Origin of the sequence: Aeromonas sp. R5-4 (genome assembly GCF_040908215.1) — a bacterium.
Lineage (GTDB): Bacteria > Pseudomonadota > Gammaproteobacteria > Enterobacterales > Aeromonadaceae > Aeromonas > Aeromonas veronii.
In genome coordinates, this window is record NZ_JBFODG010000013.1 from 1 (window position 1) to 230686 (window position 230686).

Sequence of the window (230686 nt, forward strand, 5' to 3'; positions counted from 1 at the left end):
GTGGCCCTGATTTGGATCAGGGCCACTTCGCGCTTGGCGGGTTACTATCTCGCTCTCGTTTCGATCAAGGGTTTCACCTGTCTCATGCCGATGGATCTCTCTGGCCTGCTGCGCCGACTGCTGACCGATAGTCACATCTACTTCGCCCTCAAGGTGCTGCTGGCCATTCTCGGTCTGCTCGCCTTCACCCTGGCTACAGGCAATATCCAGCTCACCGTGCTGCTCTCCCTCGGGGTAGTGGCGGGTGCCATCGCCGAAACCGACGACAGCCTGTGGGGACGCCTTAAAAACCTCGCCATGACGCTCATCTGCTTCATGTTTGCGTCCCTGTGCGTGCAGTATCTCTACCCCACCCCCTGGCTGTTTGCCATCGGGCTGGCCAGCTCCACCTTTATCTTCGTGATGGTGGGGGCGCTCGGCGCCCGTTACGCCACCATCAGCTTCGGCTCGCTGCTGATCGCCATCTACACCATGCTGGGTGCAGCCAAGGCGCCGGATCTCTTCTACCAGCCGCTGGCCCTCGGCGCCGGCGCCCTCTGGTACGGGCTGGTCTCGTTCATCTGGCTCTGGCTGCTGCCCTACAAGACCCTGCACGAACAGCTGGCCCAGAGCTACTTCGCCCTTGGCCGCTACCTGCTGGAAAAATCCCGCTTTTTCCCGGCGGACGAGCACGGCGCCCAGGCCATTCGCCACAATCTGGCCCAGCTCAACATCAATCTGGTGAGCGCGCTGACCCTCACCAAGTCGGCCCTCAACGCCCGCCTGAGCCGCCGCCATCCGGCAAGCCCCGAGCTGGCCAGCCTGCTGCGCCTCTATCTGCTGGCGCTGGAGATTCACGAGCGTGCCACCTCCAGCCACTACCCCTACAGCCGGTTGGAAGCCGAGCTCAAGCAGGGCATCGTACTGGAAGGATTTCAGGAGGTATTCCTGCAGCTCTCCGAAGCGTGCCAGCGGCTCGGTTACGCCATTCTGGTGCACAAGCCCTATGCCCATAACAAGCGCATCCACTGGACGCTGGAGGCCCTTGGCGATCAGCTGGAGTTCACCAATCTCAAGCAGCACTACCCGAAAACCCTGCTGACGCCGATGAAGTTCCTGCGCCGCAATCTGGCCAGCATCAACCAGCTGCTCGGCAGCGCCGAAGTGCTGCAAAACCCCGAGCAGCCGGAGCAAGAGCTGCCCGCGCTGGCGCGCCCGCCCCGCCTGCCGCTGCTGACCCAGCTCAAGCAGCACCTCACCTTGCACTCAATGGTGTTTCGCCATGCGCTGCGCCTATCCTTGGGGCTGGTGATCGGCTACGGCATACTGCAAGCTTTTGATCTGGAAAAGGGCTACTGGATTTTGCTGACCGTGCTGTTTGTCTGCCAGCCCAGCTACAGCGCCACCCGCCGCCGACTGGTGCAGCGGATGCTCGGCACCTTCGCCGGCATACTGGTGGGTATTCCGGTGCTCTGGCTCTTCCCCGAGCTGCACGTCCAGCTGGTGGTGATGGGGCTCGCCGCCTTCCTGTTTTTCACCCAGGTGCGCAACAACTACAGCGCCGCGGTCTGCTTTATCACCCTCTACGTGCTGATGGCGTTCAACCTGCTCGATGGCATCGGCTTTGCGATCCTCGGGCCGCGACTGCTCGATACCCTGCTCGGCTGCCTGATCTCCTACGGGCTGGTGGCCTGGCTCTGGCCGGACTGGCAGTACAAGCGGCTGCCGACCCTGATCGCCAATTCACTCTCGGCCAACGCCCGCTACCTCTCGGCGGTGCTGGCGAGCCTCAAGCAGCAGCGGGACGAGTCCATCGACTATCGGGTGGCGCGCAAGAGCGCCCATCTGGCGGACAGCGAACTGGCTACCGCCTGGCAGAGCATGCTGGTGGAGCCGCAAAAACGCCGCCGCTTCCTCGATCTCTGCTTTACCCTCACCTGGCGCAACCACGCCCTGCTCTCCTACATCTCGGCGCTGGGGGCCCATCGCGACAAGCTGGAGGCCATCAGCGGGCTGGATGAGGTGCGTCACCACATCTGCCACACCCTTGAGCAGGCCGCCGGTCATCTGGCGGGCAACCCCTCCAGCTCCATCGGAGGTCAGTGCCCCATTCTTTGCACGGACAGCAGCGAGGAGCAGCTGATGCTGACCCAGCAGCTCAACCTGATCAGCGAGCTGGCGGATCAGCTACTGCATCTGGCCAACGAGAGCCGGTTGCTCACCGGGGATCAAGGCGCTACCATGCCCGCCCAATCCTGATAGCCCCATTAGCGAGGAGCCCCCATGTCTGCGTCCGAAAAACATCAGCTGGAATTCAACGGCCAACTCATCGAGACCGATGCCAAGGGCTACCTGCTCAACAGCAACGACTGGAGCGAGGAGCTGGCGCTGGTGCTGGCTGCGCAGGAGGGGATCACGCTTGAGGAGCCGCACTGGGAAGTAGTGCGCTTTGTGCGCGCCTTCTATCTGGAGTTCAACACCTCCCCCGCCATCCGCGCGCTGGTCAAGGCGATGGAGAAGCAGTACGGCCCCGAGAAGGGCAACAGCCGCTATCTCTACAAGCTGTTCCCGGAAGGGCCCGCCAAGCAGGCGACCAAGATTGGCGGCCTGCCCAAGCCGGTGAAGTGCATCTGATCCCATGCATCTCATCCCATAACAACGGGGGGCCGCAACTGCGGCCCCCCGTTGTTTTTGGTGCGCTATCTTCGCGCACCTCGTATTCATATCTCTGAGACTTCCAGCCAGCCTTATCCCCGCTGGTCAGCCAGCGCCACCAACTGCTCCGCCAACCGGTGACCGTGCAGGTAGGAGGCGATCAGCTCGCTATCTGCCTTGCCGATTTCAATCTGCTGATACCAGTGCTCCAGCATGGCGGCAAAGCCGCGCTGGGCCAGCACCGGCTGCCAGTCGTTGGGACTAAGCATCTGCGCCTGCTTGTCGCGGGCGATGCTGCCGCGGGTGCAATTCTCAAGGTGCAGGGAGAGATTGTCGCCATAGGCATCGATGCGCTCCTCGGTGATACCGGCGCTGCGGTTCATGCTGCCGCTGATGGCGCGATCGCCGCTCTGCCAGCTGACGCTCACCCCGGCCAACAGGCTGTTGTCCTTAGCATCCGGTCGCAATACCGCATGAAAGTCGCCACCCGGCACGCCGCCATAGAAGCAGAGGCTGTCGAGCACATGGATAAAGTCGTCGAACATAAAATCCCGCGCCTTGCCCGGCAGGGCGAAGCGGTGTTTCTGCCAGTTAAGCTCGGTGAGCGGCTGGGCGCGGGCCTCGGCCATGGCGGGCAGATAGCGGCGGTTAAAGCCGGTAAAGAGGGCGCAATCTTGCGCGATGGCGAGATTGGCCAGCGCTTCTGCCTCGGCCAGATTGTCGCACAGGGGCTTGTCGACAAAGGTGGGGATCCCTGCGCGCAGGCACTGCTCGGCCAGCTCGCGGTGAACGGCAGTGGCGGCGTGGATCATCACGGCGTCGGGGCGGCTGGCCAGCATGGCCGCCACATCGGTAAAGCACTCGGCAACCCGATACTGGCGGGCCAGCTTTTCCAGCACCGCTGGATTGCGGGTGCAGAGCAGCGGCGTTACCCGCTCATTGCTCGCCAGCAGCGGCAGATAGGCTTTTTGGGCGATATCCCCCAGACCAATCATGGCAATGCGCATCTCAACTCCTTTTCACTCGATAACGGGACAAGCGGAAAACTGCCCGCACCATCGCAGGATTTCCCCCGCAGATCCAGCCTGCCGTTACCGCGCTGGCTGGCGGCAGCCTTTCTCTGCAAGCGGCGACTTTATCTGGGCGTAAGGGCGCTGACCGACTTAATCACCTCAGCCAGCCACTCGATGGCGAGATTGCCCTGGCTTTTGCGATGCCTGCCGACCACTACATCGAACTGCTGCGGCGCCCCGGCCAGCTCCAGCACGCGAAAATCGCCGAGGGCGGCGATGGCCGACGGAATGCAGGCCGCCACATCATTGACCGACATAAAGGCTTGCAGCGAGGTGTAACAGGGGAGCGTCGCCACCGCCGCGCTGGCAACCTGCTGCGGGCTCATCTGCCCTTCGAAATTACCGACGCTGTTGGCGAACTGCACAAAGGGGATGGCCGCCATATCCTGCAGAGCGTTGTCCGGAAGATATCGGGAGTCGCGGCGCAGCACGCAGCAGTAGTGATCCCGGCGCAGGGTGGCGCGCAGCAACCCCGGGTCGAGATAGGCATCAAAACCAATCACCAGATCGACCTCGCCGCTGGCCAGCGCCTCCAGATGCAGCTCGGCCTGAAAGTCCACCACATCGAGCCGGATGGAGGGCGCCTGAGTGCGCAGGGCGCTCGCCAGCCTTGGAATAATGGCGAGCTGGGCATATTCGTTGGCCATCACCCTGACGGTGCGCTCGCTGCTGGCGGGATCGAAGGGGGCAGCCACAAAGACCCCGTCGATATCGGCCAGGATCTGCTCAAACTTGGCGGCCAGCTCGCAGGCGTAGTCGGTCGGCTGCAACCCGGCGCTCTGGCGGATAAACAGCTCGGCGGGAAAGAGGTCGCGCAGCTTTTTCAGATGGCTGCTCACCCCCTGCTGGGAGATCTCCAGCAGCTCGGCCACCCGCGATACACTCTTGTATCTGACCAGCAGCACCAGCACCCTCATCTGCCTGATATCGATCTTCTCCACCCTAACCTCACCAATTTCAGTTGTATCACATACAAACTACCCATGATTTACATTGTATCAGTGGCTCTCTAACCTTGCAGCTCTTCCAGCAAAGCGAGGTTAACGATGAAAACTGTCATTCTGATTGGTGCTCAGGGGAAAATGGGGCAAGCCGCCCTCAGTGGTCTGGGCAAGCACAAAGTGATCACCGCCAGCCGCTCCGGCGAGGGGTGTGATTTTCAGGTAGATATCACCAGCGGAGAGTCTATCGAGCGGCTCTACCAAAACGTGGGCTCCTTCGATGCGGTGGTCAATACCGCAGGATTTTGCGAATACGCCCCCTTTGGCGAGATGAGCGACGAGCAGTGGCAAACCACCATCCAGAGCAAGCTGATGGGGCAGATCAATCTGGTCAATATCGGCCTCAACTACATCAATCAGGGGGGCTCCTTCACCCTGATCTCCGGCATCCTCAATATCAAGCCGATCCCGCTGGCCATTGCCGATGCCACCACCAGCGGCGCCATCGATACCTTTGTCCAGTGCGTGGCCCACGAGCTGCCCCGTGGCATCCGCATCAATGTGGTCAACCCGACCGTACTGGAAGAGGCGTGGGAGGTATATGGCGAGATGATGCCCGGCTTCCAGCCGGTGCCGGGCGCCCTGGTCGGCAAAGCGTTTGAGCGCTCCGTCGATGGCTTTATTAGCGGCCAGGTGCTCTATGTCGATGCCTGATCCGGTTCAGGTGTGACCCCAATGCCTTTTTAATTCCTTGTCGATGTTTTTCCTCTTCCCCGAAAGCGCCAGCTCTCGGGGCTTTTTCTATGGCGGGGGCAAACCCGCACAGAAGATAGAAAAGAGGAAGGAAGCCGAGACTTCCTTCCTTTTGGCTTGCGCTGCGGCCTGTGACTCAGTTGATCTTGCCCATTTCGACGGCAAAGCTGGTCGCCAGCTGGGCAAACTTGAGAGCGTGGCCAGCCGAGGGATCCGAGTTTTGCAACGTATCCTGCGCCGTGTGGATCCTGGGGTTGTATTCGCTAAAGCGTGACTCGAACGGCATGGCGGCGGGGTAGCCCTGATTGTGCCAGGAGGCGTGATCCGAGCAGCCATAGCCACAGCTGTCATAGCCATAGCTGACTTGCGGCAGGTAGGCATCGATCAGCTGGGTGAGGTAGCCGGTCAGCCCCTTGTCGGTGTAGTCGGTCATAAAGACGATGTCGTTCGCCGAGCCCTTGTAGTTGGTCATGTCCAGCTGGAGCGCGGCCAATACCCTGGTGTTGGCCGCCTTGTAGCGGCTGGCGATATCCTTGGAGCCCCGCAAGCCCACCTCCTCTGCCGCATAGCCGATAAATTGCAGGGTGCGCTCCGGCTGGCGGCCCTGTTCGGCGATGACCCGCAGCACCTCGGTCAGGGTAGCGATGCCGGAGGCGTCATCATCGGCGCCGGGGGCCAGCGTCTTGCTGTTGGGGGCCGAGCCTGCGGTGGAATCGAGATGGCCACCGAGCACCACCACCTCGTCCGGATAGCGGCTTCCCTTGAGGGTCAGCACCACCGATTGTTGCGGGTAGCCGCTATGTTTGACCCGGCTGACGCTGGCCCATGGCAGGGTGCTGCCGAGGCTCTGCCACTGGCTGGCCACCCAGTCGGCGGATTGCGTGCCGGTGGTAGTGGTGTAGTAGCGGTTGCGCCAGCCGGATAGCTTGCTGATGGTGCTGGCGATATTGCCTTGATCCAGATGGGGCAGCAGCCGGTTGACACTGGCCCCCTGGGTCAACGGCGGTGCGCTGAACAGGTTTTGGCTGAGGGGCTGGGCCATGCTCTGCAGCGCATCGGCCAGGGTCGTGTGCACCACATAGCCACCGCAGCGCTGGTGCCCTTCGTGCATCAGATGCGAGAGGGAGCCAAGCTCGCTTGCCTCAATCTGGGCCAGCTGGACGGGCGCCCCGCTGGCACTGAACAGGGGGGAGAGCTTGGCATTGACCTGCTTGAGTTCAACCCCGCTATCGGCCCCAATGGTGATCCACACGGGCGCCCCCGCCTGAACGGCAAGGGGGATCAGGGGGAGTAAAAGGGCGGCAGTCATCGCTTTCATGTCGGATCCTTCCGGTTATGGTTAACAGTAAACAGGCTTGATAGGTCTCATAAGAAGACCAAGCTAGTCTAGTCACCGATTGCCGTTAAATCGACCACTCCCTGCACCAAATGGCACCTCTTGATGTAAAGAGCGCCAGCCGGGGGTTTTAACTCTAGCGGGCCCCCTGCTTTTCCCTCCCCGCCCCTGCAGCCCTGCCCGCACCGCCCCTTGATTGTTCCACCTGCGCAACAGTAGATCGATTATGCGTTGCACCAGCAAAACAATTTGAGGTGTTCCAGCACCCGGCCATGACCGCAAGATGGCCAGCAGCTCGCGCCCGATCACTGTCCGGTTGGCAGCAAGTTCGCAGAGAATGAAGAGTTTGATAGAGGTCAAAAAACGAGACGTTTCTGATAGTTACATCACTTTAAGGCTCGCCTCGGCAGTTTCATTTGGCTTACCATGGCCATTCAGAACCTGTTGAACTGCGATAGGTTGCTGCCAGCGCGGGTCAAGGGAGCATATTGGAAGCTGTAATCCGCGGGCGGTAGCGTGGTCTTTAGTAGAATTACGACTTGCTCAAAAAGGGGAGCCCAGATTTCCCTCCAAAATTTTTAGCTCTAAAAGTTTAGTTTCAACATAATTGAGAGATATTAAATGGAAATTAAGAGCTTTGCTGAATGTTTAGCTATAGCTGGAAATGCTAAAAAACACCTAATGTTAGGTAATGGTTTTAGCATATCACTATTCCCTAAAATTTTTAATTATAAAACATTGTCGGAAAATATTGAGTCAGAAAGGATGAGGGATCTATTTAGATCTATCGGTACGTATGACTTTGAATTTGTTATGCGACGCCTTCTTGAGACTCTTGATATAATACAGCATTATGATATAGATGGAGTTATATCTGGCCACATTAGTAATGATATTGAAGAGTTAAAACAAACATTAATTCATGTGATAAGTAAGGCCCACCCACCTAAACCATCAGAAATCACAGATCGACAATATAATAGCTGCCGTGAGTTTCTAATGAATTTCGATGGAGGGAAGATATATACATTCAATTATGATCTTCTTTTGTACTGGGTTTACATGCATTTTATGGATATACCTAACCAGAAATTGAAGTGTGATGACGGTTTTAGACATCCATATCAAGATGAATATCTTCCCCCTGAGGAAAGAGACACATCACTCCATTGGGAGATAGGCATGGAACAAGGGCAGTCTGTTTATTATATACACGGTGCCATGCACATTTTTAGTGATGGTTCAGATATAGAGAAACTATCTTACTCCAGTACTGGTATTCCCCTTGCTGAACAAGTCCAAGCTTCTATTGCAAAAGATAAATTCCCTGTTTTCATATCTGAAGGTTCTACAAGCCACAAACTGGCAAGAATAAAAAAGAATGGTTATTTGTCTAGAACATTCTCGTCATTAAAAAGCATTACAGGTACTTTATTTATATTTGGTCATTCAATCAGAGATGAAGATAATCATGTTTTTGACTTTATAAACCAGAATAATAACAAGCTTACTATTTTCATCGGAGTTTTTGGCGATCTTGAGCAAGATCATAACAAAAAGATATTGAATAAAGTAGAAATGTGGCGCGAGGCATTTCCTAAAAAGAAATTTGAAGTTTATGATGCAGCCACTGTTAACGTATGGGATAAATAATTCATTCTCAAAAAACTGGGACACGCACCATTTTTTCAGACCGAAATTATAAATCCTGCACTGCCCACATGGTAGTAAGGTGTATTATTCAAGCTAATATGATATAAACGGGAAATGGTCATAGAAAGGTGGGAGTCCCAGATCCCCCTGTAATGTAATCTAAAAACTTCACCTCATGATCATCATGTGAAGTAATAACTTGTGTATCTACAAATGAACAAAAAAGAAGATGTATTCAGCATTATAAATACCCCAAAAGGAAAAATGTTCTTGAATGTAATAGAGAGCAATGGGAATAAATTAAATACAATACATGCACATCTTATTTTCGAAGAATTACTAACTGAGTATTTATTGAAAATATTCCCACTAAATAATGGCATTGAAAATGCCAAGTTGCAATTTCATCAAAAATTAACTCTCATATATTCACTAAGGAACAACCCAATATCTCATCAGTTATATGGCATGCTAAAAAAACTGAACAAAATAAGAAATAAGCATGCCCATTCCTTAGATCCTAGTGATGTAGAAATTTTAGAAAACGAACTCATTTCAAGCATTCCAAAAATAATGTTTCCTGAGAAAAATCTATCTCTCATCGGAAATAGAAAAGTTCCCCTTCCATATACCTATAGTGAAAAATATGTGATCGCCTTGAGATGGATTTTTTCGGAGCTAATAATTATTAGGGGAGACCAAGATAATTCTTAATGCACCTCGTTGGGCATTTTAACAGTCCCATTGTAATATATGTAATTAAAACTTACTTTAATAAAAAGACGACCATCCGGTCGCCTTTTTATTTTCTATCGCTTTCCAATCAGGAATATCACCTTGCCGGTCGCTTGGCACTATTTCCTTTGGCCGCAGGCTTGCCGCCCTGAGTGGCGGGCTTGGCAGAACCGGCACGGGTTGGCGCCTTGCCCTTATGGGCGGGTTTGCCGGTCGGTTTGCCCTGACCTGCACTCTTACCAGCACTCTGGCCTGCGCCTTGTCCGGCGGGCTTGCCGTTCCCCAGCTTGAGCTCGGAGCCCAGCGGCTTGCCATTGCCCTTGCCGCTCTTGTTGGCGTTGGCGCTAGCGTGCTGGCCGTTGCTCTGGCCCGCAGTCTTGTTGCCAGCACCGTTGCCGCGCTGATGGGCAATGTTACTGTGGCGAGTCAGGGCCGGTTTCATGCCCTTGCCGCTGGCGGCGCGCTCGTTGCGCCCTTCCGCAGGCACCAGACAGCCGGGGCCGTTGCCAATCAGGTGGCCCTTGCCCATGGCGAGCAGGGCTTCGCGGATCATCGGCCAGCCTGCGGGGTCGTGGTAGCGCAGCAGCGCCTTGTGCAGGCGGCGACGGCGCTCGCCCTTGGCGACAAAGACATCGCCCCCCTCGCGGCTCACCTTGTTTAACGGGTTTTTCTCCGTGTAATACATGGTGGTGGCGTTGGCGAGCGGCGACGGGTAGAAGTTCTGCACCTGATCGAGCTTGAAGCGGTTCTCTTTGACCCAGAGCGCCAGATTGACCATGTCTTCATCTGTGGTGCCCGGGTGGGCGGAGATGAAGTAGGGGATCAGGTACTGCTGCTTGCCCGCCTCTTTGGAGTATTTGTCGAACAGCTCCTTGAACTGGTAGTAGCTGCCCATGCCCGGCTTCATCATCTTGGAGAGCGGGCCCTCCTCGGTGTGTTCCGGCGCGATCTTGAGGTAGCCGCCGACGTGGTACTTGGCCAGCTCCTTGATATAGCGGGGATCTTCGACCGCGATGTCGTAGCGCACGCCGGAGGCGATGAGGATCTTCTTGATCCCCTTGAGGTCGCGCGCCTTGCGATAGAGGTTGATGGTCGGGCTGTGGTCGGTGTCCATGTGCGGGCAGATGGTGGGCCAGACACAGGAGGCGCGACGGCAGGTCTGCTCGGCCTTGGGGCTCTTGCAGCGCAGCTTGTACATGTTGGCGGTGGGGCCGCCGAGATCCGAGATGACGCCGGTAAAGCCCGGCACCTTGTCGCGGATATCTTCGATCTCTTTGAGGATCGACTCTTCCGAGCGGCTCTGGATGATGCGCCCTTCGTGCTCGGTAATGGAGCAGAAGGAGCAGCCGCCAAAGCAGCCGCGCATGATGTTGACCGAGGTCTTGATCATCTCGAAGGCGGGGATCTTCTCGTTGCCATAGGCCGGGTGCGGCACCCGCTGGTAGGGCAGGCCGAAGACGCCGTCCATCTCCTCGGTTTCCAGCGGGAAGGCGGGCGGGTTGACCCAGACGATGCGATCGCCGTGAGCCTGCGACAGGGCGCGGGCACAACCGGGGTTGGTCTCGTGGTGCAGAATGCGCGAGGCGTGGGCGTAGAGCACCTTGTCCTCTTTCACCCGCTCGAACGCCGGCAGCTTCACATAGGTTTTTTCCCACGGCTTGGGCTTGGCCGGCTGCACCAGCACGGGTTGGGCTTCCTGCGCGGCAGGTGCTGCTTCGCTAGCGTCATCCGAGCATGGGGCCCCTTCCATATAAGGGTTCATGATGGGATCGATGCGACCAATCTGGTCGAGCTTGCTCGAATCCACCCCTTTCCAACCCGGCAGCGGCTCCTTGCGGATGACGGCGGTGCCGCGAATATCCTGCATGGTGTCGATGGTCTCCCCCGCCGCGATGCGGTGAGCCACCTCCACCAGCGGCCGCTCGGCGTTGCCGTAAATCAGGATATCAGCCTTGGCATCGAGCAGGATGGAGCGGCGGATGGTCTCGGACCAGTAGTCGTAGTGGGCGATACGGCGCAGGGAAGCCTCGATGCCGCCGATGACGACGGGAACCTCCTTGAAGGCCTCTTTGCAGCGCTGGGTATAGACCAGGGTGGCGCGATCCGGCCGCTTGCCACCCACATCCCCCGGGGTGTAGGCGTCGTCGTGGCGCAGCTTTTTGTCGGAGGTGTAGCGGTTGATCATGGAGTCCATGTTGCCCGCGGTGACCCCGAAGAAGAGGTTCGGTTTGCCCAGACGCATAAAGTCATCCTTCGATGACCAGTCCGGCTGGGCGATGATGCCGACCCGAAAACCCTGCGCCTCCAGCATGCGGCCGATGACCGCCATGCCGAAGCTTGGGTGATCCACGTAGGCATCCCCCGTCACCAGAATGACGTCGCAGCTGTCCCAACCCAGCTTGTCCATCTCTTTGCGGGACATGGGCAGGAAGGGCGCCGTGCCGTAGCACTCGGCCCAATAGCGGGGATAGGAGAAAAGGTTGGGTACCGGCTGCATTATGAACACCTGGAAAAATTCGGGTCGCGCATTATACCGGTTGCGGCCAAGGGGAGCGATGGCTTTTTGTCCCTATAGATCCCGCGGAATAAGCCGCCGCCCGCAATAGCAAGGGCGCCCGCAGGCGCCCTTGTGATGATGAGGCTGATAACTGGCCCCCGCTTGAGTTCAGGCCAGGATTCAGGCCAAGGCGCTGATCAGGGCGCCGGAGGCTGCGACTCCCCTGCCCCCTTGGCGGCCAGTGCTTCGTCTACCTGTTGATCCCGCGCCCCTGTCATGCCAGCGTGACGGGCGATCAGATGGTAGATTGCGGGCACCACCAGCAGGGTAACCAGAGTTGCCAACGACAATCCGAAGAAGACCACTGTCCCCACCGCCATCCGGCTCTCGTAACCCGCCCCCATGGAGAGCATCAGCGGCACCGCGCCGATAATGGCGGTGAGCGAGGTCATCAGGATGGGGCGCAAGCGGCGCACCGAGCCTGCGATGATCGCCTCCTCGAACCCTTCCCCCCGCTGGCGCAGCTGGTTGATGAACTCGACGATGAGGATGCCGTTCTTGGTCACCATGCCGATCAGCATGATCATGCCGATCTGGCTGTAGATGCTCATCTCCTGCCCCGTCAGCCAGAGGCCGAGCAGGCCACCGAAGATGCCGAGTGGCACCGTCACCATCACCACCGCCGGGGTCAGGGTGCTCTCGAACTGGGCCACCAGCACCAGATAGACCACTAACAGGGCGAGGCCAAAGACCAGCACCATCTCCCCCTGATTGTCGCGGTAATCCTTGGAATCACCGGCGTAATCCACCGTCATGCCGGTGGGCAGGTTGGCGTTGGCCCAGCCATCGAGGAAATCGAGGGCTTCACCCAGGGTGTGGTCGGGGTGCACGTCGGCAGTCAGGGTAATCGCCTTTTGCCGCTGGTAGTGGTTGAGACGGTTGGCGGTCGCCACCTGCTTGACGGTCGCCAGGGTCGAGAGACTGACCATCTCGCCGTTGGCGGCCTTTAGATAGATGCGACCGAGATCCGAGATACCGTTGAACTCGGTCTGGTTGCCGCGCAGGTAGACGTCATACTCCTCACCCCTGTCCACATAGGTGGTCTTGCTCGCCCCGCCCAGCAAGGTCTGCAAGCTGTTGGCCACGGTGGAGACCGGAATGCCGAGCTGGCTGGCGCTGTCGCGATTGATGGTCACCTGCAGCTCGGGGGTCTTCTCGGCGTAGTCGAGATCCGGGCTCAGCATCAGGCCGCTGCCCTGCGCCGCCTGTTGCAGCGCCAACCCTTGCTGGTAGAGCTCGGCATAGTCGTTACCCTGCAGCACGAACTGCACCGGCGCGGTGGAGCCGCCGCGGAAACCGGGCTGGAAGGTGCGGATCATCACATCGGGAATGCCGGATAGCTTGGCACCCAGCGAGCGGGAGAACTCGGTGGCGGTGACGTCTCGCTCGGCCCAGTCGGTGAGCTGGATGATCACCATACCGGTCTGATCGCCGCCACGGCCAAAGGCAGGGGTGCTGAAGCTCAGCGCCTGCACCACCCCTTTGCCCAGCATCGGCATGATGGCGGACTCCACCTGCTGCATGTTGCGCTTCATCCGCTCGATGCTGGTCCCCTCTGCCCCCTTGACGAAGACATAGATGACGCCGCGATCCTCGGTCGGGGTAAGGCTGGTCGGCAGTTGGGTAAAGAGGGCACCGATACCGCCCAGACAGAGCAGCAGCACCAGCGGCGTCCAGCGGGAGCGACGCAGCACCCACGCCAGCAGGTGACGATAGTGCCCCTCCAGCCAGCCGAGCCCGCGATCGAGCCCGGCGGTGAGCCGGTTCGGTTTATCCAGCGGGCGCATCAGCCAGGAGCCCATGGCCGGGGTCAGGGTCAGCGCCACCAGCGAGGAGCAGAGCACCGCCAGGGAGAGCAATATCGCAAACTCGGTAAAGAGCCGCCCCACCATGCCATCCATAAAGGCGATGGGGACAAACACCATCACCAGCACGGCGGTGGTAGCGATGACCGCAAAGCCCACCTCGCGGGTGCCGTGCCAGGCGGCCAGCAACGGCGGTTCACCCCGCTGCAGATGGTGGTGAATGTTCTCCACCACCACGATGGCGTCATCCACCACCAGGCCGATGGCGAGAATAAGGGCCAGCAAGGTGATGAGGTTGATGGAAAAGCCGAAATACCAGGCGCCGATAAAGGCGGAGATGAGCGATACCGGCACCGTAATGGCAGGAATGAGCGTGGTGCGCCCCTGCCCGAGGAACAGATAGAGCACCGCCACCACCAGCACGGCGCAGATGGCCAGGGTCTCGTACACCTCATCGATGGCCTGCTTGATAAAGATGGTGGAGTCGTAATCCACCTCGAGCTTGGCCCCCTCCGGCAGGAAGCGCTGCATCTCGCCGAGTTTCTTCTCGATCCCCTGCGCCACCGCCAGCGGGTTGGCGGTGGACTGGGCGACGATGCCGATACCCAGACTCTCTTTGCCGTTGCGCTGATAGGCGCTGTCTTCGTTCTTGGCTCCCACCTCCACATCGGCGATATCGGCCAGATAGACGCTCTGGCCGTTGGCGGCTGTGGTGACTTGCAGTTGCTGGAAATCTTCCGCTGTGTGGTAAAGCCGGGCGATCTGCACCGCCATGGTCATGGAGTTATTGCGGATCTCGCCCCCCGGCAGCTCGATATTCTCCCGCTTGAGGGCCTCTTCCACATCGCTCACCGTGATGCCACGGGCCGCCATATCCGCAGGCCGCAGCCGTACATACATCACCTGGGTGAGATCGCCGGAGAGCGCCACTTCGCTCACCCCGTCCACCAGACTCAGGGGGTCGACCAGCACCCGGTTGGCGTAGTCGGTCATGGCGGTGCGATCCATCTGGCTGCTGCTGAAGTTGAGCCAGATCGCCACATCGCCGTTGCCGCTGTCCTTGGTTACCAGCGGCTCGTCCACATCATCGGGCAGCCGGGGCCGCGCGCGGGAGAGGGCATCGCGCACATCGGAGATCCCCTCCACCATGTTCCAGCCGAGCTTGAACTCGACGGTGATCATCGAGCGCCCCTTGCGGGTCATGGAGTTGATGTTCTTGATGCCGCTGATACCGGAGAGCTGATCCTCGATGGGCTTGGTGACCTGACTCTCCATCACCGAGGGGGCCGCCCCCTCATAGGTGGTGGTGATGGAGACCGACGGGATCTGCACATCGGGCATCTCCCGCACCGTCAATTTGCTGAAGGCGACCAGACCAAACACGGTGAGCAGGGCGCTGAGCACCACCGCCACCAGCGGGCGACGTACTGAGATATCGGAGAGCCACATCAGCCGTTCACCTCTGCCAGATCACGCACCTGCACCCCATCACGCAGATTGACCAGCCCCTCGACCACGATGCGATCGCCGACCTTCAGCCCCTCGGTGACCCAGACGGTCTCCCCTTCGGTCTCGCCGAGCACTACAGGCACCCGCTTGACCCGGCCATCGGCCTCAAGACGGTAAACAAAGCGCTGCTCACCGGCGTACTCCACCGACTGGGCGGGGATCAGGGTGAGCTGCTGGGCGGGCAGTGCCAGCTCCACATTGAGCAGCATGCCCGGACGCAACTGGCCGTTGCCATTGGGGATCATCACCCGCGCCTTGATGTTCTGGGTATCGTTGGAAATGCGGCTGTCGAGGGTGGTCAGGGTGCCGTTGAATTGCTGATCCGGCCAGGCGGTACTGGTGGCGGTGACCGCCATGCCCGGGCGCAGCAGGGAGAGGTAACGCTCCGGCACCGCCAGATCGAGGCGCAATTTGTCGAGTTCGTCCAGATGCAGCAGGGTGTCGCCGCTGTTGACCAGCGCCCCTTCGCTCAGATCAATCAGGCTCACGGTACCGGCAAAGGGCGCCTGCAAGGTACGCAGGGAGAGCTCGTAACGGGCGGCATCGAGGCGTGCCTGCACCTGGGCCACGGTGGCCTCCTGCCCCTCCAGCTCGGATTGGGTCACGGCGCCACGGGCCACCAGCTTGCGCATATCACTCAGCTTGCGGTTCTCGTCGCGCAGACTGGCGCTCTGCTCGGCCAGCTCCGCCTGCTGTTTGCCCGCATCGAGCGCGATCAGGGTCTCCCCCTTCGCCACGCTCTGGCCAGATTGCACCGCAATCTTGACGATGCGACCGGTCACTTCGGGGCTGATGATGACGGAACGATTGGCCGCCAGCTTGCCCACCAGCTTGAGGGTCGGCTCGGCCAGACTCTGTTTGACGGTTTGAGTGCGGATATTGACCTGTCTGGTCGGTGCTTTGGCGGCGGGTTCGCTGTGACGCAGCGCCCAGACGCCGGCAACCACGATTAGAAGAAGGCCCAAGCCGAGCCAGGTACGCATTTTCATCGAACAGTCCATGAAGAGTGAGAGGGTAAATCCAGATTGGGGCCATTTTAGCCCCAGACTATGCCGTGACTATGTATAAATGTGACAAAACGTAACAAGAGCGGGATAAGCTCACTCTGTTTCAGGTCGCGCCGTTTGTTTTCACGCCACATCGCATACACTAACGACAATTTCCTTCGCAACCCGACTGACTGCCTATGCCCAAAATGTCTGACCACCGCTTTCTCACACGCCTGACCTGGCTCCTGTTTGCCGTGGTCATCCTGCTGATTGGTCTGACCTTGCGGCAAAGCCTGAAACAGATAGAACGCCTCTACCAGAGCGATACCCTCAATAGCGCCATCTACCTGCGGGATCGGTTCAAGCAGACCGAAGTGTTTCTGGAGGCGATGCGCGGTCAAGCCGAAGAGCGACTGCGCAGCGACCCCCAGTCGGTGCTCACCCGCCAGCTCTATGGCCATATCGAGGCGCTGCCAGAGGGGCTGGCCCTCGACAAGCTCCCCGGCGATTTACCGGCCGGACTGGCGGGCAACCTCACCGGTGACGGCCCGCTACCGCCCCCCGGCAGTGAGCGGGAGGCGCAACTTCATTTGGCCCTGAGCCTCTCTCCCTTGCTGTCCACCGCCAGCCAGCGCCTGGGCAGCGAGATCGCCTGGGCCTACTTCACCGGGGTGGACAACTTTATCTACCTCTATCCCTGGATCCCCTCCAACCAGTTTCGTTTTGTCCGCAGCATCTATGACAAGCACTACTGGCAGGATGCGCTGATGTCACCCAACCCAAGCCGGGACACCATTCTCTCCCGCCCCTACGAAGATTTTGCCGGACTGGGCACCATGGTCACCATGTCCCAGCCTCTCTACAAGGACGGCTCGCTGGTAGGGATGATCAGCATGGACATCCTGCTCTCACGCTTGCAATCGCAGCTCAATCAATTGGCGCCGGCGTTGGGTGAGTATCTGCTGCTCAATCAGTACCATCAGGTGCTGGCCAGCAGCGCGCGCCAACCCGTGGTGCCGCAAGACCCCGAGCCGACCGACGAATACCAGTGGCGGCAAGGGGCATTGCAGCTGACCATGGCAATCCCCGATACTCCATTGCGACTGGTGCACAACGTCACCCTGCTGCCGCTGGTGTGGGCCATGCTCTGCCAGTCCACGCCGACCCTGCTCGCCATTCTCTTTATGCTGCTGGCCGCCCTCTCCAACCTGAGATCCCATCGCCTCAACCAGCGGCTCAATTATCTCTCCTGCCACGATGCCCTCACCGGCGCCTTCAACCGCCACTATCTGGTGCTGCTGGAGCAGGCGGGCGATCTGGCCCGGTTGCAAGCGGGGATCCTGATGTTCGATGCGGATCACTTCAAACGGGTCAATGACAACTTCGGCCATGCCGTCGGCGATATCGTGCTGATCCGGTTGGTGCAGCTCTGCCAGCAGCAGATTAGGCCCACTGATCGCCTGATCCGCTGGGGGGGCGAAGAGTTTCTGCTGCTGATTGGCCGCAGTAACGCCGCACAGATCGGCGAGCTGGCGGAGCGGCTGAGAAAAGCGGTGGCAGATCACGACTGGGCCGCCATCGAACCCGGGCTGGAGGTCACCATCAGCCTCGGCTATCTGCCCCACCAGGAGAACCTTCCCCTGCACGAAGCGGTGCGCCGCGCCGATGTGGCGCTCTATCAGGCCAAGGCCAACGGTCGCAACCGCAGCGAAAGATGGCAGGGTGACGCCTTCTGACTCTCGGAGTAAGCTGAGCCCTCAACCCCTTTTTTGGAGGACTGTCGTGCCACGTAAACCCCGCGTAGGGCTCGCTCTCGGGAGCGGCGCCGCCAGAGGATGGGCCCATATCGGCGTCATCCGCGCCCTTGAACGTCTCGGCATCAAACCGGATTTGATCGCTGGCTGCTCCATCGGCAGCTTTGTTGGCGCCGCCTATGCCGCCGGAGAACTGGATCGGCTGGAAACCTGGGTGCGCGGCTTTACCCGCCTGCAGGTGGTCAGCCTGCTCGACCCGGCCCTCTCCGGCGGTCTGTTTCGCGGCGAAAAGGTGTTTGGCCTTGCCGCCAGCCATCTGGGGGATCCCGATCTCGAGAATCTGCCCATCCCCTTCGCCTGCATCGCCACCGAGCTGGATACCGGCCGCGAGATCTGGCTGCAACAGGGCCCGCTGCGCCAGTCGGTGCGCGCCTCCTGCGGCATGCCGGGGATCCTCACCCCGACCCGGATCAACGACCGCTGGCTGGTCGATGGCGCCGTGGTCAACCCGGTGCCCATCTCGCTGGCCCGCGCCATGGGGGCCGAGGTGGTGATTGCGGTCAACCTCAACACCGACATGCACCAGCCCTGGACCGACGAGCCGGATCAACCCGGCAGCGGCGGTCTGCTCAGCCAGTGGCTCAATCGCGGTGAATCCGCGCCAGCCACCCCGGGTCTGTGGAGCGTGATGAGTGGCGCCATCAACATCATGCAGGAGCGGATCACCCGCGCCCGGATGGCCGGTGACCCGCCGGAGATCCAGCTCTGCCCGCGCCTTGGCAGCTTCTCCATCATGGATTTTCATCGCGCCAGCGATGCCATCAACGAGGGGGAAGCCTGCGTCGAGCGCAATCTCGATCAGCTCAAGGATGAACTGGGCCGCCTCGGGTTGCTGGGCAGTTAGTTGTCGGCATGCTGCGGTTTACACATGAAAAAAGCGCCATTCGGCGCTTTTTTTCAACTTGCTTACCCGGTCACTCCTTACGGTAGAAGAGCAACCCGAGCAGAATCACCCCCACAGAGACCAGCAGATAGAGCCCCAGACTGGGATTGGTGATACCGCCATACAGAATGATGAGCGCGCCCAGAGTGGCGCAGGTCGGGATCACAAACCGCTTTATCCAGCCCAACTCGGTAAAGGTGCGCATGTACCAGACATAGAGGAACAGATAGAGGCCATAAATCAGCACGATCGGCATCTCGTCCAGGGCGATGTAACGACCGAATGTCTCGTTGATGCTGCAGTACCACAACACTGAGTAGATCACCGACAACAACGCTGCCGCGAGGGCCGAGTTGATTGGCATGTGGTGATGCGGTTCGATACGGCTCATCCACTTGGGGGCTGGCCCCTGATTGCGGATCGCCAGCGAGTAGGGAATGCGCATGGTCGCCAACACCAGACCATTGAGGGTTCCGAGGCAGGAGATAATCACGAACACGGTCAAAATGGTCGAGGCAGTCCCGCCAAACAGGCTGGTTGTCGCGAGATTTACCGCGTTATCCCCTTGCGCCACTATCTCGTCCGTCGGCAAGACGCTGGCGATCCCCAGAAAATAGGTGACATAGACCACAAAGACTATCAGGGTGCCAATCACCAGCGCTCTGGGCAGATTCTTCTTGGAATCGCGAATTTCGCTGTTGATGGTCACGGCGGCAATCCACCCCTCATAAGCGAAGGCGGTGGCAACCACGGCCGTGGCCAGAGTGCCTCCGGTGCTTCCTATCCCATCCATAGCCTGCACAAAGTTGGTCACGGTGACACCATTGAGCAAGCCTGAAATGGTGCCCACAATGGCAACCAGGATCAGCGGGATCAACTTGATCAGGGTAGAGCCCACTTGCAGCTTGCCCGCCAGGACCGGGGTGTAGAAGTTGATCAGATAGGTGACCGTCATATAGACAGCCGCCAGTATCCAGGTCGCACCAGAGTTGGTCGGATTATCACTGCCGAGCAAGATCATGGTGTACAGAGCGGCGACCCAGGCAAGGATGGCGGAAAGAGGGGCGTAATAGAGTACGCCTTTGAACCACCCCACCAGATAACCAAACATTTTGCCGTATGCCGCTTCGGCATAATCGACGATACCGTTGGACTTTTCGATCCGCTGGGCAAACTCGGCAAACACCAGCGCGCCGAAGATCATCGAAAATGCCCCCAGCGCCCATGCCAACAGCGCAATGGCCAGATTACCGCCAGTCAGACGCAGTACATCATCGGCCTTGAAGAAGACACCGGAGCCGATCACCACGCCGACCACCATCGCAATGGCAGTCATCAGGCCATAGCGTTTATCCAACTCATTACTGCTCATACCCATACTCCATACGATTGCTCATATCATCCTGAATGTAATAGTGTTCGGGTGGCCAGATACCACCAGGGGCCCACTTTTCGGGGCCGCTTATTCTCGTTGGCCTGCATGGATAATTCAAAGCGTGTTAGATCAAAATATCGATCGGCAACCCAAAAAAAATACCGCCCGAAGGCGGCATTTCTATTCACATCGATGATCACGCCTTGGCGAGGTCATCCGGGCCAATCTGGCCGATTTCGGCGACTTTCTTGTCTGCCAGCAGCCAGAGGGTGAACTTGTGCAGATCCGGGTGGTGCGCCAGGGCAACCAGGAAGGCGCCCCCAACTTCACGGTAACCCAGCTCGTAGTTTTTCAGCGTGGTGGGAGGAACACCCAGCAAATCTGCAAACTTCGGACGGCTCAAACCGACCGCTTCACGGATCTGACGGATCTTCTTGCCAACAGTGACGATATTTGAATTCATAATGTTCCATACTCCGTTTGGCGGATTTACTCCGCCTTTTATTTTTCGCGACGACTCGTAGTCAAGTGTATCAGTTTTGTTCGGACTCGTTATGGTCGAGCCTCTATCTTATGAGCGCCTTTCGGCGACAACCCTTGCCTTCAAGGGGGGATGGTAATCGCTCAGCCGCCTCAGGTAAACAGTCTCGAAAAGAAACCTTTATTGTGGCCCCCCCAATAACTCGTATAATCCGCCGGATACCCATTAAGAGGAATAAGTATGGCGTTTCCCGGCATTATCTCTCGCCTGCACCCCGTATCTAGCACAGAAGAACTGGCACAACAGCGCCTGCAAGGTGAACAATATCGCGCCGAAGCATTCTGGCTTCCGGCCTTGATGTCCAGCCACGCCAGCGAGCTGCTGGCCGCCCTGCCGGAGAGCTGCAGCCTGTTTCTTGAACAGGCATGCCCGGACCTGGCCCTGCGCAGCCACGACGGCACCCTGCATAACAATGAGCAGCTCATCACGGTAAACGGTCAGGCAATTGCTCTGGCAACCACCCCGGGTGATGGTGGTCTGGTGCCCGAGTCGGGCATGTGCGAGATGGCCGACTGGCTGGAGGCGGGACACCGCCACTTCATCTGTTCAGCTGCGGTTCAGCCTGTGGCTCGCGCCATCCTCAACATCTGGCCCCTTGACCCCTATCTGGCCCGACATTTCTTGATGACATTTACCCCCCTGCTGCAGAGCGCAACCCAGGCAGATTACCTTGCGGTCTTTGCCGCCAGAGCGAATCCTGCCAGCCCGCATAGCGACTGGGTTCAGGCTTATATGAAGCTGGAGAAGAAACTGCACAGGGCCTATCTGGATCACTAATTAATCAAAATAAACAGCCAGTTAAGAGCACGACACAATTTGCCACAAGGCTCATTTGTGAGCTTGATCATGTTTTAAAATCGGCATAGAGTGCGCCTCGTCATCGGAATGACATCAGTTGCCTGGCAGTGGTTTCTCACGCATTGCATGCCATGCCAGCGCACTCGACACACCAGGAGAGTGTGCAACCCGGTTCTGCCGGGTCATCTGCCAGACTCGACGCCAGCCGTACGGCGGAGCCTGCAGCTTACATAAATTACAAAGTGTGAAGCACGTGAATAACGTGCGATCTCAACGAGGATTTTTTTATGATGAAAATGGCTCCTTCCATGATCGCCATCGCCATGGCTGCTCTGGGTGCTACCGCTGCTCACGCCGCTGACGACATCTACTTCGGTGCCGGTGTCGGTGCTACTCACTTCAACGGCCTGAACAAGCTGGAAAGCACCAATGTAGGCCAGGAAGACGCGGCTGCTGCCAACGCCTTCATGGGTTACAACTTCACCGAAAACTTCGGTACCGAACTGGGCTACCAGTACACCGGTCGTGGCAACACCAACGGCAACCGTTACGAAAGCCAGGGTGCCACCCTGTCCGGTATCGCCCGTATGCCGGTTGGCAACGACTTCTCCCTGTTCGCTGAAGGCGGCGCCTACTGGGGTCACACCGATGGTCTGGGTACCAGCGACACTAAAGTTTCCCCGCTGGCCGGTGCTGGTGTGACTTACAAGGTAAATGACGCGCTGGATCTGCAAGCTCGCTACCGCTACATGTGGGACGTGGCTGACCTGCACGCCAACGGTGAGCGTTACAAAGCCAACCAGAGCATCGCTACTCTGGAAGCGGTATACCACCCGTTCCGTACTTCCTACGTAGCTCCGGTAGCTGCTCCGGTAGTTGAAGAAGCGCCGGCTCCTGCTCCGCAAGTGGTAGAGAAGAACTTCGCCCTGAACTCAGACGTGCTGTTTGCCTTCGGCAAAGACACCCTGAAGCCGGAAGGCGTTGCAGCCCTGAACGGTCTGTATCAGCAAATCGTTGAGTTCCAGCCGAAAGATGGCAACGCTGTTGTTGTTGGTTACACCGACCGTATCGGTTCCGACGCTTACAACCAGAAGCTGTCTGAAGCCCGTGCCCGTACCGTTGCCAACTTCCTGGTAAGCAAAGGTATGGCTGCCAGCAAAGTTGCCATCGAAGGTCGTGGCGAAGCCAACCCGGTTACCGGCACCAAGTGCAACGGCGTAACCGCTAAAGCTCAACTGATCTCCTGCCTGGCTCCGGATCGTCGCGTAGAAGTTCGCGTATCTGGCGTACAAGAAGTTCAGCAATAATCTGACCTCGTTCAGATAGTGCGAAAAAAAAGGGATGCTGCGGCATCCCTTTTTGTTTGTCTCATTCTCGTTTGCATCCCTCACTCTCGCCTCCCTGCCCTTGCCTGCCCCGTCTCGAAAGCATAAAGTAGTTGCGCCTGTAAGGTATTGGATAAGCACTAAAAAGCGCTTCTTGTCCGGTCTGTTGTCCATGACGCCAATGCATCATGAGAGTCCAAAGCCTTCGCTATCCACTTTGCTGGCGATTTTTCGCAGCAATAAAAACAAGTGCATTGCCCGACATGGGCTAACACAACGAGGATAAACCGATGAAACTCAAAATGGCTCCTACCCTGATTGCACTGGCGCTCGCCGCCGCAGGTACCACAGCTCAGGCTGCCGATGACTGGTACACCGGTGTTGGTGCAGGTTGGGCATATGCTCACAACCTTGACGATGTACAAGGTCTGGATACAGACAAAGACGCCACCGCGCTGAGCCTGTTCGGCGGTTACAACTTCAACGACTACTACGCAGCTGAACTGGGCTACCTCTACGCCGGTAAAGCGGGCGTTGACGGTGCCGATTTCAAAACCCAGGGTGCCACCCTCTCCGGTATCGCCCGCCTGCCGCTCGGCGACATCTTCTCGGTGTTTGCTGAAGGCGGTGCCTACTTCAATCACGTCAACGGCAATGGCAACAGCGACAACGGCACTGCGCCGCTGGCGGGCCTGGGTCTGACAGCCAAGCTCTCCGACCTTATCGATGTGCAAGCACGCTACCGCTATCTGTGGAATCTGGGTGACGAGCAGAAAACCTGGGAGAGCGACATGAGCGTCGCGACCCTGGAGCTGGTGATGCACCCGAACCGTACCTCTTATGTTGCCCCGGTTGCCGCCCCTGCGCCTGAGCCGGTTCCCGAGCCGGTACTGGTCGACAAGAACTTCGCCCTGAGCTCAGACGTGCTGTTTGCCTTTGGCAAATCCACCCTCAAGCCAGAAGGTGTCGCAGCGCTGAACACCCTGTATCAGCAGATCGTTGATGTTCAGCCGAAAGATGGCAGCGCCGTGGTCGTCGGTTACACCGACCGTATCGGTTCTGATGCCTACAACCTGAAACTCTCCGAAGCGCGTGCCCGTACCGTAGCCGACTTCCTGGTTGGCAAAGGTCTGCCGGCTGGCAAAGTTGCCATCGAAGGTCGCGGTGAAGCCAATCCGGTCACCGGTACCCAGTGCAACAGCGTCAAGGGCAAGGCTCAGCTGATCTCCTGCCTGGCACCGGATCGCCGCGTAGAAGTACGCGTCACTGGCGTGCAGCAAGTGACCCAGTAACCACATCTGACAACACCAAGGGGATGAAGCTGCATCCCCTCAGAATGAAAAAAGGGATGCCATGGCATCCCTTGTTTTTACGGCTATTTAACGCTGAGCTGTATCAGAACGAGGTGCGGCGGTAGCGGCGATATTCCGGATGCCAGAAGTTGGCGTCGATGGCCTGATCGATCACCTCGTCCGGGGTCTGCACCGCTTTGCCCTGCAGCATGGCGGTCTTGGCCACCATCTTGGCGATGTAGCGGGAGACCTGATGGATATCCGCCAGATCCGGCAGCAGGGAGCCCTCCTCCCCTTTCACCAGCGGCGAGCACTCCGCCAGCGCGCGGCTGGCCGACATCAGCATGGCGTCGGTCACCCGGGTGGCGCCGGAGGCGATGACGCCAAGGCCGATCCCCGGGAAGATGAAGGAGTTGTTGCACTGGGCGATGACGTAGCGCTTGCCCTTGTGCTCCACCGGTGCGAACGGGCTGCCGGTGGCCACCAGCGCCTGACCGTCGGTCCAGCGGATAAGGTCTGCCGGCGTCGCCTCGACCCGGGAGGTTGGGTTGGAGAGCGGGAAGATGATGGGACGGGCACAGTGCTTGTGCATAGTCTTGACCACCTCTTCGGTGAACAGCCCCGGCTGGCCGGAGACCCCGATCAGAATGTCCGGGCGACCGTGCTCCATTACCTCCAGCAGGGAGATGTTGTCACCAACCGGCCAGTCGGCAATGCGCTCTACCGGCTGGGAGAGGCGGCGCTGGAAGTCAAGCTGGTTGGGGATCTTGTCGGTGATAAGACCGAAGCGATCCACCATAAAGACCCGGCTGCGTGCCTGGGCATCGGTCAGCCCTTCGGCCTTCATCTGCGCCACGATCTGCTCGGCGATGCCGCAACCGGCGCTGCCCGCGCCGAGGAAGGCGACCCGCTTCTCGGAGAGCTTGGCACCGGAGGCCTTGCAGGCGGCAATCAGGCTACCCAGTGTCACCGCAGCGGTGCCCTGAATATCGTCGTTGAAGCAGCAGAGCTCGTTCTTGTAGCGGTTGAGCAGCGGCATGGCGTTGTTCTGGGCGAAGTCCTCGAACTGCAGCAGGATATCCGGCCAGCGGCGCTTGACCGCCTGAATGAAGGCATCGACGAACTCGGCATACTCTTCACCGGAGATGCGCGGATTGCGCCAGCCCATGTAGAAGGGGTCGTTCAGCAACTGCTGGTTGTTGGTGCCCACATCCAGCACCACCGGCAAGCAGTAGGCGGGCGAGATGCCGCCACAGGCGGTGTAGAGCGACAGCTTGCCAATAGGAATGCCCATGCCGCCGATACCCTGGTCACCCAGACCCAGGATCCGCTCGCCATCGGTCACCACGATCACCTTGACGTTCTGCTTGGTGGCGTTTTGCAGCATGTCATCGATCCTCTCCTTGTCCGGATAGGAGATGAAGAGGCCACGGGCGCGGCGATAGATGTTGGAGAACTCCTCGCACGCCTTGCCGACGGTCGGGGTGTAGATGATGGGCAACATCTCGGTCAGGTGGTTGTGCAGCAGTCGGTAGAACAGTGTCTCGTTGGTATCCTGGATGTTGCGCAGATAGATGTGCTTGTCCATGTCGTTGCCGAACGCCATAAACTGGCGATAGGCGCGCTCGGCCTGCTCCTCGATGGTCTCGATATTCTGGGGCAACAGCCCTTCGAGGTTGAAGTTGCTGCGCTCTTCGCTGGTGAAGGCGCTCCCCTTGTTGAGCAGCGGGGTCTCCAGCAGGGCTGGACCGGCGTAGGGAATGTAGAGAGGACGTTTCTGGTTATTATCTTCAAACATGGATCTTGATACCTAAACGGTTAGCTAGACGCAGGGACCCGCCGATCCTAGGGGCTTGTGTCATTAATTTCAAAGAGTTTGCATATCCGTTGCAAAAGGTTTGCGACCGAGTCGACGAAATGCCCCCGGGGTCTGACCAGTCAGGCGCCGAAACGAGTTGGCAAAGTTGGCGCCATCGCTATAACCGACCCGGGCGGCCAGCTCGCTGAGCGGCCAGTTGGTGTAAAGCAGCAACTGACGCGCCTTGTTCATTCTGAGCTCGGTCACCCTCGCCATCGGCCCCATACCAAAGTGCTGCAGACAGAGGCGGTGCAGATGGGGCACCGAGCAGGCCATCTGGTCGGCGAGCCGGGCCACACTCCAGGGCTCGTCGAGACGCGCCTCCACCCGGCGAAACAGCGCCTGCAAGCGCAGCTCCGGCGTACCACGCACCTCTCCCTGCAGGGTGCGCTCCAGCAGGGCCAACAGCAGAGTGAGCAACTGGGGCTGGAGTGGGGAACGAACCCCTTCGAGCTGGATCAGGCTGAGCAGATGATGAAGCTGATCACCGCCATCCCCCTGCCAGATACGGTGGCCGAGCCGGTGTAGATGCTGCCAGCGCGGCACGTCATCGAGCAAAATCCAGCTCATCTGCCACTGCTCCCCCACCAGCTTGAGGCCACCGGGCTCGGCGGCGGGCAAAAAGATGAGCGAACCGTTCGGGACAGGCTGCTCACCCCGGTCGGTGAGCAGCGCCCCCCCCTCGCTGTGGCTCGCCATCAGAATGTGAAACTCGGGCCGATTGCGGCGAATGAGGTAGTGCTCCCGAATGGTCGAGAGACCGGTCAGAAAAATACCGGCCTCGCCGAGCAGCGGCAGCCCTTCGCGCCCCAGCATTCGCTCATCGCAGGAGGGCGCTATCTCCAGACACTCGCTGACAAAGGGCATAACACCTCAACAGGATAGTTTCACACAATAAACCCGAGAGAGCCTCACAGTGAAGCCGCTCGCCATTCCCCCTATCATACCCATGACAAACCTTGCTTTTCTCATACCCGGTTAACACTAATGAATTATTGGCAAGCGATTTTAAAACAAACCACCGATCGCGAGTTCATGACCCGATTGTGGCGGCTGGCCCTGCCGGTTTCGCTGCAATCCATGATGTTCTCCCTGCTCGGCCTCATCGATATCATGATGGTGAGCCAGCTTGGCACCACGGCTGTGGCGGCGGTCGGCTTGGGTAACCGGGTCTTCTTCTTCAATCTGCTGGTGATAGCGGGCCTCGCGGGCGGGGTCTCGGTATTGGCAGCACAATACTTCGGGCGCGGGGAGATGGCCGGGGTACGCCGCTCCCTGGCGCTGGCCATAGTGGGCGCCCTGCTGGTCACCCTGCCCTTTGCCTTCATCTATGTGTTATCACCGGGCAGCGTACTCGGCTTTGCCAGTCAGGATCCGGCACTGCGAGCTCTGGCGGATCAATTCTTGATGATCACCGGCGCCACCATCCTCTGTACCGCCATCGTAGTGCCGCTGGAATCAGCCCTGCGCTCGGTCGGCAATGCCGCCGCGCCAACCCGCATCGGCATTATCGCCATCATCGCCAACGTCATCCTCAACTACGCCCTCATCTTCGGTCACTTCGGCTTCGAGGCGATGGGGGTCGCCGGTTCGGCCTGGGGCACCACCATTTCCCGGCTGCTGCAGACAGCCCTGCTGCTGCTCTACGTAAAGCGTTATGAGGCGCGCCTGATCCCGCGTGCACCAGACTGGCTGGCCGCCTTCAAGCGCAAGGAGGTGGTGCGCTTTACCCTGATCGCCCTGCCGCTGCTGTTCCATGACGGTCTCTGGGCCTTCGGCATGCTGATTTACGGCTTTCTCTATGCACATCTTGGCACCGATTCGCTGGCCATCATGACCACACTCGGCACCCTGGAGAGCATCCTTATCTCCCTCTTCTTCGGACTGGCGGTGGCCTGCTCCACCCTGCTCGGCCACCGGCTCGGGGCCGAGGAGTACGAGATTGCCTGGCAGCACTCCCAGCTCTTCCTGCTGCTGGCACCGATTGGCGCGCTGCTGGTGGGGATCATCGTCTGGCTGCTGCAAGCCAACCTGCTGCAGTGGGTCGGCAACCTGCCCCCCGAGCTGATGACAGAGGCTGGACAGGTGCTCGGCATCATGTGCCTCGGGATGCTGCTCAAGGTGTTCAACATGGTGGGGATCATCGGGGTGCTGCGCTCTGGCGGTGATGTGAACTACAGCATCTTTATCGACATCGTCGGCATGTGGTGCATCGGCATCCCGCTCGCCTGGGTGGCGGTCACGCTGCTCGGCTGGCCCCTCTCCTGGGTGGTGGCGGTGGTGCTGCTGGAGGAGCTCAGCAAGGTACTGCTGGTGCAGCGCCGTATTCGCCAACGCTGCTGGTTGAAGAATCTGGTGATCGGATAAACAACCACAAATCGGGGTCATATCAATGACAGAAAAACCCTGTTTGCAGTATGCTGGGCGCCTCTTCAATCAGAGGCAGGGATCCACGGTTTCCCTGTCCAGTAGTCGTTTAAGGAGACGAGCATGCAACCACAGAAAGAGCTGATCACCGAGACGGCCCTGCTTGAGATGGCCAACAAGATCATCAAAGAGCATGAAGACTTCATCCACGGTATGCGCGCCGATTCGGTGGAGCAGAAGGGGGATATTCTGGTGTTCAAGGGGGAGTATTTCCTGGCCGAAGACGGCACCCCGACCGGCAAGACCATGGCAGTCTTCAACATGTTCAAGCTGCTGGCCCAGCAGCTCTCCGGCAAGTACAAGCTGGCCTGATCTCGCCAGCTCATTGCCAACAGGATGCCGCCCTCAGGCGGCATCTGTTTTTGCGCGGTTCTGCCCCTCGACCACCACGCAGTTGCGTCCCGCCATCTTGGCCTGATAGAGACACTCGTCGGCACGGTTGATCAGAATATCGATGGTGTCATCGGAACGGGCCATGGCAATCCCGATACTCACCGTCACCTCCAGCAATTCGTCCGAGGTGGGGCTCTTCACCAGACGCGCCTCGACGGCAATGCGCAGCCGCTCGGCCATTTTGCTCGCCAGTGCCGGATCGGCGCAGTTATGCATCAGGATGGCAAACTCTTCTCCACCATAACGCCCCAGCACCATGTCAGGCTCCAGCTGCTCGCCCAGGGTGGTAGCCACCTCCTTGAGCACCGCATCCCCCGCCAGATGGCCGTAGATATCGTTGATCCGCTTGAAGCGATCGAGATCCAGCAGCATCACCGCAAAGGGCTTCTTCTTGAGTTGCAGCCGGATTCTGGCCTGCTCCAGTTGCTTCATCAGCAAGCGGCGGTTCATCATGCCGGTCAGCTCATCGGTGGTCGATTCCCGATATAGCCGCAGCAGCATGTTGAGTTGGCCGCACTGCACCCAGCAACTGGCCATGGTAAACATGCCGAGCACCCACACCTGATTCAGGGTGGCCTGACTCCAGATGCTCTGGCCCACCAGCAGCCAGTGGCCCAGCAGCATGGTCACCAGTACCACACCAGCCAGTTGCAAGCCGAGGGAGAGGGGGATGGGGAAGATGGCAAACAGGGTGATCAGCAGATAGGGAAAGGCCGCATAGCCCGCCTGCAACTCCTGTCCGGCGCCAAAGCTGTTCAGGCAAAAGAGAGAGAAGAGCATCATCACGGCCATCAGATAGCCAAGGGCCAGCTTCATCCGTTCCCGCTTGAAGTGGATGAGGTACGAGAGCGGAATAAGTGGCGAGAGCGCCAGGGTGCAGAAGATCCTGGCCTGAAACAGCTGCTCGAAATGAACGGCCGGCAAAGTCAGCCAATCCACCACGGCCCAGGCGGGCAATCCGAGCATCAGCAAGCAGGTCAGCAGGCGCAAACGCACCGTCATAAAGCCCATGCGAGTACGAGTAAAGTCTTCGGAGTGAACTCTCGCACTCCAGAACTCTGACAACTTGAGCATCCAGAGTCTCCACGATGAATACTGAGGGCTCATTCTACACCTACAAAGTGGTAAAAATGTCATTAGCGGGGAGAATAAAAAGGAGAGGTCGGTCACACAAACCGACAGATGATAATCGCAGCGCGCAAACGTTTCAACCCATCAAAAAATAAACCTTTTTTTGCATAATTAGCGCTGGTCAGCCTCATTTCAATCACTACAATAGCGCCCAATTTTCTCCCCCTCCCCACACAATTCGAGGTACTTATGGAACAGGCTGCTGTCACACGCGCCAATCGAGAGGCACATCCACCCAGGCGAGCCCACAGCGAACTGGTCTATGGCATAGAGGATGTCCCGCCTCTGCCCCAGACGCTGTTCGCCGCCCTGCAGCATATGCTCGCCATGTTTGTCGCCATCATTACCCCGCCCCTGATTATCGCCAATGCCCTCGGCCTCCCTGCCGCCGACACCCGTTATATCGTCTCCATGTCGCTGGTCATGTCCGGCATCGCCTCCTTCATTCAAACCCGCCGCTTCGGCCCCATCGGTTCCGGCCTGCTCTCGGTGCAAGGCACCAGCTTCAACTTCCTCGGCCCCATCATCGCCTCCGGTCTCGCCCTCAAACAGGCCGCCATGCCCACCGAGGATCTGTTGGGCACATTGTTTGGCACCATGATGGTTGCCGCACTCACCATAGTGGTGATGAGCCGCTTCCTCCATCTGGTGAAACGGATCATCACCCCGCTGGTCACCGGCATAGTGGTGCTGCTGATCGGCCTGACCCTGATCAAAGTGGGCCTGATCAGCATGGGCGGCGGCTATACAGCCCTCTCTGATGGCAGCTTCGCCAGTCACACCAACCTCTTCCTCTCCCTGCTGGTGCTCGGCCTTATCGTGTTGCTGCAACGCAGTCGCAACCCCTGGCTACGCCTCTCCGCCATCATGATCGCCATGCTGGCGGGCTATGCCGTGGCCCTGCTGCTGGGCAAAGTGAGCGCCCCCACCTTCGACGGCCCGCTGGTGATGGTGCCCATTCCGCTTCACTACGGTCTCGGCTTTGACTGGCAGCTGTTCGTGCCGCTCGCCATCATCTTCGTGGTGACGGCGCTCGAAGCGATCGGCGACATGACCGCCACCTCGGATATCTCCGGCGAGCCACTGGAAGGGCCTATCTATATGGAGCGGATCAAAGGCGGCGTGCTGGCCGATGGTGCCAACTCCATGTTGGCGGCGGTGTTCTCCACCTTCCCCATGTCCACCTTCGCCCAGAATAACGGCGTCATTCAGCTGACCGGCGTCGCCAGCCGTCACGTCGGTCTCTTTATCGCCGCCATGCTGGCCCTGCTTGGCCTGTTCCCGGCGGTCGCGAGTCTGGTACAGCAGATCCCCGAGCCTGTACTGGGCGGTGCCACCATCGTCATGTTCGGCACCATCGCCGCCGCTGGCGTGCGCATCATTGCCCGCGAGGAGCTGGATCGCCGCGCCCTGATGATCCTGGCAGTGTCGCTGGCCATGGGGCTGGGAGTCGCGCAGGTACCGGAAGTGCTGCAACACCTGCCGGAGCTGGCCAAGAGCGTACTCTCCTACGGCGTCGCCACCGGTGGCATTACCGCCATCGTGCTCAACCTGCTGCTGCCCAAGCGCGAAGCGCGCCACTCCTGAGACATCGTCCACCGATAGCCAACCCAAGCCCCGCACTTGCGGGGCTTTACCTTGCCAGTCGCCACGGGTAGTGTGCTGGGCAGCCTTTTTTGAGGATGCCGCCATGCCCTATCGCCTGCTCTCCCCCCTCCCCGATACCGCTTCACCCGCACAGATACTGGCACAAGAGCAGCACTGGCTGCGCGACTGTGCCCATGACGGCCAGCCCCGCGCTCACCTGTGGCAGGCGCCCCAATGCCTGATTGTCACTCGCAAGGATACCCGTCTCCCCCATTACGAAGCCGCCTGCAAACAGCTGGCAGACGAAGGCTGGCCGGTGCATGTGCGCGACAGTGGCGGTACCGCCGTGCCCCACGGGGCGGGGATCCTCAACCTATCCCTGCTGCTGCCCCGCACCACCACAGATCTCGCCCACTACTACCGGCTGCTGGGGGCGCCGCTGCTGACCCTGTTGGCGGAGTACGGCCTTGAGGGAAGCTATGACTTCGTGCCCGGCTCCTTTTGCGATGGTCAGTACAATCTGGTGATCGGGGGACGCAAGATCACCGGTACCGCCCAGCGCTGGCTGGCACCGGGGCAGGATCACCAGGGCGCCGTGCTGGCACAAGCCATGCTGCTGGTGGCCGGTGATGTGGATGAGGGAACCAGAATGGCGAGCCGCTTCTACGAATTGGCGGGCGGCGAGCTGCGTTTTATGGCGGGAACCTCCACCACGCTGGCAAGCTGCATCGATTGGCGCGGTAGCGATCAGGCACTGGTGGAGAAAGTGCGAGCACGTCTGGATAGCCTGCTGAGCGAGGGGCTATCCCCCCCATCCTGACCTTATCCCGAAGGGAGAGGGAAAGTACCCATCCTTAAACACAGCGCACAAAAAAGCCACGACCGGAGTCGTGGCTTGTTCTTTTCAAGGGGAGCGTGAAACGGGCTGAGGCGTTCAGGCCGTCTGCGGCTCCGGCTCGGCTTCGCTATCCAGATCCCGGCTAAAGTAGGCGCGGGTCTCGGCGATCACCACATGGCGCAGGCCAATCAGGCCGATGAGATTGGGCACCGCCATCAGGCCGTTAACGATATCGGCAAGCAGCCAAATCATGTCCAGATGGAGGAAAGCACCGCTCGCTACCAGCGCCAGATAGACCAGACGATAGGGCTTAATTGCCTTCACCCCGAACAGGTATTCGGTGCAGCGCTCGCCGTAGTAGTTCCAGCCAAGGATGGTGGTAAAGGCGAAGAACAGCAGGCCTATGCTCACCAGATACTGGCCAACATGGGCATCGAGCCCCTGGGCAAAGGCCAGACTGGTCATGGCCGCGCCGCTTGCATCGCCGCTCCACACGCCTGTGACCACCAGGGTCAGGCCGGTCATGGTGCAGATGATGATGGTGTCGATGAAGGTACCTGTCATGGAGACCAGCCCCTGCTCCACACACGAATCGGTCTTGGCTGCCGCCGCCGCGATGGGCGCAGAGCCCAGTCCCGACTCGTTGGAGAAAACCCCACGCGCTACCCCGGACTGGATTGCCAGCATGATGCTGGCACCGACGAAGCCGCCGGTCGCCGCATGGCCGGTGAAGGCACTCTCGATAACCAGCATGACGGCATCGGGCAAGGCGCTGGCGTTGTTCACCAGCACACCCAGACAGGCGACGATGTAGAAGATGGCCATGAAGGGCACCACCTTGCTCGACACGCTGGAGATGGATTTGATCCCTCCCAGGGTCACCAGCGCCACGATCAGGGTCAGCACCACGGCGGTCGCTTCACGGGGCACCGAGAAGGAGAGGCTCATGGCGTCGGAGATTGCGTTAACCTGCGGGAAGGTACCGATCCCGAAGAAAGCCACTCCGATGCCGAACAGGGCAAACAGCTTGGCGAGCGGCTTGGAGCCGAGCCCCTTCTCCAGATAGTACATGGGGCCACCCGCCATCTGGCCGTTGGCATCCTGCTCGCGATACTTCACAGCCAGCAGACACTCGGCGTACTTGGTGGCCATGCCGAACAGCGCCGCCATCCACATCCAGAACAGGGCACCGGGGCCGCCGAGCTTGATGGCAGTAGCCACCCCGACGATGTTGCCGGTACCGATGGTGGCAGAGAGGGCGGTACAGAGGGCGCCGAAGCTGGATACATCTCCCTGCTTGCCCTGCCCCTGATCGCGACCAAAGACCAGCCGCAGAGCGAGCGGCAAGCGCACGACCTGAAGCAGACCCAGACGCAGGGTGAGATAGATACCGGTCCCGACCAGCAGGATCAGCAGGGGCGGACCCCAGATAAAGCTATCGATGGCGGTTAACGCCGATTGAATTGATGACATGCATCCTCCTTAAGAAACAGAAATTAAGGAGGAGAAGGATGATCTTCCCATAGGTGTCGCGATCGGCCAGAGGCGATCGGATGCGGGCCAAGCCCAGGTACAACCATCCCATCCCCTCTGTCCTTTTGCCTGAGAGTTTCCGGCGCCAGCCTGCCCTTGCGGGTAGTCATGGTGCCTTGCTCCTTCGGCGCCCGATTTAACGGGTCTCTCCAGAGTATCGTCCAGTAGCAGTCCACACCGGTTGCCCGGTACCTGAAAGATTCACTTCTTCGGTGGATGGTTGCCCATCGCTCTCCTGCTACCTTCATCCGAACTAGTTTGGATTAGGAAGTCGGCATGTTAATCCAAAAAATGTGAGCTGTCTCGCACTTGGCCGCCCCCATTTATATTTTTTTAGTGACCGCCAGAGCAGCGACAAGAATGTTAAATGTTAGTTAACTATCAACATGTTAGGCTCTCACGGATCAAATGTGGCCCAAACGGGAAAAATGGCGGATAGAGAACAGTGATCCCTCTCGTTTCGCCAAGAAAATCTTGCCGACATATCCAATCAAAATGCTTGCACACAGAATCAATAAGCCGATAATCCGCTGCATAACCAAGCACTTTGCCATCAATTTATGCACTGTGTTCGGTTGGTCCCACCGGACCGCTCGCCTGACCCGGCCGTCGCCGGTTCAATCGCATATGGCTTGGGCATATCACGCCCCCTAAGGACTTTCAAAAGAGAATGAACGACGCCCTGGTTGCAAAAGATGTGGTCGCACAAGATTACCGTCAGCTGGTTGAACAATTCGGCTCCCCCCTGCTGCTGCTCGACAAGGCAGCCGTCCGCAAACAGTATCGGGCCCTGGCCGCCGCCCTGCCCGATGTACGATTGCACTATGCACTCAAACCCCTGCCCCATGAGGCGGTGGTCTCTGTCTTGAAGGAAGAGGGGGCCTGTTTCGATCTGGCCACCAATGGCGAAGTGGATCTGGTGCGCAGTCAGGGGGTTCGCCCGGGACGTTGCATTCATACCCATCCCATCAAGCGCGACAGCGATATCCGTTATGCGCTGGAGTTTGGCTGCACCGTGTTTGTCTACGACAACCCGCTGGAGCTGGAAAAGTTCATTCCCTACAAAGACGAAGTGAAACTGCTGCTGCGGGTCAGCTTCCCCAACCCCGAGACCAAGGTCGATCTCTCCAAGAAGTTCGGCTGCACTCCGGAGCAAGCGCTGCCGCTGCTGCAACTGGCCCACGCCAAGGGGATCAAGGTGATGGGGCTGTCGTTCCACGTCGGCTCCCAGGTACCCCACGCCCGTCGCCATGTGCAGGCCATCGACGCCTGCCGCGAGATCATGGAGCAGGCCTGGGCGCTCGGGCTCAAGCCCTGGGTGCTGGACATCGGCGGCGGTTTCCCGGTCGACTATGAAGGGGGCGAGTTCGATATCGACGGCTTCTGCGCGCCGATCCGCGAAGCGCTGGCCAAGTTGCCCGCTACCGTGCAGAAGATTGCCGAACCGGGCCGCTTTATCAGCGCACCGGCCATGACTTCGGTATCCAGCGTGATGGGCAAGGCGCACCGCGGCGACAAGATCTGGTACTACCTGGATGACGGTCTCTACGGCAGCTACAACGGCCAGCTCTATGACCACGTCACCTATCCGGTGAGCACGCCTTATGCCAGTGGCGAGCAGCACAACTCGGTGCTCTCCGGCCCGACCTGCGACAGCGTGGATGTGATCCGCGATGGCATCATGCTGCCGGACCTGGCTATCGGCGAGTTGGTGGTTGGCAAGGTGATGGGCGCCTACACCTGGGCCTCCGCCTCCACCTTCAACTTCTTCCCCAAGGCCAGCATCCTCATTCTGGACAGCAGTCAGAAGGGGCAGAAGCTGGTGGCAGTAGCCTGAGCACACCGCTCGCTCGCCAACAGGTTCACTGGGCAAAAACAAGAGGGGGAAGCTTGAGCTTCCCCCTCTCTTATTTCACCAACCCCTATCAGATAAACTGACTGGTCAGCAGCCAGCCGGTGTAGGCGACGAAGCAAGTCAGCAGCACGCCCCCCTCCAACCGGTTGATACGGCCCTGCCCCTTGCGGCCCAGACACATCACCAGCAGCAGCAGGGTCAGCCCCATCATGATGCTCCAGTCACGGGTGAGCACCTCCGGCGCCACATCGAGCGGGTGGATGCCCGCCGCAATCCCCACCACCGCCAGGGTGTTGAACAGGTTGGAGCCGAGCACGTTGCCAAGGGCCAGGTCATGCTCGTTCTTGCGAATGGCGATGAGGGACGAGGCCAGCTCCGGCAGGGAGGTTCCCACCGCGACTATGGTGAGACCAATCACCAGATCGCTGATACCTAGCGCCTGAGCGATGGTCACCGCCCCCCAGACCAACAGGCGGGAAGCACCGATCAGCAGCACCAGCCCGACCACCAACCAGAATATGGCACTCTTGAGGGACATCCCCTCGCTCTCGATATCCTCGGCGGTCTCGGTATCCAGCGCATCTCCCTTGCCATTCATGCCAGCCCAGATAGACCAGCCCATCAGGGCAACGAAGACGGCCCCCAGAATGACCGCATCCATCCGGCCCAGATGAGCATCGATCAGCAGGGCGCCGGAGAGCAGGGTAATACCAAGCAGAATGGGGATCTCCTTGCGCACTACCTGAGAAGCTACCGCGATAGGGCTGATCAGTGCCGTCAGACCCAGGATCAGTGCGATATTGGTGATGTTGGAGCCATAGGCATTGCCGAGCGCCAACCCGGGATTGCCCTGGGACGCCGCCAGCGCCGAGACCACCATCTCCGGGGCCGAGGTACCAAAACCGATGATCACCATGCCGATCAGCAGCGGCGGCATCCCCGCATAACGGGCGGTGGCGGCGGCACCGTCGACAAACTTGTCTGCACTCCAGACCAGCAGCGCCAGTCCGGCAATCAGGGCAACAAAAGCCAGGGTCATAGGATCTTCATCTCTTGTTATCTGCAACAAAGCGCCAGCCCGAACGGGCAGGCACCATGGGAAAGTGGCGCCAGTGTAGCTGTGCCACCTTCCATTTCAAGGGGAAATCAAACCATGATTAACATTTCACAGTGCAGCCAGCAGGCTCGCGGCATCGGAGACCTCAAACTTGCCCGGCTCCTCCACAAACAGCTGCTCGACTACACCATCGTTGGCGATCAACGCAAAGCGCTGGGCACGGATGCCACCAAAGGCGCCGGTATCCTTGGCCAGATCCAGCGCCCGGGTCCAGCTGCCATCGCCATCTGCCAGCATGGTGATCGCCTCTGCATTCTGGGCCGTCTGCCAGGCCCGCATCACGAAAGCGTCGTTGACCGAGAGGCAACAGATGGCATCCACCCCTTTGGCCATGAACTGATCAGCCAGCACCACGTAACCCGGCAGATGGGCATTGGAGCAGGTGGGAGTAAAGGCACCAGGCACTGCAAACAGCACTACTTTTTTACCGGCGAACAGCGTCTTGCTATCCCGCAGCTGCTTGCCCTCGGCGGCGATAAAGGTAAATTCACCCGCAGGCAGGGGTTGTCCTACAGCAATCATGGTTTCTCGTCCTGAGTCGTGATGGGAAGTTGCCAGTTTATCCCAGAGTGACGATGCCGCCTAACAACGGCTCTGAGCCTGACCATGGATAGCGGCAGGCATTTTCCCCTTGGGCAGACTACTCTTGAGCTGGTTTCACGGCGCCAGGAGGCCCCATGCAACACTATTACGATGGTCTGGAAATTCGTCCCCCCGCCCTGCGCGAACAGCAGCAACTGGACCAGCTCAATCATCAGCTTACCCATGTCAGTCAATATTGCGCCGGTTACTCCAGCGCCTATCGCCAGTGCCGCCTCGAGGATCTGGCAGAGCTGGCCACCCTGCCACTGCTCGACAGCAAAGAGCTCTTTGCCGCCCAGCAGGCTCATCCCCCCTTTGCCGGTCTCACCGGCCGCCCCGCCAGTCAGGCGTTGCGGGTCTTCTCCTGTCCGGGCCAGCTGGCCATCCCCGAATATGCCGGGGCAGACTGGTGGGGGGCCGCCCGGGCGCTGTTTGCCGCCGGTTTCAAGGCGGGGGAAGTGATGCTCAACGGCCACGACTATCATGCTGGCCCCACCGCCTTTATCTTCGATAACGGTGCCCGCCAGCTGGGGGCTCCAGTGGTACCCTGCGGCCCCCACGATACCCAGCGCCAGCTGGAGGCACTGCTGCGCTATCAACCCACCGGCTATGTCGGCCCGCTGGTGACCCTGCTCGACCTGCTGGAAGCAGCCGAAGCGGCGGAGATCCCGAGCGACTCGCTGCGCCACGCCCTACTGTGCGAAGCAACCCATCCCGAAACGGCACCACTGCGCGCCATCCACGGCATTGCGGCCCTCAACTGTCTGGTGTGGCAGGATGTGGGGGTGGTGGCCTACGAGAGTCAGCCCGGTCAGGGCTTTATCGTCAACGAGAGCTGCATCGTCGAAATCATCGATCCCGCCAGCGGCAATCCCGTGAGTGGCGACGAGACCGGCCAGCTGGTGGTGACCCGGCTAGATCTGGAGTATCCCCTACTGCGTCTGGCTACCGACTGGCAAGGGCACTGGCTCGCCAAGCCGAGCGCTTGCGGGCGCACCAACCGGCGCCTCAAGCTGGTGTAGCAGACCAAGTAAATGCACAAAGGCAGACGGGCAGCCATCAGGCTGCCCGTCTTGTCTCTGGAGAAGATAATATATGAAGTTGGTCAGCGCCTTGCTTGCCAGGTGGCGATGGCAAGCAGGGAGTCGGGGGTAAATTCACTGGCGCGCTCGGCGATCTCGGCCAGGCTCATCCAGTGCACCGCGCTCACCTCTTCGGCCTGCAACTGCAGCGGCCCCTGATAACGGCAACTGAAGAGGCCACCCCAGACCCGATAGCCCTCCCCTTCTGCATAAAAGCTGCCAAAGCCCTGCAGTGGAACATCCATAATCCCCAGCTCTTCGGCCAGCTCGCGCCGGGCGGAGCGCTCCATCTCCTCACCGGTGGTGACCACGCCACCGGCGCAGGCATCCAGCATGCCGGGGCAGAAATCCTTGCTGAGGGTGCGTCGCTGCACCAGGATCCGATCCGCGTCGTCGAGCACCAGAATATAGCTGGCACGATGGCAGAGATTCTCTCGCCGCACCTTGGCTCGCTCGGCCACGCCAATCACCCGGTTATCCTCGTCCACCACATCAACCCATTCCACGCACAGGCCCTTTTATTTGTTCCATTCAAGCCCGCAGTATATCGGTGCGGTGGTTTGCCATGGCACAACTTTTTCGATGATGCCGTCAATTTGCCGAGCTCACCGGCAAAATAAGGATTCATGCAAATCTTTATAAACCGTCATATCAGTGTCATCGACCAACACCATAGTGTGCCCTGTCCAGGCAATCAGGGAACCGTGTGATGAAGGTATTCAAGCAGTTATCCCCACGGCAGATCGCTCGCTACATCAAGAGCTTTCATCGAGGCTATTTTGCCATCGAGTCGCTGGGGACATTTGAATTCAACGCGGGCAGGATCAGCCTCCATGGCCTGACCTGCCACCAGCGGCTAAGATTGGCTCGCCAGATCAATCTGGCGGTCAGACAACTTGGTCACCGCGACCCCTTGCCGGACATGTGAGTCAAAGGGTCTTGCCCTACTGTCTGTTGTGCATCCATGCTTTGCCCGTCGGCTACTCGCCGCGCGGGCCGTTTTCGATATCGGTAATGATGCCGTTGCGCACCGTCACAAAGCGCATGAACTCGTTCTTGCCGAAGTTGTAGGTCCAGCGTTCACCATATTTGACCTGCACCATGTTGCCAAACTGGTTCTCCTCGTTGCGGTTGAGCTCTTCACGCAACATCGGCTCACCGCACTTAAGCAGCATCTCGGCGGTGGTGTCTCCCTCGGTGATCAGGGCGTTCTTGCAGCGCATGGCATCAGCACTGGCCGGAATGCTCAGCAGCAACAGAGCAAGCCCCGCTACTTTCTTCATCTTCTTGCTCATCGGGTTCTCCTTATCCTCTCTAATGAGTCGCAGTATGCCTGTTCCCGTTTCTGAAAAAACCAGTAAAAAGCGCAAAAGTGCCGCCCTTTTCTGCTCTCCAGCCCGCTGGGCGCGACAAATGCTGTCTATCACATAACCCAAAAACAAACGGCGACCCGAGGGTCGCCGTTTGCATCAAGCCAGCAGGATCACAGGATGTCCAGCAGCTCGACTTCAAATACCAGTGCAGAGTAAGGCGGGATGGAGCCCGCGCCACGGGCACCGTAGGCCAGATCGTGGGGGATGTAGAGCTTCCACTTGGAACCAACCGGCATCAGCTGCAGCGCTTCAACCCAGCCAGCGATCACGCCGGTCACCGGGAATTCAGCCGGCTGGCCGCGAGCGACGGAGCTGTCGAATACGCCACCGTGGGTGAAGGTACCGTGGTAGTGCACACGCACGGACTGACCGGCTACCGGAACGGCACCGTTGCCTTCTACCAGCACTTCGTACTGCAGACCGGAGTCGGTCACCTTCACTTCAGCGCGCTTGGCGTTATCAGCCAAGAAGGCTTCGCCGTCAGCAGCAGCGGCCTTGGCGGCGGCTTCCTGCTCTTCTTGCATACGCGCAGTGATCACCTGGAAGGCATCATTGATATCGTCACGGCTGACCGCGAACTCCAGACCATTCAGGGCATCTGCCAGACCTTGTTGCAGGGCCGGGATATCCAGACCGGCGAAGGCTTGCTGCGCCAGCTGATCACCCATGTTGCGGCCGATGCCATAGCTGGCCTTCTGTTCGATAGAGTCGTATTGGGACATTGAGATGTTGCTCCAGATCCATGTAGTAAAGAGGCGGGATAATATCAGACTTTTGGCCGGGGTGCTGCCGGGGGCGCCCCTGATTTCCCCGTCAGTGGGAGGAACTTCACACAAGATGCGGATGAACGCCGCCCAACGGCGGCGATCTGCTTAACCGCGATCCAGCAAGGCTCTGACCGCAGCCACCTTGGCGCCATCGGTGATATTGACCCGACCATCATCCGAAGTGCCCATATTCACTCCGTGCGGCACCATGCCACCGCGCCAGCCCATGCCGGACATATGCACTTCGCTCACCCCGGTGAACTCGATGATGGTCCGCACATTGTCGGCATTTACCCCGGCGCCCGGCATCAGGCTGGCACGTCCCGCCAGCGCCTGCTGCATCTCCTGCAGGGTTTCCAACCCCGCCAACGCGGTCGGCGCATGGCCCGAGCTCAGAATGCGCTCGCAACCGGCCGCGACTATGGTCTCCAGATCGAGGCGCCAGTCGGAAGATAGGTCGATGGCGCGATGGAAAGTGACCCCCAACGGTCCTGCAGCATCCACCAGCTGTTTGAGTTTGGCGGCAGGCACCCGCCCCTCCTCATCCAGCAAACCGACCACTACCCCTTGCAGACCGGCAGAGCGGGCCGCCGCGATATCTTGCAGCATCATCTCGAACTCGCCGTCGTTGAAGCAAAAATCCCCGGCACGCGGGCGGATCATGGCATAAACCGGCACGGTGGCGTGGCGGGCTGCCTGCTGCATAAAACCGTAGGAGGGGGTCAGGCCGCCCAGACCCAGCGCAGAGCAGAGCTCGATGCGATCCGCCCCGGATTGCTGGGCAGTAAACAGGGATTCCAGGTTGTCGATACAGATTTCAAGACGGGTCATGAGGACTCCTTTTTCGGGGAGATCAGACCCCACATCTGATCTCATAGATTGAGCAAGGCTGCGCCGCGTACACCGCCGGCACCACCGAAGCGGGCCTGACGGATCTCGGGCAGGGCGACCCCGGGCAGCAAGTGACCGGGCAGACGCAGCGGCAGCTGTTCATAGAGGGCGGGCAGGCCGCTCAGGCCGCCCCCCAATACCACCACCTCGGGATCAATCACCGAAATGGCGGTGGCAAGCCCGGCGGCCATGATCTCCAGCCAGCAGTCGACCGTTTCGACCGCATGGGGTTCATGGGCCTCGAAGCGTCCCACAATCTGGTGACCCGTGGCGCGCTGGCCATGGAAATGATGATAGAGACGCTCCAGACCGGTGCCGGAGGCATAGGTTTCAAAACAGACCAGACGGCCGCAGCCGCAACGAGGACGGGGCAACTCGGGGTACTTCATCAGCATGGTCGCGGGCAAGGGGTAGTGACCAATCTCGCCAGCCAGCCAGTTGCGCCCCTGAATAAGCTTGCCCGCCAGATAGACGGCGCCGCCGATGCCGGTGCCGATGGTGACGCCGAGCGCACTGCCTGCGCCGTCGGCTGCCCCTTGATGCACTTCGGACCAGAGGAAGCAGTTGGCGTCGTTATCCACCTTGACCGGCCGCTCCAGCAGCTCGGCCAGATCGGCGCCCAGATGGCGACCATTGATGGAGGGCAGATTGGCCGCCACTATGCTGTGATCCTGGCTGTTGATGACACCGGGGAAACCAATGCCGACCGAGCCTCGTGCGCCGAAGCGGGCATCCGCCTGCTCGACCCGGGAGCGGATCAGCTGCTGTAATCCCTCATAATCGTTGCCCGGGGTGCTCATGCGCTCCTCGTGGCAGAGGTTCAATGCACCGTCATAGACCGCGAAGGCGATCTTGGTGCCACCGATATCAAAGCCGTAATACATGCCAGCACTCCCTTGTCAGCCCGTGTTTATCCAACTCTGTTTCAAGGGGGACATTGTATTAATTCGCAAAAAAAATAAAGTGACCGAGGGCGAAAAACGGGAGGGTGATCAGAGCAAACGGCTCATTTGTCGCTGCAGGCAGGGCTGCCCGAGGCTTATCAGGGTGCGCTCCTCGCCATCAAAAACGAAGCCACGGCGCAGGTAGAACCCCTCGCCGATGTGGTTGCCATCGAGCAGCCACAATTTGACGCTATGGCAACCGGCGCGGCGCATCTGCATCGCCACCGCCTGCCACAGCCGTTTACCATAACCTTGTCGCCAGTGGTCGGGATGGAGGTAAAAAGCGCGGATCAGGGCATGACTCTGTCCCGCTTCCTGCTGTGGTTGCCAGTAGAGCAGGCCAATCACTACCTCATCGAGACAAAACAGCATGGGCCTTGGGCCCGGCTCGGCCAGACGGCTCTGCCAAATCTGCAGATGGGCGGTGACGTCCAGCTGCTCCAGCAGGTCGGCACCGAGCACCTGGCCATAGGCAGCGAGCCAGCTGGCTCGCTGCATCACCGTCATGGCGGCGGCATCGTTGCTGCGCGCCATGCGCAGGCTTATGCCTTGCATTGGGGCACCAGACCGTTGGCGCGGGCCTGCTCATAGAGCGGCAGCACTTGCGCCTGTTGCGCCTGCAACTCGGCGATCCGGTTCTCGTTGCTCGGGTGGGTGGAGAGCAGTTGCGGCGGCGTGTTGCCACCGGCGGCGGCACTCATGTTTTGCCACAGGGGGATTGCCTCGGCCGGATTGAACCCGGCACGCGCCATCAGCTCAAGTCCGAGCCGATCCGCTTCGCTCTCCTGAGTACGGCCGTAGGGCAACATCACCCCCACCTCGACCCCGAGGCCAAGGGCGGCCATGGTGGCGCCGCGATACTCGCTGGTGCCCATGGCGATGTCCGCAGCCGCCAGACCGATCCCCGCCAGCTGGCTGCGCGAGAGTCGCTCGTTGGAGTGCTGGGCCAGCACGTGAGTCAGCTCGTGGCCGATGACGGTCGCCAGCTGATCCTGATTCTTGGCCACCTTGAGCAGGCCGCTGTAGACCCCGATCTTGCCGCCGGGCAGGGCGAAGGCGTTGACCTGTTTGGAGTCAAACACCACCACTTCCCAGTTGGTGATGCCATAGCTGGCCGGCACCTGGGCAGTCACCGCCTTGGCGACACAGGAGACATAGGCGTTGAGTTTGGCATCCTTGCTCACTTTCTCCTGCTTCTTCATCTGCTCGAAGGAGTCGGCTCCCAGCTGGTTCATCTGCTGGGGAGAGTAGAGCAGCATCTGGCTGCGGCCGGTCGGCGACTGGGCGCAGGCGACCAGCAGGGAACTACAGAGGGCTACCATGCCAAACTTGGTGAGGGACGCAATCATGAAGGGATCCTTTGCCATAACGTTGCCCTATTCTCGGAAATGCCGCCCTGCTACGCAAGGGAGCCAGCCCCCGGCTGGCGGAAAAATATCCATCCTGCGTTATTAACAAAACTGACAACCGCCAAAAACAAAACGAGCCCGCTTGGGGCTCGTTTTATCAGGGCATGCTGACTGCAGGCAGTTACATGATACCCAGCTTTTTCAGGTCAGCCTGTACCACCTTGGCCGGAACCGGCACGTAGCCATCTTTGGCAACGATGTTCTGGCCTGCTTTGGAGAGCATCATCTTGACGAACTCTTGCTCCATCGGGGAGAGCGGCTTGTTCGGATGCTTGTTCACGTAAACGTACAGGAAGCGTGACAGCGGATACTTGCCAGTGATGGCGTTATCGGAGGTCGCTTCGATGAAGGTCTTGCCATCTTTGGAGAGCGGTACGGCACGCACGCCGGAGGTGACATAACCGATACCGGAGTAGCCGATGCCGTTCAGGGAGGCAGAGACAGACTGCACCACGGAGGCAGAACCCGGCTGCTCGTTTACGCCACTCTTGAAGTCGCCGTTACACAGGGCGTGCTCCTTGAAGTAACCGTAGGTACCGGATACGGAGTTGCGACCGAACAGTTGCAGATCCTTAGAGGACCAGTTGCCATCCAGACCCAGATCAGACCATTTGGTGGCAGCCTTGGCTTCGCCGCACTTGAGGGTGCTGGAGAAGATGGCGTCGATCTGCGGCATGGTCAGCCCCTTGATGGGGTTGTCCTTGTTGACGAACACCGCCAGGGCATCGACTGCAACGCGGATGGCAGTCGGCTTGTAGCCGTAACGCTTCTCGAAAGCTTCCTCTTCACCGGCCTTCATGGCACGGCTCATCGGACCGAACTGGGCAACACCTTCGGTCAGGGCAGTCGGGGCGGTAGAAGAACCGGCGGCCTGGATCTGCACGTTGACGTTGGGGTACAAACGCTTAAATTCTTCGGCCCACAGGGTCATCATGTTGGCCAGGGTGTCAGAGCCGACAGAGGACAGGTTGCCCGAAATGCCGCTGGTCGGTGTGTAATCCGGCAGGTCTTTATCCACACCGGCAGCCAGGGCGCTGACAGAAAACAGGGTTGCTGCGGTGAATCCGATTACACCAGCCAGTTTGTTGAGTTTCATCCAATCTCTCCAAAGTTACAGAAGGTCCGTTCTTAAGACGGCGCCAGTATCTGACCTGGCAGTGACAAATTTATGGATTTAATGTGACACTTTAATGACATGGCGACAGATTTGAACAAATGAAAAGAGGGCCCGTTCAAAGGCCCTCTTTTTGCAGCTAACCCATTGCCAGAAAAGACTATTTAATCACCACCATGCGACTCGGAATGAGAAAGCTGAAGCGGCTGCCAAGGCCGACCCGGCTCTCGATATCGAGCTGGCAGTCATGATGACTGAGGGCATGCTTGACGATGGCAAGGCCCAAGCCTGAGCCGCCGGTGTGGCGCGAGCGTGCCTTGTCGACCCGATAGAACCGCTCGGTCAGCCGCGCCAGATGCTCGGGGGCAATCCCCTCCCCTTCATCGCTCACGGCAAACAGCGCCATCGCCCCCTGCTTGCGCCACTCCACGGTAATTTTTCGCCCCGCCGGGGTGTAGTGGATGGCGTTATAGACCAGGTTGGAGACAGCACTGCGCAGCTGCTCCTGATCCCCGCGCACCAGAAGATTGGGCTGCACCACAAATTCGAGCTGGTGGGCCCGTTCGCCCGAGAGCGCTCGCGCCTCCTGCTCCAGCAGCCCCAGCATGGCAGGCATGTCCACCAGATGGGAGAGATCCACGGTCGGGGCCGCCTCGATACGGGAGAGGGTGAGTAGCTGATTGACCAGATTATCCATCCGGATGGTCTGCTCCATCATCACCCGATGCGCCTTGGCCCACATGGCGGGCGGGGGCGGCTCCTCGGTCATCTCCAGATAGCCCTTGAGCACGGTCAGCGGGGTGCGCAGCTCGTGAGAGACGTTGGAGACGAAGTGCTTGCGGGTCTTCTCGAGACTGCGCAAGCGGGTGACATCGCGCACCACCAGCATCGCCTGATCCGAGGCGTAGGGCATGATGCGAAACTCGAGAAACTTCTCCTCGTTGACCGGGGAGTGCATCTCGAGGGGCTCGTCATATGCCCCCTTGCCCAGATAGGCGTTAAAGGCCGGATTGCGAATGAGGTTGCCGATATGCTGGCCGGCATCCTCCGGCCAGCGAAAACCGAGCAGTTGCTCCGCCAGCCGGTTGCACCAGAGGATGCTGCCATCGGTGCGAAACACCACGGCGGCATCGGGCAGCGCCTCGGCCCCCTCCCGGAAGCGGCGGATCAGCCCCGCCAGCTCGCGGCGACGGGCGCGGTGACGCTGCTGCAGCTTGTAGATACCGTTGAAGATGTACTCCCAGCTGCCATTGCCGCTGGGGGGCACCAGGCTACGGTCGTGCCACAACCAGTCAGAGAGCCGCTTCTGGAAGCGATAGTGCCAACCCAGATGCAACACCGCCGCCACCAACAGGCAGAGGGCAAGATGATCAATCAACCAGCCAACCAATGCGAAGGGGGCGTAAAAAAACGCCATTCGCCACAACTGTCGCCGCCAGGCGTAAGGTTGCAACATAGCTGCCTCTAGAGACGGGTTGAGAAGCGGTATCCGGCTCCACGCACCGTCTGGATCAATCTGTCGTGCCCTGTCTCTTCAATCGCCTTGCGCAGGCGACGAATATGCACATCCACGGTTCTGTCCTCGACGTACACATTGGTACCCCAGACATTATTGAGCAGCTGTTCACGGCTGTAGACCCGCTCGGGGTGAGTCATAAAGAAGTGAAGCAGCTTGAATTCGGTCGGCCCCATGTCGAGCGCCTTCTCTTCGGCACTAACCCGGTGGGAGACAGGATCGAGTTTCAGCCCCTGCACCTCGATCACCTCATCCACCGAAGTGGGCGACACGCGGCGCATCACAGCATGGAGGCGAGCGGTCAGCTCCTTGGGCGAGAACGGCTTGGTGATATAGTCGTCGGCACCGGCCTCCAGACCACGCACCTTGTCCTCCTCTTCACCGCGAGCGGTGAGCATCACCACTGGGATCTGGCGCGTCACCTCATCCTGCTTGAGCTGCTTGATAAACTGGATGCCACTGCCGCCCGGCATCATCCAGTCGAGCACGATGAGTTCGGGGTAGGGTTCGCGCACCTTCGCCAGTCCATCGGCGTAATCTTCCGCTTCAATCGTCTCATATCCCTTCTGCTCCAACACGAAGCAGAGCATTTCGCGGATCGGTGCTTCGTCCTCGACCACCAGAATTCGCTTAGCCATTCCCTTCTCTCTCCTCTGTGAAGATGGGTGCGCCAATTATTAGAATTTTCTGTGACACTTTTATGACTTTATGACAGGCGGGATGATAAACGTTTTCAGATTCAGTTGGCAGCAGTACGTTGCAACAAGTCCCACCGGTTGCCGCTGATATCCTCAAACACCACCACAGTGCCATATGGTTCATCACGAGGCTGTTCACAAAAATGAACACCGTACGCCTGCATGCGCTGGTAATCCCCCCAGAAATCAGTGGTCTCGAGGAACAGAAATACCCGGCCACCGCCCTGCTGGCCGATGGCGGCCTGCTGCTGCGCATTGGCCGCTTGTGCCAGCAGCAGCGCGGAACCGGAGGCACCTTTGGGGGCAACCCGCACCCAGCGCTTGCCCGGTTTGCCCGGTTCATCGAGGGGCGTGTCTTCCAACAGCGCGAAACCCAGTCCCTCGGTAAAAAAGCGAATGGCCTGATCGTAATCAGCCACCAGCAGGGTCAGCGCCCCTATGTGTTGTGACATGGCAGAAAATCCTCAACGGATGAATCAACGGGCGCAATGCCCCGGCCAGGGCGTATCATATCGGCTGGATGGGCAGGGCTCCAGTCGTCATGTGCGTCTTGAAAACGACCGATGAGGGGGAGTGAGCACTCAAGGGGCTTCGCGCAGCGTCCGGTAGAGGGTGGTGCGGCTGATCCCCAGCTGGCGCGCGGCCTCGCTCACATTGCCGCCGCATGCCGCCAGCGTTTGCTGCACCTGCCGCCGGGTTTGTTCACGCAAGCTGGTCGCCTCCCCCATCGGCAAGGCGCCGGGCTCTGTGGCCACACTGGGCAGATGCAGGTGGGCGGGTTCTATCCAACCCAACCCCTCTGCCAGCACACAGGCCACTTCCAGTGCCTGTTTGAGCTGGCGCACGTTGCCGGGCAGCGGATGGGCCAGCAGCTGTTGCTCCGCATCGCGGGTCAGACGCAGGGTCGGGTCCATCTCCGCCAACAGTCGCTGGATCAGCTCCAGACGCTCAGCGGCAGGCCAACGGCGCAGCGGCATCAGCTGCTGACGCCAGCCGCAGATCCGGTAATAGAGGTCTTCGCGAAATGCGCCACTCTGCACCATGGCCGCCAGATCCCGGTGGCTGGCACTGACCAGCCAGAAATCCACCGCCTCCGGCTTGTGACTGCCAACCGGCGTCACACTGCGTTCCTGCAACACCCGCAACAGTCGGGTTTGAGCCTGCAGCGGCAGTTCGCCAATTTCATCGAGCATCAGCATGCCGCCATGGGCTGCGCGCAGATAACCCTGACTGCCCTGGCTGCGGGCACCGCTGAAGGCCCCGCCCACATACCCAAACAGCTCGGCTTCCACCAGATCTGCTGGTAACGCGCCACAGTTGACACACACCAGTGGCTGATCCCGCCGACTGGACGCTCGGTGCAGGGCCCGCACCAGATGCTCCTTGCCGCTGCCGGTCTCCCCCTCGATAAGCAGCGAAATGCCGCGCTCCAGCATCTTGAGCGGCACCTGCTGCGGATGTGGCACCGGGCTTGAGTGACCCGGCAGCGCGGTGCAGGAAGATGTCGCGTCCGCTTCTGGCACCAGCCGCAAGCCACGCCCCTCGCGCAGCAGTTGCCTGCCATCGAAAGGGTGCTGGCCGAGCCAGAGTCGGCCTGCCCGGTTGGCGCCGAGCAGTTCCCCCTCCTCTCCCAGCAACAGGCGAGCGGACCAGAGGCTCTGGGGATCGAGATCCACCAGCCAGCCCGGCTGACGCGCCAATAGTGCGTTTTCGAGGGTCATCGCCAGCAGCCGCACCGTGCCCAGCATATCGCCATCGTGATGGGCAGCATCGGTGGAGATATCGAGCACCCCGAGCAATTGCCCATCCGGCCCCAGCAACGGGCAAGCGCTGCAACTGAGGAAGCTGTGCTGGGCGAAGAAGTGCTGATTGCCGAGCACCTGTACTTCGCTCTGCTCGGCCAGCGCAGTACCGATGGCATTGGTGCCCTTGCTCGCCTCACCCCAGCGGGCGCCACTGCGCAAAAAGATACGCTCGGCATGGCGGGCGAACCCCTCATCACCACTGGCGGCCAGAATGGCCCCCTCACCGTCACACAACAACAGGCGACAGGGGCGACCGGCCAGCAACTGGGCAAACAGCGGCAGCACAAAGCGCTGGAAGCAGGTGATCAGCGCCCTGTGCTGCTCCTGACGGGCCGACAGCTCCCCTTGGGGCAGCAAGTCCAGATCGGCACTCTGCTGGCGGCTCAGCCCCTGATGCAGGCAACGCTGCCAGGAACGCTGGATCGGACCGGGACCGGGTTGAAGTGACTCACTCATCACGCCTCCTGTTCACAAACAGCACGACTGTCTTGGCCACTGTCCAGAAACGGTACAGTTTTATCGCAATAGCCGTGGACATTGGTTAACCAAGATACGCTGCCACACCCCATTTGATAACGTTTTTGTAACCTTCTGTCTGCTGGTCAGACCCTTTGGCACGCCCCTTGCGATATCAGCTGGCAACCGGTCTGTCAGCCAGTCCGGTCAGGATCACACACATAAAGGATGATGAGATGATTTATACCGCTCCCGGTCAGGCAGGTGCCCTGGTCAGCTTCAAATCCCGTTACGACAACTTCATCGGCGGTGAGTGGGTGGCTCCTCGCGCCGGCCGCTACTTTGAAAACATCTCGCCGGTGAATGGCAAAGTATTCTGCGAGGTCGCCCGCTCCGACGCCGCCGATATCGAGCTGGCGCTGGATGCCGCCCACAAGGCGTTCACCAGCTGGAGCAAGACCAGCGTCACCGAACGCAGCAACCTGTTGCTGCGCATCGCCGATCGCATCGAGCAGAACATCGAGCGGCTCGCCATCGCCGAAACCTGGGAGAACGGCAAGGCGGTGCGCGAAACCCTGGCGGCAGACCTGCCGCTGGTGGTGGATCACTTCCGCTACTTCGCAGGCTGCATTCGTGCTCAGGAGGGCTCGGCCGCCGAGCTGGATCAGAACACCGTCAGCTACCACTTCAAGGAGCCCATCGGCGTGGTCGGCCAGATCATCCCGTGGAACTTCCCGCTGCTGATGGCCGCCTGGAAGCTGGCCCCTGTGCTGGCGGCCGGTTGCTGCAGCGTGCTCAAGCCCGCCGAGCAGACCCCGGTCACCATCATGCTGATGATGGATCTCATCAAGGACATCCTGCCTGCCGGCGTAGTCAACGTGGTCAACGGCTTCGGCGCCGAGGCAGGTCAGGCGCTGGCCACCAGCAACCGGATCCAGAAACTGGCCTTTACCGGTTCGACCGAAGTGGGCGCCCATATCCTTCGCTGCGCAGCCGACAAGCTGATCCCCTCCACCGTGGAGCTGGGCGGCAAGTCCCCCAATATCTACTTCGCCGACGTGATGCAGCACGAGAGCAGCTACATCGACAAGGCGGTAGAAGGGATGCTGATGACCTTCTTCAACCAGGGGGAAGTGTGTACCTGCCCCTCCCGCGCGCTGGTGCAGGCCAGCATCTATGACGACTTCATGGACCGGGTGCTGGCCCGCGCTCGCACCATAGTGCAGGGCAACCCCCTCGATACCGCCACTCAGGTGGGGGCGCAGGCGTCCCGCGAGCAGTTCGACAAGATCCTGGGCTACATGGAGATCGGCCGCGGCGAAGGGGCCAAGATGCTGATCGGCGGCGGCCCGGCCAAGGTGAGCGGACTGGAGGGGGGATTCTACATCCAGCCCACCATCTTCTCCGGCCAGAACAAGATGCGGGTGTTCCAGGAGGAGATCTTCGGGCCGGCGCTCGGGGTCACCACCTTCAAGGACGAGGCGGATGCTCTGGCCATTGCCAACGACACCCAGTACGGGTTGGGGGCAGGCCTGTGGACCCGCGACAGCAATCTGGCCTGGCGCATGGGGCGTGGCATTCAGGCTGGCCGGGTCTGGGTCAACTGCTACCACGCCTACCCGGCACACGCCGCCTTTGGCGGCTACAAAAAGTCGGGGATCGGCCGCGAGACCCACAAGATGATGCTGGACCACTACCAGAACACCAAAAACCTGCTGGTGAGCCACGACATCAACCCGCTCGGCTTCTTCTAGCGCAAGCCGGCGTCATCAGAAAGGGCGCCTGCGGGCGCCCTTCTTGTTTTGCTTTACCAGATGACATGTCCGGCAATTAGTTATCTGCCCGACTGCTGGCGATAACGCTGGGGGGAGCAGCCCAGCTCCCGGTTAAACATGGCGATAAAGGCCGAGGTGGAGCCGTAACCGAGCCGCCAGCTGATCTCCTGAATGGGCATGTCCCCCTTGAGCCAGGCCAGCGCCTTGAGCAACCGCAGCCGCGCCCGCCACTGACCGAAACTCATCCCCAGCTCCCGCAAGCAGCGCCGCGCCAGGGTGCGCTCTGTGGTGTGCAGTTGTCCGGCCCACTGAGCCAGAGTACGGGGATCGGCAGGATCGCTGTGCAACGCCGCCAGCATGGGAGCCAGCAGCTTGTCCTGACTCATCGGCAGGTAGCTCTCCTGACAGCGGGTGCGCGCCAGTCGCTCCACCAGCAACTCGGCCTGACGCTGATCCCACTCATCCACCATATGGCTCACCCGCCGTTCGCAAAAATCGCTCAGCAGGGCGCGAATAAGCGGGGTGAGCAGTAGCAATCGGGGCTCTGGCGGCAGCTTGGCCGCCAGCTCGTGGCTGACGTAGATGGAGGTGTAGTCGAGGGTCTGCTCGTTGTAAGAGGTGTGGTCGAGATCCGCCGGTACCCAGATAAGGTAGTCGGCAGGGGCAACCAGTCGCTGATCCCCCAACTCTATCTCCATGATCCCCAGGCTGATCATGTTGAGCTGGCCCCAGGGGTGGGAGTGCAGCACGGTCGCGCTGTCGGCCAGCATCTGCTGGTAACTGAAAAAGAGCGGATTGGGAGCGGGCAGAACGACATCTACCGGCTGAAAGTGGTGAGTGGCCATCAGCGCCCCTTGTCAGCGAGAGAGAGGAGCAGGCGTGATGCAACGCCCTGTTGGCTCGGTCTCCGGCACAGGCCAAAAGCCGCCATCAGTTGCGGACTGACGCAGCCCGTGTGGGCCGGAATAAGGTACATCAGAAAGAGTTGTCTTTTCCGCTGGGTCATCTGTCTGTTTTACGCTACTTGATAATATAAAGACAAGGGTAGACTTGGCCCCCTGTTAATAAGGAGCCTCTGATGCGAATCTTTTCCCCTCTTCTCTTTCCGCTGATGGCTGTGCTGATCTGGGCTACCAATACCGTGGTTTCCAAGGCGGCCGCCAACGTGCTCGATCCCGCGGCCATCTCCTTCTATCGCTGGGTGATCGCCGCCCTGGCGCTGACCCCCTTCTGCCTGCCCACCCTCTGGCGGCGACGCAGTGAGGTTCGCCCCTGGCTCGGCAAGCTGCTGGTGCTGGCGGCGCTCGGTATGGTGCTCTACCAGTGCCTCGCTTACTACGCCGCCCACAGCACCTCGGCTACCAATATGGGGGTGATCGGCTCCCTGATTCCGCTGCTCACCCTGCTGCAAGGGGCGCTCTTCTTCGGCCAGCGTCCCGGCAAACAGGCACTGCTCGGCATGAGTCTCTCCCTGTTCGGGGTGCTCTGGCTGCTTGGCAAGGGCGAACCGCTTGCCCTGCTCCATAACGGCATCAACCCGGGGGATGGCATGATGCTGCTGGGCTCCGCCAGCTACGCCCTTTACGGCCTATTGATCCGCCGCTGGCACCTGCCGTTTGGCCCCTGGCTCAACCTCTATATGCAGATCCTGCTGGCGGTACTGCTGCTGGTGCCGCTCGCTCTCAGTGCCGACTCGATGGCGGTGCCAGCTGAAGGGTGGGGACTGGTGCTCTTCGCTGGGCTTGCCTCCTCCCTGCTGGCGGCTTACTGCTGGATGCGCGGCCTCGCTTGCATGGGGGCAGAGCGCACCTCGGTCTTTATGAACCTGATGCCACTCTGTACGGCGCTGATCGCCGTCGTCGGCCTGGGCGAGCCGATCCACGGCTACCACCTGCTGGGTGGCGGACTGATCCTGGGCGGGGTGATGATCTCCCAGCTGAAAAAGCGTGTCCCACTGCCGGAACGCAATGCGGCCTGACGGGCAACATGCAAAAAACAACAAGGGAGCCGCTGGCTCCCTTGTTCATTTCTATCGTGCTCTAACGACGGTGAACCGACTTCACCCCGCCCGGCGCCAGCGGTAACGCCGCTCCGGCCGCCCCCGCTGACCATAGTTGAGATCCACATCCACCCGGTCTTCCGACTCCAGATACTCCAGATAGCGGCGCGCCGTGGTGCGGCTGAGGGAGAGTCGCAGCGCCACCGTGTCGGTGGAGAAGACGTTCTCCGGCTCACCCGCCAGCAGATCCAGCACCTGACGCAGGGTGATGCTGTCGATCCCCTTGGGAGTGACGCGCATCTCCTTGATCTGGGAGCGCCCTCCCTTGCCCAGCAGCTTGTCGAGATCTTCCTGCTCCAGCCGACCCCGCTCGCAGAGGCGGCTGTGCAGTTGCAGGATCTCGTCCAGACTCTGCTGGATGCGAAACAGCCGCAATGGTTTGATGACGTAGTCATGAACCCCCAGATTGAGGGCCTGCTGGATGGTCTCCACATCCCGCGAGGCAGTCACCATGATGACGTAGGCTTCGCGGTTGTGGCTACGCAGGCGGCTCACCCACTCAAGGCCGGAGCCATCGGGCAGGGAGACATCCACCAGCAGCAGTTGGGGCACCACACCGGCCATCATGGCATCGGCCTGGGCCAGGGTGCCGGCCCGCCCCAGCAGGGAGAAACCGGGTGTCGCCGCCACCAGTTCTGACAAGATGGCACCGATCCGATCGTCATCTTCAATAACAAGCGTGATTATTGGATCCATGGCTCACATTAATTGGTTTTTATTCAAGTAGATACCAAACAGGGTGGTCTGCTCGGCGGTTCGCCGCCATTCTATCACACCCTCGTGCCGACCCACGGTCTCCTTGACCAGGAACAGACCCACCCCGTGATCGCCGCTCTGGCGACTCACCCCGTAATCGAACAGATGATCGGCCAGCTCCTCGTCGACCCCCTCGCCGCTATCCTCCACCTCGATCACCAGTCGCCGCCCCACATCGCACAGGGAGAGCAGCACCCTGGGCGGCCGCTGCTGGCGGTTGCGCCAGGCTGCCTGCAGACCATTATCCAGCAGGTTGCCAATGAGGGTAATGAGATCGGCCGAGACCGAGGCCGGATACTCCGCCAGCGCCGAATCGGGATCGAGTTCCAGGGTCACCCCCAGCTCGCGGGCCCGGCTGAACTTGCCGAGAATAAGCCCCGCCACCGGCTTGTTGTCGATCAGCCGCAGCAGCTCCTGCAGCATGGTCTGGCACGCTTCGTTCTCCTGCTGGATCAGCTCCACCGCCTGATCCACATGGCCCAGCTGCAACAAGCCGGAGAGGCTGCTCAGCTTGTTGGCGAACTCGTGGCTCTGCATCCGCAGCATCTCGGCATACTGGCGCAGATGGGTCACCTGTACCCCCAGACTGGCAGCCACCTCCGGACGACTGAAGATCAGAAGCCGCCCCGGCGCCTTGCCCTGCACCGCCTGCCAGCGACCGACAAAGGACTCCCCCTGAATGGTGAAGCTCACTTCCCCACCCTCTTGCTCCAGACAGGGGGCAAGGGGCGGCACCAGCTCCGCCAGCGACTGTCCCTGCAGGGCGTGGCGCCCGGTGACCGGCAGCCGCAACTGATAGCTGGCGGTACTGTTGATCATATTGATATTGCCGCGGCCATCGAGGGCGATGACCCCTTCGGTAATGTGCTCCAGTACCAGATCCTGCAGGGTAAAGCGGCGCACGATCGCCTCCGGCTCCAGATCGAGCAGGGTCTTGCGCAGCAGGTATTGCACCCAGAGCGCCAGCAGCAGGCCGCACCCCAGCACAGCCACGATGGCGCAGATGAGCAGGGCCACCCGCTCCATATAGATGCCCTCCACCTGCTGCATCAGGTAGCCCACCACCACGGCCCCCATGACCCGCCCATCCCCGCCAACCACCGGGGAGAAGCAGCGGATAGCCGGCCCCATGGTGCCCCGATCCTTGGAGCAGTAGCTGCGCCGCTCCTGCAGCGCGGGCCAGATATCCTCGCCGCGAAACTTCTGCCCCACCAGCTCGGGGTTGGGGTGGCTGAGGCGGCGACCATGCTCATCGGTCACCACCATATAGGTGGCATCGGTGCGGTTGCAGACCGCCTCCACGTAGTCGCGCAGGGTAGGATCACTCCCCTGACGCAGAGCTTCGACCACTCGGGTATCCGCCGCCATCACCCGTGCCAGATCGCTTCCCTTATCCTGCAGATTGCTCTCCAGCAGATGACGGATAAAGAGGGCCAGCAGACTGCCCAGAATGAGGATCAGCAGCAGGGAGAGCCCGAGAGAGAGGGTGACCAACTGGTGGCGAAGTTTCATGCACATACCTTAAAACGTCAGGACGCTGCCCAATAGTGCGGATGCCACCAGGTCTGGTCAATCAAAGGAGCCGGATCGCCGACAAAATCGGCCAACCCCTCCTCGCGGGCACAGAGTGCCACCGCTCTGGCGACGGCGCGGGCCACCTCTCCCACCTGCTCGATGGGGGGCAACAGCCGGCCCGCCACCAGCGGATAGGCGCCGACAGCCCGCACCGCGGCCAGCAACATGCCATCGCTGATGCGGCGCGCCTTGACCGCGCAGGCCCCGAGACCAATCCCCGGGAAGACATAGACGTTGTTGCACTGGGAGACCACCCGCCGCTCACCGGCCACCGTCACCGGCGCAAAGGGGCTGCCGGTGGCCAGCAGGGCGCTGCCATCTGTGGCGGCCCACACCTGCTCGGGGGTGGCCTCGGCACTGCGGGTCGGGTTGGAGAGTGGCAGGATCACCGGCTGATCGCACACCTCCCCCATCGCCTGCAGCACCTCGCCAGTAAAGAGGCCGCCCTGACCGCTCACCCCGATCAGCACAGCCGGGCGCACCTGACGGATGGTCTCCAACAGCGAACTGTTCCCCTCCTCAACGGCGCGGGCAAACGGCTGTTGGGCACGAGTCAGGTTGGGACGATCGGCGCAGACCACCCCATCCTGATCAAACAGCCAGACGCCGTTGTGACTCCCCGCCAGCTGGGCCAGCATGGCGGCGATGCCACAACCGGCAGAACCCGCGCCGACGATCAGCACCGGGGTATCGCACAGGGCGGTACCCGCCTGCTGCAACCCGGCCAGCACGCAGGCAGAAGCGACCGCCGCCGTGCCCTGAATATCGTCGTTGAACATGCAGAGCTCGTCCCGATAACGGGTCAGCAGGTTGGCGGCATGCTTGCCGGCAAAGTCTTCAAACTGCAGCACCACCTGGGGCCAGCGCTTGCGAATGGCGGCCACCACCTTGTCCATGAAGTGGTAATAGCTCTCGCCGTCAATGCGCGGGGATTGCCAGCCGAGGTAGGAGTCATCCTCCAGCAGCTCGGGGTTGTTGGTGCCTACATCGACACAGAGCGGCAGGGTGCGCGCCGGATTGATGCCGCCAGCAGCGGAGTAGAGCGCCAGCTTGCCGATACAGATCCCCATGCCGCCGATACCGAGATCGCCAAGCCCCAGCACCCGCTCACCGTCGGAGATGACGATCACGTCCACCTCCTGCTCCACCGACTCGAGGATGTCGTCAAGATCATCCCGGTCGTGCCAGGAGAGGTAGAGGCCGTGACTGCGCAGATAGAGATCGCTGTGGCGCTGGCACGCCTCCCCCACCACCGGGGTGTAGATGATCGGCAGCAGCTCCGGCAGGTGGTGGCGCACCAGATCGTAGAACAGCACAGGGTTGTCCTCTTGCAGCTGGCGCAGCAGCAGATGCTGGTCAAACGGACTCTGCATGGCGCTGACCAATCGGTAGATCCGGCGCCGCTGCTGGGAGAGGGACTCCTCCTTGTGGGGCATGCGACCCCGCACCCCCTGACGCTTGCGTTCTGCATAGGGCAGGCTGGTGCCCATCATGATGTCGTTCATTTTGTTTGTTCCTCAATCCTGTATCAGGCGAACAGGGAGATAAGAGCAGTAGCCAGGATCAGCATCACGGCGCCACCAAGACGGGAGGAGATCTGGGCAAAGGGCATCAGCTTCATGCGCTGGGCCGCCGAGAGCACGGCTACGTCGCCGGTGCCGCCCATGTTGGCCATACAAAGTCCGCCGGTGATGGCCGCCTCGATGGGATAGAAACCGATCATCCGGCCCACCAGCGCCGCGCCGAGGGCGCCGCCAATCACGGTGACCATGACCAGCACGAAGTAGCTGATGGAGAAGGCGCTGATCAGCTCGGGAATACTGGTATAGGCGACGCCGATCCCCACCAGCAGGGAGGGAGTGAGGTTGCTCACCACAAACTGATACCAGTCGGCCGCCGCCTGCTCATAACGGCGCGGCAGCAAGCCGCTCACCTTGATAAAGGCGACGGCCAAAATCATCAGGGCGAAGGGGTGCATGGGGATAAAGTTGCCGAGCAGGGAACCCAGCACAAACATGCTGGTGCTGATGAAAAGCCCCATACCCAGACTCTGCAGGGTCGGCGCTTCGGCCTGCTCGTCAGCAATGCTCTGGCTATTCTCTTTGACCATCAGCTTGCCGTTGCCAGTCAGGGAAGGATAACGGCGACCAAGGCGCGCCAGCAGGGAGCCCACCAGAATGGCCAGGGTATTGGCGATCACCACCGCCGGTACCATGCGCGACAAGAGATCCGCACTGGACATCTGCATCGGGCCGGAGAGGATCTCCACCAGAGGCACAGCCCCCGCCCCCATGCCACCCCCCATGATCGGCAGGCCGATCAGCAGCACCGCATTCTTGAAGCCATACCCCATCAGGGAGCCGACCAGCCCCACGCTCAGCAGTGCCAGCGCCACGCCGCCAAGAATGACCGGCAGGTAGCGCATGGCGGCATTTTTCAGCAAAGCGCCGCTCATACCGAACACAGAACCGGTCACCAGACTGGCGATAAAGAAGTTGAGAAAGCCTCCCTCCTTCATGAAGTTGGTGATGACCTGCCCCGCCTGCACCGGCAGCAGCTGGTATTCGAACAGGGCGGCGCCGCCAAAGATGGCGAGGATGGTGCCGCCCCCCAGATATTCACGGATCGGCATGATCCGCTCCCCCAGCTCGGTCAGCAGGGTGCCCAGCACGAACATCAGTGCCAGCGCACCGACCATGCCCAGCGGCAACGAGCCGTTCCAGCCGGAAAAGAGAACGCAGGTCGCCAACCCCAGAAATATAAAGAGCGGCATACCGGCAATTTGTTGGCCGCCCATAAAGGCGGCCTTTTCTTGTGTGGTTTGTAGGGGTGAGAGGTTTTTCATTGTTATGTACTCTGCGTGTGATTGTGACCGCTACTTTATTGATCCCCCTCACTCCTGTCGGTTAGCCAGACTGCAAAGCCATATAAAAACATTAAAAACTTAAACATCATGGTGCCGCCAACGTGCGCTGCACAATAGAACACCAGACCATCGATGCCCTGCTCGACCAGGAAATAGGGCGATAAAACGAGCGAACCCAATGGCGGATATTGGGATGATCAGCAGTAATAACGATGCGATGATCTCTCCCCCTTCGGGGAAATAACAGAGCCAGATGACAAGCTCTGCGACCATTTATCGCCACAGATCCTGTGAGTGATAATCAGCGGGCAACCTCATCGCCACGACGCGAGTGCCACGGCATGCTACATCAGGGTTTAAGTCAGCGTGCAGGAAGCACGCACGATGAAAAAGGGTGAGGAGGAAGATGCAAAAAGGGGAGATTGAAATAGCGATGAGTCAAGCCAGCGAATACCAGAGCACTGGCTTGAACTCACAAGGATCACACACGGTCAGGTCTATTCTGCCAACAGCAATGGAATATTGGCGGGGTCAAAATCATGACTGATATCGGTACTTCTGATTGCGCCTTCCCGATTCACGCCATGGTGTGACTCTGCACTATATTCTCCATCACTCAACAGCGCTTCAATTGCCAGATACACACATCCACTGTCATATCCATCCACAACCCGTTTCCCCCCTTGTTTTATAACCCCATCAATATTAGCGGATAAAAAAAGAGCTGCTCACTGAAGCTGAAAATTTCATGAAAATAATCGCCGGATATCCTCCATTCACGGCGCAATATCCGAATCGGCAAGAGAGCCTCGAGTGGATCAGCCCCGAGAATAATATCAGGGTCTCGAATGATGCCAGCTCGCACCAGCGAAAGATCCGACCAGAAACATGATACGCATCACACTATTTACTTAGCCTGCTAAACAAGTATGATACTTAGCAGGCTAAGTACATTGAGGATGAGAAGATGACGGATCTGGAAAGGTTGCGCGAGCTGTCGCTCGCCGAGCAGATAGCGCGGATGCACCGGCTATGGCGTACTGCCGCCGACCTGGAGCTGGCTCCCCTTGGCCTCACCCATCCCCGCTGGACCGCGCTGTGGAAACTCTCCCGCATGGGGAACCATGTCAGCCAGAAGACCCTGGCCGACGCCCTCGAAATCGAGCTCCCCTCCCTGATGCGCACCCTGGGCCAGCTGGAAGAGCAGGGACTGATTGAGCGCCACTGTTGCAGTCAGGACAAGCGGGCCCGCATCGTCTGTGTGACCCCGGCTGGCCAGGCCCTGCTCGATCAGATCGCCGACCTCATCATGAATATCCGCCGCGAGCTGCTGGGGGGCATCGACGAGCAGACCCTGCAGCTGTTTGAAGCCACTGTGCAGCGGATCTCGGCCAACGCCCTCAGCAAAATTGAACAACACCACGACCGACAAGCCGGAGGCGATACAAGCCCTCCCGAGACCGACACAGAGAGAGAATAAGATGACCCCGGATCAACAATTTACCCGCTGGATCAAATGGTCCATGGCTGGCTTTGCCACCCTGTTTGCCTATTTTCTGATAGCCGACCTGCTGATGCCCCTCACCCCTCAGGCGATGGCGACCCGGGTGGTCACCAAGCTGGCCCCCCAAGTGAGCGGCAAGGTGATCGAGGTCGCCGTTCACAACAACCAGCAGGTCAAGAAAGGGGATCTGCTGTTCAGGCTGGATCCGGCCCCTTTTGAACTGGCAGTGGAACAGGCCCGCCTTGCGCTGGCGCAGGCAGAGCAGCAGAACAGTGAACTGGATGCCGCCCTGACCGCTGCCGTTGCCGAGATCAACGCCAAAGAGACGCTGGCCAGCCAGAAGTGGCGCGAGGCTGAGCGGATCGATGCGCTGTACCAACGTCACATGGTTTCGCTGCAACAAAAAGATGAGGCTGACAGCGCCCTGCGCAGCGCCCAGGCCAACCTGCGCGCCAGTCAGGCCAAACTGGCCCAGATCAAGGCCAGTCGTGGCGTGACCGGTGAGGATAATCTGTTGCTGCGCCAGGCCCGCAACAAGCTGGCGCAAGCGCAGCTGGCCCTCTCTTACAGCCAGGTCCACGCGGATCAGGATGGCACAATCACCAACTTGCAGCTCAAGCCGGGCAGTATCGCCAGCGCCGGCAGCCCGCTGCTGGCACTGGTGTCGGAACAGGTGGACGTCATTGCCGATTTTCGGGAGAAGAGCCTGCGCCATGTTGGCGAGCAAACCCGCGCACTGGTGGCCTTCGATGGCGAACCGGGTCAGCTCTATCCTGCTCGGGTGAGCAGTCTGGATGCCGGAGTGAGCGCCGGTCAGTTTGATGCCAATGGTCGACTGGCCGCACCGGTGGAGTCGGATCGCTGGGTACGGGATGCCCAGCGGATGCGGCTGCACCTCGAGCTGGAGCAGCTCCCCGATCATCTGCCAGCCGGGGCGCGGGCCACGGTGCAACTGCTGCCGGACAATGCCCTGACCGCCATGCTGGCACGAGGCCAGATCCACCTGCTCAGCCTGCTCCATTATGTCTACTAACCACGCCACTCACCCGTCGGCCAATACTGCCCCAGCCCACCCCGTCGGTGGTGCTGCCACCCACCTCTGGTATCGGCCCCTCACCGGCAACGAGCTGCGCCAGTGCCTGCGCATCGCCTTTGGCTGCACCACGGGCTTTCTGCTCTGCAAGCTGTTTGGCTGGAATTACGGGGTCTTCTATACGGTCACGCCTGTGCTGCTGCTGGGGATGGTGCCGGTGATGAATGGCCATGCCGCACGCCAGCTGATAGCGGCGGCGGTGGTCTGTGGGGTGGAGGTCGGGCTGCTGGGGGGGCTGTTTGGCAGCCATCCGGCGCTGATGACCCCCATCGCCTTTCTGCTGTTTCTCTACCGCTTCGCCGCCATGTCGCGGGGCAGCCTGTTTCTGTTCGGGGCCAACGGGGTACTGAGCCTCAGCATCATGCTGCACTTTGCCAGCTATCCGCAGACCGACCTCAACGACCTGATCCTCAACAATATCTGGGCGAGCGTGCTGTCGGTGTTGATCGCCTACCTGATGACCATGCTGATCCCGGATGTGGAGGCCAGACCCAAGCCAGCCTCGGCCCCCAAGGCACCGCACCGGATGCGCCATGAAGCCCTGCTGGGTGCCACTGTGGCCACCCTGTCGTTTCTGGTATTTCAGGTGTTTGACCTGCGCGACTCCATGTCTGCCCAGGCCACGACCTTGCTGGTGCTGTTCCCCATGCACTGGAACGGTGCGCTGAGTTATGCCCGCAAACGGGCGATGGGTACCTTGCTGGGGGTCACCTTCGGCCTGCTCGGCCAGCTGCTGCTCTATGACTGGTCAGGGCAACTGCTGCTGGTCGCTCCACTGTTGTGGCTTGGCGCCATGCTGTTCAGCCATGCCCACGTCAAGGAGGCAGGCGGCTCGGGGGTCGGCTTTGGCGCCCTCACTACCCTCGGCATCCTGTTTGGCCAGTACCTCACCCCGGGCAACGATCTGGTGTTCAGCGCCCTCTACCGGGTGAGCAGCATACTGTTTGCCATCGTGGTCACCCTGCTGGCCTGCTACCTCGTCCACCGGTTGCTCAATCGCTTCGAGGCAACCCGCTTCGGTTATTGATTTCCTGTTGTAAGCACTGTTGTCAGCCCATGGATGAGCTCTCTTTCGCCCCGTCGCCTGCCGGGGCTTTTTTTCTCGCCCTCGTTTACCTCCCTCACCAATACTCCTGCCACTACAAGTCAGCGCAGAAGTGTGGCTATGCTTGTAAGGCTGCTGTCGATGAGGTGTACCTATGGTTCCGTTGTTAAAAAAATGGCTGGTTTGTCTGGTACTGTTGGCTACCAGCCCGCTCGGGGCCACCCCGCTTGTCATTGGTGCCGAAGATGACTGGGCCCCCTACTGCGAGCGCGACAAGGACAATGAGGATGACCAGCCCCACGGACTGGCGCCTGAGCTGGTCAAGGCGGTGTTCGCCGCCGAAGGGATCGAGATTGTCTTTCGCACCCTCCCCTTCGCCCGCTGCATGCACGATGCGAAAAGCGGCAAACTTGCGGGGTGCTTCAACGCCACTATCACCGAAGAGAACCGCTACCAGTACCACTGGCACGATACCCCCATGTTCGAGGAAGATCTTGCCATCTTCGCCCTCGCCAGCGAGCCGCAACGGGATCTCAAGCTCACCTCGCTGGAGGGCAAGCGGGTGGGCATCACCCTCGGCTACACCTACCCTACCGATTTTATGGAGAACCCCAGAATCACCCGCTTTCAGGCCAAATCCGATGCCCAGATCCTCGAGATGCTGGTGCGCGGCCGGGTCGACTACATCCTGATGAACGGCATGCCGGGCTACCTCAAGATCCAGCAGAAGCAGCTGACCGGCAAGGTGGTCAAGGTTGGCAAACTCTCCACTGATGGCTTCTGGCTCGCCTTTTCCCGCCACCACCCGCAAGGGGAAGCGCTGGCCAAACAGTTCGAACAGGGGCTGCAAAAGATCAAGAACAACGGCATCTATGAGACGCTGATCCGCCAGTTTGAAACCAGACTTGGCCTCTACTGATTGACGATTCCTTCCTGATAGCGCCCCCTCATACTCGCGCGGTAGGCCGGACAGCCAGCGACGCACCGAATGGCCGTGCGGATTGCACAATAACGGCAACCTGTTAGGCTCACGCCCGTATGACACCAATGGAGCTGTAATCATGAATAAGGCACATATGATGGCCGCTGGTGCGCTGGCCCTCGGCCTGCTCGCCGGCTGCAATCAGGGCAATACCCTCTCAGTCACTGGTGGCGAACCGGTCAGTTATCAGTGCGAGCAGGGCAAGAAGGTGCAGGTGCGCTACTTCTCCCTCTCCGACGAGAGCCTCAACTTTATCAAGCTGTCACTGCCGGACGGCAAGGATTACACCCTGCCCCAAGCCGTCTCGGCCTCCGGTGCCCGCTATACAGACGAACATGAGGCCGTCTGGTGGAACAAGGGGGATGAGGGCTTTGTCGAGCTGCGGGATCAGGATGGCGAGTGGCAGACCGCCTACAACGACTGCAAACAGCAATAAACGTGACCCCGGCCTGGCCGGGGTCTCTCTTTCTCTGGCATCAGAGTGATGGGGGATCAGTTGATCTCGATTTCGAAGCGGTTGGTAACCTCGACCGGTATGGCATCCGGGTTGCCCTCTGCCGGGCTGTAGCGGATCCGCGAGAGGGTTGCCAGCGCGCTCTGCTCCAGCTCGCCGGGGGGCTCGGCCGCCACCACTTCCGGCTTGACCGGCGTGCCGCTGGCGTCGATTTGATAGCGAACTTCCACATACCCCTTGACCGGTTTGGCCGGCAGGGCGGGCTCGTCATTGCCAAGCCATGACCACTGCTTCTCCTGAACCCAGTAGCTGGACAACTGCTCGAGAGGGATAGCGATCGGAGCACGCTCGTGCGCCATCTCCTGACGGGATGAGCACCCCAGCAACAGTGTCACTGCCAGACCTGACCATACTGCAACTTTCCACTTCATGTAACGCTCCTTGTTCTCTGCCGGTGCTTGTTGCCGGACTGCGGGACGCTCAACGCGCGCCCTTTTGGTCAGTCACCCATCCTAACGAAAAAGTATTCGTATGAACATGAACAAAAGGGCCAACCCCGAGAGGTTGGCCCTTTTATCGTCAATGAGCTCACTAACCAGCCGAAGGTATCAGCCGCGCTTGTCGCTCACCACCAGCCAGAGCGCATGCACCATGCCCGGCAGACCGCCCATCAGGGTCAGCACTATGTTGATTAAAAAGTGCAGGCTAAAGCCCACCTGGATAAAAGCGCACACCGGGGGCAGGAAAATGGCCAGCAGGATCTTGAGCAGATTGTTCATCTCGGCTCTCCTTTTCAAAAATGTCGTCAGGATTGGAATGGGCTAACCATAAACATCCCGGACTTCAACTGCAAACCAGACAGGGAATTAGCTCACCCGCATCACGCCAGGCGTTGAGGTCGTGGATCTGCTGATTGCTGCTACCACGCCAGAGCAGGCCAGGGTCTGCCAACTCCTTTTCAAACTTGCCATCCACCAGCACATCCAGCAAGGCCACCAGCTCGCGCTGGGCCTCTGACAGCTCGCCGAGCCGGTAGCCGGTCCAGCACCAGATATCCTTGCCCGGACACTCGGCGCGCACCCGTTTCACCAGCGCCAGCACGTGGGGCACGTTGGCAGGGTGGAGCGGATCGCCGCCGGAGAGCGACAGACCTCGCCGTTTGATGCGGCTGTCGCTGAGATCCGCAATGATGCGATCGCTCATCGCCTGATCGAACGGCTTGCCGCCATCGAGCCGCCAAGTGCTCTGGTTGTAGCAACCCGGGCACTGGTGCTCGCAACCGGAGACAAACAGAGTGGCACGGGTGCCGGGGCCGTTGATCACATCAACCGGGTAGTATTGGTGGTAGTGCATCGTTTGTTTCCTGCCTCGTTCACGGGACAGCGGCATGGTTACCGCCCTCCAATGAAAATGGCCCCTTGAGTCAGGGGCCAGCTCTTCATCGTCTGTGCGCTTACATATGTTTGACGCGGCGCTTCACCTCTTCCTGCTTGCCCGCATTGAAGGGGCGCGCATCCGGGCTGCCGAGGTAGCCGCAGACACGGCGGGTCACCGACACCTTGGCCGGGTCATGGTTGCCGCAGCGCGGGCAGGTGAAGCCCTTGGAGGTACACTCGAACTCGCCGGTAAAGCCGCAGTCGTAGCACTCGTCGATGGGGGTGTTGGTACCGTAATAGGGCACCTTGTCGTAGCTGTAATCCCAGACGTTTTCGAGTGCTTCCAGATTGTGCTGGATATTGGGGTACTCGCCGTAGCAGATGAAGCCACCGCTGGCGATGGGCGGATAGGGAGCCTCGAAGTCCAGCTTGTCGTACGGATTGACCTGCTTCTCCACATCGAGGTGGAAGCTGTTGGTGTAGTAACCCTTGTCGGTCACGCCGGATACCACGCCAAACTCCTTGGCGTCGATGCGGCAGAAGCGGGTGCAGAGGTTCTCACTCGGGGTGGAGTAGAGGCTGAAGCCGTAGCCGGTCTCCTCTTTCCACTCGTCGATGGCCGCCTTGAGACGGGCGATGATGGCGATGGCCTTCTGTTGCAGCTCGGCGCTGTCAAACAGGTGCACCTTGTCACCAAACAGGGCGTTGATGGTCTCGTGAACGCCGATATAACCAAGGGAAATGGAGGCTCGACCGTTCTTGAAGATCTCGCTGACGTTGTCGTCCGCCTTCAGCCGCACACCGCAAGCCCCTTCCATATAGAGGATCGGTGCAACCCGTGCTTTCACCCCGTCCAGACGGGTGATGCGGTACATCAGCGCCTTCTTGGCGACCCGCAGGGAGGCATCCAGACGATCCCAGAAGTCCGCTTCATCGCGGGATTTCAGCGCAATGCGCGGCAGGTTGAGGCTCACCACACCCAGGTTGTTGCGACCTTCGTGGATCAGCTCGCCATTCTCCTCGTAGGCACCGAGGAAGGAGCGGCAACCCATGGGGGTCTTGAAGGAGCCGGTCACTTTCACGACCTGGTCGTAGTTGAGGATGTCCGGATACATCCGCTTGGAGGCACACTCCAGCGCCAACTGCTTGATGTCGTAGTTGGGATCGCCCTGCTTGTGGTTGAGGCCATCCTTGATGGCGAACACCAGTTTCGGGAACACGGCGGTCTTCTTGTTCTTGCCAAGGCCAGCGATACGGTTGCTGAGGATGGCGCGCTGGATCATCCGCGACTCCCAGCTGTCCCCCAGACCAAAGCCGAAGGTGACAAACGGCGTCTGACCGTTGGCGGTGTGCAGGGTGTTGACCTCGTACTCCAGTGACTGGAAGGCGTCATAGCACTCTTTCTCGGTGCGAGCCATGGCGTAGGCTTCCACATCGGCAATGCCCCACTCTTCGGCCACTTCACGGTGTTTCTGCCAACTGATGGTCACATAGGGGGCCAGCACTTCGTCGATGCGGTTGATGGTAGTGCCGCCATAGATGTGGCTCGCCACCTGAGCGATGATCTGGGCGGTCACGGCCGTGGCGGTGCTGATGGATTTCGGGGTATCGATCTCCGCATTGCCCATCTTGAAGCCGTGGGTCAGCATCCCCTGCAGATCGATCAACATGCAGTTGAACATCGGGAAGAAAGGCGAGTAGTCGAGATCGTGGAAATGCAGATCACCGCTCTCATGAGCCTGAACCACATCACGGGGCAACATGTGGCTGGTGGCATAGTGCTTGGCGACGATACCGGCCAGCAGGTCGCGCTGTGTCGGGATCACCTTGGAGTCTTTGTTGGCATTCTCGTTGAGCAGGGCGGCATTGGTCTGCTCAACCAGACCGCGGATCTCCTGCGCCAGACGGCCGCGCGCCTCGCGGGCCTGATCCCTGTCGTGGCGATATTCGATATAGGCACGGGCGATGGCCTTGTCGTCGGAAGCCATCAGGTGGTTTTCGACCCGGTTCTGGATCTCGTGGATATCAACTTCACCACGCCCTTCCAGCTCCTGACTCACCGCATTGGCAATGCGGGAGGCGAGTGCCGGATTGGCCTGATTGACCGCTTCCGCCGCACGGCTGACCGCCTCTGCAATCAGCTGGGCATTGAATGGTGCGCGACATCCGTCACGTTTGATCACAACCGGTTTCATGGATTTTCCCCGTTAAAAGGCCAGGCATTTGCCTCTGGCTCACCCTTGTTGGGCCCCCCTCCCGGCATCTCGTCCTGGACGCAAATAAATTCAGCCGAGGCTTGACAAGCCTGGGCTGAAGATAGGAGGGGAACAGCTTATACACAGCTTAATAACACAACATATAGGGATTAAAAACGAATGCGCCCCTATATGTGGTGTCTATTAGGCACTAAAGCGAAGCCTCATTTCTTGATCCAGAACAGGTTTTTCAGCGAGCGGGACAGTTCACGACCAACCCAAAAGAGCTCCATTCAAATCCAATCTCAAGCAGAGTGCGGGCTGGAGTCCGATCCGCCCACCCGAAAAAAATTGCCCCCCGCCGCACCGGTTTCGAGATGACAGCGCCAACCAACACGGCCCATACTGAACAAGAACTCTCTCCCCCTCAACAAGGGACAACCCATGCGCACCTCCCTGCTATTGCTACTGCTACTGCTACTGCTACTGCTATCCACTCTATCTCTGCCGCTCTGGGCCGCCAACATTCTGGTGATCAGCAGCTACCATCCCGAATACCTGTGGGACCAAAGCTACAACAAAGGGCTGCTCGATGGCTTGCAGGGGGAGCACAAGATCACCCACTTCTATATGGATACCAAACGCCATCCACGGGAGAAGTTCGACGAAATCGCCCAGCAAGCCATCGCCTTTTATCTGAAGAGCAAACCGGATCTGGTAGTACTGGGGGATGACAACGCCATCAACTATCTGGCCAACGAGATCGCCTCGCTGGGTACCCCGGTGGTCTTTCTCGGCATGAACGAGAACCCCCGCCTCAAGGGCTTTGTCGGCCACCCCAAGATCACCGGCGTGCTGGAGCGTCCCTTGCTCAAGCGCAATATCAGCGAAATAAGCCAGATGATGGGGGGGCTCGACAAAGCACTGGTGCTGTTTGATTCCAGCAATGTGGCCCTCACCGCCATCGAGGATGAATTCAAGACCCAGACCGAGCTGCGGGTCGGTCAGACCCGGATCAACAGCCAGCTGATGGGGGATTACAGCCTCTGGCAGGAGGCAGTGCTCAACGCCAAGAAGAACGGCTATCAGGCAATCTTCCTCGGCCTCTACCACACGCTGGTCGATGACAATGGCAAGCATGTGAGCGAAAAGACGGTGCTGGAGTGGACCAGCGCCAACACGCCGGTGCCGCTCTTCTGTTTCTGGGAATTTACCGTCGGCAAGGGGATGGCCATCGGTGGGCTGGTGCTGGACGGCCACGATCAGGGGATACAGGCAGCCAGCCTCATCAACACCATACTGGCGGGCACCCTGCCCCGTACCATCTCCCCCCGCGCAGCCCTGCGCGGCGAATATGTCTTCAGCAAGAGCGAGCTGGCCCGCTGGCAGCTCACCGTGCCCGACAAATGGCGCCACAAGATCCTCTGGCGTGAGTGACCGCCGAAACAAAAAAAGAGAACCCGGCCATGCCGGGTTCGCTTTTATCGGGTGCTGCGGTTAGCAGGCTTGGTGAGGGCTATCAGCCCTGCAACGCCTGTTGCAGCTCCTCTTCGGTCCAAATGGTAATGCCGAGCTCCTGCGCCTTGGTCAGCTTGGAACCGGCCGCTTCCCCCGCGACCAGCACATCGGTCTTGGCAGACACAGAACCAGCTACCTTGGCGCCCAGCGCCTGCAGTGCCGCCTTGGCATCGTTGCGCGACAAAGTGGTGAGGGTGCCGGTCAGCACAAAGGTTTTGCCGGCAAAGGGTTGCTCCGCGGCCTCTTTCTTCTCGATGGCTGGCCAGTTGATGCCGGCAGCCAGCAAGGCTTCCAGCACCTCCACGTTGTGGGGCTGACGCAGGAAGTAGTAGACATGCTTGGCCACCACATCGCCCACGTCGGCTACTTCGAGCAGTTGCTCCACCGAAGCCGCGCGCAGGGCATCCAGGGTGAGGAAGTGGTTGGCAAGATTGAGCGCTGTCGCCTCCCCCACTTCGCGGATCCCCAGGGCAAACAGGAAGCGCGGCAGGGTGGTGCTGCGCGCCGCATCGATGGCAGCCACCAGATTGAGGGCCGATTTTTGCCCCATCCGCTCAAGACTGGCCAGCTGGATGGCGTTGAGGCTAAACAGATCGGCGGGAGTCTTCACCAGCCCCTTGTCTACCAGCTGCTCGACAATCTTGTCGCCAAGGCCGTCCACATCCATGGCGCGACGGGCGGCGAAGTGCTTGATCGCCTCCTTGCGCTGCGCCTCGCAGAACAGGCCACCGGAGCAGCGGGCAACCGCCTCGCCTTCCAGCCGTTCTACCGCCGAGCCACACACCGGGCACTCGGTCGGGAAGAGAATTTCCCGCGCATCAACAGGGCGCTGTGCCTCTACCACGGCCACGATCTGCGGGATCACGTCCCCTGCCCGGCGCACGATCACGGTATCACCGACCATGACGCCAAGGCGCTCGATCTCGTCGGCGTTGTGCAAAGTGGCGTTGGAGACAGTCACGCCGCCGACAAACACCGGCTTGAGCTTGGCCACCGGCGTCACGGCGCCAGTACGGCCAACCTGAAACTCGACATTCTCAAGCTCTGTCATCTCCTCCTGCGCCGGGAACTTGTGGGCGGTCGCCCAGCGCGGGGCGCGGGCCACAAAGCCGAGCTCCTCTTGCAGAGCGATGGCATCCACCTTGTAGACCACGCCGTCGATCTCGTAAGGCAGCTCGCCACGGCGGGCCAGAATGTCGTCGTGGAACGCCTGACAACCGGCAGCCCCCTCTTTGAGTTTCACCTCGGGACTAAGCGGTAGCCCCCACTCCTTGAGCTGATTGAGGCGACCGAAGTGAGAGCCACCGAGCTGCTCGCCGCCAACACCGACACCGTAAGCGTAAAAGCTCAGGGGACGGCTGGCGGTGATGCGCGAGTCAAGCTGACGCAGGCTGCCGGCGGCTGCATTGCGCGGGTTGACGAATACCTTCTCGCCCGCTGCCAGCGCCTTGGCGTTCATCGCCTCAAAACCGGCCTTGGGCATAAAGACTTCGCCACGCACCTCCAGCCGATCGGGCCAGCCAGAGCCGCGCAGCGCGAGCGGAATGGCCTTGATGGTGCGCACGTTCTCGGTGATCTCCTCACCGGTGGCGCCATCGCCCCGGGTGGCCGCCTGCACCAGCTGACCATCCACATAAAGCAGGCTCACCGCCAGACCATCGAGCTTGGGCTCGCAGCAGAAGGTGAAACGCACGTCACGCTTGAGGCGATCGCTCATGCGCTGTTCGAACGCCTGCAACTCTTCGCTGCTAAAGACGTTATCAAGGCTGAGCATGGGGATTTCGTGGCGCACCTGTTTGAAGGCGGTCAGCGGCTGACCACCGACCCGCACGCTGGGTGACGCCGGTGTTTTCAGCTCGGGGTGGTCAGCCTCCAGCGCAATCAGTTCGCGCATCAGACGGTCGTATTCGGCATCCGGCACTGTGGGGTTATCCAGCACATAGTACTGGTGACCATATTCGGTAAGCAGTTCACACAATTGACGGTGGCGGGAGAGGGTGTCGCTCATGAAAAAGTCTCGAAGTGTGATTGAACATACGGCCGGGGTAGAAACAAAAATGCGGTACCAGGGTACCGCACTTTTTCCTCACTCGACCCGCATGGCGTATTAGTCGCGACTGGCCTCGTAGGCAGCCAGCTCGTGACGGTAACGGGCAATGGTCTCGTCGCTCAGCGGGCTGCGATCCATATCGGTCAGCATGGCATCGAGATCGCTGGCCAGCTGATCGGCAGCCTGCAGCATATCCTCGAAGGCAAACGCGGCATTGCTGCGCAGCGGCAGTTGCATGAACAGGGAGACACCCGGCGTGGTGAACTGCTCCATCCGGTACGGGTTGAAGGTACCCGGCTTGACCATGTTGATCATGGAGAAGAGCACTTCACCCTTGCCGTTGGGATCTTCGTGACGGTGGAAAATATCCATCTCGCCAAACTTGAAGCCCAACGCCATCAGGGATGAGAGCAGGGTCGCACCTTGCAAGTCGTGACCAGGACGGCCCATCAGGTTGATGACATAGACATCCTGCCAGATCTTCTCGACCGGCTGGGGCGCCATGCGCGGCTCTTCCACCACAGGTGCAGGTGCCACATAGGCCGGCTCTTCATAAACAGGCTCGGGAGCCACATGACGGGGCTGCGGCTGATATTCCGGCTCGGGTGCACGCACCGGTTCGGCACGAACGGTGTCGGCAGTACGGACTGTCTCTGCACGGGCACCAAAAGTCGGGGCGGTCGCATAGGCGGGCTCGACCAGCGGCTCGTCGTCCAGCGACTGCATCATGGGCTCGCGCTGGGGACGGGAACGGTAGACCGGGGTACGACGATTGACCTGAGCAGGTTTGCGCACCGGCGCGGCAGGCGCCTCGTCGATCTCCTCGGGCAGCGGTTCGTCGAATGTTTCCTCTTCATAGACAGGAGGCGGCGGAACCGGGCGGGCAGCAGGCTTGCGCACTACGGGCGGCGGCAGATCGTCCTCGTCATCTTCATCATCAAAGGCGGGGACGGCAGGGCGACGACCGAGTTCCGGCTGGCGGCTCTCTTCACTGCGCAGCTTGGGCTCGGCACGACGGCCACCACTGACCACGCGTACCTGGCCGATGCCATCGCTGTCGAAGGCGTCGTTATCACGATCCCGCGACTTGGAGTCCATCCGTCCAATCGGTTTCTCTTTGATCGGTGCCTGACGATTCTTTTTGTTGCTCCACAACCCGTGAATGAGCAATGCCGCAATAGCAATACCGCCCAGGGCAACCAAGATGTAACGCAATTCCTGCATTAGCTGCTTCTCTTTCTAGTTTTGCTCAGCCAAAGCGACGGCTTCACCGATATCGACCGACACAATGCGAGAAACCCCGGGCTCTTGCATCGTGACGCCAACCAGCTGCTCAGCCATCTCCATGGAGACCTTATTATGACTGATGTAAACGAACTGTACTGTGCTCGACATCTCTTTGACAAGAGAACAGAAGCGACCGACGTTCACTTCATCGAGCGGTGCATCCACCTCATCCAGCAGACAAAAAGGTGCTGGGTTGAGTCTGAAGATGGCAAAAACCAGCGCAAGCGCGGTTAACGCCTTCTCCCCCCCGGAAAGCAGGGCAATGGTAGCATTCTTCTTACCCGGAGGTCTCGCCATGATGCTCACTCCGGCCTCCAAAAGATCATCGGAGGTGAGCTCAAGCCAGGCACTGCCCCCACCGAACACTTTTGGAAACAGGGATTTTAAATCTTCGTTGACCTTATCGAAAGTGTCCCGGAACCGTATTTGTGTCTCTTTATCAATTCTTTTAATGGCTTGGCTCAAGGTTTCCAGCGCTTGCTCGAGATCCTGACACTGATTTTCAAGATAGGTTGCCCGGGTTTTCGCCTCTTCGTACTCCTCCAGCGCCGCCAGGTTGATGGCGCCGAGCGCCTCCACTTGCGCCTCCAGGGTCTGGATCTCCTGCCGCAGCTTGCTGCGATCAGCGTCGATCAACATCGCCTGATCGAGATCCACCAGTCGAACCCCCAGCTCTTCGAACTGCTCGTGCAGCCCCTGTCGACGGGTGAGGTTGCGTTCGCGCTCAAGACGCAGGGTTGCCAGCTTCTCCTGCAACGTCACCAGCTGCTTGTGATCGGCACTTCTGGCCTGCTCCAGCTCACCGAGCTGGCGCTCCAGCTCCGCAAGCCGTTGATGACAGGCGAGCTGCTGCGCCTCCAGATTGCGCTGCTCGGCCAGCAGGGGCGCCAGATCCGGCACGGCCTCGCTATCCGGCCCTTTCAGCCCGGCCAGCTCCAGCCCAAGCCTCGCCAACTCCTCTTCGCCCAAGGTAATGAGTTGGCGCAGATTACCCAACTCCATTTGCAAACGCTGGCAGACCGCTTGTTGCTGTTCGCGGCGTACACGGGCCTCGTCGACCGCCCGCTCGCAGCGGGTCAACTGCTCCTGAGCGACCTGCAACCCTTGCGTCAGCGGCTCCCCCTGCTCCTGCAACTCGGCAAGGCGCGCCTCATCGAGTTCCAGTTGTTCACGGGCGCTGGCCAGTCGCTCTGCCTCTTCGGCCTGCTCCTGATCAAGCCGGATCAGCTCTTCGCCGAGCTGACCGAGCCGCTGCAACCGCTCCTGCCGCTGACCCTGTTGCAGGCTCCAGGCTTCGCGCAGTTGTTGCCATTTCTGCTCTTGCTCGCGCAAGGTTCGCTGCGACAACTCCTGCGCACTGGCAAGCTGGGCGCGCCGGGCATCGGCAGCAACAAGTTGCTCGCTCAGCTGTGCCAGCCCCTCGGCAACCCTCTCCTGCTCGGTATGCAACCGCTCACGCTCACCCAGCAGCGCCATGGTGCCAAGCGCCCCGCCCTGCCCCAGATCTGCCCAGTTTGGCCCCAGCCAGTCGCCAGCAGGAGTCAGTACCGACTCACCGGCCGCAAGGCTTGGCTGGCGAGCCAATGCGGCTTCCCGGCTCTCCACCAGCCAGATGGCGTTGAGGAAGGCAGGAATATGCTCACCACCCAGTTGCGCCGCCAGCGTACCGGCAACCGCCGGTTGCGCCGGGCCAATCCAGAGCCCCTCTTGCGCCAGATTGCACTCGTCCGCCGGCGTTGCGGTGAGCCAGCGACCCAGCACCTTGTCGAGCGCCGGTGCCCATTCGGGGGCAACCTGCAGTCGATCCGCCAGGGTCGCCCCCTCCATCTGTTCGCCGAGGATTTGATCCAGGGTCGCCAGCCGCGCCTCCAACTCCCGTTGCAGGCTCAACTGCTGGCCATGCTGCTGCCTGAGTTGTTCATGGGCCTCGACCGCCTGCGCCAGCTGCTCGGTCAGCTCGCCATTGGCCGCCCGCGTCAGCTCCAGCTCACCACTCAGGGCATTGAGGGCCGGTTGCAGATCATCGGCCTCTGTACCGAGGGGGCCAGCGCGTTCATCTTCCAGCTTGAGGCGCGCCAGCCGGGTCTTGGCTTGCAGCTCCTGCAGGCCACCCAACCGGGTGCGGGTCTGGTTGAGCTGCCCCTGCAACCCGGCCAACTGTTGTTGCCACTGCTGCTGGCGCAAGCGAGCCTGCTCCAGCTGCTCGCTGGCCTGCTGGCGGGCCTCCTGCTGCTCAGTAAGCAACTGCTCACACTGCTCCAGCCGCGCGCTCTCCTGCTCGGCGCGCAATACCCCTTCGGTCAGTTGATCCTGCTGGCTGGCCAGCTGCGCCTTGCGAGTGGCGATCCGCTCGCCCAGCGCCTCTGCACGGGCCTGCCAGTCGCGCCCCAGTTCACTCTGGTGCAGTTGCTGTTGCTCGAGACGGGCGATGGCCTGCCCGCCGAGAAAAATCTGTTGCTGACGGCTCGCCTGCTCGGCTTGCGCCTCTTGTCTGGCGACCGACAGGGTGACGTGGCGCCCCTCATCTGCGGTGCGCTTGGCATCGAGCGCCGCCAGCGCCTGCTCGGCCTGTGCCAGCTCGGTTTTGGCCTCGCCAAGACGCGTTTCCAGCGCCCACAACTCGGAGCCAATCAGCTCGGCGCGAGCGGCGCGCGAACGACTCTTGAGCTGTTTGTAACGCTCGGCCGTTTCGGCCTGGGCTTTGAGGTGGTCAAGGCGCGAACCCAGCTCGCCGCGAATATCGCCGAGGCGCTCCAGGTTCTCCTGAGTGTGGCGAATGCGCTGCTCGGTCTCGCGGCGCCGCTCCTTGTAGCGGGAAACCCCGGCGGCCTCTTCCATAAAGAGCTTGAGGTCGGCCGGACGTGACTCCACCAGTCGGCTGACAGTGCCCTGCTCGATGATGGCGTAGCTGCGGGGGCCAAGACCGGTGCCGAGGAAGAGGTCGGTCACATCTTTGCGGCGGCACTTCTGGCCGTTGATCTGATAGTGGTTGGAGCCGTCGCGCAGCACTTCGCGGCGCACCGAGATCTCGGTAAAGCGGCCGAACTCGCCGGGCACCCGGTTGTGGGGATTGTCGAACACCAGCTCGACCGAGGCGCGCCCGTGCGCACTGCGATTGATGGAGCCGTTGAAGATGACATCGGTCATGTTCTCACCGCGCAGATGGCGGGCGGAGCTCTCCCCCAGCACCCAGCGCACCGCGTCGATGACGTTGGATTTGCCACAGCCGTTAGGGCCCACCACGGCGGTCATGTCTGCCGACAGTTCGATGCGGGTCGGCTCGACGAACGACTTGAAGCCGGCGAGTTTGATCAGTTTCAGACGCATGGCGACCTGTATCAGTGGCTAAATAAAGAGGAGGCGGGCAGGTGACTTTACCAAATCCAGACCCGGCTTTGTTTGTAATATGCAGGCATCATCCCCATTCATGCCCGATTTTTGGTCGCCACGGCACGAAATAAGGAATAGTCGGCGACTTTACCAAATCAAAGGCTTGTTTGTAATATGCTGGCAGTTCTCCCATGCATAGATGGAGCTCACATGAGCCAATCACCCCATATGGTCAAAGATTCAATCAGCGGTGCAGACTACTTTCTGCGCGGTTTTTCCCTCATTCGCCAACCGGGCATCCGCACCTTTGTGCTGATCCCCCTGCTGGTCAACTTCGTGCTGTTTGCCGGGGCCTTCTATGCCCTGCTGCTGCAACTGGACGGCCTGTTCGCCTGGCTCCATCAGCAGATCCCCGCCTGGCTCGACTGGCTGGACTACCTGCTGTGGCCCATCGCCCTCATCACCATACTGGTGGTCTTCTCCTTTATCTTCAGCTCGGTCGCCAACTGGGTAGCCGCTCCCTTCAACGGCCTGCTGGCGGAGAAGGTGGAACAGATCCTCACCGGCCAGCCTGCCAATGACAGCGGCATGCTGGATATCGTCAAGGATGTGCCACGCACCTTCGGCCGCGAATGGACCAAGCTGAAGTATTACCTGCCCAAGGCCATCGGCTGCCTGATCCTGTTTCTGATCCCTGTGGTGGGCCAGACCCTGGCGCCTGTGCTCTGGTTCCTGTTCAGCGCCTGGATGATGGCGATCCAGTATGTGGATTATCCGTTCGACAACCACAAAATCGACTTCATCACCATGCGCGATGCCTTGAAGCAGCGCCGCGGCAAGTGCCTCAGCTTCGGCGCTTTGGTGACCCTCTTCTCCGCCATTCCGGTGGTGAACCTCTTCGTGATGCCAGTCGCCATCTGTGGTGCCACCGCCATGTGGGTCGATCACTACCGGCAGGAGCAGTTGGGGCGCTAACCCTTGAACATTGATTAGAAAAAGGCACCCGAAACGGTGCCTTTTTCGCATTTAGCATGAATTAAATTAATGCATGCATTCGATAGCTTGTCCCATATGACACGAGTTGGTAGGATTCTGGCCTTTCTCGTTCCCTGGGATATCTCATGTTACATGCACTCTTCTTGGTGGGCCTGGTGGCCGAAGGGATGACCGGCGCGCTGGCCGCGGGTCGGCGACGGATGGATCTGTTTGGTGTGGTGATCATCGCCTCGGCGACGGCCATCGGTGGTGGCACCATCCGCGATGTGCTGCTCGGCCACTATCCGCTGCTCTGGATTGAACATCCGGAATACGTGCTGCTGGTTGCGGCAGCTGCGATGGCGGGTGTGGTCTCCGCCCCCCTGATGCGCTACCTCGGCAAGCTGTTCATGGCCCTCGATGCCCTGGGACTGGTGGTCTTCTCCATCTTCGGTGCGGCCCGAGCGCTGGATATGGGCCACGGCGCCGGTATTGCCTGCATCATGGCGGTGGTGACCGGGGTCTTTGGCGGTGTGCTGCGGGATCTGCTCTGCCAGCGCATTCCGCTGGTGTTCCGTCGCGAGCTCTATGCGGCCATTTCGCTGATCACTGCAGCCCTCTACTGTCTGGCGCTGGATCAGGGCTTGCCGACCAACTGGGCCGCGTTCGGTTCCATCGGGATCGGCTTTGTGCTGCGGCTGCTGGCGGTACGCTTCAAGTGGGGTCTGCCCACTTTCAACTACCAGTACGCGACCCATTGAGTACGCCAGCTTCTGGCGAAGCGGGTTGGATTGCGAGCAACAAAAAAGCGCCCGAGTGGCGCTTTTTTCATGGACGTTCTGCGACTCAGTTAATCCCTTCCGAGCTGAAGAAGGTCGCCTTGTCGGCGATAAAGCGGATCTTGATGTTCTTCCCTTCCCCGCCCCAGAGGCAGCTGGTAGTGCCCAAGGCATCATCACAACGCTCCGCCTTGCCCAGAATGGTGCTGGCCTCGGCGTAACTCATCCCCATCTTCAACTGGTCGTAATTTTCACGGTTGAGCTTGCTGCAACCGGTCAACAACAGGGCGATCAGGCCGCCAATCACTATCTTTTTCATCGCTATCTCCTCTCTGGTGGGAAGAGCTTGGCAGTTTGCCAACCCCTTTACCAGCTGCGCACCGGGCCGGTATCGAGGTGAACGAAGTTATCACGGGGATAGTAACCAACCCCACCTACCTTGAGCTGGAGCGCCGCCTTGCGCAGATGGGCCAGCTGTACGCCGGGGATCCGCACATCCACCGCCTGCCCCAGGGTGTGGTAGCTGTGCTTGGCCACGCCGCGGCTCTTGTGGCGCTTTTGGCGATTTGTGGCCGGGGCGCGATAGCCGGAGATCAGCTGGATTTCGCTGCGCCGGCCCAGCTTGTGCTGCAACAGAAACAGCTGATCAAACAGCTTCTTGTCGATGTTGAACACTTCATTGCGCCGGTAATCGCGGAAGATGTGGTTGAGCTCGGCCAACCCGTCGCTCAGATAGTGGCCGTTTTCCCAATAGCTGGCGCGCACCCGCTCGCCGGTATTGAGATTGAAGAAACTGAGTTCACGCCCGGTGGTACTGCGGCTGGCCAGTGCAGGGAAGGAGATCAGCGAGCTGCCCAGCAGGCAACCGGCTCCCAGCAACAGGCGACGTCGACTTATCTCTTGTTCCAGCATAAGGGGTTCGTCCATCGCAGATTCAAGCGAAAAATAGTTGAATAAGATCACTGATTGAATGTGATACAGGCGCTTGAAACTACCCTCCGGCGGGGGGCCCTGTCAAACCACAATCGCCCATAGAAAAGCCCGGCACAGGCCGGGCTTTTCACTCTGTGGCAGGGATCACAGCAGGCGGCTCTGGAAGCTGACCCGATCAAATCCGTAGATGTCATTGCGCAGTTGCTGGCGACCATTTTCGTCGATCCAGCTGCTCCAGTAGACGGTAAAGACCGGGATCGGCGTGGTGAGCGGCAACCATTTGGTCTGGCTCTCCTTGAGGATATTGGCCACCTTGTCCGGCTGATAGCGGGAGTCCGCCAACAACAGCTCGGCCAGATCGTCCGCATGTTCCACCCGGATGCAGCCCGAACTGAAGGCGCGCGCCCCCTGTTCGAACAGCGCCTTGCGCGGGGTGGAGTGCAGATAGATGGCGTCATTGTTGGGCAGGTAGAACTTGTAGCGCCCCAGGGCATTGTGATCACCCGGCTTTTGCCGCAGGCGATAGGGGAAACCGGCGGCCAGCGCCTGATGCCACCCCTCTTCGGTGAACTGGACCGGATTGCCCTCGCTGTCGATCACCTCGAACTGCTCGCGACTCAGATAGGCGGGATCCCGACCCAGCTTGGGCAGGATGTCCTTGCTCAGGATCGAGCGCGGCACATGCCAGGAGGGATTGAGCACGATGGAGCGAATTTCGCTGGCCAGAATGGGAGTGGCGCGCTGCTCCTTGCCGACGATGACACGGCTGGTGAATACCTCGTTGCCGGACTCCACCACGCTCAGGCGGTAGTCGGGAATATTGACCAACACGTAGCGGCCACCGGCGAGTTGATCTACCAGATCGCGACGCCACAGGTTACGCAACAACAGACTGGCGCGCACTTGCGGGCCGGTATTGAGCCAGGAGCGGGTCTGACGACCGATAATGCCGTCCGCGGTGAGACCGTGACGACGCTGGAACTGCTTGATGGCCTGCTCGGTATCACCATCGTAAATCTGATCACCATGGCTCGGGGCGCTGTCGCCCAGCTCGTTGAGCATGGCGCGGATTTGGCCGAGCTCGGCGGAGCTCTCTCCGGCACGCAGGGTCGGCATATCAAGGGTCGGCCACTTGCTGGCCATCGGCATCGCCAGCAGTTTGTGCACCTTGGCCCGCACCGCCTCGTATTCTGCCACCTGAGGGCGCAGGGATTTCACCTGGGTGAGCAGGTCATCATCGCTGAGTTGGGTCACTACAGGGCGGTTCAAATCGAGCTTGAGGGTCTTCATCTGCTCGCGAGAGACCAGATCCATCCCTCGCCAGGCGTGCTGGAAACGGCTCAGCTTGGTAAAAATGTCGTCATAGATGGCACCACGCTTGTCTGCAGGGGTGGCCTGCAGACGCTTCCACAGCGTGAAAAAATCGGGATGCAGCTGGGCAAGCACAGCCTCTTGCAACTGCTGCTCCAGCTCGACACGGGCCTGTTCGGCCTGACTGCCCTGATACCAGTCGTGTCCGGTTTCACTGGCCGCCACCACGACTTGTGCTTCGGTCGCATGTACCGCGCCAGCGGGCAAACATCCCAGCCACACCAGATTGGCAAGGGCCAGCCAATACTTCATCCCCATGGGTACCTCAAAACGGTTTGTTCACTCTGTCAGGCCTGACAAGCAGACCCGATGCTCAGGCCGCTCATGATGCGTGAACGGCCAATACTTTGCTAGCGCTCGGGGGCATAACGCTGCCAGATAATGTCATACGCATCTGTCTCCTTGAACCGCGCCAACGCCTGATTAAATTGTTGCAAGAACTGCGGCGAAAAGCTGCGCTTGCCCAACATAAAGAAGCTTGGCGATTCAGATACCACCATGGGGTGACTGGTGAACAGACCGCTCATCCCCTCCTTGTTAAGGGCGCTGGGGGTAGCCAGCATGTCACCGAGAAAACCGTCGATCCGCCCGCGGGCCAGCTTCTCATAATTTTGCTGGTCGCTCACCGCACTCACCTGTTTGGCATAGCGAGCGAGCAGCGACATCACTTCCTCACCATAGAAGTACTCTTTGGTGACGCCGAGGGAGTAACCACTGGCCAGCCAGCTCGTCAGATCCTGCTCGGGATAGTGGCTGCCCTTGCGGATCCACAGCAAGGTGCGACCCGGATTGTAGGAGTCGGAAAACCAGGCATAACGAGCGCGCTCATCATTGATATTCGCCTCCATCGCCATGTCTATCTCGCCATGCTCCATCTCGTGCAGTACCCGCTTCCAGGGCAGCTCCACATAGTGGACCTTGCAGTGCATGGCGGTGAGCACAGCCGTCAGCACCTCGGCGGCATAACCGCGCACCTCTTGCGGTGAGTCGGCTTCGTAATAATGGTAGGGGGGCCAGTTATCGTAACCGACCTGAATAGGCTCGGGACACAGGGCCCTAGCCAATGCCATTGGCGCCCATAATCCAAGCAACAGACAGCAAGAGATCCACTTCATATGTCATCCTTGACGAATAAGTGAGTCATCATAAATCGCCCCCTGCAAAATGGCGATAGAAGCCAGATGACTATCGCATCCGCTAGAAAATGACGCAGCAAAGCGCTTCTATTTGCCAATTACCTTGCCGGAGCGCCACTGGCAAACGGCGCCCTGCCAGACCTGTTTAACCGGGAAACAGCAACGTTTGGAACAGGGGTAAAAAGGGGTTAATATGTGACCAAATATTTTTTTGTGATCCACTATGCTTTTTTTGCAATTGGATTAGCATATGCGCGACATCGGCCTACCCATTCTGTCAGGCATAGAGAGTGATATGACGTACAAAAAGTTCGGTTTTTTGACTGCCATTCTGGCGTTAAGCGGTTTTTATCTTTACACCCTCTATCTGGCTGCTCACCCCAACGTGAGCCTGGCCTACAAACTCTATTATCTGGAAGGCAAGACCCGCTTCTGGGAACACAACTCCAGCATGACCTATCAGCCGGGTAACGAGCTCAATCTGACCAAGCCGAGCCGCTTTCTCTCCAGCGAAGGCTGGGCCAAGAAGCCGAGCGACGAAGGTACCCTGCTCAGCGGTCAGGGCGGTCTCTACTTTGTGCTGCCCAAGCAGGCAGCCAATCCGGATCAGCTTACCGTACAGGCCCGCATCAACAGCCCGGAAGCCGGTGCCCTGTTGAAAGTGGCGCTGGGTCACGACTTCACCACCACGGTGAAACTGGCCAAAGCGGGTATCAACGAAATCCGCCTCAGTCTGCCCGGCGACTCGCTCACGGCAGATCCCAAGCGCCCCAATTTTCTGGCGCTCTCGGCACCTACTCCCATCAATGTGCAGTCGGTACGTTTGACCGTAGCCCAGTGATCCTTGCCCCGAATACCATTTTATAAAAACAACTATCCCAAATAAGGACGTTCTTATGTCGCATCCAGATTTTCGACTCTCTCTGGTCGTTCCCGTTTACAACGAGGAAGAGAGCATCGATGCCTTCATCAACGCGATAGACAACGAACTGGCCCCGCTGAAAGACCAGCTTGAAATTGTATTCGTCAACGATGGCAGCCGTGACCGCACCCGTGAAGTGGTCGAGCAGGCCATCGCCCGCGATCCGCGCGTGACCCTGGTCAACCTGGCACGCAACTTCGGTAAAGAAGCGGCCTTGACCGCCGGTCTGCATCAGGCCAAAGGGGATGCCATCGTGCCGATGGACGTGGATCTGCAAGACCCGCCCGCCCTGATCCTGGAGTTCGTCAAACTGTGGCAGACCGGTGACTATGACACCGTCTACGGCATCCGCGTCGATCGCAGCGCCGATACCCCGATGAAGCGCCTGACTGCCGGTGGCTTCTACCGCTTCTTCAACGCCCTCTCCACCAGCACCAAGCTGCCGGAAAACGCCGGTGACTTCCGCCTGATCGACCGTCGCGTGGTCGAGGCGATCAAACTGCTGCCGGAGCGCAACCGCTTCATGAAGGGTCTGTTTGCCTGGGCCGGTTTCCGTGCCGTTGGCGTCCCCTACGAGCGCCCGGCCCGTCACGCCGGTGAAACCAAATTCAACTACTGGAAACTGTGGAACTTCGCGCTCGACGGTCTGCTCAGCTTCTCCAGCTGGCCGCTGCGGGTCTGGAGCTATGTGGGTGTCGGCGTCTCCTTCGTCGCCTTCCTCTACATCCTCAAGATCGTGACCCAGGTGGTTTTCTTCGGCATCGACGTGCCCGGTTATGCCTCCCTTATGTCCGTAGTGCTGTTCCTCGGCGGTATCCAGCTGCTGTCGCTCGGCATCATCGGCGAGTACATCGGCCGCATGTTCGTGGAAGTGAAACAGCGCCCGGTCTACCTCATTGAAGGGGTCTATGGCCAGTATGCCAAGCAGGATGCGACCAAACCGCAGAGCGCTGACAGCAACCCGCAAGAGCTGCAGGAGCAGGCGCCGCAATGATCTCCCGCGAGGAATTCTGGCGGCTGGTACGTTTCGGTTTTGTCGGCGGGGGGGCTACCCTCGTCGACCTTGGCACCTCCATCGCACTGTTTCATACCTGGCCCACCATCTCGGAGCACCTGGTTACCACGCTGGCTTTTGCCATCGCGTTCTGGTTCTCCTTCTTTGGTCACCGCTACATCACCTTCCAGAAGCAGGGAGCCGCCAGCAAGTTTCTGCTGGTTGCCCTCTTCTCGCTGGCGGTGCGTAACCTGATCCTGAGCGGCCTGCTGTTTGCGGGGCTCTCCGGTCTGCTGCCGGTGGTCATCGCCACACTGACCGTTACTGTCCTCACTTACGTTCTCTCTCGCGTCTGGGTTTTTGCCTGATGAATGATATGACCAATACTGCCCCGCTCACCGGGGCTGCACTCCCCTATCGCCCGTCACTGCGCATCAGCGGCCGTGACTGGCTGATGATCATCGCCGCCTTCATGCTGAGCCGGGTGGCGCTGTATGGCATGGGCTACTTCGGGGTCCAGCTCTATGGCTCCCCCGACATAGGCCCGCTGCAGGCCTATTGTCAGTTTGACTGCGTCTGGTTCCAGCGCATCATCGAAAACGGCTACGATCTCTACCCGCGCTGGCTGAGCAAGGGCAATGCGGCCAACTGGGCCTTTATGCCGCTCTATCCGATGGTCTCCGGTGCCATCTCCAACCTGTTCAATGTGGAGAGCCTGATCGGCCTCATTATTGTTACCAATATCTCCTTCTTCGCCAGCCTGCCGCTGATGCTGCTGGTGTTGCGGCAGCTCAAGCTGGGGGACGATACCGCCCGCTTCGGCGTCTGGCTGCTCGCCTTCTCCCCCTTCTCCGCCTACTTCGTCTCCGGTTATACCGAGTCGACCTTTATGGCGCTGATGCTGGGGATGTTCCTGTTCGCCTATCGGGAGCAGTGGCTGATGGTGGCCGTGCTGGGAGTCTGTATCTCCGCCACCCGCAACCTGGGGGTGATGATGGTCTTCCCGGTGCTGATCCTGGCGCTGCAGGCCTACGGCTGGCGGGAATTTTTCCGCTTTACCGAGCGCGCCTTCAAGGTGGTGTTCACCCTCTGGATGATCCCCTTTGGCCTGTTTGCCTACATGGTCTACCTCTATCACCTGACCGGCGATGCCTTCGCCTTCAAACACATTCAGGTGGCATGGGGTCGCTACATGGACAGCCCGCTGGACTGGTGGCTGAGCGGTTTCGAGCTGGGCGGCCGCAAGGCTTACCTCTCCATCATGGTGATCTTCGGCTGGTGCCTGAACGGTTACCTGTTCAGCCAGAAACGCTGGGCTGAAGCGACCCTGATGTTCATCTGCTGCACCATCCCGCTGATGACCGGCCTCAACGCCATGCCACGCTACATGTTCGGGCTCTACCCGACCCTGCTGGCCATCATTCTGCTGACCCATCGCTGGCCAGCCATCCGCCCTGCTGTGCTCTGCATCAGCGGCATGGTTGCCTCCTTCATCGCGGTGGCCTTCGTCAACTTCAAGTTCTTCACCGTCTGATGTGACGACGATGCCTGATACACCAAATGCCGGTCACCTGACCGGCATTTTTTTATGGCCGTATTTTTATCGACAGAGCCTCCCATCTCCTCTCCGTCACACTTTCCTCGGCTTGAAAACGTAACCATTTGAACTGAAGTCACAAATCGGCATTTTGCCGATCCAAGGCGCGCTTTGCTGCTCCTAGAATGGGCCCTTGTCCGAACTGCCCTGCTCAAGGAATGGCTTATGCGTCGTGCTCATCACTTATCCCCTCTCTGGCTTGCCCTGCTGGCCGCCCCTCTGTTCATCCAACAGGCGATGGCCGCCCCCGAGGTTCGCCTCTATGTGGATGGTCAACCGGTGGCGACCCCGATCGTGCTGGACAAGGGCACGGTGAAGCTGACCCACACCCTTGCCAAGGGGAGCCACCAGATCCGCATCAGCGATGCAGACAACAGTTGCGGTACCAGCTTTGGCCCGAGCGAGAGCAAGCCGCTCTCCTTCGGCACCGCCCAGCCCATGGACAAATGCAGCAAGGATCAGAGCTTTACCCTTCGGGTGATGCTGGCCGGGGAGTATCAGTTCACCTTCAACCCGGATACCCCCAGCCTCAAGGTGCTGCGGGCGACCAAGAAGAGCGAATTCAAACGCCAGCCACCAGAAGAGCCCTGCATCAGCTGGGATGGCGGCCCGGTCACAGTGTCGCTCAAAGGGGTCTGGCCCGACGGCACCCGACTGCGGGATGCCTACTCGAAACAGGAGGCGGTGGTCAAACAGGGCAAACTGACCCTGACCCCGAGTAAAGAGAGCGGCGGCCTGCTGCTGCTCGAGCCGGTCAAGGCAGCCAAGCCAGCACCGTTCAGCTGGGATCAGGCGAGCGTCTATTTCCTGCTGACCGATCGCTTCCACAACGGCGACCCCGCCAACGACCACAGCTTCGGCCGCCAGAAGGATGGACAGGATGAGGTGGCCACCTGGCACGGCGGCGACTTCAAGGGACTGACCGAGAAGCTCGACTACATCAAGAGCCTCGGCATGAACGCCATCTGGATCACCCCCATGGTGGAGCAGGTACACGGCTTTATCGGCGGTGGCGAGCAGGGCAATTTTCCTTTCTACGCCTACCACGGCTACTGGGCGCTCGACTTCACCAAAATCGACCCCAACTACGGCGATGAAGAGAGCCTGAAAACCCTGGTGGATGAGGCCCACAAGCGCGGCATGCGGATCATCCTCGACGTGGTGATGAACCACGCCGGTTACGCCACCCTCGCCGATCTGCAAGATCTCGGGCTCACCGAACTGACCCAGAACAGCAGCAAACTGCCAACCGTCTGGAACCAGTGGCGCCCGAGCGGCGGCCTCAACTGGCATGGCTACAACCAGTTCATCGACTATCAATCACCCGCGTGGAGCAAATGGTGGAGCGGTGACTGGGTGCGCGCCGGTCTGCCCGGCTACCCGCAGCCCGGCACCGACGATGTGACCGGTTCGGTGGCGGGGCTGCCGGACTTTCTGACCGAATCGGCCAAACCGGTAGGGCTGCCGCCATTGCTGGCGGCGAAAAAAGATACCAAGGCCAAGGCGCTGCCCAACGCCACCGTAAGTGACTACCTGATCGACTGGCACACCGACTGGGTGCGCCGCTTTGGCATCGACGGCTTCCGCGCCGACACCGTCAAGCATCTGGAGCCCGAGGTGTGGGCCAAGCTCAAGCAGGCGGGCACCGCTGCACTCAAGGAGTGGAAAGCCGCCAACCCGGACAAGGCCCTCGACGCTCTGCCCTTCTACATGGTGGGTGAGGTGTGGGATCACGGGGTCGCCAAGGATTTCTGGTATCAGAACGGTTTCGATTCCCTGATCAACTTCGACTATCAGCGCGAGTTCGCACTGTCACAGGCCCAGTGCATGGCCAGCGCCGAGCCCACCTATGCCAGCTACGCCAGCCGCATCAATCAGGATCCCGAGTTCAACGTGTTGAGCTACATCAGCTCCCACGACACCAAGCTGTTCTTTGGCGACTATCAGGATGTGCCGCTACAGCGCCGGGTCGCCAACAGCTTTATGCTGCTGCCGGGGGGCATCCAGCTCTACTACGGCGACGAGTCCGGCCGCGGGCTGGCCAAGGATGGCGGGGTGTTCGATCAGGCGCTGCGCTCGGATATGAACTGGCAGGATCTGGCTAGCGGAGACAAGGCTGAGCTGGTCAAGCACTGGCAGCAACTGGGCCAGTTCCGCGCAGCCCACCCGGCGGTAGCGGCAGGCAGTCACAAGAAACTGGCCGACAGCCCCTATGCCTTCGTGCGAGAGAAGGGGGAGGACAAGGTGGTTATCGTGTTCGCCGGCCGGCAAAAATAGAGGCAAAGAGGCTGAGACAACAAGAGAGGGGAGCCAGTGGTTCCCCTCTCTTTTGCACGTTTATCAACTTACTGCGTCTGGCGTACAGCCGCCGGCCACTGCAGGCGCGCCTTGATCAAGATCTCTTGCCACAGGGGCCAGGCCAGCAGCGCCTGCTGATAGGCTCCGGCCTGACCGGGCAACAGGATGCCGTAGCTGGCCAGTCGATAGGCCATCACGGCATAGAAGGCATCGACAATGCCCACCTCGCCAAAGTAGAAGGGGCCCTGCGCCTGCGACCAGATCTCCTGCAAACGGGCCAGCTCGCCGACCGCCTCCACCGGGGGATCGATACGGGTTGGCGCCCCAAGAAAGAAGGGGAGCAGAGAACGGATCTGCCGAAATCCTGCATGCAACTCGGCGCAGAGGCTGCGAGCCAGTGCCCGCTCGGCCAGCGAAACGGGATAGAGCTGGCGGTCGGGACAGAGCTCATGAACATATTCGGCGATGGCCAGCGAGTCATGAACCCGCACGCCATCGTGTTCGAGCCAGGGCACCAGACCGGCCGGTGCCAGCCGCTTGAGCCGCGCCAGCGACTTGGCATCCTCCAGATCGAACACCTGCTCCTGCCACGTCAGCCCGCTCATAGCGAGCACCAGTGCCGCCCGCATCGCCCAGGTGGAGCCGGTGCCCACCGCCAATACCAAGGATCCCATCTGCTGCCTCCTGCATGAGTTGCCTGCGACCGGCCGATCTGCCCTGATGGCAAAACATCCGATGGTCGCTTCACATTTGCGCACCGGCGGGTTTGACCCTCTTGGTGAGCGATGCTAGTTTGATTTTTCAAAACAATCAGTTAGCAACAATGTGAGCCATTAACCGAAATATGGACAGCCAATTTACCATCGTCATCGCAGATGACCACCCCCTGTTTCGGGGCGCCCTTTACCAAGCGGTGCACATGGCCATCAACGACGCTCAATTGCTGGAAGCGGACTCCATCGACAGCCTGACCAGCCTGCTCGGCGAGCACCCCGAGGTCGACCTGTTGCTGCTCGATCTCAAGATGCCCGGAGCCAATGGCTTCGAGGGGCTGGCCCACCTGCGCGGCCAGTATCCCGACCTGCCCATCGTGGTGGTCTCCGCCTCGGAAGATGCGGCCATCATCCAACAGGTGTTGCGGCTTGGGGCGCTCGGCTTTATTCCCAAATCGGTACCGATGAAGGAGCTGGTCAACGCCCTCAATACGGTGATCGGGGGGGATAACTGGGTGCCGGAAGGCATCTCGCTCCATCCCGAATCGGAAGATGGCCCCGATTTCGCCAGCAAGCTGGCCAGCCTCACCCCCCAGCAGTACAAGGTGCTGATCATGCTGCGCGACGGCAGCCTGAACAAACAGATCGCCTGGGAGCTCAACGTCTCAGAGGCCACCATCAAGGCCCATATCACCGCCATCTTCAGAAAACTGGGCGTCAAGAACCGCACTCAGGCGGTTATCGCCCTGCAACAGCTCGATATCAAGGAGAGCTGAAACCGGCGCGCAGTGACACGCCGGAGACGACATAGCCAGCCATGCTGGCTATTTGTTGCTCGACAATTAGCACGATCGTACTTTATGCTGCCAGCACCAACGAGGAGAGAGTGATGAGCAAGGGGCACCTGACCCGGGAAACCATTTTGCAGACAGCCTTTGAGCAGGCGAGCCAGCAAGGGCTGGAGAGCCTGACCATCGGCTCGCTGGCCAGCGCCTGCGAAATGTCCAAAAGCGGCCTGTTTGCCCACTTTCAATCCCGCGACAATCTGCAGATCGCCGTGCTGGAGTACGCCGCCGAGGTGTTCCGGCTGCGGGTGATCCAGCCGGTACGCCAGCAGGAGCACCAGAGCCAGCACGACAAGCTGATCGCCCTGCTGCGTGCCTGGCAGGCTTGGAACCACTGCTTCGCCGGACGCTGCATGTTCCTCGACGCCTGGACCTCGGTGCAGGATGGCCATGAGCAAGAGAGCCCTGTGCAACAAGCCGCCCGGCAACTGGTGCGCTTCTGGCTCGACTATCTGGCCCGTCAGGTGGTGCAGGGTCAGGCCGCAGGCGAGTGGCGACAGGAGATGGATCCCTGGCGCGCCGTTTACCGCCTCTATGGCCTCTATCTGGCGGATCAGGTGTTCAACGATCTCGAACTGTGTCAGGATCCGGCCCGCCACTTCTGGCCCGAAGTGGACGCTCTGCTCGCCAGCTGGCGCTGATGTTTTGGCATCCGTTCAACACTAATTTTTAAAAACCAACAAAAAAGCACGACCGTTCGCACATAAAAACCACAGGATGACCATGAGCAGCAAGATCTACTTTAACACCCGCCGCTTCAGCCCGAGCAAATGGCTGCTGGGGATCGGCACCCGGTTGCACCACAGACTCGCCCCCACCCATGCCAAGCGTACCGCCAGCAAGTTGCTGCTCACCCCCCAGCGCAATCAGCGGGATGACCACGAACCTGTCGGTCTGGTGAAGCAGGCCATCCATACCAGCGAAGGGGTATTGATGAGCTATCGGCTCGGTCAGGGGCCGCTGTGGCTGCTGATGCACGGCTGGTCCGGCAGCGCCAGCCAGTTCTATCCGTTGATGAGCCATATCGCCGCGCAGGGTTTCACCGCCATTGCCTACGATCATCCGGCCCACGGCCAGAGTGCAGGCAACACTGGCCACCTGCCCCGCTTCGTGCGCGCCTTCGACGAACTGGCGACCAAGCTGGCCAGCGAAGTAGGCCCGCTGCACGGGGTCATCGCCCACAGCATGGGAGGCGCCGTCACCCTCTCCAGCCGTCAGTCAGGTATCGATACCCTGCCGCTGCTGTTGATTTCGCCGGTGCTCGACTATGTGCCCCAGCTCTACGGCATGGTGGCGCGCTCCGGCTACTCCATCCGGTTGTTCGATGCGGTGGTCAAGGAGATTGAGCAAGAGTACCAGCACCCCTTGAGCACGGTTGATCCACTGGGGCGGCTCGCCAGTCGCAGCGGTGCGGCAATGATCGTGCATGACGAGGAGGACAGATTCGCCCCCCATAGCGACTCCTTGCGGGCCAGTCAGGATGGTCATACCCGGCTGGTGAGCACCCGGGGTCTGGGCCACGGTCGCATCCTCGCCAGCGCCCCGGTATTCGCCGCCTTTGATCAGCTGGCACGGCCGGAAAATCCTCACCGCGCCCTTTGACATGGGGCCATGAAAAAAACGGGTAAGCGCCCGTTTTTATATTTGATACAGCGCCTTATAGTTAACTTGTCAGTGGGAACATTCTTGTCAGGACACAATAAGGCGCCAGCATATGGCCAGACCCAATACAGCGTTGTTGCTCACCGGTGGCGGTGCTCGCGCCGCCTATCAGGTCGGCGCCCTCAAGGCGATTGCGGAGCTCTACCCGCGCAATCTCGGCATCCCTTTTCCCATCCTGTGTGGCACCTCGGCGGGGGCTATCAATGTCACCGCACTGGCCTGCTACGCCTCCTGCTTCCATCTGGGGGTGCGCAAGCTGGAGTGGGTCTGGCGCCGCTTCGAGACTCACCACATCTTCGATTTTCACCCGGGGCGCCTGCTGTGGCGGTTGATGTACGAAGGGTCGGCAGGGCTGATCAATCCCCACACCAACCACGCCTTTCACCTCTTCGACAACGCGCCGCTGCACCGCCTGCTGGATCAACTCATCGACTATCACCGCATTGATGACAACATCCTCTACGGCAGTCTGGAGGCGCTGGCCATCACGGCGTCGGATTACGATGACGGCCTATCCACCACCTTCTTTCAAGGGCGGGCCGACCACCATCCGTGGGAGCGGGCCAGACGGCGCGGGGTGCGCACTGTGCTTACATCGGAGCACCTGCTCGCCTCCTCGGCGCTCCCCTTTGTCTTTCCGGCCACCCGGATCGGCGAGAAGTTCTACGGCGACGGTTCCATCCACCAGCTGAGCCCGCTCAGCCCCGCCATCCATCTGGGTGCAGAGCGGATCCTGCTGATCACCCTGGATCCGCCAGCGCACTCGGCGCCGACCCATCATCACGGCCATCTCACCAGCTCCAATATTGCCAGCCATCTGCTCGATACGGTCTTTACCGACACCCTCAACTCCGATCTGGAGCGGCTGTGGCGCATCAACCAGACTCTGGATCTTATCCCTGAGCGGGAACGCAATCGCCTCAAGCTGAAACGGGTGGAGACCTGTGTGCTGAAACCGAGTCAGGATCTCGACACCATCGCACTAGCCTACCTGCGCAAACTGCCGCTAAAGTTGCGCCGCCTGTTGCGGGTGCTGGGCGTGAAGGGGGATGAGACCAGCAGTCTGGCCAGCTTTTTGATGTTCTATCCGGGTTATTGTCAGCAACTGATCAAGCTGGGCTATCAGGACACTCTGAGGGAGCGGGAGCGGGTCACCGCCTTCCTCGATATCGAAGGGCTGCCAAAAGAGCGGGAGTAAAGGGCGCTGCCGATGAGTGCAAGGGGACTCAGCGCCCCTCCAGCAAACGCTGCTCCGCCTGCTCCATCGCCACCACGGTACCAAACAGGATCAGCCGATCGCCAGCCGCCAGCACCAGCTCGGGTCTGGGTTCCAGACTCTGATCCCCGCGCTGCACCTCCTTGATCCGCACCTCATCGAGCGGCAACTCGCGCACTTCATGGCCTACCGCCCACGCCTGATCGTGCAGCAACAGCGGATGGAGGCGTTCGAGCAGCTGATCCGCTTCCAGATTGCTGGCGCTCTGATCCCCCCAGTAAAAGCCGTGCAGGAAGCGATACTGGCTGCTGCGCTCGAGCTCCATCCGGCGGATCACCCGACCGATAGGGATATCGCAGTTGAGCAGCAGGTGGGAGACCAGCATCAGGGCCCCCTCCTGGGATTCAGGGATCACCTCGAAGGCCCCCGCCTGCTTGTACTGCTCCAGAAAGCTGTCATCGCGGGTGCGCACCAGCACCTTGAGATCCCCCGCCAATTCGCGGATCAGTGCCAGCATCGCCTCCACCCGCTTGCGATCATCAAAGGTGATGATCACCAGCCGTGCCCGCAACAACCCGGCGGCCAGCAGAATATCGCGGCGGCTGGCGTCGCCGAAGGCCACCTGCTCCCCCGCCAGCTTGGCCTCGCTCACCCGCTCGGGGTCGAGGTCTAGGGCCAGAAAGGGGATCTCCTCGATCTTGAGAAAGCGGGCACAGGTCTGCCCCGCCCGGCCAAACCCGGCAATGATGACGTGCTGGTTTTTGCTCAGTCCCGACTGGGCGACTTCGGAGCGGGTCAGCAACGCAGGATCGGTGAGGCTGCGAGCCAGCGAATGGGCCTGGGTCACCAGCCAGGGAGTCATGGCGATGGAGATGATGCCGATGCCGATCAGCAGGGAGACCAGTTGCTGATCCAGCAAGCCGTGGTGCAGTGCCAGTGCCAGCAGCACGAAGCCAAACTCTCCCACCTGACTGAGCATGATGCCGGCGGCCATGCTGTCGCGCTTGCGCTCCCCCATCAGCCGCCCGGCCAGCAGCACCAGCAGGGATTTGCACAGCACCAGCAGCACCACGCAGATCAGTACCTGCCACCATGCCCGCGCCACCAGCTCCCACTCCATGGCCATGCCGATGGTGATAAAGAAGAGCCCCATCAGCACATCGCGAAAGGGCTTGATGTCTACCTCAAGCTGATGACGGTAGTGGGACTCCCCCAGCATCATCCCCGCCAGAAACGCCCCCAGCGCCATCGACAACCCCAGCGAATGGGTCATGTAGGCAGCCAGCAGCGCCACCAGCAGGGCGCTCAGCACGAACAGCTCGTCAGAGCGGGCCCGCGCCACCTCGTGAAACAGCAGCGGCAGCAACCACTTGCCCACCGCCAGCAGAGTGAAGAGGGCAAACAGCCCCTTGAGGGTGGCCCAGGCGATCTCGGCGGCAAGGGCGCTCCCCTGCACTTCCGGCTGGGCGAGGATGGGGATCATCACCAGCAGGGGCACCACCGCCAGATCCTGAAACAGCAGCACGCTCACCCCCAGCTGGGCGCGGCGGGTATGGAGCTGCTTCTGCTCGCCAAGCTGCTTGATCACCACCGCCGTCGAGGAGAGTGCCAACGTTCCCGCCACCACCAGCGACTGGGCCAGACCCAGCCCCCACCACCAGCCGATGGCGAAAAAAAGCAGTGACGTGAGCAGCACCTGCAACATCCCGACCCCCAGCACCAACCGGCGCATCGCCAGTAGTTTCGGCAGGGAGAACTCCAGCCCCAGCGAGAACATCAAAAAGACGATCCCGAGCTCGGCAATGGTCTGCATGATCGACTGGCCGGTGATCACCGCCAGCCCGTGGGGGCCGAGCAAGACGCCGGCAATCAGGTAGGCAAGGATGACCGGCAAGCCGAGGCGCCGGAAAGTTGCCACCAGCAGAACGGCGGCGAACAGCAGGATCAACAGGTCGGTGTACAAATTTTCCTCTCCTTTTATCGACTTAAGCTTAGTCAGCCGATCTGGCGGGCAGGAAAGATATATTGGGCATGCCAATTGCAGGGAGGAGACAGTAGTCAGGTGTTACAGGTGGAAGACCATGGAAAATACGTCGTCACTTAATGGCTTTAGCCATGGCATCGAGCAGTGGGTTCGCCAGATGGAGCGGCTCACGCCGTTGCCCAGCGTTGAACGCAACCAGTTGCTCGAGCAGTTGTTGGGGCAGAGCGATCTCGGCGGTCTGCTGACAACTTTTGCCGATCGTGCGGCAAGAATTGTCAGGATCCACAGTCTCTACCTCGATTGTGGCCAGCCCCATGTGCTGATCCAGCACCCGCCGCTGGCCACCCTCAACCTGCACAACTATCCGTTCGAGCTGCGCGGTCAGCATGGCCAGCTGCTCGGCCAGCTTCACTACGAGCTGGAACATCCGCTGAGCGGCAGCCAGCAACGGGTACTGATGCAATACCATCAGCTGCTCTGCCTGCTGCTGCCCCTCTATCTGCGGCTGGAAAAACTGGATCAGCTGGTCCGGCTCGATCACCTGACCGGCCTTGGCAACCGCTCCTACTTTGACGAGGCCATCGGTCGCGCCATCGAGCAGCACAGCCGCGAGCCACATGGTCTGGTGCTGGTGCTGCTGGATCTCGATCGCTTCAAGCAGATCAATGATACCTGGGGCCATCCGGTGGGGGATCTGGTGCTGAGCCGCTTCGCCCAGCTGCTCAAGGGGTGTATCCGCAGCACGGATCAAGCCTTCCGGCTTGGAGGAGATGAATTTGCCCTGCTGCTGCAACCGGCCGAACCCGAGGCGTGGCGCCCGGTCTGGCTGCGACTGCAGCATATGTTGATGACCAATAAGGAGCTCAGCACCTTCTCGGTCGGATGCAGCCTTGGCGCCGCCAGCTGGCAATCCGGGGTCGATGTGCCGAGCCTCTACGAGGCGGCCGACAGCCACCTCTACGCCCGCAAAAAAGCAGGCAAGGCCAGCCCTAACGAATAATCCCGAACTCTTCTTTGCTCCGGCACATGCGCGCCATGTGACCGGAGCTTCTTTTTTTGGGGCTAATCCTCCCTCACACCGAGATCACCTCATGCAAGATCCTGCTCGGGCAGGATTGGGGCGGCACCGTTTCCCTGCCAGTGACAGACCAGCCCGGCACTCTGTGCCATAAAACCGTCGCAGACAAAGAGCCCCACCACCGCCGCCACCTGCTCGCCATAGTAGAGGATGGGAATGCGTCCCCGTTGCCACGAGGGAACACCATACTCTTGCAGCAGCTTCTTCATCCGCCGACTGCCGCTTCGCCCCACCGGTTTGAGGGGGATCCCGGGCGCTACCTGAAAACGCACCGAGAGCGGCTCGTCCGCTCGGGGGGCACGCAGCAGCCCCTCGCCGTGCTCCGTCATGCGTACCACCAGCTCACCCAGCCCGTCCGGCAGGGTCAGCGGCTCACCCACTGTCAGCGGCAACAGCTGATGGCAGGGTTGCAAGTCCGGGCTCACCAGATAGAGCCGCTGCTGAAAACGGCGGCAGCTCTGGCGCCCCCAGTTGAGCTGGGGATTGGCATCGCCGCGCGCCAGCGCTACCTCCTGCCACAGTCGGGCAAGCTGTTCACGGGATGGCATCTCCCCCCCCTGACGGCGGATCCAGTAGCGCAGCAGGTTGTTGCGCCGGGTGGGTGAAAGGGCGTGCAGCGGGCCGATATGGAGCGCCTCCCCCTCGCCCGCCAGCTGCCAGTCGCTCTCGGCCAGCTCATCCAGCAGCGCCTCCTGCTCGGCGCACAGGGCCATGCTGCGCGCCGCGGTCTGGGCCATGGCGGGCCAGCGCGCCTTGAGCTGGGGGATAAGCGTCTGGCGCAAAAAGTTGCGGTCATAACTCACGTCCAGATTGCTCTCATCCTCCACCCAGCCAAAGGGGAGGCTCGCCGCCGCCTCGGCCAGCTCGGCGCGACTCATATCGAGCAGCGGCCGCAGCAACAGGCCGCCGGCAAAGGGCTGGCTTGGCAGGATCCCCGCCAGCCCGCGCAGACCGGCGCCGCGCTTGAGGGCCAGCAGCAGGGTCTCCAGCTGATCGTCCTGATGGTGGGCGGTGAGCAGCCACTCCCCCTCCCGCATCCGGGCGGTCAGCCGCTGGTAACGGGCGGTGCGCGCCTGCGCCTCCAGACTCTCGCCATTGCCACGGGCCAGAGTCACCCGCTCGACCAGCAGCTCCACCGCCAATTGCTGACACACGGCTTCACAATGAGCGACCCACTCATCGGCATGGGGACTGAGGCCGTGGTGCACGTGCAGGGCGCGAAGTGACAGGCCATGCTCGCGGGCATACTGCGCCGCCAGCACCAGCAGCAGGGTGGAGTCGAGGCCGCCACTGAAGGCCACCAGCAGACCGGTGGAACCTTCCGGCGCTGGCATAGTCAGACAAAAGCGAGAATAAAGATGAGAAATCATAGGCTTCCCCAAAATGGACCGGCCGATCTTAGCAGAGTCGGGCTTATCAAGCTGCAACCCTGCTGCTAGAGTGAGGCTCGCCCGCCCTCTCCACCAGGCTGGCCGCAAGGCGGTCGCACAACCGGTTGGAGCAAGGAAGATGGGCAGGGAAGCAAACAATCCGAATTGGAATCAAACAAGATGAACAATAAGAAAAGCTTACTGGCCGGCCTGATTGGACTGGCCCTGCTGGCTGGCTGCAGTCAGGCACCGCAAGACACCCCCAAACACTCCGGGCTGGCGCTGGCCAATATGGACACCCAGGTCAAACCCGGCGATGACTTCTTCCGCTACGTCAATGGCAAGTGGCTCGCCACCGCCAAGATCCCCGACGATCGCCCCGCCGATGGCGCCTTCTACATGCTGCGGGACAAATCCCTCGCCGATGTGCGGGTGCTGGTCGAGGGGCTGGCCAAGCAGGAGGCCGCCACCGGCACGCCGACCCAGCAGATCCGCGATCTCTACGCCAGCTATCTGGATCAGGCAGGCCGTGACGCCAGGGGGCTCACCCCGCTGGCACCGGCGCTGGCCGATATCGACCGGATCGGTGATCAGGCTGCGCTGGCCCGCGCCTTTGCCCAGTCGGGCCGCATGGGCGGCGGCGCGCCGTTCGGCATCTGGATCGACGCCGATGCCAAGTCCCCCGACCGCTATGCGGTCTACCTCTATCAAGGTGGCCTGGGGCTGCCGGATCGGGACTACTACCTTAAGCAGGATCCCGACAGTCAGGCCCTGCGCCAGAAGTACCAGCAGCATATCGCCGCCATGCTGAGCCGCCTCGGGGAATCTGACCCGAGCGGCAAGGCCAAGCGGATTCTGGCCCTCGAAACCCGGCTCGCCACCATCCAGTGGGACAACGTCGCCCTGCGGGATCGGGAGAAGAACTACAACAAGCGCCCCGCCAGTGAACTGGCACGGCTCGCCCCTCATCTCGACTGGCAGGCTTATCTCAATGCCGCGGGCATTGCTGGCCAGCCGGAGCTCATCATCGGTCAGCCGACCTATCTGAGCGCGCTGGATCAGGTGATGGCCCAGACCCCCATCGCCGACTGGCAGGCCTACCTCAAGTGGCAACTGCTGACCGATTACGCCCCCTATCTCGACAACGAGACCGACCGCGCCAACTTCGCCTTCTACGGCACCACATTGAGCGGCACGCCCAAGCAACGCGCCAGCTGGGAGCGGGCGCTCGGGGTGTTGAACGATCATCTGGGTGAAGCGGTCGGCCAGCTCTATGTGGCCCGCTACTTCCCGCCTGCGGCCAAGGAGCGGATGGAGCAGCTGGTGGAGAACCTGCGCACCGCCTACGGCCAGAGCATCAAGGAGCTCGACTGGATGTCGCCCGAGACCAAGGCGCAGGCCCTCGAGAAGCTGGCCAAGTTCCGCCCCAAGATCGGCTACCCCGACAAGTGGAAGGATTACAGCGCCATCACCATCAAACCGGATGATCTGGTGGGCAACCTGCAACGCTCGCAAGCCTTTGAATACGCAGACAGTCTGGCGCGCCTCGGCAAGCCGGTCGACCGGGACGAGTGGCACATGTCGCCGCAAACAGTGAACGCCTACTACAACCCGAGCAACAACGAGATCGTCTTCCCGGCGGCCATTTTGCAGCCCCCCTTCTTCGACATGACGGCGGATGATGCGGTCAACTACGGCGCCATCGGCGGGGTGATCGGCCACGAGATGGGCCACGGTTTTGATGATCAGGGGGCCAAATCCGACGGTGATGGCATGATGCGCGACTGGTGGACACCGCAGGATCTCAAGGAGTTCCGCTTCCGCACCAGCCGGCTGGTGGCCCAGTACAACCGCTTCGAGCCCATCAACGGTCAGTTCGTCAACGGCCAGTTCACCCTGGGGGAGAACATCGGCGATCTGGGTGGTCTCACCATCGCCCACAAGGCCTATGAGCTGTCACTGGATGGCAAGGAGGCGCCGGTGCTGGATGGCTTCACCGGCGAACAGCGCTTCTTCCTCGGCTGGGCGCAGGTGTGGAAGGGGATGTATCGCCCCGAGCTGATGCAGATGCTGCTGCGCTCCGACCCCCACTCGCCGCCCGAGTACCGGGTCAACGGCGTGGTGCCGAACATTCCCGCCTTCTACGAGGCATTCAACATCCAGCCGGGGGACAAGCTCTATCTGCCGCCCCAGAAGCGGGTGAAGATCTGGTAGCAACATCACGGCGGGCTCCCCGGGAGCCTGCACTCAATAGACAGCAAGAGGTTGCAAGATGAACAGAGCATTGATGATGGCAGGGCTGCTGACCCTGCCGCTGGCGGCACAAGCCGAAGAGGGATTTAGCAAGCAGCTGACCCTCCCCTCCGGGCAGGTGATCCGGGTAGCGCAGGGGGCCGGTGAGCCCGCCTCCATCGGCAGCTATGACGTGCGGCTCTATTCGGGTCAGAACGCCCAATTTCCACTGGATGAGTTTCAGGATGGCAAGGTGATGGCCCGCAACGGCTTTATCCGGGAGCTGAAACTGGTCGATTTGAATGGCGACAAGCAGCCTGAGCTGGTGGTCATCATCGAGAGCGCTGGCAGCGGCAGCTATCAGGATGCCGATGCCTACACCGTCAGCCCGCAAGGGGAGCTGGAAATCTTCAATCAGGTCAAGGAGCTGGAGCCCAAAGAGGATGTGGTCAAGGCGCTCAAAAGCCCGCAAGACTAAGCCCTCTCCCCGAATCTGAAATATAAAAAGCCCTGATGATCAGGGCTTTGTTGTTTCTGCTGTTGACGCAAATAGCCTAGAGGCGGGTCGCCCGGATGGAGACCTGCGGCAGCGCCATCTCGTGCTGGGCCGCCACCAGTTGCAGCTCGTAGGCTCCCGCCAGCCAGGTCCGGGACAGTACGGCATCCACGCTGGCGTTGGTAAGTTCGAACGCAGCTACCGGGGTACAACCGGCCAGCAGATTGGCCAGCATGGTGGCGCTTAGCAGATCCCCCACCCCGATGGGGTGGCGAGCAAAAGGGTAGAGCGGGCGGGATAGATGAAACGCCCCCTCCTCGCACACCAGCAGCATCTCGAAGCGGTCCATGGCAAAGCCGGCCTTGCCCAGATGCTTGACCATCACCAGCTTGACCCCTTGCGCGCGCAGCTGCTGGCACGCTTCGATGGCCTCCGGCACATTGCGGATATCGCGGCCGGTGAGCTGTTCCAGCTCCAGCAGATTGGGGGCCAGCATATCGGCGCAGGCTAGTGCCCGGTTTTTCAGAAAATCGGCGACGCCGGGTGCCACTATGCACCCCTTGTCGGGGTGACCCATCACGGGGTCACAAAAATAGAGGGCGGCCGGATTGAGCGCCTTGAGCCTGGCCACTGCAGCCAGGATCTCCTCCCCCTGTTCGGCCGAGCCGAGGTAGCCACTCAGCAGCGCATCGCACTGGGCCAGCACGCCGATCTCCGCCAGCCCGTTCACCAGCTGACGGATATGGCCGCCGGGCATCACCATCCCCTGCCAGCCTTCGCTGTATTGGGTGTGGTTGGAGAACTGCACCGTGTTCATCGGCCACACCTCGATCCCGAGGCGACGCATGGGAAAAACGGCGGCGCTGTTGCCGGCACAGCCAAAGACTACGTGGGATTGAATGGAGAGCACTCGCTTCATGGTTGGCGACTCACGCAATAAGAACAGGAATTCCGGAGGGAAAAACGGGCCTTGCGGCCCGTTGTTGTCACTTTCGACTGTTGTCACTGTCGATTAACGCAGCACCTTGACGGTGTAGCTGCCATCGGCCTGACGATAGAGGCCGTGGATGTCGGTCTCGAAGCCCGGGTAGTGGGCACCGATCTCGCACAGCATCTCGAGGAACTCGAGCACCGGCAGAGAATCCTGGGTCACCATCTCGCCCGGCAGTACCAACGGAACTCCCGGCGGGTACGGCAGGATCATGTTGGCGCTGATGCGGTCAACCATGTCACGCAACGGCACCTCTTCCAGATTGCCCGCCAGCTCTTGCTGCCATGCAGCATGCGGGGTCATCTTCATCTCCGGCAGCACGTCGAACGCCTTGAACATCAGCTCCGGCAGACGATATTTGCAGGTCAGATCATGGATGCTCTGGGCCAGCTCCTGAATGCGCATCCCTTCGTAGAAGCTCGGGTCTTCACGATAGAGGCTCGGCAGGATGCTCTTGATGGTCAGGTTCAGATCGTAGCCACGCTTGAACTCGGTCAGGGCACGCAGCAACTGCATCGCCTTGGACTGATCGATACCGATGGAGAAGAGGAACAGCATGTTGTAAGGGCCGGTCTTCTCGACCACGATGCCGCGCTCGTCCAGGAACTTGGAGACCAGAGAGGCAGGGATGCCCTTCTCCAGCAGCTTACCATCACGACCCATACCCGGGGTCAGCAGGGTAACCTTGATCGGATCCAGGTACATGTGGTTGTCATCGATGTCCTTGAAGCCGTGCCAGTCATCTTTCGGATCCAGCTTCCAGCACTCGACGGTGTCGATGTTGTCCGGCTGCCATACGTCGAAGAACCAGCCTTCACTCTGATCACGCAGACGCTTGATCTCTTTGCGGAAGGAGATAGCGCGATCGATGGAGTCCTTGATCAGACGCTTGCCGGTGTTGCCACGCATCATGGCAGCGGAGATCTCGGTCGATGCCACGATGCCGTACTGCGGCGAGGTGGAGGTGTGCATCATGAAGGCTTCGTTGAAGGTCTCTTCCTCCACGTCACCCTTGATGTGGATCATCGAGGCCTGGGAGAAGGCCGCCAGCAGCTTGTGGGTGGACTGGGTTTCGTAGAACACCTTGCCCGGCATCGCTTCACCGCTCATGCCGCACTTGCCTTCATAGATCGGGCTGAAGTTGGTGTAAGGCACCCAGGCACTGTCGAAGTGGATGTAAGGGGTATCCAGCGCCTCCTTGATGAAGCCGGTGTTGTAAAGCAGGCCATCATAGGTGGAGTTGGTGACGACGGCGTAACGGGGAGCCTGGGCACCCGGTGTTGCGGCAACCTTGGCAGCGATGGTGTCGCGGCTGAACTCGCTCTGCGGGATACCACCCAGAATGCCGTAGGCGTTGCGGGTCGGACGGAAGTAGATCGGGGTCACGTCGTTCATCATCATCAGATGAGTGAGCGACTTGTGGCAGTTGCGGTCAACCAGCACTGTGCTGCCTGCCGGCGCGGAGAACATGCCGACGATCTTGTTGGCAGTGGAGGTGCCGTTGGTGACGATATAGGAGCGATCGGCGTTGAAGGTACGGGCGATGTACTCTTCGGCTTCCTTGTGCGGACCTGAGTGATCCAGCAGGGAGCCCAGCTCCGGCATGGAGATGGAGACGTCAGCCTTGAACGCGTTCGGGCCATAGAAGTCATAGAAGATGCTGCCGGCCGGGCTCATCTGGAAGGCGGTACCGCCCATGTGACCCGGAGTACAGAAGGTGTATTTACCCTCTTCCACGTACTTGAACAGCGCCTTGGTGAACGGCGGCAGGATGGCGTCCTGATACTCCTGAGTGGCCTGACCCATCTTGAGGGCGATGTCATCGGCCATGCCGAGACGGTACTCGAAGAAGTGGACGTTCAGACGCAGGTCGGTCAGGTGAATGTCCAGAGTGGACTGGTCGTTGGCGAAGGCGAAGATCGGCAGCTTCTCGTTGCGATCGTGGATCTCCTTGCACAGGCCCAGGGAGTATTTGTCCCAGTCGAAGATGGCGCCGCAGACGCGGGGGTTCTTCTCGATCAGCTTCAGCAGGTCGGCCACATCGACCGGATAGACGACCTCGAAACCCTTGCGCTCGAGGGAGGCTTGCAGCTGGCGAATGGGTTCTTCTTTAAAGAAAACGCCCAGGTGGTTGAGGATGGCAATGATATTCATCGTAATGCTCCACACGTAAAGGGGCGCTCTCCATCAGGGATGGTGAGTGAAGAGCGCTCGGAAGATAAAAGGGGGGAATTAGTTGCTGGGTTGTTCGTTGAGCAGGGCGTCGTGCTGACGCAGACCCTGTTTTTTGGCGTAGAACATCAGGATGATGAGCGACACCACGAAGGTAGCGGTGAGGTTGGAACCCTTGGCACCCATCAGGGCTACCAGACAGAAGACACAGGCCACACCGGAGAAGATCATGGCGCCGATGCTGCGGGAGGTCATGCCCTCGAAGCGGATCAGGTTAATGCTGGAGTAGAAGTAGGGCAGCATGGTCAGCAGCACCGCATCTGTGGTCAGCACGTTGAAGAGATCGGCAGCGTGAGCGGACTGGGAAGTAAAGGCGGTCAGGCCAACCATCAGGGCAGTCATCTTGAGGGAGCCCAGGATCAGACCCTTCTTGGCTACGCCGTTCTTGTCCACTTCGCCATAGATTTTCGGGAAGTTGCCGTCGTTGGCGGCACGCTTGCCCGCCTCGCCCACCAGCATCATCCAGGAGCCCAGCGAGGTGAAGCAGGCCAGGGCGGTGAAGGCAGAGACGAATGGTGCAGACCAGCTACCGAAGATGGCGGAAGAGGCCATGGCAAACGGGGCGCCGGAGGCAGCCACTTCACCGGCCGGGAACATGCCGCTGATCACCTGGGTAGAGAGGATGTAGATAACACCCGCGATACCTGTACCCAGCATGGTAGCGAGCGGTACGGTACGCTTGGGGTTCTTCACCATGCCGGAAGAGACGGCGGCAGATTCAACACCCACGAAGGACCAGAGGCAGATCAGCACGGCGCTGATGACCGCATGCAGGTCGCTGCCGCTGGTGGTATTCCAGTTCTGGCTGTAGACGGTGGCATCAAAATGACCCCAACCCATCACCGCTGTACCGACAACCGGCAGCAGGATCAGCACCAGACCCAGAGTACAGAGTCGGCTCACCCAGCTACCGCCAAGCAGGTTGACGAAGGTGAAGATCCAGACGGCAGCGATGGTGGCTGCAGCGGCCGGAATTGGGCTGTTGAGAATGGGGAAGAAGACCGAGAGGTAGGAGACGCCGGTAATGGCGATGGCCAGGTTACCGATCCAGTTGGCGTGGTAATAAAGCACACCGGTCTGGAAACCGAACACCGGAGAGATCTCGCCAGCGTAAGCAATGGGGCCACCCTCTTGCGGGTTCTTGGTAGCCAGGCGGGCGAAGACGAAGGCGAGGCCCATGGCGCCTACCAGACAGATTGCCCAGCTAAAGACAGAGATGGAGCCGATGGTGGCCAGTGCCGAAGGCAGCAGCGCGATGCCACTCCCCATCATGTTGCCGGCCACCACACCTGTACAGGCGATAAGGCCAATCTTCTTGCTCGTATCTAGGGACATAAGATCTCCGGTTCTATAAAAGGTCGGGTCGTCACATACACATTTGGCGGAACGCCCCGCCAAAGAATGGGCACAGACTAGGCCTCTCATCCCCGGAAAACATAAAGACCAGCTAACGGATAAAAATATGAGGCAACTTTTTTCGCCGCCTCGTCACTTTTGATAAAAACCATTTAAAAACAGTACATTGACATCACATCACACAGCCGTCTTGATAAAACCTTGAGATCCTTCCGTCCCATTTTTGCCCCTTGATAACCCCCTTATCTCGCCGTCTTGATATTTTTGGCCAGATAAACCCGGGATAAAGCAGCTCCCATTGCGCCACCCTGCCCTTGCGGCTATTTGGAAGCCCTTCGGATCATCACCCTGAGTGGCCGCTCACCTCCTGCTTGACCCTCCGCTCGGCTCATCACAATCCAAACTCAGAGGTAAAGCGCAACGGCGATAACCGGTCAGCAATGAGAAATGGGTCGAGACAGACAGCTTATCCCGCCGCCAACCATGAGCAGATGTCACAAGCTGCGCGTGGCGTAAAGCCGGGCAAACTCGAGTGCAGCGAATGCCGCGGGCAAGACAAAGGCAGATGTAGATAGTGGGGAACTGCGGGGGGATAAATCGGGCCACACCAGAGCAACTATCCCCGGTGGCAAAGAAGCAGGATTGAAACAAGCAGAAACCGCACAGGCCGCCCGAAGGCAGCCTGTGGATGAGGTCGGCAACCGCACCGACCGGGGGAAAACCAACACTGCGATGTTAGAAGAGCTTCACCTTGCTCTGACCCAGCGCATTGAACAGGGCCGGAGTGAGGCTCTCCATATTGCTGTAGAAACCGAGCTGCTGGCAGAGCAGATAGGTCTGCTCGGTCGCCTCCATCAGGAAGGCCTGACTGTAGGCATCACCCGCCGCCTCGGGGCGACCATCCAGCTCCGCCAGCTTACCCTGCAGTATGTAATAGAGCACCGAGCGGCCGCGTTTTGCCGCCTGCTCCAGCAGATAGTTCGCCTGCTGCTGCTCGCTGTTGAGCACCGCCTGCAGCGCCAGCGCCTCCCACACCCGGGATGGCAGGGCACCGCCATTTTGCACCACGCGGGCGAGATGGGTTCCCACCTCCTGCAGCCGCTCGCTCTCGGATTGCCCCGCCAGGGTGGCCAGCACCTCACCGGCCAGATAGCGCTCTGCCAGCAGCAGCGGTTGATCTGGCTGGAGCGCCAGCGCCTCTTCGAGCAACTCGATACCGCGCTTGAGGGCGACCGGATCCCGGCTGTTGGTGTAGTAGTGAGCCTCCATCATCGCCATCAGGGAGGCATCATCGGTCGGCCACCCCATCCCCGGCTCGGCATCCGGCTGGTCGAGGGCACGCAGCAGATCCTGACTGCTCTCCTGCAGCACGCCATGCACGTTATGGCGGCTGAGCTGGTACTGGTGGCTGAACAGCACCCGGTTGGTGTTGATATTGCGGTACTCCAGATCGAGGTAGGTGCCACGCGGCTGGCGCGATACCCGCACGCTCAGCTCCTTGCCAGGCATAATGCCTCCCATCAGAGTGGTGGCACCATATTGCACCCGCAGTGGCGTCGCCGCCGCCACCTCGGCCATCAGGGCGCGAGTGATGCCGTCGGCAAGGCGGACGTTCTCGTTGTTGTCATCCATGCCGGAGTGGAAACGGAACACCAGCAGGTTGGGATCCAGCATGGAGTGCACCTGCGGCGCCGTGTGCTGGTAACTGAGCAGGCTGACGATGGCAACCAGAATGACGGCCACGAAGATATCGAAACTCACCATCTTCCAGCGGCTGCGGGCATCCTTGGCATGGTTGGAGATGGCGCGGGTCAGGGGCCCGGCGGGAAAAGGTGCCACATTGGAGAGTGGCTCATCCTCAGCAGGCGGACTGAGGTCGGAGAGGGTCGGATTAAGCTGGGAATTGGCAGAGGAGACCGCATGCTCCTCGGCAGCAACCAGCTCCTGCTGCGGCCGTACCGGCGCTACCAGCTTGTAACCACGCTTGGGCACGGTAACGATATAGTCGGTCGCGTCGGTGCGACCATCTTTGAGGATCTTGCGCAGTTCGAAGATGGACTGGGTCACGACCTGATCGGTCACCTCGGCGCCGTCCCACACCTCGTTGATCAGGGCGTCGCGGCCAAACACGGTGCCGGCATTGCGGGCCAGAAACCGCAACAGGTTGACCAGCCGGGGTTCGAGGTAGACCTCGCGGTCGGGACGGCAGAGCGTGTTGTCGTCAACGCTCAGGGTCCAGTCATGGATCTCAAAAACCGATTCGCTCATGATTCACTCGCTGCAGATGGTGACAATGCACGATGAGAGAGACGCAAAACCCGGGCTGACTGAACGGAACAAGGCGCTATCACCACAGGTGACAGATAAAAAGAGAACCGAAGCAATCACATCTCTGAGAGTCAGTCTGGCCAGGCCATCCTGTTTACGTCTGAAGGGCATCCTTGCGGGCATTCCGACCACCGGGATCGGAAGGGATCACTTTAAGCAAAACGGGAGCTGGATCCCACTTTTTTTGGCTATAAATCGCCGTTGAGTTGATCCGACACCGCACTTTTCGGCAAATAGCGTGCCAACTAGTATTCATATGAACATCCCATATGTCGTAATCAAAAAGCCCTGAACATCAGGGCTTTCTCATTTCTTCGACCATCGGGGAGACGTTACTTCGCCAGCGGGAGCGCATCCTGCTGACGACTGCGGCGCAGATGACGCCGCCACAACGAGAAGCCGCCGTAGCCAAGACTCAGCACCACCGCATAGAGCACCTGAGTGGCGAGCGCTAACAGCACCAGAGCGCAGAGCAGCACGCTTATCCCCGCCAGCCCCTTGCCCACCCCGCCGAGCAGGCGCCAGCCCGCCGCCATGCAGAGCAGGTAGACCAGCACGAAATTGCCGTTGGCGTAGCGGATCAGCTCATCGAGCGGCAGTCGCAGCCAGATGATCAGGGTGATGCAGAGCAAGCAGATGGCGAGCACCAGACCGAGCGCCCGCAGCGGCGCGCCGCGCGCGGTGAGCACGGCCAGCGAAGGGGGCAACTTGCCTTCCCGCGCCATGCTCCAGATCAGCCGGGCAAAGCCCTGAATGTAGATGTTGATGCTGGCAAAGCAGGAGAGGTAGCCGAGCACCGCCACCAGCCACTTGGCGGTGGGGCCGAACAGCAGCGCCAGCAGGGAGGGGATGGCGGTTGCGTTTTTCGCCTCATCGCCGTAGAGGCCATATTTGAGCACCACCAGCGAGTGTACCCAGTAGATGAGCCCCGCCAGCAGCACACCGCCGAGCAGGGCGATGGGGTAGTCCCGCTCCGGCCGCTTGAACTCCTCCCCCATATGGGCAAAGGCTTCCAGCCCGACAAAACACCAGAACATCACCGCCAGCGCGGTAGCCATAGGGGGCCACTCATCCGCGCTCGGCAGCGGCCGGGCCGCATCGCGCCAGCTCACCTCCCCCTTGAACCAGATAAGCAGGGTGAGCCCCAGAATGGCGAGCGCAATCAGCAGTTGCAGGTTGCCGGAAGATCGCGCCCCGCGCAGCCCCAGCAGAAAGACCCCGAGCAGGGTGAGCAGCTGGATGGCCCAGAGGGTCCACTCCCCCATCTCGAACAGGGCATGCCAGAAGCCGGCGGCAATCATCAGGGCGGCAGGCAGCCCCACCGGCAGCACAGCCAGAAACAGGAAGGCGGAGAAGCGCTCGGCGCCGTTGCCAAAGGCGAGGCCAATCAGGTGCGGCGCGCCGCCCGCATGGGGATAGAGACGGCCGAGGCGAGCGAAGGTAAAGGCGATGGGCAGCACCAGCGCTATCAGCAGCAACCAGGCCCAGAGCGAGGCCTCACCCGCCAGCGAGGCGGCAGTCGCAGGTACCACGAAGATCCCGGTGCCGAGCAGCGAGGTGGCGAGCAGCCCCATCCCCTGCCAGAGCCCGAGATCCTTTTTCAACCCAGACATATCCTTTTGTCCTGACTAAAAAAACATCCCGCCATGTTAGGCCTCCCCCGCCCCTTTGTTAAGTACGATGGTTAAGCGCGGTGGCGAGAATATGCAGCCTTTTAGTCAGGCTCGGGCTCAGCTTGCAGGGATTCGGCCAGAAAATCCCCCAGCAGGGTGATCTTGAGCACCTGCCGCCGCGCCGCCGGATAGATGAAGTAGAGGGTCTTGGCCGGGCTCTGATAGCGACCAAGCAGCGGCAGCAGACGCCCCGCAGCGATATGCTCACGCACCTGTTCGGCTGGCTGCAAGGTGATGCCAGCCCCCGAGAGCGCAGCTGTCAACAAGGCTGGCCAGTGATTGATGCGCAGGCGCGAGGCGACCCGCACCTCCTCGCTCTGGCCATCCTCACCGACAAACTGCCAGCGCTCATGCTCGCCCCAGTTGCCGTGCAGACACTGGTGGCGAACGAGATCGGCCGGATGACGGGGCACGCCGTGGCGATTGAGGTAGTCGGGGGAAGCGCAGAGGCGGTAGTGCTGGGTCAGCAGCGGACGGGCAATGAGTGCCTCATCCTGCGGGCGCAGGGTACGGATGGCGGCATCGAACCCCTCCTCCACCAGATCGACCCAGCGCGGGGTGAGCTGCAGATCCAGATCCAGCTTGGGGTAGCGGTCAAGAAAAACGGGCAGCAGCGGCATCAGCCGGTGGTGGCCAAAGCTGAGGGGAGCGGCGATGCGCAGCCGTCCGGCCGGCTCGGCCAGCAGATTCTGGGTGAGCGACTCGGTCAGTGCCAGCTCCTCCAGTACCCGCTGGCAGCGAACCAAAAACAGCTGGCCCAGTTCGGTGAGAGTCTGCTGGCGGGTGGTCTTGTGAAACAGCTTGCCCCCCAGCCACTGCTCCAGCCCCAGCACATGCTTGCCCACCATCTGGGCGCTGATCCCCTCTTCGCTCGCCACCGCGCTGTAGGAGCCGAGATCCACCACCCGGGTGAAGATACGCATGCTGGTCAATCGGTCCACAACCGCTCCTTTGTTCGTTCCTGAGTAACACGACCCGCTACCGAGCCCCGATTCACAACCAAAAGTTTAGTAAGAAATGGATTTTAGCCAATTTATTTAACTTTTGGTTACCAATACAGTGATGCCGTCCCTTCCCCACAGGATAAATTCCCATGAAAAGTACCTATCTGGCCGCATTACTGGTCGGTCTGCTGGCTACCGGTGTCAGTCAGGCTGCCGAGAGCAGCTTTATCAGCAACCACGATCATGCCCCTGCCTCAGCAACTCAGGCCCAGCCCGATATCTTTCGGGTCAGCCTGCTCGGCACCGGCACTCCGGTGCCCCAGATCAGCCGGGGCGGCTACAGCACTCTGGTCGAGGCGGGTAACCAGAAGCTGGTGTTCGATTTTGGCCGCAACTCCGCCACTCGCCTGTGGCAGCTGCATATCCCCATCGGCCGGGTCAACGCCTTCTTCCTCACTCACTTTCACTCCGACCACACCAACGGGCTGGCGGATCTCTGGCTGACCGGCTGGCTGCAACCAGCCTATGGCCAGCGCCACGCGCCGATGGAACTCTACGGCCCCAAAGGCACCACAGCTCTCGCCCGTGGCTTGCAGCAGGCCTACGCCACCGACATCGCCACCCGGGTCAAGGATGAGGGAACGCCGCTGGATGGGGTGGAGATCAACAGCCACGAGGTCACCGCCGGGGTGGTCTACAACCATGACGGGGTCAAGGTAACCGCCTTTGACAACGACCACGGGGTCAACATCAAGCCGTCATTCGGCTATCGCATCGACTACCACGGCCACAGCGTGGTGCTCTCCGGCGATACCCGCTACAGCCCCGAAGTGGTGAAGCAGGCCAAAGGGGCCGACCTGCTGGTGCACTGCGTCTCCATGACCTCTGCCGAGCAGATGAAGGCCAACCTCGGCTACAAGGCGATCGCCGGTCACCTCGCCTCCCCCGAGCAGGCGGCCCGGGTAATGAACGAAGCCAAACCGGCGCTGACCGTGTTCAGCCATATCGGCCTCAACGGCAAGATCAGGGTGAAGGATCTGGCGCAGGATCTGCGCGCCCGCTACTCGGGCCCCTTTGTCATCGGCAACGACCTGATGCAGATTGATCTGCCTACCACGGCCTCCGGCAAGGGCTATGCCCTCTGGCAGTCGGAGAATATCGACAACAAATAGAGGCACGGATGCCGGTCAGCCATGGTCGGCATCCGCAATCGACACCGGGGGCTATCTTTAAGGGGTGTTTGACCACAAGGAGTTATCTCTATGAGCCTGAAATGGAAGCACCTCGCCCTGGCCACTCTTCCCTTGTTCGGCATGACGGCCGCGCAGGCGGCGGTGTTGACCAGCCTTGAATGGCCCCCTTACACCAGCGCCAGCCTGCCTGAACAGGGCAAGAGCAGTCAGGTGGTGACCGCAGCCTTTGCCCTGGCTGGCGACCCGCTGACCATCAAGTTCTATCCCTGGCAACGGGCCGTGGACGAGGCGACCAACAACCCCGAGGTACTGGGTTATTTCCCCGAGTATCTCGACCCCAAAAGTAGCTGCCTCTTCTCCGACCCCATAGGTAACGGCCCTCTCGGCTTTGCCCAGCGAGCCGATCAGCCGGTCACCTGGCAGAGCCTTGATGACCTCAAGGGCAAGAAAATTGGTGTCGTCACCGGCTATGTGAATACCACCGAGTTCGACGAAAAAGTGGCCAGCAAGGCACTCTCGGCTGACGCCACCAGCTCGGACAGCCAGAACCTGCTCAAGCTCGGCAATGGTCGGCTCGATCTGGCGGTTATCGACCAGAATGTGATGACCTATCTGCTGGAGAGCGATCCCCAACTCAAGGACGTTGCTGCCAACCTCGGCTTCAACGGCAAGATCCTCGAGGACAAGTCCCTCCACGTCTGCTTTACCAACTCCGCTAAGGGGAAAGAGGCGCGGGACAAATTCAACAAGGCGCTGGCCAGTGACGAGGTGAAGAAGCTGATGAAGTAGCGATACCGCATCCGCTCGCCGCCCCAAACAGCCATAAAAAAAGCCGCCTCTTGCGAGGCGGCTTCTTCATTCAACTTGGTAACCGGAGTTATCAGGCAATCAGCTTGTAGATGATACCGGACATGGCGATCAGGCCGATGATGGTCACGAAGCCGTTGCTGATGTTGCCAGCGTATTTGCGCATGGCCGGAACCTTGGTGATGGCGTACATCGGCATCAGGAACAGCAGCATTGCGATGATCGGGCCGCCCAGGTCTTCAATCATGCCGAGGATGCTCGGGTTGATGGTAGCGATGGCCCAGGTGGTCAGGATCATGAACACGGCAGTGACTTTGTTCAGTTGCTTGGTGTCAACGTTCTTGCCCTTCTCGCGCAGCGCCTTGGCCATCAGGCCGTTCATGCCTTCTTGCGCACCCAGGTAGTGACCCAGGAAGGATTTGCTGATGGCAACCATGGCAATCAGCGGAGCCACAGTACCGATAACCGGGTTATCGAAGTGGTTGGCCAGGTAGGACAGGATGGAGATGTTCTGTTCTTTGGCAGCAGCCAGGTCAGCCGGGGAGAGGCTCAGTACGCAGCTGAATACGAAGAACATAACGGTCATCACCATCATGACGTGGGCGCCCAGCAGGATGTTGCTGCACTTCTTCTCGGCACCTTCACCGTAACGACCTTTGTTGTCCACCGCGAAGGAGGAGATGATCGGGGAGTGGTTGAAGGAGAACACCATTACCGGGATAGCCAGCCACAGGGTCTTGATGAAGTCACCGTTAAAGGCGTCGGACAGGGCCGGGGCTTCAGTGATGATGGCACCGTTCCAGTGCGGGATCAGGTAGAACGCCAGACCCATCAGGGTGAGCACGAACGGGAATACCAGCACGCTCATCGCTTTGACGATAACCTGGCCGCCCAGACGAACAACCGCCATCAGACCGAGGATCAGGGCCAGTGACAGAACGGCACGGGGAGGTGCAGACATGCCCAGCTGGTGAACAATCACGCTCTCGACGGTGTTGGTGATGGCGACTGAATACATCAGCACGATCGGGTAGATGGCAAAGAAGTAGAGCAGGGTGATGAATTTGCCTGCGGTCTTGCCGAAGTGCTCTTCTACTACTTCAGTGATGTCGCCATCACGGGTAGAGCCGGACAGCACGAAGCGGGTCAGACCACGGTGAGCAAAGAAAGTCAGCGGCAGCGCCAGGATCAACATGGCAACCAGCGGCCACAGGCCACCTACACCGGCGTTGATTGGCAGGAAGAGCACACCGGCACCGATCGCGGTACCGTACAGACCCAGCATCCAGACCACATCGGCCTTGTTGACGCCGCGGGAGGTGTTGCTGGCTAAACGACCATCAGCTGCAATATTCATGTCAGACATACGTTGTTCCTGTCATCTAGGAAAATGGGATTCTTGTTTGGTCGGGCCTTGGCCCGGTTCCATCTCCCTGGAACGCCTGCTGTCCGTCCTTGATATTAACCTCTCGCCCCCCGGCAACCTGGCCATCACTCCTTGTGACAACAGGATTGCAACAAACAACAGTGCGAGATTTTGACCCTGAGGGTCGGCGCCCGTCTCACTTAACAACCGATTAACGTGCGCCACTCTTGATGGGCTGACTTTAATTAAATGCCCTTATTAATCACAGCGTTTTTTTGAATTAATCAACCAAAGTTTGATTTTGGTCGCCTTTCGGACGACCAAGATCACACTCAAAGCGCCTTATTGTGAGTTTTTTTTAACAATTAAACTTAGTTTCACTGGAATCAATGGCCTGCGAGCAGCTACATATTTGCAACAAGCCACCCGTTTAGCGCGGATTGTGTGCAGCACGGCCTTGGCGTACCCTTGTGACTCACGCCTTTTTGTTGATTCATGATGACCATTACCCGTACCGATCTCGCCGAACTGGCGGTGTTTGCCGCCGTCGCCCGTCACCGCAGTTTCAGCAAGGCCGCCCTCGAACTCGGGGTCTCCGCCTCCGCCCTCAGCCACAGCCTGAAAGGGTTGGAAGCCCGTCTGGGGGTGCGGCTGCTCAACCGCAGCACCCGCGCCGTGGTGCCGACCGAAGCGGGCCAGCGGCTGCTCAAGCAGCTGCTCCCCACCCTCAATACCCTGGAAGAGGCGCTTTGCGAGCTAGCCCGCAACAGCGATGAACCGGTAGGGCGACTCAAGCTCTGCGCCCCCCGCGGCGCCATCGACAGCCTGCTGGCACCTGTGCTGATCGACTATCTGGCCCGTTATCCGCGGATGCAGGTGGAGGTAGTGGAGCAGGAGCTGATGCCCCGGCTGATTGAAGATGGTTACGATGCCGCACTCTTTTATGGGGATCTGCTGCCCAAGGAGATGATCGGCATCCCCCTCGGCCCGCCCCAGCGCTATCTGGTGGTGGGCTCCCCGGCCTATCTGGCGGAGCACGGCGCGCCCGAGCACCCGAGCGAGCTGAGCCGCCACGCCTGCATCGGCTATCGCCTCACCCCGCACCACCACTATCGCTGGGCCTTTGCCGCCGACGGCACCATGCTGGAGATTGAAGTGACCGGGCCGCTCACCACCAGCACCCCGGCCCTCTATCTGGGCGCCGCCGAGGCGGGGCTAGGGCTCGCCTACTGTCTGGAAGAGGAGGTAAGCCAGAAGGTCGCGGAGGGGAAACTGCTCACCGTGCTGGAGCCCTGGTGCCCCACCTTTGCCGGCTTCTATCTCTTCTATCCCAGTCGGCATCAGCTGGGCAGCGGCCTGCGCATCCTGATCGACATGCTCAAGGCTCACTATCAAAACCCCGGATTAGTGAGCAATACTCAGCAATTCATCAAGTGAAACCCTGATTATCACCAAATAAGTATTAATCTAGACTAGCTGTTCGATAATCGAACTCCCCGAGAGAACAGATATGTCTGCCTATTTAACACTGCGGCAACGGGCCATGACCCGTCGCTTCTGGGCTTACGCCCTCCCCTCCATTCTTGCCATGCTGGTCTCGGGGGCCTACTACCTCATCGACGGCATCTTCGTCGGCCACTATGTCGGTGCCGCTGGCCTCGCCGGGATCAACCTGGTCTATCCGGTCATCATGGTGCTGATCGGTCTGGCCGCCATGATCAGCATGGGGGCGGCCACCGCCATCTCCTTCCAGCAAGGGGCGAAAAACGACACGCTGGCCCGTCAGGCGCTGGTCAACGCCCTCTGGCTGCTGGCCGGACTCGGGGGCGTTGCGCCGGTGCTGCTCTATTACACCCACACCGATATCCTGATGGGGCTGGGGATTGAACAGGGCACCGAGACCTGGAAACAGGCGAGCGACTACCTCACCTGGATTGGCGGCGGTACCCTGCTGCTGGCCAGCAATCTGGCGGTGCCCTATCTGCTGCGCAACGATGGTCGCCCGAAACTGGCCATGGTGCTGGTGAGCAGCGGCGCCGTGCTCAACATCATCCTCAACTACATCATGGTGGGTCGGCTGGGGCTGGGACTGATCGGGACTGCGCAAGCCACCCTGATGGCAGAGGGTGCGGTGAGCCTGATCGGTCTTGGCTACTTCTTTACCCCCTGGGCGCGGCTGCGCCTCAGCTGGCGGGATCTGGTGCCCAACCTCCCCGCCATGCCGCACCTGCTCTTTACCGGCCTGCCGAGCCTGATTGCCCAGTTCAACCTCGGGCTGCTCTTGATGCTGCACAACAGCCAGCTGATGGTGTATGGCAATGTGAAGGATCTGGCGGGCTTTACCGTGGCCGGTTACACCGAGGCGGTCTTTATCGTCATTCTGCAGGGGCTGGCGTTCGGCATTCAGCCGCTCATCAGCAAGGCGGCGGGGGCCAAGCGCCATCGCAACCTCAAGTACCTGATGGAGATGGGGCTCAAGTTCACCTTTATCTACGGCATGCTGGTGTGGCTCACCATCCAGCTGCTGCCGGGGCAGGTCGCCATGCTCTATACCGGCGATCAGGATCCCGAACTGCTGGCCGCCGCCATCAGCAGCCTGACCCTCAACCTCGGCGCCATTCCGCTGGAGGGGATCATCATGTTCGGCATCGTGCTGCTGCAATCCATGGCACGTACCCGTCAGGCGCTGGTCATCTCCATCGCCAAAACCGTATTGCTGCTGCCGCTCATCTTCCTGCTGCCGCAACTGTGGGGCCGTGATGGGGTGCTGATGGCCCAGCCCGCCACCGTGCTGCTGCTCACCCTGCCGCTCTGCTGGCTGCTGTGGCGCGAGTGGCTGCGCCTGAAGATGGCCTGCGCGCCAAAAAACAAGCGTCGCCCGCAACCGGCCCGCGCACGCGCCGCCGTCCAGCTGGCCCGTTAAGGCCACCCATCCCGCAAAACAATAAAAAACCGGCATCCATTGATGCCGGTTTTTGCTATATGGGCGGGTCTGCCTGCTCTTACACGAGGATTCAGGCCAGACTGCTGCCCACACTTATGCCAATACTTCTGGCCTGAGCTGGGCCATCAGCCCCGGGTTGTCGGAGTAATCCACCGGGATCGCCACCACCGCAGGCCCCTCCACCGCCAGTGCGGCCCGCAGGGTGGCACGCAGCTCGTCGGCAGAGCGCACCGCAAACCCGGCCGCCCCGAACGATTCGGCATAGCGTTTGAAGTCGATGGGACCAAAAGAGACGCCAGAGGTGCGGCAATACTTCTGCTGCTCCTGCATCGCCACCATGTTGTAGCCGTTATCGACCCAGATGATGTGAACGATATTGCTCTTGAGCCGCACCGCCGTCTCCAGCTCCATACTCGACTGCATAAAGCTGCCATCCCCCGATACAGAGATCACCTTCTCCCCCGGCCGCACCAGCGCCGCACCGATGGCCCACGGCAGGGCGACCCCCATGGTCTGCTGACCGTTGGAGATCAGCACCTGACGGGCGCGGAAGCTGTAGAGGTAGCGGGCAATCCAGATATGGAAGCTGCCCATGTCGACGCAGAGGGTCATGTCGTCGCGCACCAGATCCTGCAGCTCGCGCACGATACGCAAGGGGTGAACCGGATTGCCGTGCAGATCGTCGGCCCGCATTGCCAGTCGCAACCGCTGCTGGCGTACCCCTTGCAGCAGCCGATCCACCTCGGGGGGGCGGATTTTCGGATTGCCCATGATGCGGGTCAGCTGCAACAGGTTGGCGCGGATCGACCCCACCAGCTCGGCGGTCGGGCAGTAGCTGCTGTCGATATCGGCAGGCAGCACGTCGATATGGAGGATGCGCCGCTCCCGGTCGCCATTCCATAGCACGGGGTCGTACTCGATGGGGCTGTAGCCGATGCAGATCACCAGATCGGCCCCCGCCAGCAGCTGATCCCCCGGCTGGTTGTTAAACAGCCCCACCCGTCCGGCAAAGTCATCGAAGTGGCAGCTGTCCACCACCCCGGCAGCCTGATAGGTACCGGTCACCGGCAGCCGCGCCTTGTCGAGGAAGGCGCGCACTGCCTCGGCATTTTCCGGCCGGCTCGCCATCAGGCCGAGCAGCACCACCGGATTCTGGGCTTTGCGCAGCAGGGTCAATGCCTGCTCCATATTCTGCTCATCGGCGCAGCCCGGCTCCGGCACCTCGCGGGGCACCAGCACATTGCCCTGCACCGGCTTGTTGATGATGTCCATCGGCAGGCTGACAAACGCCGCCCCCGGCCGTCCCAGCTCGGCGGCGCGAAAAGCGTTGGCCATCACTTCCGAGATCGCCGCCCCGCTGTTGACCTGAGCGCTGAACTTGGTGACCGGACGGCAAAGGTTGACCGTATCCATGCTCTGATGAGTGAGCTTGAGGCCGTCGGCACGGCGCACCGCACCGCCCAGCGCCACCATGGGGTCCCCTTCCGAGGTGGCGGTCGCCAGCCCGGTAATGAGGTTGGAGCAGCCGGGGCCCGAGGTGACCAGCGCCACCCCCGCCTTGCCGGTCAGGCGCCCCACCGCGGCCGCCATAAAGGCGGCGTTCGCCTCGTGGCGCACCACTATGGTCTCGATGGGGGAATCCTCCAGCGCATCGAACACCCGGTCAATCTTGGCGCCGGGAATGCCAAACACCTGCTTGACCCCCTGCGCCTCCAGATGACGAACCACCAGCTCGGCACCGCACTTCCACTGTCTGTTTTCCATGTTATTGCTCCTTGTCTATTAGCCTTCGGCGGCTTGAATGGCGCGATCGAGATCGGCGGGGTTGAGGTCGGCCTGCCGGAAAGCGGGATCCGATGGCAGGGCCAGATTGAGGTGACGCACCACAGAAAGTCGCAGGGTGCCGTGGGCCATGGTGTAGTCGAGCAGATGGCCGCCCCCCTTGCGATCGGCGGTGATCATGTGTTCGTGAAAGCCCGCCACATTGACCCCCTGCACGAACGGCGGGCAGCGAAAGCCCACCAGAGTCCCCGCTACCGCGGCAAAGCGGAACAGCGGCTGCTGCTCGATGGCCTCCAGCATGGGGCGATAGGGGGGCTCCTGACGCGGCACGGTACGAACCTTGGCCATTTCAAACTGGCCATCGAGGCGCAGGGCGACGAAGACGTTGTCGGAGCCCACCAGCCGATCCACCCACTGGTGGATCTCGTCACGGCTCAGGGGGTGATCGAAACGACGCTCCAGACAGGGGCGAAAATGGGTCATCACCGCAAAGGGGGTCTTCTGATCGGCGCGGGCGGGCCGGGCCGAGCCATCGGAGCGCAACTGGTGGATCTGCCGCTCGAAGGCGATCAGCTCACCATCGAGGTGATTGAAGGTGCCGAGGCCAAAGTCGCCGTGGCGCAGCAGCTCGCTCATGGTGGTCTCCCCTTCGTAGACCCCCGCCAGCAGGGCGCTCATCAGGGAACTCTGGTAGATCTCGCCACCGTCATGCTGCCTGCGCCAGCGAGAAAACTGCTGGCTCACTTCGAGGGCACAGCTGCACCCGGCACTGTCAGATGTTGCAATATGTTCCATTCGGGTTTCACCTCCACCGTGAATCCTGTTAGCGTTCGGATCCAATGGTGACTTGGTTCACATTTCAACACCAATACGCTGATCCCATGACTTTGAGACTCAATCGATATGGAACTTCGTACGCTCCGCTACTTCATGGCCGTTGTTGAAAAGCAGAATTTCACCCGCGCAGCCGAATCACTCAACATGGCCCAGCCGCCGCTGAGCCAGCAGATCCGCAAGCTGGAAGAGACCCTGGGCACCCCGCTGCTGCGCCGTTTGACCCGCAGTGTCGAGCTGACCGAGGCGGGCGAGAGCCTCTATCGGGATGCGGCGCAGATCCTGGCGCTGGCCGATGCGGCAAAACTGAAGGTAAAGCGGATTGCCCGGGGCGAGCAGGGGGCGCTGAGGATCGGCTTCGCCGGTTCCACCGTGCTCCACCCCGCAGTGCTGACCCTGTTGCACGACTATCGGGAGCGCTACCCCGAGGTGGCCCTCAGCCCGCAGGAGGGCACCATGCCGGCACTGGTGGAGGCGCTACGCAACGATCGGCTGGACGCCGCCATCTTGCGGCTGCCCTGCCGGGGTAGCGAGGGCTTTGCCCATCACCTTATCGAGCAGGAGCCGCTGCTGATCGCCCTGCCCACCAGCCACCCCAAAGCCAAGCCTGGCCCCTTGCCACTGGCCAGCCTGAAGGACGAGAGTTTTATTCTGTTTCCCCACGCCATCGGGCCCGGGCTCTATGACGGCATCGTAGGTCTCTGCCGGGAGGCGGGCTTCGAGCCGATACTGGGGCCCGAATGCCCGCAGGTGATCTCCACCGTCGGCATGGTGCAGGCGGGCTTTGGCGTGACTCTGGTGCCCAGCTCGGTGGCGGCGCTGCGCCCTCTCGGGGTCAGTTATCACCCCATTGAGGGCAACGGCATGATGACCAGTATCAGTCTGGCGACACGGCCGCATCCAGGTAGTGCCGTGCTGCGGCACTTTATCGCCCAGATCCGTGCCGCCCAGATACGACAAGGCCTCCCGAAGGAGGCCCTGTTGAACAAGCTTGAACCGGTTTGATGGCCAGCTTGCCTGATGCGACGGCTTATTTGACAGTCACGCGGGCAAACTTGCGCTTGCCGACCTGATAGACAGCGGTACCGGCACCGATGAGTGCCTTGCCATCTTCCAGCTTCTCGCCATCCACCTTGACCGCGCCCTGCTTGATCATCCGCAGCGCTTCGGAGGTGGTGGCCACCAGATCGGCCTCTTTCAGCAGATTGGCAATGGCCAGCCCTTCGCCTTCCAGTGCCAGTTCGATTTCCGGCATCTCGTCCGGGATGGCGTTCTTGGAGAAGCGCTGGGTGAAATCTTCGTGGGCCGCTTCAGCCGCCGCTTCGTCGTGATAACGGGCGATGATCTCTTTGGCCAGCCAGATCTTCACGTCGCGCGGGTTGAGAGTACCGGCAGCGATGCCTGCCTTGAACTCTTCGATTTCGGCCAGCGGACGGAAGGAGAGCAGCTCGTAGTAGTTCCACATCAGATCGTCGGTGATGGACATGATCTTGCCGAACATCTCGCCCGGAGCGTCGTGAACGCCGATGTAGTTGCCTGCGGACTTGGACATCTTCTTGACGCCATCCAGACCCACCAACAGCGGCATCATCAGCACGCACTGGGTCGCCATGCCGGCATCTTTTTGCAGCTCGCGGCCCATCAGCAGGTTGAACTTCTGGTCGGTACCGCCGAGCTCAACGTCCGCCTTCAGCGCGACCGAGTCATAGCCTTGCAGCAGCGGATAGAGGAATTCGTGAATCGCGATGGATTGGCCGCCGGTGTAGCGCTTTTTGAAGTCGTCGCGCTCCATCATGCGGGCCACGGTCTGCTTGGCCGCCAGCTTGATCATGCCGGTCGCACCCAGCTCGCTCAGCCAGGTCGAGTTGTACTCGATGCGGGTCTTGGCCGGGTCGAGGATCTTGAACGCCTGCTCCGCATAGGTGAGGGCGTTGTGCTTGATGGCCTCTTCGGAGAGCGGCGGACGGGTGGCGTTCTTGCCGGAGGGATCACCCACCATGGCAGTGAAGTCACCGATCAGCAGGATCACTTCATGGCCCAGATCCTGGAAGGTCTTCAGCTTGTTGAGGATCACGGTATGACCCAGGTGAATGTCGGGGGCGGTCGGGTCCATGCCCAACTTGATGCGCAGCGGGCGCCCTTCCTTCAACTTGGCGACAAGTTCTTCTTCAACCAGAATTTCTTCCGCTCCGCGCTTGATCTCGGCTAGCGCCACCTCGAGCTGGGACATTTTTTGACTCTCCATCACGATTCCACAGGGCCAAACATATTACTGGAATGGCGGGCCAATTGGAAAGGCTGTAAAATCCTTCCATTCTGCCCGACTTCATCTGCTTCTCATGGTTATTTGGCACGCCTTCAACGCACTCCCCCACTGGCACCGCAAGATGGTGCTGATCTTGAGCATCATGATCATGATGCTGGCTGCCTGGCCAAGCGAACAGGCGGTGGCAACACGGGTCGATGAAAACGGCAACGAGATTGCCCTGCGGGAACCGGCTAACGACAACGCGCTAAACGACGATCTGCCAGCCGAGGCCGCCCAGCCTGTCACCCCGCCCAAGCCTCGCTACATCACCAAGCAGGTGAAGGTGCGCCGTGGCGACAACATGGGGGTGATCTTCCAGCGCATTGGCCTGAGCACCACGGATCTGCACCTGATCGATCAGCTCGAGGGCAGCGATCCCCTGCGGATGCTGCAACCTGGGCAGGAACTCACCTTCAAGCTCACCGAGAACGGCGAGCTGCACAGCCTCTATTACCCCCACAGTCTGGAGCAGGCGCTCAAGGTGAGCCGCAAGGAGGAGACCTTTGTTGCCCGCAACGTCAAAATCGCCCTCGACACCCGCGAACAGGTGAGCAAGGGGGAGATCCGCTCCAGCTTCTGGGGCGCCGCGGTGGATGCGGGGATGACCGAAGATCAGATCATGGACTTGGCCGCCATCTTCGGCTGGGACATCGACTTTGCCCAGGACTTGCAACCGGGAGACAGCTTCCGGGTGGTCTATGAAGACAAGTTCCGCGACGACGAGCGGGTCGCCTCCGGCGATATTCTGGCGGCGGAGTTCGTCAACCAGGGCGAAACCTATCGCGCCGTGCTCAATGAAGATGGCAACTACTACACCCCGGAAGGCAAAGCGATGCGCAAGAGCTTCCTGCGTGCGCCGGTCAACTTCAAATACATCAGCTCCAACTTCAACCCGCGCCGCCTCCATCCGGTAACCGGCAAGATCCGCCCCCACAACGGCATCGACTATGTGGCGCCAGTGGGAACCCCCATCATGGCGGCGGGCTCAGGCAGCGTGGTGGCCGCCGGTTACAACCAGTTCAACGGCAACTACGTCTTTATCAAGCATGCTGGCAACTATGTGACCAAGTACCTGCACCTCTCCAAGCGCACCGTCAACAAGGGGCAGCGGGTGAAGCAGGGGCAGACCATCGGCACTCTGGGTGGCACAGGTCGCGTCACCGGCCCGCACCTGCACTACGAATTCGTGGTGGGCGGCATTCACAAGAACCCGCGCACCCTCACCCTGCCGCAGGCAGAGACCCTGAGCGGACGCGAGCTGGCCAACTTCAAAAAGCTGGCGATGCCGCAACTGGCCAAGCTCGACAACCCCGAGCTGCAGCTGGCCCAGAACAAGCGGGATAGTCGCGGCAACTAGCCATCTGGGCTGGCAGGGTGAAGGCCCTGCCAGCCCCTTTTATTGAACCCGCGCCATGCAATCAGATTGAAATGAGTCCACTTTCAGACATAAGATGAGATGGAACACCGGGAGCGGCATGTGGCACGGAAGCCAGGGCTTATCTATCCTGTCTCTCTCACTCTTTTTCCGGTCCGCATTGAGGATGCAACATGGTTGAGCGTTATATCGGTCTGATGTCAAAGATCACGCCATGTGGCATGGGATGAAAGCCGTTCCCCTCTTCACCCTCTCTGCACACCGCATTTTCGAACAGCAATGTAAGGAGACACCATGGCTGAGCGCTATATCGGTCTGATGTCGGGAACCAGCATGGACGGCATTGATGCCGTGCTGGTGATGATCGCCGGGGATGAACTGCGGGTCGAAGCGGCGCTTTGTCACCCCTGGCCGCAAGAGACCGCACGCACGCTGCATGCCCTCTGCACCCCGGGCGACAACGAAATCGACCGCATGGGTGTGGCCGATAATCTGGTGGCGCGAGAGTTTGCCGCCGCCACCGACGCGCTGCTGGCCAAGGCGAAGCTTGAGCCCAAAGATATTCGCGCCATCGGCAGTCACGGCCAAACCATCCGCCATCGCCCCCAGCTCGGCTTTACCCTGCAGATCGGCAACGCCGCCCTGCTGGCGGCGCTGACCGGCATCGACGTTATCGCCGATTTTCGCACCATGGATATGGCCCTCGGCGGTCAGGGGGCGCCGCTGGTGCCCGCCTTCCATCAGGCGCTGTTTGCCAAACCCGGCGCCCTGCGGGTGGTACTGAACCTCGGCGGCATCGCCAATATCTCGGTGCTGCCGGGCAATCCGGGCGGGGTATATGGTTTTGATACCGGCCCGGCCAACACTCTGCTCGATGGCTGGTATCGCCGCCATCAGCCCCACGGCGGCAGCTATGACGCCGGTGGCAAATGGGCCGCCAGTGGCAAGCCCATCCCGGCCCTGCAGGAAAAACTGCTGGCTCACCCCTACTTCGCCGCCCCCGCCCCCAAGAGCACCGGACGGGAGATGTTTACCCTCGATTGGCTCGATGGGGAGCTGGCAGGCACTTCATACGCCCCCGTGGATGTGCAGCGCACCCTGCAGGCGCTCACCTGCCACAGCATCGCCCGCCAACTGCCCGCCCGGCCCGAATCAGTCGGTGCCAGCCAGCCGAAAGCCGAGCTGTTTGTCTGCGGCGGCGGTGCCCATAACGCCCCATTGCTGAAGGAGCTGGCCAGCCTGCTGCCCGCATGGCGCATCGCCAGCACTGCCGAGCTGGGCCTTGCCCCCGACTGGGTGGAAGGCGCTGCCTTTGCCTGGCTGGCCATGTGCTTTGTTCATCGCAAGCCGGGCAATCTGCCCGCCGTCACCGGCGCCAGCCGTCCGGCTGTGCTGGGTGCCCTCTATCCCGCCTGAGTGATGACAAGGGGGCTGCAGATCAGTGTGCCCCCTTGAACAGACGCACAACCTGTTGCCGGATCGGTGCAAACAGCGGGGGCTTTGGCGGCTCCAGATTGATATGGCGCCGCCCGGCACGGGTTTCACAGCGAAGCAGATTCTGGATGTAGTGGTGGTGGGATCGATGGATCAGCTGTGAGGCCTGATACGCCCACTGTCTGGGCACGCCCCACAGGGTGCTGGCAATCGCCCCGACGATGCAGAAGAAAGCGGGCTCCTGAATTCCCATCCGGCTGGCGTTCTCCAGCGCCTCCTTGAGCGAGTTGGAGTGAGCAATACAGGTCATGATATTGACCATGAAGGCGTCGTAATCATCCTCCCCACCCTTGCCAACGCGCGCCGTCAGGGTCGCCGCGGGCTGATAACCAAACTGATGGCCGATATTTTCCAACACCGTATTCCGCTGGCGGATCACCTTGCCATAAAACATCAGCATCACCATGCAGTCGATCGCCTTGCACAGCGCCTCGTAGTGGGGATGGCTCTTCTTGGGACGCGGCGCCGTGGCGAGGGCCAGCTCTTCAGAGATGGCCAAGAGGCCCACAGGTACGGCGGTGCTGACAAACGAGAGATCAATCGACAGCTCCAGCCCCTCCTCCCCTTCCATGCGGGCCACAATCACATGTTCGCCAAACAGCCGACGCTGGCGCTCGATAAAGGCGCCAAAGACCAGATCACGAAACTGCTTTTGCGGATAAGGGGTATCGAGCAGGCTCTCGATGGTCATGATGGCGGCGGATACCCGGCCGCGCAGTCGGTAATCGGCAGGAATGGGAAAGCTCTTTCCCAGGCGAGGAGGTAACCGCTGCCCAGATGTTTGACAATACATATCGCCCAGAACGAAACCCAGCATAAATCCTCCACAGTCAGGTAATGATGATCGCGACGCGATCTCGTTTGCCAATCCTGGGCAATGGCCTGCCGGTGCATCGATGCTCTCCGTCAGGGCTCCTTGATTACCTTATTAATCATACGATTAATAGCGAGTGAAAAAAGCGACCTGACTCGCAATCACGCCACCAATTAACAGTTTCATCAAGAAACCATAAGAAGTGGTCGATAAATCCATTTTTTGACGCATTCCCTTTTAAAAACAATATATTGAACTTTATTCCTGCGAAATCACCTGAGCTGTTCCCGAGCCCTGAAAACCATCCCAATCATCACAACCAGCCACAGATAAGAGGGAGATCAGACAAAGCCGCAAAAAAATGGAAAAAGCGATGACGCGGGGCAAGCCCCCTATCGGGGGATACAACCGGAGTGAAGAGACTCGTATTGCCACCACCGCCCCTCATCCAACGCCACCTTTCATCCAGCACCACAGCTCCCGCACTCCGTCACGCCAACGCCAACGCCAACGCCATGCTCCCCACTCCTGTGCAGCAGGAGCAGATCCGCCGTGCAAATTAATGGCATAGAATTTTATGGCGTTAATAACAGATCCCGGCTGCCAGTAAGGCATCATCGAGTATGCCGGAATAATCGTTAACAGAGAGGAATGCAAAAGCCGTGAGTTATATTCCAGAGGTATCTTTAATAAGGTGGATATGCATATTCACGGGAATTTTCATAGCCCCTTAAAAAAGCTGAAAACAGATATCCATGCACCATAATATGCATTATTTGCACATCGGCGCATAATATTAACCCTTTATTCACACGCCAATATCCCGAAGAGGGGGAGAGCAAACCCAGTCAGGGCAAGGCTGTCCGCCGGTTCGGCACCATTTGCGCACAAATTGGCTCCTATTTCGGGTGAATTGAATAGCAATATGATTAAATTTGCACCCATTGAGCCATCTCATAGAAATGCAATCAGCGGTTTGCAACCCCTGATAGCCACTCATAGAATCGCAGCGTCTGAAATATCTACCCTGTCCTCTTCTCCCTTATTCCTCTCAGTAATTGAGTGGATCACAAATAATAACCGGGGATGCCGCCGCTGGCGCAGTGGCCGTGGCGCACCACAAGATGGGGTAAACCTGTACCTGAATGAACAACAAATATTAAAAAGAGGCATATCTATGAGTGGCACCATCATCAAGTCGGCAAGAAATACCCCCCATGCACCCCAGGATCTGGGCCCCTGCACCCAAACGGTGGCGTTTTCTCATTACAACAATATCTCGGCCCAGCTGCCGGTCGATCCCGCCACCGGCAAGATGGTGAGTGGCGATGTCACCGCGCAGGCCAGACAGTGCCTGAGCAACCTCAAGGCAATCATCGAGAGCATCGGCCATGTGATGGACGATATGGTCAAAGCGACCATCTTCCTCAAAGAGATGGCCGATCTGGAGGCGGTCAACGCCGTCTATCGCGAATTCTTCCCGGGCTATCTGCCGACCCGCACCACCCTCGCCGTCGCAGCCCTGCCGCTGGGCGCGCTGGTGCAGATCGATGCCATCATCTCAAACGGCGAAGGCACCTTCCCGCAAGATCCTTGCCCGCTGGTGAAGCTCGCCCGCAACAGTGACAAGGCGCCGCACAATCCGTTCTCCACCCATACCGTGGCCTTCTCCCACTACAACAATATCGGTGCGCAACTGCCGGTCGATGCAGCCTCGGGCCAACTGGTCGCCGGTGGCATCAAGGAGCAGGCAGGCCAGTGCCTGCGCAATATCAAGGCGGTGCTGGAGAGTATCGACGTGCCGTTTGACGATATCGTCAAGGTCACCGTCTATCTGACCGATCTGGCCGATCTGGAAGCCGTCAACGAGGTCTACACCACCTTCTTCCCCGACTCCGCCATCGCCCGCGCCGTGGCCTATCTGCCTGCCCGCTCGGTGGTCAGTGCGGCCGCCCTGCCCATGGGGGCTCGGGTGCAGATGGATGCGGTCATCTCCCACGGTGACGGCACCCCGCCGCAACTGGTGGAAGACAGACACAATCTGGTGATCCGTGCCCGCAATACCGACAAGGCACCGCGCAGCCCGCTCTATTGCCAGACCGTCGCCTTCTCTCACTACAACCATCTCTCTGCCCAACTGCCGATAGACCCCGCCACCGGCAAGATCCTGGCTGGCTGCATCAAGGAGCAGACCGCCCAGTGCCTCAGCCATATCAAGGCGATTGTGGAGAGCATCGGCCATGTGATGGACGATATCGTCAAGGTCAATATCCAGCTCGGCAATATCGCGGATCTGGATGCGGTCAACGCCATCTACACCAAATATTTCCCGGGTTATCTGCCTGCCCGCACCGTGATTGGCGTGAGCGAACTGCCCGCCGGAGCCCTGGTGCAAATTGATGCGGTGATGTCCAATGCGGAAAGCACCCCGCCGCAGGTGTCATGTTGCGGTAAATAAAAAAGAGACCGGCTATATGCCGGTCTCTTTTTACATGCCTGACAAAGGGATGGCTCCTCAGCCCTCGATATCGCGGTTCCTGATCGCCACTCTGACCGCCTCTGCCGTGGTGGCCACACCGAGTCGACGGCGGGCACTGCGCAGATGGTTCTCAACCGTGCGCACCGAGAGTTTCAGGGTGGTGGCGATATCGGCATGGCGCCAACCCCGGGAGACCCACTCCAGCACTTCGCGCTCGCGCCCAGTGAGCCCACGCTCGTGACCCGCTACCGGCATCTCCATCAGCCGACGAGCTGCATGAAAAGCCGCCGCCGCGATCAGCGCAAGGCCAACCCGAGTGTGGGAGCTGACATCGATCTGATCGCCACCAAAGCTCATCGCCCCTTCCAGTCCCAACGGCCCATAGACGGGTACCTGCAAGCCATGTCGGCCCGGCCCCTCAGGCTGGCGAACGATACGGTACTGCTCGCCAACGGCACCAACCGTTTTGCTCCAGAAGAAGGGCTGGTCTCGCTCCCTGATATGCATCGCCATCGGACACTCGCGCATATAGGCATGCAGGTCGACCGCCTCGCCGCTCTCCAGCCACTCCCCCTCCAGCCAATAGAGGTGCTCGACCACCGCCTCCTCGCTGGCACTGATGGAGAAGAGCGCAAAGCGGTGATACCCCAGCGGGGTGGCAAAAGCGCGCACCAGCTGCTGGATCTCCTCCAGCCGCTGGCACCCTTCCAGCGCCACCGCGACCTGCAATGCATTCGCTGGCGATGACGACAACCTCATCGCTTGGCAACCGCCTCCAGCAAGGTGGTAGCGGCCAGCTTGCCGAGGTTATTGCCTGCCAGCGGGCTGTCACCGGTCAGCAGATTGCGATCCCGGCACACCTCTCCCGAGATGCCGTTGTTGACGATCTCGAAGCCAATCTCTTTGAGCTTCTCGCCAAACTTCCAGGTGAGGTGGCCAGGCATATAGCCAATTGCCGGGGTCTGGGCATCCAGCTCATCGGGGAAAGCGCAGATCTTGTAGCCCGCGAAGGTCTCTGGATTGGCCACCGCCAGCAGCGCAGCAGGCCCGTGACAGAGGGAGATGATGAAGCGATCGTTGGCCATCGCCCACTCCAGCAGCGCTTTCACCTCGGCACTCTCCGGCAGCCCCATCAGGGCGCCGTGGCCGCCGGGAATAAAGACGCCGATATAGTCCGAGTCGGCGGCCAGCGCCTCTTTCAGCAGATCGGCCAGCTTGGCCGGTTGGCGGAACTGCGCCTGATATTTGCCATAGAGCCCCAGCACCTCTTCATCTTCGCCGGGCATGGCCCACCACTCGAACTTGACCGGATTGCCGGAGAGGGTGGCCACATCAAAGGCAAAGCCCGCCTTGTCGAGGTGATACATGGGCAGCAGGGTTTCGACCGGATGGTTGCCGGTGGAAAACAGGGTGCCGTTGTCGGTGGGCAGATAGCGCTCATCGGCCCCGATCAGCAGGATCTTCCAGCGCCCCTCCCGATAGGGAGCGGGATAGTCGGCCCCGGCAAGGTCAGATTTGCGCGAGGTGAACTGGCTCAGGGAGTAGGGCGACGGGAAGAAGGCATTCTGCTCTGCCGGATCCGAGGTCGGTTGTTTATCGTCAACAAGCATATCGGTCATGGGTCAGGCTCCAGTAGTGGTGGACTCGGTCTCACAGTATTGACTGTCAGAGACCAAGTAAATGAGGGTTTTCCCTCAACCGCCATGACTATGGCAAGAGGTGTGACCGCGCTGCGACAAAACCTGAACAGAATCCCCGCCAGACTTAGGCCATCGCGGCAAATGCCCTGACGATGGCATCCATGACCGCCCTGACCCGCGCGGCATGCTGCACATCCTGATGGGTCACCAGCCAGACATCGTAGGATTGCTCTAATTGCCGCTCGGGCCAGACCCGCACCAACCCTGCTTGCTCGGCAAGCGGAACCGCCACCTCGCCAAGCCCCAGCCCCATCAGCAGGGCCTGACGCAGCATCAGGCTGGTATTGACCCCCGCGGCGACCGTGGCCCCCTCGGCCGCCTCTTCGAGCATCATTGGCGAGCGAGCGCTCTGCCAATGGGGCTCATACACCACCAGCGAATGGCCCGCAAAACCGGTGCCCGCTTCGGGAATGCCATGACGATCCAGATAGTCGGCGGAGGCATACAACCCGACCGGCCAGGAGGCCAGCTTGCGAATAATCAGGTCGGGATTGTCCGGCTTCACCGTCCGGATCGCGATATCAGCTTCCCGCAGGGACAGATTGACCACCTGGGTCGAGGTATTGAGGATGACCCTGATATCGGGATAACGCTGATGCAGCTCAGTCAGAGCCGGTATCAGGAAATCCATCCCCAGGGTGTCTGTGGTCGCCACGCTGACCTCCCCAACCAGACGGTTGTCGACCCCTTGCGCCGCCCGCACGAAATCAATGGCCGCCAGCTCCATCTGCTGGGCGCTGGCCAGCACGATCTCCCCGACATGGGTCAGCACATACCCTTTGGATGTGCGGAGAAACAGCGTGGCCGCCAGACGATGCTCCAGTGCGGCAATCCGTCTACCAATGGTTGCCTGATCGACCCCGACCACACGGGCGGCGCCCCTCAGGCTACCTTCCCGATGCAACGCCAGAAAAATTTTCGCATCATCCCAGTTCATCACGACTCCCGATTGAAATGCATTTTTGCATTACAGGTGAGGGATAATACTGCGTTTATTCATCAGCAATCTCCACTATCTTGGTGCTCATCCCACTCGGGGAACCTCATATCACCTCGTTACAAGGAGCCGCTGATGCATAACGCCTATTCCATTCCCGCCACCATGAGCGCGGTAGAGATTACCCAGCCAGGTGGCCCCGATGTCTTGCAACTGACCACCCGCGCCACACCCAAGCCCAAGCCGGATGAGGTCTTGATCCGGCACTATGCAACCGGCATCAATGGGCCGGATGTGATGCAGCGCAAAGGGCTCTACCCGCCTCCGACAGGAGCATCGGATATTCCCGGGCTGGAGGTCGCCGGGGTCGTGGTCGCCAAGGGGGAGCAGGTGACCCATCTCAAGATTGGCGACAAGGTCGCCGCGCTGATTTCGGGTGGCGGCTATGCCGAGTACAGCGTCGCCCACCAGAGCAATGTCCTGCCCCTGCCGCCCGGATTGAGCTTTGTCGAAGCCGCGGCACTGCCGGAAACCTTTATGACGGTCTGGTCAAATATGTTTGAACGGGGCCAGTTTAAAAAAGGCGACATCATCTTGATTCATGGCGGAGCCTCCGGCATCGGCACGACCGCCACCATGCTGGCCAAGGCATTTGGCGCCGCCAAAATCATCACCACGGTCGGCTCACCCGAGCAGCAGGCCGCCAGCATCAAGCTGGGCGCGGATGTGGCCGTACTCTACAAGGAGGAGGATTTTGTCGAGGCCGTACATGCCGCCACCGATGGCCATGGCGCCGACATCATTCTCGATATCATTGGCGGAGAGTATGTCGCGCGCAACTATACGGCGGCCGCCATCAATGGTCGCATAGTCCAGATCGGCATTATTGCGGGCGCCGCCCCCAATCTGGATCTGTTTCCCATGCTGCAAAAGCGGCTGACCCATATCGGCTCCACCCTGCGCTCGCGTACTCCGCAGGAAAAAGCCGAACTGATTGCCCAGCTGCAAACTCATGTCTGGCCATTTATCGAACGCGGCGAGGTCAAACCGCAGGTTTACCAAACCTTCCCGCTGCATGAGGCCGCTGCCGCTCACCATTTGCTGGATTCAGGCCGTCATATTGGCAAGCTGATATTAACCATGGCGCCGTTGTCGTCAGATTGATAAAGCCCACAGTGAAGCAGGCCGAGGTGGGATGTGGCGATGTCCAGTGCTGAAAGCACCCCGCCGCAGGCGTAAGGGGTGCGATAAATAAAAATAGACCGGCTGATAGCCGGTCTATTTTTTGGTAACAGGGTGGGATATTATTTTTATGGCATCGTCTTAAAAACGCGAACGTCCGATTACGCTTCGCTAATCGAACCTACGAGCTATTTAGATAGCTCTACTGCAATTTTTGGTTAAAAATATATGTAAAACCGGTTTTCCCATCAGTACGACAAAAATGCAAATTATCCAAAGCCACACATATTTCAAAACTGAGTAATGCAACTAGTTTTTGATTTGAAGAGGCCAATGTCATTTTAAATAATGAGTCATCAACCGCAGATAGCCCTATTAATACAGGGTATATGGCTGCCCATATATCAAGTGCCTGTGGCATTACCCTATGAATATCAATGGCAATATTCTTCATATCCATTGAACATAGATGTTCAGGGCTACAAAACATAAACTTTTCGTGAAGTACAGCCCTCAACGGCACATTACCGACCAGTGATTCATCAAGAATATTAGATAACTGCGATGCATAAAACTCGATATCTTCTCGTGCTTGCTGCAAATAATACTGGTCATTCATCTGTTTCTGTAAAGAAAGCTGACGAATCAAAACTACTAACGTAATAAATCCGAGTATTGGTGCATAGATACCTCCAATTGCCGAGCCAAATTCGGCCCATCGAGAGTGGTCTTGTGACAAATCTCCGCCAAATGTATTTACATATAAAGCAACAGGGGAAAATAAAAGTACAAAAACAACAACTATAATAACCCAACCTCTTATAACCATAGCTTAACCTTTATTAAGACAATGAAGATCAATCATCAAGAAAAAGTACTATCAACTCTCAGGCATTGAAATATATTTTTAATTTACTATTTTCCTGTGCCAATAAAAACGCCCCCCATCTTGCGATGGAGGGCGTTTATTTTCCAGCTATTGGGTCAAGCTGGCCCAATCTTCAGGAATTACAGGGATTCAGCGGTCGCAACCACGTTTTCCACGGTAAAGCCGAATTCCTTGAACAGCAGCTCGGCCGGTGCGGACTCACCGAAGGTGGTCATACCGATGATCTTGCCGCCGAAACCGACGTACTTGTACCAGTAGTCAGCGATGCCGGCTTCGATGGCCACACGCTTGGTGACGGACATCGGCAGGACGGACTCCTTGTACTCGGCAGACTGGGCGTCAAACACGTCGGTAGACGGCAGAGAGACCACGCGCACGGCACGGCCCTTGGCAGTCAGCTGCTCATAGGCGGCAACGGCCAGTTCCACTTCGGAACCGGTGGCGATCAGGATCAGCTCCGGAGTACCGGCACAATCCTTCAGCACGTAACCACCCTTGGCGGTGTCGGCCAGTTGCTGGGCAGTACGATCCATCTGGGCCAGGTTCTGACGAGAGAAGATCAGAGAGGTCGGGCCGTCGGTACGCTCGATGGCGTGTTTCCAGGCGATGGCAGATTCAACCTGGTCACACGGACGCCAGGTGCTCATGTTCGGAGTCAGACGCAGGGAGGCGATCTGCTCAACCGGCTGGTGAGTCGGGCCATCTTCACCCAGACCGATGGAGTCGTGGGTGTAAACGAAGATGGAACGCTGCTTCATCAGAGCGGCCATGCGCAGAGCGTTGCGGGCATACTCCATGAACATCAGGAAGGTGGCGCCGTAGGGGATGAAACCACCGTGCAGGGCGATACCGTTCATGATGGCGGACATGCCGAACTCGCGGACACCGTAGTGGATGTAGTTGCCGGAGGCGTCGTCGTTGGTCAGGGACTTGGAGCCGGACCACATGGTCAGGTTGGACGGAGCCAGGTCAGCGGAGCCACCCATGAATTCCGGCAGCAGCTTGCCGAACGCTTCCAGTGCGTTTTGGGACGCTTTACGGGTTGCGATCTTGGCCGGGTTGGCTTGCAGGGTTTCGATGATCTTGGCGGATTCAGCAGCCCAGTTGGCCGGCAGTTCGCCTGCGGTGCGGCGCTTGAATTCGGCAGCCAGAGTCGGGTGAGCGGCTTCATAGGCGGCGAACTTGGCAGCCCAGTCGGCTTCCAGTTTGGCGCCCTTCTCCTGACCGTTCCACTCGGCAGCGATGTCGGCCGGGATAACGAACGGGGCGTGGTCCCACTTCAGGAACGCGCGAGCAGCGGCGATCTCGTCGTTGCCCAGCGGTGAACCGTGGCAGTCGTGAGAACCGGATTTGTTCGGGGAGCCGTAACCGATGATGGTGCGGCAGCAGATCAGGGTCGGCTTGCCGGTCTCGGCCTTGGCGGCTTCGATGGCAGCGTTGATCGCTTCCGGGTTGTGGCCATCAACAGCCGGGATAACGTGCCAGCCGTAGGCTTCGAAGCGCTTGACGGTGTCGTCGGTGAACCAGCCTTCTACGTGACCGTCGATGGAGATGCCGTTGTCATCCCAGAACGCGATCAGTTTGCCCAGTTGCAGGGTACCGGCCAGAGAGCAAGCCTCGTGGGAGATACCTTCCATCAGGCAGCCGTCGCCCATGAAGGCGTAGGTGTAGTGGTCAACGATGTCGTGACCCGGCTGATTGAACTGGTCAGCCATGGCTTTTTCGGCGATCGCCATACCAACGGCGTTGGTGATGCCCTGACCCAGCGGGCCAGTGGTGGTTTCAACGCCCGGTGCATAGCCGTACTCCGGGTGACCCGGGGTGCGAGAGTGCAGTTGGCGGAAGTTTTTCAGATCGTCGATGGAGAGGTCATAACCGGAGAGGTGCAGCAGGGAGTACAGCAGCATGGAGCCGTGGCCGTTGGAGAGAATGAAACGGTCGCGGTCGGCCCACTTGGGGTTGTTCGGGTTATGTCTGAGGTGGCTACGCCACAGCACTTCGGCGATATCCGCCATTCCCATGGGGGCGCCCGGGTGACCGGAGTTGGCTTTTTGAACGGCATCCATACTCAATGCACGAATGGCATTGGCAAGCTCTTTACGAGAAGGCATCTGAATCTCCTGCGATTGCTTCATTTGATGGCCAAGATTAAGGCGCGTTATTGTCCCAGCAGGGCGCGCGGCGTGCAAATATTATCTGGATGAATAAAGTGGCTTTGGGAGGACAATCGCTTTTCTTGCCCGCTATTGACCAAAGCAACCAGAGAAAAACGTTTGATTTCCATCCCTTTCGGGATAGGAGAGCACCGCTTGTGACCCATTGGCCACTGCGCGACAAAATAGTGCTGGCAATCACGGGGGGCGCTAATTAAAATAGACGTCCAGATGTAGATACCTCTACACCATCCCATTCATCCGGTTATTGCCGTGGCGATAACCCAGACAAGCTGAGACTCTTATCATGGCAAAGCTGTTTACTTCCGAGTCGGTCTCCGAAGGCCATCCCGACAAGATTGCGGACCAGATCTCCGATGCGGTACTGGACGCCATCCTCAAGCAAGATACCAAGGCACGCGTTGCCTGCGAGACCCTGGTCAAGACCGGTATGGTCATGGTGGCCGGCGAAGTAACCACCTCTGCCTGGGTTGATATCGAAGAGATCGTGCGTGATACCGTACGTGAAATCGGCTACACCCACTCCGACATGGGCTTTGACGCTGACTCCTGCGCCGTGCTGAACGCCATCGGCAAGCAGTCCCCGGATATCAACCAGGGCGTTGACCGCAGCGATCCGCTGGAGCAGGGCGCTGGCGACCAGGGCCTGATGTTCGGCTACGCCACCAACGAAACCGACGTGCTGATGCCGGCCCCCATCACCTATTCTCACCTGCTGGTGAAGCGTCAGGCTGAAGTGCGCAAGAACGGCACCCTGCCGTGGCTGCGTCCGGATGCCAAGAGCCAGCTGACCTTCGCCTACGACGACGCAGGCAAGATCATCGGCGTGGATGCCGTGGTGCTGTCTACCCAGCACGCCGAATCCATCAGCCACAAAGATCTGGTTGAAGCGGTACGCGAAGAGATCATCAAGCCGGTGCTGCCGGCCGAGTGGGTCAACAAGGACACCAAATACTTCATCAACCCGACCGGCCGTTTCGTTATCGGCGGCCCGATGGGTGACTGCGGTCTGACCGGTCGCAAGATCATCGTCGACACCTACGGCGGCATGGCTCGTCACGGTGGTGGCGCCTTCTCCGGTAAGGATCCGTCCAAGGTTGACCGTTCTGCAGCCTACGCCGCCCGCTACGTTGCCAAAAACATCGTTGCCGCCGGTCTGGCCGATCGCTGTGAAATCCAGATCTCCTACGCCATCGGCGTGGCCGAGCCGACCTCCATCAGCGTCGAAACCTTCGGTACCGCCAAGGTCGCCGAAGAGCTGCTGGTCAAGCTGGTGCGCGAGCACTTCGAACTGCGCCCGTATGGTCTGATCGAAATGCTGGATCTGAAGCGCCCGATCTATCAGGCTACCGCTGCCTACGGTCACTTCGGTCGCGACGAGTTCCCGTGGGAGCAGACCGACAAGGCCGAACTGCTGCGTTCCGCCGCTGGCCTGTAAGGCTCGCTGTTGTAATAAAAGGGGAGCCTGGCTCCCCTTTTGCTTATCCGCTATCTGACGAGATGTTGATGTCTGCCACCCCTTCCCAGCTTGTCGCCCTGCTGCAACAACGCGTAGAAGCCTGCTTTGTGCAGGCCGAGGCGCGCCTTGGCCGCACCTTCCCCCGCCCGCGGATCTACTGCAATATGCGGGGCCGGGCGGCGGGATCGGCGCGGCTGCAAACCTGGGAGCTGCGCTTCAACCCTGCCCTCTATCAGGCCAACCAGCAGGCGTTTCTGGATGAGGTGGTGCCCCACGAGGTGGCCCATCTGCTGGTCTATGCCCTGTGGGGTGAAGGGCGCGGCAAAAACCGGGTGCTACCCCACGGCCGCCAGTGGCAATCGGTGATGCGGGAGGTGTTCGGCCTTGAGCCCAGAACCACCCACAGCTTCGATCTGGCGGTACTGGCGCAACGCACCGTGCCCTATCGCTGTCACTGCCAGCAGCATCAGCTGTCGGTACGCCGCCACAACAAGGTGGTGCGCGGCGAAGCCCGCTATCACTGCCGCCGCTGCAAGCAGCCGCTGGAGCAGGAACGGCCGGAGCCAGAGCAGTAAGCCAGCTTGTGTCGCGCCCCTGTGGTAGGGTGCCCGCCATCGTTCTTCAATCACCCCGTTTTGCAAGGAATCCAATGCGTTTCACCTCCTCCCTCGCCCTGACCCTGCTGGCCGGTTTGCCGCTGCTCAGCGCGCCTCTGCACGCCCAGACCTTTCGCGAAGCCAAGCAGGATCTGGTGAAGCTCTACCGCAGCCAGCCCGATGCGACCACCTTCTACTGCGGCTGTGACATCAATTATCAGGGCAAGAAAATGAGCCCGGATCTCGCCAGCTGCGGCTATGAGCCGCGCAAGCAGCCCAAGCGGGCCGCCCGCATCGAGTGGGAGCACGTGGTGCCCGCCTGGGAGTTTGGCCACCAGCTGCAGTGCTGGCAGGATGGCGGTCGCAAGAACTGCGAGAAGGTGAGCCCGGAGTTCAACAAGATGGAGGGGGACATGCACAACCTCTTCCCCGCCATCGGCGAGGTGAACGGCGATCGTGCCAACTTCCGCTTCTCCGACTGGAACGGCAAGCCGGATCAGTACGGCCAGTGCCAGATGCTGGTGGATTTCAAGGAGCGCCGGGTGCAGCCGCCCAAGGGGCCGGTGCGGGGTCAGATCGCCCGCGCCTACCTCTACATGAGCGAGCAGTATGGGCTGCGTCTGGCTGCGCAACAGCGTAAACTGTTCGAAGCTTGGGATCGCCAGTACCCGGCAGAGGGCTGGGAGTGCGAGCGCAACCGCCGCATCGGCAAGCTGCAGGGCAATACCAATCCCTTTATTGAAAAGCAGTGCCAATAACCCCATTTGACCAGGGAGGGGGATCGCCCCTCCTAATCATGAAACCCTTCCCTTCTGCAGCGCGAGCCTTGCTCGCCGCCTCGCAGCAGGATATGAAGGGTTTCCAAGCAAGAGACTGACAAGCAGCCATGCGCATTCCACGTATCTATGAACCGGCCACCCTGCAAGTTGGCCAGACCATCGCCCTGTCGGAAGACGGCGCCAACCATATCGGCCGGGTACTGCGCATGCAGCCGGGCCAGCAGCTAGAGCTGTTCAACGGCGATGGCAATCAATATCCCGCCACCATCGCCAGCGTCGGCAAGAAGTCGGTGGAAGTGACCATCGACAGCTGCGATACCCAATCGGTGGAGTCACCGCTGGCCATCCATCTGGGTCAGGTGATCAGCCGTGGCGACAAGATGGACTTCACCATCCAGAAATCGGTGGAGCTGGGCGTCACCTGCATCACCCCGCTCTTCTCCGAACGCTGTGGCGTCAAGCTGCCGGCAGACCGCTTGGAGAAGAAGCGCGAGCAGTGGCAAAAGGTGGTGATCAGCGCCTGCGAACAGTGCGGCCGCAACGTGGTGCCAGAGGTGCGCATGCCGATGGAGCTGGACGCCTGGCTGGCAGAAGAGACCAAGGAGCTCAAGCTCAACCTGCACCCGCGCGCCGAGTACAGCATCAACACCCTGCCCGTTCCCGAGCATGGGGTGCGCCTGCTGATTGGCCCGGAAGGGGGATTGTCGAGCGACGAGATCGCCCGTACCGTGCAGGAAGATTTCAAAGAGATGCTGCTGGGGCCGCGGGTGCTGCGTACCGAAACTGCCGCCCTGACTGCGATCACTGCGCTGCAGTGCCGCTTTGGCGATCTCGCTTGATAAAATAGGCTGCATCGACGCAGCCTCAAGCGGACGATTACGCTGCGCTAATCGACCCTACAACCCTATCGAGCCATTAAAAAGGAACAGCGGATGACCCTTAAACTCGGCATCGTGATGGACCCCATCTCGGCCATCAACATCAAGAAAGATTCCAGCTTTGCCATGCTCGAAGAGGCGCAAAAGCGCGGCTATGAGCTCTTCTATCTGGAGATGAAGGATCTCTACATGGAAGCCGGTCGCGCCTTTGGCACCATGCGCCCGCTCACCGTCAAATATGACTATGCCGACTGGTACACCCTGGGCGAGGTGGTGGATCAGCCCCTCTCCAACCTCGATGTGATCCTGATGCGCAAGGATCCGCCGTTCGACACCGAATTTATCTATGCCACCTACATGCTGGAGCGAGCCGAGGATGAGGGTTGCCTTATCGTCAACAAGCCGCAGAGCCTGCGCGACGCCAACGAGAAGCTCTACACCGCCTGGTTTGCCGAGCATACCCCGACCACGCTGGTGACACGCCGCGCCGACAAGCTGCGCGCCTTCCACGCGAAGCATAAGGACGTGATCCTCAAGCCGCTGGACGGCATGGGCGGCGCCTCCATCTTCCGCATGAAGGAAGATGACGCCAACGTCGGCGTGATTATCGAAACCCTGACCGCCCACGGCAGCCAGTACTGCATGGCGCAGACCTATCTGCCCGCCATCAAGGATGGCGACAAGCGGGTACTGGTAGTGGACGGTGAACCGGTTCCCTACTGCCTGGCCCGTATTCCGGCGCAGGGGGAGACCCGCGGCAATCTGGCGGCCGGTGGCCGTGGTGAAGCACGCCCCCTGAGCGAATCGGACTGGGCCATCGCCCGTGCGGTGGGCCCGACGTTGAAAGAGAAAGGCCTCATCTTCGTCGGCCTCGACATCATCGGCGATCGCCTGACCGAGATTAACGTCACCAGCCCGACCTGCATTCGCGAGATTGAAGCAGCGTTCGATGTACACATCACAGGCATGCTGATGGATGCCATCGAGCGTCGACTGGGCAAATAATCGCCAGGCAGGCTAACCGGCCTGTTCAGGGGTAACCGCCCCCGACAAGCCCGGAAAAAGAGAGGGTGGCCCGGCGCCACCCTCTCTGTTTCAAGACAATCCGGAAAGGGGCGGGATCTCGCCCAGCCCAAAAAGCGGTTTTTCCCATGGGGATCAACTGCCATAATTGACCTCAAATACCTTTGCACTATTTGGCCTCTATGCAAACACTGCAAAATCACTTCCTGCTTGCCATGCCAAGCCTGACGGATCCCTACTTCGAGCGTTCGCTGGTCTATCTGTGCGAGCACAACGAAGAGGGCGCCATGGGACTGGTCGTCAACATTCCGGTCGAGATGTCGCTGGAAACCATGCTGACCCAGCTCCAGCTCAACCCGCCCAACAACCCGGAGCTCAAACAACCGGTACTGCAAGGGGGGCCGGTTCACGCCGATCGCGGCTTCGTGCTGCACAGCTTCCGCCCCGGTTTCAACTCCACCCTGCAGGTGGGGGATGAGATGATGGTGACCACCTCCAAGGATATTCTGGAAACCCTGGGTACGAGCGAGGCTCCTGCCCATTGGCTGGTGGCCCTTGGCTATGCAGGCTGGAGCGCAGGTCAACTGGAACAGGAGCTGGTGGACGGCGCCTGGCTGGTGATCCCCCCCAATCCGGCTCTGGTGTTCAAGACCCCCATTCACAAACGTTGGCAGCAAGCCGCCGCCAGCATAGGGGTGAACCCGGTTCACCTCTCCAGCGATATCGGCCACAGCTAATCGGCTGGCCCGCTCCGCTCTCTATTTCGAGGATTTATCAGTTATGTCATCACGCAGCATCATGGGCTTTGACTATGGCACCAAGAGCATTGGCGTCGCCATCGGTCAGGAGCTGACTGGCACAGCCCAGCCTCTGCGCGCCCTCAAGGCCAACGACGGCATCCCCAACTGGGACGAGATTGAGAAGCTGCTCAAGGAGTGGCAACCGGACCTGCTGGTGGTCGGCCTGCCGCTGAACATGGATGGCACCGATCAGGAGATCACGGTACGGGCCCGCAAATTCGGCAACCGGCTGCATGGCCGTTTCGGCAAGCCGGTGGAGTTCAAGGATGAGCGACTCACCACCACAGATGCCCGCGCCCGGCTGTTTGAGCGGGGCGGCTATCGCGCGCTGGAAAAAGGCAGTGTGGACGGGGTATCGGCGCAGCTGATCGTCGAAGCCTGGATGGAAGAGCAGTACAACTAAGCCATCAACAGCAAGGCAAGGGTCGCAGCCCTTGCCTTGTCTCGCACTATCCTCCCCTCATTACGCCTGTGATTGTCCCGCCACCAGCCCCTCGGCCTCTGTCGGCGTCGCATTCATCATCCGGTTGAGCCAGGGCACCATCAGCCCCATCACTACCGCAATCAGCAGGGTCGCCATCCCGATCTTGCCAAACACGCCGGTGTAGATCGGCAAGGTTTGCAGCGGATCCGTCATCCCTTGCGGCACGGCGGTAAAGGTCGCCACATAGCCACCCAGCAGGGACGCCATCGCCTGAGTCAGGAACCACATTCCGAGAATGAAGCCCATCAGGCGTTGTGGCACCAGCGCGGCGACCATCGCCAGTCCCAGCGCACTGATCATCAGCTCGCCCAGACTCTGGAACAGGTAGATAAGCACCATAAACCAGGGGGAGGTCAGCCCCTGCTCATCGGCAAACCACCAGCCGGATGCAGCCGCCGTCAGAAAGCCCAGCGAGCAGAAGAACATCCCGAGAGTGAACTTGAGCGGCATGGTGAGATCCCGCCCCTTGCTGCCCATACGGGTATAGATCATCGCGAGTACCGGGCTACCCACCACCACCCAGAAGGGGTTGAGCGCCTGGAAGCTGATTGGGTTGACGCTCATGCCCAGCATTTCGTGGTGCATGTTGTTGATGGCAAAGAAGTTCAGAGACGTCGGCATCTGGGCATACAGCACATAGAAGAGCACCGCCTCCAGCATCAGCACGAAGGCCACATACATCTTGTTGCGACCCACGGTGTCGAGCCTGAATGCCTCGCGAAAGAAGAAGATCACCACGGCGATGGTCACCGTCATCAGCACCATGTTGGCGATCACCACGTGGTGCATTAACCAGGCACAGAAGAAGACCATGACCACCGAGCCAGCCAATACCATCAGCAACTTGCCGTAGTTGAGGGGCAGATGATCCGGCTCGGAGCCGATATCTTTCACCATATTGCGGCAGGCAAAGAAGGTGAGCAGCGCAATAATCAACCCCACCCCGCACAGGTTATAGGTCACGGTATAGCCGTAGTGATCGGCAATCACCGGCGCGAGCGAGAGGGAAATAAGCGAGCCGATATTGATCGACATGTAGAAGAGGGTAAAGGCACCATCCAGCCGTGGATCTTTCGGGGCATAACATTTGGAGAGCAGACTGGCCGGGTTGGCCTTGAACAGGCAGTTGCCGACCGCGATGGTACCGAGCGCATAGAAAATCAGGTCAGGATTGTAGATGGACATGCCGGTCATGAAATAGCCGATAACCAGTACAACCGCCCCCAGCACCATGGTGCGCTTGGTGCCGAGCACATGGTCGCCGACATAGCCGCCGACCGAGATCAGACCATATACCAGCGCCGAGAAGGCACCGAAGGTAATAAAGGATTGCTCTTGGGAAAAACCCAGTTGCTGTACAAAGAAGACCGCCAATATCCCCTGCACGCCGTAATAACCGAAGCGCTCCCAGAGTTCGACGAAAAATATCATAAAGAAGGGTTTGGGCTGTTGTAACAACCCTGTGGGTGCTGTTGCTGGACGCATATCAACCTGCCTTTGCTGAGATTTATTTTTATTAATCTGGTGGTGGCTGCCGCACTATTTTTTGCCCGCCATTGCTATAACGGAGAGCACAGTCAGCCTGCCAATCTGGCTATTTTCGGGTGCACGGGCCCCGTTCGATGAAAGGTGCTTTTCATCTAGCCGGTTTCAATTAGGGGTTATCGGGGGATGATGAGTGGCGTCTCCCGGTACAGTTACCGGCTCCGGGTTCTACCTTTGCTGCATCCCTTCACTCAAGCCGGTTTTGCTTATTCCCCTCTGCTCCGTCACTCATGGCTGGTGGCTAGATAGCCGGGGCATGACACGGCCACAGACGACCTGTGGGGCTGGCTCACGCCGCGCTCTACTGGCACTCACCTACGCAGGCGCTATCTAACCCCGCCATTCCAAGGGGTGCCATGCTATATCACTGCAAATACAGGAATTTAATGGTCGATCACACTTTAAAAGTGACCATTAGTGAAGTTTTCTAATGAAACCACATGAATTTTTTTCGTGAAAAGAGCTTCACTCGAGACGTGCAACCAAGGCCAATCTGTGCATAAAGAGAGTTGAATGGCACACAGCTGAACCCGAGCTCGGCACTTCAGTCGTACAAAAGCCCGCTCATCAGGGCGCTCCAAAAACAAAAAGCCGGAGCAGATGGCTCCGGCTGATCGATGGGCACCGTCACGCTCACATTAGCGTGGCGATTCATCGTTGTAGAGTCGCCTTATCTCGTTGCGCAGCCACATTACCTTGGCATCCTGATTGTGCCGCTTGTGCCACAGCAGGATGAAGGCGATCTCCAGCTGGGCGTAGAGCTTCTCGGGTAGCGGCAGCGGCATGGCGATCAGATTGCCGTGATGCCGACTGGCATAACCACCGCAGTAGGAAGGAGCCACCGCAATCAGTTCGTGGCTCGACTGGGAGGCGATATGCAGCGCCTGCTCGAAGCTTGAGACCATGATGGGCACCTCCCGCTTCAATCCCTCATCCTCCAGCAGACTGTCGAGAGCCCAGGTATCGTTCGCTTCCCACACCATGCTGATCTGGGGGCAGGCCAGAAAGTTCTCCAGCGACCACTTCTGCTGGAGCAAGGGGTGATCCTTGCGCAGGAACACGACAGGGCGATCGGTGAACAGCACCTCGTGATCGATGTAATAAGGCAAGCGGTTGACCTTGGCCAGGGAGCGGCCATGGGTCTCGCGGGCGCAGAAGCCGAGATCAGCATCGCCATTGACGATGTCGTTGAGGGAGTGGTGATCCCACCCCAGCATCCTGACCACCGAGTTGGGGTACTTCTGGTAGATGGTCATGGGCAGATCGCTCAGGAAGCTGATGTAGAAGGGGGACTCCATCACCAGCGTGAAGCGGGCACCGTCGGGGATCGCCTCGCTATTGAGCGAGGTGATGCTGTCGGTGAGCTGGAACCAGACCTTCAGCTCCTCCTCCAGGGTCAGGGAGAGGTTGGTCGGCTGCAACCCCTGCCGCACCCGCACAAACAGGGGATCGTCAAACCACTCCCGCAATTTGGCCAGAGACTTGCTCACCGCTGACGGAGTGACACAGAGCTTTTTGGCCGCCCCTGCCACACTGCGCTCCTGCATCAGGTACTTGAACACCACCAGCAGGTTCAAATCGAGTTCACCCAGATTGCGCATATCCCCTCTCATCTTCCATCAGCCCTGCGACCGCGCTTCACGAAGCGCGAGCCATGGTAACAGCCCTTTGACGGCCAGGTAACTGAGCAGTGCCAGCAGCAGGGCGCAGATCAGCATTTCGGTCGGGGCAAAGCCAAGTTGGCCCAGCAGCCAGATATAGAGGCCGGAGAGGCTGATCTGCATGATGCAGAGCACCGCGCTGGCAAAGGCCACATTGTGTTGACAACCATCGAGCGCCTCCCCCATCGCCACCCCGAAGCCACAGGAGAAGCCGACACAGACCAGCGCAAACCCCGGCAGCAGCAGATGGATATCGCCCCCCGCCTGCCAGCTGCCGATCAGTGAGCACGCAGCCAGCAGATAGGAGAGATGAGCCACCGCCAGCACTTTCTGTTTGCCCAACCAGCGCAACAGCAGGGGCGTCAGGAAGGAGGTGGACATACTCACGCCGGCCATCACCATCATCACGATGGAATACTGCTCGGTGGTGAAACCAAACTCCTTCATCAGGATCAGCGGCGAGACGCTGACATAGACCAGAATAGAGGTCACGCTGGCACTGGTCAGCAGGGAGAGCAGCATAAAGCGCGGCGAGCACAGCAGGGCAAAAGGCAGCGCAGCGCTACTCCCCGGTTGCCGCGCCGGGCGGGTCTCCTTGAGCAGCAACAAGTTCACAAGACCGCTGATGGCCGCCACCAGCGCCATCGCCACGAAGATCCCGCGCCAGTCAAAATGGGACAGGATGAGGTAACCGAGCACCGGCGCCAGCACCGGGATCACGCAGATGACCCCGTTGATCATCGAGAGCGCCATCGCCAGCCGCTCCTCACTCAGCACATCCCGCAGCACGGTAAAGGTCATGATGTAGAGCGCACCGGCCCCGACCCCCTGCCAGAAACGGCCGAAATAGAACTGACTTATCCCCTCTGCGCTGCCTGCCACCAGCGAGGCGAGGACAAAAATCAGGGCGCCCCCGAGCACCACCCAGCGCCGCCCGAAGCGATCGGCAATCATCCCGCCCAACAGCACGGTGGCCGCCATGCCAAACAGATAGATGGAGAAGGCAGTGTGGATCTGCGCCTCGCTCGCCTGCAGGGCATCGGCAATCTTGGGCACGGCGACCAGATAGAGATCGATCCCGACCGGATAGAGGATGATCATCAGAAAAGTGCACAGCAGGAATACAGGCATGGATGCTCCATAACAGATTGGCGTGCCGATGCCTGCCAGATCACAGCGACAGGCGAACAGTGGCGGGGCCAAGGTGGTGACAAAGCTAGCAACACAGCGCGTCGCAATGGGGCAACTATATGGGTGCCCACCGCCCTCACCTAGTGAAGATATGGCGATCGGTAAATTCCAATCAGGAAATATTCTATTGCGCTGCGTGCCTGGGCGGCCATATTGAATCGAGCAGATTCAGCAATAAACCGGGTCACCTCCCGCTCATTGCCATCCCTGCGCTGCACTTTACCGCCCGTCTGTTATCCGCCTTGGCCCTTGCGGGCGTATAAGCTGTAGGTGCGACGCAATACAGGGAATGTGTATGAAGGGAATGAAAAGAGAAGAGCAGATTGCCGGGCTGCTGGCGGCACTGGAGCAAGTCATTCTGGGCAAGCCGCTGCAACTGAAAATCGCGCTGGTGACCCTGCTGGCGCGCGGTCATCTGCTGATCGAGGATCTGCCCGGCATGGGCAAAACCACCCTGGCCCACGCGCTGTCGCAGGTGCTGGGGCTGGCATGCAGGCGCATGCAGTTCACCGCCGATCTGCTCCCCGCCGACCTGCTGGGGCTTCAGATTTTTGACCCCCAGCAACAAACATTTCGCTTTCACCCCGGCCCCATCTTCACCCAGGTGCTGCTGGCGGACGAGATCAACCGTGCCAGCCCCAAAGTACAAAGCGCCCTGCTGGAGGCTATGGCCGAGGGCAAGGTGAGCATTGAGGGGAATACGCATTCCCTCCCCGATCCATTTTTCGTCATCGCTACCCAGAACCCTGGGGATCAGGCGGGCACCTATCCACTGCCGGAGTCCCAACTCGACCGCTTCGCCGTGCGACTCTCGCTGGGTTTTCCACCACGAGAGGCGGAGCGCCAGTTGCTGCGTGGCCACCAACCGACTGTCCCGTTGCCCGCCATGCTGGATGCTGCCGGGCTCGCCACCTTGCAAAGCGAAGGGGATGCCATCCATGTTTCCGATGCCACCCTCGACTACCTGCTGACACTGGTACACCAGAGCCGCTTTGATGGGGAGCTGCCACAGCCCCTCTCCCCCCGTGCAGCCCAGACCTTGCTGGCGGTGAGCCGGGCCTGGGCGCTGGTGGCGGGGCGGCGCTTTGTCACGGTGGAGGATGTGCAGGCAGTCTTCCCCTATGTGGCCGAGCATCGGCTGCGGGGCAGCTTTGGCGTACAGCACGGCGAAGCCTGTCCCCTGAGCCAGCGATTGCTGGCCAAGGTCGATCCGGACAATCCCTGATGAGCAAATTGTTTGACCGTTGGCAGCAGTGGCGAGCCCGCTGGCAGCAGCGTTGGCTCGATCGCCGCATTCCCCCGGCCCGCCAGATCATGCTGGGTACCCGCAGCCTCTTTATCCTCCCCACCCGCATGGGGCTGCTCTATCTGCTGGTGCTGCTCGCCATCTATCTGCTCGGCACCAATTACCAGAACAATCTGGTGCTGCTGGTGGCCTACTGCCTCGGCAGCCTGTTTATGGCAGCCATGTGGCTCACCCACCGCAATCTGCTGGGGCTGGAGCTGCTGGGTGGCCCGCTGATGCTGGGGGAAGCGGGTAGCCAGCTGCCGATCCGTATCTTGGTGCAGAGCCCGCGCCCGGTGCTGGCACTCCGTTTTAGCCTCAACGAAGGCACCCTCTGGCTGGCACAGGCCGACGCTGTGCCCAGCACAGTTATCCTGCCAGTATCGGGCTCTCGCCGCGGGTCACTGCCCCTTGGTCGATTGCGGGTCGAGAGCTGCTACCCCCTCGGCCTGTTTCGCTGCTGGTCCCTGCTGGACTTGCAACTGGAGGGCTGGCTTTCCCCCAAACCTGCGTTCGGGGCGCTAATGGGGGTACATGCGACCGAAAGCGAGGGTTATCAGGGCCAGCCCGCTCCAGCGCCCCTCGGTGACTTTGATACCCTGCGGACACATCAGGCCGGTGAACCACTGAGCCGGGTCGCCTGGAAGCAACTTGCCCAAGGGCGCGGCCTGCTGACCAAACAGTTCCATGAACCACAGCAGGATGACACTCACCTCACATTGCCGCGGGTCGCAGGCGGGGATCTGGAGCAGCGGCTGGCGGTGCTGGCCTGGTGGTGCGCCGATTACGGCAAGCGGGGCATCCCCTTCACCCTGACGCTGGCAAACCAGACGCTGGGGCCCGATAGTGGCGCCACCTTTGTGCAGCACTGCCTGCTGGCACTAGCCCAGTTCGATGCCACACCACCGAAGAGCACGCCGGATGCTGCTCGATAACCGCCGTCTGTTGCCACTCATCGCCCTGCAACAGCTGCTGCTGGTCGCGGCGCTCTGGCCCCAACTGCAGATCTGGGTGGCGGCGGTGGGCGCCATCACCCTCGGCGTCCGGGCCATGATGCTGTGGCGCGGCTGGCCGCCCCTGCCTGCCCGCGGGTTGGCGCTGCTGGCCATCACTACTGTGCTGTTGCTGGGGCTGCAGTGGCGTGGGCTAGGAACCCTGCCAGCCCTGATCAATCTGCTCTGGCTCGGCTATAGCCTCAAGATGATCGAGGTACGGCGCGAGCGGGATATCGAGCAGGTGCTGCTGCTCGCCTTCTTTCTGATCGCGCTGGCGCTGGTACAACGCCAAAGCATCGGCTGGACGGCCGGGATGGCAGTGGCACTCTGGCTGGCAGTGACCGCGCTGGTGGCAGCCATCGCTCCCGAGCAGAAATGGCCTTGGCGCAGCGCGGGTGGCTCCCTGCTGCTGGCGCTTCCACTGCTTATTACCCTGTTTTTGCTGCTGCCAAGGCTCCCGCCCCTCTGGCAGATGCCCACCACCAGCCGCGCCCTGTCGGGGCTCTCGGAAGAGCTGGCCCCCGGCGATATCAACGAACTGGTCAACTCCTCCGAACTGGCGTTTCGGGTCACTTTTGCCGATGGCCCGCCCCCTGTCCGCGAGCGCTATTTTCCGGTGATGCGCCAAGAGGTTTTCGATGGCCAGCGCTGGTTGCTAAGCCCCGAGATCAGGGCGTGGCAGCGGACGGTGCCGGTGCAAAACGGGCTCACCCTTCTGGCATCCTCTTCTCAGGCCAACTCTCAACTGGCAGATAGTCCGTTACCCGCCGGGAGCTACGAGGTGATCGCCGAGCCCCAGCGCCACCGCTGGGCCTTTGCCCTGAGTGAACCGCGCCTGCTGGCGGGCCCGGTGCTGCTTACCCCTCTCGACACCCTCTATCGTCAGGGGAGCGGCGAGGTGGCGATCCGCTATCGCATTGGCCGCGGCGAAGCGCTGCCCGAGGATGACCACCAAGCCGCCCAGCGCAACCTGCAACTGCCAGCCGAGGGCAACCCGAGAGCGCGAGCTCACGGCCAAGGGCTGGCTGTGCGCTATCCAGAACGCGCTGCGCTGGTCGCAGCCCTGCTCGCGCAGTTTCGCAGCCAATCCTATTACTACACTCTGACCCCGCCACGGCTTGGCAGTGACGGGGTGGATGAGTTCCTGTTCGATACCAAACGCGGCTTTTGCGGCCACTACGCCATGGCGACCGCTTTCGTACTACGCGCCGCCGGTATTCCGGCACGGCTGGTCACCGGTTATCTCGGCGGTGAGTGGAATCCAAGGGGCAACTATTTGGCGGTGCACCAGTTCGATGCTCACGCCTGGGTAGAGTATCTCGATGAAGGGGGAAAGTGGCGGCGAATCGACCCCACGGCGGCAGTGGCACCGGAGCGCATTGAAGACGGCGTGAGGGAGGCGCTGAGCGACGAGTTTACCGCCGCCGACCCCCTCACTTTGCAGCGTTATCGCAACTGGGCTCTGCTCAATCAACTGCGCTGGTGGGGCAACAATATCGACTACCAGTGGAGTCGCTGGGTGATTGGTTACGATGCGGGTCAGCTCTGGCAACAAATCGGCCTGCGCTGGCCCGCACTGGCGGGACACACTCCCTGGTTTATCCTCGCCAGCCTGATGCTGGTCGCCCTGCTGGTGAGCCTGCCCCTGCTGTTGCCCGCCCGCCTGCCGCCAGAGCGGCGCATCTGGCAGCCCCTGCTCAAACGGGGTAAACGCAGCGGCTACCCACCAGAGCCCGCCGAGAGCATGGGGGCATGGTGCGAGCGGCTGGCACGGCTGCGTCCCGACCTTGCCCATCCCCTGCTAAAGAGTGCGTGGCTCTATCGACTCTGGCGTTATGCCCCCCTCAGCAAACGGCAACAAGGGCGCTGCTGGCGCCAGTTACGACGGCGTGTCAGACAACTCGCCCAGCGCTGGGATCAACAGCCAGCGAGTGCACCGTAAAAGAAGGGGGGAGCCACCGGCTCCCCCCTTCAGGTTTTAATCAAGAGGTTTGATTCACCGCTTGTTACTTTTTGGTCGGATTGTCCCAGATCCCCTCTTCCAGCTGGGAGCGGATCTCGGGGTATTTGTTGGCATCGAAGGTGGGCACCTTGCCCAGCCGGAGCTGGTCGTTGTAATCCTTCGCCAGCTTGATGGCGACGCTGGAGAGCAGCAGGATCGCCACCAGGTTGACGATGGCCATCAGACCCATGGAGACATCCGCCATGGCCCACACGATCGGCAACTCACCCACGGCGCCGAACATCACCATCCCCAGTACGAACACCCGGAACAGCATCAGGCCGCCCTTGTGGTTGTGCTCGAGGAACACCAGATTGGTCTCGGCATAGGAGTAGTTCGCCACGATAGAGGTGAAGGCGAAGAAGAAGATGGCCGCAGCAATAAAGATGTTGCCACCGCTGCCAATCTGGGAGGAGAGCGCCCGCTGGGTCAGCTCGACACCGGTCACGCCGGAGCCCGGCTCAAACTGACCGGACATCAGGATGATGGCAGCGGTACAGCTGCAGATGACGATAGTGTCCATAAAGACCCCCAGCATCTGCACATAACCCTGAGAGGCCGGGTGCGGCGGATAGGGAGTGGCAGTCGCCGCAGCGTTGGGCGCAGAGCCCATGCCCGCTTCGTTGGAGAAGAGACCACGCTTGATACCGTTGATCATCGCCTGGGAGATGGCATAACCGAGCGCACCCGAGCCTGCCTGCTCAATCCCGAAGGCGGACTTGATGATCAGCATGAAGACATGGGGCAACTCGGTGATGTTCATCGCCACGATCACCAGCGCCAGCAGGATGTAGGCCAGTGCCATAAAGGGCACTACCAGCTCGGCAAAACGGGCAATGCCACGAATGCCGCCGAAGATAATCAGGCCGGAGAGCGCCACCAGCGCCAGACCGCTGACCCAGTCAGGAATGCCAAACGCCACCTTCATCGCCAGACTGATGGAGTTGGCCTGCACCGCGTTGAACACCAGGCCAAATGCCAGGATCAGGCAGAGCGAGAAGACCACCCCCATCCAGCGCATGCCAAGGCCTTTCTCCATGTAGTAGGCCGGGCCACCACGGTAGTTGCCATCCTCATCCTTGACCTTGTAGAGCTGGGCCAGAGTGCTTTCAACGAAGGCGGTCGCCATGCCGATAAAGGCAATCAGCCACATCCAGAAGATGGCGCCGGGGCCACCCAGATAGATGGCGACAGCCACACCGGCCAGGTTGCCGGTGCCGACACGGGCGGCAAGGCTGGTACAGAGGGCCTGGAAGGAGGAGATGCCTGCGTTGTCCGATTTACGGCTGTTTTTCAGCACGGAAAACATGTGGCCAAAGTGACGGATCTGGATAAAACCCAGGCGGAAGGTGAAAAAGATACCGACCCCGATGAGCAGGTAGATGAGCACGGCTCCCCACATCAGGTCGTTTAGCATCGCAATCAAGGTGTCCATAATTCTCTCGTTGTTATTCACATCCATGGCCAGTCTGCGCTGACCGTTTTCTGTCTGTCGTTTAATTAGCGTTTCGCTAAAGGGGCGGAATCTAGCACAGCGGGAGAGCCCGGAATAGTGATCCCGGTCACGCGAGACACAAAAAACGAACGGTAAAAGCCCATAAAGCTCCATTTAAATCGCAAACTTTCAACAAACTCAATAATTCAATCAGACAGGCCACCATTAAGCCCCATAAGAGAACCATTTTGATATATCCCTGATGAGCTATGCGAAAACGCAAACGCTTGCCTGAAATGGCTTTCAAACTGCGATATTTCGCCAAACGTTTTCTCTGTAATTAAATTTCAAGTACGTAGCGAGATAATTTATGTGATCGACGACACAAATATGGATATTGGCTAAAAAAGTTCAGCTGAAAGCAAACCGGAGCGAGGTCGGGAGGAAATGTAAAAAACCTTACTAATCATATAGTTTCAAGCCATAAAACGGGATCACTCAACAGTCTGAATGTTTAACAACCAAGCGCCCCTATTGCAGGATGCAGCACATCAGTATTAATTAGGCAGGCAATGACGATGGGCCGCCCCCATCGCGCTTTTCTGAGCCTGAGGCACCAAGATCCTGTAATTTTATTTCAGAACCACCGTCTCAAGCCCGCAACCCAGGGATTACTCCCTCATTAAGAGATGATATTCGCTATGGCCGATAAATTAACCCAGCTGAAAGCCCTGACCACTGTTGTTGCCGACACCGGCGATATCGAAGCCATCAAACGCTATCAGCCCATCGATGCCACCACCAACCCCTCTCTGGTTCTGAAGGCCTCCGAGATCCCCGAGTACGCTCCGCTGATCGAAGACGCCATCAAGTGGGCCAAAGCCCAGAGCCAGGACAAGGCACAGCAAATCATCGACGCGGGCGACAAGCTGGCCGTCAACATCGGTCTGGAAGTGCTGAAGATCGTTCCGGGCCGTATCTCTACCGAAGTGGATGCCCGTCTCTCCTTCGATACCGAAGCCAGCATCGCCAAGGCCCGCAAACTGATCCGTCTCTACAACGAAGCCGGCATCAGCAACGACCGCATTCTGATCAAGCTGGCCTCCACCTGGGAAGGGGTCCGTGCCGCTGAAGTACTGGAGAAAGAGGGTATCCAGTGCAACCTGACCCTGCTGTTCTCCTTCGCCCAGGCCCGTGCCTGTGCCGAAGCCGGTGCCTTCCTGATCTCCCCGTTCGTGGGTCGTATCCTCGACTGGTACAAGGCCAAAAATGGCCGTGATTACACCGCCAGCGAAGATCCGGGCGTGGTCTCCGTCACCTCCATCTACAACTACTACAAGCAGCACGACTACCCGACCGTGGTGATGGGCGCCAGCTTCCGCAACACCGGCGAGATCCTGGAACTGGCCGGTTGCGACCGCCTGACCATTGGCCCGGCCCTGCTGGAAGAGCTGAGCAAGACCGAAGGCGCCGTGGTACGCAAACTGGACTACACCGGTGAGCGCAAGGCCAAACCGACCCCGATGACCGAAGCCGAATTCCGCTGGGAACTGAACCAGGATGCCATGGCTCACGAGAAGCTGGGCGAAGGCATCCGCATGTTTGCCATCGACCAGGGCAAGCTGGAAACCATGCTGGCAAGCCGCCTGTAATCGGTTCTTTTTTCTGATAAAAACCGGGCCCCCACCAAGGGGCCCGGTTTTTTTTCATGGGCTTTTTTAGCGCTGTCATAGAGTCGTCACGAAAACGTTTTAATTTCAGATTCGTTATGTTATACGGGTGGTGAAAACGATAAAAACCAAGGAGGGAGCCATGGAAATGTTCAACTTCGATTATGACGAGGTGGTTGAACTCGGTTCGCGTAGCCGCGGGACAACGGGAAAAAAACGTAAATGGCGTGAAATCGAGGCGTTGAAAGACAAACATCGCCTGCAGAAGGAGCTGCAATCCATCGATATCGCCTATGAAGGTCTTACAGACGAGATTGAACTGTAATACCACCAGACACCTGTAAAAGCGCTCCGCATAGTCGGGGCGCTTTTTTATGCCGCTATCGGATGATCAAGCGGCTTGTCATGCCACCGCTAACGATGCCACAGGATGCAGCGGGCAGGCGACAGACAACGCGTTGCCGCAGTCCCTGACAGCCCTCACGAACAGCGTGGCATACCAACCCTTCCCCTCACCCGCGAAGAGTGAGCAGCGCCGTTTCAGGGCGCGTTGGCACAATCACCGCAAGACAGGTCATCAGCAATAAAAAACCCCCGTCGATGACGGGGGCCTGAATAGTCGGGGTTGACGGCAGCGCTTAGCAGTAGCCGTAGCCCAGCAGACGCTGGTAGCGCTGCTCCAGCAGTTGCTCGGTATCGAGCGGACGCAGGGCGTCCAGATCCTGCTTGATGCGGGCCTTGAGGTTTTTGGCCATCTTCTCCACATCGCGGTGGGCACCGCCGAGGGGCTCGTCGATCACGTGGTCGATCAGCTTGAGCTCTTTCAGACGCTGGGCAGTGATACCCATCGCTTCGGCAGCCACAGAAGCCTTGTCAGCGCTCTTCCACAGGATGGAGGCACACCCTTCCGGCGAGATGACGGAGTAGGTGGAGTACTGCAGCATGTTGACGCGGTCACCCACCCCGATTGCCAACGCACCACCGGAGCCACCCTCACCGATCACGGTGCAGACAACCGGCACGGTCAAACCGGCCATCACTTTCAGGTTGCGGGCAATCGCTTCGGACTGGCCACGCTCTTCGGCACCCACGCCGGGGTAAGCGCCCGGGGTGTCGATAAAGGTGATGATCGGCATCTTGAAGCGCTCGGCCATCTCCATCAGACGCAGGGCCTTGCGGTATCCTTCCGGACGCGGCATGCCGAAGTTGCGCTTGATCTTCTCTTTGGTCTCGCGACCCTTCTGGTGACCAATCACCATCACCGGCTCGCCGTCGAGACGGGCGATGCCGCCGACGATAGCCTTGTCATCGGCATAGGCGCGATCGCCAGCCAACTCGTCAAAATCGGTGAAGATATGCTCGATATAGTCAAAGGTGTAGGGGCGCTGGGGATGACGCGCCATCTGGGATACCTGCCAGGCACCCAGATCACCGAAGATCTTCTTGGTCAGCTCTTCGTTTTTCTTCTCCAGCCGGCGGATCTCGTCTTTCAGATCCACGGCGTGATTGCCTTCACTCACATGTTTGAGTTCATCAATCTGCGCCTGCAACTCGGCAATCGGCTGTTCAAAATCCAGAAAAAGACTCATAGGGCCTTAGAACCTCTAATCAAAAACCAATTCAACCCGCTCTCGTCCAAGCAGGACTCGCAAGTCATCTATCAGTTGATCGGTGGGCGTCACCCGCCACTCGGTACCGAGCGTCAATCGCACCCGGGAGCCGGGGCGACGATAGTTTACCTGAACCGGACAGACTCCGGCACGGGCGGGCTCCAAAATCTCGCACAAACGCGGGAAAAAGCGATCATCAATCCGCTGTTCATCGAGGGAGATACGGATTGCTCTGGCAAAACGCTCCCTCGCATCGTTGATATCCAGTAATTCTCGAGCCGACATTTTAAGGCCACCGGAGAAGTCATCAAAGCTGACCTGTCCAGAAACCACCAAAATGCGGTCTTTTTGCATCAATTCTTCATATTTTTCCAGCGCTTCACTGAACAGGGTCACATCGAGGCGACCGGAACGGTCGTCCAGGGTGAAGATCCCCATCTTGTTGCCACGCTTGGTCACCATGCTGCGAGCCGCGATCACCAGCCCCGCCGCCGTGGTTACGGTATCGCGGGAGGTGGGATGCAGATCGCACAGGCGACCCGAGGTATAACGACGCAACTCGCTGCTGTACTGGTTGATGGGGTGGCCGGTGAGATAGAGCCCGAGGGTCTCGCGCTCCCCTTCCAACCACACCTTGTCAGGCCAGTGCGGCACATTGGCAAACGCCTTCTTGACGTCGTCAATCTCTTCGGTAAGCACGCCGAACATGTCGACCTGCCCCACCGCCTGCGCCTTGGCGTGCTGCTCGGCGGCACGCATCGCCTCCTCCAGCGTTGCCATCAGGGCGGCGCGGTGGGGGCCGAGCCGATCCATGGCGCCGGAGAGGATCAGCTTCTCCATCACCCGCTTGTTGAGCTTCTTGATGTCGACCCGGTTGCAGAAGTCGAACAGATCGCGAAACGGGCCGTCCTGATCCCGGGCGCTCAAGATTGCATCGATGGGGCCTTCACCGACCCCTTTCACCGCCCCGATCCCGTAAACGATATGGCCATCTTCGTTGACCGAGAAGCGATAGCGACCGGTGTTCACATCCGGTGGGATCACGGTGAGCCCCATCCGCTGGCACTCATCAACCAGGGTCACGATCTTGTCGGTGTTGTCCATATCGGCGGTCATCACCGCCGCCATGAACTCGGCCGGGAAGTGGGTCTTGAGCCAGAGGGTCTGGTAGGAGACCAGCGCATAGGCGGCGGAGTGGGATTTGTTAAAGCCGTAGCCCGCAAACTTCTCCACCAGATCGAAGATCTTCATCGCCAGTTCGCCGTCGACGCCATTCCTGACGGCACCCTCCTCGAAACCGGCTCGCTGCTTGGCCATCTCCTCGGGCTTTTTCTTACCCATAGCCCGGCGAAGCATGTCTGCGCCACCGAGCGTGTAGCCCGCCAGGGTCTGGGCGATCTGCATCACCTGCTCCTGATAGAGGATGATGCCGTAGGTCGGTTCCAGAATCGGTTTCAGGCTCTCGTGCTGCCACTTCTCGTCCGGATAGGAGATCGCTTCATTACCGTGCTTGCGGTCGATGAAGTTATCCACCATGCCTGACTGGAGCGGGCCCGGTCGGAACAGGGCCACCAGTGCGATCATGTCTTCGAAGCAGTCGGGGCGCAGCCGCTTGATGAGATCCTTCATGCCGCGGGATTCGAGCTGGAATACCGCCGTGGTCTCGTAGCGCTGCAGCAGGTCGAACGACTTCTTGTCATCAATGGGGATGGCGGCGATGTCCACCGGCGGCTTGCCCTCTTTGGCAAGACGCGGGTTTATCATGCCGAGCGCCCAGTCGATGATGGTGAGGGTCCGCAGACCCAGGAAGTCGAACTTCACCAGACCGGCGTATTCCACGTCGTTCTTGTCGAACTGGGTGACCGGGTGATGGCCTTCGTCATCGCAGTAGAGCGGCGCAAAGTCGGTAATCTTGGTGGGCGCGATCACCACGCCACCGGCGTGTTTACCGGCGTTGCGTACGACCCCTTCCAGGCGGCGTGCCATGTCGATGAGGTCTTTGACCTCCTCATCCTGCTCGTAGAGCTCGGGCAGCTTGGGCTCGGCCTCGAATGCCTTGGCAAGCGTCATGCCCGGATCCGGCGGGATCAGCTTGGAGATGCGATCTACAAAGCCGTAAGCGTGGCCCAGCACCCGGCCCACATCCCGCACCACCGCCTTGGCCGCCATGCTGCCGAAGGTGATGATCTGGGATACCGCATCCCGGCCATACATGTCGGAGACGTGCTCGATCACCTCGTCGCGTCGGTCCATGCAGAAGTCGACGTCGAAGTCGGGCATGGATACCCGCTCGGGGTTCAGGAAACGTTCGAACAGCAGGTCAAATTCCAGCGGGTCAAGGTCGGTGATCTTGAGGGCGTAAGCCACCAGAGAGCCCGCCCCCGAGCCCCGGCCCGGACCAACGGGAATGCCGTTGTCCTTGGACCACTGAATAAACTCCATCACGATGAGGAAGTAACCCGGGAAGCCCATCTGGTTGATTACTTTCAGCTCAACATCGAGACGCTCGTCATACTCGGGACGACGCTCGGCCCGCACCGCCGGATCCGGAAACAGGAACTCGAGACGCTCCTCCAGACCCTCTTTCGATTTGGCCACCAGAAAATCTTCGGTGGTCATGTCGCCGGTCGGGAAGTTGGGCAGGAAATATTCGCCGAGACGCACCGTCACGTTGCAACGCTTGGCGATCTCCACCGTGTTTTCCAGCGCTTCGGGGATATCGGCAAACAGCTCGGCCATCTCCTCCTGACTGCGCAGGTACTGCTGGGGGCTGTAGCGACGGGGACGGCGTTTGTCCATCAGGGTATAGCCATCGTGTATGGCAACCCGGATCTCGTGGGCATCGAAGTCATCGGCGTTGAGGAACACCACCTCGTTGGTGGCGACCACCGGCAGCTCGAACTCGGTGGCGATGGCCACCGCCATGTGCAGATAGACCTCTTCGTCGGGTCGACCGGTACGCAACAGTTCGAGGTAGTAGGCATCGGGGAAGTGAGTCTGATAGAAGGCGACACACTGCTCGGTCATCTGCCGGTTGCCCTTGAGCAGGAACTTGCCCACATCCCCCTCGCGCCCGCCGGAGAGGACGATCACCCCCTTGGCATGCTCGGCGAGCCAGCTCTTGTCGATAACCGGACGCCCCTGCACGTGGCCGCGCTGGTAACCGCGGGAAATAAGCAGGGTGATGTTCTGGTAGCCGTCGTTATCCATGGCGAGCAGGGTGAGACGGAACTGCTCGCCGCCGAGCTCATCGCTCTGCACCCAGAAGTCGGCACCGACGATGGGTTTGATCCCCTTGCCGTGGGCTGCGCCATAGAAGCGCACCAGACCACACATGTTCATCTGATCGGTCAGCGCCAGCGCCGGCATGTTGTTGGCCGCCGCCGCCCCGACGATGGGGTTGATCTTCTGCAGGCCATCGACCATGGAGAAGTCGGAGTGGACTCGCAGGTGGATAAAACGGGGGTCAGCCATCGTCATCTCCTCTCGCTGCTCAAACTAAATGGCATGGTCTACTCGATCCCCAATGCGCGGCGCACCGGTTTGAAGCTCTTGCGATACTCCGGCAACGGGCCGCGCTCGGCCAGAATGGCGAGATGCTCCGCAGTCGGATAGCCCTTGTGGCGGGCAAAACCATATTCGGGATGACGGCTGTCCAGCTCGGTCATCTCCGCATCGCGGGTCACCTTGGCGAGGATCGAGGCGGCGCTGATGGCGGCCACCAGGCTATCGCCCTTGACCACGGCACGCGCCTCCATCGGCAAACTTGGGCAGCGGTTGCCATCGATGAAGACCAGCTCGGGGGTGACCTTCAATCCCGCCACGGCGCGCTGCATCGCCAGCATGGTGGCATGCAGGATGTTGAGCTCGTCGATCTCCTCCGGAGTGGCGCGACCGATGGCCCAGGCGAGCGCTTTCTCTTTGATCTCGTCAAACAGCGCCAGCCGCTTCTTCTCGGAGAGCTTCTTGGAGTCGTTGAGCCCCGCGATTGGCTTGGCGGGATCGAGAATGACCGCAGCGGTGACCACGTCACCCACCAGGGGGCCACGACCCACTTCGTCCACACCGGCAACCAGCTTGTCGTCAGGAATATCGATCATCATCTTGTAGCCTTGAATCAAAACAGGCCCCGTGGGGCCTGACAGGGGGTCGACTGACGCGGCATCACCGCTCGGAAAACGGATTAACGGGCTGTGCGGCGCAATCGACGGTCCGAAATAGCGTTATCTGCCGAGCAGATCCGCCACCGCATCGGCGGCCTGCGAGTCGGCATTGCAGCGGATCAGCTGATGCAGCTCGGTGAAGGTGTTGACCAGCGCACTGTTGTCGTGCTCGAAGTACTTGCTCACCTCTTCCACCAGATTCTCCGGGGTACACTCGTGCTGGATGAGTTCCGGCACCAGCATGCGACCGGCGAGCAGGTTGGGCAGAGAGACAAATTCGGTCTTCACCAGTCGCTGGGCCAGCCAGTAGCTGAAGGGCTTGAGCTTGTAGCCCACCACCATCGGCTTTTTCACCAGCATGGCTTCGAGCGCCGCAGTGCCAGAGGCCAGCATCACCACGTCGGCGGCGATCATCGCCTCGCGGCCCTGCCCTTCCAGCAGCACCATGTCGAGACCCGGCGCTACCTCAGCCTTGATGGCCATAAACTGCTCGCGCCGTTTCTGGTTGACCAGCGGCACGATGAAGCCGAGATCCGGATAGCGCACCGTCAGGTGTTTGCACGCCTCGAGAAACAGGGGAGACATAAAGCCCACTTCTGCGGTGCGGCTGCCCGGCAGCACCGCCAGCCAGCGGCGATTGGCATCGATACCGAGATTGCGACGCACGGCTGCCTGATCCGGCACCAGCGGAATATCGTCCGCCATGGTGTGACCGACAAAACGGCAAGGGGCATCGAAGCGGTCGTAGAAGGCTTTCTCGAACGGCAGGAAGGCGAGCACCATGTCGGTAGCGGCCTTGATCTTGTGAATGCGGTTCTGGCGCCAGGCCCACACAGAGGGGCTGACATAGTGAACCGTCTTGATACCGGCGCGGCGCAGTTTCAGCTCCACTCCGATATTGAAATCCGGTGCATCCACGCCGATAAAGATATCGGGCGGATTGGCAATAAAGTGGCGCAGCAGTTCGCGACGGACCTTGAGGATGCGCGGCAGACGGCCAAGCACCTCGGTGATCCCCATGACGGAGAGCTCTTCCATCTCGAACAGTGCCTTGACGCCGAGGGCCTGCATCCGCGGCCCTGCGATCCCTTCGAACTGCGCATCTGGGTAGCGGGCTTGCAGCTCGCGCACCAGACCGGCAGCCAGAATGTCGCCGGAGACTTCTCCGGCGACGATACCGATACGAACCGGATCAGGCACGGATGATCCCGCGCTCGTTATCTTTGAGGAAGTCCACATAGAGCTGGACGGCCGGTTCGGCTTGCGCCATCTCGATCAGCACCGGCAGCACCTCTTCGATGGTCTTGCCTGAGCGGAAGATCTCTTTGTAGGCACGCTTGACGGCAGAGATGGCCTCGGCGCTGAAACCGCGGCGACGCAGACCTTCAGAGTTGACCCCGAACGGCTTGGCGTAGTTGCCGGCGGCCATCACGTAAGGCGGCACGTCCTTGTTCAGGGCGGCGCAGCCACCGACGAAGGCGTGGGAACCAACGCGGCCAAACTGGTGAATGGCGGAGAGACCACCAAAGATCACGAAGTCACCGATCACCACGTGGCCCGCCAGGGTCGCGTTGTTGGCGAAGATGCAGTTGTCACCGATGATGCAGTCGTGGGCAACATGAACGTTGACCATGAACAGGTTACCGCTGCCCACCTTGGTCAGGCTCTGATCCTGAATGGTGCCACGGTGGAAGGTGCAGTTCTCGCGAATAACGTTGTTGTCGCCAATTTCGAGGAAGGTGCGCTCACCGGCGTACTTCTTGTCCTGGCAATCCTCACCGATGGAGGTGTGCTGGAAGATCTTGTTGCCGCGACCAATCTTGGTCGGGCCCTTGATCACCACATGGGAACCTACCCAGGTGTTGTCACCGATTTCCACCTCGGCGCCGATGACAGAAAAGGGGCCGATTTCAACCCCTTTACCGATCACGGCAGACTCATGGACGATGGCTGTATCGTGAATGATGGCAGTCTGGTCGATCACGTGTGTTAAACCTCGCGTTTGGCGCACATCAGCTCGGCGGTACAGACCACTTCACCATCGACGGTGGCGACACCGGTGAACTTGGCAATACCGCGACGCTCTTTCAGGAACTCCACGTCCAGCACCAGTTGGTCACCGGGGCCGACTGGGCGCTTGAAACGAGCGTTGTCGATTGAGGCAAAATAGTAGAGTTCGTTGGGAGACGGCTTGCCCACCATGGTAAAGGCCAGGATACCGGTGGCCTGTGCCATCGCTTCCAGGATCAGTACGCCCGGGAACACCGGCTTGGCCGGGAAGTGCCCCTGGAAGATCGGCTCGTTGAACGAGACGTTCTTGATGGCGCGCAGGGTTTTGCGCTCATCGCTGATCTCGTAGTCGTCTACACGATCCACCATCAGAAACGGATAACGGTGGGGCAGCAGATCCATGATTTCCTGGATACCCAGGCTCTTCTTTTCAGTAGTCAAAACAGTACCCTATACCAATCGTGATTATTCTTGATCCAGCTTCTTCTCAAGCTTGCTTAACCGCTTGTGCATCTCTTCGATACGCATCACCCGGGCGGCGGTCTTGCGCCACTCTTTATTGGTTTGCAGAGGGATGCCGGAAGAGTAGACACCGGGCTCGGTAATGGGTCGCATCACCATGGCCATACCGGTGACGGTGGCCTGGTCGCAGATCTCCATATGCCCGTTAAAGACGGAAGCGCCGCCAATGATACAGTATTTGCCGACCTTGAGACTACCAGCCATCACGGTAGAGCCCGCCACGGCGGTGCCGTAACCGATCTCCACGTTGTGGGCGATCTGGCACTGGTTGTCGATGATGACGTTGTCAGCGATGCGGGTATCTTCCAGCGCACCGCGATCAATGGTGGTACAGGCACCGATCTCGACCCGGTTGCCAATAGTCACACCGCCGAGCTGGGGGATCTTGATCCACTCGCCACGCTCGTTGGCATAACCGAAACCATCGGCGCCGATCACTGTGCCGGATTGAACCAGACAGTCGGTGCCCATGGTCACATTGTGATAGAGGGTGACGTTGGCCCATAGCCGGGAGCGGGCTCCCAGCCGGGTATTTTTGCCAACAAAACAGCCCGGGCCAATGCGTACATCGTCACCCAGCACGACGCCGGATTCGATCACTGCATTGGCGCCGATGGACACTCTCTCGCCCAGTTGCACGTCAGCCGCGATAACGGCGCTCGGATGAATATCCGTGGCCGGCTGCGGGGTGGTGTCCAGCAGTTGGGCTACCCGGGCAAAGCCCACATAGGGGTCTTTGAGCACCAGGGCATTGGTGGGACAAAATGGCAGATCCGCTTCTGTAATGAGCACGGCGGTCGCCTTGCTCTGCTCCAGATAGTGCCGGTACTTTTTGTTGGACAGGAAGGTGATATCCCCCTCCCCGGCCTTTTCCAGTGTCGCTACCTTGCGGATTTCCAGGGTTCCGTCGCCATGGACCTGGGCCCCCAGTTGCTGGGCCAGCTGTGCGAGAGTGAATGCCATCAATTAGTTGCTCTTGCTTACCTGAGAAATAACCTGGCCGGAGATGTCCAGCTTGCTGGCGGCATACGGGGCGGCATTGCGCTCCAGCACCAGATCGTAACCATTGCTCTTGGCGATGGAATCGATGGCAGCCTGTACCTTGGTCAGGATCTTGTTGCGCTCTTCGGACTGACGGCGACCGTTGTCCTGCTCAAAGGCTTGACGCTTCTGGTTGAACTCCATCTGCAGCTTGGCCAGCTTCTCCTGGTTCTGCTTCTTCTGCTCGGCGCTCATGAAGGCTTCATCCTTGCGGAACTTCTCGACCAGCTTCTGGCCTTCCTGTTCCAGCTTCTGCAGCTCACGCATACGCGGCTCGAATTCACCTTTCAGCTTGGCTGCAACGGCTTCACGCTGGGGCAGCTTTTGGAAGACTTCGCCCATATCAACCACGGCGATCTTGGTCTCAGCGAAGGCAGAACCCATGCCGGCAGCCATCAGTGCAAAGCTCAAACCAGCTACTTTCAACGCTTTATTCACACTTACTCCTTGTTCCCTCATGGCGAGGGCTACCTGATTTACCCGATTATGCAAGCGGCGTTAGGACCGTCTTGTTACCTGGTGAGGCACGCATACCGCGCGTCCCATCATTGAAGACCCCCACCGCATGGGTGGGGGCGAAACTCTGCTTAGAAGGTACGACCGATGTTGAAGGAGAAGACTTCGGTGCGATCCCCTTCGTATTTCTTGATCGGCTTGGCCAAGGCAAACACCAGCGGGCCCATCGGCGAGAGCCACTGCAGGGAGACACCGGCAGAGACCCGGATATTGCCCGGGTTGGAGTAGTCCTGGCTCAGATAGTTGCAATCAGAACCGGCGGCGCAAGGATATGCCCCGTTGGCAAAATCAGTGCTCCATACGGTACCTGCGTCCATAAAGACGGTTGAACGGATCTGCGGACGATAGGTCTCGGAGACGAACGGGGTCGGGAAGACAAGCTCCAGTGAGGCGACGGCCAGAGCGTTACCGCCTACCGAGGTGTCGGAACCTTCGTAGTAGCCAGTTTCACACGGCTGAGAACCCGTGCAACTGCCAGCACCCGGCTTGTTGTAGGTCTTGTAGATCGCCTTGGGACCAATGGTATTGCTCTTGAAGCCACGTACCGTATCGAAACCACCGGCATAGTAGTTCTCGAAGAACGGCAGCATGGAGTCATCGCCATAGCCGTTACCGTAGGAGACACGACCCTTGCCGATCATTACCCAACTGTGATCCGCATCGAGCGGGAAGTAGTGGGCATCTTCGGCAGAGAGCTTGTAGTACTGCAGCTCCATGCCCGGTACGGTCACCTTGGCGTTGATACGCTGACGATCGCCAGAAGTCGGGAACATCCCCTTGTTCAGGGTAGAGCGGGTCCAGCCAGCGGTGACATCAACGGTCACGAAATCGAGGTTGGAACCATCCTGTGAATAGGCATTCCAGAACTGATCCATCTGTACCGACTGGCGGTTATCGTTCCACTGATCCCAGCAGTAGGTATTGCCATCAGTATCCGGATTGTCCTTCAGACACTCCTGATAGTTCTGGGCATTGAATGACGGACGGCTCAACTTGGTGCTCTCGATACCGGTGCTGAAGTCGAGACGGTTGAACTCGTTGACCGGGAAGCCGCTGGAGAGACGGAAACCGATGGTTTCATTCTCGTAATCAACAATATCGGCATCATCGGCGCGGAACTGGTTGTAGTAGACCCGACCACCCAGGCTGACACCATCCACTGTGAAGTAGGGGTCGTTGTAGCTCAGGTCAACGTTCTTGGAGTAGTCGTTGGTGCTGGCGTTGATGGAGACCTTTTTACCGGTACCCATAAAGTTGTCCTGGGAGATCCCCGCCTGCAGGCTCAGACCCGATTCGGTACCGTAACCGATACCGGCGTTGATGGAGCCTGCTGGCTGCTCCTTGACCTTGAAGTCGAGGTCAACCAGGTCATCGTTGCCCGGCACCCGCTTGGTGTCCACTTCGACGCTCTCGAAGTAGCCAAGACGGTTGAGACGACTCTTGGACTGCTCGATGTTGTCGGAGGAGAGCCAGGTACCCTCCATCTGGCGCATCTCGCGACGCAGCACCTGATCTTCGGTGGTGGCGTTACCGCTGAAGTTGATGTTGCGCACATAGACACGGGGGCCAGGCTCAACGTTGACGATCAGCTCCACTTCTTTGGTCTTGTCATTGACCTGCGGGAAGGTGACCACTTTCGGATAGGCGTAGCCGTAACGGCCGAGGAACTTGGAGAGCACCTCTTCGGTATGAGTCACCTGACTGGCGGAGTAGGTGCTGCCGGCAGCGATCGGGATCAATCCCTTCATCTCGCCACCGCGATCGATCAAGTCACCCTTGAGCTGGACACCGGAGACCTTGTACTGATCCCCTTCCTTGATGTTGAGGGTGACGTAGACGCCCTTCTTGTCGGGGGTCATGGAGACCTGGGTAGACTCCTGCTGGAAGCGGATATAGCCGCGGTCCATGTAGTAGGAGCGCAGGGTCTCGATATCACCGGCCAGCTTCTGCTTCTGATAGCGCTGGTCGGCGGTGAAGTTCCACCAGGGCACTTCATCGCGCAGGGAGAGCTGGGCAATCAGCTTCTCTTCAGGGAAGACGCTGTTGCCGACGATGTTGATCTGCTGGATCTTGGCCGCTTCCCCTTCCACGAAGGTGAACTTGAGGTCGACCCGGTTGCGCGGCAACGGAGTGACGATGGCCTTGACCTTGGCGGAGTATTTACCCACGCCATAGTAGAAATCTTCCAGTCCCTTCTCGAGGGAGGTGAGTACGGTGCGATCCAGCGGATCACCCACACGGATACCGGAAGACTCCAGACTCTGGGTCAGTTGCTCCTCTTTGATATCCTTGTTGCCGGCAAACTCGATGCTGGAGATGGTCGGACGCTCCTTGACCATCACCTGCAGCACCTGGCCATCACGGTAAACCTTCACATCCTCGAAGTTCCCCGAGGCATAGAGCTTTTTGATGGCGCTGGCCAGAGCCACGGAGTCGACGGTATCACCGACCCGGATCGGCAGGTTCAACAGTGCGGCACCCAGGGTCACCCGTTGCAGACCTTCGACCTGGATATCTTGCACCACAAAAGAGGCAGGGGCCGCCTGGGCCAGGAAACTGGCACCCAGCAGGCAACTCAACACCAATGCTTTTTTAACAGCCATTTTGTTCTTATGTGTCCTTGTTGATGCTCTGGCCTCAGAGGCGAGCGAAATCGTTAAACAGCGCAATGCCCATCAATAACATCAGAATGGCGGCGCCGATCCTGAAACCCACTTCCTGTATTTTCTCTGATACCGGCTTGCCGGTGACCGCTTCGATCAGGAAATAGACCAGATGGCCACCATCGAGCACCGGCAGGGGGAACAGATTGATAATCCCCAGGTTGACACTGATCAGCGCCAGAAAACTCAAGAAATAGACCAGACCATAGTCGGCACTGCTGCCAGCGCCCTTGGCAATGGAGATGGGGCCGCTCAGGTTGTCCAGCGACACGATGCCACCGATCAACTTGCCAATCATGTCAAAGGTGAGCGTGATCAGACTCCAGGTTTTGTCCGCGCCATGCCACAGCGCCTGCAAAGGCCCATACTGTAACAGAATTCGATATTCATCCGGTAATGGAACCAGTTGCGGCGAGAGACCGACGAATCCTACCAGCTTGCCCTGCACCTTGCGGCTATCCGGGGTCAGGGTCACGTTGAGATCACTGTTGTTGCGCTCAACCACCACTTGCAGGGGCTCGCCCGGAGCCTGCTGCACCAGCTCGACAAACTGGACCCACGCGGTAATAGGCTGATCGCCGACCTTTTTGATACGGTCACCGACCTGTAGCCCCGCCTTTTCACTGGCACTCTTGGCCACCACTGCAGCCACGACGGGCAGCACTTTGCCACTCAGGGGGACGATCCCCAAGCTGCCAATGGGCGACTCTTTATCCGGATCGAAGGTCCAGCCGGTCAGCGACAAGGTTTTATCGGTGGCATAGCTGGTATTGGGTGCCTGCACCTTGAGAGTCACAGCATCATCACCCAGATGGCTGATAAGGGCGTAAGTGACGCTCTCCCAGTCACCGGTCTGCTCATCGCCGACCCCGACAATCTCCACCCCCGGCAGCACACCCGCCTCGGCCACGATGGAGGCCGGACGCACTTCACCGATCACCGGCTTGACGCTCGGCACCCCGATGATAAACATCAGCCAGAGGGCAAACAGGGCAAACACGAAGTTGGCCATGGGACCTGCGGCGACAATCGCCATCCGCGCCCAGACACTCTTGTGGTTGAAGGCATACTGCTCGTCACCGGGCTTGAGTTCATCGACCCGGCCATCGAGCATCTTGACGTAACCACCGAGGGGGATCAGCGCCAGCACATATTCGGTGCCATCTTTACCCATCCGGCGCCAGATCGCCTTGCCAAAACCGATGGAGAAGCGCTCAACCTTGACGCCACAACGACGGGCCACCCAGAAGTGACCAAACTCGTGCACCGCGACCAGCAGGCCCAGCGCAACAACAAAGGCACCGATATTCCACAACACACCGCCCATCAGCCAAGCTCCTCAATCAAAGTGTGAGCACGGGCTCTTGCCGCACCGTCCAGGGCAAACAGATCATCGAGCGAGCCGATGGCGCAGCTCTCCAGCGCCAGCATCACGGCCTCGTTGATCCGGGCAATATCCATAAAACCGATGCGCCCGGCCAGGAAGGCGGCAACCGCCTCCTCGTTGGCTGCATTGAGCGCAGTGGTCGCCGCTTGTCCCTTCTGGCAGGCATTGATGGCCAGCGCCAGACAGGGGTAGCGATCATAATCAGGCCGGATAAAGCTGAACTCTCCGACACTGAAGAAATCCAAAGGTTCCACACTGGAGGGGATGCGATTGGGATAAGCCAGCGCATGGGCGATGGGGGTACACATATCCGGATTGCCAAGCTGAGCCAGCACGGAGCCATCCTTGTACTGCACCATGGAGTGGATCACCGACTGCGGGTGGATCACCACCTGGATCTGCTCGGGCGCCGCATTGAACAGCCAGCGCGCCTCAATGTACTCCAGCCCCTTGTTGATCATGGTGGCGGAGTCGACCGAAATCTTGGCCCCCATCGACCAGTTGGGATGAGCGATGGCCTGCGCCGGCGTCACCTTCGCCAGCTCGCTGATCTCGGTGTAACGGAACGGGCCGCCAGAACCGGTCAGCAAAATCTTGCTGATCCCCGCCGCCGCCAGATCGCAAAAACCGGGCTGGCGCTGCACGGCGGTCGGCAGACACTGGAAGATAGCATTGTGTTCGCTGTCGATGGGCAACAGCTCGGCGCCATGTTCGCGCACGGCTTCCATGAAGAAAGCACCGGACATCACCAGCGCCTCCTTGTTGGCCAGCAAAATACGCTTGCCGGCACGTACCGCGGCCATGGTCGGGGCCAGACCGGCCGCCCCCACAATGGCGGCCATCACGCTATGGGCATCGGGGTGAGCGGCCACATCGCAGAGGGCTGCTGCACCAGACATGACCTGGGTCGCACTGCCGTGCGCTTTCAGACGGGCTGCCAGTTCACGGGCGGCATCCTCATCGACCATCACGGCAAAACGGGGGGAGAATTCGAGGCAGTCCCGCAACATGGCATCCACGTTGCGGGCGGCGGTCAACGCCAACACTTGCCAACTGCCCGGGTTATGGCGCAGCACTTTCAAGGTACTCTGACCAATGGAGCCGGAGGCTCCCAGAATAACCAGTGACTTGTGCATCAAAACTCCTGACTGAGTAGCAGATAACTGAGCAGAAATACCGGCAGAGCGGCAGTCAGGCTGTCGATCCGGTCGAGAATACCGCCATGACCCGGCAGCAGGGTGCCGGAATCCTTGATGCCCGCTTCGCGCTTGAACATGCTTTCGGTCAGATCGCCGAGTACGGAGGCTAGCACCGCCAGCAGAGAGCAAAACAGCACGGTGATCATCTTGGCAGGAACAAATCCCATCGACCAGGTAACGCCGATGGCCAGCAGGCTGGCGGTAAAGAGGCCGCCGCACATCCCTTCGATGGTTTTGCCCGGACTCACAGCCGGTGCCAGCTTGTGCTTACCGAACGCCTTGCCGAAAAAATACGCGCCAGAATCTGCCGCCCAGACCAGTCCCATCACAAACAACAGGATCCAGGCCCCCATCATGGGGTCATGGTAAAAGTTGTAACCACGGATGGCGACCAGCGACCAGAAGAAGGGAACCAGAGTCACCAGACCAAACAGCGACTTGAGCCAGATAGACTCTTTCCACAGCTTGGCGCTTTGGGGATAGCGCAGCACCAGCAGCAGACCCAGCAGCCACCAGCTTACCGCTGTCCAGAGCACGCCCATCACGAGGGGGTGCAGGTGGGGCGTCCAGAGTTGCTCCACCGGCAGCCAAAAGAGGCTGGCACCGAGCAACAGACAAAATACGATGGGCAACCATTGTTGCGGAGCAGCAGAGACAAACCCACTCCATTCGCGACTGGCCAACAAAAACACCAGCGCAGCCAACAGGGCAAAAAATTTCAATGGCAGAAAGAAGAGCGCCCCCAACACCAGGGGGATCAACATCAAAGCAGTAATAATTCGTTGTTTTAGCAAAAGAAACCTCTCTCTTGGGAGCGGGGTTTAGCCGGTCTGCTGCTCGGCGATCAATTCCCGTATCTGTTCACCCGTGCAACCGAAGCGACGCTCGCGGGCAACGAAAGAGGCAACCGCCTCACTGAACTCGGCCTCGTTGAAATCGGGCCACAATACCGGGGTAAAATAGAGCTCGGCATAGGCGAGCTGCCATAACACAAAGTTGCTGATGCGATGATCGCCACCGGTGCGGATCAACAGGTCCACGGGTGGCAGATCGGCCATGCAAACCTCACGGGTCAACATGGATTCATCAATGTCGTCAGCGGCCAGTTCACCGGCCGCCACTGCTTTAGCCAACTTGCGGGCCGCCTGGGCGATATCCCACTGTCCGCCATAGTTGGCCGCAATGTTCAGGGTCAACCCCTTGTTATTGGCGGTCAAGGCCTCCGCCTTGGCGATTTTGGCCTGCAACCGCTCACTAAAGCGAGCAGTATCGCCAATCACCTTGAGCCGGATCCCGTTGTTGTGCAGTTTCTGCACCTCACGACCCAGCACTGTGATGAACAGTTCCATCAAAGCACTGACCTCCCCTTCCGGGCGGCGCCAGTTCTCGCTGGAGAATGCAAACAGAGTCAATGCCTCGATCTTGGCACGCGCAGCAAAGGTAACGGCCTCGCGCACTGACTTGACGCCCGCCTTGTGGCCATAAACCCGCATCTTGCCTCGGTTCTGGGCCCAGCGACCGTTACCATCCATGATGATGGCGACGTGACGGGGTAAAGACGAGTTGGCACAATCACCCAACGCAGCCAAAAGCGACATGTAATTCTCCCACAAAGACAAAAGCGCCGTGCAGGGGCACTACACGGCGCTCGTAATATACCTTTCAGACGGTTAGATTTCCATTAGCTCCTTCTCCTTTACGGCAAGGGCCTCATCGACCAGCTTGATGTAGGAGTCGGTCAGTTTCTGGATCTCTTCCTGGGCGCGACGGTCGTCGTCTTCGGAGATCTCTTTGTCCTTCAGCAGCGCTTTCAGGTCGGCGTTGGCGTCACGACGGATGTTGCGCACGGCAACACGAGCGTTTTCCGCTTCGGCACGGACGATCTTGGTCAGGTCACGACGACGCTCTTCAGTCAGCGGCGGCAACGGCACGCGCAGGGTCTGGCCATTGCTGGACGGGTTCAGGCCCAGATCGGAGGTCAGGATCGCCTTCTCTACCGCCTGGATCATGGAGCGGTCAAAAATGGAGATGGAGAGGGTGCGAGCATCTTCTGCCACGACGTTGGCCAACTGTTTCAGCGGAGTGGCAGCACCGTAATACTCAACCTGGATGCCGTCGAGCAGGCTCGGGTGAGCGCGGCCGGTACGGATCTTGGACATTTGAGTCTTGAGCGCTTCTACGCTCTTGCCCATACGGTCCTTGGCGTCGTTTTTAATCTCGTTGATCACAGTGGTTTTCCTTTTGGCGAACGAGCCGCTACACGGCCCGTGTCTATCTTATTTACTGACGTGATGGATAGGATAAGAGCGCCAGGTGGCTCACTTTTATCTTATTTACCAACGTGGTGGATCAGAGTGCCTTCCGGTTCACCCATGACAACCCGGCGCAGGGCACCCGGTTTGTTCATGTTGAACACGCGGATCGGCAGATCATGGTCACGTGCCAGGGTAAAGGCAGCAAGATCCATCACCTTGAGCTCTTTTTCAAGAACTTCATCATAACTCAGTTCATGATACAGCACGGCATCCGGATTCTTGACCGGATCTTCGTTGTATACACCATCAACCTTGGTGGCTTTGAGCACCACGTCAGCTTCGATCTCGATCCCGCGCAGACAAGCCGCAGAATCGGTAGTGAAGAAGGGGTTGCCGGTACCGGCAGAGAAGATAACGACTTTGCCAGCACGCAGCTGGCTGATTGCCTCGGCCCAGCTGTAGGAGTCGCAGACGCCTTGCAGGGAGATGGCAGACATCAGACGGGCATTCACATAAGCACGATGCAAGGCATCACGCATGGCCAGACCGTTCATCACGGTTGCCAGCATACCCATGTGGTCGCCCACCACGCGGTTCATGCCCGCTTTGGCAAGACCGGCACCACGGAACAGGTTGCCGCCACCGATGACCAGACCGACCTGAACACCCAACTCAACCAGTTCTTTGATCTCTTGGGCCATCCGCTCCAGCACCGCCGGATCAATGCCGAAACCCTCGGATCCTTGCAGGGCTTCACCACTCAACTTCAGAAGAACACGTCTGTATGCAGGTTTGGGATTGGTACTCATGTCACTGATTCCTGGTCATATAAAGACCGCGACATAAGTCGCGGTCTGGGGAAACGGAAAAACCGGTTCGATTAGGCCTTTTGAGCGGCCGCGATTTGGGCTGCAACTTCAGCAGCGAAATCGGTCTCTTGCTTCTCGATGCCTTCGCCCACTTCGAAACGGGTGAAGGAGACAACGTCAGCGCCTTCTTTCTTCAGCAGTTCGGCAACGGTCATGGAAGGATCTTTCACGAACGGTTGACCAGTCAGGGAAACCTCACCGGTGAACTTCTTCATGCGGCCTTCAACCATCTTCTCGGCGATCTCTTTCGGCTTGCCGGAGTTGATGGCGATGTCGATCTGGATTTCGCGCTCTTTGGCAACGACTTCAGCAGACACGTCTTCAGGCTTGACGAATTGCGGGCTGTTGGCAGCAACGTGCATGGCCAGATCTTTGGCCAGCTCGGCAGAACCACCGGTCAGCTTGGTGATAACACCAATGCGGGAACCGTGAACGTAGGTACCCAGGTTGTCACCTTCAACCAGCATCACGCGACGCAGGTTCATGTTCTCACCGATCTTGGCGATCAGGTTGGTGATGGTCAGCTCGACGGATTCGCCGTTACCGAAGTCAGCGGCTTTCAGCGCGTCAACGTCAGCAATTTTCTGGGTCGCAGCGATGTCAGCGATCTTCTGGCCCATTGCCATGAAGCTGGCATCTTTGGCGACGAAGTCGGTTTCGCTGTTCAGCTCGATCATGACGGCAACGTTGCCTTCGGTGCGAGCAAAGATAACGCCTTCAGCGGCGATACGGCCAGCTTTCTTGGCGGCTTTGGCCTGACCGGATTTGCGCATGTTCTCAATTGCCAGCTCGATATCACCAGCAGCTTCTTCCAGTGCTTTTTTGCAATCCATCATGCCAGCGGCAGTGCGCTCGCGCAGTTCTTTTACCAGGGCGGCAGTAACGTTAGCCATGTCCAGTATCCTCGGTCTTGAATTGACAAGAAACAGGGGCCACAAGGGCCCCTGCTAACCAATTACATCAGCTTGGTTAATAAGGGCTTTACAGTCCTTATCAATTACTCAGCTTCAACGAAGCCATCTTGTTCGGCTTGAACAACGATGTCCTGAGCGCGAGCTTCCAGTACGGTGTCAGCAGCAGCATTCAGGTACAGCTGTACGGCACGGATAGCGTCGTCGTTACCCGGGATGACATAGTCAACGCCGTCCGGGTTGGAGTTGGTATCAACGATGGAAACTACCGGGATACCCAGGTTATTGGCTTCTTTGATAGCGATATGCTCGTGGTCGGCATCGACAACGAACAGAACGTCAGGCAGGCCGCCCATGTTCTTGATACCACCCAGGCTCTTCTCCAGCTTTTCCATTTCGCGAGTACGCATCAGCGCCTCTTTCTTGGTCAGCTTGTCGAAGGTACCGTCTTGGCTCTGGGTTTCCAGATCTTTCAGGCGCTTGATAGACTGACGAACGGTTTTCCAGTTGGTCAGCATACCGCCCAGCCAGCGGTGGTTTACATAGAACTGGTCGCAACGCTCAGCGGCTTCTTTTACGGCTTCAGACGCGGCACGCTTGGTACCAACGAACAGTACCTTGCCTTTCTTGGCAGCTACGGAGCTGATGAAGTTCATGGCATCGTCAAACATCGGAACGGTTTTTTCCAGGTTGATGATGTGAACTTTGCTGCGGGCACCGAAGATGTAGGATTTCATTTTCGGGTTCCAGTAACGAGTCTGGTGACCGAAGTGAACGCCGGCTTGCAGCATGTCGCGCATAGAAACTTTAGCCATTTTATACCTCTGTATTGGGGTTAGGCCTCCACACATCCCATATAACCGACCCGTTAAGGCACCCCGGCATATGTGTCGATGTGTGTGTGTTGTTTAAGTAAGGGTGATGAAATCGGGACGCAAGTTCCCCATTCCGGCGCGCTTTATACCATAACTTTGTTCAGGACACCACCGGCCGACACCCTAAACAGGTGTAAATATGGATCCCGCCAGAGGATGCTGCGACGCTGATTTGACGTTGTGATGACAATCACACTGGAAGTACGAGGGGGTTGCGGATAAAATTTTGCCCTGATTGCAAACGCATCTATTTTTCATTACCTGTCCTGTCTGCCCTCGCAGGCCCAGCGGCAGGCCGCAAGAGAGATCCCATGTCCATTAAAATCAAGACACCGGAAGAGATTGAAAAGATGCGCGTTGCCGGCCAATTGGCCGCCGATGTGCTGGTCATGATTGCGCCCCATGTCAAAGCTGGCGTCACCACTGACGAACTGAACACCCTCTGCCACGACTATATTGTCGACGTACAACAGGCGGTTCCAGCTCCGCTCAACTACCACGGCTTCCCCAAATCCATCTGCACCTCGGTGAACGATGTGATCTGCCACGGTATCCCGAATCACAAGAAGCTGCGCGATGGCGACATCATCAACCTGGATATCACCGTTATCAAGGATGGTTACCACGGCGATACCTCGGCCATGTTCATCGTGGGTGAAACTACCCCGCTGCGCCGCCAGCTCTGCAAAGTTGCGCAAGAGAGCCTCTACGCCGCCATCAAGAAGGTGCGTCCGGGTGCCTGCATCACCGAGATTGGCGCAGTGATCCAGCCCATCGTCGAGAAGGCCGGTTTCTCCGTGGTGCGTGACTACTGCGGTCACGGTATCGGTGCCGAGTTCCACGAAGAGCCGCAGATCCTCCACTACCGCAACAGCGGCAAGCTGGAGCTGAAAGCGGGCATGTGCTTCACCATCGAGCCGATGGTCAACAGCAAGAAGTATCACTGCAAGGTCAATCCGAAGGATGGCTGGACCGTGACCACCAAGGATGGCGGCGACTCCGCCCAGTGGGAGCACACCCTGCTGGTGACCGAGGATGGCTGCGAGGTGCTCACCCTGCGCCCCGATGACACTATCGACCGCTTCATCAAACACAGCTAACATCGAACCCCGGCCCTGAACTTCCAAAGCGCCGGGGTTTTTACTTCTGTTTCAGCTATTTGCCTGCCACTGTGTGTGAGATGCCATGGACGCCAGCCTGCTTTCCCCCCATTTGTTACCCGATGACCAGCTCACTCGCGACAACTGCAAAGAGTACCTGAGCCGCTTTCTCGGCTGGCTGCACGCCCGTTTTGATGCCGGCGACAACATCATCGAGCTGGTCGCCACCCGCTCCGAGTACATGGATCAGTTGCTCTGCCGGTTGTGGCAGAAGTTCGGCTTTGACAAGAGCGATCTGACCCTGATCGCGGTGGGGGGCTATGGCCGCGGCGAGCTGCACCCACACTCCGATATCGACCTGCTGATCCTCTATGACGGCGACGAGCTGGACGAGGTGTTGGGACTGCGCATCGGCGAGTTCATCACCTTGCTGTGGGATCTCAAGCTGGAGGTGGGTCAGGCGGTGCGCAACGTGGCGGAGTGCCTCGAGCAGGGGCGCGCCGATATTACGGTCGCAACCAACCTCATTGAGGCCCGCTACATCACAGGTCGCCAGGAAGGCTTCCGGCAACTCAAAGAGGCCACCGGCCCCCAGCACTTCTGGCCGAGCGAAGCCTTCTTTCGCGCCAAGCGCCAGGAGCAGGCGGAGCGTCATCAGCAGTTTCTCGGCACCGCCTACAAGCTGGAGCCCGATCTCAAGAGCAATCCAGGCGGCCTGCGGGATATTCAAACCCTCGCCTGGGTCGCCCGCCGCCACTTTGGCGCCACCACCTTGTTCGAGATGACCAGCCACGGCTTTCTCAATCGCGCCGAGTATCGCGAACTGCTCGACTGCCAGAATTTTCTCTGGAAGGTGCGCTTTGCCCTGCACATGGCCATCAACAAGGGGGACAACCGCCTGCTGTTCGATCGCCAGCGCACCGTGGCCCAGATGCTGGGGTTCGAAGGGGAAGGCAACACTCCGGTCGAGCAGATGATGAAGCGCTTCTACCAGACGGTGCGGCGGGTCTCCGAGCTCAACGAGATGCTGCTGCAGCTGTTTGACGAGGCGATCCTCGGCAACACCGCCATGGATGTGCGCCGCCTCTCCGACGAGTTCCAGCTCCGTGGCCGCCTCATCGATGCGGTGGATGCGGAGCTGTTTAGCCGTGAACCGGCCGCTATCCTGCGCCTCTTCTATCAGATGGCCCAGCATCCCGAGATTGCGGGTATCCACTCGGCCACCCTGCGCCAGCTGCGCGAGGCGCGGCGCAAACTCAACTGCTGGTTGCAGGACTTGCCTGACTGCCGTCGCCTGTTTATGGCGCTGCTGCGCCACCCCAACGGCATCGGCCTGCCGCTCACCCTGATGCACAAATACGGCATCCTCGCCGCATATCTGCCGCAATGGAACCTCATCGTCGGCCAGATGCAGTTCGACATGTTCCACGCCTACACGGTGGATGAGCACACCCACCGGCTGCTCAAGAACATTCACCAGTTCCCCAATCCGGCCAGTCGCCAGAGCCACCCGCTCTGCCACGAGGTCTTCACCCGGCTGCGCAAACCGGAGCTGCTCAGCATCGCCGCCCTGTTTCACGATATCGCCAAGGGACGGCGCGGCGATCACTCGGAACTCGGCGCCGTCGATGCGCTGGAGTTCTGCCAGCTGCACGGTCTGGATCGCTACGAGAGCCGACTGGTCGCCTGGCTGGTACGCCACCATCTGCTGATGTCGGTTACCGCCCAGCGCCGCGATATCTACGATCCCGACGTGGTCACCGACTTTGCCCAGAAGGTGCGCGACGAGCAGCATCTCGACCTGCTCTACTGTCTCACAGTGGCCGATATCTGCGCCACCAACGATACCCTGTGGAACGACTGGAAGGGCACCCTGCTGCGCGAGCTCTACTTCGCGACCCAGAAGGCGCTGCGCCAGGGGCTGGAGAACCCGCCAGACATGCGGCTGCGCATTCGCGAAAACCAGCGTCAGGCCAAGCAACTGCTTGCGCAACGGGATGTATCGGAAGAGGCGATCAATCAGCTCTGGGCCGATTTCAAGGCCGACTACTTCCTGCGCCACTGCCCGGAGCAGATCGCCTGGCACTGCCGCCACATCATCGAGCATGGCGACAATCCGGCACCACTGGTGATCATCGGCAAACACCCGACCCGCGGCGGCAGCGAGGTATTTATCTACTGCCGCGATACCCCGAATCTGTTTGCCACCGTGGCCTCGGCGCTGGATCAGAAGAACCTCAACATCCACGACGCCCAGATCATGAACTCGCGCAGCAACTATGTACTCGATACCTTCGTGGTGCTGGAGCCGAGCGGCGAACCCATCAGCCCCAACCGCACCGCCACCATCAAGAAGGCGTTGGAGAAGGCGCTGCAGGAGCCGGGCAAGCTGGTGCTGCGCAACAAGCCGCTGTCGCGGCGCCACCGCCAGTTCAGCGTACCGACCCGGGTAGTCTTTCTGCCCCACAAAGGGGAAAGCCGTCACACCCTGATGGAGCTGACTGCCCTCGATACCCCCGGTCTGCTGGCGCGGATCGGTGCCGTTTTCCAGCAGTGCGGACTGTCGCTGCACGCCGCCAAAATTGCCACTTTCGGTGAGAGGGTCGAGGACTTTTTCAGCCTGACCAGCCTCGATGGCGAGCCACTGACGGCGGAGCAGCAAAAACAGCTGGAAGAGCGACTGGTACACCAACTCAACCCCCAGCAGTCGGTGCTGGATTAAGCGAAGAGTGATTCGAAAGAGGCTGGTTGCCGGGCGTTTTTTGCCATGCCAAACAACTGGTTGGCACACACCGGATGAAGAAATGGCCGCTGGCCGGAAGAATTCCGGTCAACCCCTTAAAAACAGTCGGAAAAGTGTGATACAACAAACAGAATTTTTTAAAGGAAACCTGTCATGACCGAGTTGCAACAGATCATTGAAGCGGCCTTCGAGCGCCGCGACACCATTACTCCGGGCTCCGTGGATAGCGCCACCAAGTCCGCCATCCTGCAAGCCATCGACCTGCTGGACTCTGGCAAGGCACGGGTTGCCGAGAAGATCGCCGGTGAGTGGGTTGTCCATCAGTGGTTGAAGAAAGCGGTACTGCTCTACTTCCGCATCAACGACAACGGCATCATCAAGGGCGACGATGCCCAGTACTACGACAAGGTTCCCCTCAAGTTCTCCAACTACACAGCCGAGCAGTTCAAGGAAGCGGGTGTGCGCGTGGTGCCGCCGGCAACGGCCCGCAAAGGCTCTTTTATCGCCCCCAATACAGTGCTGATGCCCTCCTATGTCAACATCGGCGCCTTTGTTGACGAAGGTACCATGGTCGATACCTGGGCTACTGTCGGCTCTTGCGCCCAGATCGGTAAGAACGTCCACCTCTCCGGCGGCGTCGGCATCGGCGGCGTACTGGAACCGCTGCAGGCCAACCCGACCATCATCGAAGACAACTGCTTTATCGGTGCCCGCTCCGAAGTGGTTGAAGGGGTCATCGTCGAGGAAGGTTCCGTCATCTCCATGGGCGTCTTTATCGGCCAGTCCACCCGCATCTATGACCGTGAAACCGGCGAAATCCACTACGGCCGCGTACCGGCTGGCTCCGTGGTCGTCTCCGGCTCCCTGCCCTCCAAATGCGGCAAGTACAGCCTCTACGCGGCGGTGATCGTCAAGAAGGTCGATGCCAAAACCCGCGCCAAGGTCGGCATCAACGCCCTGCTGCGCTCCATCGACGAGTAATCAGCATTGCTGTGATGAAAGGGCGCCTGATGGCGCCCTTTTGATTTTGGCGCCCCTGTCACAGGCAAGCCATGAGGCATCGGTTAAGATGGATGGGACAGGATCGTTTCAAACCGAGGAAGCCTGATGTACGAGAATCTGAAGAGCCTGGGGATCCAGGATCCCGCCTCCGTCGACAGCTACACCCTGCGCCAGGAGGCCAACCACGACATCCTCAAGATCTACTTCAAGAAGCAGAAGGGCGAGTTCTTCGCCAAGAGTGTCAAATTCAAGTACCCCCGCCAGCGCAAAACCATGTTGGTCGACTCCGGTACCCATGAGTACAAGGATGTCACCGAGATCAACGCCAACCTCAAGTATGTGGTGGACGAGCTGGACAACCTGACCCAGGGCGTCCATCAACAGGCCGACCCGGACATCAAGCAGAAGATCCTGCGCGACCTGCGCCATCTGGAAAAAGTGGTACAAAACAAGATCAGCGAAATCGAACGGGATCTGGAGAAACTCTAATCCCCTCGACTCGACAAAAGAGCGCCCAGGTGGCGCTCTTTTTATTGGCTGATTACTGGATGACTTTATCTGGCGATAGGTTGATCTGGTGATGGTGCGATAAGGCGAGCGAGACACAACGCCAACATAGGGCATCCCGTTACATATCGCCCCTTGGGCAACGAGACTCCTGCCGAGATCGATCTACAGCGACTCGCACGCTCCATAACCACAAATAGCAAGAGGGAGGCTTTCGCCTCCCTCTTCAAGAACTCTGGTATTCAGGCAACAGAATTAGTTGCTCTTCATCCAGATGTCCATGTCGGTTTTCAGGTTGTCGGACTTGGTACCGAAGATGGCTTGAACGCCGGAACCAGCCACTACCACACCGGCAGCACCCAGTTTCTTCAGACCAGCCTGGTCAACCTTGGCAACATCTTTCACACCAACACGCAGACGGGTGATGCAGGCATCCAGAGAAGCGATGTTCTCTTTACCACCGAAGGCGGCAACCAGAGCAGCAGACATCTCGTCTTTGCCTTGGCCAACGGCCTCTTCAGCAGTCTCGTCTTCACGACCCGGGGTTTTCAGGTTCATGGCACGGATAACGAAGCTGAATACGACGTAGTAGATGGCCGCGTAAACCAGACCCAGACCTACCAGCAGCAGCATGTTGTCGGCACGCGGTGATTGCACCACGAAGTCGATGAAGCCGTTGGAGAAGGTGTGGCCGTGTACGATACCCAGAGAGTTGGTCAGCACATAAGCCAGGCCAGCCAGTACAGCGTGAATTGCGTACAGAACCGGAGCGATGAACAGGAAGGAGAATTCAATCGGCTCGGTGATACCGGTCAGGAAAGAGGTCAGGGCTGCAGAGGCCATGATACCAACGATCTTGGCGCGGTTTTCCGGCTTGGCAGCGTGAGCGATGGCGAACGCAGCAGCAGGCAGACCGAACATTTTGAACAGGTAGCCACCAGCCAGCTGACCGAAGCCGTTACCGGCAGCGCGGGACGCGTCATCAGCAGTCAGGAAGCAGGTCATGATACCGTGAACAGTTTCACCGGCACCGTTGACGCAGGTACCAGCCTGATAGAAGAACGGTACGTTCCAGATGTGGTGCAGACCGAACGGGATCAGGGAGCGCTCAACCACGCCGTAGATACCGAAGGCCAGTACCGGGTTCTGGTTGGCAGCCCAGTCAGAGAAGGCACCGATGGCGCCACCCACTGGCGGCCAAATCACGGACAGGATGACACCCAGACCGATGGAGAGGAAACCGGTGATGATGGGTACGGCACGTTTGCCCGCGAAGAAGCCCAAGTACTCTGGCAGCTGGATCTTGTAGAAACGGTTGAACGCCCAGGCAGCAATACCACCGGCCAGGATACCACCCAGCACGCCGGTTTCGATGGTTTCAACACCCATCACAGGTGCCATGACCTTCAGGGTTGCGACCATGATGCCGTAGCCAACGATGGCTGACAGACCAGATACACCGTCGTTATTGGTAAAGCCTAGAGCAACACCCACTGCAAACAGCAGGGCCATCTGGCCAAATACGGAACCACCGGCTTGCTCCATCAATTGGGAGACAATTTCCGGCATCCAGCTGAAGTGGGCAGCACCCACCCCCAGCAGAATACCTGCGACTGGCAAGACTGATACTGGCAGCATCAGCGCCTTACCAACCTTTTGCAGATTAGAGAAAGCATTTTTGAACATTGTGTGCGCTCCTGAATGGATTGTCGTCCCTGAACGATCTATCTGGATGAAATAAGCACTGATTCATTCAGATATCTTCGAGTCGGGCTTGTTTATTTTGACCATCAGAATATAACCCAGCGGGTCATAAATTGCTGCTTTCGAAGGCGGGGGAATATTGAATTTGGAGGGAAGATCACAACTTGTTTAGCGGCTAAAAAGCGCATCTGATATAAGTTAATAATCTGCATTATCACTCTATTACAAAGGCATATAAATAACAGTTTCACTTTGTATTTTAATAATGCCATTTATATCAAATGGAAACTCATTGTAACTCAATGTAACGGCGTGATTTTTATTTATTACAGTCTACCGATTAAAAAGGCCTCCAACAAGGGAGGCCTCAATAAATATATCTGACCAGCAAACGGTCGTATTACTCTATTTTTGCGAGCGCTTGACCGCATCAATAAACACGCTTTTTGCTTTGGTTGAACCAGCCCGCTCGGCCTCGTTCACCAGCTTCATCGCCTTGTCGATATCCCCCGCCTTGACTGCTTTTTCGATCTGGCTCTGATAGAAGGCTTCAGTTTCACTCAACATGGCAGGAGCAGGTTTGGCTGCGACCGCAGCTGTTGCAGTTGTGGTAACGGCTGCGGTAGTCGCTATCGCTGCAACCTGCTGACCCTGGCTCATAGCCACCTTGTCGGCATATTCGGGTTTGAATACCGCTTCAAGACCACTTCCACGGGCCATATCTTTGACTTTGATCTGCACCAAGCCCCACGGGGAGTGCGGGATCACCGGATCCTTGATATCAGGCTCAACGGTACCATTAGCGCGAGCAAATGCTTTTGATGGATGCAGGATCGTTGTGCTGCCTGAGAGCTTATCCGCGGGCGCATAAACGATCATGTATGTTTCGCTGGCCGGGTTGCCAGGCATGCTGCGGTCAACAAAAACACGTCCTTCGATACGGTCGTTATCGAGCAAGTGAGCAGGCTGATAGCTGAATACTGACTCACCCAGGACCCGAGTCACCTTGAACTCGGCATCCAGCATAATGACCTTGGGCACCATCACGGTTTTACTCACCTGTGATGCCAGGCTGATCGCCAGATTGCCGGTGTTGGTCGGCAGGCGATAAGCAGCAAAGTAACTCATCCCCTCATCAAACTGAAAAGTGGGTTGCTTGCCATCAATGGCCAGCAAGGTCTCACCTTCAGGCAAGGGGGCATAACTGAAATCTTTAAACGCCACACAGCAGCTTGAGGCTTTGGCCAACGCTTGCTTGGCTTGATCTGCATCGCTCAAGATCGAGCCATGTTCTTGCAGAGGAACAACCATGTTTCCGGCACAACCAGTTAATAGCGCAGTGATTACGGCTGCAATAGACATCTTTACCCGTTTCATTTTTCTTATCTCCATAATCCGGTGGCCGTGATCCGGCGAAACAAAACTGCCCCCATAAGGGGGCAGTCACTAACTTAACTTAAACTTTTGCTTACCACCAAGCTTCTGCTTGAACACCAAATTGGTAGGTGTCTTTGGAGGTATTGCCTTCGAAGACTTTCTTGTCTTCGTCGTTAGCCAGATAGGAGGCGAACACACGAATTTCCGGACGGGCCCAGAAGCTGGAACCGGCAGACCAGGCTTGTGCCAGGGTCAGCTTGTAGCCAGCATCTTTGTCTTCGCTACCATTGGTAGACTTGTTGTTGTCCTTGAAGTAGCCGCCTTCAAAGATGGTCTTGTTGAAGTCATCCCACTTGTACATCGGGCGGATAACAGCGGACATGGTTTCGTACTTGTCGTTGCCATCCCACATTTCGTTGCCTACACCGTAGACCAACTGATGACCCATCTCCCAAGAGTTGCCCATCGGAACAACGCCCCAGTTGATGATACGGAAACCATCGGCACCGTCTTTGGCTTCAGCACCGTACCAGGAACCATCGCCATAGAAAGCCATAGTCTTGGAGTAACCTTCGGTACCGTATTGCAGCACGGTTTTGTTGAAACCACCGAGGATGCCTGCGGTCAGTTCAGCAGTCAGCATGACGCCATCTTGCGGATCTTTCTTCAGTGCTTTCTGATCATTGGTTTCATTTACCAGAGCGTAATCCACACCCAGTTCCAGAGAGGCATCGGTCCACAGCGGGATGCCTGCATAACGCAGATCCAGAGTATTGACGTTCAGATCTTCGTTCTTCACGTAGTTTGGAGCTGCACTGGTACCGGTATTGGTGTACTCGCCGAACACGTCTTTTGCGCTACGGTCGTTACGTACCCATGCGAAAGAGACTTTACCCGGACCAGCCTGGATGCCTTCGATACCAGCACCAGCACCGGAGATGTTCCAGTAGTAGAAGTCGGAGATGTGGATGTCATGGCGTTGATAGTAACGCTTACCAGCCCACAGGGTTGCTTCAGGAGCAAAGTTCAGCAAGCCTTTGGCTTGTACGTTGAACTGACGCAGAGCGAAGTCAGAATCACCATTGCACTGCTTGGCATCGAAGTTACAAACCGTACCGGTACCTTCCCAGTCGTTTGAACCGTTGGAAGCCATGGCAAACATGGAATCAACATAGAAAGTCTTGCCATCTTTGTTGAATACTTCCTGACCCAGTTGCACTTCACCGTAGGTATCATTTTCGTTACCCAGACGGCCAACTTTATTGACGTTGTATTTAACCATGTCGCCGTCGCCGGAAACACCGACACCGGAACGGAAGTAACCGTGGAAATCTACGGCAAAGGCGGCTTGGGAAGCCAGGGCGGCAGTAACAGCTGCTGCAATCGGGAGCCACTTCATTTTCATTGTCATATTCCTTATTTCCCGCAGTGAGGAGTGTGATCCTGAATATTCAACTTCTTATCACCATGTAATCCTGTTGGTGATAACCGAGGTTGATTATAGGGAGCGTGTTTCACGACAAATATGAAGCGACTCACAAAATGGCGACAAATCGCTCGGCAAACGATCGCCACAACACAATCAGGTAAAAAACAGACAAATAAGGCAATACATGACTAACAAAGCAACAAAATCAGCAATTAAAGCAAACCTGAAAGCGTTACCAGTAATTAATTCGCGACTGAACCAAAGTCATTATTTTACGTTCGAATGACAAAAACATGACTGAGATCGCTTTCAAGATTGAACTTTTATTTGAAGGACGGGTCTGCGGTGCGCTTGAAACCATTCCGCCGATGGAATGCCAAAAGGGGAAAATATCCCTCCGCCACTATCGACAATAAGAGTGGGAAATAAGCTTGCTGAGTGAGATGACATTTGTGCAAATAACAATCCCCTGCCGGTTAAGGATCAGGGGATTGATATGGCTCTATTTCAGAGAATATTCAGGGCTGAATATCCCACTTTTTCAGCCAGCTGAGTGCCACCTGTTCGGGTTCATCGTGCACGGTGGCATCCAGCTCCAGCGGGGGAATCACTCGCGTGGCGCCCAGCTCTTGCAGCAACCCGTCCAGCCGATGGCCCGCGCCACAAAAATGGTCATAGCTGCTGTCGCCCATGGCAATCAGGGCATACCGCAGCCCCTTGAGCCAGGGCGCCTTGTCAGCCAGCTCGCTGGCAAAGGGCTGCAGATTGGGAGGAATGTCCCCCTGCCCGGTGGTGGCACTGACCAGCAATAAAAAACGGCCGGGGTCTATGTCCGCCAGCCGTGCTTCTTCGTGCAGAGAACAGTGATGCCCCTTGCGCTCCAGCTCATCTGCCAAGGTCTCGGCCACCAGCATGGCTGCGCCGTAGACAGTTCCTACCACGATATCGATCTGCGCCATTCTCCTCTCCCTGCTTGAGTCACTCTTTTGAGCAACTCTATCAGCAAGCTGGCGTCAGATGCCACCGGTTCAAGGCTGAGGATCAGGCGCTTAGTAGTCGCTCTCGCTGGCGGGCCAGCCCAGCTCGGCAAACAGGCGCAGCACATCCTGACCGAGCGGCGCCTGGATCCGCATCGGCACCTTGAGCACCGGATGGGTAAAACTCAGGGTGCGGGCCACCAGCAGCAGCCGTTCGCAGCCAAAGTGCTCGCGAAAGAAACGGTTGTGGCGCCCATCCCCGTGGGTGGTATCCCCGACGATGGGGTGGAACAGGTGATCCATATGACGACGAAGCTGATGCTTGCGGCCGGTCTTCGGGAACAATCTGACCAGACTGTAACGACTGGTGGGGTGCTTCTTGGAGACTGCATGGGGCAGCTCGACCTGATGCAGGCGCCGGAAGGTGGTGACGGCATCCTGTGCCGGACGATCCGGGTTGCTCATGGCATCGGCAATCTTGTCCAGCTGCTCCTTGAGGGGATAGTCGATCACCCCCTGCTCGGGCGCCCAGCCACGCACCAATGCCAGATACTCCTTGTGCACCTGACGTTGGGTAAAGGCTTCGGTCAGTGCGCGGGCAATCACCGGATCGAGCGCAAACAGCAGCACACCGGAGGTGGGCCGATCGAGGCGATGCACCGGATAGACATGGCGACCACCGATGAGATCCCGGGTCATCTGCATGGCAAAACGGGTCTCGCCCTTGTCGAGCCAACTGCGGTGCACCAGTAGACCGGACGGCTTGTTGACCGCCACCAGCCACTCATCCTGATAGAGCAGGGTCAGCTTCAAGTCACTCTCTTCTCGGGTTTGATCTGGCATCATTGTTCGATCACTTTGCCGGAAAGCAGCAGGTCGAAGCGGGCGATCAGGCGCAGCAGCGCTTCTGCTTCGGCCAGATCTTCTTTGTAGACTTCGCTGGCCATGGGATAAAGGGAGACGCTGGTGGGCAGTGGCGCCTGCAACATCACCAGCTGCTCCATGCGCGGGATCAGCACGAACTGCAGCCACTGATCAAAGCTCAGGGTATCGACACAAAAAGGCAGGGTGCTTGCCAGGGCTTCGTCACCGGGATGGTCAGCTTGCCAGCGCTCAAGGCGCTGCAACTCGGCGGTGAGTTCCCCCAACAGGCCAGCTACCAGCAAATATTGATTCATCTCGCTCTCTTCCTCATAACCACAAATTGATCCGCCGACCCGACAGGGTCAGCCAGGATGCCGATACATTCAGTCGCACAGCACCGGCGGTTCAGCCGGGTCAACGACACACACGGCAACCAGCGCGGCCTGCCGCCTTTAAAAAAGGGCGATACTATACACCTCCCCCCGCATGGCTGCCATGTTGATATCTGCCGCAGCGCACGTCTGCTGCCACTGGCTATCCTCGGCAAGGGCCTTATAATCGGCCCGCATCACCATTAGCCGGATCTCACCATGTCTGCGACGCCTACTGCCATCAATACCTTGACCGAATTTCTGACTCAGGCTGGCACCCAGTTCCAGCTGTTTGACATGGGCCGCCAGGTGCGGTCACTGGCAAGCGATACCTTTGTCCGCATCGAACAGCAGCAGGAGCCCTATCCCTGGCCGCTGCAACAGCACGCCTGGCTCGGTGTGCACTTCTTCCAGCCGAGCGAGTCTCGCCACTACCTCTGGTTCCTCAAATTCGCCCTCGATGAGCGCGGCCTGCTGATGTCAAATGGTCCCAAGCTGTTCATGGATCAGGTGGTGGAGACTCTGGGCTACAAGCTCACCGGCGATCTGGACGAGGAAAAAGCCCAGCGCTTGGCCGACAATCCCTACACCTTCCGCCCGGCGGAGGCAAAAATGGCCAGTCTGCACGCCAAACTAGCGCGCCAGCTGGAGCAGGCCCCTTCCGCCTATTACGATGCCCTCTGCCACTATCTGGCCGCCCCCAACGATACCGGTTGGCAGACTCTGGGGCTGCAGGGCTTTGCCGACCTGGCCGAGCGACTGCATGATGAGCGCAATCTGGCGCTGATCTGCAAGGCGCTGCCCAAACTGCCGCAAGAGCCGCTCTATGCCCTCTGCCAGAGCCTTGAAAACGCCCCGCTGCCGCCGGCAGTACAAGGCGCCCTGCTCGAGCGGATCGGCAAAGAGCAGGAGTGCGCCGCCCCCAACCCGGAGACCCTGGCCTATCTCTGCCGCGCGATGGCCTCCTGCCCCGGCAGCACTTTGCGCACCAACAAGCTGCTGACCCTGCTGCAAACCCAGCCGAGCCCTGCGCTACTGCTCGCCATTGCGGGCCGGCTTTGGCCCGATCTGAAAGATGCCAATCTGCTCAGCCACTATCTGGAACAACTGGCACTGCAACCGACCCAGTTCTTCAATCAGGTTTTTGCCGAGTTGGTCACTTTACCGGCCCTGCGCAATGATATGCTAGCCAGACTGCGTGACCCCGAGCGCAGCGATGCGCTGGGCAAGGCCATCGGCCGTCTGTTTGCCTCGGCCTGATCCCTCGCCTCCCCCTCACGCCACGAGGCAACACGGCGGGAAATAGAAAAGGAGATCGGGAGTGCCGAACAGGACTCCCGGTTATCGACATCACGATAAGGAAGCCCGCCTATGGGAGAGATGCTCGGAATTTTGTTGCTGATTGCCGTAGCCGGCCTGTTCTGGCTGCAACGCCAACAGGCAGAAGTGGCCTGGCAATACATGCGCCGCTACTGCCAACACCATGATCTGCAACTGCTGTCGCTGGCTCGCCATCGGCGGGAGCTGGCGCATAATCCCCTGCGGCTACTGACCCACTATCAGTTTGAATTCTCCAGCGATGGCGAGAGCCACTATCAGGGCACCCTCAAGATGCAGGGGCTGCACGTCGTGGGCGTTGATCTGCCACCCCATCGCATACCCTCTGCCTGATCCCCAATCTCGTCTCTGCGCCCGATGGCTGTGCCTGTCTATAATCTCAGGGATTAAACAAAGGGAGAGACGAGATGGAACCCCTTGTCCACGATCTGCCAGCCCTGTTTGCCCAGCTAGGGATGGCAAACGACGAGCTGAGCCTGCACCGTTTTGTGCACGACCATCACCTCGACAATGAAACCCTGTTGCCGGAGGCCGGTTTCTGGAACGCCGCCCAGGCCAGCTTTCTACGCGACGCCCTGTGGAACGACTCCGACTGGTGCGAGGCGATCGACCAGCTCGATGTGATGTTGCGCCAGCCCCGCTAAGCCGCCCGCCCCTTTCCTCCCCTGCTGGCTTTGGTTAAGATCCCGCCCCGATATCGATCCCTCCTTCTCACCCAGAGCATGCTTATGTCCGCCCACGAGATCATCCGAATTGCCAACGAGCTGGCCGCCAAGGGCCTGACACCCACCACCGCCATGATCAAGGCCCGCCTTACCCAGCCCGTGCCGATGGCCGAGCTGCTGAAAGTGCTGAGCCAGTGGAAGCAGCAGCCCATCGCGACCGCCGAGAGCGAGCTCCTGCCAGAGGCCGTGCCCCAGCCAGCGCCGGAGCTCACCCTGCAGCAACTCGCCGAACAGCTCGCACGCATCGAACAGAAGGTGGATCGCCTGACCGACCTGCTCCTCCAGCAGGGGCAAGGCTGAACCATGTATATCGTCGAACTCTGCTTTGAGTGTTACCGCGATACCTCCCTTGGCGAAGCCGAGCGGGCCATCGTCAACTACCTCGACATGCTGCGTTATCAGGGTCAGATCCTCGGGCGGGAGTTTCCCACCAGCATGCACGACGGCTATTTCGTCAGTCGGGTGGTCTGTCCGGAGCAGGATAGCCTGCACCCTGACAACCAGAGCGAGCAGGTCAAACTGGCTGAGCAGCAGCTCAATCAAGCCGGGCTGCTGGCGCCCAAACTCCATTTGCAAGGGGCGGATCTGCTCTCCGACAGCACAGATCCTTGCGGCCAGCAGGGCGAGCGGCCGAGCTGGATGATGCTCTACACCAGCTTCCTGCACACCTGCTCGCCGCTGCGCTGTGGCGACCACTTCGCCCCCATTCCGCTCTACCAACTGCCCGCGGTCGCCAACGGCGATCAGAAACAGATCATCAAGTGGCAAGAGGATTGGGAGGCGTGCGATCAGTTGCAGATGAACGGCTCCATCGCCGAACATGCGGCGCTGCATGAAATCGGCGAAGTGGGCAGCCGCCTCTACCGGCGCGGCAGCGATCTGGCCAAACGGTTGGAAGTGCTGAGCGGCATCCCCACCTACTACTACCTCTACCGGGTGGGCGGGCTGAGCGCGGCCGAGGAGAAGGCGCGCCCCTGCCCCAGCTGTGGCGGTGAGTGGGCGCTGGCAGCGCCACTGCACGAGATCTTCGACTTCAAGTGCGACAGCTGCCGCCTGGTCTCCAACCTCTCCTGGGATTTCAAGGATTAAGCGCGTTCCCTGTACGCAACCCCATAAAAAAGAGCCTTGCCGCATGGCAAGGCTCTTTTCGTTCCGATGAGTAACCTTGGCTCGAACAGGTGCTATTGCGGCAACGTCTCAAGCCGTTCCAGAAACGTTGGCAAAGAGGGCGCCAGCGGCAGACGGCGGCCGGAGTCGAGCCACTCCAGCCACACCTGACCACTCTCGTTATCCAGCGAGATGAGCGTCATCTCGTTGCGGGTGGTGGCAATAAAGATGGAGGGGGGGCGTTTTAGCTTGCGCAGCATCAGCAGGTGGCCGATGAGGTTCTCCCTGAGCAGGTCGAGATCCGCGTCGTTCCACGGCAGGATCAATTCAAGGCGCAGCCCCTTGAAAAGGCAGGGGATGGGGCGGCTGAACCAGTGCCCGAACAGGGCGATGGCGCTGGGATGAATCGTCAGCTCAAGAGCATCGGCCATAGCCGTAAAATCGGCGGGTTCGGAGCGATGGTGAGGACGCCAAGCAACCAGACCATCGGCAGGCTCACCAAGTTGGCAGGGGGAACGCCAGTCCGCCTCCCACTCGCACAGGGGCAGGCCTCGTCTGGCCTCGCCATCCCGTTGCCAGCGGGCAAAAAAGTGCTCCAGGGCAGACAAAACTTGATCCGACATCGAAAATCCCCACAATTGCTGGCAAAGTCCGCTATTGCACCACCAAACTCGGTAACAGACAAGGTTGCCAGCCGACCTTGCGACCCGAGAAACAGAACCTGGGATACAGAGAGGCCGACGCCCAAGCCAAACGGCTGCAACCATCCGGCCCAGCAATGGCCTGTTTCATTCCACTCATCATGAGCACATTACGTGAGCAACCCTGTGAGCAAACAAGATAGATACGCCGGGGCCAGCGCCCTGACCGGCCTGAGCCTGGGCCAGCAATCCGATTACATCAGCCAGTACACCCCCTCCCTGCTGCAGCCGGTTCCCCGCAGCCTGAACCGGGATGATCTCCAGCTGGGCGATGATCTGCCCTTTAGCGGTTGCGATGTCTGGACCCTCTATGAGCTCTCCTGGCTCAACGCCAAGGGCAAGCCGATGGTAGCGGTGGGGGAAGTGACCATTCCTGCCACCAGTGCGAACCTGATCGAATCCAAATCCTTCAAGCTCTACCTCAACTCCTTCAACCAGACCCGTTGCGACTCTATCGAGGCAGTCGCCGCCATGCTGACCAAGGATCTGAGTGCCTGTGCGGGCGAGACCGTCAAGGTGACCCTGTTCCCCCTCGACAAGGCGCCGCACCAGATTGCCCAGCTGCCTGGCGAGTGCATCGATGAGCAGGATATCGAGGTAGACAATTACGAGTTTGATGCGTCCCTGCTGCAAGGGGCAGCCGGTAGCAAGCTGGTCGAGGAGACCCTGCACAGCCACCTGCTCAAATCCAACTGTCTGGTCACCAGCCAACCGGACTGGGGCTCTGTGGTGATCCGCTACAAGGGGCCGAAACTCGATCGGGAGAAGCTGCTGCGCTATCTCATCTCGTTTCGCCAGCACAACGAGTTCCACGAGCAGTGCATCGAGCGGATCTTTATCGACCTCAAGCACTATTGCCAGCCTGAACAGTTGACCGTCTATGCCCGCTATACCCGCCGCGGCGGCCTCGACATCAACCCGTTCCGCTCCGATTTCGAAGCCGTGCCCGCCAACCTGCGTCTGATCCGCCAATAAAGTCGAGCTGCGACAGAGAGGGCAGTCGCACTGCCCTCCATGACTGGTAAAAAGGTTTCAATCGATGCTTTACGCAGCTGGGATAAGGGGGCTGGATAATAAAATCCAGACGAAACCCACTTGCCGGCCACCAGCAAACCACAGTAAACGCTGGACTCGCAGGGGGGGGCTTGGATAACATGCCAACACCTCTGCGCCGTCCTTAATCCAATGAATCAACTGTTTTTTCTGGCCATGATGATGTCCTCCCTGTCAGCTCCGAATCTGGATCTGGACAAGGAGCAACTCTCTATCGATCTGCAACAAGCGCAATCGATGGTACTGACCGATCCTGCCAGATGCGTCCAGATCACCACCGCCTTCCTGACGCGCGCAGCCAATAATCCCCAGCAAATCATCAGCAATCGCCAGGAGTTCGGTTATCGCGAGCCCATCCTGAGCTACAGCACGGCGGCCCAGACCATAGGCGCCCACCTGCTCAAAGGAGAGTGCCTGCTGCAACTGGGCCAATATCAGGCCACCCAGCAAGCGCTCGACAAGGCGATGGCGCTGGCAGACAAAGAGCGGCAACCGGAACTCAAGGCCCACGGCCTCTATCTCAAGATCCGCAGTCAGGCCCTCAAACCGGATAACCAGAGCACCAGCCGCGCCCTGATGGATCAACTGGACGAGCAGCTGGCCGTCCCCACGCTCAAGCAGAGCCAGTTGCAGATCTATGGCCGCCTGCAACGCACCAGCTACGACATCGAGAACCAGCACTTCGATGATGCCAAGGCCCACTTGGCAGATGCGCGGATCTGGGCCGCCAAGACCCCCAATCCCCTCGCCAGTGCCTGGGTCAGCGCCATCAGCGGCGACCTCTATCGCGCGCTGCAGCAGCCACAGCTGGCGCTGGGGGAATATATCGATGCCCAGCAACAGGCCAAAAGCCTCAACGACCCGCTCTTTCTCGGCCTGCTGTCGAACCAGATAGTCAAACTCTATCAGCAGGAGCAGGAGCCCCAGAAAGCGCTGCAGTATGCCAATGAGGCGGCCAACTACTTCCACTCCATCGGCAACCCTTCCCTGCTGTGCGACTCCCTGATGGTGCTGGCGCGACTCAACCGCGAGCAGGGCGACCTCAATATGGCGCTGGTCTACTTCTTCAATGCGCTGGATCTGCTCGATGAAGGGAGCAACCGACCACAAGCCTCCCTGCTCAAATACGAAATCGGCAAAACCTACCTGCAAAGCGGCAACCTCTCGCTGGCCAGCAACTACCTCAATGCGGCCCGTCAGTCCCATGAGCTGAGCGATGCCAAAGAGCCGCTGATCGATACCCTGTTGCTGCTCGGCGAGCTCTATCTGAAGAAGCAGGAGGCCGCCATCGCCATTCTGCAGTTGGAGAACGCCCGCGCGCTGGCCAATCAGCTCGGCGATACTCGCCGTCAGTACGAGGTATTCCGCCTGTTGTCGCTTGCCTATGAGCAGAAGGGGTATCTGCGTCAGGCACTCGACAGCTACAAGCGCTTCCACCGTCTTGGCGAGGAGGTGCGCCAGCAGGAGCAGGCTATGGAGCAGGCGGCGATCCGCGACAACTATGTCCAGGTCGAGCGGGTGCAACATATCAAGGAGCTGGAGCAGCGACTTAACAACAGCCAGCATCAGCAGGAGCGCTATCTCTGGTCGAGTATCACCACCAGCCTGCTGCTGGCGCTTTTTATCTACCTCTTCTTCACCCTCTGGCTCAAGCTGCGTACTGCCCGCCTGCAACTGAAACGGACCAATGAAGCCCTGCTGATCGAGCCACGCTCGGGGCTGGCCAACTGGCAGCGGCTGATGAACCGCTGGCCGCGGGAGATGGCAAAGCGCCAGCTGAAATCGGATCGCTGGTACCTCAGTGAACAGCCCTCCAGCGAGTTCGATGACAAGCTGCACTATCTGCTGTTCCGGGTGCCTTTCCTGGTCAACACGCTGGAGCGCCACGGCTATCAGGCCAGCAGAGAAATCGAGCAGGCCTTCGGTGCCTATATGGACACCCTGACCCCGCAAGATGGCCGTATCTATGACTTGCGTGAAGGACACATGCTCTATGTGGTGCCACAGCGCCACGTCACCAACCTGCATCAACTGGCGGGAGACCTGCTGACCGCCATCGCCGCCTTCCCTTGCAACTATCCGCTGGATCGCCAGATCAGCCTCGGGATTGTCAGTCACCCCTTCCTGCCGAAAGCGGCGACCGCGCTCGATCACAATGGCCTGTTTGACCTCTGCTATCTCGCCCTGTCGGGAGCCATTCAGCTCAGTGAAAAATGCCAGCAAAACGCCTGGTTGGAGCTCGCGGCGATCGATTGCCAACAAGCGGCATTTTTTAATGGAGATGTGTGGCAATGCGGCCTGATGGCAATTGACAAGGGACTGGTAAAAGTCAATTCTTCTCATGAAAAGCAATGGGTTAATTGGCCCAGCCTTGCAAGGAAGCCGGCAGCCGATAACCACCAGGAAATAATGTAGATAACAGGCGAGGATCGAAACCAAGTTCGACCACTGTTGCTATCCAACACCAAAAACAATAATGACAACAGGGCGACCTGATAATGAATGACATCGCTGCCGTAGCAGGACAATTGGCAAGACTCAGGGAATCCCTTCAGCAGAAACAGCTGGAACTCGACGGCGTACTGTCGTTTTCCGATGCAGAGCGTGCTCGCGGTATTCAGTTTATCAACAAGTTGATGCTCTCCTGCCGTGGCTTCGACCGCGAGCTGGACAATCGCTTCGCCAAGCTCAAGCAGAAACTGGATAACAATCCCGCATTTACCGCGCTAGACGAGGATCTGCTGGCCATTGAAAAACTGCTGCAGCAGCACAGCAATGCGCTGGAAGAGTCGATCACCCTGACCCAAACTGCCATCGATCTTGGTTCCAAACAGCTGAAAACCATCAAGGGCTTCCCGGAAGAGACCCGCAAGTCCCTCAAGGAATTTCTGGCAAGTCCTGCCGGTTACGGCATTGCCGATCACCAGAAGAAGGTGATCAAGCTGCTGGAGTTCTACCAGCAGGCGATCAAGATCCAGCTGCTGCCAAGCCAACCCCTGTTGGCACCTTCAGGTGCAACTCAACAAGCAAGCGATACTGCCAGCAACGATGGCCAGCCCGATGTAGACCCGTTTGATCTAAAAGATCACGCTCGCATCGCCGATGAGTTGCAGCGGCTTATCACCGAACTCGACTTTGCCGGCGCCATCGGCGAGAGCCTGAGCGACATTCGCCGCCAACTGCTGATCGGGATCAACCCTGCCCTGCTGGCGGAAACCTGCCTGCAGGTGATCGAGCTCATCATCGAAGGCACCCGTGAGGAGCGCAAAGCCTCCCGCGCCTTCCTCAGCTCCCTCAACGAGAGTCTGTCCGCAGTACATGTCGGCTTTACCGAATCCCTCGATGAAGGGCGTGCACTGCAAAACGAAACCCGAGAGACCCGCGAAGCACTGGTCAACGAGTTGCAGGCGATCGATCACTCTCTGGCCAGCCATAACTCCATCGATGCGCTCAAGCGCGCCATCTCCGGCCATATGGGCGCCATCAACCTGCTGCTGCAAGAACGGGAAAGTACCGCAGCACGGGAACGTCACCTGCTCACCCGCCTCTCCACCATGGAGTCCAAGCTGCGCTTGATGAAGGAGGAGACCGCCGAGTACAAGAAGCGGCTGACCATTCAAAAACACAAGCTGTTCCTCGACAGCCTGACCCAGGTGCACAACCGGGCCGCCCTCGATGAACGGCTGGAGCAGGAGTACAAACGTTGGCTTCGTTACCGCACTCCGCTCTGCATGGCGATCATCGACATCGATCACTTCAAGAACATCAATGACAACTACGGCCATATGGCGGGTGACAAGGCGTTGAAAGTAGTAGCCAAAGCGCTGCAGAGTGCACTGCGTGATACCGACTTCATCGCCCGTTTTGGTGGAGAAGAGTTCGTGGTGTTGCTGCCCAACATCAACCCGGACAAGTTCCAGAAGCCGCTGGAGACCCTGCGCCAGACCATCAAGAGCATCCCGTTCCGTTTTCGCGATGCCAAGGTGGAGATCACCATCTCCATCGGCGCAACCCTGTTCAAGGATGGGGATAACCCGTCAGATGTGTTCGAGCGGGCGGACAAGGCGCTCTACCACTCCAAGCACACCGGTCGGGATCAAGTGACTCTGGCCTGACAAGCGGCTAAAAAAACAGCGAACAGTCGTCGCCCTATTTCCCTCCCCCCTCTATTACCACTACTATCGATCTCAGGGGATGCAACATAGCGTCCCCTTTTCTCCCCAGGGAAAAGCACAACGATAACAAGTGAGTAAAGGGGAACCTATGATTACGCACATCAATCCCGTTGGCAGCATGGATTTGCTGTCACAGCTTGAGGTGGATCGCCTCAAGCAGACTGCCTCCAGCGATATCTATCAACTGTTTCGCAACTGCTCGCTGGCAGTGCTCAATTCAGGTAGCCATACCGACAGCTCCAAGGAGATCCTGGAGCGTTTCAAATCGTTCGATATTCATGTGATCCGGCGCGAGCGCGGGGTCAAGCTGGAACTGTTCAATGCCCCCGAACACGCCTTTGTCGATGGCGAGATCATTCGCGGCATTCAGGAGCACCTCTTCTCGGTGCTGCGCGACATTCTCTATGTCTCCAATCAGCTCGAGTCCAACCGCCAGGTCAATCTGACCAACTCCACTCATATCTCCAATGTGGTGTTCGCCATCCTGCGCAACGCCAAGGTGATCCTGCCCGGCGCCGATCCCAACCTGATCGTCTGCTGGGGTGGCCACTCCATCAACGAGATCGAGTACCAGTACACCCGTGCCGTGGGCAGCGAGCTGGGCTTGCGTGAGCTGAATATCTGTACCGGCTGTGGCCCTGGCGCCATGGAGGGCCCAATGAAGGGGGCCGCCGTCGGTCATGCCAAACAGCGGGTGCGCAACGGGCGCTACATCGGCCTCACGGAGCCTTCCATCATTGCGGCAGAACCGCCCAACCCCATCGTCAACGAACTGGTGATCCTGCCGGATATCGAGAAGCGACTTGAAGCCTTCGTGCGTCTGGGCCACGGCATCATCATCTTCCCGGGCGGGGTGGGCACCGCCGAAGAGCTGCTCTATCTGCTCGGCATCATGATGCATCCGGCCAACGAGCGGCAGCCGATGCCCATCATCCTGACCGGCCCGAAAGAGAGTGCCGACTACTTCCGTGCCATCGACGACTTCATCAAGGCAACCCTCGGTGAACCTGCGACCAAGCTCTACCGGATCATTGTCGGCGATGCGCCGGAAGTGGCCCGGGTGATGAAAGAGGCGATGCCGAAAATCCGCGAATACCGCAAATCGGTCGGCGATGCCTACTCCTTCAACTGGTCCCTCAAGATTGAGCCGGAGTTCCAGCTCCCCTTCGAACCGGATCACGCCAGCATGGCCAGTCTGGATCTTCACCGCAACCAGCCGCCCCAGTTGCTGGCCGCCAACCTGCGTCGAGCCTTCTCCGGCATCGTCGCTGGCAACGTCAAGGAAGGGGGCATTCGCGCCATCGAGAAGAAAGGCCCCTTCAAGCTGCACGGCGACAAGGAGCTGATGCACCTGATGGACAAGCTGCTGGAGAGCTTCGTCAAGCAGCAGCGGATGAAGCTGCCGGGCAGCCAATATGTGCCCTGCTACGAAATAGTCCGCTAGGGTACAGATACATCATCGACAGAGGGGCGCATCGGCGCCCCTCTTTATTGGCGCTATGCCTTCCCGACCGCCATCAATCCCCCATAAGGCGAGTGGTTTGTTACAATAGGGCGTCCCGACCGCCAAGAGTGCCCCATGTCAACTATCCGGCCACACCTGCTCATCATCGATGCCCTCAACCTCATTCGCCGTCTGCACGCGGTACAGGCCCAGCAGGCACTGACCCCTGCCCAGGCGCTGGTTGCAACCCGCGCCAACCTTATCAATACCTGCCGCAAGCTGCTGGCCAATAGCGAGCCGACCCATGTCATTGCCGTGTTTGATGGCGAGGTGCATAGCTGGCGCAAGGAGGTCTATCCGGCCTACAAGGAGGGGCGAACTCCCATGCCCCCCGGACTGCGTGAAGGGCTGGCGACCCTGCAGGATGCCTTTTGGGAGTGCGGGGTCGATGCCCTGCTCTCCGAGACCGATGAAGCGGATGACCTGATCGCCACCCTCGCCAGCGGCATCGCCAGCCATGGCCATCAGGCGACCATCATCTCCACCGACAAGGGCTTCTGCCAACTGATCTGCTCGCAGATCCGGGTGCGCGACTACTTCAACAAGCGCTGGCTGGATTCCGCCTTCGTCCAGCAGCAATATGGGGTAGCCCCTGCTCAGCTGGTCGATTTCTGGGCGCTTACCGGTATCGGGGGCTCCAATATCAAGGGGGTTCCGGGGATCGGCCCCAAGACCGCCACCCAGCTGTTGCAGCAATATGGCAATCTGGCAGCCATGCTCGAAGCCTGCCAGCAAGAGGACGCCGCCAAGCCCCTGATCAAGCTGCGCCAACATCAGGATGAGGCCCTGCTGGCCCAGCGGCTGGTGCGCTTGCAGCGGGATATTCCGCTGGGATTCAACCTGCGGGACATCCGCTACCCGCCCCAGCCAGACTAAAGTGCCGAACAAAAATGCAGGCAAGGGCGTGAACCATGACGAGACTCACCCTCGCTGTTGATAAAAGTGAGTAGAATGTAAAGGAATGTGGTTGGTTTGCTGAGTAAATGCTATAAAGCAGCCCCATCCTCCCCTATACCCTGGAAGTGGAACCCTCTCATGTCCAAAAGAAAAATTACCGTGATCCCCGGTGACGGCATCGGCCCCAGCATCATTGAATCAGCCATCCAGATCCTGACCCATGCGGGCTGTGATTTTGAGTACGAATACGCTGATGCGGGTCTGGTTGCCCTCGAGAAGCATGGCGAGCTGCTGCCCCAGGCTACCCTGGATCTGATTGAGAAGAACAAGGTGAGCCTGAAAGGGCCATTGACCACACCGGTCGGCGGCGGTTTTACCTCCATCAACGTCTCCCTGCGCAAGAAGTTCAACCTCTACGCCAACGTGCGTCCGGTCATCTCCTTCAAGGGCACCAGAAGCCGTTACGACAACATCGACATCATCACGGTGCGTGAAAACACCGAAGGGATGTACTCGGGTGCAGGTCAGAAGCGTAGCGATGACAACAAGAGTGCCGAGGCGATGAGCATCATCACCCGCGAAGGGGCCGAGCGCATCGTCAAGTTTGCCTTCGAGCTGGCTCGTCAGGAAGGGCGCAAGAAGGTCACCATCATCCACAAGGCGAACATCCTCAAGTCGACCTCCGGCCTGTTCCTCGAAGTGGCACGTGAAATCGCCAGCCACTACCCGGATATCCAGAGCGAAGAGATGATCGTCGATGCCGCCTGCATGAACCTGGTGATGTACCCGGAGCGTTTCGATGTCATGGTCACCACCAACCTGTTCGGCGACATCCTCTCGGATCTTTGCGCCGGTCTGGTTGGCGGCCTTGGCATGGCGCCTGGCGCCAACATCGGCGATGGCGCGGCCATCTTCGAAGCGGTCCACGGTTCTGCGCCTGACATAGCTGGCAAGAATATCGCCAACCCGACCTCGGTGATCCTCGCCTCCATTCAGATGCTGGAGTACCTCGGCATGCAGGATAAAGCAGAGCGGATCCGCGAGGCGGTGCGAGCTACCATCGAATCCGGTGATCGGGTCACCCGCGATCTGGGTGGCACGGCTTCCACCAGCGAATTCACCCAGGCCATCATCGATCGCCTGTGAGTTAATTCATTGATTTTAAAAGGGAGCCTCGGCTCCCTTTTTTATATTTCCGAATCCTTTGCCACTCCCCGAACAGCAACTATGTTCAATAGAGAAGAAGAACAGGGAGTGTTTTTCATGAAGGGATACGGGTGCTATCTGGTGTCGGGTCTGCTGCTGGTGTGTGGCACTGCCAGTGCTTTCGAGCAGGATCAACAGACCCAAACCGCCAAACTGCCACAGCAGGAAAAACGGACTGCCACCGAGGTATGGCGCTCGAGCCTGAATACCAACGACCTGCTCAAGGCACCCAACCCCCTGTCGTTTGGTATTGAAGTCTCCACCGACAACTTTGGTAATCAAAAGATCACCTCCTACCCGCAGCTTAATCTGACCCCGGAAAAAAGCGTCAGTCTGTCGGTTGAACGCTTCAGACCCAAGGTCAAGTTCAAGGCTGGCGGAATGAACACCGCCCTCAGGCTGAGAGGAGACGGGATAAAGATGCAATTCAATCCGGTCGACAAAACCATCCCGCTGCAGATCGAGATCAAGGTGACCGACGACGAATCCTCCCTGCGCCTCGATTACCGTTTCTGATAGTTTCCGGCAGCCGAATAGCAAAAGGCCGACAGGTTTCCCTGTCGGCCTTGGTATTTATCGTACGGGCAGAACTGCTACATCACGCCTTGGGCTCGAGTTTGGAGACCCAGTACTTGTTGTAAACATGCACGGTGATCTCTTCTCGATCGTGATAGAGCTGCTTGGCCTGGATCACGAACGCGTTGTCGATCTCCTTGAGCATCTCGCGCAGCACTTCGATATTGTGTACCGATTCAGCATAGCGCTTCTTCATCGGCAGCTTGAGGTTGAACATCGCCTCCTGGCAGTCCCCCTCACGGAACCAGTCCGCAATCATGTGAACGACCCGCGCCGGTTTATCGACCATGTCGCACACCAGCCAGTAGGTGTTCTTCTTGCTCGGACGCCAGACGAAACCGTCATCCCGGATATGCTTGACCTGACCGGTATCCATCAGGGATTGGGCCATCATGCCGTTGTCAACCGCCGTCACCATCATGCCACGACGCACCAGCTGATAGGTCCAGCCACCCGGGCAGGCGCCCAGATCCACAGCCTTCATGCCTGAGCAGAGACGCACATCCCACTCTTCCCGCGGCACGAACACGTAAAACGCCTCCTCCAGCTTGAGGCTGGAGCGGCTCGGCGCATCGGCCGGGAAGCGCAGGCGCGGGATCCCCATGTGGAATCCGGAGTTGTTGAACGAGTAGGAGTAACCCAGCAACACGTGATCATTGGCCATGAAGAAGGCATGGAACACCGGACGGTTCGGCGTCTCCTTCTTGGTCAGGATCTCGTTGCTGCGCAGCGCCTGACGAAGCGGCACGGTGAACTTGCGGCAAAAGGCTGACAGCTCTTTCGCTTCGTTGGTATCCGCGGTTTCGACCCGCAGATCGCCGCAAATGGTGTAGTCACTCACCGCCTCAAGGATCGGGGAGATCCTGTCCGCGACATCCAGCCCCTTCAGCTCATGGGTGACCACCAGCATCTGGCGGATGAAGATGAGCTCCCGGAATGGCAGCTTGCGAGCCAGCAGGTCCGCCTGCTCCTCGTCATACAGTTCGAAGATCACATAACCGCTGTCGTCCTTGACCCGGGCGAAACCGTAGCACTGCATGTTACCGGCACGCTCGGTGATCTCTGCAGCCGCCTCTTTCTCAAAACCGGGGCGGCAATAAAGCAGCAGATTATTCATTTTTTCCTCCAAGACGACAGCCAGCCCAGATCAGGGCCGCCCATCCCAACATAAAACAGAGGCCACCGGCCGGAGTAATCAACCCCAGCCCCTTGCTGCCAAGCAGCACCATGGCGTAAATACTGCCGGAAAATCCGATGATCCCCAGCACAAAAGCGGTGCCAGCCAGGTGGATCACCTTGCTGCGCACACCACACCAGCCCAGAACCAGCAGGGCCAATGCGTGAAAAAACTGATATTGCACGGCGGTATTGAATGCCGCCAGACGCTCGGGCGTAATGCCGGTCGCCACCAATCCATGGGCGCCATAAGCCCCCAGCATGGTGGCCGTCAACCCGAAGAGACCGGCCAGTATCAGCCAATGTCGATGGATCTGCATCCTCACTCTCCCTCTCTCATCGAGGCTGGCAATCAAACCAACCCTCTTGTGCTATCCATGTCGGGCCACAAAATGGCTGATGGCCGCCGCTGCATGCTGCATATTATCCTGCTCACTCACGCCACTGGCTTTACGCGGTTTGAAACCATGATCACCATCGGTCAACCAATGGACCGATACGGCGGGTGAGAAGGGGAAATCGGCCAGTTCGGCGCGACTACCGAAGGTATCGCGCTCCCCCTGCAACAGCAGGGTTGGTACTGCAATATGCTTGAGTACCTCGCCTCGCCAGCTGTCGGGCTTGGCCGGAGGGTGGAAAGGATACCCGAGAATGAGCAATCCTGCAGCATTCATCTCACCCTCGCCTTCGCTGTACAGTTCCGCCGCCATCCGCCCGCCCATCGACTTGCCCGCCAGAAACAGCCGTGGATGGGCAAACTCGCGGATCATGTCGCGCCAATGGGCTAGCAGCACAGGTGCTCTGTCCGGCGGGCGGCGCTTGCCATCCTGTGCACGCTTTGTCATGTAGGGAAAGTTGAAGCGCACCACTTCGATGTCGGGGCCAGCCAGCAGACGTGACAACTCGGTAAGAAAGGCATGATCCATCCCTGCACCTGCCCCGTGGGCCAGCAAAATGCGAACGGGGGCATCAATTGCCCCCTCGCGGATTACATCAGGCATCGGCGAGCCTTGCCCTGCGACGCGCCTCTTCCTGCTCCACCAGCTCCAGCATCCAGTCGCGGAAGGCAACGATCTTGCCCTGATCCGACTGTTGCTCCTGACACACCAGATAGAAAGCATTTTTGCTCACCAGCACCTGCTCGAATGGGCAGATAAGGCGGCCGGCCTCAATCTCGGGTTGTGCCAGCACGCTGTGGCCAAGCGCCACCCCCTGGCCGTGGATCGCCGCCTGGATCACCATGGTGGAGTGGCTGAAGATGGGCCCCTGATTGACGTTGGGTGCATCGATATCGAGCTGGCGGAACCAGGCCTTCCAGTCGCGGCGGGAGGTATCGTGGAGCAGGGTATGAAGAGTCAAATCTTGCGGCGTACGCAACGGTTTGGGCCCGGTCAGCAGCAAGGGGGAACAGACCGGGATCAGGTATTCGGTATGCAGCTTGTCCGAGCGCAGACCCGGCCAGTTGCCGCGGCCGTAGTAGATGGCGACATCCACATCGTCGGTAAGCGACCCTTCATCGAGGTCAACCGCCTTGATCCGTACATCGATATCAGGGTGGCGCTCGCTGAACTTGACCAACCGCGGCACCAGCCACTGGATGGCGAAACTCGGCTGCAAACTGACAGTCAACGCCCCCTTGGCACTGCGGGCCAGCAGCTTGTCGGTCGCCTCAGAGATGGAGGCAAAGATGTCCTTGATATCCAGGAAATAGCCCTGCCCCTCTTCGGTCAGCAACAAGGAGCGATTTTTGCGGCGGAACAGCTTGATGCCAAGATACTCCTCCAGCGCCTTGATCTGGTGACTGATGGCAGCCTGAGTCACAAACAACTCTTCTGCTGCGCGGGTAAAGCTTAAGTGACGAGCCGCTGCTTCAAAGGCCTTGAGGGCATTGAGCGGGGGTAAACGACGAGACATGACACCAGCCGACGATGAGTTTTTCTAATGGGGCGCATTATAATTTGTCGGTTGCAGGTCGACCAGTGAATAAACATAATTCGCCCAGCAATCAGTCGTCATATGGCTCACATTTTCTACTACGTGTTGGTTTACATGTGTTTTTAGTGAGTCTTTCGACTGCGATTGTGGTGTTGTGTTTCTTCCTCTGCGGGAAGAGGGGCTCAAATCTCACCGGTTTGACCCAGTCTGTCATCTGAATGTGTTTGGCGCCTCCAGCTGGATGGCGCCTTTTTTCATCCCTTCTATACCTTGAACTGCCCCACCAGCTGCTGCTGCTTGTCCGCCAGCGCAGAGAGCTCGCGACCATTTTCGGCGGAGGTCGCCGCCTCGGCCCGAATGGTGTGGCTCACATCGCGAATGTTGCTGACGTTGCGGTTGATCTCGTCCGCCACCCGGCTCTGCTCCTGCGCCGCCCGGGCAATCTGCTCGTTCATCTGATGGATGGTGGAGACCGACTGGATAATCTGCTCCAGCACCTGTACCGAGAGATCTACCTTGGCAAGCGTCTCGTCAGCCTGACCATGACCATCTCGGATCGCCTTGACCACGGCGCCGGTACCGGATTGCAGTTGGCTGATCAGAGTCTGGATCTCGACGATGGCATTCTGGGTGCGACCGGCCAGATTACGCACCTCATCGGCCACCACGGCAAAGCCACGGCCCTGCTCACCGGCCCGCGCCGCTTCAATAGCCGCATTCAGCGCCAGCAAGTTGGTCTGCTCGGCAATTCCCTGGATCACGGTGAGAATGTCATTGATGTTGTCGCTGTTGGCGGAGAGTCGCTCCACCACCGGCTGGGCATCGTTGATGATGGTCATCAGCTTGCGCATCGCCTCCTGGGTGTCGGCAACGACATATTTGCCCTCTTGCGCCGCGGCATCAGTGGTGTTGGCGGCAGCCACCGCCGAGCCGGCATTACCGGAGACCTGCAACGCCGTGGCGCTCAGCTCTTCAAATGCCGTCGCCACCAGATCGATCTCCTGATACTGGGCCTGCATGCCACTGCTGGTGCGCTCGGCCACTTGCGCGGCTCGCTCGGCACTGTTGCGCGTACCGGAGACGGTATCAATCACCTGACTGATGGTGGATTGCAACTTGTTGAGGAAGCTGTTGAACCACTTGGCCAGCTCGCCGATCTCGTCTTGCCGCTGGATCTCGATACGCTGGGTCAAATCCCCCTCGCCGCTGGCGATATCCTTGAGACGGGCAACTACGGCGCGGATGGGTGCCACAATCTGGCGCGCCATCAACCAGATAAAACTCAGGGCAACCAGCGAGATCAGCACTCCGATCGACAGCTGCGAGACCACGCTGCGATTGGCCTCACTGGCCAGCTCATCTTGCAGTTGCTGGGCCGAGGCCAGTACTACAGCCCGTGGCAATTCAATGTAGATGCCCCATTTACGGTCGGTGCCACGCATGGATACCGGGACAAAGGTCTGCAACAGGGCGCCGTCGCTGCTCCAGCGAGTCAGCTCCTGCCCCTGACTGAGCCAGCCTTTCAGCTCGCTGGCCAGCCCTTGATACTTCTGATCCAGCCCGCGCCCCATGGTCACATCGAACTCATCGGCTCCCGCCACGCGCCCCTCGTGACTGACCAGCAAGATTCTGCCCTTGCCGTCATAGAGCTCTTTGTCCATGGTACTGACCAGACTCTGCAAAGTGGCCAGCGAGATATCGACCCCGACCATCCCCAGCAAGGTCTCCTGCTCCAGCAGCGGGACCGTCACCGAGGTCATCAATATCTGTTTATCGCCCACATCGTCCAGATAGGGCTCCAGCAGGCAGAGGGCACGGGTGCGAATGCTGCAGCGATACCACTCGTTTTCGATGCCACCAGCCTCGGTCGGGCTCTCATCGGCCAGTACATCCTCATTCTGCACTTCCGGTTCTATCTTGCCGTTGTCATAGGCCCAGTAACTGGAAAAACGCCCCTTGTCGTTGGAACCCAGCGCCGTTGAGCCCTGATAGTTGCTGTCTTCCCCATCCAGCTGGTCAGGCTCGAACACCGCATAGACACCAAGCAGATTGGTCGATGAGGCAACGGCATCGTGCAGTTGCTGATTGACGGCGCTGCGCAGCGCCTCCGAATGGACAAAGTTCTCAGCCGCATTCTTGCGCTGGAACAACACGCTCTCCGCCAGCAAACTGGCGCGGAAATAGGCTTCATCGAGATAGCTGGTCACCTTGGCCGCCTGCTCCGAGCCCATCGCCTTCATCCAGTTCTCGGCAGACTGCTGCGCCTCGTGCATGGTGGCTTGCCGCACCTGCTGTTGCATCTTGTTCGCGTTGTAAATCGAAGAGGCAACCAGAGCGGCGGCTGTCACCAACAGACAGCAACCGGCGATCAGGGTAATCCGACCCTGGACAGAAAGAGCGCTCATGCCAATATTCCTACGTCATACAGATATGGATAGATTATCGACTTTATAAACAAAAACTTAACTCTCTCACAGCAAATCCAGCGAGAGTTGATTAACTTCACCCTCTTTTGGCAAACCCACCACCAAGCCCAGCAGGCGAACCGAACGCCCTTGCGCCCGCTGTAGCCCCTCTTTGAGCAGGGGAACGAACAAGGTTGGCTGATAGCCACCCTGACTGCGATAGACGGTGGTCTGGTGGAAATCGGCAAACTTGAGCTTAATCCCCTGCCCCATCACCTGCTCGGCAGGGCACGCCAGCTGAAATCGCCGCTCCAGCTCCGGCAGCAGTTGCTGCAATACCGTCAGGCAGGCGGCTTCGTCACAAACATCGCTCGCCAAAGTGGTCTCCACCCCGATGGTTTTGCGGATCCGGTGCGCCTGCACCGGCTGTTCATCCAGCCCCCAGATCCGGGTCGTCAACATCTCCCCCAGCTTGCCAAAACGGCTGCACAGCTCTTGTGCCGACAAGGCCCGCGCATCCTCACAGGTGTAAAGCCCCTGTGCCTCCAGCCGCTCGGCAGTCTTGCGCCCCACCCCGGGCAGTTTGCCAAGTGGCAACTGGCAGACAAATTCGGCCACTTCGTCGGGACGAATGACAAACAGACCATCAGGCTTGCGCTGCTCCGAGGCGAGCTTGGCGAGAAACTTGTTGGGGGCCACTCCGGCCGAGGCGGTCAATCCCAGTTCGGTGACGATGGCTTGCCGGATCTCTTGCGCCATCAGGGTGGCGCTACCGCCACAACAGCGACTGTGGGTCACGTCGAGGTAAGCCTCGTCCAGCGACAGTGGTTCAACCTGATCGGTATAGCGCAGGAAAATGGCCCTGAGCTGACGGGAGATATCCTTGTACACCGCCATTCGCCCCGGGATGAGTACCAGCGGCGGGCAGAGTTTTTTCGCCAGTGCGCTCGGCATGGCGGAGCGCACCCCGAACCGGCGCGCCACATAGTTGCAGGTCGAGATGACACCACGCCGCTCGGAGGACCCACCGATGGCAAGCGGCACCTCCCGCAACGCCGGATTGTCCCGCATCTCCACCGCGGCAAAAAAGCAGTCCATGTCGATATGGATGATCTTGCGCATATCACTGTATAAATAAACAGACATGGCATCATCTTACCCCAAGGATAACCGCAGCTCTATCTCTCTCGTTGCGGCTAAAATAGTAGACTCCAAGGAGACCTTTACTACCACAATGACAAACCACAATGACAAGGAGCGTTCGGGATGAAATATCTTTGGCTGGGACTCTGTTTGCTGCCGTTGACCGGCATCGGCAAGAACAACCCGACGGCAGAGTGCCGCTGGCTGTACGACCGGATTGAGATACTGGAACAGGCCATCAAGAAAGGGGACAAGCTCGGCACAGAGCAAGAGTTGTCACGCTGGAAAACTGAGTACAACAAAAAACAGTGCTCACAGTACGACTACTGAGCCGGACAAGATGGCGTGACCGACAACGGCAGATAACAAACGGGCCCCGATCAAGATGATCGGGGCCCGTTTTTCAAAGCATGGCCAGCTTGATTCTGCAGCAGAGTGCGCTCAAGGCAGCACCATAGGGCCAGCCACGGCGGTAGCCACGTCATCCCCGCGCAGCACCCGAACCAGTTCGAGCGCAAACTCAATGGCACTGCCCGGCCCCTGACTGGTGATAAGGCGATGAGCCTCATCCCTGACTACCCGCTCACGTGACAGCTGCGATGTCGGCAGTTGGGACTTAAAACCGGGATGACAGGTGACGATGGCATCACCCAGCAGACTGTGATGTTGCAACACCACCACAGGGGCGGCGCAGATGGCAGCGCGCCAGCGACCAAGAGCGGCCTGCTCTTTGAGCAGACCAATGGCCAGCGGGGTATCGCGGATCACTTCGCTGCCGGGCAGACCACCGGGTACCACGATGGCTTCAAAGTCCCGACGGGTCAGCTCGTCGATATGACAATCGGCCACCAGCTGTACCCCGCGCGATGCCTTCACCTGCCTGGATCCGGCTGGGCAACAAGAGGCCAGCACCACCTCGATGCTGGCGCGCACCAGGGTATCGACAATCGCAACCGTCTCTATCTCTTCCGACCCGGGCGCCACCAGCACCAGTACACTCACGTTCGCCTCCTTGCTGCTTGCTCTGCCATGTAAAAGGTCAGACGGCCTGACTCTTCTCTTTGATCGCCTGATAGAGACCCTGATTGACCGGTACGGCAATGCCATGCCGGGCAGCCTTGGCCAACAGGAAGCCGGTGATGGCCTCAATCTCGGTCTCGCGTCCCAGCTCCATATCCTGATGCATGGAGGAGTAATTGTCAGCGGTCAGTTCCACCACTGTCATCACCCGGCGTTGCAACTCCTCTGCCGTGGTTGCAATCCCTTCGGCACACATCACATCCGCCACTTCCACGCAGATCTGCTGCAGGGCATCGGCAAAACGGGGGCCAGCCAGCTCGCCATTTTTCAGCTTGTAGAGAGCCGTCAGGGGATTGATGGCACAGTTGATGGCCAGCTTTTGCCACTGGCGCGTCAATACCTGCTCATCCCAACCAGCCTGACCCAGTGCCAGCGCAAGCCCGTCCGCGAGCGCGGCATGGGCCTTGGCGGCATCGTTGATCGGGCCAAGCCAAGTTTCACCCTTGCCAGTATGACGGAAGACAAAATGGCCGCACTGCATGGCGCCATGGCTGGTGACACCGGCAATCACCGGATTGTTCGGGAACATCTCGACCACCTGCTCGGCAATGCCCATCCCGTTGTGCAGCAGCACGATCGGCACGCCGGCATCCAGATTGCCCACCAGCGGTGTCAGTGCGGCAATCACCTGACTGGCCTTGGTCATCACCAGCAGACGCTGGATCTTGCCGGGTTTGCTGACAAACCCGCGCTCGATATTGAGCAGCTGGACATGCCCCTCCAGCGAGGTGAAATCGATCCCCGGATGGAGCGTGGACTTATGATGTTCGCGCAACAAGACACGGGTGGATTGACCGCTCTGGGTCAGCAGGGAGGCAAAAACGCCGCCGAGGGCGCCACAACCCAACAGTGACCACTTCGGAGTAACGGGTGGAATAACGAGCTGTCGGGAATTTTTTAATCCGCTTGGCATGGTGTGACTCTGTCAGGGTAAGGGTTGCAATCCTCTCAACCTGTTACCGGGGATAAGTGAAGATGTCGCTGGTGGACACTAACGGGTCCACCCGTCCTGTGCGCAGGGGATTCTAGCAGAGCAACCCCATCAAAATCAGCAAATTTGCCCGTTTTCTGGTAGATTTGCCCCCCGATAACGCAACATGAGGAGCTTTGGCTATGCCGTCATTCGATATTGTCTCTGAAGTCAAAATGAACGAGGTGTTGAACGCTGTCGACAACGCCAATCGTGAACTGGCCACCCGTTTCGATTTTCGTGGGGTAGAAGCCAGCTTCGAGTTGAATAAGGAAGAGGTAAAACTGGAAGCCGATGCCGATTTCCAGCTCAAGCAGATGGTCGAAATCCTGCGCGGTGCCCTGCTCAAGCGCAACATCGAAAACAGCTCCATGGAAGTGGGTGACTCCGTTCACTCCGGCAAACGCTTCCACCTGACCGTCAAGTTCAAACAGGGGATCGAGAAAGAGATCGCCAAGAAGCTGGTCAAGCTGATCAAGGACTCCAAGATCAAGGTACAGGTCGCCATCCAGGGTGATGAAGTACGTGTCACCGGCAAGAAGCGTGACGATCTGCAAGAGACCATGGCACTGGTCCGTGGCGCCGAACTGGGTCAACCGATGCAGTTCCAGAACTTCCGCGACTGATTTATCCACTCAGCCGTGGCGCACTTGATGACTCGCGCCACGCTATCTAAATCGCGGCCATAAAAAAACCGGAGCAGATGCTCCGGTTTTTTGTACCCCAAGTTTTATTAGAACTTGTAGGTAACAGAGAAGTAGTGGCTGAAGCCAGTGCTCTTCCAAGGAGTACCATCGTATGCAGTGGAACCGTCTTTGGTACCATAAGCATCCATAAAGTACTTCAGGCCGTAACCGACGGCGTAGCGGTCGGAGTGCCAGTAGATACCGTGGAAGGTAGCCAGGTTGTCGCTGGTACGGTCAGCACGGTTGTGAGTGTCCAGATCGAAGGCGTAGTCCAAGTAACCTTGGTAGGAGACAAAGCTGCCGTTGCTGAAGGTATAGAAAGGCTTGAACCAGTTCATGGCGAACCAGTAACCGTTCCACTCACCCTCTTCTTCGGCGAAGAACTGGTTTTCAGTTGCGTGGCGAGCATACAGGTTCATGCCCACTTTACCGAACCAAGGCACCTGAACATCAGCACCCAGACCGATCATGTTCTCCATCTGGTGGTCGCCGACGTTGTTCAGAGAGGCGATGTAGAGCTCTTGCACAGGACCAAAGGAGAGATCTTTACCGGTCAGAGCATCCAGAGACATGCGCGGCGCAAACTTCATGAACAGGTTCTGATCACGGTGCTTGTTGCTGTGGCGGGAGTCGAAGATATCGAAGACGTCGACGTAACCGTAAAGGTCAAACAGGCCGGAGCGACCACCGAATTCCATTTCGAAGTAGGTGTCGTTGTAATCTTCAGCACCGGTGGTGAAAGGACGTTGGTCGATGGTGTGCATGACGTTGAACTGCATCCACTTGTAGTCATTCTTGTGGATATCACCGCTGTAGTCAGCAGCGAAGGCCGGGGTAGCGGCAGCAGCCAGCAGACCGGCAGCGATCAGAGTCTTGGTAAATTTGGCCATTTTATTGGTCTCTTGTGCGTTAGTTGAGGTTTTCCGTAGCCTGCCCACAAGGAGCGAGAGGGATTCTAATCAAATAAAATTGGGGGTGAAACAACTTCTCGGGAACTTTATCCGGAAGTGTGAATCTAATCACCCCCGATTCTACGCAAACGCTTGCTATTTGTCAGCCGTTGAGAGCAACTCACTCCCTTTTCTGGCGACAAGCACAATCAACAACAACACGGGCAAGCCCAATAAACTGGTTCCGACAAAGAAGGCACTGTAGCCAATCTGCTCCACAACCTGCCCGGAAAAACCGGCCAGCAACTTGGGTAGCAGCAACATCACCGAACTGAACAGGGCGTACTGAGTGGCCGAAAATGCCACATTGGTCAGGCTGGAGAGATAGGTCACAAAGGCCGCGGTCGCGATACCGGCACTGAGGTTATCCAGCGAGATAATCAGGGTCAGCAGTTCCAGATTGTGACCAACCTGATTGAGCAGGGCAAACAGCAGGTTGGTGCTGGCGGTGAGCAGCGCCCCCAAGAACAGGATGCGCAGCGTGCCGAAGCGCATCACCAGCACGCCCCCCAGCGCAGCGCCCACCAGCGTCATGATGACGCCAAACACCTTGGTAATGGTCGCAACCTCGGTCTTGCTGAACTGCATATCCACATAGAAGCTGTTGGACATTACCCCCATCACCACATCGGCAACCCGATAGCAGGCGATCAGAGCCAGGATCAGCAGCGCCGAGCTGCCATAGCGACGAAAGAAGTCGGCGAACGGACACCAGACCGCCTCATAGCCCCAGGCCCCCGCACTCGCCAGCAGCGCAGGCCACCCTTTTTCCAGGAGCTGCGCCTTGCGTTCGGCCTGTTGCTTGCCCTGCTCGGCCAGATCGATATCCGGCTCGTGGCAAAACAGCGTGGTGATGACCCCGAGTGACATCAGACCCGCCATCACCAGATAGGTAATCTGCCAGCCACGATAGTCATAGCCGCTGTTGCTGCCAAACCACGCCGCCAGCGCCAGCGCACCGGCGCCCGCCATGATCATCGCCAGTCGGTAGCCGGTCATGTAAGAAGCAGCCATCGCCGCCTGAAGCCGCTCGGGGGCAGATTCGATGCGATAGGCGTCGATGACGATATCCTGAGTCGCCGAGGCAAAGGCCACCAGCAGGGCAAACATCGCCAGCTGGGCCAGCTCGGTCTTGGGATCGCAGAACGCCATGCCGACCAGCGCGGCGGCAATCAGCAACTGGGAGAAAAACATCCAGCTACGGCGACGCCCCAGCAACGTGGAGAGCAACGGCAGCGGCATGCGATCCACCAGCGGCGACCACAGCCATTTAAAGCCATAGGCGAGCGCCACCCAGCTCATATAGCCGATATCGGTCAGGCTGACATCGGCCTCGCGCAACCAGAATGAGAGGGTACCGAACACCAGCAGCAGCGGCAGACCCGATGAAAACCCCATGGCAAAGAGAATAAACACCCGAAATTCGAGATAGACGGCGAGGGACTCTCTCCAGCTTGGTTTGCGGATCATGTTCAACTACCTGACGACTTTGGAAAAGTGCGTCATTTTGGCAGGTTGATAGCAGATAGCCAAGGCGAGCAAAGAGATAGGCAAAAGAAGTCCGGATAGAGAAAAGGCCCATCCCGAACGGGATGAGCCTTGTATTGTGGCCTGACGAGGCGAGGTGACGAACCGCGTCCGGTGAGGATTACTTGCCCGCTTTCTTGTCGACTTTCTTGTCTGCCGGAGTTTCTGCCAGCAAGACCACCTTCTTCAGAATGATGGGACTGGTCGGTACATCGTTGGCGCGCAGAATGGGGCTGTAACCGGTCTGTACCTGAGCCAGCTTGTCCAGCACCTCCATCCCCTGAACCACCTGACCGAACACGGTATAACCCGCAGAGCCACCGGCGTTGAGGTTATTGTTGTCGACCAGATTGAAGTAAAACTGGCGAGTAGCGCTGTCGACCGCCTGGGTGCGGGCCATGGCGATGGAGCCACGCTTGTTGGGCAGACCACCGCGCGACTCGTTGACCACAGGCTCATAAGTTGGCAGTTGCTGGAACTGCTGGTTGTAGCCCCCACCCTGCACCACGAAATCCTGGATCACCCGGTGGAAGATGCTGCCGTCATAGCTGCCATCAGCCACGTAACGTAGGAAGTTCTTCACCGTCTGGGGCGCCTGCTTGGACGCCAGCTCAACCACGATATTGCCGTGGTTGGTCTCCATTCTGACTTTCGGGCCTGCAAACGCCAGCGGGGCGATCAGCATGGCCAGCAACCAGAGTTTTTTCATCATCAGACCCCTGCACCGTTCGGTTGACCTTTCAGGTAACCGCGCAGCGCATCATCGGCCATGATCTGCTGCAGCACGCTACCCAGTTGCAGGTTCAGTGTAGACTCCAGATCGGCCATGCTTGGCTCGCTCGGGCTCTCCTTGCTGGAGGACATGTTGAACTGCTTGGTCAGACGGTTGCCCTGGAAATCGGCGATCACCTGCAGGCTGACGCGGGACTTGGTGACATAGGTAAAGGTCTTCTCTTCCACATTGACTGCGGCGTTGGAGATCACCAGCGTCAGGTTGGTGGTGCCACTGTTGCCCACTTCCAGACCCTGGCTGCGCAGCCCTTCGGCCAACCGCTCGGCCATCAGCAGGTTGAGCGGACGCTCACTGTTGACCAAGACGGGGGCTTTCTCTTTATGTTTGATGGAGAAGACGTAGGCAGCCTCACGCTTGTCTACCCCTTCCATGGTGATGCGATTGCCAGAGTAGTATTGCTGGTTGGCGGGGATCACCTGCGGATTGAGCAGCGCCGTCTCCGGCCAATGAGTGGCACACCCGCCCAGCATCAGGGCGGCCAGCAGCAAGAGTGACTTTTTCATCATGGTTTCCTTTGGCTTTAGCGTTTGATGGCTTTCAAAATAACGAATTTGCTGTTCGACGCAACGACTTGTGCGTTGGCAAACAAGCGCTTGAGTTTGTTGTGATAGTCCAGATGACGGTTGCCTACTATCCAGAGTTCACCCCCTTGAGGCAACACCCGGTGCGCATCGCTGAACATCTGCCAGGCGATATGATCGGTGATCGCCTGCAGCTGATGGAAAGGAGGGTTGCAGAGGATCCGATCCGCCGAGCCGACCGCCACCCCGTCGAGACAGTTATTGACCATAAAGCGGGCGCGCGGCAGTGCATCTGGCAGATTGTGCTCGACGTTGAGCTGTGCCGAGGCGACTGCCATATAGGATTCATCGATAAAGGTCACCTCCACCTCGCTGTCTTTGGCGAGCAGCGACAGACCCAGCACCCCGTTGCCACAGCCCAGATCGATCACCTTGCGGGCACTGTGGATGGGCAGGTTGTCCAGCATAAAGCGGGCACCGATATCGAGACTGGTGCGCGAGAAGACGTTGGCATGATTGTGGATGAGCATGCCACTCCCCTCCAGCGGCCAGACAGTCGGGAAGGGGTTGGCCATCGCCGGCAGGTCAGCCTGCGGCTCGCAGTGAATGAGGCGCGCCTTTTTCCAGGCCAGCGAGGTACGGGTAGGCCCCAAATACTTCTCGAACAACTTGAGGGTGGAGGTATGAATATCCTTCGCCTTGCCGGCAGCGATAACGCGGGTTGCCGGTGTCACCACCGCACGCAATGCCAGCAGTTGCTGCTCCAATAGAGCCTGATATTTGGAGACCTTGATCACCACAAGTGCTGGGGCATCGGGCAGCGGCGCCAGCGCATCCTGCAAGCGGATATCACCCGCATCCAGTCCGTTTTCGGCCAGATTGGCCAGGGTCGCCCGCTCACTGATGTAGGAGTCGGTGACGCAGCAGGGGGAGTGCGGATGCAGATAGGCGGCCAGCGCGCCAAAGCCATCATTCATGATGATGACGGGGCCCGCCTGCTCGAGGGGAGACTCCGCCAGGGTATTGATCAGATATTCGTCAGCCGCATCCCAGGCTTGCAGGGTCTCCTGACTCTGGCGCGGATAGCGGTAGAGCGTGAGCTGGCAATGGGGAGTGTCGAGAAGGGTTTGCATAGGAAGAGTCCAACCTCGGCTTGATTCGTGTATACAGGCGCCAGGGGCGACGCAAAGTGGCGCTATTCTAGCGAGGAGCAGGAATTTCACCAGTTCGATGCGCATCAAGGGGGCAACTGACGGGTGATTTCCCTCTTACGGGGGCTTATTCCATCCCGCGACTGCCGATAGAATGGCCCGACATTCACTCTGGAAGCCGATCCGATGACCATCCAACAACTGATTGAAGCCAAGCTGACCGCCGCCCTCTCCCCCACCGTGCTGGAGGTGATCAACGAGAGCCACATGCACCGTGTGGAACCGGGATCTGAGAGCCACTTCAAGGTGGTGATCGTCAGCGAGCAATTTGCAGGGCAGCGGCTGCTGGCACGCCATCGTCAGGTCAATTCGGTGCTGGCCGACGAGCTGGCCGGTGCCGTTCATGCACTGGCACTGCATACCTACACCGAGACCGAGTGGCAGGAAAAAGGCCACGCCCCGCGCACCCCGAGCTGCGTTGGCAAACCGTCACTCTCCTGAAACCGGTTGTACCACAGGATTCCCCTCGAGAACCTGCCAACAAAAATTAAACATATTTCCCCCATTGGCCCCGAAAAGGCTACATCCAAGGGGGTATATTTCGACATCAAGGCTTTTTGCTGATAGTGGAGACAACGGCAAATACCCCCATCGAGGTATCGAAATAAAAAAACCTTTAAAACCACTACTTACAAGGTGTCGGGGGCTTATTCATTGCAGGTTAATTTTGTGATGGCACGGGGATTTTGCCCATTTGGCATGGCAGAAAATGCACCTTAAGTGGTAAACTCAAGCGCTTTTGAGTGAGCCTGCATGTTGAATAATTGTTGAGCCTGCCCACCTGGCACAACCACAACATCGACTCATTCAACCACCCGTCGTGATGTATTTCTCGGCGCTAACCAACCTCTCCCGTAACGGTAGTGCAAGTAAGTATGATTACAATCAAAAGAGGACTGGACATCCCCGTGCTGGGTGCGCCAGAGCAAGTAATCTACGATGGCCCCGCCATCACCCGTGTTGCGACACTGGGCGAGGAGTTTGTGGGGATGCGACCTACTATGTTCGTCAAAGTAGGTGATCGCGTCATCAAAGGTCAGGATCTTTTTGAAGACAAGAAGAATCCGGGCGTTAAATTCACAGCTCCTGCCACCGGTGTGGTTTCAGAGATCAACCGTGGTGCCAAACGTGTTCTCCAGTCTGTGGTCATCGACCTGGACGGTTCCGATGAACAGGTGACGTTTGAGCATTTTGCCTCTGCCGAGCTGGCCAAGCTCGAGCGCAGCAAGGTGCAAGAGATCCTGGTCGCATCAGGTCAGTGGACTGCGTTGCGTACCCGTCCGTTCAGCAAAGTCCCCGCGGTAGCGTCTGCCCCGCGCGCCATCTTTGTGACTGCAATGGACACCAACCCGCTGGCAGCCGATGCCGAGCTGATTATCAAGGAACAGCCGCAGGCCTTCCTCGATGGTCTGGCCGTATTGACCCGCCTGACCGACGGCGCCGTCTACGTCTGTAAAGGCGAAGGCAGTCTGCCCCACTCTCCGCTGGCTCAGGTCAAGGAAGAGATCTTCGTTGGTCCGCACCCTGCCGGTCTGCCGGGTACCCATATCCACTTCCTGGATCCGGTCAGCAGCACCAAGGTGCAGTGGCACATCAACTATCAGGATGTGATTGCATTCGGCAAGCTGTTCACCACCGGTCAGATCTGCACTGACAAGGTGATCGCGCTGGCTGGCCCGAACGTGCTCAAGCCGCGTCTGCTGCGTACCCGTCTGGGCGCCTGCATCAGCCAGCTCACCAACAATGAGCTGCGTGCCGACGAAAACCGTATCATCTCCGGTTCTATCCTGAGTGGTGCCAAAGCCGAAGGTGTTCACGACTACCTGGGCCGCTACCACAATCAGGTTTGCGTGCTGGGTGAAGGTCGCGAGAAAGAGTTCCTGGGCTGGATCAACCCCAGCGCCAACAAGTTCTCTATCACCCGTACCACCCTCTCTCATCTGATGAAGGGCAAGCTGATCAACTTCACCACCACTACCAACGGTAGTGACCGTTCCATGGTGCCTATCGGCAACTATGAGCGGGTGATGCCACTCGACATCCTGCCGACCCTGCTGCTGCGGGACATGGTCTCCGGCGATACCGACGGTGCGCAAGCACTGGGCTGCCTGGAGCTGGATGAGGAAGATTTGGCGCTCTGTACCTTTGTCTGCCCCGGCAAGACAGAGTACGGCCCGATCTTGCGTGAGTGCCTGACCAAGATTGAACTGGAAGGTTAAGCGATGAGTTTCAAGCAACTTCTTGAAAATATGGAACACCACTTCGAACCGGGTGGAAAGTACGCCAAGTACTATGCCCTGTTCGAAGCGGCGTACACCCTGTTCTACACCCCGGGTAGCGTTACCCGCAACGCCTCCCACGTTCGTGATGCGCTCGATCTGAAGCGCATGATGATCATGGTGTGGCTGGCCGTGTTCCCGGCCATGTTCTGGGGCATGTATAACGTTGGTAACCAGGCGATTGCCGCCATTGCCCACATGGGCTCGGCTGCTGGTGCCAGCAGCTGGCAATATGCCCTGGCTACCATGCTGGGCGCCTCCCTCGATCCGGCTGTTGCCGGTATCGGCAGCAAGATGCTGATTGGCGCCACCCACTTCTTCCCAATCTATATCACCGTCTTCTTTGTCGGTGGTTTCTGGGAAGTGCTGTTCGCCATGGTGCGCAAACACGAGATCAACGAAGGCTTCTTCGTGACCTCCATTCTGTTTGCCCTGATCGTGCCGCCCGAGCTGCCCCTGTGGCAAGCTGCGCTGGGTATCACCTTCGGTGTGGTGATGGCCAAAGAGGTGTTCGGTGGTACCGGCAAGAACTTCCTGAATCCGGCGCTTGCTGGCCGTGCGTTCCTGTTCTTCGCCTACCCGGGCCAGATTTCCGGTGACGCCGTATGGGTTGCCGTTGACGGCTTCTCCGGCGCGACGGCCCTGAGCCAGTGGGCACAAGGCGGCCAGATGGCGCTGATCAACGGTGCAACCGGCCAGGCTATCAGCTGGATGGACGCTTTCCTGGGTAACCTGCCGGGTTCCATCGGTGAAGTCTCTACCCTGATGATCCTGCTGGGTGCCGCCATGATCGTCTACATGCGCATCGCCTCCTGGCGCATCATCGCAGGCGTGATGATCGGTATGATCGCCACCTCCCTGCTGTTCAACGTCATCGGTTCCGATACCAACCCCATGTTCAACATGCCGTGGCACTGGCATCTGGTACTGGGTGGCTTCGCCTTCGGTATGGCCTTCATGGCGACCGACCCTGTCTCCGCAGCCTTTACCAACAAAGGCAAGTGGTGGTATGGCGCCCTGATCGGCGTAATGGTCGTGCTGGTTCGCGTGGTCAACCCAGCGTTCCCGGAAGGCATGATGCTGGCCATTCTGTTTGCGAACCTGTTTGCTCCCCTGTTTGACCACTTCGTCGCTCAGGCAAACATCAAGCGGAGGATTGCTCGTGGCGTTTAATAAAGATTCAACCCTCGGCACCGTCAGCGTGGTCACCGGCCTGTGTCTGGCCTGTTCCATCGTGGTATCCGTTGCCGCCGTGGGCCTGCGTTCTACCCAGCAGGAAAACAAGGCGCTGGACAAGCAGAGCAACATTCTCGCCGTAGCCGGTGTGGATGTGAGCGAAGTGGCCAAACGCGACCTGGCCAAACTGTACGGCGAGAAGATCGAAGCCCGTCTGGTGGATCTGGCAACCGGTGACTTTGTTGACGGCGATGCCGACAACTTCGACACCAAGCTGGCAGCCAAAGATCCGGCCCGCAGCATCCGTCTTGCCGCCGCTGACGACAAGGCCAGCCTGCGTCAGATCTCCAAGCAGATCCCGGTATTCTTCGCCAAGGATGCCGAAGGCAAGATCGACAGCATCATCCTGCCCATCTACGGTCAGGGTCTGTGGTCGACCATGTATGCCTTCGTCGCCGTTGCCGCTGATGGCCAGACCATCAAGGGCATCACCTACTATGACCACGGTGAAACCCCGGGTCTGGGTGGCGAGATCGAAAACCCGGCCTGGCAGGCGCTGTTCAAGGACAAGAAACTGTTCGACCAGAATGGCATGCCGGCGCTGCGCGTCATCAAGGGCCATGCTCCGGCGGGCTCCGAGCACGAGATCGATGGTCTCTCCGGTGCCACCCTGACCGGTAACGGCGTACAGCATACCTTCGACTTCTGGATGGGTCCCAAGGGCTTCGGTCCTTTCCTGGCCAAGGTTCGTGCAGGAGAAATCAACAATGGCTGACAAGAGCGAAATGAAGAAGTTGCTGTTGACGCCTGTGCTGGGCAACAACCCCATCGCCTTGCAGGTGCTGGGCGTCTGTTCTGCACTGGCGGTTACCAGCCAGATGAAAACTGCGTTTGTAATGACCCTCGCGGTCATGGCGGTCACCGCCTTCTCAAACCTGTTCATCTCCCTGATCCGCAACCAGATCCCGAACAGCGTCCGGATCATCGTGCAGATGGCGATCATCGCCTCACTGGTTATCGTGGTTGACCAGGTGCTCAAGGCTTACGCCTATGACATCTCCAAGCAACTGTCGGTCTTCGTGGGTCTGATCATCACCAACTGTATCGTAATGGGCCGCGCTGAAGCGTACGCCATGAAGAGTGCCCCGCTGCCCTCCTTCCTGGATGGTATCGGCAACGGTCTGGGCTATGGTGCCATTCTGCTGAGTGTCGCAACCGTGCGTGAACTGCTGGGCTCCGGCACCTGGTTCGGCATCGAGCTGCTGCCGCTGGTGAACAACGGTGGCTGGTATGTGCCCAACGGCCTGCTGCTGCTGCCGCCGAGTGCATTCTTCATCATTGGTCTGATCATTTGGGGCGTACGCACCAAGGATCCCAAGCAGGTGGAGGCGAAGGATTAAGGTATGGAACACTATCTGAGTCTGTTGATTAAATCGATCTTCATCGAAAACCTGGCACTCTCCTTCTTCCTGGGGATGTGTACCTTCCTGGCGGTGTCCAAGAAGGTAAAGACCTCCATGGGTCTGGGTATTGCCGTTATTGTGGTGCAGACCATCGCGGTTCCTGCCAACAACCTGATCTACAACTACGTGCTTAAAGATGGCGCTCTGGTATCCGGTCTGGATCTGAGCTTCCTGAGCTTCATCACCTTCATCGGTGTGATTGCAGCACTGGTACAGATCCTGGAGATGGCGCTGGACAAGTACTTCCCGGCACTCTACAACGCGCTGGGTATCTTCCTGCCGCTCATCACCGTGAACTGCGCCATCTTCGGTGGCGTCTCCTTCATGGTGCAGCGTGACTACAACTTCATGGAGTCTGTGGTCTACGGTGTGGGTTCAGGGGCAGGCTGGATGCTGGCGATCGTTGCGCTGGCTGGTATCCGCGAGAAGATGAAGTACTCCGATGTTCCGGAAGGCCTGCGCGGTCTGGGCATCACCTTCATCACCGCCGGTCTGATGGCGCTGGGCTTCATGTCCTTCTCTGGTATCTCCCTGTAATCGGCTTTCCTGCAATCAGAAAGGAACGATAGATGGAAATTATTTTGGGTGTGGTCATGTTTACCGTGATCCTGCTGGCACTGGTGGCAGTCATTCTGTTCGCCAAGTCCAAGCTGGTGACCGCGGGCGACGTGACAATCAGCATCAATGGTGACCCGGCCAAGGCTGTGACCAGCCCGGCCGGTGGCAAGCTGCTCGGCGTGCTGGCTGGCAGCGGTATCTTCGTCTCCTCCGCCTGTGGCGGCGGTGGCTCCTGCGGCCAGTGCAAGGTACGGGTGAAATCCGGTGGCGGCGACATTCTGCCGACCGAACTGGATCACATCAGCAAGGGCGAAGCCCGTCATGGCGAGCGTCTGGCCTGTCAGGTTACCGTGCGCTCCGACATGGATATCGAACTGCCGGAAGAGATCTTCGGGGTGAAGAAGTGGGAATGTACTGTTATCTCCAACGATAACAAAGCCACCTTCATCAAGGAGCTCAAGCTGCAGATCCCCGACGGCGAGAGCGTACCGTTCCGCGCCGGTGGTTATATCCAGATTGAAGCCCCGGCTCACCACGTGCACTACAAGAACTTCGATATTCCCGAGGAGTATCGCGGTGACTGGGATCGCTTCAAGATTTTTGAGCTGGAGTCCAAGGTCGATGAGCCGATCATCCGTGCCTACTCCATGGCCAACTATCCGGAAGAGTTCGGCATCATCATGCTGAACGTGCGTATCGCGACCCCGCCGCCCAGCAACTGGACTGCCCCTCCGGGACAGATGTCCTCCTATATCTTCAGCCTGAAGGCTGGCGACAAGGTGACCATCTCCGGTCCGTTCGGTGAGTTCTTCGCCAAGGACACCGATGCCGAAATGGTATTCATCGGTGGTGGTGCAGGTATGGCGCCGATGCGTTCCCATATCTTCGACCAGCTGCGTCGCCTGAAGTCCAAGCGCAAGATGAGCTTCTGGTACGGTGCCCGTTCCAAGCGCGAAATGTTCTATGTCGAAGACTTCGACATGCTCGCCGCCGAGAACGAGAACTTCACTTGGAACGTCGCGCTGTCTGACCCGCAACCGGAAGACAACTGGGACGGCTACACCGGCTTCATCCACAACGTGCTCTACGAGAACTACCTCAAGAACCACGAAGCACCGGAAGATTGCGAGTTCTACATGTGTGGACCTCCGGTGATGAACGCTGCCGTCATCAACATGCTCAAAGACTTGGGCGTTGAAGACGAAAACATCCTGTTGGATGACTTTGGTGGTTAATCCATGCACAGTGTTGTAAAGACCTGGCTAGCCTTCGGGCTAGCCTTTTTCTTGACTGGGTGCGGTCAGGAGACGGTCCAATCCAAGCCGGAGATCCACATCACCGGTAGCACCATGGGCACTTACTACTCCATCAAGGTGGCGGACAGCGCCATCACCGATCCAGCCAAATTGCAGGCCGAGGTCGATGTCTTGCTGGAGCGGGTCAACGATCAGATGTCGACCTATCGCCCCGATTCCGAACTGTCGCGCTTCAACCAGAGCCGTGACAACAAACCGGTTGTGGTCTCCCGCGATACCGCACGGGTCGTCACAGAGGCCATTCACATTGGCCGTGAGAGCCAGGGGGCGCTGGACGTCACCGTTGGCCCCTTGGTCAATCTGTGGGGCTTTGGCCCGGACAAGAAGCCGACCAAGGTCCCTTCCGACGAGCTGATCACCCAGACTCGCCAGAAGACCGGTCTGGGCAACCTGCACGTCATCACCTCGGTGGATGCCGACACCCTGCAAAAAGACATTCCGGATCTCTACGTCGATCTCTCCGCCATCGCCAAGGGCTTTGGTGTGGACAAGGTAGCCGAGTATCTGGAGTCACTGGGTGCGCGCAACTATCTGGTGGAGATTGGCGGCGAGCTGCGGATCAATGGCGTCAACGGCAAGGGTCACCCCTGGCGCGTGGCCATCGAGAAGCCCACCGCAGGCACCGGCACGGTGCAAGAGGTGATCGTGCCCGGTGACAACGGGGTGGCCACCTCCGGCGATTACCGCAACTACTATGAACTGGATGGTCAGCGCTTCTCCCACACCATAGATCCGCGCAGCGGCAAGCCGATCCAGCACCGTCTGGTATCGGTCACCGTGATCCACCCCTCCTGCATGACCGCAGACGGGTTGGCCACCGTGTTTATGGTGATGGGGACCGAGAAAAGCCTGGCCTATGCCAACGAGCGCGGACTGGCGATCTTCGTGATCACCAAGACGGACAACGGCTTTGAAGAGGCTTACTCCGATGCCTTCAAGCCCTATCTGGTCAAGAAGTAAGAGGTAGAGATGCAGATTTTTCTGATCACCTTCGGGGTATTCATGCTGGTGATAGCCGCCATGGCTATCGGTTATATCTTCCAGAAGAAGACCATCTCCGGCTCCTGTGGCGGTCTGGGTAGCGTCGGCATCGAGAAAGAGTGCGATTGCCCGGAACCCTGCGACAACCGCAAGAAGAAGATGGCCAAGGAAGAGGCCCGTCGCAAGATGCTGGAAGAGAACCGCATCATCTGATGACTCTGGTTTTTCGGTAAACAAAAGCGCGCCATCGGCGCGCTTTTTACTGGCCGTTATCTTGCGTTAACGGTCAGGGCTGACGTTCGATATAGAGGATCACTTCGCCAAGATGGATACCGAACTTGCTGATCTCGGCACGATTGATCAGACGCTCTTCGTCCAGCAGGTACATCCAGTCATCGAAGCTCACCCGCACTACCTCGCCATCCGGCAGCGCCAGATCAAGCTGATAACGCCAGTTGAGGGCAAACCCTTGGCTTTTACCCATCGCCTCGCCCACCACATCGGAAGCAGTACCGCGCCAATGACCATCATCGCCCTTGCTCAGATACCAGGTACGGGTCTGCTGGCGGCCATCATCAAAGTAGAACTGCTCGAACAGCTCTCCCTTGCCGTCCTTCCAACGACCCACCATCTCGACCCGAAAGCGACTGGTCACTTCGCCGCTGCGGTCGGTCACCAGGCAGTGAGCCACCAATTTGCCGTTGAAGAAACGGGCGAGATCCCAGTTTGGCCCCTGCCCCCGATAGTCATCGAGACTGGCACCACAGCCACTCAGCAGCAAAAAGGGGAGCAACAGCAACCAGCGGTATGCACGATAGAAAGACATCAGAGACTCCATGTTCAGGGTTGGCCACGCAGGCGGCGTGTCAGGGCAGGATCGCGGCTATTGTCAGCCAGCCAGATGGCGAGAAATGCGGCCGAGAATTGCGGATCGGCCAGGGTGCCGAGGGGTTTTTCCTGCCACCAGAAGTGGCCTGACCCGCCCTTGTCGACATAGAAGGTGAGCTTGTCGCCTGCCTGCACATCGGGCCAGAGTGCCGCGAGCTGGCCGAGCCAGCGCTGACGCTCGGCGTCAGAGCCAAGACCGAGCCGCTGCCACTCGGCGGCGGTGGCGCTCAGCAGATCTTCCCGCTCGATGGCTCTGGCATAGGTGAGGGTCAGTGCCTGCGGATAGTGACCGGGCTGATAGCGCCCGCTCGCACTGTAGAGGGTGGCATCGTAGAGCTTGAACCAGAGCCAGTTCATCTCCCCCTGCCCGACCGGGCGCAGCTGCTGCCAGGGGGCGGCAGAAGCCTGCACTGCGGTTGCAGCCAAGAGCGTAAACGCCAGCAGCAGCGGGTTAATTCCACCCCATATGCCAGTGGTTGGGGTCTTCCAGTTCATGCCAGTCCATCTCCTGTTCTTGCAGGGTGTTGATATCCTGCATCACCACCTGAACCAGCTGCCCCTGCGCATCCCGCTGGCAGGCAACCACCAGATAGAAGCGATCAGTCAGCTCATGCTGGCTCTCTTTGGTCCATTTGGAAAAAAGCAACGAGTCGGTCGAAAAGGTGTTTGTCATGACTCACCCTCCAGCTTGACCATTACCCACAGGAGTACGGGTAACCACCACATCCAGATCACTGCCAGCAGCGCCGTGCTGATCCAGCTGCCCCAAGGTAAGTTTACTGCCCCCATGGCGGCCCCCGCCACATAGGAGGAGGTGCCGCCAAATACGCCAAACAGCGCCTGCTGCCAGCGAGGCAAGCGCAACAACCAGCGCAAGCCATGGGAGAGGGTGAGGGCAAAACCGAGCCAGAGCAGCACCAGCCAGAGGGGAAAACCGGACGGGAACCGGAACAGGCCGAGCTGCCAGAGCAGTACATCCAGCAGACAGCCAGCCACCGCGATGAGAAGCAACCGCCAGTCACGCTGGCGGCTGGGTGAGAAGAGAAAGTGCAGCAGCAACATTGCCAGCAGCGGGCCCGGCTGCTGCCACTTCACCGCCAGCAACCAGTAGAGGTTGAACCCCAGCAGGTGAGCCCACTGCCACATGGTCAGTGACCGCTTACTGGCACATCACCCGACCAGCCAGCGGGCCCCGGCTTGGCGGCCTCCAGCTGTACCAGACTGATGGTGCGCTCCCAGAATCCCCCTTCGCAATAGGCAAAGTAGAAGTGCCACAACCGGATGAAATCCTGGCTGTAACCGAGCTTGAGCAGCTCGGGCGCCAGCGCCAGAAACCGCTCGCACCAGTGAGCCAACGTGCGGGCATAGTGGTGCCCGTGATCGTGCAGCCGCACCAGCTGCATGTCGGTCTCCCGCGCCAGCAGCCCCGCCATCTGGGAGACGCTCGGCAGGCAGCCACCGGGGAAGATGTAGCGCTGGATGAAATCGACTCCGCGCAAATACTGGGCATGGCGCTGATCGGCGATGGTGATGGCCTGGATGAGCAGGCGACCACCGGGTTTGAGCAGCCGCGACAGCTGGCGGAAATAGTCGGGCAGGAAAGCGTGCCCCACCGCCTCGATCATCTCGATGGAGACCAGCTTGTCATAGGTGCCCTCCAGCTTGCGGTAATCCTCCAGCAGCAAGGTGATGCGATCCCCCAGCCCCTCCCGCGCAATCCACTCCTTGGCATAATCATGCTGGGCCCGGGAGATGGTAGTGGTCGTCACCCGGCAGCCATAGTGGCGGGCGGCATAGACGGCGAGGCCACCCCAGCCGGTGCCGATCTCCAGCAGATGATCGTCAGGGCCCAGCTCCAGTCGCTCGCAGATGGTGCGCAACTTGGCCTGCTGCCCCTCCTCAAGAGTGGCCTCGGCGCTCGGATAGATGGCGCTCGAGTACTGCATATGGCTGTCGAGAAACCCCTGATAGAGGGTATTGCCGAGATCGTAGTGGGCGGCGATGTTGGAGCGCGAACCGGTCAGAGTATTGCGGTTGAGCCAGTGGCGCACCTTGTTGAAGGGGAAGCTGAGCCAGCCGAGGCGCCGTTCGAGGGAGTCGAGCAGGGTCAGATTGCGGGCCAGCAGCCGCACCAGCGCCACCGGATCCGGGCTGGTCCAGAGCCCCTCCACCCAGGTTTCTCCGGCGGCAATGCTGCCCCCCAGCAACAGGCGACGATAGAAGGCCGGATCCTGCACCACCAGTTCGGCATGCAGATCGGTACCCGCGACGCCAAAGCTGTGGCGCTCACCGCCATCCCGCAGCAGCAGCTGGCCATGTTCGAGGCGACCCAGCAGATTGAGCAGCAGTTGTCTTGCCCCCTTGTCGATGAAAGAGGCAGAGAGGGTTGATTGAGCAAGTTCCATTAGCGGCTCTCCGGATGGGTAAATATCGGGGTTCGTTTGATAAAAAGACGCAGGGCCTGCCAGTAGATCCCGAGCAGCACCTTCATGGTCATCCATGGCCAGCGGGCCAGCAGGGCCACCAGCCCCTTGCGTGACAAGGGTTCGCGCGTGAGCGCCAGAGTGGCGTCAAACAGCTTGGCTTCACCGGATACGGGATGACTCTCGATATGGATCAGTGTCTCCTGCGCAGGCGGCCTGATGCGCCAGTGATAACGCATCGCCAGCCCCATAAAGGGGGAGACGTGAAAATCCTTGTCATGGGGGGCCAGCGCCGCCAGATCGAGCAGGTAGTAGTGACGCTCGTTCCAGGGAGTGTTGGAGACCTCTGCCAGCAGATAGCGCGCCTCGCCCTGCCGGTAGCAGAAGTAGAAGTTGACCGGGCTGAAGTAGAACCCCAGACAGCGCACATTGCCGAGCAGCAGTACCCGCCCATCGGGCTCGGCATCGCCACCCAGTTCGCTCACCTTCTGCCACACCGCCTGCTTGAGGCTCCCCTCACTCCCCTTGAGATAGTCATGGCGGTGAAACGAAAGCAGCCCCGAGCGCTCCACCCCGAACCAGCGCCCCTGATCGAGCTGCGGCAGCTCGTCGAGATCCAGTCCCAGCATAAAAAGGCTGTAGGAGAAGGCGTGAGCCCGCGGTGCAAAACGGCGGTGGCGCACCGAGCCCTGCCAGATGGCGCTGGTGATGCCAGCCAGTTCGTCTGTACGCTCATGTTCGGTGGCCACGGTGGCGCCGTTCATAGCTCGGCTCCGAAGCGCCTGGCGACATCCAGCGCGCTGCGTACCCCATCCTCATGGAAGCCGTTGTACCAGTAGGCACCACAGAAGTGGGTGTGCTGCTGGCCGCAGATCTCCGCGCGCCGCTGCTGGGCGGCGATGGAGGCCTGATTGAACACCGGATGGTGGTAGACGAAGCGGCGCAATACCTTGCTCTCATCCACCTTGCCCTTGGGATTGAGGCTGACGCAGAAGGGCTCCGGCGAGTTCACCCCCTGCAAGATGTTCATGTTGTAGCTCACCAGCGGCCGTGCCTCGTCATTGCCATCGAGCTGATAGTTCCAGCTGGCCCATGCCTTGCGGCGGGTGGGCAGGCAGCGCGCATCGGTATGGAGCCAGACATCGTTGGCCTGATAGGGCATGTCGCCGAGGATGGCCTGCTCCCGCTCGCCGGGATCCGCCAGCAGCGCCAGCGCCTGATCGCTGTGACAGGCGAAGATCACCTCGTCAAACCGCTCCTCACCGTAACTGCTCTGGATCACCACGCCATCCGCATCCCGCCGTACGCTCTGCACCGGACAGGCGAGGCGGATCTGCGACTGCCAACCCGCGGTAAGGGGGCCGATATATTCCCGCGAGCCGCCCGGAATCACGTACCACTGGGGGCGATTGGCCACATCCAGCAGGCCATGGTTGGCAAAAAAGCGTAGGAAGAAGCCAAGGGGAAAGGCGCGCATATCGGCCAGGGTCGATGACCAGATCGCCGCTCCCATCGGCAAGATGTAGTGGCGGGCGAAGTAGTCGCTAAACTCCCCCGCCAGCAGAAAGTCTCCCAGCGTCAGCTCGGGGCCAGCACCCTGATGTTGACCATCTGCCAACCAGGCCCGTGCCTCCCGGTTGAACCGCAAAATCTCGCCAACAAAACCGTAGAAACGGGGGCTCAACAGATTGCTGCGCTGGGCAAACAGGGTGTCGAGATTGTGACCGTTATACTCCAGCCCCTCCGGGCTCTTCACCGAGAAGCTCATCTCGGCCGGTTGGCGCGCCATGCCGATCCGTGCCAGCAACTTCAAGAAGTTGGGGTAGGTGCGATCGTTGAAGACGATAAAGCCGGTGTCGATGGCATAGCTGCAGCCAGCCTGATTCACATCGACGGTCGCAGTATGGCCGCCCAGAGTCGGCGCCGCCTCGAACAGGGTGATGTCATGGAGTTTGTGGAGCAGAAAACCGGCGGTGAGCCCCGAGATCCCTGAACCGACGATGGCGATCTTTTTCTTCATGAATGGCTTCCTTTCGATACGAGTGCGCGGCCAAGGCGCAGCCAGAGCCCCACCGGCAGCGCACCAAGCAGGCGCAGCAACCAGATGAAACGGCGGGGAAAGTGGATCTGGTGACGACCAGCGGTCAGCCCGTCCATGATGGCGCGGGAGGCCTGCTCCACCGTCACCAGACAGGGCATGGGAAAATCATTTTTGGCGGTGAGCGGCGTCTGGACAAAGCCGGGGCGGATCAGGGTCACCCCGATCCCTTTGCTGGCCAAATCGAGGCGCAAGGTATCCGCCAGATAGTCGAGGGCCGCCTTGGAGGCGCCATAGGCCTCGGCTCGCGGCAGCGGCAGCCAGCTCACCGACGAGCTGACGATGGCCAGCCGTGACCCAACCCCTAACAGCGGCAAGAAGGCGGCCAGCGCATGGCCGGTGGCTGTCAGATTGGTCTCAATCACCCGGGCAAACAGCTCGCTGTCAAACCCCTCAGCCACATCCATGTACTCGCAGTTGCCTGCGTTGAGGATTAGCAGATCAAGGGATGGCAGCGTAGCAGCCACCCCGCTCATTGCGGCCAGATCCCGGGCATCGAACTGCAGCGGCGTGACGCCATCCAGCCCCAGCGCCTGCAGCCGTTCACCATCGCGGCCACAACCCCACACCTGCCAGCCTGCCCGCCGGTAATCGAGCGCCAACTGGCGACCGATGCCGGAGGTCGCCCCTGTGATCAGCACCCGGCCGCTCATGCGCCAAGCCTCATCTTGATGGTGCGCACCACTGGCCCGAGCAGCGGCAACTGCTCGTAGAGCATGGCGCCCAGGTCAAAATAGTCCCTGTGCTGGCACACCTTGCCCACCTCGTCGAATTCGAGGCGGGTGGCCCCCTCCACCGTCACCGGCTCACCACCACGCAATCTGGGGTGAGAGAAGGTCATGGTCCAGCCGAGCCAGGCCTGCGGCCCCTGCTGCTGCTGACTGGTGATGACGAAACGGCAGTAGGTAAGGCGCTGATAGAGGGCGGCAAAATAGTCGCCAAGGGCCGCCAGCCCCTCGATACGGTGGGCCGGATCGGTAAAGACCACCTGTTCGGCATAGACCTCGGGCAAGCGGTGCAACTGCTGTTTGTCCAGTTGCTGATAGAGGCCAATAAAGCGGGCCAGCGGCTCGTTCATCCTATTTCTCCAGAGAGCGAAACATCTCGATGGCTCTCACCCGGGCAACGGCGTGATCCACCATGGGTGCCGGATAATCCTGTCGCCCCTTGAGCCGCAGCCAATCGTGGGGCTGATGCACATAAGCGGCGGGAATATCGGCCAGTTCAGTTACCCAGGTACGGATAAACTCCCCTTGTGGATCAAATCGTTGCCCCTGAGTGGTGGGGTTGAATACCCGAAAATAGGGCGCCGCATCGGCGCCGGTACCCGCCGCCCACTGCCAGCCGCCGTTGTTGGCCGCCAGATCCCCGTCGATGAGCCGACTCATGAAGTAATCCTCCCCGAGCCTCCAGTGGATATGGAGATCCTTGGTGAGAAAACTCGCCACTATCATCCGCAGCCGGTTGTGCATCCAACCGGTGGTGTTGAGACAGCGCATCGCTGCATCAACGATGGGGTAGCCGGTACGGCCCTCGCACCAGGCGGCGAAGGCATCCGGGTCCCAGCTCCACGGCAAGGCCGCCGTCTCGGGCTTGAAGGGGCGATTCATGGAGAGGGTCGGGATCAGCACCAGCAGGTGGCGATAGAACTCGCGCCAGATAAGTTCGTTGAGCCAGACAAAGCCGGGCTGAGCCTTGGACTGGGGCCGATAGCCAAGGCGCTGCTGGAGCGCCGCCACGCACTGACGGGGACTGATGATGCCCGCCGCCAGATAGGGGGAGAGCACGGACGTGCCAGCGATGGCAGGAAAATCCCGGGTCTCACCATAGTCGAGCACCGCCTGCTCCAGAAAAATGTTCAAACGACGCAGAGCTTCTGCCTCCCCCACTGGCCAGCGGGGATCAACCGTCAGCTCGCCGAGCGCCTCATCAACCCACGCCCGCTCGGCCAGCGGTAGCCAAGGCAAGGGCTCGCCACGGCGCGCTGGGGCTCGGTGAATAACAAAGCCATCCTCGTCGAGGGCCTTGAGCCAGGCTCGGCTGAAGGGGGTGAACACCTTGAACATCTCACCCGAGCCGGTCAGCACCCGCCCCGGCGGCAATACGCAGCAGCCGTTGAGCCAGTGACAGCTCACCGCCAGCTCTGCCAGCACCGCGCTGACGGCGTGGTCGCGACGCTGCTCATCGATCTCGATAGCCTGATTGGCATAGAGCTGGGTCACCCCCTGCTCGCGGCAGAGGTTTGCCAACGCAGCGGGCGCCTCGGCAAAGGTCTCCACTCGCAGCAAATGGAGCGGGATGCCGAGGGCCGCCAGCTCGCGGCCCAACACATCGACCTGCGCCAACATAAAGCGTTGACGAATCGGGGCCATTTTGTGCTGCTGCCACTGGGTGGGGGAGATGATAAAGAGCGCGGCTACCGGTTCATCACCGGCGCAGGCATGGCGCAGCGCGGGGTTGTCGGCAAGGCGCAGATCATTGCGCAACCAGACCAGCTTCATGATTTTTTCCTCCCGCGTCCGCTGGCGCCAGCCGCAGCAGGTGCGTCCACCATCAGCTCGGCAAGGCTCGCCTGCCAGCCGTGGGCTTTAAGCCACTCATCGTCGTAGAGGCGCCCCAGCTCGCCAAACAGGCACGTACCGGCGGGCCACCCAGAGGCCAGCTCCTGTTTGCCAAGACCGGCTCCCAGCAGCACCAGCCAGGGGGTAACGGCACGTCCCTCCAGCAGGCTGACATGGCGGGGCTCCACCGCCCCCAGCAGTTGCACCTCATAGCCCTGACCGATCAGCTCGTAGGCGGCCCAGACCAGATCGAGGGGGCCGACTTGCCCCCAACTCGCCAGCGTGATCGGCACGCCCTTCTCCTGCTCGATCAGGTGGCGGGCGAAGCGGGTATGGAGCCAGCCCAGCCACATCTGTTGCAGCAACTCGCCATCGGGCCGCTCGCGCCACAGCCCCAGCAGCCGCTCCACCAGCGGTTGCAGTATCCGGCTGCGTACCAGCTCGAATGGGTAGCTCGCCAGCAGATCGTTGAGCTCAGCCTCAGCCTTGCGCTGGTTGAAGGCGAGCAGCGCCTGACTGAACTGCTCTAGGGTCTGCTGCCAGTGATCGCTCACCGGCGCGGAATGGGGTTCGCTCAAGAGCCCCTTCACCTGCCCGATACTCACCCCCCGCTCCAGCCAGCTCAGGATCTCGCCAATCTGGCGAATATCCTGCTCGCTGTAGAGGCGGTGGCCCTTTTCGGTGCGAGCCGGTTGTACCAACCCGTAGCGGCGCTGCCAGGCGCGCAGGGTCACGGCGTTAACGCCGGTGAGACGGGAGACCTCGCGAATGGGGTAGATCCCCTCATCAGCGAGAGGAGCAACTTCTTGCGGTAAATCAGACATGACAACGTCCATCAAACAGAGGGGTAAAGCGCCCCGGCGCAAACCATGCGCCGGGGCAACAGAACGGATTCAGAGCCCGTAACGCAATTTGAGCGTATCGGGGTGGGGATTGAGATAAACCTGCTCGGCGAGATAGGGGTTGGGGTACTCGCGCAGGTAGTGACGGATCAGGGTGAGCGGCACCAGCAAGGGGAAGATACCGGTGCGGTACTTGTCGATGGTATCGGCAAGCTCCTGCTTCTGGGCCGGGGTCAGCACCCGCTTGAAGTAGCCTTGCAGGTGCATCAGCACATTGGTGTGGCTGCGACGGTTGGCCCGCAGAGTCAGCGCCGTCATCAATCCCTTGATGTAGTTGTCGGCCACCTCCTGCAAATTGGTAGACTTGCCCAGATTGCCGAGCAGCTTTCCGAGCGCCCGGTAGTGGGTGGTGGCATGGGAGAGCACCAGATACTTGTAGCGGGAGTGGAAGCGGATCAGCGCAGAGGCGGTAATGCCGCGGGCGCAGAGTTGCTGCCAGTCATGGTAGGCGAAGACCCGCAGTACGAAGTTCTCCCGCAGGATGGGGTCGCACAGGCGGCCATCCTCTTCGACCGGCAGCAGGGGGTTGGCCTCCATCAACGCCTTGGCAAAGAGGCCGATCCCCTCCTTGGCGCTCCCCTCGTTGTTGGCGCCATAGACCTTGACCCGCTCCATACCGCAGCTGGGTGATTTGGCACAGAGGATATAACCGGAGATAAAGTCGAGCTGGCGTGCCTTCTGCTCGCTGAAGGCAATCAGCTTTTCGGTGACATCGAAGCTACCGTTGCTCGCCTCGGCACGGAGCTCGCCGTGACGCTTGACCAGCCGGATGGCGGCACGGGGCGCCCCGAGACCGATAGCCATCTCGGGACAGACGGGGTGGTAGTCAAAGTGAGCGCCAAGATCCCGTTCGCAGAAGCTGGAGCGCTTGTGGCCCCCATCGAAACGTACCTCTTGTCCCAGCAGGCAGGCACTGATACCGACTTTAATCTTGTACATGATGACGCTCCTTGTATAAGCATTGATTCAGTTATAGCAGTTATACAAAAAAATGAAAGTTGTATAACTATTGCCGACTGATACGACACAAGGAGAAAAAAGGGATCACCGGAAAAAGAAAAAACCCATGGCGAACGCCATGGGTAAAAGTCAAGACACTACGGACTACGGGAAGGGGGATTAGAAGCTGTACTTCACACCCAGGCTGGAGATGGAACCTTTTTGCAGATCCCAGTTGCGATAGGTGTAATCGGCAGTCAGCGCCCAGTTCTGGTTGAGCTTGTAGGCACCGCCCACCTTGAAGTCGTGCATATCGTCGGTCATGTTGGCGTAGCGATAAGCGGTGGAGAGCTCGACATTGCCGATGTCGTAGCGCAGGCCCACTTCACCGTACATGCTGCCGCTATCTTTGCGGGCTACGGCATCCCACCCTTTGTTCGCGATATCGCTGGCAAGTTCACGCTCCAGCATGTAGCCGGTCAAACCGGTTTCACCGTAGAGGTTCAGACCCGTGCTCAGCGGGGTAAATACACCGACACCGATGCTGGAGATCGACATGCTGTCGTTGCCGTTGCTGCGAGAGGTGTATTCCGTGCTGCCGCGACCATAGAAATTGGAACCAAAGCTCTTGGAGAGATCCAGGCTCAGACCGCCAAAATCACGGGTTCCTTTGCTGTCATTGCTGAAGGTACCGCTGAGATAGTCGGATTTGGTGTGCGCCCAGGTAGCCGCGCCCTTGGCGTAGCTGAAGGCATCCTGCGCCATGACGGAAGTAGAGGCAAACCCGGCCAGAACCAGAAGAGAGACAGTTGCTTTTTTCATGATGATAACTCCATGTGATTGGGCCCGTTGCTAGCGAGCTGGTATGGAGTCATTGTGCGATCAGGTTCCCGGCTTGCCGAGCTGCAAGCTGTTGCAGAACCATGTCAGATGTAAGCAGATATTGCAGGGGGTGTCAGCGGCAACAAGTTGCCGGCCCAAACAGTTTGCATGGGCCGGAACAACGCCAAATCAGCGGAAGACCACCTCGTCAATTTCGACCCGCACCAGCGGCTGACCGATCAATCCGGCAGGACGGGGGATCTCGAGTGCCAGCGACGGACGGGCTTGCCCCTTGCGCAGATAGGTTTCCGGCAGACGATTCTCGGCAACCCAGAAGCGGGCCTCCTGACGGCTCAGCTGCACCCCGTCAGCACTGAACAGGGTCACCATGCCACGCACCCCGACCACATTGCGGGTGCCGGTATTGCTCACCATAAAGGTCAGCACCAGCGGGTCAGATCCCTTGATCTTGTCCAGCTTGACCACCACACCGTCACGCGCCATCTGGGCAAGCAGTTCCGGATTGGCCTTGGCCTGATCGGTCAGCACCGGAGCTGCGACGGCCACCACGGCACCAGCCTTCCCATCAGCAGCCACGCCCTGCACGGACTCGGCCTGTTTGACCACCAGATACTCCCAGGTGAAGTCGTCGTTGAGCTGAACCTGCCGACCATCGGGCAGCGTCACCTGAGAAAGAGGGGCAGCCTGCGCCAATACGGGGGAGAGGCACAGGGCAATCAGCAGACGGGAGAAGGGTTTCATTGGGCGAAGCTCGGTAACGGGTTAAAGGGCGACAGTATAAACAGTCCCGTCGCCCCTTGCCTATGACGGCACTCACGTTCTGGCACCCGCATCGCTTGCCCACAGGCTAGATGGCGAGATCGTGTCGCTCTTTCTGTGCCATATCCAGGGTCACCAGATCGAACTTGCTCCCCTTGAGGGCAGACAAAATATCCGATTGCATATCAAAGGCCTGCGCACGCTGATGCTCGGGCAGACGCACCCGGGCCAGGGTAGTGGAGCAGTCACACAGGGTATGGAAAAAGACCTGTGCCTCGTCCAGCCCCATGTCGGCCAGCATCTGCTCTGCCTGATCCACCATTCGCAGATAACGCTGCTCAAGCTGCCGTGGATTGGTGAAGCGATTGCTAAGGCAACCGTTGCTCCCCTTGCCCCAACGACCGAGCTGACGCTTGTTGAAGCCGTAACGATAATCGCGGCGCATCAATCCGTTGTCGGCAAAAAACCAGATTGAGTTGGCAGGCAGAGACCCGAACTGAGCAAGATAATCATCACGCTCCTCCACCGCTGCCGGAACCAGCAACGGCAGATGAGTCCACTCCGGACGAGTCTGCACATACTCACCAATGCGGCGAACCGGGTCGATCAGCCCTTCAATATTTGGCAGGCGATCGCAAAAGACGATCTCGTCACTCTTGATGACCCAGTGATCGATGCCATAACGCTGGCAATAACGGCGGGCTCGGGCCACTTCGCTGCGACTGCGGGTCGGATTATCGAGGGTAATTGCGTGGATTTTCACACCGGCAGCGCGGCACAGCTCGATGCTGTAGCAGGATTCCAACCGTCCCGAAAAAGAGACAACCAGCTCGTCAAAACTTGCCAGTCGCTCAATCAGCAGCTGTTCCCTGGCTTGAAAAGAGTGATCATATCCCTGATTCAGTACAACTACATTGGCACCCATTAAACAGCTCCGGATGATGAACAGGTGCAGTATTGTGCGGCAAACAAACTGAATAGACCCTTAAAGAGTCTGGTTAAAATTAAAACTTGATGATTATTTCCTGTGATTCTGCTGCTAAATCTTCATTTTGGGCGTCATAAATTCGTAATCTTGCTTGGTGAACCCGATGGGCTCGCAAGAAACCCTGCGCCTGATCCAGCGAGGTGAAGGTCAGGCGCCCTCCCTCGCTGTCGGTCAGGCAGAGGCACTCCCCTTCTGCCTCAACACAGAGCTGATAACCGCTGCCATCCTTGCAGGCGATGATCAGGGTCGCCTCGGGATAGTGACTGAGCCAATTGCGAAACCGGCCATGCTCCATAGTGCTCCTAGAGGGGCATCACCCCTTGCCGGTGGCCGGCAAACAGCCCAGCTCACCCAGTTGCTGACGACAACTCGCCGCGTCGGTAAAGACGATCCCCCTGATACCGAGGGCCTCGGCGGCCGCTATGTTGGCGGGACTGTCATCGATGAAGATGCACTCTGCCGGTTTCAGATCGAACGACACCAGCAGATAGCGGTAGATATCCGGCTCCGGCTTCATCATCCGCACCCGCGCCGAGACCACCTTGCCGCTAAAGAAGCGCCAAAAATCCTGATGCTGCTCCAGCCAGTCGATGCTGGCATGACCCATGTTGGAGAGGGCATACAGGGTGTGCCCCGCCCCGTGCAGCTCGGCTATCAGGGTTAGCATAGCGGGATCTGGCTGCAGGGAGGCGGGAACTGCCTGTAAAATGGCCAGATTCTGTGCCGCCGAAAGGCCGGTGCGCGCTTGCGCTTCCCGGGCCATGGTGTGGAGCGACATGGTGCCTCTGTCTACCTCCAGCCAATCCGGGTGGTTAAAGAGCTGCTCGGCCAACTGTTCAGCCCCTTGCGGGCCACGCACGGAACGCACTATGCCTACCGGATCCCAGCTCACCACCACCCGCCCCAGATCGAAAATAATCGCCATCGTCTTTACCTCCCCCCACTGGGTTTCAGTCATCAAAACAGAGTCAATAGAACATCGCTCATACGCCATTTTCTTAACCGGATACCCTGCCCCCATCCCCGCCCGCGGGCAAGTTTTACTTGCATCAGACCGGCAAATCCCTTAATGGTTATGACGTTACTTCAAGGACACACCTATGCACGCACCATTCTTCTTTGCTTTCTCGTTTATCCGGCCCGCTTGAGGGAAGGCCTGTCGTCGTGTGAACAGAAAGCAAAGACGAATCGAGCCTCCCCTAGCGGAGGCTTTTTTTTGCATTAATATCAATCGATTACTTGGATAGGGAACAATCATGGCAACGCTCGACGAGATCA

General features: G+C 59.4%; 208 protein-coding genes, 1 riboswitch and 1 other annotated feature (1 of these 210 cut by a window edge). Of the genes, 89 read left to right on the forward strand and 119 right to left on the reverse strand.

The window, feature by feature from the left end; translation table 11 throughout:
• Positions 1–84: 84 nt before the first annotated feature.
• Together yccS and AB5Y83_RS04435 are read left to right on the forward strand one after the other, a co-directional pair.
• Positions 85–2238: a YccS family putative transporter gene (gene yccS, locus AB5Y83_RS04430; protein WP_201938375.1), complete on the forward strand. Its 2154-nt coding sequence runs from the start codon at positions 85–87 to the stop codon at positions 2236–2238.
• A 24-nt stretch (positions 2239–2262) separates the two neighbouring features.
• Positions 2263–2613: a TusE/DsrC/DsvC family sulfur relay protein gene (locus AB5Y83_RS04435; RefSeq protein WP_019446869.1), complete on the forward strand. Its 351-nt coding sequence runs from the start codon at positions 2263–2265 to the stop codon at positions 2611–2613.
• Positions 2614–2726: 113 nt separating this feature from the next.
• On the opposite strand, the gene AB5Y83_RS04440 is transcribed toward AB5Y83_RS04435, so the two are convergent.
• Positions 2727–3641, reverse strand: coding sequence for a Gfo/Idh/MocA family protein (locus AB5Y83_RS04440; RefSeq protein ID WP_368174764.1), 915 nt, complete (start codon positions 3639–3641; stop codon positions 2727–2729).
• A 128-nt stretch (positions 3642–3769) separates the two neighbouring features.
• Positions 3770–4648, reverse strand: coding sequence for a LysR family transcriptional regulator (locus AB5Y83_RS04445; RefSeq protein ID WP_368174765.1), 879 nt, complete (start codon positions 4646–4648; stop codon positions 3770–3772).
• Positions 4649–4753: 105 nt separating this feature from the next.
• Here AB5Y83_RS04445 and AB5Y83_RS04450 point away from each other — a divergent pair, with 105 nt between their 5' ends.
• Positions 4754–5362 carry a short chain dehydrogenase gene (locus AB5Y83_RS04450; protein ID WP_368174766.1) on the forward strand — a complete coding sequence of 203 codons (609 nt, stop codon included), beginning with the start codon at positions 4754–4756 and terminating at the stop codon, positions 5360–5362.
• Positions 5363–5537: 175 nt separating this feature from the next.
• Here AB5Y83_RS04450 and AB5Y83_RS04455 read toward each other — a convergent pair whose 3' ends face one another.
• Positions 5538–6719 (reverse strand): M28 family metallopeptidase, encoded by a 1182-nt coding sequence (locus AB5Y83_RS04455; protein ID WP_201967238.1) that lies wholly within the window; start codon positions 6717–6719, stop codon positions 5538–5540.
• Positions 6720–7358: 639 nt separating this feature from the next.
• Between AB5Y83_RS04455 and AB5Y83_RS04460 the strand changes: the two genes are divergently transcribed.
• Complete coding sequence (locus AB5Y83_RS04460; protein ID WP_368174767.1) at positions 7359–8390, forward strand: DUF4917 family protein; 1032 nt, start codon at positions 7359–7361, stop codon at positions 8388–8390.
• Between the two features lie 213 nt (positions 8391–8603).
• Entirely contained in the window at positions 8604–9104 is a 501-nt protein-coding gene (locus tag AB5Y83_RS04465; RefSeq protein WP_115521308.1) for a hypothetical protein, read from the forward strand.
• A 118-nt stretch (positions 9105–9222) separates the two neighbouring features.
• On the opposite strand, the gene AB5Y83_RS04470 is transcribed toward AB5Y83_RS04465, so the two are convergent.
• The 3 genes from AB5Y83_RS04470 to AB5Y83_RS04480 form a co-directional block, all read right to left on the reverse strand.
• Entirely contained in the window at positions 9223–11622 is a 2400-nt protein-coding gene (locus tag AB5Y83_RS04470; RefSeq protein WP_368174768.1) for a YgiQ family radical SAM protein, read from the reverse strand.
• A gap of 197 nt (positions 11623–11819) precedes the next feature.
• On the reverse strand, positions 11820–14936 hold the full coding sequence (locus AB5Y83_RS04475) for an efflux RND transporter permease subunit (protein ID WP_167572365.1): 3117 nt from the start codon (positions 14934–14936) through the stop codon (positions 11820–11822).
• The gene (locus AB5Y83_RS04480; RefSeq protein WP_368174769.1) at positions 14936–15985 is read right to left on the reverse strand and encodes an efflux RND transporter periplasmic adaptor subunit; all 1050 of its coding nucleotides are present in this window, start codon (positions 15983–15985) and stop codon (positions 14936–14938) included. Before AB5Y83_RS04480 ends, AB5Y83_RS04475 begins: the two co-directional genes overlap by 1 nt.
• A 197-nt stretch (positions 15986–16182) precedes the next feature.
• Here AB5Y83_RS04480 and AB5Y83_RS04485 point away from each other — a divergent pair, with 197 nt between their 5' ends.
• The gene (locus AB5Y83_RS04485) at positions 16183–17721 is read left to right on the forward strand and encodes a diguanylate cyclase (RefSeq protein WP_368174770.1); all 1539 of its coding nucleotides are present in this window, start codon (positions 16183–16185) and stop codon (positions 17719–17721) included.
• Between the two features lie 46 nt (positions 17722–17767).
• Positions 17768–18643, forward strand: a complete 876-nt coding sequence (locus tag AB5Y83_RS04490) for a patatin-like phospholipase family protein (RefSeq protein ID WP_128816195.1) — start codon at positions 17768–17770, stop codon at positions 18641–18643.
• A gap of 70 nt (positions 18644–18713) precedes the next feature.
• On the opposite strand, the gene AB5Y83_RS04495 is transcribed toward AB5Y83_RS04490, so the two are convergent.
• Both AB5Y83_RS04495 and AB5Y83_RS04500 read right to left on the reverse strand, forming a co-directional pair.
• Positions 18714–20054, reverse strand: a complete 1341-nt coding sequence (locus tag AB5Y83_RS04495) for an APC family permease (RefSeq protein WP_005338365.1) — start codon at positions 20052–20054, stop codon at positions 18714–18716.
• A gap of 199 nt (positions 20055–20253) precedes the next feature.
• The gene (locus AB5Y83_RS04500; protein ID WP_005338367.1) at positions 20254–20520 is read right to left on the reverse strand and encodes a DNA-binding transcriptional regulator; all 267 of its coding nucleotides are present in this window, start codon (positions 20518–20520) and stop codon (positions 20254–20256) included.
• Positions 20521–20778: 258 nt separating this feature from the next.
• Here AB5Y83_RS04500 and AB5Y83_RS04505 point away from each other — a divergent pair, with 258 nt between their 5' ends.
• The 3 genes from AB5Y83_RS04505 (at position 20779) to ompA (AB5Y83_RS04515) (ending at position 24013) form a co-directional block, all read left to right on the forward strand.
• Entirely contained in the window at positions 20779–21375 is a 597-nt protein-coding gene (locus AB5Y83_RS04505; RefSeq protein WP_139432703.1) for a hypothetical protein, read from the forward strand.
• A 308-nt stretch (positions 21376–21683) separates the two neighbouring features.
• Positions 21684–22703: a porin OmpA gene (gene ompA / locus AB5Y83_RS04510; RefSeq protein ID WP_139405972.1), complete on the forward strand. Its 1020-nt coding sequence runs from the start codon at positions 21684–21686 to the stop codon at positions 22701–22703.
• Positions 22704–23011: 308 nt separating this feature from the next.
• A complete protein-coding gene (gene ompA / locus AB5Y83_RS04515) occupies positions 23012–24013 on the forward strand; it encodes a porin OmpA (RefSeq protein WP_113738922.1) in 1002 nt (333 codons plus the stop codon).
• A gap of 103 nt (positions 24014–24116) precedes the next feature.
• On the opposite strand, the gene AB5Y83_RS04520 is transcribed toward ompA (AB5Y83_RS04515), so the two are convergent.
• Positions 24117–25811, reverse strand: coding sequence for an NAD-dependent malic enzyme (locus tag AB5Y83_RS04520; protein WP_108613132.1), 1695 nt, complete (start codon positions 25809–25811; stop codon positions 24117–24119).
• A gap of 69 nt (positions 25812–25880) precedes the next feature.
• Positions 25881–26738 carry a helix-turn-helix transcriptional regulator gene (locus AB5Y83_RS04525; RefSeq protein WP_368174771.1) on the reverse strand — a complete coding sequence of 286 codons (858 nt, stop codon included), beginning with the start codon at positions 26736–26738 and terminating at the stop codon, positions 25881–25883.
• 120 nt (positions 26739–26858) lie between these two features.
• Between AB5Y83_RS04525 and AB5Y83_RS04530 the strand changes: the two genes are divergently transcribed.
• Positions 26859–28238: an MATE family efflux transporter gene (locus AB5Y83_RS04530; protein WP_047435970.1), complete on the forward strand. Its 1380-nt coding sequence runs from the start codon at positions 26859–26861 to the stop codon at positions 28236–28238.
• A 123-nt stretch (positions 28239–28361) separates the two neighbouring features.
• Positions 28362–28610 carry a YciN family protein gene (locus tag AB5Y83_RS04535; RefSeq protein WP_005338382.1) on the forward strand — a complete coding sequence of 83 codons (249 nt, stop codon included), beginning with the start codon at positions 28362–28364 and terminating at the stop codon, positions 28608–28610.
• A 33-nt stretch (positions 28611–28643) separates the two neighbouring features.
• On the opposite strand, the gene AB5Y83_RS04540 is transcribed toward AB5Y83_RS04535, so the two are convergent.
• The gene (locus AB5Y83_RS04540) at positions 28644–29765 is read right to left on the reverse strand and encodes a GGDEF domain-containing protein (RefSeq protein WP_005349944.1); all 1122 of its coding nucleotides are present in this window, start codon (positions 29763–29765) and stop codon (positions 28644–28646) included.
• 246 nt (positions 29766–30011) lie between these two features.
• On the opposite strand from AB5Y83_RS04540, the gene AB5Y83_RS04545 reads away from it, so the two are divergent.
• On the forward strand, positions 30012–31409 hold the full coding sequence (locus AB5Y83_RS04545; protein WP_279489015.1) for a nucleobase:cation symporter-2 family protein: 1398 nt from the start codon (positions 30012–30014) through the stop codon (positions 31407–31409).
• A gap of 103 nt (positions 31410–31512) precedes the next feature.
• On the forward strand, positions 31513–32229 hold the full coding sequence (locus tag AB5Y83_RS04550) for a protein ligase (RefSeq protein WP_279489014.1): 717 nt from the start codon (positions 31513–31515) through the stop codon (positions 32227–32229).
• A gap of 114 nt (positions 32230–32343) precedes the next feature.
• Here the strand turns inward: AB5Y83_RS04550 and AB5Y83_RS04555 are convergent, their stop codons facing one another.
• Positions 32344–33720: a sodium:alanine symporter family protein gene (locus AB5Y83_RS04555; RefSeq protein WP_005338391.1), complete on the reverse strand. Its 1377-nt coding sequence runs from the start codon at positions 33718–33720 to the stop codon at positions 32344–32346.
• A 107-nt stretch (positions 33721–33827) separates the two neighbouring features.
• Positions 33828–33943: riboswitch (glycine riboswitch) on the reverse strand.
• Between the two features lie 507 nt (positions 33944–34450).
• On the opposite strand from AB5Y83_RS04555, the gene AB5Y83_RS04560 reads away from it, so the two are divergent.
• On the forward strand, positions 34451–35617 hold the full coding sequence (locus AB5Y83_RS04560) for a type III PLP-dependent enzyme (RefSeq protein WP_058056704.1): 1167 nt from the start codon (positions 34451–34453) through the stop codon (positions 35615–35617).
• 88 nt (positions 35618–35705) lie between these two features.
• Here AB5Y83_RS04560 and AB5Y83_RS04565 read toward each other — a convergent pair whose 3' ends face one another.
• Together AB5Y83_RS04565 and AB5Y83_RS04570 are read right to left on the reverse strand one after the other, a co-directional pair.
• Positions 35706–36674 carry a calcium/sodium antiporter gene (locus AB5Y83_RS04565; protein WP_103251502.1) on the reverse strand — a complete coding sequence of 323 codons (969 nt, stop codon included), beginning with the start codon at positions 36672–36674 and terminating at the stop codon, positions 35706–35708.
• Positions 36675–36800: 126 nt separating this feature from the next.
• Complete coding sequence (locus AB5Y83_RS04570; protein ID WP_103251503.1) at positions 36801–37274, reverse strand: peroxiredoxin; 474 nt, start codon at positions 37272–37274, stop codon at positions 36801–36803.
• Between the two features lie 155 nt (positions 37275–37429).
• Between AB5Y83_RS04570 and AB5Y83_RS04575 the strand changes: the two genes are divergently transcribed.
• Entirely contained in the window at positions 37430–38356 is a 927-nt protein-coding gene (locus tag AB5Y83_RS04575) for a phenylacetate--CoA ligase family protein (protein WP_103251504.1), read from the forward strand.
• Between the two features lie 83 nt (positions 38357–38439).
• Here the strand turns inward: AB5Y83_RS04575 and yfcD are convergent, their stop codons facing one another.
• Positions 38440–38922, reverse strand: coding sequence for an NUDIX hydrolase YfcD (yfcD, locus tag AB5Y83_RS04580; protein WP_047435956.1), 483 nt, complete (start codon positions 38920–38922; stop codon positions 38440–38442).
• Positions 38923–39125: 203 nt separating this feature from the next.
• Between yfcD and AB5Y83_RS04585 the strand changes: the two genes are divergently transcribed.
• Positions 39126–39344: a DUF1107 family protein gene (locus tag AB5Y83_RS04585; protein ID WP_005358887.1), complete on the forward strand. Its 219-nt coding sequence runs from the start codon at positions 39126–39128 to the stop codon at positions 39342–39344.
• A gap of 52 nt (positions 39345–39396) precedes the next feature.
• Here AB5Y83_RS04585 and AB5Y83_RS04590 read toward each other — a convergent pair whose 3' ends face one another.
• From AB5Y83_RS04590 to AB5Y83_RS04640, 11 genes are all read right to left on the reverse strand, one after another.
• Positions 39397–39711: a DUF2845 domain-containing protein gene (locus tag AB5Y83_RS04590; protein WP_033135134.1), complete on the reverse strand. Its 315-nt coding sequence runs from the start codon at positions 39709–39711 to the stop codon at positions 39397–39399.
• A 188-nt stretch (positions 39712–39899) separates the two neighbouring features.
• On the reverse strand, positions 39900–40511 hold the full coding sequence (locus tag AB5Y83_RS04595) for an FKBP-type peptidyl-prolyl cis-trans isomerase (RefSeq protein WP_005338405.1): 612 nt from the start codon (positions 40509–40511) through the stop codon (positions 39900–39902).
• A 150-nt stretch (positions 40512–40661) separates the two neighbouring features.
• The gene (locus tag AB5Y83_RS04600; protein WP_088869895.1) at positions 40662–41387 is read right to left on the reverse strand and encodes a copper homeostasis protein CutC; all 726 of its coding nucleotides are present in this window, start codon (positions 41385–41387) and stop codon (positions 40662–40664) included.
• A gap of 41 nt (positions 41388–41428) precedes the next feature.
• On the reverse strand, positions 41429–42331 hold the full coding sequence (locus tag AB5Y83_RS04605; RefSeq protein ID WP_005343908.1) for an ROK family protein: 903 nt from the start codon (positions 42329–42331) through the stop codon (positions 41429–41431).
• A gap of 108 nt (positions 42332–42439) precedes the next feature.
• Entirely contained in the window at positions 42440–42946 is a 507-nt protein-coding gene (locus AB5Y83_RS04610; protein WP_368174772.1) for an N-acetyltransferase family protein, read from the reverse strand.
• On the reverse strand, positions 42934–43740 hold the full coding sequence (locus tag AB5Y83_RS04615; protein ID WP_005338409.1) for a M48 family metallopeptidase: 807 nt from the start codon (positions 43738–43740) through the stop codon (positions 42934–42936). The genes AB5Y83_RS04610 and AB5Y83_RS04615 overlap by 13 nt, the downstream gene beginning before the upstream one ends.
• 181 nt (positions 43741–43921) lie before the next feature.
• Positions 43922–44896: a PstS family phosphate ABC transporter substrate-binding protein gene (locus AB5Y83_RS04620; protein WP_005338411.1), complete on the reverse strand. Its 975-nt coding sequence runs from the start codon at positions 44894–44896 to the stop codon at positions 43922–43924.
• A 178-nt stretch (positions 44897–45074) separates the two neighbouring features.
• Complete coding sequence (gene phoR / locus AB5Y83_RS04625) at positions 45075–46370, reverse strand: phosphate regulon sensor histidine kinase PhoR (protein ID WP_005338413.1); 1296 nt, start codon at positions 46368–46370, stop codon at positions 45075–45077.
• A gap of 8 nt (positions 46371–46378) precedes the next feature.
• Positions 46379–47068, reverse strand: a complete 690-nt coding sequence (gene phoB, locus AB5Y83_RS04630; RefSeq protein WP_005338414.1) for a phosphate regulon transcriptional regulator PhoB — start codon at positions 47066–47068, stop codon at positions 46379–46381.
• Between the two features lie 101 nt (positions 47069–47169).
• The gene (locus tag AB5Y83_RS04635) at positions 47170–47580 is read right to left on the reverse strand and encodes a VOC family protein (RefSeq protein ID WP_158112100.1); all 411 of its coding nucleotides are present in this window, start codon (positions 47578–47580) and stop codon (positions 47170–47172) included.
• Positions 47581–47709: 129 nt separating this feature from the next.
• On the reverse strand, positions 47710–49389 hold the full coding sequence (locus AB5Y83_RS04640) for a sigma-54-dependent Fis family transcriptional regulator (protein ID WP_368174773.1): 1680 nt from the start codon (positions 49387–49389) through the stop codon (positions 47710–47712).
• A 236-nt stretch (positions 49390–49625) separates the two neighbouring features.
• Between AB5Y83_RS04640 and AB5Y83_RS04645 the strand changes: the two genes are divergently transcribed.
• Complete coding sequence (locus tag AB5Y83_RS04645) at positions 49626–51143, forward strand: aldehyde dehydrogenase family protein (protein ID WP_368174774.1); 1518 nt, start codon at positions 49626–49628, stop codon at positions 51141–51143.
• 80 nt (positions 51144–51223) lie between these two features.
• On the opposite strand, the gene AB5Y83_RS04650 is transcribed toward AB5Y83_RS04645, so the two are convergent.
• Complete coding sequence (locus tag AB5Y83_RS04650; protein ID WP_106842430.1) at positions 51224–52009, reverse strand: helix-turn-helix domain-containing protein; 786 nt, start codon at positions 52007–52009, stop codon at positions 51224–51226.
• 233 nt (positions 52010–52242) lie between these two features.
• On the opposite strand from AB5Y83_RS04650, the gene AB5Y83_RS04655 reads away from it, so the two are divergent.
• Positions 52243–53142, forward strand: a complete 900-nt coding sequence (locus AB5Y83_RS04655) for a DMT family transporter (RefSeq protein ID WP_368174775.1) — start codon at positions 52243–52245, stop codon at positions 53140–53142.
• 81 nt (positions 53143–53223) lie between these two features.
• Here AB5Y83_RS04655 and AB5Y83_RS04660 read toward each other — a convergent pair whose 3' ends face one another.
• The 4 genes from AB5Y83_RS04660 to AB5Y83_RS04675 are packed head-to-tail and all read right to left on the reverse strand — an operon-like array spanning position 53224 to position 58399.
• Positions 53224–53919 carry a response regulator gene (locus AB5Y83_RS04660; RefSeq protein ID WP_005338420.1) on the reverse strand — a complete coding sequence of 232 codons (696 nt, stop codon included), beginning with the start codon at positions 53917–53919 and terminating at the stop codon, positions 53224–53226.
• 3 nt (positions 53920–53922) lie between these two features.
• Positions 53923–55491, reverse strand: a complete 1569-nt coding sequence (locus tag AB5Y83_RS04665; RefSeq protein WP_069526286.1) for a sensor histidine kinase — start codon at positions 55489–55491, stop codon at positions 53923–53925.
• A gap of 17 nt (positions 55492–55508) precedes the next feature.
• Positions 55509–57059, reverse strand: coding sequence for an NAD-dependent malic enzyme (locus tag AB5Y83_RS04670; RefSeq protein WP_204483951.1), 1551 nt, complete (start codon positions 57057–57059; stop codon positions 55509–55511).
• Positions 57060–57082: 23 nt separating this feature from the next.
• On the reverse strand, positions 57083–58399 hold the full coding sequence (locus tag AB5Y83_RS04675; RefSeq protein ID WP_335844209.1) for a 2-hydroxycarboxylate transporter family protein: 1317 nt from the start codon (positions 58397–58399) through the stop codon (positions 57083–57085).
• 988 nt (positions 58400–59387) lie between these two features.
• Here AB5Y83_RS04675 and slyA point away from each other — a divergent pair.
• From slyA to AB5Y83_RS04700, 5 genes are all read left to right on the forward strand, one after another.
• Positions 59388–59900 carry a transcriptional regulator SlyA gene (gene slyA / locus AB5Y83_RS04680; protein ID WP_368174776.1) on the forward strand — a complete coding sequence of 171 codons (513 nt, stop codon included), beginning with the start codon at positions 59388–59390 and terminating at the stop codon, positions 59898–59900.
• A 1-nt stretch (position 59901) separates the two neighbouring features.
• The gene (locus AB5Y83_RS04685) at positions 59902–60957 is read left to right on the forward strand and encodes an HlyD family secretion protein (protein ID WP_040066685.1); all 1056 of its coding nucleotides are present in this window, start codon (positions 59902–59904) and stop codon (positions 60955–60957) included.
• Positions 60947–62044 (forward strand): DUF2955 domain-containing protein, encoded by a 1098-nt coding sequence (locus AB5Y83_RS04690; protein WP_204797096.1) that lies wholly within the window; start codon positions 60947–60949, stop codon positions 62042–62044. The genes AB5Y83_RS04685 and AB5Y83_RS04690 overlap by 11 nt, the downstream gene beginning before the upstream one ends.
• Before the next feature lie 172 nt (positions 62045–62216).
• Entirely contained in the window at positions 62217–62981 is a 765-nt protein-coding gene (locus tag AB5Y83_RS04695; RefSeq protein WP_118854192.1) for an ABC transporter substrate-binding protein, read from the forward strand.
• 142 nt (positions 62982–63123) lie between these two features.
• The gene (locus tag AB5Y83_RS04700) at positions 63124–63480 is read left to right on the forward strand and encodes an MliC family protein (RefSeq protein WP_005358851.1); all 357 of its coding nucleotides are present in this window, start codon (positions 63124–63126) and stop codon (positions 63478–63480) included.
• Between the two features lie 56 nt (positions 63481–63536).
• Here the strand turns inward: AB5Y83_RS04700 and AB5Y83_RS04705 are convergent, their stop codons facing one another.
• The 4 genes from AB5Y83_RS04705 to nrdD all read right to left on the reverse strand — a co-directional run bounded on the left by AB5Y83_RS04705 (position 63537) and on the right by nrdD (position 67069).
• Positions 63537–63929 (reverse strand): TonB family protein, encoded by a 393-nt coding sequence (locus tag AB5Y83_RS04705; RefSeq protein ID WP_368174777.1) that lies wholly within the window; start codon positions 63927–63929, stop codon positions 63537–63539.
• 177 nt (positions 63930–64106) lie between these two features.
• On the reverse strand, positions 64107–64277 hold the full coding sequence (locus tag AB5Y83_RS04710) for a YqaE/Pmp3 family membrane protein (protein ID WP_005338440.1): 171 nt from the start codon (positions 64275–64277) through the stop codon (positions 64107–64109).
• 64 nt (positions 64278–64341) lie between these two features.
• Positions 64342–64851 (reverse strand): anaerobic ribonucleoside-triphosphate reductase-activating protein, encoded by a 510-nt coding sequence (nrdG, locus tag AB5Y83_RS04715; RefSeq protein WP_368174778.1) that lies wholly within the window; start codon positions 64849–64851, stop codon positions 64342–64344.
• Between the two features lie 100 nt (positions 64852–64951).
• On the reverse strand, positions 64952–67069 hold the full coding sequence (gene nrdD, locus AB5Y83_RS04720) for an anaerobic ribonucleoside-triphosphate reductase (protein ID WP_164537488.1): 2118 nt from the start codon (positions 67067–67069) through the stop codon (positions 64952–64954).
• Between the two features lie 444 nt (positions 67070–67513).
• On the opposite strand from nrdD, the gene AB5Y83_RS04725 reads away from it, so the two are divergent.
• The gene (locus tag AB5Y83_RS04725; RefSeq protein WP_368174779.1) at positions 67514–68506 is read left to right on the forward strand and encodes an ABC transporter substrate-binding protein; all 993 of its coding nucleotides are present in this window, start codon (positions 67514–67516) and stop codon (positions 68504–68506) included.
• 82 nt (positions 68507–68588) lie between these two features.
• On the opposite strand, the gene ligA is transcribed toward AB5Y83_RS04725, so the two are convergent.
• The 3 genes from ligA to AB5Y83_RS04740 form a co-directional block, all read right to left on the reverse strand.
• A complete protein-coding gene (ligA, locus tag AB5Y83_RS04730; RefSeq protein WP_368174780.1) occupies positions 68589–70595 on the reverse strand; it encodes an NAD-dependent DNA ligase LigA in 2007 nt (668 codons plus the stop codon).
• Positions 70596–70694: 99 nt separating this feature from the next.
• The gene (zipA, locus tag AB5Y83_RS04735) at positions 70695–71861 is read right to left on the reverse strand and encodes a cell division protein ZipA (protein WP_021229154.1); all 1167 of its coding nucleotides are present in this window, start codon (positions 71859–71861) and stop codon (positions 70695–70697) included.
• A gap of 15 nt (positions 71862–71876) precedes the next feature.
• Positions 71877–75251 (reverse strand): AAA family ATPase, encoded by a 3375-nt coding sequence (locus tag AB5Y83_RS04740; RefSeq protein WP_368174781.1) that lies wholly within the window; start codon positions 75249–75251, stop codon positions 71877–71879.
• 213 nt (positions 75252–75464) lie between these two features.
• On the opposite strand from AB5Y83_RS04740, the gene cysZ reads away from it, so the two are divergent.
• Positions 75465–76229, forward strand: a complete 765-nt coding sequence (gene cysZ / locus AB5Y83_RS04745) for a sulfate transporter CysZ (RefSeq protein ID WP_005338455.1) — start codon at positions 75465–75467, stop codon at positions 76227–76229.
• A 146-nt stretch (positions 76230–76375) separates the two neighbouring features.
• Positions 76376–76990 carry a trimeric intracellular cation channel family protein gene (locus tag AB5Y83_RS04750; protein WP_005338456.1) on the forward strand — a complete coding sequence of 205 codons (615 nt, stop codon included), beginning with the start codon at positions 76376–76378 and terminating at the stop codon, positions 76988–76990.
• A gap of 85 nt (positions 76991–77075) precedes the next feature.
• Here AB5Y83_RS04750 and AB5Y83_RS04755 read toward each other — a convergent pair whose 3' ends face one another.
• The 4 genes from AB5Y83_RS04755 to AB5Y83_RS04770 form a co-directional block, all read right to left on the reverse strand.
• Positions 77076–77327 carry a hypothetical protein gene (locus AB5Y83_RS04755; RefSeq protein ID WP_005338457.1) on the reverse strand — a complete coding sequence of 84 codons (252 nt, stop codon included), beginning with the start codon at positions 77325–77327 and terminating at the stop codon, positions 77076–77078.
• 47 nt (positions 77328–77374) lie between these two features.
• Positions 77375–77920: a DUF882 domain-containing protein gene (locus AB5Y83_RS04760; RefSeq protein WP_005338458.1), complete on the reverse strand. Its 546-nt coding sequence runs from the start codon at positions 77918–77920 to the stop codon at positions 77375–77377.
• 165 nt (positions 77921–78085) lie between these two features.
• The gene (locus tag AB5Y83_RS04765) at positions 78086–79570 is read right to left on the reverse strand and encodes a murein L,D-transpeptidase (protein WP_368174782.1); all 1485 of its coding nucleotides are present in this window, start codon (positions 79568–79570) and stop codon (positions 78086–78088) included.
• Between the two features lie 92 nt (positions 79571–79662).
• Complete coding sequence (locus AB5Y83_RS04770; protein ID WP_368174783.1) at positions 79663–80427, reverse strand: substrate-binding periplasmic protein; 765 nt, start codon at positions 80425–80427, stop codon at positions 79663–79665.
• A gap of 316 nt (positions 80428–80743) precedes the next feature.
• Between AB5Y83_RS04770 and AB5Y83_RS04775 the strand changes: the two genes are divergently transcribed.
• From AB5Y83_RS04775 to AB5Y83_RS04795, 5 genes are all read left to right on the forward strand, one after another.
• Complete coding sequence (locus AB5Y83_RS04775; protein ID WP_041202288.1) at positions 80744–81289, forward strand: hypothetical protein; 546 nt, start codon at positions 80744–80746, stop codon at positions 81287–81289.
• Positions 81290–81344: 55 nt separating this feature from the next.
• The gene (locus tag AB5Y83_RS04780) at positions 81345–82364 is read left to right on the forward strand and encodes a glycosyltransferase family 2 protein (RefSeq protein WP_100646553.1); all 1020 of its coding nucleotides are present in this window, start codon (positions 81345–81347) and stop codon (positions 82362–82364) included.
• The gene (locus AB5Y83_RS04785) at positions 82361–82732 is read left to right on the forward strand and encodes a GtrA family protein (RefSeq protein ID WP_005338463.1); all 372 of its coding nucleotides are present in this window, start codon (positions 82361–82363) and stop codon (positions 82730–82732) included. Before AB5Y83_RS04780 ends, AB5Y83_RS04785 begins: the two co-directional genes overlap by 4 nt.
• Complete coding sequence (locus AB5Y83_RS04790) at positions 82732–83898, forward strand: hypothetical protein (RefSeq protein ID WP_005338464.1); 1167 nt, start codon at positions 82732–82734, stop codon at positions 83896–83898. Before AB5Y83_RS04785 ends, AB5Y83_RS04790 begins: the two co-directional genes overlap by 1 nt.
• Positions 83899–84126: 228 nt before the next feature.
• Positions 84127–86238 (forward strand): alpha-amylase, encoded by a 2112-nt coding sequence (locus tag AB5Y83_RS04795; RefSeq protein ID WP_368174784.1) that lies wholly within the window; start codon positions 84127–84129, stop codon positions 86236–86238.
• A gap of 68 nt (positions 86239–86306) precedes the next feature.
• Here the strand turns inward: AB5Y83_RS04795 and AB5Y83_RS04800 are convergent, their stop codons facing one another.
• On the reverse strand, positions 86307–86933 hold the full coding sequence (locus tag AB5Y83_RS04800) for a glutathione S-transferase (RefSeq protein ID WP_368174785.1): 627 nt from the start codon (positions 86931–86933) through the stop codon (positions 86307–86309).
• Between the two features lie 170 nt (positions 86934–87103).
• Here AB5Y83_RS04800 and AB5Y83_RS04805 point away from each other — a divergent pair, with 170 nt between their 5' ends.
• The 4 genes from AB5Y83_RS04805 to AB5Y83_RS04820 all read left to right on the forward strand — a co-directional run bounded on the left by AB5Y83_RS04805 (position 87104) and on the right by AB5Y83_RS04820 (position 90677).
• Positions 87104–87748 carry a response regulator transcription factor gene (locus AB5Y83_RS04805; RefSeq protein WP_005338467.1) on the forward strand — a complete coding sequence of 215 codons (645 nt, stop codon included), beginning with the start codon at positions 87104–87106 and terminating at the stop codon, positions 87746–87748.
• Between the two features lie 113 nt (positions 87749–87861).
• On the forward strand, positions 87862–88458 hold the full coding sequence (locus tag AB5Y83_RS04810; protein ID WP_368174786.1) for a TetR/AcrR family transcriptional regulator: 597 nt from the start codon (positions 87862–87864) through the stop codon (positions 88456–88458).
• 82 nt (positions 88459–88540) lie between these two features.
• The gene (locus AB5Y83_RS04815; protein WP_368174787.1) at positions 88541–89419 is read left to right on the forward strand and encodes an alpha/beta hydrolase; all 879 of its coding nucleotides are present in this window, start codon (positions 88541–88543) and stop codon (positions 89417–89419) included.
• Positions 89420–89531: 112 nt separating this feature from the next.
• A complete protein-coding gene (locus AB5Y83_RS04820) occupies positions 89532–90677 on the forward strand; it encodes a patatin-like phospholipase family protein (protein ID WP_100654300.1) in 1146 nt (381 codons plus the stop codon).
• 28 nt (positions 90678–90705) lie between these two features.
• On the opposite strand, the gene AB5Y83_RS04825 is transcribed toward AB5Y83_RS04820, so the two are convergent.
• A complete protein-coding gene (locus tag AB5Y83_RS04825; RefSeq protein WP_005358805.1) occupies positions 90706–92658 on the reverse strand; it encodes a monovalent cation:proton antiporter family protein in 1953 nt (650 codons plus the stop codon).
• Positions 92659–92776: 118 nt separating this feature from the next.
• Here AB5Y83_RS04825 and AB5Y83_RS04830 point away from each other — a divergent pair, with 118 nt between their 5' ends.
• Positions 92777–93679, forward strand: a complete 903-nt coding sequence (locus AB5Y83_RS04830) for a GGDEF domain-containing protein (protein WP_064337057.1) — start codon at positions 92777–92779, stop codon at positions 93677–93679.
• An 89-nt stretch (positions 93680–93768) separates the two neighbouring features.
• Here AB5Y83_RS04830 and tilS read toward each other — a convergent pair whose 3' ends face one another.
• Positions 93769–95127: a tRNA lysidine(34) synthetase TilS gene (gene tilS, locus AB5Y83_RS04835; protein ID WP_368174788.1), complete on the reverse strand. Its 1359-nt coding sequence runs from the start codon at positions 95125–95127 to the stop codon at positions 93769–93771.
• Between the two features lie 180 nt (positions 95128–95307).
• Here tilS and AB5Y83_RS04840 point away from each other — a divergent pair, with 180 nt between their 5' ends.
• Together AB5Y83_RS04840 and AB5Y83_RS04845 are read left to right on the forward strand one after the other, a co-directional pair.
• Positions 95308–97341 (forward strand): M13 family metallopeptidase, encoded by a 2034-nt coding sequence (locus AB5Y83_RS04840; protein ID WP_368174789.1) that lies wholly within the window; start codon positions 95308–95310, stop codon positions 97339–97341.
• Between the two features lie 58 nt (positions 97342–97399).
• Positions 97400–97837: a PliI family lysozyme inhibitor of I-type lysozyme gene (locus AB5Y83_RS04845; protein WP_040066645.1), complete on the forward strand. Its 438-nt coding sequence runs from the start codon at positions 97400–97402 to the stop codon at positions 97835–97837.
• A gap of 76 nt (positions 97838–97913) precedes the next feature.
• On the opposite strand, the gene pdxY is transcribed toward AB5Y83_RS04845, so the two are convergent.
• The 6 genes from pdxY to AB5Y83_RS04875 form a co-directional block, all read right to left on the reverse strand.
• On the reverse strand, positions 97914–98774 hold the full coding sequence (gene pdxY / locus AB5Y83_RS04850) for a pyridoxal kinase PdxY (protein ID WP_201973007.1): 861 nt from the start codon (positions 98772–98774) through the stop codon (positions 97914–97916).
• Between the two features lie 93 nt (positions 98775–98867).
• Positions 98868–101000, reverse strand: a complete 2133-nt coding sequence (locus AB5Y83_RS04855) for a lysine decarboxylase CadA (RefSeq protein ID WP_368174790.1) — start codon at positions 100998–101000, stop codon at positions 98868–98870.
• A 78-nt stretch (positions 101001–101078) separates the two neighbouring features.
• Entirely contained in the window at positions 101079–102413 is a 1335-nt protein-coding gene (gene cadB / locus AB5Y83_RS04860) for a cadaverine/lysine antiporter (protein ID WP_005347861.1), read from the reverse strand.
• A 756-nt stretch (positions 102414–103169) separates the two neighbouring features.
• Positions 103170–104702 (reverse strand): lysine decarboxylation/transport transcriptional activator CadC, encoded by a 1533-nt coding sequence (gene cadC, locus AB5Y83_RS04865; protein WP_368174791.1) that lies wholly within the window; start codon positions 104700–104702, stop codon positions 103170–103172.
• A gap of 392 nt (positions 104703–105094) precedes the next feature.
• A complete protein-coding gene (gene yjeH, locus AB5Y83_RS04870; RefSeq protein WP_270816831.1) occupies positions 105095–106375 on the reverse strand; it encodes an L-methionine/branched-chain amino acid transporter in 1281 nt (426 codons plus the stop codon).
• Between the two features lie 101 nt (positions 106376–106476).
• On the reverse strand, positions 106477–107376 hold the full coding sequence (locus AB5Y83_RS04875; protein ID WP_368174792.1) for a LysR family transcriptional regulator: 900 nt from the start codon (positions 107374–107376) through the stop codon (positions 106477–106479).
• Positions 107377–107528: 152 nt separating this feature from the next.
• Here AB5Y83_RS04875 and AB5Y83_RS04880 point away from each other — a divergent pair, with 152 nt between their 5' ends.
• Together AB5Y83_RS04880 and AB5Y83_RS04885 are read left to right on the forward strand one after the other, a co-directional pair.
• Entirely contained in the window at positions 107529–108551 is a 1023-nt protein-coding gene (locus tag AB5Y83_RS04880) for an MBL fold metallo-hydrolase (protein WP_368174793.1), read from the forward strand.
• A 90-nt stretch (positions 108552–108641) separates the two neighbouring features.
• Positions 108642–109361, forward strand: coding sequence for an ABC transporter substrate-binding protein (locus AB5Y83_RS04885; RefSeq protein WP_021229181.1), 720 nt, complete (start codon positions 108642–108644; stop codon positions 109359–109361).
• Between the two features lie 91 nt (positions 109362–109452).
• On the opposite strand, the gene AB5Y83_RS04890 is transcribed toward AB5Y83_RS04885, so the two are convergent.
• Positions 109453–110745: an HAAAP family serine/threonine permease gene (locus tag AB5Y83_RS04890; protein ID WP_005338498.1), complete on the reverse strand. Its 1293-nt coding sequence runs from the start codon at positions 110743–110745 to the stop codon at positions 109453–109455.
• A gap of 498 nt (positions 110746–111243) precedes the next feature.
• Here AB5Y83_RS04890 and AB5Y83_RS04895 point away from each other — a divergent pair, with 498 nt between their 5' ends.
• Together AB5Y83_RS04895 and AB5Y83_RS04900 are read left to right on the forward strand one after the other, a co-directional pair.
• Entirely contained in the window at positions 111244–112182 is a 939-nt protein-coding gene (locus AB5Y83_RS04895; protein ID WP_058057374.1) for a LysR family transcriptional regulator, read from the forward strand.
• Positions 112183–112255: 73 nt separating this feature from the next.
• A complete protein-coding gene (locus AB5Y83_RS04900; RefSeq protein ID WP_279488987.1) occupies positions 112256–113668 on the forward strand; it encodes an MATE family efflux transporter in 1413 nt (470 codons plus the stop codon).
• 114 nt (positions 113669–113782) lie between these two features.
• On the opposite strand, the gene alsS is transcribed toward AB5Y83_RS04900, so the two are convergent.
• Positions 113783–115453: an acetolactate synthase AlsS gene (gene alsS / locus AB5Y83_RS04905; protein WP_368174794.1), complete on the reverse strand. Its 1671-nt coding sequence runs from the start codon at positions 115451–115453 to the stop codon at positions 113783–113785.
• Positions 115454–115471: 18 nt separating this feature from the next.
• Positions 115472–116266 carry an acetolactate decarboxylase gene (budA, locus tag AB5Y83_RS04910; protein WP_005349809.1) on the reverse strand — a complete coding sequence of 265 codons (795 nt, stop codon included), beginning with the start codon at positions 116264–116266 and terminating at the stop codon, positions 115472–115474.
• Positions 116267–116374: 108 nt separating this feature from the next.
• Between budA and AB5Y83_RS04915 the strand changes: the two genes are divergently transcribed.
• Positions 116375–117310, forward strand: coding sequence for a LysR family transcriptional regulator (locus AB5Y83_RS04915; protein ID WP_124929994.1), 936 nt, complete (start codon positions 116375–116377; stop codon positions 117308–117310).
• A gap of 25 nt (positions 117311–117335) precedes the next feature.
• Here the strand turns inward: AB5Y83_RS04915 and tyrS are convergent, their stop codons facing one another.
• Entirely contained in the window at positions 117336–118535 is a 1200-nt protein-coding gene (gene tyrS, locus AB5Y83_RS04920) for a tyrosine--tRNA ligase (RefSeq protein WP_005347884.1), read from the reverse strand.
• Positions 118536–118644: 109 nt separating this feature from the next.
• Here tyrS and AB5Y83_RS04925 point away from each other — a divergent pair, with 109 nt between their 5' ends.
• The gene (locus AB5Y83_RS04925) at positions 118645–119970 is read left to right on the forward strand and encodes a peptidoglycan DD-metalloendopeptidase family protein (protein WP_279488986.1); all 1326 of its coding nucleotides are present in this window, start codon (positions 118645–118647) and stop codon (positions 119968–119970) included.
• Between the two features lie 312 nt (positions 119971–120282).
• A complete protein-coding gene (locus AB5Y83_RS04930) occupies positions 120283–121404 on the forward strand; it encodes an anhydro-N-acetylmuramic acid kinase (protein WP_279488985.1) in 1122 nt (373 codons plus the stop codon).
• A 22-nt stretch (positions 121405–121426) separates the two neighbouring features.
• Here the strand turns inward: AB5Y83_RS04930 and AB5Y83_RS04935 are convergent, their stop codons facing one another.
• The gene (locus tag AB5Y83_RS04935; RefSeq protein WP_005338512.1) at positions 121427–122299 is read right to left on the reverse strand and encodes a hypothetical protein; all 873 of its coding nucleotides are present in this window, start codon (positions 122297–122299) and stop codon (positions 121427–121429) included.
• Positions 122300–122709: 410 nt separating this feature from the next.
• Here AB5Y83_RS04935 and AB5Y83_RS04940 point away from each other — a divergent pair, with 410 nt between their 5' ends.
• Entirely contained in the window at positions 122710–122859 is a 150-nt protein-coding gene (locus tag AB5Y83_RS04940; RefSeq protein WP_368174795.1) for a hypothetical protein, read from the forward strand.
• A gap of 614 nt (positions 122860–123473) precedes the next feature.
• Positions 123474–124754, forward strand: coding sequence for a RidA family protein (locus AB5Y83_RS04945; protein ID WP_368174796.1), 1281 nt, complete (start codon positions 123474–123476; stop codon positions 124752–124754).
• A 57-nt stretch (positions 124755–124811) separates the two neighbouring features.
• Here the strand turns inward: AB5Y83_RS04945 and AB5Y83_RS04950 are convergent, their stop codons facing one another.
• From AB5Y83_RS04950 to AB5Y83_RS04960, 3 genes are all read right to left on the reverse strand, one after another.
• On the reverse strand, positions 124812–125534 hold the full coding sequence (locus AB5Y83_RS04950) for a PA1136 family autoinducer-binding transcriptional regulator (RefSeq protein WP_368174797.1): 723 nt from the start codon (positions 125532–125534) through the stop codon (positions 124812–124814).
• Positions 125531–126394: a glyoxalase III HchA gene (gene hchA, locus AB5Y83_RS04955; protein ID WP_368174798.1), complete on the reverse strand. Its 864-nt coding sequence runs from the start codon at positions 126392–126394 to the stop codon at positions 125531–125533. The genes AB5Y83_RS04950 and hchA overlap by 4 nt, the downstream gene beginning before the upstream one ends.
• Before the next feature lie 145 nt (positions 126395–126539).
• Positions 126540–127412, reverse strand: a complete 873-nt coding sequence (locus AB5Y83_RS04960) for a LysR family transcriptional regulator (protein WP_368174799.1) — start codon at positions 127410–127412, stop codon at positions 126540–126542.
• Between the two features lie 135 nt (positions 127413–127547).
• Between AB5Y83_RS04960 and AB5Y83_RS04965 the strand changes: the two genes are divergently transcribed.
• Positions 127548–128576, forward strand: a complete 1029-nt coding sequence (locus tag AB5Y83_RS04965) for an NAD(P)H-quinone oxidoreductase (protein ID WP_368174800.1) — start codon at positions 127548–127550, stop codon at positions 128574–128576.
• A gap of 220 nt (positions 128577–128796) precedes the next feature.
• Here the strand turns inward: AB5Y83_RS04965 and AB5Y83_RS04970 are convergent, their stop codons facing one another.
• Together AB5Y83_RS04970 and tkt are read right to left on the reverse strand one after the other, a co-directional pair.
• The gene (locus AB5Y83_RS04970) at positions 128797–129423 is read right to left on the reverse strand and encodes a hypothetical protein (RefSeq protein ID WP_368174801.1); all 627 of its coding nucleotides are present in this window, start codon (positions 129421–129423) and stop codon (positions 128797–128799) included.
• Between the two features lie 179 nt (positions 129424–129602).
• Positions 129603–131594 carry a transketolase gene (gene tkt, locus AB5Y83_RS04975; protein WP_368174802.1) on the reverse strand — a complete coding sequence of 664 codons (1992 nt, stop codon included), beginning with the start codon at positions 131592–131594 and terminating at the stop codon, positions 129603–129605.
• Positions 131595–131943: 349 nt separating this feature from the next.
• Between tkt and metK the strand changes: the two genes are divergently transcribed.
• The 7 genes from metK to ruvX all read left to right on the forward strand — a co-directional run bounded on the left by metK (position 131944) and on the right by ruvX (position 137595).
• Positions 131944–133095, forward strand: a complete 1152-nt coding sequence (gene metK, locus AB5Y83_RS04980) for a methionine adenosyltransferase (RefSeq protein WP_005338519.1) — start codon at positions 131944–131946, stop codon at positions 133093–133095.
• Positions 133096–133163: 68 nt separating this feature from the next.
• Positions 133164–133691, forward strand: coding sequence for a SprT family zinc-dependent metalloprotease (locus AB5Y83_RS04985; protein WP_368174803.1), 528 nt, complete (start codon positions 133164–133166; stop codon positions 133689–133691).
• 74 nt (positions 133692–133765) lie between these two features.
• Positions 133766–134470: an endonuclease gene (locus tag AB5Y83_RS04990; RefSeq protein ID WP_368174804.1), complete on the forward strand. Its 705-nt coding sequence runs from the start codon at positions 133766–133768 to the stop codon at positions 134468–134470.
• A gap of 128 nt (positions 134471–134598) precedes the next feature.
• The gene (gene rsmE / locus AB5Y83_RS04995; RefSeq protein ID WP_042055147.1) at positions 134599–135330 is read left to right on the forward strand and encodes a 16S rRNA (uracil(1498)-N(3))-methyltransferase; all 732 of its coding nucleotides are present in this window, start codon (positions 134599–134601) and stop codon (positions 135328–135330) included.
• A gap of 93 nt (positions 135331–135423) precedes the next feature.
• Positions 135424–136374 (forward strand): glutathione synthase, encoded by a 951-nt coding sequence (gene gshB, locus AB5Y83_RS05000; protein ID WP_368174805.1) that lies wholly within the window; start codon positions 135424–135426, stop codon positions 136372–136374.
• A gap of 200 nt (positions 136375–136574) precedes the next feature.
• Positions 136575–137129 (forward strand): YqgE/AlgH family protein, encoded by a 555-nt coding sequence (locus AB5Y83_RS05005; RefSeq protein WP_005349793.1) that lies wholly within the window; start codon positions 136575–136577, stop codon positions 137127–137129.
• Positions 137130–137172: 43 nt separating this feature from the next.
• A complete protein-coding gene (gene ruvX / locus AB5Y83_RS05010; RefSeq protein ID WP_005343821.1) occupies positions 137173–137595 on the forward strand; it encodes a Holliday junction resolvase RuvX in 423 nt (140 codons plus the stop codon).
• A 60-nt stretch (positions 137596–137655) separates the two neighbouring features.
• Here the strand turns inward: ruvX and dtpB are convergent, their stop codons facing one another.
• The 3 genes from dtpB to AB5Y83_RS05025 form a co-directional block, all read right to left on the reverse strand.
• Positions 137656–139161 carry a dipeptide/tripeptide permease DtpB gene (dtpB, locus tag AB5Y83_RS05015; protein WP_368174806.1) on the reverse strand — a complete coding sequence of 502 codons (1506 nt, stop codon included), beginning with the start codon at positions 139159–139161 and terminating at the stop codon, positions 137656–137658.
• A gap of 698 nt (positions 139162–139859) precedes the next feature.
• A complete protein-coding gene (gene yidZ, locus AB5Y83_RS05020; RefSeq protein ID WP_064338536.1) occupies positions 139860–140822 on the reverse strand; it encodes an HTH-type transcriptional regulator YidZ in 963 nt (320 codons plus the stop codon).
• Positions 140823–140840: 18 nt separating this feature from the next.
• Complete coding sequence (locus AB5Y83_RS05025) at positions 140841–142013, reverse strand: MFS transporter (RefSeq protein ID WP_368174807.1); 1173 nt, start codon at positions 142011–142013, stop codon at positions 140841–140843.
• Positions 142014–142377: 364 nt separating this feature from the next.
• Between AB5Y83_RS05025 and AB5Y83_RS05030 the strand changes: the two genes are divergently transcribed.
• The 3 genes from AB5Y83_RS05030 to AB5Y83_RS05040 are packed head-to-tail and all read left to right on the forward strand — an operon-like array spanning position 142378 to position 146295.
• On the forward strand, positions 142378–143298 hold the full coding sequence (locus tag AB5Y83_RS05030; protein ID WP_368174825.1) for an AAA family ATPase: 921 nt from the start codon (positions 142378–142380) through the stop codon (positions 143296–143298).
• A complete protein-coding gene (locus AB5Y83_RS05035; RefSeq protein WP_368174808.1) occupies positions 143298–144293 on the forward strand; it encodes a DUF58 domain-containing protein in 996 nt (331 codons plus the stop codon). The genes AB5Y83_RS05030 and AB5Y83_RS05035 overlap by 1 nt, the downstream gene beginning before the upstream one ends.
• Positions 144280–146295 (forward strand): transglutaminaseTgpA domain-containing protein, encoded by a 2016-nt coding sequence (locus AB5Y83_RS05040; protein WP_368174809.1) that lies wholly within the window; start codon positions 144280–144282, stop codon positions 146293–146295. Before AB5Y83_RS05035 ends, AB5Y83_RS05040 begins: the two co-directional genes overlap by 14 nt.
• Before the next feature lie 64 nt (positions 146296–146359).
• Here AB5Y83_RS05040 and AB5Y83_RS05045 read toward each other — a convergent pair whose 3' ends face one another.
• Positions 146360–147790 carry a sodium:alanine symporter family protein gene (locus AB5Y83_RS05045; protein ID WP_013724018.1) on the reverse strand — a complete coding sequence of 477 codons (1431 nt, stop codon included), beginning with the start codon at positions 147788–147790 and terminating at the stop codon, positions 146360–146362.
• A 701-nt stretch (positions 147791–148491) separates the two neighbouring features.
• Here AB5Y83_RS05045 and tal point away from each other — a divergent pair.
• Both tal and AB5Y83_RS05055 read left to right on the forward strand, forming a co-directional pair.
• Entirely contained in the window at positions 148492–149442 is a 951-nt protein-coding gene (gene tal, locus AB5Y83_RS05050; protein ID WP_368174810.1) for a transaldolase, read from the forward strand.
• A 160-nt stretch (positions 149443–149602) separates the two neighbouring features.
• Positions 149603–149785, forward strand: coding sequence for a DUF3545 family protein (locus tag AB5Y83_RS05055; protein ID WP_005338547.1), 183 nt, complete (start codon positions 149603–149605; stop codon positions 149783–149785).
• Positions 149786–150098: 313 nt separating this feature from the next.
• Here the strand turns inward: AB5Y83_RS05055 and accA are convergent, their stop codons facing one another.
• The 17 genes from accA to rpsB form a co-directional block, all read right to left on the reverse strand.
• A complete protein-coding gene (gene accA / locus AB5Y83_RS05060) occupies positions 150099–151049 on the reverse strand; it encodes an acetyl-CoA carboxylase carboxyl transferase subunit alpha (protein ID WP_005338549.1) in 951 nt (316 codons plus the stop codon).
• A gap of 15 nt (positions 151050–151064) precedes the next feature.
• On the reverse strand, positions 151065–154544 hold the full coding sequence (gene dnaE / locus AB5Y83_RS05065) for a DNA polymerase III subunit alpha (RefSeq protein ID WP_368174811.1): 3480 nt from the start codon (positions 154542–154544) through the stop codon (positions 151065–151067).
• A 38-nt stretch (positions 154545–154582) separates the two neighbouring features.
• Positions 154583–155173, reverse strand: coding sequence for a ribonuclease HII (rnhB, locus tag AB5Y83_RS05070; RefSeq protein WP_069554272.1), 591 nt, complete (start codon positions 155171–155173; stop codon positions 154583–154585).
• Between the two features lie 120 nt (positions 155174–155293).
• Positions 155294–156433 (reverse strand): lipid-A-disaccharide synthase, encoded by a 1140-nt coding sequence (lpxB, locus tag AB5Y83_RS05075; protein ID WP_040098041.1) that lies wholly within the window; start codon positions 156431–156433, stop codon positions 155294–155296.
• Complete coding sequence (lpxA, locus tag AB5Y83_RS05080; protein ID WP_005338557.1) at positions 156426–157217, reverse strand: acyl-ACP--UDP-N-acetylglucosamine O-acyltransferase; 792 nt, start codon at positions 157215–157217, stop codon at positions 156426–156428. Before lpxA ends, lpxB begins: the two co-directional genes overlap by 8 nt.
• A gap of 5 nt (positions 157218–157222) precedes the next feature.
• On the reverse strand, positions 157223–157684 hold the full coding sequence (gene fabZ / locus AB5Y83_RS05085; RefSeq protein WP_005338559.1) for a 3-hydroxyacyl-ACP dehydratase FabZ: 462 nt from the start codon (positions 157682–157684) through the stop codon (positions 157223–157225).
• Positions 157685–157708: 24 nt separating this feature from the next.
• Positions 157709–158728: a UDP-3-O-(3-hydroxymyristoyl)glucosamine N-acyltransferase gene (gene lpxD, locus AB5Y83_RS05090; RefSeq protein ID WP_279488976.1), complete on the reverse strand. Its 1020-nt coding sequence runs from the start codon at positions 158726–158728 to the stop codon at positions 157709–157711.
• A 3-nt stretch (positions 158729–158731) separates the two neighbouring features.
• On the reverse strand, positions 158732–159244 hold the full coding sequence (locus AB5Y83_RS05095) for an OmpH family outer membrane protein (protein WP_005338563.1): 513 nt from the start codon (positions 159242–159244) through the stop codon (positions 158732–158734).
• Positions 159245–159393: 149 nt separating this feature from the next.
• Complete coding sequence (gene bamA / locus AB5Y83_RS05100) at positions 159394–161925, reverse strand: outer membrane protein assembly factor BamA (RefSeq protein ID WP_075114987.1); 2532 nt, start codon at positions 161923–161925, stop codon at positions 159394–159396.
• 34 nt (positions 161926–161959) lie between these two features.
• Positions 161960–163312, reverse strand: coding sequence for a sigma E protease regulator RseP (rseP, locus tag AB5Y83_RS05105; protein WP_058057878.1), 1353 nt, complete (start codon positions 163310–163312; stop codon positions 161960–161962).
• Positions 163312–164508 (reverse strand): 1-deoxy-D-xylulose-5-phosphate reductoisomerase, encoded by a 1197-nt coding sequence (ispC, locus tag AB5Y83_RS05110; protein WP_201911488.1) that lies wholly within the window; start codon positions 164506–164508, stop codon positions 163312–163314. Before ispC ends, rseP begins: the two co-directional genes overlap by 1 nt.
• The gene (locus AB5Y83_RS05115) at positions 164508–165365 is read right to left on the reverse strand and encodes a phosphatidate cytidylyltransferase (protein ID WP_026034918.1); all 858 of its coding nucleotides are present in this window, start codon (positions 165363–165365) and stop codon (positions 164508–164510) included. Before AB5Y83_RS05115 ends, ispC begins: the two co-directional genes overlap by 1 nt.
• Positions 165366–165392: 27 nt before the next feature.
• A complete protein-coding gene (gene uppS / locus AB5Y83_RS05120; protein ID WP_005338574.1) occupies positions 165393–166169 on the reverse strand; it encodes a polyprenyl diphosphate synthase in 777 nt (258 codons plus the stop codon).
• 72 nt (positions 166170–166241) lie between these two features.
• Positions 166242–166799: a ribosome recycling factor gene (gene frr / locus AB5Y83_RS05125; RefSeq protein WP_005338576.1), complete on the reverse strand. Its 558-nt coding sequence runs from the start codon at positions 166797–166799 to the stop codon at positions 166242–166244.
• A gap of 101 nt (positions 166800–166900) precedes the next feature.
• Positions 166901–167635: a UMP kinase gene (pyrH, locus tag AB5Y83_RS05130; RefSeq protein ID WP_005338577.1), complete on the reverse strand. Its 735-nt coding sequence runs from the start codon at positions 167633–167635 to the stop codon at positions 166901–166903.
• A 71-nt stretch (positions 167636–167706) separates the two neighbouring features.
• Positions 167707–168588 carry a translation elongation factor Ts gene (gene tsf, locus AB5Y83_RS05135; protein ID WP_005338578.1) on the reverse strand — a complete coding sequence of 294 codons (882 nt, stop codon included), beginning with the start codon at positions 168586–168588 and terminating at the stop codon, positions 167707–167709.
• 104 nt (positions 168589–168692) lie between these two features.
• Positions 168693–169421: a 30S ribosomal protein S2 gene (gene rpsB, locus AB5Y83_RS05140; protein ID WP_005303470.1), complete on the reverse strand. Its 729-nt coding sequence runs from the start codon at positions 169419–169421 to the stop codon at positions 168693–168695.
• 371 nt (positions 169422–169792) lie between these two features.
• On the opposite strand from rpsB, the gene map reads away from it, so the two are divergent.
• From map to AB5Y83_RS05160, 4 genes are all read left to right on the forward strand, one after another.
• Entirely contained in the window at positions 169793–170581 is a 789-nt protein-coding gene (map, locus tag AB5Y83_RS05145) for a type I methionyl aminopeptidase (RefSeq protein WP_005338579.1), read from the forward strand.
• Between the two features lie 85 nt (positions 170582–170666).
• On the forward strand, positions 170667–173303 hold the full coding sequence (gene glnD, locus AB5Y83_RS05150) for a bifunctional uridylyltransferase/uridylyl-removing protein GlnD (protein WP_368174812.1): 2637 nt from the start codon (positions 170667–170669) through the stop codon (positions 173301–173303).
• 174 nt (positions 173304–173477) lie between these two features.
• Positions 173478–174305 (forward strand): 2,3,4,5-tetrahydropyridine-2,6-dicarboxylate N-succinyltransferase, encoded by an 828-nt coding sequence (gene dapD, locus AB5Y83_RS05155; protein WP_005338581.1) that lies wholly within the window; start codon positions 173478–173480, stop codon positions 174303–174305.
• A 126-nt stretch (positions 174306–174431) separates the two neighbouring features.
• Positions 174432–174815 carry a DUF3461 family protein gene (locus tag AB5Y83_RS05160; protein ID WP_005338583.1) on the forward strand — a complete coding sequence of 128 codons (384 nt, stop codon included), beginning with the start codon at positions 174432–174434 and terminating at the stop codon, positions 174813–174815.
• 273 nt (positions 174816–175088) lie between these two features.
• Here AB5Y83_RS05160 and ptsG read toward each other — a convergent pair whose 3' ends face one another.
• From ptsG to AB5Y83_RS05190, 6 genes are all read right to left on the reverse strand, one after another.
• Positions 175089–176519: a PTS glucose transporter subunit IIBC gene (gene ptsG, locus AB5Y83_RS05165; RefSeq protein WP_005338586.1), complete on the reverse strand. Its 1431-nt coding sequence runs from the start codon at positions 176517–176519 to the stop codon at positions 175089–175091.
• A 423-nt stretch (positions 176520–176942) separates the two neighbouring features.
• The gene (locus tag AB5Y83_RS05170; protein WP_005358661.1) at positions 176943–177914 is read right to left on the reverse strand and encodes a MalM family protein; all 972 of its coding nucleotides are present in this window, start codon (positions 177912–177914) and stop codon (positions 176943–176945) included.
• 91 nt (positions 177915–178005) lie between these two features.
• Positions 178006–179319 carry a maltoporin gene (locus tag AB5Y83_RS05175; protein WP_005349751.1) on the reverse strand — a complete coding sequence of 438 codons (1314 nt, stop codon included), beginning with the start codon at positions 179317–179319 and terminating at the stop codon, positions 178006–178008.
• A gap of 542 nt (positions 179320–179861) precedes the next feature.
• Positions 179862–180302, reverse strand: coding sequence for a flavodoxin (locus AB5Y83_RS05180; RefSeq protein WP_236319387.1), 441 nt, complete (start codon positions 180300–180302; stop codon positions 179862–179864).
• A gap of 90 nt (positions 180303–180392) precedes the next feature.
• Positions 180393–181166, reverse strand: coding sequence for a tRNA pseudouridine(65) synthase TruC (truC, locus tag AB5Y83_RS05185; RefSeq protein ID WP_041202291.1), 774 nt, complete (start codon positions 181164–181166; stop codon positions 180393–180395).
• A complete protein-coding gene (locus tag AB5Y83_RS05190; RefSeq protein WP_005338596.1) occupies positions 181163–181498 on the reverse strand; it encodes a YqcC family protein in 336 nt (111 codons plus the stop codon). Before AB5Y83_RS05190 ends, truC begins: the two co-directional genes overlap by 4 nt.
• 276 nt (positions 181499–181774) lie before the next feature.
• Here AB5Y83_RS05190 and AB5Y83_RS05195 point away from each other — a divergent pair, with 276 nt between their 5' ends.
• The 5 genes from AB5Y83_RS05195 (at position 181775) to AB5Y83_RS05215 (ending at position 184707) form a co-directional block, all read left to right on the forward strand.
• Complete coding sequence (locus AB5Y83_RS05195) at positions 181775–182815, forward strand: DUF3549 family protein (RefSeq protein WP_128836320.1); 1041 nt, start codon at positions 181775–181777, stop codon at positions 182813–182815.
• A gap of 111 nt (positions 182816–182926) precedes the next feature.
• A complete protein-coding gene (locus tag AB5Y83_RS05200) occupies positions 182927–183226 on the forward strand; it encodes a DUF3301 domain-containing protein (RefSeq protein WP_005338600.1) in 300 nt (99 codons plus the stop codon).
• 74 nt (positions 183227–183300) lie between these two features.
• Positions 183301–183537, forward strand: a complete 237-nt coding sequence (locus AB5Y83_RS05205; protein WP_005338602.1) for a DUF2789 family protein — start codon at positions 183301–183303, stop codon at positions 183535–183537.
• A gap of 84 nt (positions 183538–183621) precedes the next feature.
• Positions 183622–183918 carry a DNA-binding protein gene (locus AB5Y83_RS05210; protein ID WP_069554282.1) on the forward strand — a complete coding sequence of 99 codons (297 nt, stop codon included), beginning with the start codon at positions 183622–183624 and terminating at the stop codon, positions 183916–183918.
• Positions 183919–183921: 3 nt separating this feature from the next.
• On the forward strand, positions 183922–184707 hold the full coding sequence (locus AB5Y83_RS05215; protein ID WP_368174813.1) for a Zn-ribbon-containing protein: 786 nt from the start codon (positions 183922–183924) through the stop codon (positions 184705–184707).
• Between the two features lie 92 nt (positions 184708–184799).
• Here AB5Y83_RS05215 and syd read toward each other — a convergent pair whose 3' ends face one another.
• Entirely contained in the window at positions 184800–185348 is a 549-nt protein-coding gene (syd, locus tag AB5Y83_RS05220) for a SecY-interacting protein (RefSeq protein ID WP_368174814.1), read from the reverse strand.
• A gap of 204 nt (positions 185349–185552) precedes the next feature.
• On the opposite strand from syd, the gene queF reads away from it, so the two are divergent.
• The 7 genes from queF to AB5Y83_RS05255 all read left to right on the forward strand — a co-directional run bounded on the left by queF (position 185553) and on the right by AB5Y83_RS05255 (position 194777).
• The gene (gene queF, locus AB5Y83_RS05225) at positions 185553–186401 is read left to right on the forward strand and encodes an NADPH-dependent 7-cyano-7-deazaguanine reductase QueF (RefSeq protein ID WP_204420413.1); all 849 of its coding nucleotides are present in this window, start codon (positions 185553–185555) and stop codon (positions 186399–186401) included.
• Positions 186402–186611: 210 nt separating this feature from the next.
• A complete protein-coding gene (locus AB5Y83_RS05230) occupies positions 186612–188894 on the forward strand; it encodes a hypothetical protein (protein WP_005338609.1) in 2283 nt (760 codons plus the stop codon).
• 83 nt (positions 188895–188977) lie between these two features.
• Positions 188978–190594 (forward strand): diguanylate cyclase, encoded by a 1617-nt coding sequence (locus AB5Y83_RS05235; RefSeq protein ID WP_368174815.1) that lies wholly within the window; start codon positions 188978–188980, stop codon positions 190592–190594.
• 148 nt (positions 190595–190742) lie between these two features.
• On the forward strand, positions 190743–192098 hold the full coding sequence (gene ppnN / locus AB5Y83_RS05240; RefSeq protein WP_005338611.1) for a nucleotide 5'-monophosphate nucleosidase PpnN: 1356 nt from the start codon (positions 190743–190745) through the stop codon (positions 192096–192098).
• A 135-nt stretch (positions 192099–192233) separates the two neighbouring features.
• Positions 192234–193034: a flap endonuclease Xni gene (gene xni, locus AB5Y83_RS05245; RefSeq protein ID WP_021229229.1), complete on the forward strand. Its 801-nt coding sequence runs from the start codon at positions 192234–192236 to the stop codon at positions 193032–193034.
• A gap of 159 nt (positions 193035–193193) precedes the next feature.
• Positions 193194–194201: an isocitrate dehydrogenase gene (locus AB5Y83_RS05250; RefSeq protein WP_005349723.1), complete on the forward strand. Its 1008-nt coding sequence runs from the start codon at positions 193194–193196 to the stop codon at positions 194199–194201.
• Between the two features lie 117 nt (positions 194202–194318).
• Complete coding sequence (locus AB5Y83_RS05255) at positions 194319–194777, forward strand: hypothetical protein (RefSeq protein ID WP_279488967.1); 459 nt, start codon at positions 194319–194321, stop codon at positions 194775–194777.
• Positions 194778–194859: 82 nt separating this feature from the next.
• On the opposite strand, the gene rlmM is transcribed toward AB5Y83_RS05255, so the two are convergent.
• From rlmM to dinB, 6 genes are all read right to left on the reverse strand, one after another.
• Entirely contained in the window at positions 194860–195954 is a 1095-nt protein-coding gene (gene rlmM / locus AB5Y83_RS05260) for a 23S rRNA (cytidine(2498)-2'-O)-methyltransferase RlmM (RefSeq protein ID WP_101530797.1), read from the reverse strand.
• Positions 195947–196333 (reverse strand): DUF423 domain-containing protein, encoded by a 387-nt coding sequence (locus AB5Y83_RS05265; protein WP_368174816.1) that lies wholly within the window; start codon positions 196331–196333, stop codon positions 195947–195949. Before AB5Y83_RS05265 ends, rlmM begins: the two co-directional genes overlap by 8 nt.
• A 51-nt stretch (positions 196334–196384) precedes the next feature.
• Positions 196385–197014, reverse strand: a complete 630-nt coding sequence (locus tag AB5Y83_RS05270; RefSeq protein WP_047435531.1) for an alpha/beta family hydrolase — start codon at positions 197012–197014, stop codon at positions 196385–196387.
• Positions 197007–197927, reverse strand: a complete 921-nt coding sequence (locus AB5Y83_RS05275; protein ID WP_005338622.1) for a transcriptional regulator GcvA — start codon at positions 197925–197927, stop codon at positions 197007–197009. Before AB5Y83_RS05275 ends, AB5Y83_RS05270 begins: the two co-directional genes overlap by 8 nt.
• A 284-nt stretch (positions 197928–198211) precedes the next feature.
• A complete protein-coding gene (locus AB5Y83_RS05280; RefSeq protein WP_069529615.1) occupies positions 198212–200353 on the reverse strand; it encodes a methyl-accepting chemotaxis protein in 2142 nt (713 codons plus the stop codon).
• A 66-nt stretch (positions 200354–200419) separates the two neighbouring features.
• Positions 200420–201475: a DNA polymerase IV gene (gene dinB / locus AB5Y83_RS05285; RefSeq protein ID WP_082182304.1), complete on the reverse strand. Its 1056-nt coding sequence runs from the start codon at positions 201473–201475 to the stop codon at positions 200420–200422.
• A 144-nt stretch (positions 201476–201619) separates the two neighbouring features.
• Here dinB and AB5Y83_RS05290 point away from each other — a divergent pair, with 144 nt between their 5' ends.
• Complete coding sequence (locus AB5Y83_RS05290; RefSeq protein WP_040068504.1) at positions 201620–201826, forward strand: hypothetical protein; 207 nt, start codon at positions 201620–201622, stop codon at positions 201824–201826.
• A gap of 111 nt (positions 201827–201937) precedes the next feature.
• On the opposite strand, the gene AB5Y83_RS05295 is transcribed toward AB5Y83_RS05290, so the two are convergent.
• Together AB5Y83_RS05295 and AB5Y83_RS05300 are read right to left on the reverse strand one after the other, a co-directional pair.
• Positions 201938–202498, reverse strand: a complete 561-nt coding sequence (locus AB5Y83_RS05295) for a DJ-1 family glyoxalase III (RefSeq protein WP_201989725.1) — start codon at positions 202496–202498, stop codon at positions 201938–201940.
• Between the two features lie 37 nt (positions 202499–202535).
• Positions 202536–203489, reverse strand: coding sequence for a ketopantoate reductase family protein (locus AB5Y83_RS05300; protein WP_201989723.1), 954 nt, complete (start codon positions 203487–203489; stop codon positions 202536–202538).
• Positions 203490–203689: 200 nt separating this feature from the next.
• On the opposite strand from AB5Y83_RS05300, the gene AB5Y83_RS05305 reads away from it, so the two are divergent.
• Positions 203690–204172 carry a YajQ family cyclic di-GMP-binding protein gene (locus tag AB5Y83_RS05305; protein WP_005338634.1) on the forward strand — a complete coding sequence of 161 codons (483 nt, stop codon included), beginning with the start codon at positions 203690–203692 and terminating at the stop codon, positions 204170–204172.
• A 107-nt stretch (positions 204173–204279) separates the two neighbouring features.
• On the opposite strand, the gene AB5Y83_RS05310 is transcribed toward AB5Y83_RS05305, so the two are convergent.
• The 5 genes from AB5Y83_RS05310 to AB5Y83_RS05330 form a co-directional block, all read right to left on the reverse strand.
• Entirely contained in the window at positions 204280–205122 is an 843-nt protein-coding gene (locus AB5Y83_RS05310) for an outer membrane protein OmpK (protein WP_064337120.1), read from the reverse strand.
• 156 nt (positions 205123–205278) lie between these two features.
• Positions 205279–206658, reverse strand: coding sequence for an MFS transporter (locus AB5Y83_RS05315; protein ID WP_041202292.1), 1380 nt, complete (start codon positions 206656–206658; stop codon positions 205279–205281).
• Between the two features lie 172 nt (positions 206659–206830).
• Positions 206831–207418: a peptidylprolyl isomerase gene (locus AB5Y83_RS05320; protein WP_042053243.1), complete on the reverse strand. Its 588-nt coding sequence runs from the start codon at positions 207416–207418 to the stop codon at positions 206831–206833.
• A 2-nt stretch (positions 207419–207420) separates the two neighbouring features.
• Entirely contained in the window at positions 207421–208005 is a 585-nt protein-coding gene (locus AB5Y83_RS05325) for a YajG family lipoprotein (RefSeq protein WP_005349692.1), read from the reverse strand.
• Positions 208006–208022: 17 nt separating this feature from the next.
• Positions 208023–209156, reverse strand: a complete 1134-nt coding sequence (locus AB5Y83_RS05330; protein ID WP_257699491.1) for a methyltransferase — start codon at positions 209154–209156, stop codon at positions 208023–208025.
• 204 nt (positions 209157–209360) lie between these two features.
• Between AB5Y83_RS05330 and AB5Y83_RS05335 the strand changes: the two genes are divergently transcribed.
• From AB5Y83_RS05335 to nqrM, 9 genes are all read left to right on the forward strand, one after another.
• The gene (locus AB5Y83_RS05335) at positions 209361–209675 is read left to right on the forward strand and encodes a BolA family transcriptional regulator (protein WP_042053239.1); all 315 of its coding nucleotides are present in this window, start codon (positions 209361–209363) and stop codon (positions 209673–209675) included.
• Positions 209676–210109: 434 nt separating this feature from the next.
• Positions 210110–211453: a Na(+)-translocating NADH-quinone reductase subunit A gene (locus AB5Y83_RS05340; protein ID WP_041202293.1), complete on the forward strand. Its 1344-nt coding sequence runs from the start codon at positions 210110–210112 to the stop codon at positions 211451–211453.
• Positions 211454–211456: 3 nt separating this feature from the next.
• Entirely contained in the window at positions 211457–212686 is a 1230-nt protein-coding gene (locus tag AB5Y83_RS05345) for an NADH:ubiquinone reductase (Na(+)-transporting) subunit B (protein WP_005338642.1), read from the forward strand.
• Entirely contained in the window at positions 212676–213464 is a 789-nt protein-coding gene (locus AB5Y83_RS05350) for a Na(+)-translocating NADH-quinone reductase subunit C (RefSeq protein WP_005349682.1), read from the forward strand. The genes AB5Y83_RS05345 and AB5Y83_RS05350 overlap by 11 nt, the downstream gene beginning before the upstream one ends.
• Positions 213457–214089, forward strand: coding sequence for an NADH:ubiquinone reductase (Na(+)-transporting) subunit D (locus tag AB5Y83_RS05355; RefSeq protein WP_005338644.1), 633 nt, complete (start codon positions 213457–213459; stop codon positions 214087–214089). Before AB5Y83_RS05350 ends, AB5Y83_RS05355 begins: the two co-directional genes overlap by 8 nt.
• 3 nt (positions 214090–214092) lie before the next feature.
• The gene (nqrE, locus tag AB5Y83_RS05360) at positions 214093–214689 is read left to right on the forward strand and encodes an NADH:ubiquinone reductase (Na(+)-transporting) subunit E (protein ID WP_005338645.1); all 597 of its coding nucleotides are present in this window, start codon (positions 214093–214095) and stop codon (positions 214687–214689) included.
• 32 nt (positions 214690–214721) lie between these two features.
• The gene (nqrF, locus tag AB5Y83_RS05365; RefSeq protein WP_005338656.1) at positions 214722–215945 is read left to right on the forward strand and encodes an NADH:ubiquinone reductase (Na(+)-transporting) subunit F; all 1224 of its coding nucleotides are present in this window, start codon (positions 214722–214724) and stop codon (positions 215943–215945) included.
• A 3-nt stretch (positions 215946–215948) separates the two neighbouring features.
• Complete coding sequence (locus tag AB5Y83_RS05370) at positions 215949–216986, forward strand: FAD:protein FMN transferase ApbE (protein ID WP_005358608.1); 1038 nt, start codon at positions 215949–215951, stop codon at positions 216984–216986.
• Positions 216987–216995: 9 nt separating this feature from the next.
• Complete coding sequence (gene nqrM, locus AB5Y83_RS05375; protein WP_005338668.1) at positions 216996–217220, forward strand: (Na+)-NQR maturation NqrM; 225 nt, start codon at positions 216996–216998, stop codon at positions 217218–217220.
• Positions 217221–217293: 73 nt separating this feature from the next.
• Here the strand turns inward: nqrM and AB5Y83_RS05380 are convergent, their stop codons facing one another.
• The 17 genes from AB5Y83_RS05380 to AB5Y83_RS05460 form a co-directional block, all read right to left on the reverse strand.
• A complete protein-coding gene (locus tag AB5Y83_RS05380) occupies positions 217294–217833 on the reverse strand; it encodes a DUF3833 domain-containing protein (protein WP_368174817.1) in 540 nt (179 codons plus the stop codon).
• 14 nt (positions 217834–217847) lie between these two features.
• Positions 217848–218390 carry a chalcone isomerase family protein gene (locus AB5Y83_RS05385; protein ID WP_335818389.1) on the reverse strand — a complete coding sequence of 181 codons (543 nt, stop codon included), beginning with the start codon at positions 218388–218390 and terminating at the stop codon, positions 217848–217850.
• On the reverse strand, positions 218347–218568 hold the full coding sequence (locus AB5Y83_RS05390) for a TIGR02450 family Trp-rich protein (protein ID WP_005338671.1): 222 nt from the start codon (positions 218566–218568) through the stop codon (positions 218347–218349). Before AB5Y83_RS05390 ends, AB5Y83_RS05385 begins: the two co-directional genes overlap by 44 nt.
• Complete coding sequence (locus AB5Y83_RS05395) at positions 218565–219041, reverse strand: DUF2878 domain-containing protein (protein WP_335818388.1); 477 nt, start codon at positions 219039–219041, stop codon at positions 218565–218567. Before AB5Y83_RS05395 ends, AB5Y83_RS05390 begins: the two co-directional genes overlap by 4 nt.
• 2 nt (positions 219042–219043) lie before the next feature.
• Positions 219044–220300 carry a cyclopropane-fatty-acyl-phospholipid synthase family protein gene (locus AB5Y83_RS05400; RefSeq protein ID WP_335818387.1) on the reverse strand — a complete coding sequence of 419 codons (1257 nt, stop codon included), beginning with the start codon at positions 220298–220300 and terminating at the stop codon, positions 219044–219046.
• Positions 220300–221082, reverse strand: coding sequence for a DUF1365 domain-containing protein (locus AB5Y83_RS05405; RefSeq protein ID WP_368174818.1), 783 nt, complete (start codon positions 221080–221082; stop codon positions 220300–220302). The genes AB5Y83_RS05400 and AB5Y83_RS05405 overlap by 1 nt, the downstream gene beginning before the upstream one ends.
• Positions 221079–222338 carry an FAD-dependent oxidoreductase gene (locus tag AB5Y83_RS05410; RefSeq protein WP_335818385.1) on the reverse strand — a complete coding sequence of 420 codons (1260 nt, stop codon included), beginning with the start codon at positions 222336–222338 and terminating at the stop codon, positions 221079–221081. Before AB5Y83_RS05410 ends, AB5Y83_RS05405 begins: the two co-directional genes overlap by 4 nt.
• The gene (locus AB5Y83_RS05415; RefSeq protein ID WP_368174819.1) at positions 222335–223069 is read right to left on the reverse strand and encodes an SDR family NAD(P)-dependent oxidoreductase; all 735 of its coding nucleotides are present in this window, start codon (positions 223067–223069) and stop codon (positions 222335–222337) included. Before AB5Y83_RS05415 ends, AB5Y83_RS05410 begins: the two co-directional genes overlap by 4 nt.
• A complete protein-coding gene (locus AB5Y83_RS05420) occupies positions 223066–223494 on the reverse strand; it encodes a nuclear transport factor 2 family protein (protein ID WP_368174820.1) in 429 nt (142 codons plus the stop codon). The genes AB5Y83_RS05415 and AB5Y83_RS05420 overlap by 4 nt, the downstream gene beginning before the upstream one ends.
• Position 223495: 1 nt before the next feature.
• The gene (gene phrB / locus AB5Y83_RS05425; protein WP_236267986.1) at positions 223496–224917 is read right to left on the reverse strand and encodes a deoxyribodipyrimidine photo-lyase; all 1422 of its coding nucleotides are present in this window, start codon (positions 224915–224917) and stop codon (positions 223496–223498) included.
• The gene (locus AB5Y83_RS05430; RefSeq protein WP_236267985.1) at positions 224914–225801 is read right to left on the reverse strand and encodes a MerR family transcriptional regulator; all 888 of its coding nucleotides are present in this window, start codon (positions 225799–225801) and stop codon (positions 224914–224916) included. The genes phrB and AB5Y83_RS05430 overlap by 4 nt, the downstream gene beginning before the upstream one ends.
• Positions 225802–225870: 69 nt before the next feature.
• Positions 225871–226818 carry a YbgA family protein gene (locus tag AB5Y83_RS05435; RefSeq protein WP_368174821.1) on the reverse strand — a complete coding sequence of 316 codons (948 nt, stop codon included), beginning with the start codon at positions 226816–226818 and terminating at the stop codon, positions 225871–225873.
• Between the two features lie 180 nt (positions 226819–226998).
• Positions 226999–227640 carry an autotransporter gene (locus tag AB5Y83_RS05440; protein ID WP_139440007.1) on the reverse strand — a complete coding sequence of 214 codons (642 nt, stop codon included), beginning with the start codon at positions 227638–227640 and terminating at the stop codon, positions 226999–227001.
• A 189-nt stretch (positions 227641–227829) separates the two neighbouring features.
• On the reverse strand, positions 227830–228402 hold the full coding sequence (locus tag AB5Y83_RS05445) for a DUF3157 family protein (RefSeq protein ID WP_139430334.1): 573 nt from the start codon (positions 228400–228402) through the stop codon (positions 227830–227832).
• Between the two features lie 106 nt (positions 228403–228508).
• A complete protein-coding gene (locus AB5Y83_RS05450; protein WP_042080710.1) occupies positions 228509–229345 on the reverse strand; it encodes a hypothetical protein in 837 nt (278 codons plus the stop codon).
• 79 nt (positions 229346–229424) lie between these two features.
• On the reverse strand, positions 229425–229703 hold the full coding sequence (locus AB5Y83_RS05455; RefSeq protein WP_005338699.1) for a DUF6482 family protein: 279 nt from the start codon (positions 229701–229703) through the stop codon (positions 229425–229427).
• Positions 229704–229721: 18 nt separating this feature from the next.
• Positions 229722–230333 (reverse strand): HAD family phosphatase, encoded by a 612-nt coding sequence (locus tag AB5Y83_RS05460; protein WP_139430332.1) that lies wholly within the window; start codon positions 230331–230333, stop codon positions 229722–229724.
• 171 nt (positions 230334–230504) lie between these two features.
• Positions 230505–230626, forward strand: a sequence feature (Phe leader region).
• A 38-nt stretch (positions 230627–230664) separates the two neighbouring features.
• Here AB5Y83_RS05460 and pheA point away from each other — a divergent pair.
• Positions 230665–230686, forward strand: the 5' portion of a protein-coding gene (pheA, locus tag AB5Y83_RS05465) for a prephenate dehydratase (RefSeq protein WP_005343631.1). Its footprint extends 1151 nt past the window's final position; only the first 22 of its 1173 coding nucleotides appear in the window; its start codon is at positions 230665–230667; the stop codon falls past the right edge of the window.

What these genes read in the sequence shown, in the direction of transcription:
- yccS (WP_201938375.1), top strand. Translation starts at nt 85, where the DNA reads ATGCCGATGGATCTCTCTGGCCTGCTGCGCCGACTGCTGACCGATAGT.
- AB5Y83_RS04435 (WP_019446869.1), top strand. Translation starts at nt 2,263, where the DNA reads ATGTCTGCGTCCGAAAAACATCAGCTGGAATTCAACGGCCAACTCATC.
- AB5Y83_RS04440 (WP_368174764.1), bottom strand. Translation starts at nt 3,641, where the DNA reads ATGCGCATTGCCATGATTGGTCTGGGGGATATCGCCCAAAAAGCCTAT.
- AB5Y83_RS04450 (WP_368174766.1), top strand. Translation starts at nt 4,754, where the DNA reads ATGAAAACTGTCATTCTGATTGGTGCTCAGGGGAAAATGGGGCAAGCC.
- AB5Y83_RS04455 (WP_201967238.1), bottom strand. Translation starts at nt 6,719, where the DNA reads ATGAAAGCGATGACTGCCGCCCTTTTACTCCCCCTGATCCCCCTTGCC.
- AB5Y83_RS04460 (WP_368174767.1), top strand. Translation starts at nt 7,359, where the DNA reads ATGGAAATTAAGAGCTTTGCTGAATGTTTAGCTATAGCTGGAAATGCT.
- AB5Y83_RS04465 (WP_115521308.1), top strand. Translation starts at nt 8,604, where the DNA reads ATGAACAAAAAAGAAGATGTATTCAGCATTATAAATACCCCAAAAGGA.
- AB5Y83_RS04470 (WP_368174768.1), bottom strand. Translation starts at nt 11,622, where the DNA reads ATGCAGCCGGTACCCAACCTTTTCTCCTATCCCCGCTATTGGGCCGAG.
- AB5Y83_RS04475 (WP_167572365.1), bottom strand. Translation starts at nt 14,936, where the DNA reads ATGTGGCTCTCCGATATCTCAGTACGTCGCCCGCTGGTGGCGGTGGTG.
- AB5Y83_RS04480 (WP_368174769.1), bottom strand. Translation starts at nt 15,985, where the DNA reads ATGAAAATGCGTACCTGGCTCGGCTTGGGCCTTCTTCTAATCGTGGTT.
- AB5Y83_RS04485 (WP_368174770.1), top strand. Translation starts at nt 16,183, where the DNA reads ATGCCCAAAATGTCTGACCACCGCTTTCTCACACGCCTGACCTGGCTC.
- AB5Y83_RS04495 (WP_005338365.1), bottom strand. Translation starts at nt 20,054, where the DNA reads ATGAGCAGTAATGAGTTGGATAAACGCTATGGCCTGATGACTGCCATT.
- AB5Y83_RS04500 (WP_005338367.1), bottom strand. Translation starts at nt 20,520, where the DNA reads ATGAATTCAAATATCGTCACTGTTGGCAAGAAGATCCGTCAGATCCGT.
- AB5Y83_RS04505 (WP_139432703.1), top strand. Translation starts at nt 20,779, where the DNA reads ATGGCGTTTCCCGGCATTATCTCTCGCCTGCACCCCGTATCTAGCACA.
- ompA (WP_139405972.1), top strand. Translation starts at nt 21,684, where the DNA reads ATGATGAAAATGGCTCCTTCCATGATCGCCATCGCCATGGCTGCTCTG.
- ompA (WP_113738922.1), top strand. Translation starts at nt 23,012, where the DNA reads ATGAAACTCAAAATGGCTCCTACCCTGATTGCACTGGCGCTCGCCGCC.
- AB5Y83_RS04520 (WP_108613132.1), bottom strand. Translation starts at nt 25,811, where the DNA reads ATGTTTGAAGATAATAACCAGAAACGTCCTCTCTACATTCCCTACGCC.
- AB5Y83_RS04525 (WP_368174771.1), bottom strand. Translation starts at nt 26,738, where the DNA reads ATGCCCTTTGTCAGCGAGTGTCTGGAGATAGCGCCCTCCTGCGATGAG.
- AB5Y83_RS04530 (WP_047435970.1), top strand. Translation starts at nt 26,859, where the DNA reads ATGAATTATTGGCAAGCGATTTTAAAACAAACCACCGATCGCGAGTTC.
- AB5Y83_RS04535 (WP_005338382.1), top strand. Translation starts at nt 28,362, where the DNA reads ATGCAACCACAGAAAGAGCTGATCACCGAGACGGCCCTGCTTGAGATG.
- AB5Y83_RS04540 (WP_005349944.1), bottom strand. Translation starts at nt 29,765, where the DNA reads ATGCTCAAGTTGTCAGAGTTCTGGAGTGCGAGAGTTCACTCCGAAGAC.
- AB5Y83_RS04545 (WP_279489015.1), top strand. Translation starts at nt 30,012, where the DNA reads ATGGAACAGGCTGCTGTCACACGCGCCAATCGAGAGGCACATCCACCC.
- AB5Y83_RS04550 (WP_279489014.1), top strand. Translation starts at nt 31,513, where the DNA reads ATGCCCTATCGCCTGCTCTCCCCCCTCCCCGATACCGCTTCACCCGCA.
- AB5Y83_RS04555 (WP_005338391.1), bottom strand. Translation starts at nt 33,720, where the DNA reads ATGTCATCAATTCAATCGGCGTTAACCGCCATCGATAGCTTTATCTGG.
- AB5Y83_RS04560 (WP_058056704.1), top strand. Translation starts at nt 34,451, where the DNA reads ATGAACGACGCCCTGGTTGCAAAAGATGTGGTCGCACAAGATTACCGT.
- AB5Y83_RS04565 (WP_103251502.1), bottom strand. Translation starts at nt 36,674, where the DNA reads ATGACCCTGGCTTTTGTTGCCCTGATTGCCGGACTGGCGCTGCTGGTC.
- AB5Y83_RS04570 (WP_103251503.1), bottom strand. Translation starts at nt 37,274, where the DNA reads ATGATTGCTGTAGGACAACCCCTGCCTGCGGGTGAATTTACCTTTATC.
- AB5Y83_RS04575 (WP_103251504.1), top strand. Translation starts at nt 37,430, where the DNA reads ATGCAACACTATTACGATGGTCTGGAAATTCGTCCCCCCGCCCTGCGC.
- AB5Y83_RS04585 (WP_005358887.1), top strand. Translation starts at nt 39,126, where the DNA reads ATGAAGGTATTCAAGCAGTTATCCCCACGGCAGATCGCTCGCTACATC.
- AB5Y83_RS04590 (WP_033135134.1), bottom strand. Translation starts at nt 39,711, where the DNA reads ATGAGCAAGAAGATGAAGAAAGTAGCGGGGCTTGCTCTGTTGCTGCTG.
- AB5Y83_RS04595 (WP_005338405.1), bottom strand. Translation starts at nt 40,511, where the DNA reads ATGTCCCAATACGACTCTATCGAACAGAAGGCCAGCTATGGCATCGGC.
- AB5Y83_RS04600 (WP_088869895.1), bottom strand. Translation starts at nt 41,387, where the DNA reads ATGACCCGTCTTGAAATCTGTATCGACAACCTGGAATCCCTGTTTACT.
- AB5Y83_RS04605 (WP_005343908.1), bottom strand. Translation starts at nt 42,331, where the DNA reads ATGTATTACGGCTTTGATATCGGTGGCACCAAGATCGCCTTCGCGGTC.
- AB5Y83_RS04610 (WP_368174772.1), bottom strand. Translation starts at nt 42,946, where the DNA reads ATGCAAGGCATAAGCCTGCGCATGGCGCGCAGCAACGATGCCGCCGCC.
- AB5Y83_RS04615 (WP_005338409.1), bottom strand. Translation starts at nt 43,740, where the DNA reads ATGATTGCGTCCCTCACCAAGTTTGGCATGGTAGCCCTCTGTAGTTCC.
- AB5Y83_RS04620 (WP_005338411.1), bottom strand. Translation starts at nt 44,896, where the DNA reads ATGAAACTCAACAAACTGGCTGGTGTAATCGGATTCACCGCAGCAACC.
- phoR (WP_005338413.1), bottom strand. Translation starts at nt 46,370, where the DNA reads ATGTTGCAACCTTACGCCTGGCGGCGACAGTTGTGGCGAATGGCGTTT.
- phoB (WP_005338414.1), bottom strand. Translation starts at nt 47,068, where the DNA reads ATGGCTAAGCGAATTCTGGTGGTCGAGGACGAAGCACCGATCCGCGAA.
- AB5Y83_RS04635 (WP_158112100.1), bottom strand. Translation starts at nt 47,580, where the DNA reads ATGTCACAACACATAGGGGCGCTGACCCTGCTGGTGGCTGATTACGAT.
- AB5Y83_RS04640 (WP_368174773.1), bottom strand. Translation starts at nt 49,389, where the DNA reads ATGAGTGAGTCACTTCAACCCGGTCCCGGTCCGATCCAGCGTTCCTGG.
- AB5Y83_RS04645 (WP_368174774.1), top strand. Translation starts at nt 49,626, where the DNA reads ATGATTTATACCGCTCCCGGTCAGGCAGGTGCCCTGGTCAGCTTCAAA.
- AB5Y83_RS04650 (WP_106842430.1), bottom strand. Translation starts at nt 52,009, where the DNA reads ATGGCCACTCACCACTTTCAGCCGGTAGATGTCGTTCTGCCCGCTCCC.
- AB5Y83_RS04655 (WP_368174775.1), top strand. Translation starts at nt 52,243, where the DNA reads ATGCGAATCTTTTCCCCTCTTCTCTTTCCGCTGATGGCTGTGCTGATC.
- AB5Y83_RS04660 (WP_005338420.1), bottom strand. Translation starts at nt 53,919, where the DNA reads ATGGATCCAATAATCACGCTTGTTATTGAAGATGACGATCGGATCGGT.
- AB5Y83_RS04665 (WP_069526286.1), bottom strand. Translation starts at nt 55,491, where the DNA reads ATGAAACTTCGCCACCAGTTGGTCACCCTCTCTCTCGGGCTCTCCCTG.
- AB5Y83_RS04670 (WP_204483951.1), bottom strand. Translation starts at nt 57,059, where the DNA reads ATGAACGACATCATGATGGGCACCAGCCTGCCCTATGCAGAACGCAAG.
- AB5Y83_RS04675 (WP_335844209.1), bottom strand. Translation starts at nt 58,399, where the DNA reads ATGAAAAACCTCTCACCCCTACAAACCACACAAGAAAAGGCCGCCTTT.
- slyA (WP_368174776.1), top strand. Translation starts at nt 59,388, where the DNA reads ATGACGGATCTGGAAAGGTTGCGCGAGCTGTCGCTCGCCGAGCAGATA.
- AB5Y83_RS04685 (WP_040066685.1), top strand. Translation starts at nt 59,902, where the DNA reads ATGACCCCGGATCAACAATTTACCCGCTGGATCAAATGGTCCATGGCT.
- AB5Y83_RS04690 (WP_204797096.1), top strand. Translation starts at nt 60,947, where the DNA reads ATGTCTACTAACCACGCCACTCACCCGTCGGCCAATACTGCCCCAGCC.
- AB5Y83_RS04695 (WP_118854192.1), top strand. Translation starts at nt 62,217, where the DNA reads ATGGTTCCGTTGTTAAAAAAATGGCTGGTTTGTCTGGTACTGTTGGCT.
- AB5Y83_RS04700 (WP_005358851.1), top strand. Translation starts at nt 63,124, where the DNA reads ATGAATAAGGCACATATGATGGCCGCTGGTGCGCTGGCCCTCGGCCTG.
- AB5Y83_RS04705 (WP_368174777.1), bottom strand. Translation starts at nt 63,929, where the DNA reads ATGAAGTGGAAAGTTGCAGTATGGTCAGGTCTGGCAGTGACACTGTTG.
- AB5Y83_RS04710 (WP_005338440.1), bottom strand. Translation starts at nt 64,277, where the DNA reads ATGAACAATCTGCTCAAGATCCTGCTGGCCATTTTCCTGCCCCCGGTG.
- nrdG (WP_368174778.1), bottom strand. Translation starts at nt 64,851, where the DNA reads ATGCACTACCACCAATACTACCCGGTTGATGTGATCAACGGCCCCGGC.
- nrdD (WP_164537488.1), bottom strand. Translation starts at nt 67,069, where the DNA reads ATGAAACCGGTTGTGATCAAACGTGACGGATGTCGCGCACCATTCAAT.
- AB5Y83_RS04725 (WP_368174779.1), top strand. Translation starts at nt 67,514, where the DNA reads ATGCGCACCTCCCTGCTATTGCTACTGCTACTGCTACTGCTACTGCTA.
- ligA (WP_368174780.1), bottom strand. Translation starts at nt 70,595, where the DNA reads ATGAGCGACACCCTCTCCCGCCACCGTCAATTGTGTGAACTGCTTACC.
- zipA (WP_021229154.1), bottom strand. Translation starts at nt 71,861, where the DNA reads ATGCAGGAATTGCGTTACATCTTGGTTGCCCTGGGCGGTATTGCTATT.
- AB5Y83_RS04740 (WP_368174781.1), bottom strand. Translation starts at nt 75,251, where the DNA reads ATGCGTCTGAAACTGATCAAACTCGCCGGCTTCAAGTCGTTCGTCGAG.
- cysZ (WP_005338455.1), top strand. Translation starts at nt 75,465, where the DNA reads ATGAGCCAATCACCCCATATGGTCAAAGATTCAATCAGCGGTGCAGAC.
- AB5Y83_RS04750 (WP_005338456.1), top strand. Translation starts at nt 76,376, where the DNA reads ATGTTACATGCACTCTTCTTGGTGGGCCTGGTGGCCGAAGGGATGACC.
- AB5Y83_RS04755 (WP_005338457.1), bottom strand. Translation starts at nt 77,327, where the DNA reads ATGAAAAAGATAGTGATTGGCGGCCTGATCGCCCTGTTGTTGACCGGT.
- AB5Y83_RS04760 (WP_005338458.1), bottom strand. Translation starts at nt 77,920, where the DNA reads ATGCTGGAACAAGAGATAAGTCGACGTCGCCTGTTGCTGGGAGCCGGT.
- AB5Y83_RS04765 (WP_368174782.1), bottom strand. Translation starts at nt 79,570, where the DNA reads ATGGGGATGAAGTATTGGCTGGCCCTTGCCAATCTGGTGTGGCTGGGA.
- AB5Y83_RS04770 (WP_368174783.1), bottom strand. Translation starts at nt 80,427, where the DNA reads ATGAAGTGGATCTCTTGCTGTCTGTTGCTTGGATTATGGGCGCCAATG.
- AB5Y83_RS04775 (WP_041202288.1), top strand. Translation starts at nt 80,744, where the DNA reads ATGACGTACAAAAAGTTCGGTTTTTTGACTGCCATTCTGGCGTTAAGC.
- AB5Y83_RS04780 (WP_100646553.1), top strand. Translation starts at nt 81,345, where the DNA reads ATGTCGCATCCAGATTTTCGACTCTCTCTGGTCGTTCCCGTTTACAAC.
- AB5Y83_RS04785 (WP_005338463.1), top strand. Translation starts at nt 82,361, where the DNA reads ATGATCTCCCGCGAGGAATTCTGGCGGCTGGTACGTTTCGGTTTTGTC.
- AB5Y83_RS04790 (WP_005338464.1), top strand. Translation starts at nt 82,732, where the DNA reads ATGAATGATATGACCAATACTGCCCCGCTCACCGGGGCTGCACTCCCC.
- AB5Y83_RS04795 (WP_368174784.1), top strand. Translation starts at nt 84,127, where the DNA reads ATGCGTCGTGCTCATCACTTATCCCCTCTCTGGCTTGCCCTGCTGGCC.
- AB5Y83_RS04800 (WP_368174785.1), bottom strand. Translation starts at nt 86,933, where the DNA reads ATGGGATCCTTGGTATTGGCGGTGGGCACCGGCTCCACCTGGGCGATG.
- AB5Y83_RS04805 (WP_005338467.1), top strand. Translation starts at nt 87,104, where the DNA reads ATGGACAGCCAATTTACCATCGTCATCGCAGATGACCACCCCCTGTTT.
- AB5Y83_RS04810 (WP_368174786.1), top strand. Translation starts at nt 87,862, where the DNA reads ATGAGCAAGGGGCACCTGACCCGGGAAACCATTTTGCAGACAGCCTTT.
- AB5Y83_RS04815 (WP_368174787.1), top strand. Translation starts at nt 88,541, where the DNA reads ATGAGCAGCAAGATCTACTTTAACACCCGCCGCTTCAGCCCGAGCAAA.
- AB5Y83_RS04820 (WP_100654300.1), top strand. Translation starts at nt 89,532, where the DNA reads ATGGCCAGACCCAATACAGCGTTGTTGCTCACCGGTGGCGGTGCTCGC.
- AB5Y83_RS04830 (WP_064337057.1), top strand. Translation starts at nt 92,777, where the DNA reads ATGGAAAATACGTCGTCACTTAATGGCTTTAGCCATGGCATCGAGCAG.
- tilS (WP_368174788.1), bottom strand. Translation starts at nt 95,127, where the DNA reads ATGATTTCTCATCTTTATTCTCGCTTTTGTCTGACTATGCCAGCGCCG.
- AB5Y83_RS04840 (WP_368174789.1), top strand. Translation starts at nt 95,308, where the DNA reads ATGAACAATAAGAAAAGCTTACTGGCCGGCCTGATTGGACTGGCCCTG.
- AB5Y83_RS04845 (WP_040066645.1), top strand. Translation starts at nt 97,400, where the DNA reads ATGAACAGAGCATTGATGATGGCAGGGCTGCTGACCCTGCCGCTGGCG.
- pdxY (WP_201973007.1), bottom strand. Translation starts at nt 98,774, where the DNA reads ATGAAGCGAGTGCTCTCCATTCAATCCCACGTAGTCTTTGGCTGTGCC.
- AB5Y83_RS04855 (WP_368174790.1), bottom strand. Translation starts at nt 101,000, where the DNA reads ATGAATATCATTGCCATCCTCAACCACCTGGGCGTTTTCTTTAAAGAA.
- cadB (WP_005347861.1), bottom strand. Translation starts at nt 102,413, where the DNA reads ATGTCCCTAGATACGAGCAAGAAGATTGGCCTTATCGCCTGTACAGGT.
- cadC (WP_368174791.1), bottom strand. Translation starts at nt 104,702, where the DNA reads ATGAGCGAATCGGTTTTTGAGATCCATGACTGGACCCTGAGCGTTGAC.
- yjeH (WP_270816831.1), bottom strand. Translation starts at nt 106,375, where the DNA reads ATGTCTGGGTTGAAAAAGGATCTCGGGCTCTGGCAGGGGATGGGGCTG.
- AB5Y83_RS04880 (WP_368174793.1), top strand. Translation starts at nt 107,529, where the DNA reads ATGAAAAGTACCTATCTGGCCGCATTACTGGTCGGTCTGCTGGCTACC.
- AB5Y83_RS04885 (WP_021229181.1), top strand. Translation starts at nt 108,642, where the DNA reads ATGAGCCTGAAATGGAAGCACCTCGCCCTGGCCACTCTTCCCTTGTTC.
- AB5Y83_RS04890 (WP_005338498.1), bottom strand. Translation starts at nt 110,745, where the DNA reads ATGTCTGACATGAATATTGCAGCTGATGGTCGTTTAGCCAGCAACACC.
- AB5Y83_RS04895 (WP_058057374.1), top strand. Translation starts at nt 111,244, where the DNA reads ATGACCATTACCCGTACCGATCTCGCCGAACTGGCGGTGTTTGCCGCC.
- AB5Y83_RS04900 (WP_279488987.1), top strand. Translation starts at nt 112,256, where the DNA reads ATGTCTGCCTATTTAACACTGCGGCAACGGGCCATGACCCGTCGCTTC.
- alsS (WP_368174794.1), bottom strand. Translation starts at nt 115,453, where the DNA reads ATGGAAAACAGACAGTGGAAGTGCGGTGCCGAGCTGGTGGTTCGTCAT.
- budA (WP_005349809.1), bottom strand. Translation starts at nt 116,266, where the DNA reads ATGGAACATATTGCAACATCTGACAGTGCCGGGTGCAGCTGTGCCCTC.
- AB5Y83_RS04915 (WP_124929994.1), top strand. Translation starts at nt 116,375, where the DNA reads ATGGAACTTCGTACGCTCCGCTACTTCATGGCCGTTGTTGAAAAGCAG.
- tyrS (WP_005347884.1), bottom strand. Translation starts at nt 118,535, where the DNA reads ATGTCCCAGCTCGAGGTGGCGCTAGCCGAGATCAAGCGCGGAGCGGAA.
- AB5Y83_RS04925 (WP_279488986.1), top strand. Translation starts at nt 118,645, where the DNA reads ATGGTTATTTGGCACGCCTTCAACGCACTCCCCCACTGGCACCGCAAG.
- AB5Y83_RS04930 (WP_279488985.1), top strand. Translation starts at nt 120,283, where the DNA reads ATGGCTGAGCGCTATATCGGTCTGATGTCGGGAACCAGCATGGACGGC.
- AB5Y83_RS04935 (WP_005338512.1), bottom strand. Translation starts at nt 122,299, where the DNA reads ATGCTGGGTTTCGTTCTGGGCGATATGTATTGTCAAACATCTGGGCAG.
- AB5Y83_RS04945 (WP_368174796.1), top strand. Translation starts at nt 123,474, where the DNA reads ATGAGTGGCACCATCATCAAGTCGGCAAGAAATACCCCCCATGCACCC.
- AB5Y83_RS04950 (WP_368174797.1), bottom strand. Translation starts at nt 125,534, where the DNA reads ATGAGGTTGTCGTCATCGCCAGCGAATGCATTGCAGGTCGCGGTGGCG.
- hchA (WP_368174798.1), bottom strand. Translation starts at nt 126,394, where the DNA reads ATGACCGATATGCTTGTTGACGATAAACAACCGACCTCGGATCCGGCA.
- AB5Y83_RS04960 (WP_368174799.1), bottom strand. Translation starts at nt 127,412, where the DNA reads ATGAACTGGGATGATGCGAAAATTTTTCTGGCGTTGCATCGGGAAGGT.
- AB5Y83_RS04965 (WP_368174800.1), top strand. Translation starts at nt 127,548, where the DNA reads ATGCATAACGCCTATTCCATTCCCGCCACCATGAGCGCGGTAGAGATT.
- AB5Y83_RS04970 (WP_368174801.1), bottom strand. Translation starts at nt 129,423, where the DNA reads ATGGTTATAAGAGGTTGGGTTATTATAGTTGTTGTTTTTGTACTTTTA.
- tkt (WP_368174802.1), bottom strand. Translation starts at nt 131,594, where the DNA reads ATGCCTTCTCGTAAAGAGCTTGCCAATGCCATTCGTGCATTGAGTATG.
- metK (WP_005338519.1), top strand. Translation starts at nt 131,944, where the DNA reads ATGGCAAAGCTGTTTACTTCCGAGTCGGTCTCCGAAGGCCATCCCGAC.
- AB5Y83_RS04985 (WP_368174803.1), top strand. Translation starts at nt 133,164, where the DNA reads ATGTCTGCCACCCCTTCCCAGCTTGTCGCCCTGCTGCAACAACGCGTA.
- AB5Y83_RS04990 (WP_368174804.1), top strand. Translation starts at nt 133,766, where the DNA reads ATGCGTTTCACCTCCTCCCTCGCCCTGACCCTGCTGGCCGGTTTGCCG.
- rsmE (WP_042055147.1), top strand. Translation starts at nt 134,599, where the DNA reads ATGCGCATTCCACGTATCTATGAACCGGCCACCCTGCAAGTTGGCCAG.
- gshB (WP_368174805.1), top strand. Translation starts at nt 135,424, where the DNA reads ATGACCCTTAAACTCGGCATCGTGATGGACCCCATCTCGGCCATCAAC.
- AB5Y83_RS05005 (WP_005349793.1), top strand. Translation starts at nt 136,575, where the DNA reads ATGCAAACACTGCAAAATCACTTCCTGCTTGCCATGCCAAGCCTGACG.
- ruvX (WP_005343821.1), top strand. Translation starts at nt 137,173, where the DNA reads ATGTCATCACGCAGCATCATGGGCTTTGACTATGGCACCAAGAGCATT.
- dtpB (WP_368174806.1), bottom strand. Translation starts at nt 139,161, where the DNA reads ATGCGTCCAGCAACAGCACCCACAGGGTTGTTACAACAGCCCAAACCC.
- yidZ (WP_064338536.1), bottom strand. Translation starts at nt 140,822, where the DNA reads ATGCGCAATCTGGGTGAACTCGATTTGAACCTGCTGGTGGTGTTCAAG.
- AB5Y83_RS05025 (WP_368174807.1), bottom strand. Translation starts at nt 142,013, where the DNA reads ATGCCTGTATTCCTGCTGTGCACTTTTCTGATGATCATCCTCTATCCG.
- AB5Y83_RS05030 (WP_368174825.1), top strand. Translation starts at nt 142,378, where the DNA reads ATGAAAAGAGAAGAGCAGATTGCCGGGCTGCTGGCGGCACTGGAGCAA.
- AB5Y83_RS05035 (WP_368174808.1), top strand. Translation starts at nt 143,298, where the DNA reads ATGAGCAAATTGTTTGACCGTTGGCAGCAGTGGCGAGCCCGCTGGCAG.
- AB5Y83_RS05040 (WP_368174809.1), top strand. Translation starts at nt 144,280, where the DNA reads ATGCTGCTCGATAACCGCCGTCTGTTGCCACTCATCGCCCTGCAACAG.
- AB5Y83_RS05045 (WP_013724018.1), bottom strand. Translation starts at nt 147,790, where the DNA reads ATGGACACCTTGATTGCGATGCTAAACGACCTGATGTGGGGAGCCGTG.
- tal (WP_368174810.1), top strand. Translation starts at nt 148,492, where the DNA reads ATGGCCGATAAATTAACCCAGCTGAAAGCCCTGACCACTGTTGTTGCC.
- AB5Y83_RS05055 (WP_005338547.1), top strand. Translation starts at nt 149,603, where the DNA reads ATGGAAATGTTCAACTTCGATTATGACGAGGTGGTTGAACTCGGTTCG.
- accA (WP_005338549.1), bottom strand. Translation starts at nt 151,049, where the DNA reads ATGAGTCTTTTTCTGGATTTTGAACAGCCGATTGCCGAGTTGCAGGCG.
- dnaE (WP_368174811.1), bottom strand. Translation starts at nt 154,544, where the DNA reads ATGGCTGACCCCCGTTTTATCCACCTGCGAGTCCACTCCGACTTCTCC.
- rnhB (WP_069554272.1), bottom strand. Translation starts at nt 155,173, where the DNA reads ATGATGATCGATATTCCTGACGACAAGCTGGTTGCCGGTGTGGACGAA.
- lpxD (WP_279488976.1), bottom strand. Translation starts at nt 158,728, where the DNA reads ATGGCATTCACTCTCGCACAGCTGGCCCAGCAACTGGGGGCCCAGGTC.
- bamA (WP_075114987.1), bottom strand. Translation starts at nt 161,925, where the DNA reads ATGGCTGTTAAAAAAGCATTGGTGTTGAGTTGCCTGCTGGGTGCCAGT.
- rseP (WP_058057878.1), bottom strand. Translation starts at nt 163,312, where the DNA reads ATGGGCGGTGTGTTGTGGAATATCGGTGCCTTTGTTGTTGCGCTGGGC.
- ispC (WP_201911488.1), bottom strand. Translation starts at nt 164,508, where the DNA reads ATGCACAAGTCACTGGTTATTCTGGGAGCCTCCGGCTCCATTGGTCAG.
- uppS (WP_005338574.1), bottom strand. Translation starts at nt 166,169, where the DNA reads ATGTCGCTTTTGGCTGCGTTGGGTGATTGTGCCAACTCGTCTTTACCC.
- pyrH (WP_005338577.1), bottom strand. Translation starts at nt 167,635, where the DNA reads ATGAGTACCAATCCCAAACCTGCATACAGACGTGTTCTTCTGAAGTTG.
- tsf (WP_005338578.1), bottom strand. Translation starts at nt 168,588, where the DNA reads ATGGCTAACGTTACTGCCGCCCTGGTAAAAGAACTGCGCGAGCGCACT.
- rpsB (WP_005303470.1), bottom strand. Translation starts at nt 169,421, where the DNA reads ATGGCTAAAGTTTCTATGCGCGACATGCTGCAAGCCGGCGTTCACTTC.
- map (WP_005338579.1), top strand. Translation starts at nt 169,793, where the DNA reads ATGTCCATTAAAATCAAGACACCGGAAGAGATTGAAAAGATGCGCGTT.
- glnD (WP_368174812.1), top strand. Translation starts at nt 170,667, where the DNA reads ATGGACGCCAGCCTGCTTTCCCCCCATTTGTTACCCGATGACCAGCTC.
- dapD (WP_005338581.1), top strand. Translation starts at nt 173,478, where the DNA reads ATGACCGAGTTGCAACAGATCATTGAAGCGGCCTTCGAGCGCCGCGAC.
- AB5Y83_RS05160 (WP_005338583.1), top strand. Translation starts at nt 174,432, where the DNA reads ATGTACGAGAATCTGAAGAGCCTGGGGATCCAGGATCCCGCCTCCGTC.
- ptsG (WP_005338586.1), bottom strand. Translation starts at nt 176,519, where the DNA reads ATGTTCAAAAATGCTTTCTCTAATCTGCAAAAGGTTGGTAAGGCGCTG.
- AB5Y83_RS05170 (WP_005358661.1), bottom strand. Translation starts at nt 177,914, where the DNA reads ATGAAACGGGTAAAGATGTCTATTGCAGCCGTAATCACTGCGCTATTA.
- AB5Y83_RS05175 (WP_005349751.1), bottom strand. Translation starts at nt 179,319, where the DNA reads ATGAAAATGAAGTGGCTCCCGATTGCAGCAGCTGTTACTGCCGCCCTG.
- AB5Y83_RS05180 (WP_236319387.1), bottom strand. Translation starts at nt 180,302, where the DNA reads ATGGCGCAGATCGATATCGTGGTAGGAACTGTCTACGGCGCAGCCATG.
- truC (WP_041202291.1), bottom strand. Translation starts at nt 181,166, where the DNA reads ATGATGCCAGATCAAACCCGAGAAGAGAGTGACTTGAAGCTGACCCTG.
- AB5Y83_RS05190 (WP_005338596.1), bottom strand. Translation starts at nt 181,498, where the DNA reads ATGAATCAATATTTGCTGGTAGCTGGCCTGTTGGGGGAACTCACCGCC.
- AB5Y83_RS05195 (WP_128836320.1), top strand. Translation starts at nt 181,775, where the DNA reads ATGTCTGCGACGCCTACTGCCATCAATACCTTGACCGAATTTCTGACT.
- AB5Y83_RS05200 (WP_005338600.1), top strand. Translation starts at nt 182,927, where the DNA reads ATGGGAGAGATGCTCGGAATTTTGTTGCTGATTGCCGTAGCCGGCCTG.
- AB5Y83_RS05205 (WP_005338602.1), top strand. Translation starts at nt 183,301, where the DNA reads ATGGAACCCCTTGTCCACGATCTGCCAGCCCTGTTTGCCCAGCTAGGG.
- AB5Y83_RS05210 (WP_069554282.1), top strand. Translation starts at nt 183,622, where the DNA reads ATGTCCGCCCACGAGATCATCCGAATTGCCAACGAGCTGGCCGCCAAG.
- AB5Y83_RS05215 (WP_368174813.1), top strand. Translation starts at nt 183,922, where the DNA reads ATGTATATCGTCGAACTCTGCTTTGAGTGTTACCGCGATACCTCCCTT.
- syd (WP_368174814.1), bottom strand. Translation starts at nt 185,348, where the DNA reads ATGTCGGATCAAGTTTTGTCTGCCCTGGAGCACTTTTTTGCCCGCTGG.
- AB5Y83_RS05230 (WP_005338609.1), top strand. Translation starts at nt 186,612, where the DNA reads ATGAATCAACTGTTTTTTCTGGCCATGATGATGTCCTCCCTGTCAGCT.
- AB5Y83_RS05235 (WP_368174815.1), top strand. Translation starts at nt 188,978, where the DNA reads ATGAATGACATCGCTGCCGTAGCAGGACAATTGGCAAGACTCAGGGAA.
- ppnN (WP_005338611.1), top strand. Translation starts at nt 190,743, where the DNA reads ATGATTACGCACATCAATCCCGTTGGCAGCATGGATTTGCTGTCACAG.
- xni (WP_021229229.1), top strand. Translation starts at nt 192,234, where the DNA reads ATGTCAACTATCCGGCCACACCTGCTCATCATCGATGCCCTCAACCTC.
- AB5Y83_RS05250 (WP_005349723.1), top strand. Translation starts at nt 193,194, where the DNA reads ATGTCCAAAAGAAAAATTACCGTGATCCCCGGTGACGGCATCGGCCCC.
- AB5Y83_RS05255 (WP_279488967.1), top strand. Translation starts at nt 194,319, where the DNA reads ATGAAGGGATACGGGTGCTATCTGGTGTCGGGTCTGCTGCTGGTGTGT.
- rlmM (WP_101530797.1), bottom strand. Translation starts at nt 195,954, where the DNA reads ATGAATAATCTGCTGCTTTATTGCCGCCCCGGTTTTGAGAAAGAGGCG.
- AB5Y83_RS05265 (WP_368174816.1), bottom strand. Translation starts at nt 196,333, where the DNA reads ATGCAGATCCATCGACATTGGCTGATACTGGCCGGTCTCTTCGGGTTG.
- AB5Y83_RS05270 (WP_047435531.1), bottom strand. Translation starts at nt 197,014, where the DNA reads ATGCCTGATGTAATCCGCGAGGGGGCAATTGATGCCCCCGTTCGCATT.
- AB5Y83_RS05275 (WP_005338622.1), bottom strand. Translation starts at nt 197,927, where the DNA reads ATGTCTCGTCGTTTACCCCCGCTCAATGCCCTCAAGGCCTTTGAAGCA.
- AB5Y83_RS05280 (WP_069529615.1), bottom strand. Translation starts at nt 200,353, where the DNA reads ATGAGCGCTCTTTCTGTCCAGGGTCGGATTACCCTGATCGCCGGTTGC.
- dinB (WP_082182304.1), bottom strand. Translation starts at nt 201,475, where the DNA reads ATGCGCAAGATCATCCATATCGACATGGACTGCTTTTTTGCCGCGGTG.
- AB5Y83_RS05290 (WP_040068504.1), top strand. Translation starts at nt 201,620, where the DNA reads ATGAAATATCTTTGGCTGGGACTCTGTTTGCTGCCGTTGACCGGCATC.
- AB5Y83_RS05300 (WP_201989723.1), bottom strand. Translation starts at nt 203,489, where the DNA reads ATGCCAAGCGGATTAAAAAATTCCCGACAGCTCGTTATTCCACCCGTT.
- AB5Y83_RS05305 (WP_005338634.1), top strand. Translation starts at nt 203,690, where the DNA reads ATGCCGTCATTCGATATTGTCTCTGAAGTCAAAATGAACGAGGTGTTG.
- AB5Y83_RS05310 (WP_064337120.1), bottom strand. Translation starts at nt 205,122, where the DNA reads ATGGCCAAATTTACCAAGACTCTGATCGCTGCCGGTCTGCTGGCTGCT.
- AB5Y83_RS05320 (WP_042053243.1), bottom strand. Translation starts at nt 207,418, where the DNA reads ATGAAAAAACTCTGGTTGCTGGCCATGCTGATCGCCCCGCTGGCGTTT.
- AB5Y83_RS05325 (WP_005349692.1), bottom strand. Translation starts at nt 208,005, where the DNA reads ATGAAAAAGTCACTCTTGCTGCTGGCCGCCCTGATGCTGGGCGGGTGT.
- AB5Y83_RS05330 (WP_257699491.1), bottom strand. Translation starts at nt 209,156, where the DNA reads ATGCAAACCCTTCTCGACACTCCCCATTGCCAGCTCACGCTCTACCGC.
- AB5Y83_RS05335 (WP_042053239.1), top strand. Translation starts at nt 209,361, where the DNA reads ATGACCATCCAACAACTGATTGAAGCCAAGCTGACCGCCGCCCTCTCC.
- AB5Y83_RS05340 (WP_041202293.1), top strand. Translation starts at nt 210,110, where the DNA reads ATGATTACAATCAAAAGAGGACTGGACATCCCCGTGCTGGGTGCGCCA.
- AB5Y83_RS05345 (WP_005338642.1), top strand. Translation starts at nt 211,457, where the DNA reads ATGAGTTTCAAGCAACTTCTTGAAAATATGGAACACCACTTCGAACCG.
- AB5Y83_RS05355 (WP_005338644.1), top strand. Translation starts at nt 213,457, where the DNA reads ATGGCTGACAAGAGCGAAATGAAGAAGTTGCTGTTGACGCCTGTGCTG.
- nqrE (WP_005338645.1), top strand. Translation starts at nt 214,093, where the DNA reads ATGGAACACTATCTGAGTCTGTTGATTAAATCGATCTTCATCGAAAAC.
- nqrF (WP_005338656.1), top strand. Translation starts at nt 214,722, where the DNA reads ATGGAAATTATTTTGGGTGTGGTCATGTTTACCGTGATCCTGCTGGCA.
- AB5Y83_RS05370 (WP_005358608.1), top strand. Translation starts at nt 215,949, where the DNA reads ATGCACAGTGTTGTAAAGACCTGGCTAGCCTTCGGGCTAGCCTTTTTC.
- nqrM (WP_005338668.1), top strand. Translation starts at nt 216,996, where the DNA reads ATGCAGATTTTTCTGATCACCTTCGGGGTATTCATGCTGGTGATAGCC.
- AB5Y83_RS05380 (WP_368174817.1), bottom strand. Translation starts at nt 217,833, where the DNA reads ATGTCTTTCTATCGTGCATACCGCTGGTTGCTGTTGCTCCCCTTTTTG.
- AB5Y83_RS05385 (WP_335818389.1), bottom strand. Translation starts at nt 218,390, where the DNA reads ATGAACTGGAAGACCCCAACCACTGGCATATGGGGTGGAATTAACCCG.
- AB5Y83_RS05390 (WP_005338671.1), bottom strand. Translation starts at nt 218,568, where the DNA reads ATGACAAACACCTTTTCGACCGACTCGTTGCTTTTTTCCAAATGGACC.
- AB5Y83_RS05395 (WP_335818388.1), bottom strand. Translation starts at nt 219,041, where the DNA reads ATGTGGCAGTGGGCTCACCTGCTGGGGTTCAACCTCTACTGGTTGCTG.
- AB5Y83_RS05400 (WP_335818387.1), bottom strand. Translation starts at nt 220,300, where the DNA reads ATGGAACTTGCTCAATCAACCCTCTCTGCCTCTTTCATCGACAAGGGG.
- AB5Y83_RS05405 (WP_368174818.1), bottom strand. Translation starts at nt 221,082, where the DNA reads ATGAACGGCGCCACCGTGGCCACCGAACATGAGCGTACAGACGAACTG.
- AB5Y83_RS05410 (WP_335818385.1), bottom strand. Translation starts at nt 222,338, where the DNA reads ATGAAGAAAAAGATCGCCATCGTCGGTTCAGGGATCTCGGGGCTCACC.
- AB5Y83_RS05415 (WP_368174819.1), bottom strand. Translation starts at nt 223,069, where the DNA reads ATGAGCGGCCGGGTGCTGATCACAGGGGCGACCTCCGGCATCGGTCGC.
- AB5Y83_RS05420 (WP_368174820.1), bottom strand. Translation starts at nt 223,494, where the DNA reads ATGAACGAGCCGCTGGCCCGCTTTATTGGCCTCTATCAGCAACTGGAC.
- phrB (WP_236267986.1), bottom strand. Translation starts at nt 224,917, where the DNA reads ATGAAGCTGGTCTGGTTGCGCAATGATCTGCGCCTTGCCGACAACCCC.
- AB5Y83_RS05430 (WP_236267985.1), bottom strand. Translation starts at nt 225,801, where the DNA reads ATGTCTGATTTACCGCAAGAAGTTGCTCCTCTCGCTGATGAGGGGATC.
- AB5Y83_RS05435 (WP_368174821.1), bottom strand. Translation starts at nt 226,818, where the DNA reads ATGTACAAGATTAAAGTCGGTATCAGTGCCTGCCTGCTGGGACAAGAG.
- AB5Y83_RS05440 (WP_139440007.1), bottom strand. Translation starts at nt 227,640, where the DNA reads ATGAAAAAAGCAACTGTCTCTCTTCTGGTTCTGGCCGGGTTTGCCTCT.
- AB5Y83_RS05445 (WP_139430334.1), bottom strand. Translation starts at nt 228,402, where the DNA reads ATGAAACCCTTCTCCCGTCTGCTGATTGCCCTGTGCCTCTCCCCCGTA.
- AB5Y83_RS05450 (WP_042080710.1), bottom strand. Translation starts at nt 229,345, where the DNA reads ATGGGTGCCAATGTAGTTGTACTGAATCAGGGATATGATCACTCTTTT.
- AB5Y83_RS05455 (WP_005338699.1), bottom strand. Translation starts at nt 229,703, where the DNA reads ATGGAGCATGGCCGGTTTCGCAATTGGCTCAGTCACTATCCCGAGGCG.
- AB5Y83_RS05460 (WP_139430332.1), bottom strand. Translation starts at nt 230,333, where the DNA reads ATGGCGATTATTTTCGATCTGGGGCGGGTGGTGGTGAGCTGGGATCCG.